We start from the raw sequence: 230,686 nt of genomic DNA, 5'->3' as shown, positions 1-230,686 counted from the left end.
CTGCGTCGCGTTGAGTGTGGCGATCTCGATGTTTGGAATGCGCGGGTTCGACACGATTCTCGGAAGCAATGCCCGAAGTCTCTCGTTCTGGTCCGCGATGGATCAGGAGCGGACGACGTTCAGCCGTTATATTCAGAGCGGGACGCAGGAGGCGAGGGAGGAGTATCAGGAGGCGAGTGAGCAGACGAGAAGAGAGCTTGCAAAACTGTCCTTCGACTATAAGAAAATCGGCGCGGACTGCTATGCACGAACCTGGTCGATCAAGAGCCTGTATGAGAACTATGTGCCGGAGCGGGATCTCGTTCTGATGATGGATCAGCAGGACAGTGGGTACCGCGAGCGACTCAGTCGGGTCTACCGACTTCAGGGGTATTTGACCGCCTATGCGGGACAGCTCGAGCAGATGACGATTCAGCTTGGAAACCGGCAATATCAGAGCAGTCGGACGATGCTCGTGCTCGTCCCGGTTGCAACGCTTTTTCTTGGCGTTCTGGCACTCAGCCTGACCTGGTACATCTCGGCACTCAGGGAAAAGCATGACATGGAGCGACAGCTTGCGGATGTTCAGCTTCAGATGCTCAAGAACCAGATTAAGCCCCATTTCCTGTTTAATACGCTGAATCTGATTGCAAGCATGGCGCAGATTGAGGATGCCGAGGTGACGGAAAAAATGATCGAGGCGCTGAGCCGTCTGTTTCGTTACAACTTAAAATCGAGCGAGTCGGTGATGCCACTTGAGAGGGAACTCAGAGTTGTTCAGGACTATATGTATCTTCAGCAGATGCGTTTTGGAAAGCGGATTCAGTACCAGTCGGACTGCGCGCCGGAAACTCTGCCTCTGCTTGTGCCGTCGTTTGTGCTCCAGCCTCTCGTCGAGAATGCGATCAAGCATGGTCTGTCGACGCGGAGCAGTGGCGGACGGATCGTCGTGCGCTCATGGATGGACGGGGAGCGTTTCAAGATGAGCATTGCGGATACCGGAGAGGGAATGAGTGAGGAGCGCCTTGAGGAGGTCAGAAGACGACTGAAGCGGGGCGAGAGAAACGACATATCATCCATAAAGAGAGATGACGCAAAGAGGGAAGAGAGTAAGAGGGCGGACACAAAGAGTGGAGAGCATACCGGTACAGGAATCGGGCTTTTGAATATCTGGAGTCGGATTCACGGGATGTACCGCGATGGAGAGATGGAAATTTACAGCAGACCGGGTGCGGGAACGGTTGTGCAGTTGGCATTTACACCGGAGAAAGGGCCGGAAGGGGGAGATTCAAATGTATCGGGTGTTACTGGCAGACGATGAGCAGATTGAGCGCATGGCGCTTGCGCGGAAGCTTCAGCGCGCGTTCGGCGGTCAGTTGGAGATCTGTGAAGCGTCAGACGGAAAGATGGCGATAGAGGTATTTCAGAAGCAGAAGAGTCAGATTGTGATTATGGACATTTCGATGCCGGAGATGAATGGAATGGAGGCAGCGGAGGAAATCCGAAAGATGGACGCAAACTGCGTGATTCTGTTTCTGACGGCGTATGATGAGTTCTCGTATGCAAAGCGCGCATTTGTGATCCGCGCGCTCGACTATCTGCTCAAGCCCTGTGATAAGGAGGAGCTGTCTGCGGTCATGGAGGAAGCGATGCGAATCACGGACCAGAGGCTTGCCGGGGAGTCTGAGCAGATGCAGGCGGAGGAACCGGAGGCAGAGCCAGTTTATCGCGACGGAGGAGCCGGGGATACGAGACTCGACTGTGTTGCTGAGACGATCCGCCAGTACATCCGGGAGAACTACATGAATGATATTTCGATGCAGGATGCCGCAAGGCGGATGCAGTACTCAGATGCGTATTTCTCCAAGTTGTTCAAGCAGTGTTTTGATCAGAATTTCACAACGTATCTGATGCATTTTCGGGTGGAGGAGGCAAAGAAACTGCTCCAGAACCGCCAGATCAGCGTCAAAGATGTGAGTGCGAAGGTCGGGTATTACGATTCCAACTATTTTGCGAAGGTGTTTAAGAGGATCACGGGGATGATTCCATCGGAGTACCGGGCGCAGTTTTTTTCTCTGTAAGCTGTAAAATGTGAAGCGTGTGAAGCATGTAAAGAGCGTAGAGAGCTGGAAACAGATCTAAGAAAGAAAATGAAAAAGATAAAAAATAAATAGATATGGAAAAATAAAAAGATAGAAAGATAAATATAAAAATAAGGGGCGCCGACAGCAGGAGAAAGTCATGCAAACACGTTCGCACTCCGGGTTCAGCGTAGCGGTGCATAAGGCTGTAAAGTACACAGCCTAAGCACCGACGCTTCACACGGGTTTGCATGTACTTTCCTGCTTTTGGCGCCTTTTGTGTAACTATGCTATGGTTCGTGTATTACAAGAAGTATTGGTGGCTTACCTCTATTTTGCGTTCAAATGCATCATTTAATTTGATGTACAGAAAATCCGATGAAGTTCCTCAAATAGCTTGGAAACCTCAATCGGTTTTGGGAGATGTCCGTTCATTCCTGCTTCGCGTGCCCGGGTCTTGTCCTCCTCAAAGACGTTTGCAGTCATTGCGAGGATCGGGATCTGGGACTTTGCGGGATCGCTCAGTGCGCGGATCTGTTTCGTCGCTTCGTAGCCGTTCATGATGGGCATCTGGATATCCATGAGAATCACTGCGTAGTGACCGGCAGGGGCGATCTCGACTTTTCTGAGGGCGCTGGCACCGTTTCCGGCGACCTCTACGGTGAATCCGCTGTCCTCGAGAATCGCGAGGGCAATCTCCTGGTTGAGTTCATTGTCCTCGACGAGGAGAAGGGTTTTTCCCGCAAATATCTTGGCGTCTGCGAGATCTTTAGAGTCTGCAAGTTCGGATGACGAGGTTGAGTCGGGGAGCGAAGTGGGCGCTGAAGCCAATTTAGATGCAGATCCCGATTCGGATTTCGCGGAGGATGCGGTCTGAAAACGCAGTGAGACCGTAAATTCCGATCCCTTTCCCTCTTCACTCCAAACGGCGATCTGACCGTTCATCATATCTACGATATTCTTTGTGATTGCCATTCCAAGTCCTGTTCCCTGAATGTTGTTGACTGTAACAGACTCCTCGCGGGAGAAGGTTTCAAAAATATGTTTCTGAAATTCTTGGCTCATTCCAATTCCGCTGTCGCGGATCACAAAGCGATAGTCAGCACTGCCATCGTCATGAGATTCGTGCTCACTGAGCGTAAACCAAACGTTTCCACCGGCGGGGGTAAATTTGATTGCATTGCTTAAAATATTGATCAAAACCTGATTCAGACGAAGTTCATCCGCAAGAATGTTTTCGTGCGTGAGTGCGGAAAAGTCCGTAAAAAAGTGAAGATGTTTGGCTTCAAGATCGACAGAGATCATCGTCTGAATGTTGGCGAGGAGATCCGGGAGATGAAGCGGTTGGAGTGTGAGACGCATTTTTCCACTTTCAATCCGGCTCATATCGAGGATGTCGTTGATCAGGGAGAGCAGATGGTGACCGGAGATAGAGATTTTCTCGAGGTAGTTTCGGACACGCTTTGGATCATCGATGTTTGCGCTTGCAAGAGCGGAAAAACCGATGATCGCATTCATCGGAGTGCGGATGTCGTGGGACATGTTGTTTAAGAAAATCGTCTTTGCGCGATTTGAGTGCTCAGCATCTGCGAGAGCTTTCTCAAGGTCAGCTCTGCTTCGGGTCAGGTCATCGTTCAGTCGCTTGATCTCTTCCATTCGGGAATTCATGTAGGCATTGTAGATTCCCGATACCTTCATGTTGGAGGTGTAAATGCCGAGGAGAAGACCAGATATTGCGAAGAAGATGGAATTCCCACAGTTTGTGACATAGACCGGGTAGGCGGACTGGTATTTTGCGATCAGGAAGAGGAAAAGCAATTCCATCGGAATCATGATGATTGCAAGTTCTACGGCGTTGAGCGCAAACATCATCGGGGCAGCGGTCACAAACACCAGATACAACGTGGTTCTCTCCTGAACACTCTCAGGTCCTACGGAGGAAAAAATTCCGATTCCGAGATAAATAATCAGGAATAAGTAGGCGCACAGATGAATCAGGGCCGGTCTGCGCTTGACGAGACTTAAGCAGTTGATTCCAGCGAGGATTAGAAACAGAAATGCAGAAGTGGAAAACAGGGTTTTGTTCAGGGCTAAAATATTCGCATCAAACAGACCGGCGCGGACAAGGAAAAATAAAGCGCAGGCAGTGGAAAGAATGACGAGACTCTTTCTGTTTGCCTCATCGATCTCGGGCTCGATCTGTCGATATTGTTCTTTTTGAAGTCCGCCATAAAGGGCGAGACAGAGCAGTTTCTCTAAAATTTTTGTCATAAATTCCCCCCTATTGTGTTTGTATTATAATATAAGATTTGTCGTTCTATCAATATGATTTTGTGTAAAATTCGGGAAAAGCAATCGCAGAATTCGACACAAATATCCCCAGAATAAAGATTCTGGATGAGCTGGATCTTTCTGGGAGACGATAGAGTGGGGGAGAGGGGAAATATTTGTGGACAAAGTATACAAAGACAAAATCTTCTTCCTAAATCGCAAGGATTTACGGTACAAAACAAAATCTTAACGCTATATAATGGGAGTCGTGGTCAAGAGAGCGCAAAGTATGCGCAAAAGATGATAAAAATGATCACATCCTGAAATGATATGCAATATGCAGGAATGTCTTACATTCCATCCATATAGACGGTGCATAGAGGAGGGGACATCCACTCTGAGTTATCGATTTTTAAATGTATACAGGGAATGGGTATTGAGGCATATTGATTTGGGGCAGTGGCAAACGAAAAAATGAAATGGAGGGAATAAAGGTGAAGAAGATTTTGAAGCAGGCGACAGTGTGTCTGTTTGCAGTGACGATGGCATTTGGTCTGACCGGATGCGGATCACTCACAAACGGAAAGCGAATCATCCGGATTTCGCATGCACAGTCAGAGACCCATCCGGAGCATCTTGGACTTCTGGCATTCAAGGAGTACGTGGAGGAGAACCTTGGAGACAAGTATGAGGTGGAGATCTTCCCGAACGAGCTGTTAGGATCTGCACAGAAGGCAATCGAGCTGACTCAGACGGGTGCAATCGATTTCGTAGTAGCAGGTACTGCAAACCTTGAGACATTTGCGGACGTTTACGAGATTTTCAGTATGCCGTATCTGTTTGACTCTGAGGAGATTTACAAGTCTGTCATGCAGGATACCGACTATATGGAGAAAATCTATGAGTCTACCGATGACGCAGGATTCCGTGTGGTAACCTGGTACAATGCAGGAACGAGAAACTTCTACGCAAAGACCCCGATCCGTACCCCGGATGATCTGAAAGGCTTAAAGATCCGTGTACAGCAGAGCCCGGCGAGCGTAGCGATGGTAAATGCGTTCGGCGCAGCAGCATCTCCGATGGGATTCGGTGAGGTTTACACCGCAATTCAGCAGAACGTTATCGACGGAGCAGAGAACAATGAGCTGGCTCTGACGAACAACAAGCACGGTGAGGTTGCAAAGTATTATTCCTACAACAAGCACCAGATGGTTCCGGATATGCTTGTTGGAAACCTGAAATTCCTTGAGGGTCTGAGCCCGGAAGAGTATCAGGTATTTAAGGATGCGGCTGCTCTGTCTACGGAAGTAGAGATGGCTGAGTGGGACAAGTGCGTGGATGAGGCAAAGGACATCGCACAGAATCAGATGGGCGTAGAGTTCATCGATGTCGATGTTGATGCATTCAAGCAGAAAGTTCTTCCGCTCCATGAGCAGATGCTCAAAGAGAACCCGAAGATTGTAGATGTTTACAATCACATTCAGGAAATCAACGAAAAAGCGAAGGAGGCAAAGTAAATGGAAGCGATGCATAACTTGAGAAAAGGCATTATGCGCGTTCTGGGAACGGCAATGATCGTCCTGTTCGTCCTGATGACCGTGATCGGAACTTATCAGATCGTAACCCGTTACTGCTTCAACCGCCCGAGTACGGTGTCTGAGGAGCTTCTGACCTATTCCTTCACCTGGATGGCTCTGCTTGCTTCTGCTTATGTATTTGGTAAGAGAGATCATATGAGAATGGGTTTCCTTGCTGACCAGATCACCGGTCCGGCAAGAAAGATTCTTGAGGCAGCAAGCGATATTATGACCTTCCTTCTTGCAGGCGTTGTTATGCTGTACGGCGGAAGCGCAATCACGAAGCTGACAATGATTCAGAAAACGGCTTCTTTACAGGTTCCGATGGCATATATCTATGTGATGGTGCCGATCAGTGGTGTGCTGATCATGATCTTCAGCATCATGAACCTGATTGATACCTGTCACAATGATTACAGCAAGCAGAAGAAGGAGGAAGAGTAAGATGAGCTCAATCGCAGTTGTATGTGGCCTGATTATTCTGGCCGTCCTCGTAGTAATGTTACTTGGCGGTATGCCGATCGCAGTAGCACTTGCAGTATCTTCAATCTGTGCAATCCTTCCGGTTCTTGATTTAAACGTAGCTGTTCTGACCGGTGCACAGCGTATTTTTTCCGGTATTTCCGTATTCAGCCTGCTTGCAATTCCGTTTTTCATTCTTGCAGGTAACCTGATGAACAAGGGCGGTATCGCAATCCGTCTGATCAATCTGGCAAAACTTTTCGTAGGTAACATTCCGGGTGCTCTGGCACACACGAACGCAGTAGCAAACATGCTTTTCGGTGCAATCTCCGGTTCCGGTACCGCAGCTGCTTCCGCAATGGGTTCCATCATTGGACCGATCGAGGAGGAAGAGGGTTATGACCGTGACTTCTCCGCAGCAGCAAACATTGCAACCGCTCCGACCGGACTTCTGATCCCGCCGAGTAACGTTATGATCACGTTCTCTCTGGTATCCGGAGGAACTTCCGTAGCAGCTCTGTTCATGGCAGGATATATTCCGGGAATTCTCTGGGGTCTTGCATGTATGACCGTAATCTACTTCTTTGCAAAGAAGAAGGGATACCGCAGTACCAAGAAGTTTACAAACAAAGAGAAAGTAACCGTATTTTTACAGGCAATTCCGTGTCTGTTCATGATCGTCGTTGTAATCGGCGGTATCATTGGTGGTATCTTCACCGCTACCGAGGGAAGTGTCGTAGCCGTTGTATACAGCCTGATCCTTTCCGTTGTATTTTATAAGTCCATCAAGGTTTCCGAGCTTCCGAAAATCTTCTTAGACAGTGCTGAGATGACCGGTATCATTATCTTCCTGATCGGTGTTTCAAACATCATGAGCTGGGTAATGGCATTCACCGGAATCCCGACCGCAGTTTCAGAGGCAATGCTGAGCATCTCTGACAACCGCTATGTAATCCTGTTCATCATCAACATCCTGCTCCTGATTGTCGGAACTTTCATGGATATGACTCCGGCGTGCCTGATCTTTACGCCGATCTTCCTGCCGATCTGCCAGCAGCTTGGTATGAACACGATCCACTTTGGTATCATGATGATCTTCAACCTGTGTATCGGAACCATCACCCCGCCGGTTGGAACGACTCTGTTCGTCGGCGTAAAGGTTGGCGGAAGCAAGATCGAGAATGTAATCAAACCGCTTCTGGTTTACTTCGCAGCAATTTTTGCGGTGCTGTTGATTGTATCTTACATTCCGGCTGTTTCCCTGTGGCTCCCGAGCCTGATGGGTTATGTATAAGGCATAGCATGATCTAAGCGTGATTTAATAAGTATTATCATTGAGTTTGAGTTATCGTTAAATAAATAGGGTTGAGTGTTTTTGAATAAATATTTCAAAAATTAGAAAAGCGAAAATCTTCCGGGATGAAATGGGTACATCCCGGGAGGTTTTCGCTTTTTTGCGTTTTCATTTCCCGTGTTCTCTTTTCCTGCGCTGTTGAGGAATCCTTTTTTGCGAATTCCACTTCAGAATCACTGCGTATCACTCTGAGTTATCTCAATCAATATTTGCTATGGTGACCGGATTGATTGGAATACGCATTGCTGTAATAAGAGCAAAACAGTTCGATAAATGCCTGTTGTGGTTTGGAAATATAGTTTTTACTCGAGGTTACAATATCAAAATGGCGGATAGCATGGGGAGAATCAATTTTATAATAGCACATCTCCGGGTGGACATTCGTCATCAGCCAGTCACTGATAAAAGTTGCCCCGATTCCGGAACATGACAGATGGAAGGAGGTGACAAGCTGAGAGACTTGAAGCGTGATCTGGGGAGTGACTTGTGCTTCTTCAAAAAATGTCATGCTTCGGCGGTAGAGATTATTGCCGGGAGTTAAGAGGATGAAGGGGGTGTCAACGAAAGGTTTCAGCGTAACTTTTGGACAATCGTCTTCCTCAAATCGGTGGGCGAGGATATCTTCTGAGGTGAGCGCAAATTTGGCAAGCTCTCTGTTTACGGAAAAAGAGATTGGAACTGACAGAAGAATTGTATCCTGAAAGGCAGGAATCCGTTGCAGTTTGTCGGAAGGGTCCGGTGTGCAGTTGAATGTCAGGTCAATCTGATTTTCTTTAATCATATTGATGAGTTCCCATGAGCCAGCTTCGACGAGTTGCAGATCAATTCCCGGAAATTTTCGCTTGTAGGCGGAGAGCACGGGCGGAAGAATGTAGGCGTTAAAATAGTGCGTTCCGCCAATTTTGAGAGATCCTGTTTTTAAATCGGTCAGATCGTTGAGCTGGGCGGAAAGTTCTTCTTCTAAATGCTGAATCTGCTCAATTTTTTGAATATAGATTTTTCCTGCCTCTGTGAGTTCGAGAGGTTTTTTGTCGCGGTTAAAGAGAGAAAGCCCCAATTCGTGTTCTACTTTCTGAACAGAAATGCTGAGCGCTGGTTGAGTTAAAAAGAGTTCTTCCGCTGCTTTTGAAAAACTTCCATGCTTGTACACGGTGTAAATATATTTCATTTCCTGTTGCAATTCTTGTTTTCCTCCATGTTTTTTAATTCATTTGTTTTCGTTTTATTATTTCTAAGTATAAAAATAATTTATATAAACATAAAAAGCATAAATTTGATTTCAGTCTATTCCTGTTTTATACTGGTGTCAAGAGAAAAAAGATCAGTAAGGCGCCTGAAAAAGATTTCTTGAGAACTTTATAACTTTATAGATAGTAGGTAAAGCAGGAGGAGAGTCATGAAGATTGATGCCCTTATGATGGACAGCAAGGACAATGTAGTTACATGTGTGCGTGACATTAAAGCAGGAGAAAGTGTTAAGTATCGCAATGGAGATCAGATGTGTGAGATCACCGCAAATGAGGATATTCCATTCAGTCACAAGATTTCATTGAAAGAGCTTGCATCCGGAGAGGAAGTTTTTAAATATGGAGAACTGATCGGAAAGACAACGAGAGAAATTCTTGCGGGATGCCTTGTGGATCACACCAATATTTACAGCGTTCCGAGAGACTATGCAAATGAGTACGTTGCAGAAGGCCAAGATTCCGATTACAAAGCACCGGAAGTCAAAACGGTGGAGCGAGATGGAAAGCTCCAGTTTCTCGGATATCGCCGTTCGGACGGACGTGTGGGAATCCGCAATCATGTGCTGATTCTTCCGACCTGTGCTTGTGGAAGCGAGTCGAGTCGAATCGTGGCAAGTCAGGTGCGCGGTGCAGTCAACATTGTGTTTAATACAGGTTGTTCCGATGTGGCGGCAAACACAGAGATGTCTCAGAAAGTTTTGACTGGATTTGCATGCAATCCCAATGTTTATGGTGTTGTAATCATTGGTCTTGGATGTGAGACGGTTGGTCATAAGGCACTGCGGGAGAAAATTCAGAAGATGACGGACAAGCCGGTTGTCTCATTTGGAATTCAGGAAGAGGGCGGAACTTTAAAGACGATTGAGAAGGCAGTTCGCTCGGCGAGAGAGATGGCAGCGCAGGCGGGTCTTGTGAAGAAAGAGTGGTGTGATATCTCGGAACTTTTGATGGGAATTGAGTGTGGTGGTTCTGATGCAACTTCTGGAATCGCATCCAATCCGGCGGTCGGTGAGCTGAGTGACAGACTTGTAGATCTGGGTGCTTCCACAATTATGAGTGAGTCGATTGAGTGGATCGGCGGAGAGCATATTGTGGCGAGAAGAGGAGCAACCGCAGAGATTCACAATCAGGTGATTCGAGTTTGCGAGGACTATGAGAAGCATTTGAAAGTTGCAGGTCAGGACTGCCGTGCAGGTCAGCCGACGCCGGGAAATAAGGCGGGAGGTCTCTCAACGATTGATGAGAAGAGTCTTGGATGTATCCGAAAAGGCGGAACAAGACCGATTGTGGAGGTTCTCGAGCAGGCAGTACGCCCGAGCCGTCATGGAGCGATGGTGATGGATACCGCAGGATATGATATTTCTTCTGTGACTTCAATGGTAGCAGCCGGATGCGCATGCGTGATCTTTACAACGGGACGAGGTACGCCGACTGGAAATGCGATTGCACCGGTACTCAAGGTGACCGCAAATAAGCGAACCTACACGCATATGGAAGACAACATGGATGTGGATCTGAGTGGAATCATCGATGGAAGCACGACGATTGCAGAGTGCGGAGAGATGCTTTTAAATGAGATCGTAGAGGTGTGCAGTGGAAAACTGACGAAGGCAGAGGCGTATGGATTTTCTGATATTGCAGTTGATCATGTATGTAGATTCGTATAACTCAGAGTGGATGTCCCCCTCCTCTATAGGTGGGGGTATCACAAATTTTCTCAGGAGGGGAAACAATCCCCTTCTGAGTTATACGCTCCGCGTGGATGCGCAGTGATTTTGATAAGAAGATGTCAGCAGAGCTGACCAAAATCACGCGCCAAGTCTCCGCGAGCGTCGACTTGAAATGCAAGCGCATATAGGGGGAGAAATCAACAATGAAGCTGATAAAAAAATGGAACAGTCTTGGGCTGTTCACGCGAATTATGATTGGATTTGTTCTTGGAATTGGAGCGGGAGTGGTTCTCGGTGAGAAGGCAGGAACTCTTGCATTTCTTGGAACAATCCTGACTCGCCTTTTGACGATGGTAGTAGCACCGCTGGTGCTGGGACTTCTGATCTGTTCCGCAGCGGATGTAAAAGATTTCCGCACACTTGGAAAGATCGGTGGAAAGACACTCGCAATATTTCTTGGCGGTACAGCAATCGCCGTTGCAATTGGTCTTGTACTCTGTAATGTAATGCAGATCGGCGCGGGGTTTGTGATGGAGACGACTCAGGCTTACGATGCAACGGAGGTTCCGAGCATTGTAGATACCCTGATGAATATCATTCCGACAAACCCATTTAATTCTTTAAGTACGCAGAACTTGCTTCAGATTATTTTCTTTGCTCTGCTCCTCGGCTTTTCTCTTATTAAGCTGGGAGATAAGGGAGCACCTGTCCTTGACTTCTTCCGCGCATGGACGGAGGCGTGGAAAGAGATCACAAACATTGTTCTGGAATTTACTCCGTATGGCGTTTTTGGACTTATGGCAGATATCGTCGGCAGATACGGAATGGATATTTTGGTTCCGTACATGAAAACAATCGGTGCCTGCTATCTGACCTGTGCATTATTTACGATCTTTGTTCAGGGTGGTCTTATGGTTGGATTGTATGGAAAAATCAGTCCGATCAAGTTCTTCTCTGTCATGAAGGAAGCCATTCTCTTTGTATTTGCGACTTGTTCCAGCGTAGCAACGATTCCGCTGAACTTAAAGTGCACGAAGAAACTTGGAGTCAGCGATAAGATTGCAGACTTTGTAATCCCGTTCGGTGCTGTCATGAATATGAATGGTACAGCAATTTATGAGGCAGTTGCTGTTATCTTTGCTTCTCAGGTATTTGGAATTCATTTGACTGTGACCCAGCAGATTATGGTAATGCTGACCGCAGTTCTGGCATCTGTTGGAACCGCCGGAATTCCGGGTTCTGGTCTTGTGATGCTGACAATTGTCCTGAATGCAGTCAATCTTCCGCTTGAGACGATCGGTCTTCTCGCCGGAATCGACAGAATTCTGAATATGGCGAGAGTTATTCCGAACATTGTGGGGGATGCAGCGGCAGCAGTTGTTGTTGCAAAGAGTGAGAAGGAATTAAATCCAATCAAATAAGAAATCCAATCTTTCTGCCAAAAGATGTGTGATAAAGTGTGATAATCAACCAACCAATCAACTTTAGTGTTTAAACATACGCAAAAAAATATGTTTGAGCAAGTCTAAGAAAAAGTGAAAACCTTCTGGGATGAAATGAGAACCTTTCGGGTTATTGTGACTATCCCCGGAAGGTTTTTGCTTTTTTATATGATCGAAAACTGTATCCGATTCAAGTTGAGGTTTACAGAGCTGTATACTCTTTTTGTGACTTCCGAAAATCAGCAAAATCAGGTATAATAAAAGATACCCCTTAAACGCAAAAAGACTGTGTTTGTGCGGGGAATACATTATAAAATCAGAAAATTTTATTATGGAAAGGGGCGTTTATTATGTCACTTATCTATGCAAAAGGAAAAGAATTCCACATTCAGACGACACCGGAGATTGTGGGAAAATATGTGATTCTGCCGGGAGATCCGGGACGGTGCGAGAAGATCGCAAAGTATTTTGATCACGCGGAGAAGGTTGCACAGAACCGCGAATTTGTGACCTACACCGGGGAACTTGACGGGGAGAAGGTCTCTGTCTGCTCGACCGGAATCGGTGGACCATCTGCGTCGATCGCGATGGAAGAACTGATTCACTGCGGGGCAGATACGTTTATCCGCGTCGGAACTTCCGGAGGCATGCAACCGGAGGTCTGTGGGGGAGATCTCGTGATTGCGACCGGAGCGATCCGCATGGAGGGGACGAGCAGGGAGTACGCGCCGATCGAGTATCCGGCAGTCGCCCACTACGATGTCGTGGAGGCACTCAAGGCAGCGGCGGACAAGATGCATGCAAAGAGCCATGTCGGTGTCGTGCAGTGCAAGGACAACTTCTATGGACAGCATTCGCCGGAGACGATGCCGGTATCCTATGAGCTGGAAAACAAGTGGAATGCGTGGATTCAGTGTGGGGCACTCGCGTCGGAGATGGAGTCGGCAGCCCTCTTCATCGTGGGTGGAGTGCGCCGTGTCCGCGTCGGATCGGTGATGCTTGTGATTGCGAACCAGACGCGCCGTGCGATGGGGCTTGAAGATCCACAGGTCTATGACACTGATCTTGCTGTCCGCGTTGCCGTGGAAGCTCTGCGCGAGCTGATCCGAAAGGACAGAGAGAAGCGCGCATAAAGGAGAATCTGTCTTAGCACATTTTCGCAGAGCATTTTTTGATAAGTCCTGTTTTGTATCAAATTTGTGTCAGCATAGATTTTTTTGTTGCCTTATGGAAGAATGGGAACTTTTAGAACGGGATACTTCCCCGATAAAATAAGGTCTTCGCAAAAAAATCCCCCGCCCGCCTTCTCTTAGGAAAACGGGCAGGGGATCAAAAAGGGGAGGATAAGTATTTTTCATTTTTCTTTGGTACTAATGACAGTATTTCCCGGATCAGCCGGTTTATACAGGAAAATGAAAAAATAGAGAGAAAAATTTAGAATGCGAAGCATCGGCAAAATCAGTTACAGTTTGTGCGACGCATGAAAGGTAACGATTTGTTAGAAAAGAAACACAGGTTGACGTTGCTTGCGGAAACCCTTATAATTTTCTTGAAAGAAATCAGGGTTATTGTTTCACCAGTCAAGAAAACAATAAAACAGGAGAAACACAGGAAGGAAAATTACAAGATGAAAAACGTGATTGTCGGACAGTCTGGCGGTCCTACCGCAGTGATTAATGCAAGTCTTTACGGAGTCATCCGTGAGGCACTGAAATCAGAGGAAGTTGGTCATGTCTATGGAATGATCAATGGAATCGAGGGATTTTTGCAGGATAAGTACATGGATCTCGGAGAGGAACTCTCGGAGGGAGAGTTGGAGCTTCTGAAGCTGACTCCGGCGGCTTATCTTGGTTCCTGCCGTTACAAACTGCCGGAAGATCTGTCCGCAGTTTTTTATCAGACGATTTTTGAAAAGCTCAATGACCTGAATATCGGATATTTCTTCTACATCGGAGGAAACGATTCGATGGATACGGTGAGCAAGCTGTCCCGCTGTGCACAGGAGAATGGAAGCGACATCCGTTTCATCGGAATCCCGAAGACGATCGACAACGATCTGATCCTGACCGACCATACGCCGGGTTACGGAAGTGCGGCAAAGTATGTGGCTTCCACAGTCAGAGAGATCGTGCTCGATGCCTCTGTCTACCAGCAGAAGGCAGTGACGATCGTGGAACTCATGGGTCGTCATGCAGGCTGGTTGACCGCCGCAAGTGCGCTTGCAAGAAAGTTCCCGGGAGACAACCCGATGCTGATTTATCTGCCGGAGTCGAATTTTGAGCTTGCAGATTTTGCGAAGGATCTTGAGAATGCACTTGAGAAGAGAAACAGCGTGATTGTCTGTGTGTCTGAGGGAATCTCCGATGCGTCCGGAACCTTTATCTGCGAGTACGGAGATGAGGCGATGGTCGACAATTTCGGTCACAAGATGCTGACCGGATGTGGAAAGGTGTTAGAGAGCTTCGTGCGCCGTCAGCTCGGAATCAAGGTGCGCTCCGTGGAGCTGAATGTCAGCCAGAGATGTAGCGGAATCGAGTCGTCGCTGACGGATATTGAGGAGGCAGCACTTGCCGGAAGTGAAGGCGTGAAGGTGGCACTTGCCGGAGAGACCGGTGTGATGGTTGCATTCAAGAGAATCGGCGATGACCCGTACCAGATGGAGTGCGCAATCGAGGATGTCAATAAGATCTGCAATCAGGAGAAGCCGGTGCCGGCAGAGTGGATTGTAAACGGAAATGACGTCTCCGAGGAGTTTATCACCTATGCGCGTCCTCTGATTCAGGGAGAGCCGGTGCGCCCGATGAAGGATGGTCTGCCGGAGTATCTGTACAGAAAGTAAAAAGTAAAACGAAGAGAATCGTACAGTACTGCATGTGGACAAGAACAAATTTGAGGGCAAAAATCTTACGATATAAGAAAAGATTTGCAAAATTTTCGTACTTGTTATATACTATGTAAGAATCTGTACAGAGGGATCTCTGTGCCCGAAATGTGTTTGTGACAGAAAGTATTGCGAAACAGATTTTTAGGGAAACACGTTTTGGTATATACAGGAAATCAATAACATCGAAATGATGTAAGAAAATGTAAAAAAACGAAGGAAGGAAACAAAATCATGGCATTATTAGAGACATGGAGAAACCTTGCTTACGGCAATGGTTTGAGTGATAAAGAGAAGGAAAACCTGTGGAACGGTTACTTCACAATCGAGAAGGGCATCTACGAGCAGATCCTTTCCAACCCGACTGAGGTTGTTACCGGAACCGTTAAGGGACTGGCTGAGAAGTACAACACCGAGGTTCTGATCATGACCGGATTCCTCGATGGAATCAACGAGAGCTTAAAGGGCTACGAGAACCCGATCGACACGATGGACGAGGATACCGAGGTTAAGATTGAGATTGATCCGGAGAAGCTGTACTACAACATGGTAGAGGCAAAGGCTTCCTGGCTGTATGAGCTTCCGCAGTGGGATTCCATCCTGAGCGAGGAGACCCGTAAGGAGCTTTACAAGAAGCAGAAGGCATCTGGTACAATCCGCAAGGGAAAGAAAATCTTCCCGAACGATCCGTGCCCGTGCGGAAGCGGTAAGAAGTACAAGAAGTGCTGTGGTAAGAACGCATAAGTTGCGGGAACATACCGTGCATGATCGTTGTCGTTTGCGCAGTGAGTGAACAGCAATGCCATAAGAGGTGAAAGAGGAGCAGGAGTATCCGGTTTACGGCGGGGTGCACCTGCTCTTTTTGCCACATGGAGAGAATATATTTGTTGCAAAAGAGGTGAAAGAGAAAACGATGGATGCATATACAGGATTTGCGGGAGTGTATGATCTGTTTATGGACAACATTCCTTATGAAGAGTGGTGTGAGTATCTGACCGGACTTCTGAGAGAGTATGGGGTGGAGGACGGACTTGTCCTCGATCTCGGATGCGGAACCGGAAAACTGACTCGTCTTTTGGCAGATCACGGTTATGATATGATCGGTGTGGATCTGTCCGAGGAAATGCTTCAGATCGCGGTTCAGAAGGAGGCGGAAGCGCCGAAGGGAATCCTCTATCTGGAACAGGATATGCGGGAATTTGAGCTTTACGGAACCGTTCACGCAGTTGTGAGTATCTGCGATTCGATGAATTACCTGATGGAGTACGAGGATCTCGTTCAGGTTGTCCGCCTTGCGAATAACTACCTTGATCCGCACGGAGTCTTTATCTTTGATCTCAACACCGTGTATAAGTACCGGGAAGAGCTTGGAGAGCAGACGATTGCGGAAAATCGCGAGGAGAGCAGTTTCATCTGGGAGAATTTCTACGATGAGGAGGAGATGGTCAACGAGTACGATCTGACACTTTTCATCCGAGAGGAAGACGGACGATACGGAAAGTATGATGAGACGCACTATCAGCGCGCCTATGAGTTAGAGACAGTCAAGAAGGCGATTGCGGAGGGCGGAATGGAACTCGTGGCGATTTACGATGCATTTACGCATGAGGCGCCGACTGAGGAAAGTGAGAGAGTGTATGTGATTGCGCGTGAGCGCGGAAAGGAATAGAGGGACAAACGATGGGAGATTATATGATTCGTGCAACGGCGGCTGAAGGTCAGATCCGTGCATTTGCTGCAACAACGAGAGATATGGTGGAGTATGCGCGCTCCGCCCATAATTTAAGCCCGGTGGCATCTGCTGCTCTTGGCCGTCTGATGACCGCAGGTGCGCTGATGGGTTCGATGATGAAGGGGGATCAGGATCTTTTGACTTTAAAGATCAACGGAGATGGCCTGATTCACGGCATTACGGTGACCGCTGATTCTCACGGAAATGTAAAGGGCTATGTTGGAGATCCGCAGGTTATGCTTCCTCCGAATGAGTTTGGAAAGCTCGATGTCGGCGGTGCAGTCGGTATCGGTGTGCTCAGCGTGATCAAGGATATCGGTCTGAAAGAGCCGTATGTCGGTCAGACTCAGCTTGTGACGAGTGAGATCGCAGAGGATCTGACCTACTATTTTGCAACTTCTGAGCAGACCCCGTCGAGCGTGGCACTCGGAGTTCTGATGAATAAGGATAACACAGTTCGTCAGGCTGGCGGATTCATCATCCAGCTGATGCCGGGTGCATCCGAGGAGATCATTTCCGGTCTTGAGGAGAGACTCAAGGAGATCACCTCGATCACCTCTCTGCTCGATGCAGGAAACACGCCGGAGCAGATTCTTCAGAAAGTGCTTGGTGGATTTGGACTTGAGATCCTCGATTCGATGCCGGTTCAGTTCCATTGCAACTGCTCCAAGTCGAGAATCGAGAAGGCACTGATCAGTGTCGGAAAGAAAGAATTGCAGAGCATGATTGATGACGGGGAGACGATTGAGGTCAACTGCCATTTCTGCAACAAGCATTATCCAATCACAGTTGAAGAGCTGGGGGAACTGCTTGAGAAGGCAAAATAAGAGCAAGATCAATTGAGATAAGCGTGATATTAGATAGAACATGGAACAAGGTGAAGGAGAAAGGGGAGACAAGATGGAGAAGAGAGAACTTGCGCACTATGTGGATCACACACAGCTTGCTCAGACTGCTGTCTGGGCGGATATTGAGAAACTCTGCGATGAGGCGATTCGTTTCGAGACGGCGTCTGTGTGCATTCCGCCGTCCTATGTCAAGCAGGCGAAGGAGTATGTAGGAGAGAAGATGGCGGTTTGTACCGTGATCGGATTCCCAAACGGATATAACACGACCGCAGTCAAGGAGTTTGAGACGCGTCAGGCACTTGAGGACGGAGCGGATGAGATCGATATGGTGATCAACCTCGGCTGGGTCAAGGATGGACGATATGATCTCGTGGAAGAGGAGATTCGTACGCTCAAGAACGCATGTGGAGAAAAAATCCTGAAAGTCATCATTGAAACCTGCCTGCTGACCGAGGAGGAGAAGATTCGCATGTGTGAGGTTGTGACGGCTTCCGGTGCAGATTTCATCAAGACCTCGACCGGATTTTCCAAGGCGGGTGCAACGTTTGAGGATATTGAGCTGTTTGCAAAACACGTCGGAGAAAACGTAAAGATCAAGGCAGCGGGTGGAATCTCAAGCCTTGAGGATGCAGAAAAGTTCCTTGAACTCGGGGCAAACCGTCTCGGAACGAGCCGGATTGTGCGTCTTCTCGAAGCAGAGGAGCAGGCATAGATGAATCATAAGAATACCATGTATACCGATACCATGCATTCGCAGGCATCTGCGGATGAGATGACAAAAAAGCTGATTGAGCAGGCGACAGAGGCGATGGGACGCGCGTATGCGCCGTACTCTCATTTTCAGGTGGGAGCTGCGCTTCTGACAAAAGATGGAAAAATCTATCTTGGATGCAACATTGAGAATGCGGGCTACACGCCGACAAACTGTGCGGAGCGCACGGCATTTTTCAAGGCAGTCAGCGAGGGCGAGCGGGAATTTGAGGCGATCTGTATCATCGGCGGAAAGAACGGTGTGGCAAGTGGCGTGACGGCTCCGTGTGGCGTCTGCCGTCAGGTAATGCGGGAGTTTTGCAACCCGAGTACGTTTCGCATCATTCTTCCGGACGGAGCAGATTCCTATCAGGAATTTTTGCTGGAGGAACTTTTTCCGCTCGGCTTCGGCCCGGAAAACCTGTTGGATTGATTAAAAAATAGAATAGATAAGAATAGATAGATTGCGAGAAAACAGAACGGTTGGAAAGAATGGAGGATGGACAGAATGGCAGAAAAGACATTTAAGCGAGCTTTTGTGATTGTACTGGATTCTCTTGGAATTGGAAATGCGAAAGATGCAAGAGAGTATCACGATGCCGGAACCGATACGCTCGGTCACATTTCGGATACGGTGGAGACTCTGGATATTCCAAATCTTCAGAAACTTGGTCTGGCAAATCTTCACCCACTGCGCCAGGTCCCGAAGGCAGAGCATCCACTTGCGTATTATGCCCGGATGAATGAGGCGAGCCACGGCAAGGATACGATGACCGGACACTGGGAGATGATGGGATTAAAGACGGTAAAGCCGTTTATCACATTTACGGATCACGGATTTCCGCCGGAACTGATCGCAGAGCTTGAAAAGCGCACCGGTCACAAGGTGATCGGAAATAAGAGTGCGAGCGGAACGGCAATCCTCGATGAGCTCGGAGAGGAAGAGATCGCGACCGGTCATATGATCGTTTACACTTCGGCAGATTCTGTGCTTCAGATCTGCGGAAATGAGGAGACATTCGGACTTCAGGAACTCTATCGTTGCTGTGAGATTGCGAGAGAGCTGACGATGAAGGATGAGTGGAAGGTCGGACGAGTGATTGCCCGCCCCTATGTCGGCAAGAAGAAGGGCGAGTTCAAGCGCACGAGCAACCGTCACGACTATGCGGTTCCTCCGTTTGGAGAGACTGCGCTTGATGCACTCAAGGAAGCCGGACTTGATGTGATTTCCGTAGGCAAGATCAACGATATTTTTGTCGGACATGGAATCACCGAAGCCCTTCACTCAAATAGTTCGGTTCATGGAATGGAGCAGACGATTGAGATTGCAAAAGAGGATTTCCACGGACTCTGCTTTGTCAACCTTGTGGATTTCGATGCCCTCTGGGGTCATCGCAGAAATCCGGTTGGCTATGCACAGGAGATCGAGAAGTTTGACAAGAAGCTCGGAGAACTTCTGCCACTGCTCGGCGAGGATGATCTGCTGATTCTGACCGCAGATCACGGAAATGATCCGACCTACACGGGAACCGATCACACGAGAGAGCAGGTTCCGCTTGTGATTTATTCCAAGGGATTTGAGGGAAGTGGAGAGCTTCCGGAGACGAACACATTTGCAGTCATCGGCGCGACGATCGCGGATTACTTTGGCGTGAAGATGCCGGAGGGAACGATCGGAACTTCGATTCGTGAGGAACTCAAGTAAAGGAAAAGTTGAAAAATTGAGAAAAAAACAGTGGAATCCGTGACGAGAATGTGCTAAACTGTGCTCTGTGAAAATTTTGTCTATCAGAATCCCTGCCGAATGAGATCGAGACTAGCTGTGATTTTCTATACAAGTTTTGTATCTGTTTTGAGCAGGGGATTATTAAAAAACAGGATGATATAGGAGTAGAAGCAGAGAAACAGGAGAGTGAGAACGATGGAACATAAGGCATGGCATCATTTTCTGACGATCACACAGCACAAGATTCTGGTGATGGAAAACTGTTTTCGGGTGGGACTTTTCCGACAGGGATTGTTGCATGATTTGTCTAAGTACAGCCCGACAGAATTTTTGACGGGAGTTCGTTATTATCAGGGAACCCGCAGTCCAAATGCAGCGGAGCGTGACGAAAAGGGATATTCTTCCGCATGGCTTCATCACAAGGGAAGAAATAAACATCATTTTGAGTACTGGATTGATTTTTCCAAGACTGCCGGTGGAATGGCAGGTTGCAAGATGCCGGTCAACTATCTCGTCGAGATGGTGATGGATCGAATCGCAGCCTGCCGGGTCTACCGGGGAAAAGATTATACGAGCGCATCTCCGTGGGAGTATTATCAGCATGAAATGCCGTATCTGGACGGATATATGCATCCGGACACAAAAGCTGAGTTGGAAAAAATTCTGATTATGTTGCGCGACCAGGGTGAGCGGAAGGCATTTTCTTATATGCGTTATCTTTTGAAGCAGGGAGATTATCGGGTCAAAAAGTAATCTGGATAATTGGGATTTCGTTTTTTTCGAGTATCTGAGTATCTGTATCTGCTCAGGAGTCGTTAATCATTTGAGGAATCTGAATCCGTGAAACAGTCGCAAAAATACGGATAAAGTTCCGCATAAGATTCGAGTTCTGCTTCTGACTGTGGGAGAAATGGGATCAGTCCCGTGCAGTCAGTCGCAGAGCACGATTGAAAATCAAGTTCGTCGAGAGAAGACGATTTTACTTCACATCGATAGGGATCCGGATCAGGATTCTTTTTTTTGTTCTGGAAATCATTTGTCTGGTTATTTTTAGACATTAGAAAATCCCCTTTCTTTTTGTGAATGCTAGGTTGCTTATTTTTTCTTGTGGCAAGGATAGCATTCACTTGAGTGGGGGATTTTATGCGAATTATAGATTGTATGATTTTATTTGACAGGGTGCCAGCACCTAGAAGAAGTATACAATATTATAGACTTTATTTGACGGGCGCCGACGGCAGAAAAAGTCATGCAAACTCGTTCTCACTCCGGGTTCGACGTAGCGGTGCATAAGGTCGCAAAGGACGCGACCTAAACACCGACGTCTCACACGGGTTTGCCTGCACTTTTCTGCCTTACGTCGCGCGAGGTTGAGTCAATCGAAAGTAAGAGCAAAACAATTAGAAAAGTGTTTTTATGGAAATAAAAAGGCGAGAATCAGTGATGCAAAACGTCTGATCGGAACCGAGGTGATAACCAGAACAATGGTTGCCACATTTCCGATAATCAACAAAAGACGGTTTACAGCGCCCTGAGAGGAGCACAGGCGCAGGCAAAATCCCTTTTTCATCGGCCAGAAGAGTTTTTCCTGACGGAAATTAAATATATCCAGCAGAAGATGAGAGAGAAAACCGACGCCAAAGTACGGAGCCGCATCCGGATAAATGACATCCATGCAGGCGGTCAGCATAATCATTGCTGGAAAAGAGTGCATAAACGAACGGTGTGGTTGTCTGGAACCGTAGGCACAGATCATAAGAAATGCCATTAAACCGGTCAACAGGCGGGAGACACTGCTGTTTTGCATCAGACTTTCATAAACTCCAAGGTGAAAACGATAATCGATGAAAATGACGATCGAAGTCACTGCAATCGTGGCAGTCATGATTTTATCGGCTCCCTGATGAGCTTGTGAAGTACCGCAGTCGATGTCACTGATCATACCGCCAACTGCCGCAGCCGCTGTTCCAGTAATCAAAACAGGAAGAGTCTGCGGTTGTAAAATAGCCAGAGCAGATGCCATTCCAACTGCAAAGTGAGTTTTTCCTAACATTTGTAAAGTTCCTTTCAAAATATAGCTGTATATCTAAAATTCTTTTATTTCTCGTGTGTTGCATTGCTGAAAATGAAAAGCTAAATCCTAAACTTCCATAGCTGAAGGAGTGGGCTTTTTGCACATTTGGTGTAAATTGGTAGAGACTATCATATCAGAAAACAGAAAAAAAGACGAGCACTTTAAAGAATACGACTTAAAAAATTAAGATATTTCAAAATATAAAAAACTGTGAAAAATCAGGGTTTAAAAGCAATCTGGTTTCTCACAGTTTTTTTGGTCAGACAGATAACAGCTCCGACGGGCGGGAAAGATTCTGCAAACCCGTGTGAGACGTCGGTGCTTAGGTCGCGTATTTTGCGACCTTATGCACCGTTACGTCGAACCCGGAGCGAGAGCGAGTTTGCAGAACTTTACCCGTTTGTCGGAGCGTAAGGTTTAGGAATAAAATACTATCAGAGAGAACGCAGTACAGTAACCTCTTTGCCAAACTTTACCTGCCGTCGGAGCATAAAGTTTAGAAGTGAAATACTGTCGGAGCGTACACTCCTAAATTTTAGATCTCCCCAGCCTTCTTCAAAGAAGCCTCAACAAATCCACGGAACAGCGGATGCGGGCGGTTCGGGCGGGATTTCAGCTCCGGATGTGCCTGCGTTGCGATAAACCACGGATGAGACGGGATCTCGATCATCTCAACGATACGTCCGTCCGGGGAAATTCCGGAGAGCATCATGCCATTCTCCTGAAGAACGGTGCGGTAATCATTGTTGACCTCATAGCGATGACGATGACGCTCATGAATCGTCTCCTCACCGTAAAGCTGGTATGCCTTCGACTCCTTGTTCAGAACACATGGATAAGAGCCAAGACGTAAAGTTCCGCCGATATCCTCAATGCCATTCTGGTCAGGCATCAGGTGGATAACCGGATGAACCGTGGACGGGTCAAGCTCTGCGCTGTGTGCATCGGTGTAGCCGACTACATCGCGGGCAAATTCAACGATTGAGAGCTGCATTCCGAGACACAGACCGAGGAACGGAATGTTGTTCTCACGCGCGTACTGAATTGCAAAGATCTTTCCATCGATTCCGCGGGAACCAAATCCACCCGGAACAAGGATTCCGCTGACATCGCCGAGGATCTCGCCGACATTCTCTTTTGTCACGGTCTCAGAATCCACCCATTTGATGTGAACCTCTGCATGGTTTGCAACACCGCCGTGCTTCAAAGCCTCTACAACCGAGATGTAAGCGTCATGGAGCTGGGTGTACTTTCCGACAAGGGCAACCGTCACCTCATGCTCCGGATGCTTCCAAGCGTCGATCATTGCGCGCCACTCGGTCAGATCCGGCTCCGGGCACTCGAGCTGGAGACACTGGCAGGCAACCTCAGCGAGATGTTCCTTCTCCATTGCAAGCGGTGCCTCATAGAGAACTTCGACATCGAGGTTCTGAAGAACGTGGGTCTTTGGAACATTACAGAACAGAGCGATCTTACTGCGAATCGAGTCATCAAGTGGATGCTCGCTACGGCAGACAAGGATATCCGGCCAGATTCCCATGCTCTGAAGATCCTTTACGCTCGCCTGGGTCGGCTTTGTCTTTAACTCGCCGGAGGCTTTGAGGTAAGGAATCAGGGTGACATGGATCAGGATCGCATTCTCATGACCAACCTCATGCTGGAACTGACGGATTGCCTCAAGGAACGGCTGGCTCTCGATATCTCCGACAGTACCGCCGACCTCAATGATTGCGATTTCGGTCTCGTTCGTGGAGTAGTTGCGGTGGAACCGGCTCTTGATTTCATTCGTGATGTGGGGAATAACCTGTACGGTACCTCCGCCGAAATCTCCGCGACGCTCTTTCTGGAGAACGCTCCAGTATACTTTACCTGTGGTAACATTGGAGTTCTTGGTCAGGCTCTCATCGATAAAACGCTCATAGTGACCGAGATCGAGATCGGTCTCTGCGCCGTCATCGGTGACGAATACTTCACCGTGCTGAACAGGGTTCATGGTGCCCGGGTCGATGTTGATGTAAGGATCAAACTTCTGCATGGTTACCTTGTAACCGCGGGCTTTCAAAAGACGGCCGAGGGATGCGGCGGTGATTCCTTTTCCCAGACCGGAGACAACGCCTCCAGTGACAAAAACGTACTTAACTGGCATGACTGTGAAACCTCCTTTTTCGTTGTGCATGTACTTCCGAAGTCTCAAAATAAAATGAAGTCTCAAAAAATTTAAGATTTAAAATTTTAAGAGACAAAAGGAGATTGGGGAAGTACATAATCATGTGGGGATAATACTATAAAAATGACTTCCGTAAAAATAACTTGTACATTATACATCTCTCAATCACAGAAATCCAGAGGTATTTGAAAAAAGTTATTTTTTTAAGTGCGCGCCTTGATTTCTAAGAAAACAGCCATTATAATGAGAACAGTTGCGCCAAAAAAGGGAGGCAAACAGACAAAAAAGAACAGGAGAACTTGCCTGAATTATGGACAAAAAAACAAACAACGGCTCTGAGGGAAATGGAAAATTACCAAAGGGTCAGCTTTTGCTTATCCTGATTGCAGTTCTGGTGACGCTCTTTTCTGCAAATCTGATGCGGAGCTATATGGTGAGCAAGAGCCAGAAAGAGATCAGTTACGATGCCTTCATCCGGGATGTGGATGATGGACAGATTGAGTCTGTGACGGTCAGAAGCACGCAGATTCAGCTTCAGTATAAAAAGGATTCCGAGAAATACAATCCGGTGATTCAGTATTACACGATTCCGATGAATGATCTTCAGTTGACAGATCGTCTTTATGAACACGGAGTTAAGATGAAGCGGGAGCTTCAGGATACGACAGCGATGATTGAGACGATCATCAATTTGATTTTCCCGATCGCTCTGTTTGCGATGCTGATGTTTTTCATGTCAAAGCGCATGGGCGGTGTCGGAAAGAGCACGGCGAAGGTGTACATGGAGAAAGAGACCGGAGTGACGTTTGCGGATGTCGCAGGAGAGGATGAGGCGAAGGAGTCCTTGGTGGAACTGGTGGATTTCCTTCACAATCCGGCGAAGTACACGAAGATTGGAGCGAAACTTCCGAAGGGAGCCTTGCTTGTCGGACCTCCCGGAACCGGAAAAACCCTGCTTGCAAAGGCAGTGGCAGGAGAGGCAAAAGTTCCGTTCTACTTCCTTTCCGGATCGGATTTTATGGAACTCTATGTCGGTGTCGGAGCATCGAGAGTCAGAAGCCTGTTCAAGCAGGCACAGCAGACGGCTCCGTGTATCATCTTTATCGATGAGATCGACTCGATCGGAAGAAGCAGAGGCGGTTACGGCGGAAGCGATTCCGAGCAACAGCAGACACTCAACCAGATGCTCTCGGAGATGGACGGAATGGATTCGTCAAAGGGACTTCTCGTTCTTGCAGCGACGAACCGTCCGGAAGTTCTTGATCCGGCGCTTCTTCGTCCGGGTCGTTTTGACCGTCGCGTGATCGTGGACAAACCGGATCTGAAGGGACGTACCGAAATCCTTCAGGTTCATGCGAAAAATGTCTCCCTCGATGAGACCGTGGATCTTCCGGCGATTGCGCTTGCAACTTCCGGTGCAGTCGGTTCAGATCTTGCAAATATGATCAACGAGGCAGCGATTCTTGCTGTAAAGAACGGACGAAATGCGGTCTGCCAGAAGGATCTGTTCGAGGCGGTCGAGGTCGTTCTCGTCGGCAAGGAGAAGAAAGATCGCGTTCTGAGCAAGGAGGAGAGACGGATTGTCTCTTACCATGAAGTCGGACACGCGCTTGTCAGTGCTCTCCAGAAAGATGCAGAGCCGGTGCAGAAGATCACAATCGTTCCGCGCACGATGGGAGCGCTCGGCTATGTGATGCATGTGCCGGAGGAAGAAAAGTATTTAAACAGCAAGAAAGAGATCCAGGCGATGCTCGTCGGATACCTTGGAGGACGCGCTGCGGAGGAGATTGTGTTTGATTCTGTGACGACCGGTGCGTCAAACGATATTGAACAGGCGACGAAGCTTGCGCGCGCGATGGTGACGCAGTATGGAATGTCCGAGAAATTCGGTCTGATGGGACTTGCTTCTCAGGAGAACCGGTATCTCGATGGACGCGTTGTCATGAACTGCGGAGATGCGACGGCAGCGGAAGTCGACAAAGAGGTGATGCGGATTCTCGATGAGGCTTATGAGGAGGCAAAACGTCTTCTGCGTGAGAATCGCGATGTGATGGATCAGATTGCAGAATTTCTGATTGAGAAAGAGACGATCACCGGAAAAGAGTTTATGCAGATTTTCCGCAGATGCAAGGGAATTCCGGAGCCGGAGAGTCAGCCGACACCGGCAGAAAAGCTCGAGCAGGAAACCGAGGAAGAGATTGCTAAGCAGAAAGCTGAGACAGAACTTGCAGAGCAGAATCAGAATGAAGAAATGCAAGAGTTCCCGTCTGCACAAGATGGGAATGGGGATGCGCAGGATGCAGAAAAGCAGGATGCGCCGAAGGCGGAAGCAGAAGAGACAAAGCATCAAACAAATTTGGAAAAAAATTGACAGGATAGATACAGCAAGATCGATTTCGATTGCTCCAACTGCATGGATGGAGTGATAGATGAAATGAATGAGATTTTGCGCCTGAAAAAAGCTGGTGAAAAACAGTGAGGTGACCCCTCAAGGATGGTTTTTCATCAGCTTTTTTCATTTCACAGGATCTCAAATCACAGAATTTTACAAAATTACAAAAATGTCCTAAAATTTACAGTCCCGGAAAGAGCGTCTCGCTGGTGGAGACGGAGGCTTTTGCGAGCGCCTTCTCGACTGCGCGGATCAGTGCCTGGGAAGTGTATTTTGATTCCTGCGGGTAGTTTAGATTTTTGAGGGACTGACTCGCACAGATCTGCTCGCTCAAGTTCTTGGCGGATGGGGCAACGAGGGGATACATCGCAGATACAGAGTCGCTTAATGGGACGAGGGTGACACCGGTGATCTCAACTGCGTCCACAGTGACTTCGACATTGACTTCCTGGGAGCCGAGGTGAAGGGCACTTGAGTAGACACCGGGGTGGTAGAGGGAGACAGAGGCGGAGGCGGGAGTATCTTTTTTGGGGCGGAACATAATCACAAGCAGAAGGATCAGAAAAATGCCAAAACCGATAAATACAGCGGTGTAGATAATTTCCTTCATGCGGAGAACGACGATTTTTGTTTTGGAACTCATGGGGGAGACCTCCGGGGATGTTTGATACAGTGTATTCTCCTGCTAATTATTTTATGATATACTTAAAATTAGTTGGCTCTAATGACAGGAAAACAGAAACAGGTAAATGAGGCAGTTAGATTGTAAGATCATTAGATATCAGTATTGGGTATTAGTATTAGATACGGGTATTAGATGGTGGTATTAGATATTGATTAGAGATCAGACAGGTATGATTAGTTAGGTATCAATCAGATAGATATTAAGTAATCAAGTAGAGGAAGAAATGGAGAAGACAAGACTATGGCGCTTCAGCTGATTTTAGGAGGCTCAGGTTCCGGAAAGACGACAGCTCTCTATGAGACGGTGATTCAGGAGTCGATTCAGAATCCAGACGAGTCTTATTTTGTGATTGTGCCGGAGCAGTTTACGATGCAGGCACAGAAAGATATGGTGATGATGCATCCGGCTCACGGAACGATGAATATTGATGTGCTCAGCTTTCAGCGTCTGGCATACCGCGTATTTGAAGAGCTGGCAGTGGAGAATCTTCAGGTTCTCGACGATATGGGAAAGTCGATGGTGCTTAGAAAAGTCACGGCACTCTGCCGGAAACAGCTTGTGCTTTTTGGCGGTCACTTGAATCAGGCGGGATTTGTCGGACAGCTCAAATCGATGATCTCGGAGTTTTATCAGTATGGTCTGACACCGGAACTTTTGAGAGAGACGGCACCGGAGGCAAAAAGTCCGCTTCTGCGCCAGAAACTCGAAGAATTTGCGGTTGTGTTTGAGAGCTTTCAACAGTATATAGAAGGACATTATATCACGGCGGAGCAGGTGCTCGATGTGCTGTGCCGGATGATTCCGAAATCCCAGATCATCAAAAACAGCAAGATTGCACTCGACGGATATACCGGTTTTACTCCGGTGCAGTATCGTCTGATTGAACTGCTTCTCGTCTATGCAAAGGATGTGACCGTGACCGTGACCGCAGACCCGAGCGAGGCGATTTACCGAAATATGGGAATGCAAAATCTTTTCTATATGAGCCACCAGATGGTCGTGCGCCTGTCGGAACTTGCGGAAAAGAATCAGATCAGGAAACTGCCGGATCGCCTGTTAAATCAGGAACCGTTGCCAAGGTTTAAGAAGAGCCCCGGAATCGGCTGGCTTGAGCGTCACCTGTTTCGCTATGGGGGCGGAAATTTTCAGGGCAAACGGGATCACAGTATTGAGCTCTATCAGGCATCGGGAGTGTCGGAGGAGATTGAGCGCGTGGTTCATCAGATTGGTCGGGCAGTCAAGCAGGAAGGACTTCGCTATCGTGACATTGCGGTTGTCACCGGAGATTTAGAAGGGTATGGCAGGGAGATTCAGCACCAGTTTGCGCTGAATGAGATCCCGTGCTTTCTCGATGACCGCAAAAATGTGCTCGACAACAGCCTTGTGGAGCTGATCCGCTCGGCGCTTGAGGCGGTGCGGAGAGATTTCTCCTATGAGAGCGTATTTCGTTTTTTGAGAACGGGTCTTGTTGTCCGCGAGTCGGAGATGACGGACCGGATGGAAAACTATGTGCTGGCACTCGGAATCCGTGGTGGACGTAAGTTTCGGGAGACCTGGGAGCGGACGTACCGCGGATCGAAAGAGTTAAATCTGGTGGAACTCAATGCGTTTAAGGAGAAGGCGCTTGCTCCGCTGTTTCATTTGCAGGAGGCGTTTCGTCAGGAAGATTTGAATGTGTCCGGGATGGTTCAGGGACTTTGCGATCTGTTGACCGAGTGTCGCGCGGAGGAGAAGATGGAGGCGTATGCCCAGTATTTCCATGAGATCGGGGAATTTCGTCTCGAGAAAGAGTACACGCAGGTCTACGGGCTTGTGAGAGAGCTTCTTGACCGTCTCTCCCAGCTTCTCGGGGAGGAGAAAGTCAGCCGTCAGGAATTTCAGGAAATCCTTGATGCCGGTTTTGCCGAGATCTCTGTTGGTGTGATTCCGGCGACGGTCGACCGCGTCGTGGTCGGTGATATTGTGAGAACACGACTCGCCCATATCAAGGTGCTGTTCTTTGTCGGAGTCAATGACGGGATTGTGCCGATGCACCGGGATAGTGGAAGTCTGCTCTCGGATCGGGAACGTGAATTTTTCGGACAGTGCCATTTGGAACTGGCACCGACGGCGAGGGAGGACAGCTTCCGCCAGCGATTTTACCTCTACCGCCTGATGACAAAGCCTTCCGAGCGTCTTGTCGTCTCCTATTCCTGTGTGGGACCGGACGGAAAAAGTCGTCGTCCGTCTTACCTAATCGGAGAGTTGAGAGCGATGTTCCCGGGGCTCTCGGTGATTCGCGAGGAGTGGGAGACTCGCAGGGAGAAGGAGAAGATTTATTCGCTTGAGGAGGCGAGAAAACAGCTGATTCTCGGAATCGGGGAGTTCCGCGACGATGTGGAGCTGTGGCGCGACAGTTCGGCGCAGGAAGAACAATCGGCGCAAAAAGAACAGAAAGAACAGAAGGAAATGCAGGTGTGGAAAGAACACGCAGAATTTCTCGAGCTTTACCGGTGGTTTTTAAATTCTGCGGAACACCGGAGCGAGGCGGAAAAGATTGCGGATGCCTCCTGTTACCTCTATGAAAAGCAGGGAATCGGTCATGCGGTTGCGCAGGCACTCTACGGCACGATTCTGAGCGGAAGCGTGACGCGACTCGAGCAGTATGCGGCGTGCGCTTATGGACATTTCCTCAAATATGGACTCGAACTTGAGGAGAGGGCAAAATTTGAGCTTGCACCGGCGGATCTCGGAAATCTGTTTCACGATTCGATCGATCTGTGCTTTCAGCGCGTGAAGGATCAGGGGCTTGACTGGCAGACGATCACGGAGGAACAGAGAAAAGATCTTGTGCACAGCTGTGTGGAGAGTGTTGCTCTGGATTACGGAAATCAGATTTTGGGAAGTTCCTCGCGAAATGCCTATCTGGCAAAGCGCGTGGAGCAGATCACGCAGAGAACGGTTTGGGCGCTTCAACAACAGATTCAGAGAGGAGATTTCGTCCCGGCGGGATTTGAGGTGTCGTTTTCTTCTGCCGACAATTTGAATGCGATGAAGATCGCGCTCTCTGAGGAGGAATCCCTGCATCTGCGCGGACGAATCGACCGCATGGATCTGTGCGAGGATGGAGATCAAGTCTATGTCAAGATCATCGACTATAAGTCGGGAAGTACCTCGTTTGATCTGATGGCACTCTACTATGGACTTCAGCTTCAGCTTGTCGTCTACATGGACGCAGTTATGGAGATGACCGAGCGACGTTATCCGGAAAAAAAGGTCGTTCCGGCGGGAATTCTCTACTACAACATTTCCGATCCGGTTGTCCAGAAGGAGGAGCAGGCGGATGCAGAGATGGTAGACGCGCAGATTTTGAGACAGCTTAGGATGAACGGTCTGATCAACAGTGAGCTTGAGGCGATTCATCATCTCGACCGCACGATCGAGAAGGAGTCCGACATCATTCCGGTTGTTCTGAAAAACGGGGAGGTGCAGGAGAGCAAGTCCTCAGTCGCAAATCGGGAGCGTTTCGACTCGCTTCGCACCTATGTGCATGAAAAAGTCCGAAGGATCGGTCAGGAGATTCTCGATGGAAGAATCAGTGTGGAGCCATACAAGAACGGTCAGCGCTCGGCGTGTGATTACTGTCCGTACCATGCGGTCTGCGGGTTTGACAAGAAGTCTGCGGGATATGAGTTTAAGAAGTGGAAAAAGATGAAGTCGGAGGAAATCTGGGAGGAAATATGTCAGACAGATCAGAGAGAGCAGAAAAAGAAGTAAAGAGCGAGAGAGAGAACGCGCGCCCGGAAGAGGCAAAAACGGCGATTAAGTGGACGAGACAGCAGAAGCAGGTGATTGAGAGCCGGGGAAAAAATCTGCTCGTGAGTGCGGCAGCGGGAAGTGGAAAGACCGCCGTCCTCGTCGAGAGGATCATTGAGCTTGTGACGGAAGGCGAGCATCCGCTCGATATTGACCGACTTCTCGTGATGACGTTCACGAAATCGGCGGCGTCGGAGATGAGAGAGCGAATCGGCACAGCGATTGAGAAAAGGCTTGCCGAACATCCCGATGATGCTCACCTCCAGATGCAGTCTGCTCTGATCCATCATGCGCAGATCACAACGATCGACAGTTTCTGTCTGAGCGTGATTCGCGAACATTTCAACCTTCTCGACCTTGATCCGGCATTTCGAATCGGAGATGAGGGAGAGATTCTCCTGCTCCGCCAGGATGTGATGGCAGAACTGATCGAAGATCGATATGCGAATGGAGGGGAGGCGTTTGAGCGTTTCGTCGGGATGTATGCACAGGGAAAGAGCGATGCGGGAATTGAGGATTATATCACGCAGGTGCATGCGTTTTCCCAGAGTAATCCCGATCCGAAGCGATGGCTTGATGAATGTCGGGCAGAGCTGAATCAGAATCCGGAAGAATTAGAATTTAATCAGAATCCGAAGGATCTTGATTTGAAGTCAGAAGATCTCGATCAGGAACTCAAGCAGGCGGGAAAATATCCGAGATGGCTGGAATTTTTGCTTGCGGATATCAGACAGCAGGCGCAGGAGCTCGCACTCCAGATGACGGACGCACTTGAGATCTGCCGTTATGATGAATTTTTAGATGCCTATTCTCCGATGTTTCAGTCGGATATTTTTCAGCTCAAAAAGATTGCCTCGGCACAGAATTTTGAGGAACTCTATGAGGTGCTCAATGAAGTCAGTTGGGATCGCCTTGCAACTGTGAGGAGCAAGGACGTTGATCCGGATTTGAAAGCCTATGTGACCGGATGCCGAGACCGCGTGAAAAAAGCGGTCACAAAGATGAAGGATCTCTGCTGTTTTTCGACGCCGTCGGAGATGTGGAGCGATATGGAGGGAACGCGGGATGGAATCTTGATGCTTCTCGACCTCGCGGAAGAGTTTGAGGAGCGGTTTCAGGCAAAGAAGCGGGAGCGCGCGCTTGTGGATTTCAATGATCTCGAACATCAGGCATTAAAGGTGCTGATCCGGTTTGAGGAAGATGGAAGCATGAGCTTTACGGATTCCGCCGATGAGCTGAGTGAGCAGTTTGAGGCGGTTCTCGTCGATGAGTATCAGGACAGCAATCTCGTGCAGGAAGCACTGTTAAAAGCGGTGTCCGGGGAGCGTTTCGGTCGCCACAATGTCTTTATGGTTGGTGATGTCAAGCAGAGCATTTATCGCTTCCGTCTCGCGCGACCGGAGCTGTTTCTTGAAAAATATGATTCCTATGAACCGTATGAGACCGGGGAAGGAAGCGATAAGAAGATCGAGCTTCACCAGAATTTTCGAAGCAGGAAGGAAGTCCTCGATGCGGTCAACGATGTGTTCTATCGCATTATGACGAGAAATCTCGGAAATATCCGCTACACCGAGGAGAGTGCGCTTCATCCGGGCGCTGAGTTTGCCCCGCTCCCCAATTCATCGGCAGATGCGGATGAGGAAAGGAATTTTGCTCCGATTTTCCAGATGAGAAATCCGCTGATTCCGGAACTCATGCTTGCGGATACCGGGGATGCGTCGATCTCCCAGATGGATGAGGATGTCGCTGATTACACGGCGCGCGAGATCGAGGCAAAGATGATTGTCCGAAAAATCCGGGAGATGACCGATCCGGAGACCGGTGTGATGGTCTGGGACAAGGAGAGCAAGGCGTACCGGAGAGCGTCTCGCCGTGACATTGTGATTCTTTTAAGGAGCACGGCGGGATGGAGCGAGGTTTTCACCTCTGTTTTGATGAACGAGGGAATTCCGGCTTACGCGGAATCGCGCACGGGATATTTTAACACGCTTGAAGTCGAGACGGTTTTAAGTCTGCTCTCGGTGATTGACAATCCGATGCAGGATATCCCGCTTGCCTGCGTGCTCCGCTCCCCGATGTGCGGGATGAGTGACTTGGAGCTTGCACAGATGATGGCGGGCTACCACGGAACTACAAAGAAAGGGCAGGATCGCGGAATCTATGCCTCCCTGCGTTTCTGGCTGAACAAGGCAGAACAACTTATGCAAAACATGCAAAAATCAGAACAGGGACAATCGCAGAGACTGTTGCAGGCACAATCACAGGAACAAGTGCAGAGGCAGTTACAGGGACAACCATTGCAGGGAAAACCATTACAGGGACAGCAAGTCGGTTTGCTTCCGGCCTGGGTTTCAAAACTTGAGAAATTTGCCGGACTTCTCGAAGAACTCCGCCTCAAGAGCATTTACATGCCGATTCACCAGCTGATCTACGAGATCTATGAGAAGACCGGATATGAGCGGTATGTGTCCGCGATGCCGGCGGGGGCAACGCGCAGGGCAAACCTTGAGATGCTTGTTGAAAAAGCCTCCTCCTACGAGAAGACGAGCTATAAGGGGCTGTTTCATTTTGTGCGCTATGTCGAAAACCTGAAAAAGTACAACACCGATTTCGGGGAAGCCTCGACGATCGGCGAGGAAGACGACACGGTTCGGATCATGAGCATTCATAAGAGCAAGGGTCTGGAATTTCCGATTGTGATTCTGGCGGGAATGGGAAAGAAGTTCAACCGTCAGGATCTGTACGGAAAGATTCTGATCGATTCGGAACTCGGAATTGCGACGGACTATGTTGACCCGGAACAGCGCCTGAAAAATACGACTTTGAAGAAAAATGTTTTGAAGCGAAAGATGGAGCTGGACAGCCTCGGTGAGGAGCTTCGTATTCTCTATGTGGCGATGACGCGTGCGAAGGAATATCTGGTCATGACGGGAACCGACCGATCGCTGGAAAAGACGAGGGTGAAATACCAGAGAGTTCCGCTTGTCGACGGTCAGATTCCGTACACGATTCTTGCGTCGGCAAACTCGTATCTGGACTGGATTTTGATGGCGTGTGGAGGAGAGTCAAACGAAGACGTTCGGATTCGGATTTCACAGACAAGCATTCCGAGTCTTGTCGGGGAGGAGCTGAATCGCCAGATCACGACGAGAAAGCAGAGAACATTTCTTGCAGAACTGGATAAAGACCGGGTCTATGATCCGAAGCGCGGTCGGATGCTTCAGGAAACGCTCGGAAAAGTCTATCCGTATGAGGTCGATGTGACACTCCACACAAAGATGTCTGTCTCCGAACTGAAAAAACAGGGACAGCTCACCGATGAGGAGGAGAGCGTGTGCATCGACCGGATTCTCGGGATGAACTGGGAAGCGTGGGAGAGACAGGACGAAGAGGACGAGGAGAGCGGAGAGAGCGAGGAAAAGAAAGAGAACGATCAGAAAGACCAGGAAGATCAGAAAGACAAAAACGACCAGAACGATCAAAAAGAGGGGGATCATGCGGACGGTCTGAGCGCAGAAAACAGGCTTCTCGCGATGAAACGCGGAGCAGAGCGCGGAACTGCGTACCACCGATTTTTTCAACTGCTTGATTTCTCAAAAGTGACGTGCAGGAAGGATATTGAGATACAGAGAAAGAATCTCATGGCGGAGGGACGTCTGAGTGAGTCGGCAAACCACTATATCCGCAATATGTCCATCTGGAAATTCCTTCAGTCGGATCTTGGGAAGCGGATGAGCCTTGCGCAGAGCGAGGGACGGCTTCACAAGGAACAGCAGTTTGTAGTCGGAATTCCGGCTCGAAATATGGGAGCCGGGGATTCCGATGAACTTGTGATCGTGGAGGGAATTATGGACGCCTGGTTTGAGGAGGACGGAGAACTCGTGCTGATGGATTACAAGACCGACCGTGTGGACGAGGAGGAAGTGCTTCGCGAGCATTACAGCAGACAGCTCGATTACTATGCGCGCGCGCTGACGCAGATGACCGGAAAGAAAATCAAGGAAAAATGGATTTATTCGCTTGCACTTGAGCGGGAGATTCCGATGTAAATTCATCCAAAAAATATTTCTATTCTCTTTTGCGCAACCCACGAACAGGAATGGAGGATGGAGAATTCGCAAGCGTTGACTTGAAAATAAGATTTCGGAAAGGAGGGAAAAAGCATCATGACAGGGAAAAAGAAGAAGACGGAAACTTCGGCGGGAAGTTGTGAGAGCTGTATGAATTATGAGTACGACGAGGAATATGAGTGTTACACCTGCGAGGTCGATCTTGACGAGGATGAGATGATTTTGTTCTTGCAGGATAACTTTAAGGGATGCCCGTATTATCGCCGGGGCGATGAGTATGCGATCGTCAGAAAGCAGATGTAAGTTTTTTCAAAAACATCCTATGGAAAATCGGATGAGAAAATGATAGAATATAACACGCTCTGTCATACAGTGACACACAGATCATGGTATTTAAAGTAAAAATGGAGGAAAAGAGAAGATGCAAAAGAAGACGGCCAAATCTTATGAGATTGACATGTGCAACGGTCCGATCTTCGGAAAACTGGTTTTGTTTGCAGTTCCGCTGATTTTGTCCGGTTTGCTTCAGTTGTTGTTCAATGCGGCGGATATCGTCGTGGTGGGACGATTTGCAGGCAAGGAGTCGATGGCGGCAGTTGGATCGACGACGTCCCTGATCAATCTGATGGTCAATTTATTTATCGGCTTGTCAGTCGGTGCGAATGTACTCGCAGGCAGGTATTACGGCGCAAAGAAATTTGAGGATCTTCAGGATACGGTTCACACATCCGTGATTCTTGCGGTTGGTGGAGGCTTTCTGTTGATTCTTGCAGGAGAGACGTTTGCCTCCCCGCTTCTGACAATGATGGGAACACCGGATGACGTAAAACCGTTGTCGGATCTCTATCTTCAGATTTATTTCCTTGGAATGCCGGGAACTCTGCTGTATAACTTCGGAAGTGCGATTTTGAGAGCGGTGGGAGACACGAGACGCCCGCTTTATTTCCTGTTGACCGCGGGTGTGATCAATGCGGTTCTCAATCTTATTTTCGTGATCGGCTTTCAGATGGGCGTGGCAGGTGTTGCGACGGCGACGGTGATTTCCCAGTATATTTCCGCCGGACTCATTGTTCAGTGTCTGGTTCGCTCGGAAGCTCCGTACCGCCTGAGACTGCGCGAGCTTCGCCTTGTTCCGGAAAAGCTGTTTTCGATCATCAAGATCGGTTTTCCGGCAGGCATGCAGGGCGCAATCTTCTCGATTTCCAACGTTTTGATTCAGTCTTCCGTGAACTCCTTCGGTTCCGTGGCAATGGCAGGAAGCACCGCCTCCGCAAACATTGAGGGCTTTGTCTACACCTCGATGAATGCGATTTATCAGACGGCGCTGAGCTTTACGAGCCAGAATTTTGGAGCGGGAAAATACAACAGAATGACGAAGATTCTTTGTTACTGTCTTGGAATTGTGGTCTTCGTCGGAATTGTGATGGGAGATGGAGCTGTTTTCTTCGGTCGTCAGCTACTTGGAATCTATTCTTCGGATCAGGATGTCATTGGCTATGGTGTTGCGCGCTTGAAGATTATCTGCGGAACGTATTTCCTGTGTGGAATCATGGATACGATGGTCGGAGCACTCCGCGGAATCGGTTACTCAGTCATTCCGATGTTTGTCTCGCTGACGGGTGCATGCCTGTTCCGCGTAATCTGGATTTACACGATCTTTGCGGGACACCGGACCCTTGAGACGCTTTATCTCTCGTATCCGGTATCCTGGATCATCACGTTCAGCGCCCATGTGATCTGCTATCTGTTGATTCGGCGCAAAATGGCAAAGAAGCGCGCAGAGAGCGAGCGGAATAGACAGTGAATCACTCCACTTCCGATGCAGATTGTCAGGAGGTAGAGCAGGTTTGCGGGCTCAATGCCAAATTTGAGTGCGAGATCGTGGAACACGATCTGCGTCGTCGGATAGTAGGGGGAGATGTAGAACATGTCTGCCTCCCCGTGTCCGGGCGCAAGGATGTTGATCAGAGTCGCAATCAGACAGCTGACAGCAAAGATCGGAAGCGTGCGCAGAAAACCGCGCCGGGAGAGATCGGATTTTCCGTTTAAGAAGATCCAGATCCCGATCAGGATCAGCAGGATGTGCCAGACGTACCCGTGCAGGGTCAGCGTCCAGTGAATTCCGCGAAATCCGTCCGGGACGGCGAGTGCGGCAATCCCGCCGAGCAGGTTAAAATCCTGCATAAAGGTCGCAATTGAAGTTTTGAGTGTCCGGTTTTTCAGAAATGGAAAAATCAGGCACAGATACATCGGGAGACTGCACAGCTGAAACGGGAAAAACCACCAGTTGTAATGTTCCTGATAGATTGCCACATACAAAAAAATCTGTTTGTAGATCTCGCAGACCGCAAGGAAGAGCCCGCAGAAAAACAGAACGCGGTCGGACTGCCTTTCGGAGAGTGAAGATCGAAATGAAAATGATGAGAAAGAAAAATGTTTGTCCATAGTGCCCTCAGTATAGCACGCTGGGAGAAGAGGGACAAGTCAAAAAATAGAATCCCGCAGGGAAAGAAATAGAAAAAAGAGATACAGAAAAAAAGAAATACAAAAAAGAAACGAACACGGAAAAGAAAAGGACACAGAGAAGAAAAGAACATAGAAAAGAAAGGGACAAAGAAGACATGTTAAAGTGTGAGAGAACAAGCGTGATGAATCTGGAAAATGCAATGCGCGGAGCACGCAATCCGATGAACAGCTGGGCGCGGATGGACAGTGAGTACGACGAGGACGGTAACTACGTGCTCGGTCCGAACGACCTCGATCTGGCAAGACGTCTGAGAAAGGCGGGAAGCGATCACCGCAAGTTTGTGCGCCAGATTTTTGTCTCCGTCGATGTGACGGCGCCGATGTACTGGTGGAAGGAGTATGACACTTACAAAGTGGCAACCGTCGCAAACTCGACGAGCACGATGCACAAGATCCATGCAAAGCCGTTTGAACTCGATGATTTCAGCCATGATCATATGACGGAGGAGACGCTGAAATTTATGGAGACGGTGGTTGCGCAGTTGGAGTCAATCCGCCTGAAATACATGCAGGAGGGAAAGAATAAGGACGACTGGTATGACATGATTCAGCTTCTTCCGTCAAGCTACAACCAGATGCGCACCTGCACGATGAACTACGAGACCCTGATCAACATTTATTTTGCGAGACGCAATCACAAACTTCAGGAGTGGCACACATTCTGTGACTGGATTCTGACACTGCCATATGCGAAAGAGCTGATTGTAGCGGAGGAGGAAGCGTAAGATGAGACTGATATCAGCAGTAGACCGTCACTGGGCGATCGGAAATCAGGGAAAACTTCTCGTGAGCATTCCGCAGGATCAGAAGCGATTCCGCGATCAGACGATCGGCGGGGCGATCATTATGGGAAGAAAGACGTTTGAGAGTCTGCCGGGACAGCAGCCTCTCTATGGACGCCTGAATGTGATCCTGACAAACAACAAGGATTACAAGGTGAAAAATGCAGTTGTCTGTCACAGCGTCGAGGAAGCGCTTGAAGCAGTTAAAGACATTCCGGAAAATCAGGTGAGCGTGATCGGCGGAGAGAGCATTTACCGTCAGTTTCTTCCGTACTGCACCGAGGCGGATGTGACCTGGATTGATTTTACCTACTCGGCAGACACATTTTTGCCGAAACTTGAGGAGGCGGACGGATGGAAGCTCGTCTCAGAGAGCGATGAGCAGACGTATTTTGATCTCTGCTATACCTACCGCCTTTACCGGAGAGAAAAATAAAGGAAACATAAAAGAAAGATAAAAGAAACATAAGAGAGCCAAAATTATAACAAATATAATAAATTTTTTGCATCGTTCCCCAGAGAAAAAGAGTGCTTGAAGTACTCGTTTACTCTGGGGAATTTTGTAAAAAATATTTTCAGAAAAAACGCAACAGTTGCTAAAATTTTAACAAAAACAGCCCCGGCTATTGTTTCTATTAGCGTTTAGTGATAAAATGATAATACTTGAGATGTAAGATGTGTCAGCAACATACAAATAGCAGGAGGTTGAAGAATGTATAAGATATTGAAAGCAGAGAAGCTGGCGGAGAAGATTTACCTGATGGATGTGGAAGCACCGCGGGTAGCCAGATCCTGTCAGCCTGGTGAGTTTGTGATCGTGAAGATGGATGAGAAGGGCGAGAGAATCCCGCTGACCATCTGCGACTTTGACCGCGAAGCAGGCATCCTTACAATCGTATTTCAGGTTGTGGGAGCATCTACTTACAAGATGTCCAAACTTCAGGCAGGAGATTCCTTTGAGGATGTGGTCGGACCTTTAGGACAGCCGTCTGAGTTTGTGAAAGAGGATCTGGAAGAGGTAAAAGGCCGGAAGTATCTGTTCGTTGCGGGCGGTGTTGGTACGGCTCCGGTTTATCCTCAGGTAAAATGGATGCATGAGCATGGCATCGATGTGGATGTCATTGTTGGTGCAAAGAACAAAGAGCTCCTGATTCTGGAAGACATGATGAAGGAAGTTGCCGGCAATCTTTACATTACAACCGATGATGGCTCCTATGTGAGAAAAGGAATGGTAACGGATGTGATCAAGGATCTGGTTGAGACGCAGGGAAATCACTATGATGTCTGTGTTGCAATCGGACCGATGATCATGATGAAATTTGTATGCAAACTGACAAAGGAACTGAATATTCCGACGATCGTCAGCATGAACCCGATCATGGTGGATGGAACTGGCATGTGCGGAGCCTGCCGTCTGACTGTGGGTGATGAGGTCAAGTTCGCATGTGTAGACGGACCGGAGTTTGACGGTCATCTGGTGAACTTTGATGAGGCGATGAAACGCCAGCAGATGTACAGAACCGAGGAGGGACGCGCTATGCTGAAAGCACAGGAAGGCGATACCCATCACGGTGGCTGTGGAAACTGCAACTAACCAAAACGGGAACAGACAGAGTTACAGAATGGATCGGAGGACAAGTATGGACGTTTTAAAGAAAGTTCCTGTTAGAGAGCAGGACGCGAAAGTGCGAGCAACAAATTTTGAAGAGGTTTGTTACGGATATAATGTGGATGAGGCGATCGAGGAGGCTACCCGTTGCTTAAAGTGTAAGAAACCACACTGTGTAGACGGATGCCCGGTTTCGATCAATATTCCGGGATTTATCGCAAAGGTACAGGAGGGAGACTACGAGGGAGCAGCCAATGTGATCGCAGAGTCTTCCGCACTTCCGGCAGTCTGTGGACGTGTGTGCCCGCAGGAGAGCCAGTGTGAGGGCAAGTGTGTCCGCGGTATCAAGGGCGAGCCGATCTCCATCGGTAAGCTGGAGCGTTTCGTCGCTGACTGGTCGAGAGAGCACGGCTTCGTTCCGAAGGCACCGGAAGAGAAGAATGGCATCAAGGTTGCAGTTGTAGGTTCTGGTCCGTCCGGACTGACCTGTGCAGGCGATCTGGCAAAATTAGGCTATGATGTGACGATCTTTGAGGCACTCCATGAGCCGGGCGGAGTACTGACCTACGGTATTCCGGAGTTCCGTCTGCCGAAGTCCACGGTTGTCCGCAGTGAGGTGGAGAATGTAAAGAAGCTCGGCGTTAAGATCGAGACCGATGTCGTGATCGGAAAATCCGTGACGATCGACGAGCTGATGGATGAGGAAGGTTTTGAGGCAGTCTTCATCGGTTCCGGTGCAGGACTTCCGCGCTTCATGGGAATCCCGGGCGAGAACGCAAACGGAGTCTTCTCTGCAAATGAGTACCTGACAAGAAACAACCTGATGAAGGCATTCCGCGATGATTACGATACCCCGATCGTTGCAGGAAAGAAAGTTGCCGTTGTCGGCGGTGGAAACGTAGCAATGGATGCTGCCCGTACCGCTCTGCGTCTCGGCGCTGAGGTTCATATCGTATACCGTCGTAGTGAGGCTGAGCTTCCGGCACGAGCTGAGGAAGTTCACCACGCAAAAGAAGAGGGCATCATCTTCGATCTGCTGACGAATCCGGTTGAGATCCTGACGGATGAGAACGACTGGGTAAAGGGCATTAAGGTGATCAAGATGGAGCTTGGCGAGCCGGATGCTTCCGGAAGACGTCGTCCGGTTGAGATTCCGGGATCTGAGTATGTGATGGATGTGGACACTGTGATCATGTCCCTCGGTACTTCCCCGAACCCGCTGATCTCCAACACGACTGAGGGTCTTGAGATTAACAAGCGTCGCTGTATCGTTGCTGAGCCGGAGAATGGTCAGACTTCCCGCGAGGGCGTATTTGCAGGTGGAGATGCCGTTACCGGAGCTGCTACCGTTATCCTTGCAATGGAAGCCGGAAAGCATGGTGCAAAGGGTATCCACGAGTACCTGACCAAGAAGCATCAGAACGCATAAACAAAGCGAACGAGTATTTGCGATAAAATGCAACCATCGACTTGAAAATCGCAATAAGATAAAAGAAAGTGCGGGAACACAAAATGCAGTAACATAAGATGTGATAAGACAAAATGTGATAACATAAAATGTGAGAGTATAAAATGTGAGAACGCGCGACTAAATGTGACAATCAAATGTGATAAATCGCAGGAGCAGGATCATGGAGACATGGTTTGGCTCCTGCTTTTTCTTGTTTTACGAGAATCGTGCGAAAAGCCCCCATAAGCATTGATTTAATTATTGATTTAATTAGGAATAGGAAATGGCTAGGAAATGATATCGACTTTATTTTTGAAAGATTTGAGAGAAAGGAGGAAGTGCTGAGAAAAAAATCACAAAGTAGACACAGTTTGGACATGATTTTTCTGTATTTTAAAAATGATTGCAACGAAATTACTTGCAGATAAGCAAGTAAAGTGCAAGAATAGAGACCTAAGAGACAGAGAGATAAAGGAAGGCAGGAAATCCGAATGAGTATTGACAAGATGATTCTGGACAGCTACGAGGAAACAAACTCGGTGAAAAAGGTGGAGAAGGAGACCGGATACAGCTAGTGCCGGATTGTGAAGACACTGGCGACGCATGGAATTACGACAAGTGATTTGCATCGAAGAATCCTACATTTGTATCAGGTGGGAGTGACGCGGGAGGAGATTGCCTCCGAGACGGGACTTGCGGTGCGGACAGTTGATGCCTACCTGCCAAGAAAACGCGATGTGGTATACGGAGAGGCAGTCACGGAGAATGCGCAGAGATGTTTAAGAAGCAGACAGCGCAGGAAGCAGAAAGAGGCGATCTCGGCGTAAACAAATCGTTAGAAAAATGTCAATAAGCAAAAGTGTTGAAAAATTATCATTTTTGCCCTTGTTTTTCGTCAGGGGGTATTTTAGGGAAAATGGTAAAAAACACTGGACGAAATTGTCGTTTTATGAGAAAATATGATCAAGTACGATGAGTAATAAAGAGACGGTTGTGTGGCGTCAGACTGCGGGGTCAAACAGAAGCGCAGTACCATACAGCGCGACCTTATGGCGCGTACTTTATGAGATTACATAGTTGAAAGGAGTTTTGACATGATTTATTCACAGGAAGTAGAAGAAATGTGCACCGTCGCTCAGGGCGTGCATCATGGTGCTGCTCCGATTCCGGAGGAGGCAAAATGGGTACAGTCTAAACAGGTGGGAGACATTTCCGGTCTGACACATGGTGTTGGCTGGTGCGCTCCTCAGCAGGGTGCTTGTAAGCTGACTCTTAACGTGAAAGAGGGCATTATTCAGGAGGCTCTGGTTGAGACCATCGGATGCTCCGGCATGACTCACTCCGCAGCAATGGCAGCTGAGATTCTTCCGGGACTGACTGTTCTGGAGGCTCTGAACACCGACCTTGTTTGTGATGCAATCAATACCGCTATGAGAGAGCTGTTCCTTCAGATCGCATACGGCAGATCTCAGAGTGCATTCTCTGAGGATGGTCTTCCGATCGGTGCAGGCCTTGAGGATCTTGGTAAGGGTCTTCGTTCCCAGGTTGGTACCATGTATGGCACTCTGAAGAAGGGTCCTCGTTACCTGGAGATGGCTGAGGGATATGTAACCGGCATCGCTCTGGATGCTGACGATCAGATCATCGGCTATCAGTTCGTGAACTTCGGCAAGATGACCGACTTTATTAAGAAGGGTGACGACCCGACCACCGCTTACGAGAAGGCAAAGGGTCAGTATGGCCGCATCGCAGATGCAGTTAAGATCATCGATCCGAGACAGGCGTAAACGAACGAATTTGAAGGAGGAGACAAGTCATCATGGCATTATTTGAATCATATGAGAGACGCATCAAGCAGATTGATGCAGTATTAAACAGCTATGGCATCGCTTCTATCGAGGAAGCAGAGAAGATTACCAAGGACGCAGGTCTGGACGTATACAAGCAGGTTGAGGCTATTCAGCCGATCTGTTTCGAGAACGCAAAGTGGGCTTACACCGTAGGCGCAGCAATCGCAATCAAGAAGGGTTGCCGTCGTGCAGCAGATGCAGCAGCAGCAATCGGTGAGGGTCTTCAGGCTTTCTGTATCCCGGGATCTGTTGCTGATCAGCGTAAAGTAGGTCTGGGCCATGGTAATCTGGGTAAGATGCTTCTGGAAGAGACCACTGACTGCTTCTGCTTCCTGGCTGGACATGAGTCCTTCGCAGCAGCAGAGGGTGCTATCGGTATCGCAGAGAAGGCAAACAAGGTTCGTCAGAAACCTCTGCGTGTTATCCTGAACGGTCTGGGCAAGGATGCTGCACAGATCATCTCCCGTATCAACGGCTTCACCTATGTAGAGACCCAGATGGATTACTACACCGGCGAAGTAAAAGAGCTGTGGAGAAAGTCCTACTCCGAGGGTCTGCGCGCTAAGGTAAACTGCTATGGTGCAAATGACGTTCGTGAGGGTGTTGCAATCATGTGGAAGGAAGGTGTTGACGTTTCCATCACTGGTAACTCCACCAACCCGACCCGTTTCCAGCATCCGGTAGCTGGTACCTACAAGAAGGAGTGCCAGGAGAAGGGTAAGAAGTACTTCTCCGTAGCTTCTGGTGGTGGTACTGGACGTACCCTGCATCCGGATAACATGGCAGCTGGTCCGGCTTCCTACGGAATGACCGATACCATGGGCCGTATGCATTCTGATGCACAGTTCGCAGGTTCTTCTTCCGTTCCGGCTCACGTAGAGATGATGGGTCTGATCGGAATGGGTAACAACCCGATGGTAGGTGCTACCGTAGCAGTAGCAGTATCCGTAGAGGAAGCAGCTAAGGCAGGCAAGTTCTAAGGAATAACGGTTTTAAGCCATTCTTATGAATGTGCATGAACAAGAAAAGACAGGGAAAAACACGATAATTGTTGATTACTTGTTAACTACTTGTTAACCGCACTTGTTAACCTAAATATAATAAAAGGGGTCGATTCTGACCCCTTTTTTCTATTGCATTTTTTCAAGATCACTTCTTAACCATTCAAGATCGCGAACCGTATAAGTTGATTCTGTTATATCCTGTATCGAATGTCCCACCATTTCTTTCAATGCATATTCGTCAACACCGGCCTTTTTACAGCGGGTAATAAATGTCATGCGCGGATCGTGCGCGCGGTGCTCTGGATTCAGGCCAAGCTGTGCGATAACCTTCTTAAAACGCTTTGCATATTTATCGTATGTGATTTTCCAAGATCCTGCATGGGTCTGACCCTTGTCATTCAGGAGGTATTCACTTCCGATCGAAACAGCAAAGTCATAATTTTTCTTGAGCAAGTCACGGACCTTCGTGTGGATCGGGACGATGCGCTGCTTGCCGGCTTCAGTTTTCATTCCGGCCTGCATATACCATTCATTTAAATTTATCTCATCCAGACGGAGTGTAGCAAGCTCCTGCGGTCGCCACCCCATATAGCACTGCATCAGGATCCAGTCTACAAACTGGACCTCATCGACACTGTCCCAAAGAATTTTCATTTCGTCTTCTGTAAATATAATGTGCGATCTTTTTGCCTCTTCTTTTTCTTTTACGATGTCTTCCGAGACATCGAAGGTTCTGGCATAGTTTTTATCGACAAGTTCATATTCCAGAGCATAATCGAGCATAAGATTAAACATAGATTTCATTCGTGACTTCATGCCGGCAGTAGCATATATTTTTTCGCCTTTTTTCTTCCCTTTTGTTTCGATTCGGTATCCATCATCCATACATCCCTTGATATGCCGGGCGCGCAGGTCTTTTGCTCTCATATTGTAGACGGAAGAGCAGAACGCCCATGCGGAAGCGATTGTGCGCTGGTAGGCTTCGGATGTATTCTTAAAATATTCTTTCGTCCAACGATCATATAGTTGCTGCACTGTTAGATCATCGTTTAAGTCATATGGATTGCGATTATATTCTACCAGCGCCGCATAGGCCTCGTTGTATGTAGCGAAAAAAGATTGAGGTTTGAGTGGCTTTAAAATGAATTTTCCAAGATCATTTCGTCCAACGCAAACTCTGGCCCAGAAAGGATTTCTCAAGTTTTTCCCTTTAAATTGAGTGATTGATCCAAAACCATTTGGCAGCCGCATGCGTTTCTTACTTTTTCTGGTTGATCTGGCGACGGCCGGTTTATCCAACGGGTAGCCGCAGTGGGGGCAGGTGATGGCTTTATCACTTACCTGCAGGTCACATTCGGGACATTTCATCAGTGCCATAAGTATCCTCCTTTGAAAAAATGTATAAAAATAACACCCTTGCCAGGATGTTCCGGAAATGATATAATTCAGGTGTTCAAGCTGGATTATATCGAACCAGAGCGATCTGGCAAGAGAAAATCTATGTAAAGCCGTTCGGTGTTGGTAGCGCCGGGCGGTTTTTGCATTTCAAACTATTTTTGTTCGATTTGCATTTTTCTTGCAATATTAGTCTTAAGTTTACCGTCAGCATTGCTTTGGTGTCATGATTAGGCGTCCTGGTTCACTTCTAAACGTCTGGAATTCCATACGGTTAAATATTTATTTTATAATGGAAACCATTTTGTTGATGTCAACAAAATGGTCAGAAATACAGTTTCCGCTAGGACATTTCTGAACGCATTTTCTGGCTAATACGATATTGTTCAGCATCAGGCACATCTATAAACTCAACAGTTTTGTCGAAATTCTTTCTAACAACTTCCTTGATCTCATCCAGTGTTACATGGAAAAATTCACGTCTCTGATTAACCAAATTCAGTTTTTTGTTCTCGAAGGCCCGATGCAATGCAGCTTCCAGAGCAGGCGCATCATCAGAAAAAATCATCGCGTGAACATCAAAGTTAAACGGAACAGATGCACTTCCAAGCTCATCGATACGATCCTGAGGATCGAGTCTGCGAGTCATACCGATCTTGTAAACATCTTTACCGAAAGCACCAATATTGGAAATTACATATACATATCCAGCACGCATATTGGCTTGGCGGTAATCAATGTCTGAAAGAGCTTTGTCGACATCAGCAAGATGGCTCTCGAGCTGCTCTTTTTTGGTAAGCAGATCAGCATTTTCGGGGTTCTGCTCAAGCTGCAATTTTAATTTTTCATAAGCAGTTTGATAGTGAGTTTGTTCCTTTTCAACTTTCTTTCGCTGTTCTTCGATTTCTCTTTCAATCTTTGCCTGTTCACGTTGCTCAGCTCTTGCCGCTTTCTGCTCTTCTTTTTCTTCTTGCTTCTTTTCCCGATACTCGAATGCAAGACGAAGCTCTTTAACTTTGGCATCCAAGTAACTTCTGGAAATGGAAATCTTCATAACAGAGCCTAACTTCGTGATAGTCTCTGCGGACTTGTAGATTTTATCTAATGTGGCATCAAAATTATTATATTTTACACGATTAATCAGATCATCACACTCGGTATTAAATGCGCGTAAAAGAAGTTTCTGAGTATCAGATACCATCTTTCTACCTTGAGTTTTACTGTTATTTACTGTCCATTCAGTATTACCCAATACTGCTTTTTTAGCTTTAATAAGATCTTTCTGATCCTGACGAATTTTTGCCAGTTCCTCTTTGTAATCAAGGGCAGAAGCAAAATCATATTGAGGGGTATAGAGTCCAAATTCCTGAACAAGTACTTCCTCATCCATACAAATAAGTTCTTTCTTTTTTTCGGCAATTTGCTTTTCAATGGCATTTAAATCATTTTGCTTTTTCAGAAGAGCTTCCTGAGCTTCGGATTTTATGTCGGAAAGATGTTTGTTGGCAGAAAATTCCTCCGCGTGAAGAGATGTTACTAAAAGTTGCAAATTGTGAGCATCTTGCATTTCAGGTGTCAGCAAAGCCTGTGCATCCGCATAACGCTTCGACAAATCCTGAATCTGATTCTGAACTTGGGCAGCCATTTTCTTTTCGTATTTTGTTTTGGCAACGAGTAACAAAATTCCTAACAATACAGGAATACCGTATACAAACCATGCAGCAAAAAGAATGCATATCAGGGGTGTACTAAAATACCATGGGCTTTTAATAGGATAAGTGGATAATTTTTCTGAATCATTCATATATTTTTCCTCTTTTCTTCTGTATTATAGCTTATACATAGTAAGGATTTGGCTTCATGAGTAGTGCAATCAGATCGATAATCCATCCGATACCACATAATCCTCCAGTGCACAGATATAATATGCCCATTCCTATTTTACCTTCATAAAACTTGTGGCCGCAGATGGTAAATAGACACAAAAAGAAAGCAATCCACTTGTTTTTGGGTCTGCCATAAAATGCAGCCGATGAAGCAAAGGCGGTAGAATTGGAAGAAGATGAGTTATTAATAACGATAGATGAATTAGAATTCTTTAATTCTTCCACTTGTTTCCCGCATTTTGGGCAAACTATGCAATCAGCATCAATGAGCTGTCCACAGTGTTTGCAATACTTTTGTTTGTTTTCCATAATTTTATATATTCCTTTGTTTTTATATTTTTTCGATCACAGTCAGCGCCGAGGATATCCTACAATAATGGTTCAACTACTGGAGTGCGGGACTCAGCCAAACATCAGAAGCATTATCAATCAGCTGATTTTCGATAATTGTACCGTTTGCAACATTTTCAAGTACATCTTTTGTGATTGTAAAACTAATAACTTTTTGCTCGGATCCGTTTGTCATATCAGCAACAGCCCAATATTGTAACTCATCATACTGATTAAGATTGTATGTTTGGATAGCTTCATATACATCAAAAAAGCAGCTCTGTGTGGTCAAACGTTTTGTGAGACTTGATGTTATTTTTGCTTTTAAGACGATTGTTCCGCCGCTAGTTGTAACGTCCAGTAAGGTGCCGTGCTTGAGTTTTATGCCAGAGGCATCAGCTCCGCTTTGAGCCATAAGAGAATCATAGTTTGACATGACATACAGATATACCAAACTAGCATTTTCTGGTGAAATCCCATAATTACTACCGATTTCCTGATCTACTTGACTTTCATAGTCAGCTTCCGCAGAAGGATCATCTGGGGACGATTTCCATGCAGATTCATAATCGTTATATATAGAAAGCATTGTGCTATTATCAAGTCCTAAAGCAGTAATTTCCGGCCATTCATCATGCTCGTCAGTTTCGGCAATTGTGTCATGTTCAGCAGTTTCAGCAGTTATGGTAGGAACTTCGGAAGAACTTTCTGTCTCAGACGCAGTTGTTTCTGGAACAGGACCCGTTTTCGTTAGTTTCATCGTTTGGGTCATGCCCATTACAGAAACATCATAGCTTATAACTCCATCCTTGTAAGAAATTTTTTTGGTATCATCCTGAGAGGCTAGTAATGCAGTGCTTGTCTTTTCCTTATTATTTTTAGAAATCCAAGAATATTCTTTAACGTTTTTCACTGGCGCATCGTACGAGCCTGCCCAATATAGCGAGCTGGTGTCAGAAGTTTTCCAATCTATTTCTATTTCATCTCCTGAAATAATTGCTTCCTGATAATTTCCGGCACTTTTGTCTGATGACCATGTGCCAGATAGATCAAGGGTGCTTTCTGTTTTGCTATTGCAAGCGGTTAGCATTGTAATTGCTAAAAGAGATAATATAATGTGTTTCTTCATAGATTCCTGCTACTAAAAACATATACAAATAGGTATATGCTAGATGATTTGCTATAATCTCACGATTTATAGTTACTGCTTCATCCGTGCATGCTTTTGTGCTGAATAAATCCAGACACTACTCACAAGTTCTTGTACACTCCACAGTCGTAAATTCCCGACTAGCCATCGGTACATATCTGTAAATTCATAGACATGATTAGATACAGATTATCATCTAAATAGCTTTTCCTTTCTTAATATTTTTGTTTTGCTACTTGGTTTTCGTAGACTTATACCATTGTCCAAACGTCACCATCAAGGTTCTACCCTATAATTAGCAGGACTATTTCAACCTGCACTGGCTACTTCTCGACGTTTCCGACTGCTTTTACGTCAGCACAAACGAATACTCTGGATTTTGAGTATCTTTGAACATAATCGTTCACTTTCATCAATATTTCCGATTACTTAACTATCCTCCTTTTTGTAGATGATCAGTTTTTTGACCATGGTTAACACTGTGTCACATTGCCTTTTCAATTTCGTCCGCATCTGCTTTGTCAAAATCGTCCCGCATAATGTGTTCCAGTGCGTGTTGGTACGCCAGCATTTGCCGTTCAAAATTCAGCCGTGAATTCAGGAATATGGAAAAACTACCATCCGCGTTGTAGATAACCTGTTCCTCGACTCGTGTAGGCATATCCATATAGTATACGCCGATAGCCTCTGTCAGTAACGGATTTTTCAAAACTTTTTAACACCCCTCATCATTATTGTGCTGTTCCTTGGCTTTTAAGCGTTTCATAAAGTCTATATGTGCGCGCAGTTCTTCCGGATCAATATCTCTGGCAACGTGGAATAAGGAGCGCAGATCCGGATTTTCAAATGCTTCCTGTGCAATTTGGCGGGTCTCATCGTTCAAATAATAATGGTCATTTTCTGATCCATTTCTTCCCAAAAGAAAATTCATATCTACATTAAAAAAATCAGCAATGGATTCGAGCGTTTCAAAATCTGGTTCACGCTTTCCTGATTCATACATTCCAATAGTAGATTTTGCAACTCCAAGTTTCTGAGCAAGTTCTGCCTGTGATAAGTTATCTCTATTGCGTAGTTGTTTTAATATTTCATTAAAAGAAGCCATTTCGTGATACCTCCTATAAAAATATTATACACAAAATGTGAATATAAATCAATCAAAAAGTTCACAAAATGTGGTTGACAAGCGATCACGTTTCGTGTATTATACAAGAGAACACAAAACGTGATCGAAAGGAGGAATTACCGTGGATATAGATGTAATGGCCATGGCAGAGAAGCTGATTAAGCTTAGAGGGAAGAAAACTCAGGAAAAAGTTGCCGAAGAGCTTAATATTAGTAAATCGGCGCTCTCCATGTATGAGTCAGGGAAGAGAGTACCGAGAGATCCGCTTAAAGCAAGAATTTCCAAATATTATGGCAAAAGCATTGCTTACATTTTTTTTAACGAAAAAGAACACGAAAAGTGATCGGACATTAAGAAACTGCTGAAATAAGAAAGGAGGCGAGAAAAGTGGATGATGATCTGGAGGTGCGTTTAAAGAACGCCAGAGAGCAGTACGAAGAGACAATGAGGCAAGTAAAGGCAACTAAGCAGATATGTGAGTCCGCAAAAAGATCATATCAATTTTTAATGGTAATTGGTGCAATTATGTGCGGACTCACGCTTGCGTTGATCGGCTGTTTTATTTGTTATTTTGCAAGCTCTCTTTGATCGTGCCATCTAGGCGTTGAATCGAGTGTGCAATGGATAGTCTGGCTTGTAAGACTCTTCCAGATGTTTTTGAGGGAGATGAGAGACAAGAAAGGAGACAAAAAAGCATGGATAACAAAGTAAGTGACCTTACGCAGGCGAAAGAAATCGCCGAGCACGTAAGCCGCACGTTGATCGGCGCTGGCAGTATGCCAGAATTTGCAACTGGAAGCGTTCCGATCGCTACGGCGGCGAAGATTCTTGGAAAAAATCCTGATTGGGTGCAGGCCGGAATTATTTCCGGCTGGCTTCCAATCGGAAAGGCCACACAGGGGGACAAACTGCTGACAAGTATGGAGCAGTTGAACCGGAAAAAGAGAACAAACTACTATATTAGCCCGAGGCTTTTGTGGGAGCTGACAGGGTATGTCTGGAAAGGAGAAAAGTAAGATGGCAAAACTGAGAAACGTGGAAGTAGCAAAAGAGGAGGGACTGTCCTATGTGGCAGTCCGGAGCACGCCAAGACAGGCGGACGCGCTGCTGATCGTCCAGCAGCTCCTGATCGGCATGGCCGGCGCGTCGGCGCTGATGGGAGTCGGCGCGTACATGGCACTGACGGTATTGAAATAAAAACTCCGACACAGCCATTTAATACTGTGTCGGAGAAAAAAAGATAACTATATGAATATCTGCCCTTTTATTATAAGGGCAGATGAGAGGAAAAGCAAGATGAAAAATACAGGTTTTATCGGCGTAGGCCCGGAACAGGGCACATACGTTTCTGGAGAAGATGCCTACACATATGCACTGGAGCGTATCCAGATGGCAGATGAGAAAGAAAAGAATGAGTTTCTGGAGTGGTTTTATTCCGGCAACTGGGTTTCTGAGGAGGTCTGGAGTGAACAGTAGATGCGATGGTTGCGGCGCTCCTGCGGTAGATCCGGAATGTTGTTCCAGATGCCGCAAGGAAGCGGAGAGAAAGAAGAAAAAGGGGTACAGAGAGGAGAGCGACCATGAGATGGCAGTATGATCTGTATGAAATTGACCAGGCAATTACGGACGCGTGGCTGTCTGCGGTAGATCCGGAGACAGGAGAAATTATCGACGAAGAAGCGAAGACGGCGCTGGATGCTCTGGAGATGGAAAAGGGGCAGAAAGTAGAAAACATTCTGCTCTGGGCGAAAGATCTCCGTGCAAAAAGCGGAGCTATAAAAGCAGAAGCAAAAAACATGACAGCGCGCGCGAACGAAAAGGATGCTCTGGCGGACAAGCTGGAGGAGTATGCCGCCAGAGCACTCGCTGGGGAGAAGTTCGAGACGACAAGAGTGAAAGTGACCTGGAGAAAGAGCCAGGTTGTGGAATATACCGGTCTGGTGGAAGACCTGCCGAAAGAATGTATCCGCCAGAAACTTCCGGAGGTAGATAAGGCAGAGCTGAAGAAGCTCCTGAAGGCAGGGGCAGAGATTCCGGGCGCGAAGCTGGTAACTCGGAATAACATGCAGATTAAGTAGGAGGGAGACGCAAATGAGGAAAAAATTGGAATTCCGGACGCTTAAAGCATCCGAGATCGACTGCCGGATCGCGACAGTGAGTGAAAAAGGTCTCTCTCTTCTGCTCTATAAGGATGCAAGAGTAGACCAGAATATTCTGGATGAATCCGTCGGACCGATGAACTGGCAGAGAAGCCACAGCCGTGAAAATGCAAACTGTACGGTTTCTATCTGGGATGATGAGAAAAAGCAGTGGGTAAGCAAGGAAGACACCGGAAAAGAGAGCAACGCTGAAGCTGAAAAGGGGCTTGCTTCCGATTCTTTTAAACGAGCTTGTTTTAACTGGGGCATTGGTAGAGAACTCTACACAGCGCCTTTTATCTGGATCCCGGCCACCAAGTGCAATATTAAGGAATCCGGGCGCAAGGACAGAAATGGAAAAATGATTATGACCTGCTACGACCGGTTTAAGGTATCCCACATCGGATATGATGCAGAGCGGAATATTGTGGATCTTGAAATACAGAAAAATGATACTTCGAGTGAGACGGTTTTTGGCATGAAAAAAAAGCCGGCTGAAGCAGAAGAGGTAAAGAAAGAGAGCAGAGAGCCTAAAGCAAAGGAATTGATTCCGGAAGAGTACATAGAGGAATTAAGGAGCGAGTTGCGTAGAACCGGAGTAGGAAGAAGACCACTGATGGCAAATTATAAAGTGAATGATTTCCATGATCTTACTCTTGTGCAGTGGCTGGATGCCATGAAAACATTGGCAAAAAAGCCGGACAAGCCGAAGGAACAGGTGGCGATTCCGCCAGCTTCCGGAGATGCGAACACAGCACTGACATCGTAATAGTAATTATGCCGGGAGATGCCGAAAGTGCCCGATACTGCGGACCATATACCTGTGAGTCTACTAGCGTGCAGACAATAGCCAGGAAGATGACCGTGGGGCATAGGTAACTTGTTTGTTCGGCTTTTATTGTGTCACGACAATTATGCCGGAGGTACTGCCCCTTCCGCTGATCCAGTAGAGAGGGGGCAAAACCAAAACAAAGGAGGTCGCCATGCAAAGAGATAGCATGGTTTTTTACAGAAGTTTCCATGAGGCAACAAAAGAGTTGCCACCAGAAATTTACAAAGAGGCAATGGTTGCTCTTATGGACTACGCGCTGGATGGGAAGCTGAATGAGGTGTCTGCTTTTGCAAATATGTTTTTGCAGATGGCGAAGCCTCAAATTGATGCAAACAACCAGAGATACATAAATGGTAGTAAGGGTGGAAGAAAATCAGAACCGAAAACGGTTGTTGCGGAAAAGGAAGAAACCAAACAAGAACCAAACAAGAACCGAATCGTAACCACCCCCGAACCTAATGTAAATGTAAATGATAATGAAAATGTAAATGTAAATAAAAAAAAACATTCGTGCACCGCTGAAGCGGACGCACTGTTTGAACGCCTCTGGAAAGAATATCCAGTAAAAAAAGGCAAGGGGCAGGTGAGTGCCACCCAGAAAAAGAAGCTGCTGGCAGTTGGAGAGACTGCGCTGTTTAAGGCGATTGAACGCTACCGCGCAGAGCTGGCTAAGGATTCTGGATGGAGGAGAGCCCAGAACGGAAGCACATTTTTTAACTCCGGATATATCGATTATCTGGACGAAAATTATGTGCCAAGCCAGGAAAAGGCGCCGGAAAATCGGCGGGCAGGCACGCCAAACCGCTTCCACAATTTTGTAGAGCGGGAGGGAGTAGACTACGACGCCATGATGGAAGCAGAGACTCTGAAATGGCTGGAGGGAATACAACAGTGAGAAAAGCAATACAGCCCTACGAAGTGGAAGGGTAGATGAACTTTCTGGATTTCCCGGAAGTGCTTCCAGAGCCTGCTGAATCTGAAAAGCCGGCAGTAGAAAATCCAGAGCCAGAAGCTCCAGAGGTGGAAGAGCCGGAAGAACCAGAGGAAGCAAAGAGCGTCCCGATCGAATATGACCGGCACACGCTCGTAAAAATGATCGAGGATGCTCGAGAAAAAATGGAATTACTGCGAGAGTATTGGCTGGCGAGCCAGCCATTAACCTACGCAAAATATAGCATGCAGAGGCAGGCGTATGAAATGCTCCTGCGGGCGCATGATGCAGAGGAGGAAAGAGACAATGGATGACCTGAGAGATTTTAATAGTCCGGAATTCGGGCATATAAGAACAATAACCATCGGCGGAGAACCATGGTTTGTTGGTAGAGACGTGGCCAACGCTCTCGGATACAGCAATACCAGAGATGCAATTTTGAACCATGTCTTCCAGGAGGACAAGATGGATGGGGTCGAAATTCTCGACCCCATCGGAAGAAAGCAGAATCCTATTTTTATCAACGAGTCTGGTCTGTATGCGCTGGTATTTAACAGTCGGCTTAAAACAGCAAAGGAATTTAAACGCTGGGTTACACACGACGTACTCCCATCCATCCGCAGAACAGGCAAGTACATAGTTGGACAGGAGACAACAAGAGAGCAGAGGATGGCGAGCGCTTTTCTCGAGGCGCAGCAGATTATACAAGAGCTGGAAGAAAAGCAGAAAACGCTTCTGGAGGACAACGAGCGGATGCGCCCGAAGGAGGTATTCGCGGATGCAGTATCTGGAAGCCAGACATCTATTCTTGTGGGAAATCTGGCAAAGCTGATCTGCCAGAACGGATATGAAATCGGCCAGAAACGCCTGTTTGAGTGGTTGCGCAATAATGGATACTTGATTAAGCGCCGGGGCGAAGATTGGAATATGCCGACGCAGAACGCAATGGAGAAAGGACTGTTTGAGATTAAGGAGTCCACGCGGTTAGATGGGAATGGGTGCAACATCACGACCCGCACCCCGAAAGTAACCGGAAAGGGACAGATCTACTTTGTAAATAAGTTCTTGCGGACAGAGGTATAAAAATGACTGAGAAAGAAAAGAAGATCTATGACGCCTTGAAAAAGGGAGTAAAGAAAACCAGAGAGATTATGGAGCTGTGCGGGGTGTCCTGTGATACGGCGTGCTGGTATCGCAGAAAGTACATGGAAGAGCATCCGGAAGAAATGACGCCGGAACTGGTCTATGTACCAAGTACGTCGGAGAAAGAAAAACGCCTGCGGGCTACTGCAATCTCGGCGGAGAAGATCGCAGAGGTGCGGAAGGAGACGCGAGTGGGAGATACAATCCCACTCCGGAGCCTAAAAATCTCTGACGATATAAATGGATCCGGAACGAACAACGGAAGGGCGACGAGGGGTACAGTTGTGAGTACCAAAAACCGGTACTTCTGCGTTGTGCGACTGCCGAACGGTGTAATGGAATCCGTTCTGTGGTCGGATTTAGTTACCGGTAGAGGAGGAACGACAAAATGATGCTGTTTTTTGTAGGATTTGTGGCAGGCACGGGAGCAGGCATCCTGGCAGCGATTGCGACGCTGCTGGTGCTGGCGGAGAGAGAAAGAGAGGAGAGAAAATGAGACTGACAGTAAAGACTTTATCGGGCACTTTAAAACTGAGAGGTATGACGCGGAAGCAGCTGGATGCCGGCGAAAAAATTACTGGCGAAGTGCATCAGAAACTTTGCCAAGCATTGCAAAAACTTGCGGAGTATGAAGACACAGGACTGAGCCCGAACGGAGTGCAGGCAATGCTGTCTCTTGTGCAAGAGCAGGCGATGCAAACGCTTGTAAAGTTGCAGGAGAGTCGGGAAAGAATGCAGAAAACGAAAGGATTGTACAAGTGGATTTCGGTAGAGGAGAAGCTCCCGCAGATTGGAGAGTTGTGCGTAGTTATTGCACAGCGGTCGCGGTGGATTGCGGACTATGGCGCAACTTGGCTTCCGGAAGAGGAAAAAAGTGACCATCCAGAGTGGACATTCCCTTCTGTTGCATATTTTCGCGGAGAAAATTGGGATCTGTATAGTCCAGATGATGAAGCGTTCTATGCAACAGGAGAAAAAGGTCCGGAAGACTGGGAAGATCTGAGTACAATTTCTGAGCGTGTGATCGCTTGGATGCCGCTTCCAGAATTGAATAGAGAGGAGAAGAGATAGGCATGGAAAGAAATCCAGCAGACGAAATAAACACAACAATGTGGAGCTTCTTGATGACACATGGACAGAAAGCTAATATCCCGCGCCTTAAAGAGGTGGTGTATGACCTTATTGGCATGACAACACAGAAAACAGCAGGGCAGAGGCATGTGAAGAAAGATCTGAGCTGGAAAGAGCTTGGTATGACTCTGATGAGCGTTGCGATCGAAGCGACGGCGCTGGTGCTGTCTGGCATGTTGGATGGAGAAGAACAGTGGATTCCGGTAGAAAACGGCGGTGAGATGCCAGAAGAAAATGAGTGGGTGCCGGCAACGGTAAAAAGACATTTCTGGACTTACGAAGGCGAGGAGCATCCGGAAGTTATATATACAACATTAGCCACATATGACGGTGCGTGGAGATTTCTGGACATAGAAAGTGATGATACAAATCCGTGGGTAACTGATGCAGATGATTGCAGTGAGGAGAATCCGAACTATCCGATGGCAGAGGTGATCGCTTGGATGGAGTTACCAAAGCCGTATAGAAAGGAGGGGAGCCGGAATGAGTAAGGCAGGCGAGAGAGTTACGGTAGTGGAAAATAGAGAACTCCGTGAGATGATCTACGAGGCAACAGAGAACAGTTTCCTGACGAAAGATGAGTATGCGGAAATTCGGAAAATTATCCTGAACGCTTGCAAGAGAGTAATGGGGAGCAATCCGGAAGCCGCAACTCAGTCACTTGCAGATAACTTAGTTAGTCAGAAGTAATATAAAAAAGGACCGTCCTCATCAGACAGTCCACAAGCGCGTGTATATATTATATCGAAATTGTGGAAAAGTTGCAAGGGAGGATTGTTTGATGAGGAAAATGTGGTCTTTAAGAAATACAGAATGGAAGGCGAGGTGAGTCCATTGGACAAGGAAATTCTGGTCCAGTACTGCGAGATGAAGGAGGAGATAAAAGATTTAAGACGGAGAATTATGGAACTGGATAAGTTTCTGGATAAACCGCCGATCGTTTCGGATACAGTGATGGGTTCGCGAGAAGATCTGACAATCGGTCCGATCAAGGTGACAGGGATTCCGGATCCGATCTATTACCGGAAGCAGAAAGCTCGAGAACGGTATAAGAAAATGCTGGAACTCAAAGAGGCGGAGCTTCTGGAACTTACAACGCAGGCAGAAGAGTACATAGACAGCATAGAAAAATCTGAGCTGCGGATTATGTTCCGGCTGTATTACATCGATGGATTGACATGGGTGCAGGTGGCGCACCGAATGAACAGCATGTTCCCGAAGCGCCGGATCAAATATACGGATGATAATTGCTGGAGAAGAAATCAGAGATTTTTTGAAAATGTCGGGTCATGTCGAGAAGAAAAATGATAGTATGTAAACTGTACATACCGGACCGGTAATAAACAGGTCAATTTCTTTTCTCATGTAATACCCCACCGCCGGAAGACCCACCGGCGGAATGATGGAATGTAGCTCAGTTGGGAGAGCGCTTCTGGATACCGGCCAGAAGAGGGTGGGGGTTCGATTCCTTCCATTCCAAAGTAGACAGAAAATATTGCATGACGCAAAACCTCCTCTCAAGAGTCCTTGCCTTCGGGCAGGGGCTTTTTGCATTGGAAAAAAAGTGAGGTGAGTCCGAATGACAGAAAAACAGAAGATTTTTGCAGATGAATACCTGATCGATCTGAATGCCACGAGGGCTTACAAGGTCGCGTATCCTAATGTGAAGAAGGATGGAGTGGCGAGAGCAAATGCCAGCAGATTGCTAACAAATGCTAACGTTAAAAAATACATTTCTGACCAAATGGATCAGATCCACTGTGACAAGATCGCCAATGCACAGGAAGTGATGGAGTATTTAACATCTGTCCTGCGTGGAGAGAGCACAGGACATGAAATTGTGGTCGAGGGTGTTGGTGAGGGCATGTCTGAAGCACGAATGATGGAAAAGAAGCCGTCCGAAAAAGAAAAGTTGAAAGCGGCGGAGCTTCTCGGGCGAAGATACTCTCTGTTTACGGAAAAGGTAGAAGTATCGGGATCTCTGGAGGCAGAAAAGACCAAGCTCGATGATCTGATCCAGCAAATGCGGGGCGGTGATGGATAGTGAGTAATGAGCGCTTGCTATTATCGGAGAAGTACAAGGCTTTCCTCCGCTGCAATGCTCCAGTAGAGTTTCTGGAAGGGACTACGGCAGCGGGAAAGACCACTGTGGGATTGTTTAAGTTCATGCTCAAGGTAGCTCAGTCTCCGAAGAAACTACATATCATCGCGGCGAAAGATACTGGTACAGCGGAAAAGAACATCATTAATAAAGATCTGGGAATTATTGATGATTTCGGAGATCTGACAGAGTATAAAGGAAACGGAACCAAGGATGATAAGATCCCACATATCCTATTTCATACGACTGGCGGTGACAAGGTTGTTTATGTAATGGGATATGGAGACCGACAGAAGTGGCAGAAAGCTCTTGGCGGACAGTACGGATGCTTGTACATAGACGAGATTAACACAGCAGATATTGATTTCGTTCGAGAGGCTGCCATGCGTTGTGATTATCTTATGGCCACACTTAATCCCGATGATCCGTCTCTGGATGTGTACAAGGAATACATTAATTGCTCACGCCCGCTGCCAGAATGGGAAGCAGAAACACCGCAGGAAATAAAAGACGAATTAAAAGAAGAGCCAAAACCCGGCTGGGTGCATTGGTTCTTTTCTTTTGTCCATAATTTGGGACTTCCGGAAGAAAAGCTGAACAAAATTCTGGCCAACACTCCGAAGGGGACAAAGATCTGGAAGAACAAGATTCTGGGGCTTCGAGGCAAAGCTACCGGACTGGTATTTCCAAATTTCGACCGCAAGAAACATGTAGTAACCGTTGCATGGGTGCGGAAAGAAGTGGAAGCGGGCCGGATCCAGTGGAAGAAGTTCTCTTGCGGACTGGATACAGCGTATTCTACCAAGTCCCCGGATACAATTTCGATGGTCTTCCAAGGAATTACAGCAGACCGAAGATTGATCACGCTGGCAGAACGTGTATACAACAATGCTGATCTGGACACGCCGATTGCACCAAGTGACACGGCAGTGAAACTTGTGGAGTTTCTGGAGCGGTGTCGGAAAGAGTGGGGATTCGCGAAAGATGTATATGTAGATAATGCGGATCAGGCAACGATCACGGAGCTTCGGAAGTACAAGCGCCTGCATGGTTGCTTGTACAATTTCTGGGATGCTTATAAGAAGTTCGGGATTCTGGATCGTATTAAGCTACAACTCGGATGGATACAGCAAGGCTGTTATCTGGTTGTGGATACCTGCACGGAGCACTTGGCAGAATTGGACAAGTACAGCTGGAAAGAGGACAAGGACGAGCCGGAAGATAGAAACGACCATACCATTAACGCAGGACAGTATGGATGGATTCCGTATAAAAGTCTGATCGGCTTCGACGAGGAGGATAAGAAAAAATGAGGTGGTGGCAGAAGATGAATGACAACATTCGCAAAGGTGTGCGAAGCTGGTTGCAGATTCAAGCGGCGAGTCCATACAATATCCAAATTAATGAGATGGCGGACTTTGAGACCAATGCGATCCGCAACCGGATCTGGTATCGTGGAGACAGCAACGAACTGGAACAGTTATATAACAGTCTTACAGAATACGCAGATAAATACAAATTCTGGGCTTCCCGCTGCACTCCGGGCATGGAAATGCGAAAAATTCACACCGGTCTGCCGGGACTGATCGTTCGCGTTCTGTCTTCGATCACGCTGGCGGATATGGGAGATTTCGAGTTCGACCAGGACAAGCAGGAACAGATTTGGAAAGAAATCGAAGAAAGTAACAAGTTCCGGAAGAAAATGGAGAAGGCACTCAAAGAAATTCTGTACATTGGAGATGGAGCTTTTAAGGTCACAATCGATACGGAGGTGAGTGAATATCCTATCTTGGAATGGTATCCAGGAGAACGGATCGAGATCCTGCATCGGCGTGATCGAGTGCACGAAGTGATCTTTAAGACACCAATTCTGGTACAGGGAAGACAGTATGTCTTAAATGAAAGGTACGGTTATGGATATATCCTGAACGAGTTGTATCTGAATGAAAAGATGGTTGATCTGACAACCTTGGAACAGACGAAAAATCTGAAGAATTATACATTCGATACGAATACCATCCTTGCAGTGCCAATTCGAGTGTATGAATCAGCAAAGTACGATGGGCGCGGTGGTTCTATCTTCGATGGAAAGCTGGATAGTTTCGATGCATTCGATGAGGTATGGTCTCAGTGGATGGACGCAGTTCGGGCCGGAAGATCGAAGACATACATTCCGGATTGCTTAGTGCCGAAAGACCCAGAAACAGGAATGACGCTCCGTCCGAATCCATTCGATTGCCGGTATTTCGCTGGAGACAACAACATGGATGAGAAGGCAGAGAACAGGATCCAGACAGATCAACCAACGATTCCACACGACAGTTATCTGGCATCTTACATCACGGCGCTGGATCTGTGTTTGCAGGGGATCATAAGTCCAAGCACACTTGGAATCGATACAAAGAAGCTGGACAATGCCGAAGCGCAGCGGGAAAAAGAGAAGACTACTCTGTACACCAGAAACGCGATTGTGGAAGCCTTACAGGAGACGCTTCCGGAACTTGTATCTGCGTCGATTAATGCTTACAACATTCTGCTCCAGAAGCCGATCGAGAAGATTAAGGTAGATATTCCGTTTGGAGAATATGCCAATCCATCTTTCGAGAGCCAGGTTGAAACAATGGCAAAAGCACGTCCGGGAGTAGCGTTGATGAGCGTAGAGGCACAGGTAGAAGAATTATATGGAGATTCCCGCGATGATGAGTGGAAGCAGGAAGAAATTGCACGTTTGAAAGCAGAGCAGGGAATTGCAGAAGTAGAAGAACCGGGAGTCAATATGTCTGCCGGCTCTTTTTCTGTCAATATGGAGGGCGAAAATGCAAGTGAAAGTAATGAACCGAGTGTACAGAATGAGCCAGATGGAGTACCAGGGACTGCTGAAAGTAGCAAGTGAGCAAGTGCCATTTGGAGTGTATGCCATCGAGAAAAAAGGATATGCGGAGCTTCGGGATGATAAATGCGAAAGCAATACCCAGTTAAAGACTCTGATCCGTGGTTTCAAGGCACAAGGATTTAAAGTTCTGGCGAATGATGGACGAGTGATGAAATATGCCGGACAAGATGCAGCGGAAGGAGCGCTGATGAGTGCAACATAACGAATACGACATTGCCGCTGCCTTCCAGAAGATCGAAGAGGAACTGATTGCATCGATGATCCGCAACATGGATCGGCATCGGGCGGAAGAGACGGCAGAAGGGTATGAATGGTCTATGTGGCAGACCGAACAGCTCAAGGCGCTGGAAAAGTACAAGAAGAATAACCAGAAAAAGTACAAAAAGCAATTTAATGAGCTAAACCGCCAGATCAGAGACCTGATCCGAGAAGCGAGAAATAGGGGCGGGATGAAGCAGGAAATCCAAATCTTGCAGGCGATTAAAAAAGGCTGGAAAGTTTCTGGAAAGAACAAAGCTCCGGAACGCCACAAAATGACTGCGGAATTCTTCCGGATAAATGATCGAAAATTAGATGCCCTGGTTGAAGCTACCGTACATGACATGGAAAAGGCTGAAACAGCAATACTCCGAAAAGCAAATGACGATTACCGGAAGGCAATCTTTGACGCGCAGGTATATGCCAATTCTGGAGCAGGCACTTATGAAAAAGCGGTGGACATGGCCACGAAGGACATGCTGTCGAGAGGTCTTAATTGTGTGGAGTATTCCAATGGAGCAAGACATACGCTTCCGAATTATGCAGACATGGCAATTCGGACGGCCAGCAAGAGAGCATACTTGCAAGGGGAAGGCGAGAAACGGCAGGAGTGGGATATCCATACGGTTATTATGGCCAAGCGTGGGAATCCGTGTCCGAAATGCCTTCCGTTTGTCGGAAAAGTACTGATCGACGATGTGTGGAGCGGAGGAAGTGGCAACGGAAACAGAGAAACTGATCCGGAAACAGGAAAGAAATATCCACTTATGAGCTATGCGATAAGTAAGGGGCTGTATCATCCACGGTGCAAAGACAGCCACACTACATACTTCCCAGGAATTTCTTCAGCAGACGATACATGGACGCAGAAGGAACTGGAAGATATTGGATTGCAGAATCAGCTGGAAGCTAGAGAGCGGTATGCAACCAGACAGGAAGAAAAGTACGAGCGGTTGGCTAAACATTCATTAAATTCAGAAAACAGGCAAATTTATGAGGAAAAGGCTTTTAAATGGAGAAATGCAAGATTTAAGACGGGTGGTTTAGATAGTCGAGAGTACGCTCAGATTAAAGAAAGCGAGCAATTTAACGGCTATTTGGACGCTACAAATGAATGGAAAGCACGAGCAACGCCGAATTCTCATCAAATAATAGACTTAAATACATATACAGTAAATGGTATTGATTATAAAGTTGATGGAAGGCAGGTTGTACTAGATTATGCCACAAAGGAAAAAGAGATAGCGGAGCTTCTTAAAAAAGAACTCGGAGGCGAAATTGCAATGGTGCCTAGGGTATTGAATCCGAAAGGAGTTTCTACACCGGATTATATTTTTAGAGGCGAAGCATTCGATTTAAAAGAATTGACAGGAACAAGCAAAAATCTTATTTATAATGCGATATCTAAAAAGAAGCAGCAAGCTTCAAATTTTATTTTAGATATTTCAGCATGTCCACTATCAGAAACTGATTTATTGAGACAAGTAGAAGGCATATACTGGTCCCGCCACACTTCTTTTGTAGATAAGCTTATTCTGGTAAAAGACAATCAGATTATTAATATTTTTTCGAGGCAAAAGTAAAAAAGGAGCGATGGCCCAACCCAAAAGTGGGGGTCAGGTATCACTCCTTTTTATTAAGATATCTTGTAATTATTTTACTACACTATTTAGAAAAAAACAAGAAGAATCACCAGTCATTAGGCTGGCGGTATTTTTATACCCATTTTCACGAAAAGAGAGGGCAAATGATGATTATTACAGGAATGGCACACTTCCAGAGTGTGTGCAAGAAAAAACTTGTTGAGTGGTACAATTCTCAGGGTCAGAACGAAAAGATTGACCTGAGTAATGTCTTTGTTGTATGGAGTTGCAAGACTTTGCAGAATTACAAGCTTCTTGCTTCTACTACGGTATCAGGAGATGGAATCTATGCAGAGTATACTTATAATGGTGACAAGCAGGAGCTGTATGAGGATATCTATCGAAAAGTAAAAAACACATGTCATGTGGAGGAATAAGAGATGAGTATTCTGGAATGGCTTAAAAAGCACTTCGGAAAGAAACCCCGCTGCCAGTGCGAGCATAATTATTGCAAGCATTGGAGCAGGAGCGCCGGTCCGTATGGCAGATATGTGCAGCGGTACACAAAATGTAATAAGATCGAGGAGTAAAAACACCGTGAAAAGTAAAACATATGAAGAATTTGTCGAAAAGTTTAAACCCAAAAAGACCACCGATGATTGCTACACCCCCCGAAATTTATGAAGTGGTAAAAAATGGGCTTGTGAAAAATATGGAATAAGCCCTCATCAGGTAGTACGGCCATTTTGGCCAGGTGGGAGCTACGAAGATTTTGAATATCCTGATGATTGCGTGGTGGTAGACAATCCGCCTTTTTCGATCTTTTCAAAAATTTGCGAATATTATCTGGAAAAAGGAATTCGATTTTTTCTTTTTGCACCGACCTTGACATTTTTAGGTGGCAAAAATATATGGAACAAAATGAATCATATTTTTTGTGATGCCAAAATTGTATACGAAAATGGTGCAACTGTATCCACTTCATTTGCAACTAATTGTGGGAATGAGGATGTGGTAGCCCAGTCCTCTCCGGAATTAAGCAGATTAATTAACGGAACAATGCGTGAGCTTACGAAAGAGCGACAGCTTCCTAAATACGATTATCCAGATTATATTGTAACCGGTGCAATGATGCAGGGAATGGCAAGAAAGGAAATTGAATTCATAATCCATCGGAATGATTGTCAGCTCATCCGTAGCTTGGATGCGCAGAAAAAAGATGGTAGGGCAATTTTTGGTGGTGGCCTGCTCTTATCCGAAAAAGCAGTAACGGAAAGACACAAGGTAGAAAAACAGCATGAAAAATATGAAAAAGAAATTAAATATGATCTTTCAGAGCGAGAATGGGAGATCGTCAGGAAAATGGGAAATGGGTCATAAGCACGCTGAGAGGCGTGTTATTTTTATGTCCAAACGCGAGAAGACACGAAACTCTGCGCGACCGGTGACACCGAAGACAATGGATAGTAACAAGAGTGACACTCTTAAAACGGAAGGAGACACAGAAAATGGAAGGAAACCAGAATCAGGCACAGGCACAGAACCAGCAGGGCACAGGCGAGAACTCTCAGGCAGGAAACCAGAATCAGACTGGACAGCCGGCTGTAATCGATTACAGCAAGATCCAGCAGATGCTCGAAGGAACTCTGGCGGCGAAGGAAGACACAGCCCTGAAAGCCTACTTTAAACAGCAGGGATTATCCCAGCAGGAAGTAGAGCAGGCAATCGCAACATTTAAGCAGCAGAAGGCGGCAAATACTCCAGACGTAAATGCGATGCAGGCACAGCTGGCGCAGGCGCAGGAAGCAGCACAGAAGGCACAGATCCAGAACGCGGCAACCCTGACAGCGGTAGAACTTGGAATTAATGCCAAGACGATTCCGTATGTGCTTAAAATGGCAGATCTTAGTACTGTTATGGGACAGGACGGAAAAATCAATACCGAAAATCTGAAAGCGTCTTTGAATAAGGTTCTGGAAGATGTGCCGGCACTCAAACCGCAGACATCCGGAGCATCTGGTTTTGTACAGGTGGGTGCGGCAAGCAGTGGAGCTGGACAGTCTGGCAATCAGGATGATCAGCTCGCTTCGATTTTTGGCAACAAGAAAAAATAGTAGAAAGGACAAAGCAAAATGGCAGTATATGATTACGCACAGATTTTCATGCGCGAACTGGCGCAGAAATACGAAAGAGAGATGATCTCTAATGATCTGACACTCTCGAATCCGGGAATTAAATTTTTGAACGCGCAGACGATCAAGATCCCGAGAATGACCGTGAGTGGCTATAAGGATCACAACCGTGGAAGCATGAGTTTTAACGCAGGAACGATTACGAATGATTGGGAGCCGAAGAAACTGACTCATGATCGAGATGTGGAGTTCGCAATCGACCCGATGGATATCGATGAGACAAATCTGGTTGTGGAAATTGCGAATGTTCAGAACGTTTTCGAGGAGGAGCAGGCAATTCCAGAAAAAGACAGCTATCGATTCTCCAAGCTGTACACAGAAGCCAAAACCAACAAGAGCAAGGGCGCTGTGATCGACAATACCGTTCTCACAGCGGCCGATATTCTTGACTGGTTCGATGAGCAGATGGCAATCATGGATGATAAGTCCGTACCACAGGAAGGACGTATTCTCTATGCTACCTCTGCGATGAACAAATTGCTCAAGAGCGCCAATGGAGTAACCAGAGTGATCAGTGCTGGTGCGGCAGGCGTGATTAATCGACGCGTCCATAGTCTGGATGATGTGCAGATTAAGCCTGTACCATCCGCAAGATTTAAGACAAAATATGATTTTACAACTGGATGCGTACCGGCAGGTGATGCAAAACAGATCAACATGATTCTTGTGCACCCGTCCTGTGTGATTTCTCGTGACAAGTACGCATACATGAAGCTGTTTACCCCGGGAACAGACTCTCGTACAGCGGACAAGTATGTATACCAGAACCGGTATTATACAGATACTTTCTTGATTGAAAGAAAGTCCTGTGGTATTGCGATCAATGCAGAAGCAGAAGGATAGGTGAAAAAATGACAGCAGAAAAAGGAAATAAAGTCTATACCATCGACCAGAGTCAGAAGGCTCTGTATCAGACTGCCGGCTTCGACATCCGGGATGATGATGGAAATCTGGTCGAGTATGGAGCAGAAAAGACGGTTTCTTACAATGAATATACCAAACTCCTGAAAGAGAATGAAGATCTGAAAAAGCAGATTTCCGCACTGGAAGGAGCAAAGGAAGGGCCGGCAGAAGAAGAACCGGCAAAAGTCGCAAGAAAGAAAGCAGGGCAGTGATATGGCATATGAGCCGTATGTAACTCCGGAATATTACAAAACAGAATATGGTGGTAGCACTGTGCCAGATGAAAAACTCGAAGTGATTTTAAGGCAGGCAAGCCGGCACATCGATTCCCTGACTTACAATCGGATTGTGGGTCAGGGTTTTTCTGATTTGACCAGTTTCCAGCAGGATGTAATTCGAGAAGTGGTCTGTTTACAGGCAGATTTTGAGCATGAAAATGAAGATGAGATTAACACAATCCTTTCCAGTTACAGCATCAACGGCGTATCGGCACAGTTTGGCGGTTCCTGGAATGTTTTCACGGATAAGGGCGTAGCAATGAAACGTGATGTCTATGCGCTTCTGTGTCAGACAGGATTGTGTTGCCGGTTGGCGAGGTGAGAAAGATGAAATATCCCTGCTTGGTGCCGAAACGGCTTTGCAAAACACCGATTCACGTACATCTGGAGTCTGAGGAGATTACTTCTGATGGAGATCCGGAATTTTGTGCAGATCTCGATCTTGTATGTAATTTCCAAGATCGAGCCAAAACGATCCTGACAGCGGAAAAGAAGCTGGTGCAGATCACGGGAACTGCCTTGTTTCCGGGAGACATTGCGCCGGATCTGCCGTCTCTAAGTGGTGGCACAGTAACGATCTTCGGACAGGAGCGCCGGATTGAGCAGGGGTGTAAGAATCGGAATCCGGATGGCACAGTAAACTATTGTAGTCTGGAGGTGGTCTGATGCAGGTGACTTCAAGTGTGAAAATGAACTGGGGGCGAATCCACCAGCTCACGCAGGCGGCAGTGACCGCATTGGAGCAAACAGCGGAGGCGCTGCATACAGAAGTTGTGCAGGCGCAGATCTTTCCGTTCGATACAGGAAACCTGCAAAACGAAAGTACGTTCGTAGATTATAGCCGATCTAAAAGAGGAAAAGTATCTCTGATCTCCAGCACTCCATACGCGCGCCGCCTCTACTACCATCCGGAATACCATTTCCAGACGTATGAAAATCCATTTGCTAGCGGGGCATGGTATGAGCCGTGGCTGCCGGGAGGGATTAGTCAGGATTTTGCGAAAAAAGCATTTAAGAAATTTTATAAGAGAGCAGGTGGTGTGTGATGTTGAAATTAAAAGACATCCGGAAATGGATTGTTGATTTTGGAATTGCAGAGGACTCACATGTTTATATCGGAAAACTGGATAACAAAAAGCAGGAGTCTATCGGTGTATATTCTCGCTCAGCATCCGGATCTCCAGAGATCGCTTTGGGCGGGTTGGAATGCACAAGCTACGAAACACGGCATCTCTCTCTCCTGATCCACTGGAACAGAAAAAAAAGCGAGAGCGAAGACGCGGCATTTGAACTGTGGGAAAAGATCAGGAGCACGGATTCGCTTAAAATAGGAAATACACCGGTGCCGTATATCCGTCTGATGGTGCCAGAACCGCAGGATGTCGGCACAGATGACAATGGGGTGTATGAATATGTAATTTGGTTGGATCTGATTTATTCACGAAAAGAAAAAGAAAGCGAGGAAGAAGTATGGCAGGAGTAGTGTATCCAGTACATAGCAACAAGTTTAAGGTTGGAACAAATGGAACAGAAAGTACAACAGACCAGATGGTAATGCCGGCAGATCTGGAAAATTTTTCCCCGTCCATCGATGGCCAGACCGTGGAATGGTTTGCAATGGACGCTGAAGGATGGGCGAAGAATATGGTTACCGGCAAGAAATTTTCCATTGATTTTAAGGGAAAGCGTTCTGTCGGTGATCCGGGAAATGATTATATTGCAGGACTGGCCATGAAGATGGGAAATGATGTCCTGACAAAGTTTGTGTGGGAAATGGTTTCTGGTGCTAAGCTGGAAGGACTTGCGACCATTAATGTCACAACTCCAGGAGGCGGCGACACAACTACGCTGGATGCTTTGGAGTTTACGCTTACCTTGTATGGAAAGCCAACATTTACACCGGCGATTAATTAACAGGAGGAAGAAAGATGGCAAAAATTCTTGATATTACGGATAGACTTACTTTTGATGGCAACCCGTTCCTGAAGGTTCGCGATGAGATGCTGGAGGTTAATGCTGACGCGCCGACCATGCTTAAAGTGATGAACTTTGTGAGGAACGATGGCAGCTTTAGCAATGAGCAGGTGGCGGAAATTTATGAATTAGTATTCCCAGAGAAAAGCAGAAAAATTATTGAGGAAATGAAGTTAAGCATGGCTGACTGGATGGTGCTCGTGCAGGCGGCAATGGAACTGATCACAGGTCCGACATCTGAAGCACAGGGGGAAAAGTAGACCCGTACTATGATCTCTTTGAAGACTGGGATCTGATTATTTCCAGTTTTCTGTCGCAGTACGGGCTTCGTATCCGGACAAAAGAATTTGAGACAGTAACATGGGATGAGTTCCGGTCTCTGCTGGCCGGACTTTCCCCAGATACCGCTTTAGGGCGAGTGGTGGCGATACGAGCAGAGCAAGACCAGAAGGTTATCGAACATTTTACTCCGGATCAAAAAAGAATTTACGATACTTGGAGAAAAAGAAAAGCCCAAAATATGCCAGAAGAGCAATATGAAAAAGCAATGAAAAATCTGGAGCAGTTCATGAAGGATTGCTTTGGAGGTGGTTAAAATTGTAAAAACAGATCAAGAAAAAGTGAAGTGTCCATATTGCGGACATCCAATAAATGCATACCGCTCGGCAAATGCCAAGTGTGTAGGCATTTTTTTTAAATGTAAAAACAGAGATTGCAAACGTGTGTTTGAGTTAAAAATTTGAGACGCTGTGCCGATGTGCCTGTCTTAAAAAGGCAGGTGAGAGTTTATGGCAGCGGATAGTGTTGGACAGATTGGCTTGGATTTGGTTGTAAACCAAAATAATTTTGAAAATCAGATGACCAACATTGAAGGCTTGGCCAAAAAGGCAGGTTCCGCACTCGCGGCAGCGTTTACGGTAAAGAAAATTATCGATTTCGGTGCAAGTTGCATCGAGCTGGGATCAGATCTTGCAGAAGTACAAAATGTCGTAGATGTAACATTTACAAATATGAGCAAGCAGGTGGACCAGTTTGCTCAGAACGCTGCTACGCAGTTTGGATTATCGGAGACAATGGCAAAGCAGTTCGCCGGAACATTTGGCGCTATGGCCAAGGCTTTCGGATTTAACGAAAAAGCTGCTTACGATATGTCTACGACTCTGACTGGTCTGGCTGGTGATGTAGCATCTTTTTACAATATTTCACAAGATGAAGCATATACGAAACTGAAATCCGTGTTTACCGGTGAGACAGAGAGCCTGAAAGATCTGGGAATTGTGATGACCCAGACAGCGCTTGATAGCTACGCTCTGGCGAATGGGTTCGGCAAGACTACGGCGAAAATGTCCGAGATGGAGAAAGTTGCTTTGCGGTACCAGTTCGTACAGAGCCAGCTTACGACGGCGGCAGGAGATTTCTCCCGAACTTCTGATGGTTGGGCGAATCAGGTGCGTATTCTCCAGCTCCAGTTCGATAGTTTAAAGGCAACAATCGGTCAAGGGCTTATTGCGGCATTATCTCCGGTAATTCATGTTATCAATACAGTTATCGGAAAAATACTGAGTCTTGCCAATGCGATTAAAGCATTGGCATCGCTGCTTTCCAAAGGTAAGGGCGCATCGTCTTCGGCTGCGAGTGGAATGGAATCTGTTGCAAAGGCGGCAAATAAGGCCGGAACAGCAGCAGGTGGCGCAGGCAACAGCGCAAAAAAAGCCGCCAAAGACATGAAAGGTGTCACGAGCAGTCTGGACGAACTGCATATCATTGATCAGTCTTCCGGAAGTGATGGCTCTGGAGGCGGATCAGGTGGTGGCGGTGACGATGGATATGCAGCCGATGATTTCGACATGGGTCAGCTGGATGATGGCGCTTCTGAAATTGATAGTCGTCTTCAGGCAATCGTCGACAAGATCAACGAACTGAAAAGTTCTTTCTCCAAAGGATTTTGGGAAGGTCTTGGTGATACATCTGTATTTGATGATATCCAGAAACATATTTCCGGCATCCAGCAGAGCCTAAGAAACATTTTTACAGATCCAGAAGTGCGGAAAGCTGCGGATAATTTCGGAAACACATTTGCTTATAGCCTTGGTCAGATTTCAGGTTCTGTTGTATCTATCGGACTTACGATAGCAGATAACATCGTGGGTGGCATGGATCTGTATTTGCAGCAGAATACAGGCAGAATAAAGCAGTATATCATAGATATGTTTAATATCGGTAGTGACATATCTACGATTGTCGGAGACTTCTCTATTGCGGTTTCGGATATTTTTACTGTCTTCCGGAGTGATTCAGCAAAGCAGATCACAGCCGATCTTATAAAAATATTTTCTGATGCAATTATTGGAATTACGGAATTACTGGCAAAATTTGGACGAGATGCATTAGGACTATTAACAACTCCCATAACAAATAATAGTGAACAGATTAAAACAGTTTTAAATGAACTTCTAAAAGTTTTTGAAAATGTTTTAAATACTATTTCACAAGCTTTTGAGCATGCTGTAGATGGAATTTTAAAACTTTACGATGATCACATCCACCCATTAATAGAGACTTTTACAGAAGGGCTTACTGAATTACAAAAAATATGGTTAGAATGTTTTGAAGCTTATATTGTGCCGGTATTAAATAATGCAGGTGAAAAATTTGCAATTTTTGTAAAAGAACATTTGCAGCCTCTTATAGATAAATTCCTGGAGTTTTCTGGAAAAGCGATAGACGCCATTAAGCAGTTATGGGAAGGTGCATTAAAACCTTTTATTGCATGGTTTATTCAAAATATTTTTCCTGTTATTGCTGAAAATCTTCAAAAAGCAATAGACTACTTTTTTATCTTTTTAAACGGAGTTACAGATGTAATAAGTGGAGCACTGGAAATACTGAGCGGTCTAATTGATTTTTTGGTTGGTATATTCACGGGTGATTGGAATAAAGCTTGGAATGGCATTAAGGAAATATTACGCGGTATCTGGGATATTATGAAAGCGGTTGTAAGCACTGCTTTCAATGCTATAAAAACACTTATACTTTCGATATTATCGTCTGTTTCGGAATATTGGAAACAGAAATGGGAAGCAATAAAAGAGTTTGCAACAACGCTTTGGAATGCAATACGCGATTTGGCCACAGAGAAATTTACAGCAATTCGTGACAAACTTTCCGAGATCTGGGATGCAGTAAAAGCTACGATCGAGGAAAAATGGAATGCTATAAAAACATGGTTTGAGGAAATCTGGGGAAAAATCAAGGACGCTTTCAAACCTGATGATATGCTTGAAATCGGCAAAAACATTATGAGCAAGCTCTGGGACGGCATGCAAGAAATTTGGCAAAGCATAACCGAATGGCTTGGTAATGTCGCTGATACTATAAGAAATACATTTAACTCTGTAATCGATAAAGCTAAAAGTACTTTTAAAAAGTCAAAAGAAGAAGCCGAAGCTGACGATGATGAAGGTGTACATTCCACAAGAACCGTGACATCTGGAAGGGGATCTTCTTCTGGCGGACCGGGAGTAAAGGGAAATGCATCCGGTGGATTCCCGACATCTGGCGAAATGTTTGTTGCGCGAGAAGATGGCACTCCGGAGATGATTGGACGCTGGGGCGGCCGTGCGGCGGTTGCAAATAACCAGCAGATTGTGCAAGGTATCACACAGGCCGTACAGCGAGGAATGAATTCTTGTGTTGCTCCGCTTGTTGCAACAATGTCTATGGTGGCAAGAAATGCAACGCCGCCGCTGGCAACAACGGGATCTGCAATTCCATATAACCAGGAAGATAGCAGACTGCAAAATGTGCTGGAAAAAGTTCTTGCTGTATCAGGAACAGCCGGCGGGGAGCAGTTATCCATCGTGATCGAACTACTCAGAAAGATCATCGAATTACTGGAAAATTTTGATCTGGTTGTCAACATTGACACCAGAGAGCTCCGGAAAAAGCTGAAAGATCTGGAAAAACGTTCTGGAATACAATTCGATTAAGGAGGGCAGGATATGTCGGCGTTTATTACGATCAACGGGCAGGAATTTCCTGCCCCTGACAATGAATGGGAACTGATTACATACACGAATGTAACATCTGGAAGAAATGCACAGGGAGAATTTATTGGAGACAGAGTTGGACGAGATCAGCATAAGGTTAATAATTTACAGTGGTCTTGGCTTCCAGCAGAAACATGGGCGCAGATGTGTCAGGCGTTTTCTTCTTTTGTGGTTACGGCTACAATCTGGGATCAGGTGCACAACGATTGGATGAGTATTCAGATATACCCGGGAGATCGCACCGCTTCCGGCGGAATCAATGATGCGGATCAGAGACCGATTCTCTACAAATTATGCAAGGTCAATATTGTTGATTGCGGGGTGATTGGATAATGCAGGAAGCGAGTGAAGCATATAAACAGGCGATGACACAACAGTGCAGAGACCAGTTTTATATGTATGTAACAATCGGAGTCATCAACCAGATTGCGCAGAATACGGCATATGCTTCGTCCAGTTCAACATATTCTCCGATGTCAAATCTGGAAAAACCGTATCAGAACTATGATCGGGAATATACCTATGCTACGCTGGAAGAAAATTTTTTCAGAGTGGATGGCAAGATGCTTTTTCTTCCGAGAAATGGTCCTTACTTCAATCAAGGCATTGTTACGGCTGATCTTCTTGGAAGTATAAAAACCAGTTTTAAAGATGGTCCGTACGATATAAAAGGCCTGACGATCGAGTTTGGAGATGCGTATCCAGAAGAGTTTATGATTATATCGAACAATCGGAGTGTTTCCATAACAGGAAATACAAGTGGACACTTTGCAACGGATAAAGTGTTCGAGAAAGCGACGTATATAACCATTCGGCCAATCAAGATGGTGAATGGACAAGGACGTCTTCGCATTCTGAAAATAAGCATGGGTGTTGGCATAAACTTCACGAACCGGCAGATTAAGACCAGCAGTAAGAAAGAGTTTTTGTCCTGGATATCCGCAGAACTTCCAACGATAGACTTAAATCTTACAGTTAATAACGAAAATCGACGATTTGATGTAGAGAACGAAGATTCTTCTCTTAACTTTCTGGAAATTGGTCAGAGGGTAGAGGTGACCTACGGTGCCACATTACCCAATGGAGAAATTGAACATTTTTCCGGGACGACATTGCTGCTCGATTCTTGGAAGGCGACCGATGATGAAGTGAGCTTTGTTGCAAAAGATGTGATTGCATCTTTGAATGATACTTATTACTGGGGGACATATAAGGAAACAAATTTATACGATCTTGCTGTGGTGGTGTTCGAGGATGCCGGGCTGGATGAGCGAGAGTATAGCATAGACAGTTATCTAAAAAATGTGGTGGTATGCAATCCTCTTCCGGTGGCAACACATGCGGAATGTCTCCAGATTATCGCCAATGCCGGAAGAGCGATTCTTCTTGTAGATAGGACGGGAATAATTCATTTAAAAGCCGGTTTCGTCACTGTGGTATCTCCAGAAAAAATGACAGTAAGCGGGAAGAACATGATGAAATGGTCGAATCCCAAGAGCATTGTACTGGCAGATCCAAAATATAGCTATGGTGTATTGTGGTCGGATTATTTTCGCGCAGATGGCAGCATGTATTTTCTACCGCGCGGAAGTAACTACCTAAATGAAGGATACATGAGCAGCGTTATTGCGGACGCTTCTGGCACTTTTACAACTGTTCCAGAGTTCTGGGTGGATCTGGAAGCGGCTTTTAAATATTATGGATTAACCATAGAATTTGGAGGAAATCCACCGACACAGATGCAGATCTTGACGTATCTGGATGGAGCTTTGCAAGAAACATATAACCATACAGATATACAGAAAACAACAACGATACAACATGATTTTCCAATGTTTGACAGGATTAAGTTTCGTTTTCCGAAAGGGAAAGCAGGGAATGGTGTAGTAGTTCGGCATGTTGGCTTTGGAGATGTTACAGATTTTGCAATTACTTACAAGACAATGACAGACACTCCCACCGGTGAGAGGACAACGTTGTATAAAAACCTAAAAGTGGTCATGACAAAATACTCCGAGACGACAGAAGAAGCAAAGGAACTGTATAAAGATACAGTGGTCGGCGGACAGGTGGTGGACTGCTATTTCAATTCCGCTGCCTATGGCTGTTCTGTTAATTACGGAAAAATTACAAAGTCTTCTGCTTATGCGATCCGTGTGGATCTATCCGGCATTTCCGGAAGTGTGGAGCTTGTTGTAACCGGCAAGGAATACTTACAGAATGAAAGCAGCTACGAATTACCACTTAATACTACCGGAGAGACAAAAACATGGAGTAATGTCCTTATAAGCAACCAGGAACATGCGGCAACTGTGGCGGAGTGGGTTGGAAATTATCTTAATAACAACATCGAATATGAAGTGCCGTATCGCGGAGATTTCCGTCCGGATGCAGGAGATATTATCTTTCTTCAGGGACACAAAACAGACCGGATGCAGGTATTTCTGGAAGAAAACAATCTATCTTTTTCCTCTGGAAAACTATCCGGAGATGTAAAAGCAAGGAGGGCGATCGATGGGGTGGACACAACCAAAAACGGACTGGGCCGGAGGCGCTGATTCGTCTGGAAACTACACAGGGGATTATTTTAATGCATCCGATTACAACCGCATTAAAAACAATATTGTGGAATTGTTAGAAAATGTAGCAAGGCTTTATCCGGAATTTAAGATACAAGATATGGGGGCGGACAAAAATGCAGGTGATTATATATATGCGGATGAAATAAATATTCTGGAAGATAATTTGTATACTATTTGCAAAAATACGATTCCACAGCTGGCAGGAAAGAAAAAAACTTATTACGAAAATACAGCAACAATCGATTTTGCTGAGCTTAACAGAATCGAAAAATGTTGTTTGGATTTGCGAGATTGCATAATAAACCAGTATGCCGCAGGGCGATATAAACTTGCGTTTAAGCTGGGTACAGGAAGGAGTCGATTCTAAAGTGGCATTAAAAACAAACTACAAGGATGCTGCGTGGTCTGGAGACCGATTATTTAAAATCGAGAGTGCCGGCAGTGACAAAGTTACAATTTCCGATGTGACGAGCTATACTGTTTCTGGAGACAGCTTCGGTGCTGCCGACATTAATGCAACCAACAAAGCAGTTAATGGTCTCACGGACGACATGGCAACCTTAAAAAAAACTGTGAGTGATGGAAAGACGCTTGTAGCCGCAGCCATCACGGCGAAGAAAGTTGCGGCTACGGTTTCGGACAGTTTCGAGACGCTGGCGGAGAAGATCGGGCAGATTGTTCTCGGCTCCGGAAACGCGACGGCATCGGACGTCCTGAAGGGGAAGACCTTCACGAACAGTGGTGGCGTGGAGCTGACCGGTACAATGCCGGATCACAGCACTAAGGATTCTCTGGGTGGAATTAACAGCAATTATCCAAACGTGCCGATCCACAAGGGGAGTTACGGACAGTTTTGTACTCCGACGGAAAGTTCCGAGCGGTTGTTTGCGGTGCGCCCAGACAAAGGTTACTGGAATGGAGATACCTATGTGGGAGCACCGGCGACAACGAAGACGGTTACGCCGTCGACGGCACAGCAGACGATTTCACCGGATTCTGGCGGTGTGCTGGAGAAAGTTGTCGTGGGAGCAATTCCAAATCAGAAAAATTATGGCTACGGAGGCTTTGGACAGGGTGACGGTTACTATTCGATCAACGCTCTGCCAGAGGGATATTATCGAAAAATGAGTGGCGGAAATTGGGAGCCGGAGGCGCGAATATCCAAGGACACGCTCAGATCAGCACTTGGAATCACAGCTGACAAGATCAAGAAGGGCGCTGTGATCGCTGGAATTACCGGTACATGGGAAGGTTATGTTGCGGGAAGCGGAGACCTCTACAACAAGGGTGCGCTGGGGCTTGGTGGCGGATTTTTCACGGTTCCATATTATGTAGATGGTGAATCAGAAGGCGCAGCGTGGTACACAAAAGTAGCTGGTACGCTTTATTACGACACTGCGCAAATGCGAGTAGAAGGACATACACTGTGGCTTGCGTCAAACCAGACAGTAAATTTATCGGCATACAGCCAATTAAACATAACTCTTAAAGTAAATAAATCCAGTAACCTCCGGATCCTGGCAACATATAACAAACCCGTCGGCGGATCTTCCAGTTCAAATAATATTGCGGTGAGTGAATATGTAACTGGAAGCCAAAATACAACACGAACTATAAGCCTTGATGTCTCAAAAATTAATGCAAATTGCTATATATTATTTGGTTGGAGTTCGGCTGCAAGTGATGCTGACGCAAAAATGATTGTTGATCGAGTATGGCTGAGTTAATCACTTCCGAAAAAGGAAGAGAAAATAAAAATAGGAAAGGAAGAAACAACTATGAAGAAGAACAGAAGTAAGGCAAAGTACAGTGGAGTAAACGTAGCATACGGACCGGCGACCGGTGTTCCGACTCCGGAACCGAAGAATGAGGTTCTGAGCAAGGGCAAGGAGTACGAATACACCGGCGATTCCACTCCGGGCACGACCAACGGACTGCATCCGGATCACGTCGCAGGTGGTCCGGGACACAAGGAGTGCAAGCACGAGTAATAGGAGGAAGACCTATGTCATTTTCAGGAACTACACAGGAAATAACGCTTAATATGTACGGCGCCCCATACGAGGGGCGCTATGTAGAGGTACAGCAGGGAGACACAAGCTCCAGAACGGTGCGCTTCTACCTTAAAACCTTCGGGGATGCGGAGTTTGCAATTCCACCGGGTGCATCCGTACAGCTGTGTGTAAGCAGAACAGACAAAAAAACGGTTGTCTGCGATGGAACAGTGGAGAAAGAGGGCGGGAACTCCGTGCTCGTGACACTCTTGCCGGAAGCCTGCGCCTGTGCCGGAAAGCAGGCAGCGCAGTTATGCATCTACTCACAGGATGGAGACATTCGATCGCAGATCTTCTATCTCCGCGCTCCGGAAGCAGTCTACAAGAAAGGCACTGTAAACCCATCGGATGATGACGAGGAGACGTCTGGACTTTCTAAAGAAGAGAAGGATCTGCTTCTGACTCTCTTAAAGAGCGCGGCATACACTTCAAGCGAGATGGAAGGTGCGTACAATGCGCTGAAGGACATCTGGAACGCGAAGCCGGCAGAAAAGGTGTATTACACAGTAACAAATACGCTCAGTAATGTGATCAATTCCAGCTCAGCGACATCAGTGCAGGAAGGAAAAGTCTATGGCGCGGTTTTGACACCGGCGGAAAATTATGAGATCAGCACTGTAAAGATTACGATGGGCGATGTGGACATTACATCCACTGCGTACACGGTATCCAGCGGAGCGATCCGGATCAGCGCAGTTACTGGAAATATTGTGATCACTGCAACGGCGACGAAGAAGTCACAGACCGTGGCTGTGCAGAGCATTACTCTGGATAAGCAGACAGCTTCCCTTACAGTCGGCGGAAGCCTTACGCTGAAAGCAACCGTACTGCCGGCAGATGCAACCGACAAGACTGTAAAGTGGACAAGCAGTAATGCATCGGCAACGGTTTCCGGTGGTACAGTCAAGGCGGTCTCTGCGGGGTCGGCGGAGATTACGGCGATAGCCGGAGAGAAGAGTGCGACTTGCAAGATCACGATTGCAGAGGCAACCGTAGCTGTGCAGTCCGTGAGCTTCACCGAGACTTCCGGAAGTCTGGAGATCGGAAAAAGCCTGACGCTTGTGCCTGTGATCACACCAAGCAATGCAACAGACAAGACAGTGACATGGAAGAGCAGTAAGCCGACAGTGGCAAGCGTGGAAGGCGGTCTAGTCAAGGCACTTACCGCAGGATCAACGGATATTACCGCAACGGTCGGTGGAAAGACGGCAACGTATGCTCTTACAGTTCCGGAAGCAACGGTCGAAGATGAAACGCTGGTGTATAGTCTGCCGGAGGAGACTGTTTTCGACCCGAGCGCAGAAAAGTACATCGATACGGGTGTGAAGATGTTCGAGAGCATCGAGGAGAAGCCGAGCTGGACGATTCTGATGGAAGTCCAGTATGGAGAAAACGTAGATACATCTTCTACATACTGTCTGGCACACTGCATGGAGGAAAGTAGTCCATGGCCCGGATTGAGCATTGCATCATGGGCGGACGGTTCCCTTGGAGTGAATGTGTATGGAGGAAAATCCCAGCTTAGTACGATGGCAAAACTGAAAGCGCAGAAACGTAAGTTAGCGCTTAAACTGGAAGGCACAACCGGTACAAGATGGAATGTAGATGGAGGTTCTACGACATTTACGATCTCCAATTACAATACAGCTGTGGATAAGACGATTATCCTTGGCGCGTACCAGACTTCTGATGGGGAGAAGGGACGTTATTTTGATGGTACCTTATCTAAATTCCTTGTATACAAAAAAGCCATGAGCGACGAGGACGTTACTACATGGCTGAGCGAATAAGGAGGACATAAATGGGAATCTACAATATTTTTGGCGCAGAGATTTCCGGTTCTTCAGTTCCTGGCAACATTAACGCTGCCGGGGACGGGGTAACGGACGATACCGAAGCACTTACGAAAGCGCTTAACCAGAGCAACGCAGTTGTGGATGGCGGAAATAAGAAATACAAATATATGTCGATCACCATGACAGGCGTAGAAAACCTGACCGTAAAGAACGTGATCTTCTGGAAAGGTCAGTCTCTGGAAGTAGCAGGATGCAAGAATATCCGCTTCGAGAATTGCATATGGGAAGGCATTAATTGCAACGGAAATGATACCATCTGGACTTGCGGAATTCGCCTGCGTGAGCGCAAGGACGCAAATGGAAATGAGATCTGGTGCGAGAACATCTGGATCGATCATTGTATTTTTGATGATATTTGGTACAATACCTTGCTCGACCATAGCATGCCACACAGCGTAAGCGGACAGGCGATTGTACCACGAAGCGTCCACAACTTGTACATTAAGCACAACTTTTTTACGCAGACAAAGGGAAATGCAGCGATTCACTGGAATACCTACAAAAAGTGTGGTTATGCGGAAATTACGGACAACACGTTCTATCTTACCGGTGTCGGTGGAATCTGTGTATATGCGGTACAGCAGGCTTTCCCGAAAGTTCGTGGCAAGCTGTCTAACAACCAGTTTATCGGTTGCGGTCTTGGATACATGCCTCCGGAATTCCTTAATAAGTTCCCGGAAAACCAGCGAGGACTTGGTTGTGCGGCTATTCTTGGTGGAGCAGGAACGAGAGCTTGCCCGTATAAGTGGCATTTTGTTTGTGAGAACAACACATTTGAGGACTGCGTAGAATCCAGTATTGAAGGACCTGTATGGAATCCTTGCATCGGTAACAGTATTACTGGACAGGGTGCGATCCAGACCGATGAGAACTGCCGGAAGATGGAAGAAAAATACCACTTGGACTACACTCTCCAGAAGAGAATTATCAATTCCGTGAATTTTATTTACAGGAACTATTACAGAGACGTTGACGGTACTTTCCCAAACGAAGACGATGATCCGATTGTCTTCCAGAATAACACAATGGGTATTTCTTATGTATCCCGCGCCAGTTACATTCAATTCAAGGGTGAGTACAATGTACCGTTAATTTTTACGAACAACACAATGCGCGTCGGATTAACGCAGGGATTAGACACGCATTTCCTTGGTTGCCAATTTAAGGCAGGAATCCGATTCGAGAACAATGATGGCATCTATCCGTACTTTAACGGCTGCACTTTTGAAGGAGATGTTGTGCTGGATGACATCCTGAGTGCATACAAGTGCGACTTCTCCAAGGCAAATCTGATCACAAACCAGTCCAGAGGGCGTTTTCCGGAGACACATTTTTCCATCTACGACCCATCGCAAGCTGTATTCGAGAACGATCAGGTTACGAGAGAGGATGGATATGCTGTCCTGACTTCCTACGATATTCCAGAAAAAATCAAGATCCCAGATGATACAGCATATAACATCCAGGCAGAAAAAGAGTATGTTGCCGGGGATGGATATATCTTCCCGGGACCTGCAAGCCACAAGCATATTGATACAGGTGTGCAACTTCTGAAAGATGACGGAGACTGGACAATTTTCTTGAAATTCACCGGAAATGAGACCACAGAAATCCCTTCTTCTAAATCTGGAATCATGGCACTTTGTACAGTCTACGATGCTGAAACTGGCGAAAATAGGTTGCTTACTGGCGGACAGTGGTCGAATGTTGCCACAGTCGTAAAGCCGAACAAAAACGTGGTTTCGCTGGACACTAAAACGAAATATACCCTTCGCGATCTCAAACTTTTAATGCGTAAAGTCGGAGAAAAAATTGAGATCTGGCTTGCAAGACAGGATACAGATGCAAGTAGTTTGTCTGAAAATCTGACAACATATGAAATACAGGAAGGGGATTCTTTAGATGGTTTTTCTGGAAATCTCTATATCGGCGTTCAGGAAAATTACAACGAAAGTGACATGTACTCCCTGTACGGAAAAATGGAAGAATTCGAGGTCTTCCAGAGATCCTTGAGTGATGCAGAAGTAGGGATGTTTTTATACGGAAAGGTTCTGGGAACTTCGGAGAGTACAGAAGAAGCCGTGCCAGTGTACAACATTGCAACAGATTCGCATTACAGTACGGACGAACGAGCAGTTGTGTTCGACGGAACATTTGGTATCGATACCGGCCTTCAGCTTTTTGCAGACAACTCAGATTTTACAATAATCTGCGAATTCAAGTTCGACAGCTACCATGATGAGGGGCTTGCGAACTTCAATTTTATTCCGGTTCTGTCATCCATGAACTATACAGAGGACAAAAAGAAAAGCCCTGGCTTTGATATTGGGCTGTTCCTGGCGGCAGGAAATGATCCGGAGACGATACCGACAGGCGGTTTTGTGAACTTCCGAAACAGCTGGAAATTTGCAAATTCCGCGACCCTTGTAAATTCTTATTTTGGATACCATAATAATAACATTGGTATTATCTGTATCCGCAAAGATGGCGCAATAAGCGTATACGATTACAACATGCAACGCTTGGCCACTTTAACCGGCACAGATGCAACCACTGTCTTTTCCGGGACGCTACACATCGGGGAAAATATGGTTGTTCCAACTCTTGGGGAAAACAATAAGCTCAAGGGAAAAGTATATGAATGCCGGGTCTATAAGGAAGCGCTCAGTACCTCTGTCTTAGAGAATATGTTTCCAAATATCTACTCGAACGAAAAACGTACAAAAGGTACGCTCTGTTGCTACGTTCCGAACCAGCGATATAAAAATGCTCTTATCCGTTATATCTACTTGGAAGCACTTATCGACATGGGAGAGCACGGAACCCCTGAGTACGCACAAAAGTATCCGAAAGCTGTCGGGATAAAAATAGATGGAATTGGAGATGTGATGTGGGTCGGAACCGGATCCAACGGACACATTAAAACCTGGATCTACAACAACAAGACAATTAAGCCATACCGAAACATCGCTGTCCGGATTGTGAATACCGGGTTGTGTCCAAATTTAAAAGCTAAGGTGCAGGCTTTCCGTTGCGCGATCCTGACAGAAGAAAGTGACGTTACGGAATCTGTGGATGCATTGGATTTCTCCGTGGAGTGGGAAAAGGAAGATCTGAGCCTTTCTGTCGGACAGGCATTATCCGGATATGTGAGCTATCTTCCGGAAGATTCCAACAGCGGCACGACGCTGGAACTTTCTACTTCCGAAGGCATTACAGCAACATTGGAGGAGAACCTGCTTACTGTTACTGGTGTAGCAGAAGGGGAAGCGACGCTGGAGGCGACACTGCCGTCCGGAATACAGAAAATCTATACATTCCAGATTTCTGGAGCATAAAGCAAAGCACCCGGATCCAGCGCAAAAGGACTTTCGGGTGCTAAAAAAGATTCTGATTGAATTAATTTTAACACAATTCAATCAGAAAGGAAAGCACATGAATGAAAGGAAAATTTTGTAGCATGGTAGGACTGATCGGAGGCTTTATTGCCTCTTTATTTGGCGGCTGGGACACTGGACTGGCCACACTTATGATTTTCATGGGAATTGATTATGTATCTGGAATAATTGTTGCAGGAGTATTCCACAAAAGCGGAAAGAGTAAGAATGGAGCATTGGAATCTTGGGCTGGTTGGAAAGGCTTATGTAAAAAAGCCATGACACTCCTTCTTGTTTTAATGGCATACAGAATGGATTTACTAATCGGAACTACATATATTAGAGATGCGGTAATCATCAGCTTTTGCACGAATGAAATTTTAAGTATTATTGAGAATGCTGGTCTTATGGGAATAAAAATGCCCGTTTCTGTAAAAAAAGCAATCGATGTATTAACAGAAAAAAGTGGAGACAAAGAAGAAAATATAAAAAAGGACAGCTGATCACCTAACTGCTTTTAGGTAATCAGCTGTTTATTATTATACTTTTGTTGTTTTCGCTTTACCGTAAATCAAGTTTAGAAAGGAGCGCTTCCTGAAGAACCTGAGAAAAGTTAAATCCAGCCGAAGTCGCAGCTTCGTTCAGCCATTCAGGAATTGTAAGGGTCTTTTTAATTGCTTTGTTATTATACATTTTTCGATATGTTAACGTATCACAAGCAATAAAATTGACGAATGAATTTTCAGGAGTTGAAATAGTTTTAAGAGTTGAAGCAGCAGGAATTGTACGTCCATCAGTCTCGTAACCATAGAGAGTTAGTGCGAGCGCATCCTCAGCCATTTCAATGCCATCTTCCAGATTATCGCCACAAGTGTAACATCCTTCCAAATCTGGAAAGATAATAGAGTATGTGCCATCTTCTTCGAGTGTAAAGATGGCGGGATATGCATATTTTGCCATATAAATTCCTCCTTTTATTAATAGTTTATGTCAAAGAACCCGGGGCTATTTAAGCCCCGCATCCTTCAGTATGTTGTTTAAGGTTCCGACTGGAATTTCTGCTTTGTGTCTGGGAATCACAAATTGCTTACCAGTAATTTCGCTAAACCAGACATCGTGACGACTTCCATGTCGTAAAAGATGACATTTATTACAGCCGTTAACCAGCTTAAGTAACTCTTGTGTTTTCATGCGCCCTCCTTTCTTACAATAATATTATAGCACGTATTGATACGTATGTCAAGTATAAAACACGTATTGACACGTAAAAAAGGAGACAAAACTATGCGAGATATTACATTGTGCCACCCGCGCCTTCAGAAACTGGCAGCGGAGCTCGTAAAAAAATGTGCAACGCAGGGCTTGCAGATCAAGATCGGAGAGACATTCCGAACCGTAGCAGAGCAGGATGCGCTGTATGCGCAGGGACGCACGAAGCCGGGAAAGATTGTCACGAATGCACCAGGAAGCAGTTACAGCTCCTATCACCAGTGGGGAACTGCTTTCGATTTCTACCGCAATGATGGTCAGGGAGCCTACAATGAAGCAGGACAGTTTTTCGAGCGCGTCGGTGCGATCGGTGTTGCTCTAGGTCTGGAGTGGGGCGGAAATTGGAAGAGTATCGTGGATAAGCCTCATTTTCAGTTACCGGACTGGGGCAGTAGTACGAGTGGGATCAAAAAGCTGTACAGAGATCCGGACGAGTTCAAGAAAACGTGGGTTCCGGAGAACGTCAAGACCGGCTGGCAGCAGGAAGATGGAGGCTGGAGATTCTACTACATGGATGGATCTGGCAAGTATGTGGTAGATAATTGGTACAAGGACGGAGATAACTGGTACTGGTTCGATGGTGCCGGTCTTATGGTCCGTAATGTCTGGTATATGCACAACGGTAGCTGGTACTACCTGGGTGCAGATGGCGCGATGATAAAGGGCTTGCAGACAATAGGCGGTAAGTGGTATTATCTGGATGAGACTGGACGTATGGCAACAGAGCCGGTTACACTCACGCCGGATCAGGACGGGGCGCTCCGGATGCCGGGACTGGCAAGCTAAGTGTGATCAGGTGTGAGCGTTTTACTTGTTGATAGCTTGACAATTTTAAACAAAAATCCTTATTTTATGCGCTTTTTTCATTTCCGTAGAGGAAGCAGCTAAGGCTGGCAAGTTCTAAAGATAACGGATTTGGATTAAAGCATTTCCGTATATAAATAGGGGATGTCACTCAGGCAAATGTTTGTCTGAGCGACATCCCCTATTTTTTCTAAAATGTCAATATTCCATAAAAATCACATTTTCGATCTTTCGGCAGAAACTTGCCCGCACTCTCATAAAATGATAAAATAGAGGTATGCAGTTACACGCTTTTTGCGCGTTAACTTGACTAAGTGAGGGGAGACTGGTAAATGAAGATTCAGAATCGAGAGATTATCCTGGACTATCCGATCCGCAATGAGGTAATGGGAAAAATTGCGGGTTATCACGTAAGACCGGGACTGTTTGACATTAATGGAGCGATGGTGCTCGAGTGTGGCGTGAACTTTACGATCCACACAAGAAACGGCACAAGTTGTGAGCTTCTGCTGTTCCATCGCGGGGAAGAAGAGCCATTTGCCGTGCTTCCATTTCCGGAGGAGTACAAGATCGGTGATGTGTACTCGATGATTGTATTTGGATTACAGCCGGAGGAATTTGAGTATGCGTATCGGATTGACGGACCAAACAATCCGAAAGCAGGTCTTCTGTTTGACAAGAAAAATGTGCTTCTTGACCCGTATGCACGCTGTGTTGTGGGAAAAGAGCGCTGGGGAGAGAAGAAGAGCCGGGATTATCATGCCTGCGTGGTGCGTGACAACTTTGACTGGGGAGATATGCCACAGTCAAAACGGGAGATGAGTGATCTGGTCATCTATGAGCTTCATGTGCGTGGCTTTACGCGCCATCACTCTTCGGGTGTGCGTCATCCGGGAACGTTTGAGGGTCTGAGAGAAAAAATCCCATATCTCAAGAGCCTCGGAGTCAATGCGGTCGAGCTGATGCCGATTTTTGAGTTTGATGAGATGCTCAACTCGAGAGAGGTCGATGGAAAGACATTGTTGGAGTACTGGGGATACAATACGGTCTGCTTCTTTGCCCCGAATGCGAGCTATTCGTCCACCCATGTGGATGGAACAGAGGGCAAGGAACTCAAAGAACTGATTCGTCTTCTGCATGCAAACGGAATCGAAGTCATCCTTGATGTGGTGTTCAACCATACCGCAGAGGGAAATGAGAAGGGACCTTCTTTCTGCTTCAAGGGAATTGACAACAAGATTTATTACATGCTGACTCCGGACGGATATTACTATAATTTCAGTGGTTGTGGAAATACGCTTAACTGCAACAATCCGATTGTTCAGAATTTGATTCTTGAGTGTCTGCGCTACTGGACGGTTCGCTACCGCGTTGATGGATTCCGTTTCGACCTTGCAAGTATTCTTGGACGAAACGAGGATGGTTCGCCGATGAACAATCCGCCTCTTCTGCGAAGCCTTGCCTATGATCCGATTCTCGGAAATGTTAAGCTGATCGCGGAGGCATGGGATGCCGGCGGTCTGTATCAGGTCGGAAGATTCCCGGCAAGTGGACGCTGGGCAGAGTGGAACGGACGTTACCGCGACACGATCCGCGGATTCTTGAAGGGAGATAACTGGGAAGCCTGGGATGCCGCATGGAGAATTTCCGGTTCCGGAGATCTCTATGGAGGAATGACTTCAGATGATCACGCCGAATATGCCGGATACAACTCCTGTGTCAACTTCCTGACCTGCCACGATGGATTTACGCTGTATGATCTGTATGCGTACAACGGCAAGCACAATGAGGCAAACGGATGGGATAACACGGATGGAGCAAATGACAACCGGAGCTGGAACTGTGGAGCAGAGGGAGACACTGACGACTGGCAGGTCAACCAGCTTCGCATGAGAATGATCCGAAATGCCTGCGCGGTTCTGATGTGCAGTCGCGGTACGCCGATGTTTCTTGCAGGAGATGAGTTTGGAAATACCCAGTACGGAAACAACAACGGCTACTGTCAGGACAGCGAGATTTCCTGGCTTGACTGGTCTTTGCTTGACAAGAACCGGAACCTGTTTGAGTTCTTCCGCTACATGATCCAGTTCCGTCACGATCATCCGGTGATTCGCAAACGTCTTCCGGATGCGGTCTGTGGAATGGAACCGATTCGTTCTCATGAGGCAGATGCCTTACGCCCGGGAAATATCTCCCACGACACGAGAACGCTGTGCGTGAGCTTTGCGGGATACGATAAGGATAAGGGAAGAGATGATATGGTCTACCTTGCAGTCAATACCTATTGGGAGGATGTAACGATCACACTTCCGGATACGCGCAGAGCAGGTTTCTGGTATCTGTATGTGAATACCTACGGGGATGGACAGGGACGCTATTGCTATTCCGAGCAGGAGGCAGTTCGGATTGAGGGAACATTCACGATGCGCCCGCGTTCCGTGGCAGTTTTCTCAGTCAGAACCTACTAGAAAAAAACTTTGCATAAAAGTCTGAGACCGCAGAAATATAAGAAATAGAATCATAAAAATGTAGAACTTAAAATCAAAAAAACTATAAAAAGATAAAAACTATAAAAACATAAAAGCATAAAAACCTAACAACCTAACAACAAAACCGCTGTGAACCCTCACACAAATGAGAAGTATGAGAGGACACAGCGGTTTTTTGATGATAAATCACATATAAATTCCAATAATCAAATGATCAGATCATACCAGATCATACCAGATCATACCAAATCGTATCAGATCATATCAGATCTTATTTGATCATATCAGAGCTTATCAAGATTGTATCAGATCTTATCCGGTTTTATACGGTCTGTCTCTTCGGAATAAATACCTGGAAGTCTTTATTTCCCTTGAGCTCTTTTCCGGCGGAGATCGTCACGTTCTTATCGGTGATGACGTAATCCAGATCAGCACCGGCCTCAACAACGGTATCCTGCATCAGCACACAGTTGCGAACGCGAGCGCCCTTTGCGATTCGAACGCCTCTGAAGAGGATGGAATCCTCGACATCGCCCTCGATCACGCAACCATCGGCAGCCATGATGTTCTTCGCATTTGCGCCGTTGATGTAGCGGGTCGGGTTATCGTCACGAATCTTCGTGTAGATCGGGTTAGCGGAGAAGAGGGCATCGACATTGACGTCGTCGAGCATCTTCATGTTCTCCTCAAAGTAGCTCTTCATATCCGTGATGCGGGCAACGTATCCGTTGTAGCGGTATCCCTGAATATTCAGCTTGTTGACCTGAGGAGCGAGAATGTCGCGCTCGAAGTAGATGTATCCGCGCGCAAAAGCAACCTCAATCTGCTGAATCAGGAGCTCTCTGCTGAGAATGTAGATGTTCATGCCAAAGTTCTGGATTCCCTGCTCCTTGGAGTTCATGTAGATGTTTCTCACACGACCGTTCTCGATTGCGAAGGTATAGTAGAGAACATCGTCTGTGATCGGAGCGGAGAGAAGACCTGCCGGAAGCGGCTCTTCCTTGTAAGCGATCGTGACATCAGCACCACTCTCAACGTGCTTGTTGATGAAATCCTTGAAGTCAAAGTTTGCAACCAGGTTTGTGTCTGCCAGGATGACATACTTTTCTTTCTGGCGCTTTAAGTGGCTTAAGATGTTTGCAAGAGCCTGTACACGACCGTTGTAGACGGAGACACCGCGCTCAGCGTAAGGCGGAACGATATTCAGACCGCCGTTCTTGCGAACGAGATCGTAAGCACGACCGGAACCTAAATGATCCATCAGGGACAGGTAGTTCTTGCGGACAACAACGGAGATGTTGTCGATTCCGCAGTTAGCCATGCTGGACAGGATGAAGTCAACCAGACGATAACGGCTGGCGAAAGGAATGGAAGCCATCAGGCGTTCTGCTACGAGATCCGGAACCAGAGCGTCGTATGAGTTTGGAAAAATGATGCCCAGAGCATCAGAGTTAGAATTTACCATTGTTCTTCACCATCCTTTACATCGTTGTTGATCATCGCCTTAGGACCGATCTTTGCGTTTGCGCCGATCTTCACGCCGGAACCGATGGTTGCCACATTCTTCTCATCGCCAGATGGCATATCGCCGACTACCGCATTCTCGCCGATCTCTACATTCTCAGCGATGATGGCATGACGTACCACAGCACCTGAACGGATCGTGGAACCACCCATGACAACAGAATCCTCAACCACAGCACCCGGTTCTACTTTGACACCGGAGAACAGGATGGAGTGCTTGACACCGCCCTCAATCCGGCAACCGTCTGTGATCATGGAGTTTGTGACAACAGCGTTCTTTGCGATCTTGTGACCGGTCATACCGCTGTTACGGCTGTAAATCTTCCAGTTCTCATCGAACAGGTTGATACCGCTGTGCTCCGGATCGAGCACTTCCATGTTTGCTTCCCAGAGAGACGGGATGGTGCCGACGTCTTTCCAGTAGCCGTCAAAATGATAAGCGTACATTCTGCGTCCGTCACGCAGGAGATTGGGGATGATATTGTTACCGAAATCATTCTCAGAATTCGGATCGGCCTCGTCCTCGATCAGATATTTGCGCAGGATATCCCAGTTGAAAATGTAAATTCCCATCGATGCCAGGTTGGACTTCGGGTTCTTCGGCTTCTCCTGGAATTCGGTGATGCGGTCGTTCTCATCTGCAACCATCAGACCGAAACGGGAAGCATCCTCCCACGGAACCTCCATGACTGCAACACTGAATTCAGCGTTCTTTTCCTTGTGGAAACGCAGGAAATCACTGTAATCCTGTTTGCAGATCTGGTCACCGGAAAGAATAATCACATACTCGGGATTATAGCGCTCAATAAACGAAATATTCTGGTAAATCGCATTCGCAGTTCCCTTGTACCAGTCAGAGCCGGATGCCTTCTGATAAGGCGGGAGCACATGAACACCACCATAGAGACGGTCGAGGTCCCACGGCTGTCCATTGCCGATATACTCGTTGAGAACCAGTGGCTGATACTGGGTCAGGATTCCTACGGTATCGATACCGGAATTTACGCAGTTGGAAAGCGGAAAGTCGATGATACGATATTTTCCGCCAAACGGAACTGCTGGTTTTGCCAGCTTCTGGGTCAGGGCATAAAGCCGGGAACCCTGGCCGCCAGCAAGAAGCATAGCAATCATTTCTTTGGCCATAAAATTTATCCCCCTCAAAATATTCATGTATTCTCAGCCGTGCACATCTTCTATGAGCCGTGTCGCTCAACGAAACCTGTCTGCGGGTGCTTGTGAAAAAGACTCTGAGAATACATCTGTATGCGCATTTTCCATTTTTTGGAAAATTTATAAAAAGATCGCGCATAATGAGAATCACTCATATACAAATTGTACCATAAAACCGAAAAAAAAGACAGATGTTTTGTTAAATACAGGAAAGAAAATTTGTGGTATAATGCGAAAAGAGTTTAAGTCTTTTCAAGTATTGACTTGAATGGGATCATACGGAATTTTTCATTCAGTTTTCATTTAAAAAATTCCTACCTGTGTATTATCATAACTTAAAATACACAGACTTGTATGAAATTTAGGAAAAGAGAGAGTAAAAGAGATGAATTCAAAATACAGAGGAATCTGTTGCATCGTGTTTTCGGCGTTCTGCTTTTCGCTGATGAGTGTGTTTATTCGTCTGGCGGGAGATCTGCCGTCGATGCAGAAGAGTCTGTTCCGCAACCTTGTGGCAGTCTTCTTTGCGATTGGGATCATGAAGAAACAGAAGGTGGGATTTTCGGGCGACAAGAAAAATCTCGGTCTGCTCGTGATCCGTTCCCTGTTTGGAACGATGGGAATTCTGTGTAACTATTATGCGGTCGATCATCTTGTGCTGGCGGATGCCTCGATGCTCAACAAGATGGCACCGTTTTTCACCCTGCTTTTCAGTTTTATTCTGTTACGAGAAAAAATCAGCCTTGTTCAGGGACTTGCGGTTGCGGGCGCATTTCTCGGAAGTCTTCTGATTCTGCGCCCGACCGGGTTTGACCTCACAAGACTCCCGGCTTTTGTCGGACTTCTCGGTGGAATGGGAGCGGGAATTGCGTATGCGTTTGTGCGTCTGCTCGGAACGAGGGGAGAGAAGGGACCGTTTATCGTTTTCTTCTTTTCCTCCTTCTCGGTGTTGATTCTTCTGCCGTTTGTGATTGTGGGCTATCATCCGATGCAGTGGTGGCAACTTGGAAGTCTGCTCCTTGCAGGACTTGCAGCGACAGGTGGTCAGTTTGGAGTGACGATGGCATACTGTTATGCGCCGGCGCGCGAGATCTCGGTCTATGATTATTCTCAGATCATTTTTTCGACAGTCTGGGGCTTCCTGTTCTTCGGACAGATTCCGGATGCAATGAGTCTGGCGGGATATGTCATTATCTGCGCAATGGGAATCTGGATTTTTGTATACAATAAGAGAAAGGCACAGGCATAAAAAGCGCATAAAAAGCCGGGCACTTTGGCAACAAAAAAGACGACTGCGAGAAAGGAAAAGGAGTTCCATTCTGCGGTCGTCTTCAGATTTCAAAGGGAGGAGCCGGCAACCCGTCGTTGCCGGCAATTATGAAAAAAATTTTATCAAATAGTTGGTAGCTTCATTTGATGATCTTAGTATATCGAGAAATTGTGAAAGAAGTTTAGCGGAAGTATGGAATGTTTGTAACAGATTTATGAATAAAAAATGAACGCGGGAACAGCAAAAAAGGAGACAATAGATAGATAACAAATAGATAACAGACAGACCATATGGACGTGCAAAGATGATGAGAGGTGAGTGATAACAATGAAGCAGACGATTCGGATCAAAGTGGAAAATGGAATGATTCTTTTTCTGGCGGTACTTTCTGTGATCCTGTTCGGGCTGACATTTGTGCCGGCGTGGACCGTGGAGTATCGGGTGATGACGTTTCTTGAGATGGGAAGAATGGTGCAGAGAGCCTTCTCTGTAATCCTGTTTTTCCTGTCGTTTCAGCTGAAAAAGCGAAAACATTCGGCGTGGAAGATCACAGTCTTTGTTCTGATCTTGAGTTTACTGCGCTGTATGGCAGAGCTGGCAGAGAGTCCGACGCACCGGATTGCGTTTGTGATCAATGGACTTTTGGTGATTGGATTTTGCATTTTCCGGACGGATTTCTGTTGTCCGGCATCGAAGCGATCGAGACAGCAGGCAATGGTGCTGTTTGGCGTTTCGCTCGTGGGAATCCTGATCAATGCGGGACTGGGCTACCATTATCTGAAACTTGCCGTACAGCCAAATGGCGGAAGTGTTTCGTTCTGGCAGAGCCTTGTAGAGGGCGCAGGGATGATTTTTGGGATGAGCGTGAGTCCGGTCACAAGCCCGTGGGCGCAGAGGGCGGAACCTGTGATTTTCTGGTTCAGCTGGGGCTGTATGCTCGCCTCGGTGCTGTATGCGGTGAGACCGTGGCTTGAGGCTCCGTCGGACAGCCGGGACATCCAGCATGCGCGGACTCTTTTGCATTTATATGGAAAAAATCCCTGCTCGTATCTGACACTCGAGGAGGATAAAACACTGTATTTTGGAAAGAATGTAGACGGCGTGATTCCGTATGGAACCGTGGACGATACGGTGATTGTCAACGGAGATCCGATCTGCGCCGATGAGAATTTCGGCACCCTGCTTGCAGAGTTTCGGGAGTTTTGTCAGAAGAGTGCTTATAAGCTGTTCTTTCTCGGTCTGACGGATGATTATTTAGAGGAGTATAAAAAACAAGGTTTTGGAATCGTCAAAGCCGGCGAGGAGGCGCGGTTTAAGCTCTCTGACTATGAGATTTCCGGAAAAAAGGGTGCGAAGATGCGCATGAATATCAATCATGCAACGAAAGCCGGAATCACAATTAAGGAGTATCGCATCAGCGAACAGAGAGATCCTGAGATTGAGGCGGGACTGACTCGGGTCAGCGATGAGTGGCTTTCCGAGAAAAAGAGCGGTCTTCTGACGTTTACGATGGGAACCGTCGGTCTGGAAAATCCGATGGATCGTCGTTATTTCTATGCGCAGACGGAAGCAGGGAAGATTGTGGCATTTGTCGTCTTCGTACCGTTTATGGCAGGAAATGGCTATATGGCAGATGTGACCCGTCACGGAAACGATGCTCCGGGCGGAGTCATGGAGACGATTATTTATCAGGCATTTCAGGCATTTAAGGAGGAGGGGATCGAGTATGGAAGTCTCGGTGTTGCTCCTCTGACCGGACTTGACGAAAAAAGTGCGAATCCGATCGAGAAACTGCTTCGCTTTGTTTATGACAATCTGAATGCCTGCTATGGATTCCGCGATCTCTATCGGGCAAAGGAGAAGTACAGTCCGACTGAATGGGTGCCGTCCTACTATGCATACCTGCCGAAAGTGCCGACACCCGATATGTTTTATGCAGTGGTAAAGATCCAGAATCCTCAGGGAATCATGGATTATGTGCGGTCATTTTTGAAAGAACGTTTTCAGAGGAAACAAGACAAAAAAGATGAGAGAAAGCAGGAGAGCAAATAACGAGGGAATCGATGAGAGAATGGATAAAACCGTGAACGAGAGAGTCGATATCGTTGGCAATGGAAGGGAAGATGCAGAGTGATGGGGAAAGATGAGACGGAAGATAAGATGAGAAGCGGAAAGTTTGAGACGGATGACGCAAGAATCTATTATGAGGTGCACGGGAGCGGAAGACCGATCGTCCTTCTTCACGGAAACGGGGAGTCCCACAAAATTTTTGAGAAGTATGCAGTCTGGTTTGAAAAACGGGGATTTCAGGTGATTTTGATGGACAGCAGAGGGCACGGTCATTCCCTCTTAAAGAGAACGTCGAGTCTGGAATTTACGACTCAGGATATGGCGGGCGATGTTCTCAAATTGCTCCACCATCTCGGAATTGAGCAGGTCACGCTTCTCGGATTCAGCGATGGGGCGAACATTGCACTGGAATTTGCATCCCTCTATCCGGAGCACACGACGGAAGTGATTGCGGTCAGTGGAAATGCAAAGCCGTGGGGGATGCTTCTGCCGTATTATCTGTTTGTCGGCGCGGAGTATGCGGTTGCCGGAATCATGAGGGAATTCTGTCAGGACAAGAGACAGCGCCAGAAGTTTGATCGGAGCAGGATGCTCAACGGCTTGATGTTTCACTCTCCGGATTTGACGGAGGAGAGACTTGGGAAAATTCAGGCACCGACGCTGTTGATTGCCGGAACGAACGATGTGATCCGAGTTTCTCACAGCCAGTGGATGCAACGCCAGATTCCGGGAAGTCGTCTGGTTCTGTTAAAGAAGGCGCGCCATGTAGATTTCCTGCACAAGAGGGAGCGGTATCTGAGAGTGATTGAGCGATTTTTAAAAGAGGAAAAGGGCACAGTCATAAGATCGGATACAAGACAGAATATAAGACAGGACGCAGGAAAGAGCGAAGCAAAGGCCGTGTAAGAGATCAATCCAAGAAAGGATTATCCAAGAAAAGATCATGAAAGAAAAAATGATACAGAAAAAATCATAGAAGAAAAGATAGAAGAAGAGATAGAAGAAGAGACTGTGGAAGAACAGGAAAGGAATGACGGGGATGAGAGAGAATAAGAACACAAAAATTGACCTTCATGGAGATATTTCCATCCCGTATTTAAAAAAGAGCCGGTTTACCGGAAGTTTCCGGGGAATGCGCTACCTTCTTGAGAAGGCGGAGCGGACGATCGAGGAGGCACAGGGAGAGGAGCCTGCAAAGACAGAAAACGTGATCTGCGCCGTGATCTGGCCGGAACCGTTTAATTATGAGGTCACAGCGGACGAAAAGAAGCACAGCCGGGATTTTCCGTTTACGACGGAGGGAATCTGGGAAGCAGTTGCATGGCTCAATGAGGAGCATGAGGCAGGTCATTTTTGAGTGGATCCATAGACTAATGGAAAAAGCAAACATGTACTTGCCGTCAAGTTGGATGTTGCTCAGACAAGAGAGACTGGAAAAGAAAAAAGAAAAGCGAAGAAGAGATTAAGAAAAATATAAGAAGAGACATAAGAAGAAATTTAGAAGAAACAGGAATGGGTAGGAGAGATGGGTTCAGAAAATAGAAAAGAGATGAAACTGGAAAATAACCTTGACACGGATGATGTGAAAGGGCTTGTCTGGAGACTGGCGATTCCGTCGATGCTCGCGCAGTTTGTCAGCGTGTTTTACAGCATTGTGGATCGAATGTACATAGGAAATATTCCACAGATCGGAGAGAGTGCGCTTGCGGGAGTCGGGGTCTGCGGACCGATTGTGACGCTGATTTCCTCGTTCGCCTGTCTGATCGGAATCGGTGGTGCTCCGCTAATGAGCATTCGACTCGGAGAAAAGAATGAGCGTCTGGCGAAGCAGATTCTTGCGAACTGTTTCCTCATGCTTCTGATTTTATCGGCAGTTCTGACGGGGACGGCGCTTGCGCTCTCAGAAAAGATGCTCTGGTGGTTTGGCGCGGGAGAGAGAACCTTCACCTATGCCTACCAGTACATCACAATTTACCTGATCGGTACAGTTTTTGCGCTGATGACGACGGGAATGAATCAGTTTATCATCTGTCAGGGCTTTGCAAAGATCGGAATGAAGGCGGTTGTGCTCGGTGCGGTTGCAAACATTGTGCTGGACCCGCTGTTTATCTTTGGACTGGGAATGGGGGTACGCGGGGCAGCGCTTGCGACGGTGCTCTCCCAGTTCGCGTCCTGCACCTATGTGCTGACGTTTCTTTTTGGAAAGCGGGTGCCGATCCGCATCACGTTTGGGGATTACAGCTGGAAGGTCATGAAGCGGGTCATCAAGGTCGGTGCGTCCCCGTGCATCATCATTGCGATGGACAATGTGCTGATCATCTCGATGAACACAGTGATTCAGAGACTCGGAGGCCCGGTGCAGGGCGATACGCTGTTGACGTGTGCGACGATTGCACAGAGCTTCATGCTGATTGTGACGATGCCGCTTGGGGGAATCACGAGTGGAACGCAGACGATTCTCGGCTACAATTTCGGTGCAAAGCGTCCCGACCGCATCTGGAAGGCGCAACAGCACATTTTGAAGATGTCATTGGGATTTACGACGATCATGTTTTTGCTCTCCCAGTTGGTACCGGGGCTGTTTGCACAGATTTTTACGAGAAATCCGGAGTACATTGAGCTGACGGCAAGGGCAATCAGGATCTCAGCACTTGCGGTGATTCCGCTTGCGGTGCAGTACACGATTGTGGATGGATTTACGGGAATGGGAATCGCACATGTCGCAATCAGTCTGTCGCTGTTTCGAAAAACGCTCTATCTGGTGGGCGTGTTTGTGATTCCGCTTCTGTTTGGTATCACGAATGTATTCTGCACGGAGCCGGTGTCGGACATCATTTCTTCTATTGTGTCGACGACGGTGTATCTGCTGTTGTTTAAGCGGGTTGTCGGAGATCCGTCGATGGGTAAGAAGAATCAAAAAAAGAAATAAAATAGAGAACAATCAGAAATACGGAGAATCGATTCGATCAAGGATAGAAAAGCTGAAAAATCGGTTTGAAGATCGAAAAAAGAGAGGTAAAAAAGAGAGGCAAAAAAAGAGATCGAAAGGGGCGGTTTCATGAAAACGGTGAGAAAACATTTCTATTTTTCCGGTCGCGTGCAGGGAGTGGGATTTCGCTATCAGGCGACGCGAATTGCGCGGGGACTCGGGCTTTACGGCTGGGTGCAGAATCTCTGGGATGGTCGTGTTGAGATGGAAGTGCAGGGGTCAGAACTCATGGTTTGGGAACTGGTACGGCGTCTGAGACAGGAGCCGTATATCCAGATTGAGGATGTGGAGTCGGAGGACATTCCACTCAAAGACGAAAAGGGATTTTACATGGCAAATTAAAGAGATCAAGCGATCAAACCATTAAATCGATTAAACCATTAAAGCAATCAAACTAATCAAACCATCAAAGCAATCAAACAATCAATTTGATTTGAAAGGAAAGCGGGTTAAAAAATAAAAAATCAGGAGGATGAGGGCAATGTTGACAAAGAAAGAAGTGCTTCTTCAGGCGAGAACATGTCTGGGAAAATATTGTAAGGGGTGTGAGATCTGTGACGGGCGGGCGTGCAGAAATCAGATTCCGGGACCGGGTGCAAAGGGAGTCGGAGACACCGCAATCCGCAACTACGAGAAGTGGAAGGAGATCCGTGTGCAGATGGACACGCTCTGCGCAAATCGCCCGGTTGACACGACATTTGAGCTGTTCGGAAAGAAATTTGCGTTCCCGTTTTTTGCAGGTCCGGTGGGCGCAGTGAACCTGCATTACGGGGAAGCGTATAACGACGCAAGCTACAACGATGTTCTCGTTCGCGCGTGTGCAAATGCAGGAATCTCGGCATTTACCGGCGACGGAACTGATCCGAACGTGATGATCTCGGCGACACAGGCAGTAAAGCGCGCAGGCGGAATCGGAGTGCCGACGGTCAAGCCGTGGGATGCGCCGACCGTAGCAGAGAAGATGAAACTTGTTCGCGAGAGCGGGGCATTTGCAGTTGCAATGGATGTGGATGCAGCGGGACTTCCGTTCTTGAAAGACCGCAATCCACCGGCTGGAGCAAAGACGGTGGAGGAGCTTGGTGAGATCATTCGCGAGGCAGGACTGCCATTTATCGTGAAGGGAATCATGACTGTGCGCGGGGCAAGGAAAGCGAAGGAGGCAGGTGCATCCGCAATTGTCGTCTCAAATCACGGCGGTCGTGTACTTGACCAGTGTCCGGCAACCGCAGAGGTTCTTCCGGAGATCGCAGAGGCAGTCGGAGGTTCGATGAAGATTCTGGTGGACGGAGGAATCCGGACCGGAGTGGATCTGTTTAAGGCGCTTGCGCTTGGTGCAGACGGTGTTTTGATCTGTCGTCCGTTTGTGACAGCCGTGTACGGCGGAGCAGAGGAGGGGGTTGAGGAACTCATCACCCGTCTCGGAGCAGAACTGAAGGATACGATGGCAATGTGCGGGGCAGGAAGTCTCGCAGAAATCACGAGAGATATGGTGCGTTGATCGAAATGAGATCGGATTGCCACCAGAATTCGTTGCTGTTTTCGCCATGCGTGAACAGCAACCTATAACTCTCAGGAATATCATACATTCCATTTTGAGAGTTGACAAAAAGGTACATGATTGTTATCATAAGAATTACGAATTACATGCGAGGTCCGATAGGAGATCAATAAGATAGGAGATCAGTGATTATGGGAAATCGATATGTAATGGGCAAGCTGAGAATCCGATTTGTGTTGGCAGTCGGAATGTCAGTTGACAGGAAAGGGTGAGAGCCGATGGATAGAATTGTTTTATCATTGCTGGTAGACAACACTTCTGGTGTACTGAGTCGCGTTGCGGGTCTGTTCAGTCGCCGGGGATATAATATCGAGAGTCTGACCGTTGGTGTTACGGCAGATGAGCGCTATTCCAGAATGACAGTGGTTTCCTACGGAGATCAGAGCATTTTGGAACAGATTGAGAAACAGTTGCGTAAGCTGGAAGATGTCCGCGACATCAAGGAACTCAAGCCGGGTCATTCCGTTTACCGGGAACTGATCATGGTAAAGGTTCGGGCGAATGCAAATCAGCGTCAGGCAGTCAATGCGATCTCTAGCATTTTCCGTGCGACGATCGTGGATGTGGGAAAAGATTCCCTCACCGTTATGCTGACCGGTGATCAGTCCAAACTGGATGCCCTTATCAACCTGCTCGAGGATTATGAGATTCTGGAGCTTGCAAGAACTGGTCTGACGGGCCTTTCAAGAGGTTCTGATGACATCCGTTATCTGCCGTAAGCGCAGGGCGGACGGATTTCGACGGAAATGTTGATGAGACACGGCGAGATCCATGAGAGATGTTAGCGAGAAGGAATGCCAAAGACGGACAGAGAGACGCCGGTATGAATCCTTTTGCTTATAAAATTTTAAAAGAATTTAGATTCATATGTATTTCCAAGGAGGAAAAGAATCATGGCAAAGATTTATTATCAGGAAGATTGTAACTTATCCTTACTGGAGGGTAAGACGATTGCGATTATCGGCTACGGTAGCCAGGGACATGCACACGCATTAAACTTAAAGGATTCTGGATGCCACGTTATCATTGGTCTGTATGAGGGAAGTAAGTCCTGGGCAAAGGCTGAGAAGCAGGGCTTTGAAGTTTATACCGCAGCAGAGGCTGCAAAGAAGGCAGATATCATCATGATCCTGATCAACGATGAGCTGCAGGCAGATATGTACAAGAAAGACATCGAGCCGAACCTGGAAGAGGGCAACATGCTGATGTTTGCTCATGGTTTCAATATTCATTTCGGATGCATCAACCCGCCGAAGAATGTCGATGTAACCATGATCGCTCCGAAGGCACCGGGTCATACCGTTCGTAGTGAGTATCAGGCAGGTAAGGGAACTCCGTGTCTGGTAGCTGTTGAGCAGGATTACACCGGCAAGGCTCTGGAGAAGGCACTGGCTTACGGCCTGGGCATCGGCGGAGCAAGAGCAGGTCTGCTGGAGACCACCTTCCGTACCGAGACTGAGACCGATCTGTTCGGTGAGCAGGCAGTTCTGTGTGGCGGTGTTTGCGCTCTGATGCAGGCAGGTTTCGAGACTCTGGTTGAGGCTGGTTACGATCCGAAGAACGCATACTTCGAGTGCATCCATGAGATGAAGCTGATCGTAGACCTGATCTACCAGTCTGGTTTCGCTGGAATGCGTTACTCCATCTCCAACACTGCTGAGTACGGCGATTACATCACCGGACCGAAGCTGATCACTGAGGAGACCAAGAAGACCATGAAGAAGATCCTGACCGATATCCAGGATGGTACCTTCGCTAAGGAGTTCCTGCTTGATATGTCTCCGGCAGGTCGTCAGGTACACTTCAAGGCTATGAGAAAGCTGGCTTCCGAGCATCCGTCTGAGAAGGTTGGTGCAGAGATCCGTAAGCTGTACAGCTGGAACAACGAAGAGGATAAGCTGATCAACAACTAATCCGCGTTGCTCATCTGAGAACAAAACCGAATAAGAAGATTTCTTCTACATAGGGAAAAGAGAGAGACTTTGCAGGCAGTTGTCCTGTGAGGTCTCTCTTTTTTTCGGCTCTGTTTCCGGAGAGGTTTCTTGAGAAATTGAATTTTATTTGAGATTTTTTCGGATTTGTAACAATCGTTACGGAGTTTTGATGGATTTTCGAGTATTCTGTATACGAGCGAAAGAAAAAAGAAAGCATGGGAATAGCATGAGAATAGCATAAGAATAACGAGAGAACTCAAAAGAAATATCGAGAAAAATTGAAGAAAATAGAAAGAAAAATCGAAAGAAATAAAGAGACAAAAGAGATCAAAAAATAGCGCAGAGAGATGGAGGAAATCTTGAATGAATAAAATGTTTTGTTTTCAGTGTGAACAGACCGCAGGATGCACTGGATGTACAGGAAATGCGGGAGTATGTGGAAAGAGTGCAGATGTCGCAAATCTTCAGGATGAGCTGACCGGAGAGCTGATCGGTCTGGCGAAAGGGTGCTTTCATCATCCGGGTGATGAGCACACGACCGAGCTGATTATAGAAGCCCTGTTTACGACGATCACGAATGTAAATTTCAATGAAGAGACTGTAAAAGAAATGATTGAGCGCGTGCGTCAGGAGAAGGCGAGAATCTCCCCGGGATGCATCACCTGTGCTTCTCGCTGTGGCGACACAGATGCATATGAGATGAAGGCGATCTGGGAGGCAGATGAGGACATTCGCTCATTAAAGTCGCTGATCCTGTTTGGAATCCGCGGAATGGCAGCCTATGCCTATCATGCGATGGTACTCGGATACCGCGATGAAACGGTTGACCAGTTCTTTGTGAAGGCGCTCGCTGTGCTCGGTTATGAGCTTGAGATGGCAGATCTGCTTCCGGTTGTCCTTGAGGTCGGAGAGGTGAATCTGGCATGTATGGAGCTTCTTGACAAGGCAAATCGCGAGAGTTTTGGAGATCCGAAGCCGGTGACAGTTCCGCTCTCCGTTGAGAAGGGACCGTTTATCGTGATCAGCGGTCACGATCTTCTTGATCTGAAACTTCTGCTGGAGCAGACAAAGGATAAAGGTATTAACATTTACACGCACGGGGAAATGCTCCCGGCGCACGGCTATCCGGAATTAAAGAAATATCCGCATCTGAAAGGAAATTTCGGAACGGCATGGCAGAACCAGCAGAAGGAGTTTGACAACATTCCGGCTCCGATTCTCTTCACGACAAACTGCCTGATGCCGGTGAAGAAGAGCTATGCGGATCGCGTGTTTACGACGGAGGTTGTCTCCTATCCGGAGATGAAACACATCGGAAAGGATAAGGATTTCACACCGGTGATCGAGAAGGCTCTGGAGCTTGGCGGTTATCCGGAGGGGCGCGAGATGACAGGAATTAATGGCGGAAAGCAGGTGATGACCGGATTTGCGCATGGAACGGTGCTCTCCGTTGCAGATCAGGTTGTGGAGGCTGTAAAATCAGGAAAGATCAGTCATTTCTTCCTCGTAGGAGGTTGTGACGGTGCGCGCCCGGGAAGAAATTATTACACGGATTTTGTGAAGAATACTCCGGCGGATTCTGTGATTCTGACGCTTGCGTGCGGAAAGTATCGTTTCAATGATCTCGATCTCGGGGAAGTGGCGGGACTTCCGCGCATCATGGATATGGGACAGTGCAACGACGCGTACAGTGCGATTCGCGTGGCAATTGCGCTTGCGGAGGCATTTGAGTGTTCGGTCAATGAGCTTCCGTTGTCGCTCGTATTGTCCTGGTATGAGCAGAAGGCAGTCTGCATTTTGCTGACCCTGCTTCACCTTGGAATTGAAAATATTCGACTTGGCCCGACTTTACCTGCATTTATTTCTAAAAATGTGTTAAACTATCTGGTGGAGAACTATCACATCGCGCCGACGACGACAGCCGAGGAGGATTTAAAGGCTCTGCTGGGTCGCTAAAGATACTAAAAAGGCGAAGGTGGAAGATTCAGAGAATCTGGAACGCAAGAAAAGCAAGAAAGAGAAAAGACTGCACAATGTACACAGGAAGAATCAGAGGCAAATCCGCTAGATGGTCCGGGTGGACGGTAAAGCGGGAAATTAATAACAAAAAAGGAGAAGGTATGATGGAAGAGAGAATGAAGAACATTAACAAGGCAGAGGTTTTAAGTCTGAAAGAGATGATTGCGTATCAGGAGGGTCAGGTAGTCAGCCGTACACTTGCGCAGAATGATGCAGTCAGCCTGACGCTGTTTTCTTTCTGGAAAGGGGAGGAGATCAGCACACATGAGTCCGGCGGAGATGCAATGGTACAGTGCCTTGACGGTGTTGGACGGATTACGATCGATGGTGTCGAGTATGAGCTTCACGAGGGAGAGACGATTGTGATGCCGGCTCGCCATCCGCATGCGGTGTATGGAAAAGAGAATTTTAAGATGCTGTTGACGGTGATCTTCTAAAAATTTATAGATTTATCGAGGCGCCGACGACGAGTAAAGTCAGGCAAACGCGCTCTCGCTCCGGGTTCAACGTAGCAGTGCATAAGGTCGCAGACTACGCGACCTAAGCACTGACGTTTCACACGGGTTTGCCTGCACTTTCTCGTCTTACGTCGCCAGCTGGTATAGACGTAGGCTTTAAGTATTTGCAAAAATATTTCCCGCAAGTAGAAAATCTATTGCTGTTTGCGCAATGCGTAATTGGTAACGAGAAATCTGCTTGCGGGATTTTTTATGATAGGAAATAGAGTGAATTTCTTTCAAAAGAGGAGCTGTCAATTTGGGGCTTCCTGTGGTACGATGAGATTGATGAGAAATAAAATCTAACATACACTGGGCATGCAGACAATGGGGACGAGAGATGGTTCGAGGAATATGTCTGGGTGAGACAGGGAAAGGACAGATTTGTTATGAGAATACTGCTCTATGAGGTACGAGAGGACGAGAAGGCGGATATTGCCAGAATCGCGGAGGAGTTAAAGGTTGAGGTTGTGGAGACCGGTGAGGTGCCGTCGCTGGAGAATGCGGGGATGGCAGAGGGCTGTGACGGCGTGTCAATTCTTGGTCAGGGCACGATCGATGCTCCGCTTTTGGACGCGTGGAAGAAACTGGGCGTGGAGTGCCTCTCAACGAGAACGATCGGATTTAATCATATTGATGTAGCGTATGCGAAGAGCATTGGTATCCATGTGTGCAACGCAAGCTATGAGCCGGACGGAGTGTCGGATTTTACGATTATGATGATGTTGATGTGTCTGCGCAATTACAAGCAGGCGCTCTGGAGAGGTCAGGTCAATGACTTTGCACTCAAAGGACTGATGGGACGCGAGCTCAAACATATGACAGTCGGTGTGATCGGAACCGGAAAGATCGGTGCTCAGGTAATCCGCAGTCTGTCTGGATTTGGCTGTCGGATTCTGGCAGTTGACCCGTATGAGAAGGAAGAAGTGAAGAAGTATGCAACCTATGTGGATCGTGAGACCGTTTACCGCGAGGCAGACATCATCACGCTTCATCTTCCATTGACACCGGAGAATTATCATATGCTCGATCGCGAGACGATTGCAAAGATGAAGGATGGCGTGATCCTGATCAACTGTGCGCGCGGAGAGCTTGTGGATATCGATGCGCTTGTCGAGGGCATCGAGAGCGAGAAGATCGGAGCCCTCGGTCTTGACACCGTTGAGGGCGAGGAGGGGATTATCCATGAGGATCACCGCATCGATATTCTGAAAAACAGAAACTGGTTCTATCTGCACCAGTTCCGCAACGTGATCTTCACCCCGCATATGGCATTCTACACGGATACCGCAGTTCGCAGTATGGTGGACTGTGGAATCCGGGGAATCGTGCAGATGAAAGAGGGAACGCCCTGCCGAAACGAGTTATAGGTTCAATCTATAACTGGAGATCTGGTTTTTTCTATTAGACAGATTTTGGAAAGTTTGTTATTATCTCCTTGTAAGTTGATAGGAAATAAAGGAAACAAAAAATAGACCTGAACTTGAGGAGGAAATCAATTATGAGTAAGAAAGCATACGCAGACAGAAATTTAAAGTTTGAAACCTTACAGCTTCATGTAGGACAGGAACAGCCGGATGCAGTGACCGACGCAAGAGCCGTTCCGATTTACCAGACAACCTCCTATGTGTTCCGCAACTGTGATCACGCAGCAGCACGTTTTGGACTGGCAGATGCAGGTAACATTTACGGTCGTCTGACCAACCCGACCGAGGATGTATTTGAGCAGAGAGTTGCAGCTCTTGAGGGCGGTGTCGCAGCTCTGGCAGTCGCTTCCGGTGCAGCAGCAATCAGCTACACTTTCCAGAACCTGGCACATGCAGGCGATCACATCGTAGCAGCAAAGAACATCTACGGCGGTACTTACAACCTCTTAGCACACACCTTAAGCGAGTACGGCATCACGACCACTTTCGTAGATCCGTTCAACTATGAGGAAGTAGAGTCAGCCATTCAGGACAACACCAAGGCAATCCATGTAGAGACCCTTGGAAACCCGAACTCCGATGTTGTAGATATCGAGAGACTCGCAAACATTGCACATGCACACAAGATTCCGCTGGTAGTTGATAACACCTTCGCAACCCCGTATCTGGTACGCCCGATCGAGTACGGCGCAGACATCGTGGTTCACTCCGCAACCAAGTTCATCGGTGGTCACGGAAGCACCCTTGGCGGTGTGATCGTAGACAGCGGTAACTTCGACTGGGAGGCAAGCGGAAAGTTCCCGTCCTTAACCGAGCCGAACCCGAGCTATCACGGTGTTAGCTTCACAAAGGCAGTTGGCAAGGCAGCATTTGTAACCAAGATCCGTGCAGTCCTGCTGAGAGATACCGGCGCAACGATCGCTCCGATCAGCGCATGGATTCTGTTACAGGGTCTTGAGACTCTGTCCCTGAGAGTAGAGCGTCATGTGGAGAACGCACTGAAAGTCGTTCAGTATCTGAACAATCATCCGCTCGTAGAGAAGGTTCATCATCCGTCTGTATCCGATGATCCGGAACAGCAGGCACTGTACAAGAAGTACTTCCCGAACGGTGGTGGTTCCATCTTCACCTTCGAGATCAAGGGTGGCGCAGAGAATGCGAAGAAGTTCATCGACAATCTGGAGCTCTTCTCCCTGCTTGCAAACGTCGCAGATGTGAAGTCTCTGGTTATCCATCCGGCATCCACAACCCATTCTCAGCTGAATGAGGAGGAGCTGGCAGATCAGGGCATCACCCCGGCAACGATTCGTCTGTCCATCGGTACCGAGAATGTGGACGATATCATCGAGGATCTCGACGAGGCATTCAAGGTAGTCGCTGAGGCTTAATTTGATTAAATACATATAAGTAATAAAAGAGAATTCTTTTTGGCAGGATAATCAGAAATTGATTATCCTGCTTTTTTTGTGTGATCAGAAATTGCGCCCTATTCAAGTCGGCGCTCGCGGAGGTTCATCGAATCAAATGTCGCATATATAAACAGAAAGAAACATAAAAGAAACATAGCGTTTCAAAAAACGTCAAATATGGAAACTATTATAAATTTAGAATGATATTTTGGAGGAAAAGGAAATAGAATTCTTTTTTTAAAATCTGTATGATAAGCATAACCGAGATGCAGGAAAAACAAAGATGGGAGGTTGTCATGCAGAAAGCATTCAAAATGAAATTGTTTCCGGGAATGGAAGAGGAATATGAATATCGTCATAACCAGCTTTGGCCGGAAATGAAAGAGATGATTCATGCTTATGGGGGAAAAAATTATTCTATTTTTTTAGATCGAGAGACCAACGTTCTCTACGGATATATAGAAATCGAAAATGAGGAATTGTGGAGAAAAGGCGCGGACACAGAAATCAATAGAAAGTGGTGGGACTATATGGCAGACATTATGGAGACCAACGAGGATAACAGTCCTGTCAGCGTTGATTTAAAGCAGGTCTTTCATTTAGATTAGGATGAAGGAGAGAACATGAGACAGTATTATCTTGCAGTTGATATAGGGGCTTCGAGCGGGCGACACATTCTGGGCTGTCTGTCAGAGGGAAAACTGGAGATTGAAGAAATTTACCGGTTTGAAAATGGAATGAAAAAAGAAGACGGACATTTATGCTGGGATGTGGAACATTTATTTCAAGAGGTAAAAAATGGACTGAAATGTTGCAGAGAAAAAGGAAAAATACCGGTCAGCATGGCCATTGATACCTGGGCAGTCGACTATGTGCTTATGGATCAGCAGGGAGAACGAATTGATCCGGTTTATGCGTATCGAGATGGAAGAACGACGGGAATGGATGAGATTGTTGAGGCTTGTATCGATCCAGAACAGTTGTATCGACATACCGGCATTCAGAAACAGATCTTTAATACGATTTATCAGTTGATGGCGGATAAGGAGTCAAAAACGGGACGTTTAGAAAGGGCAGAGACGATGTTGATGATTCCGGATTATTTGAGCTATCTTCTGACCGGGGTCAAAATGACAGAGTACACGAATGCGACGACGACGCAGTTGGTGAATCCCCTGACAAAAGACTGGGACTGGTCCTTGATTGAAAAGCTGGGTTATAAAAAATCCTTGTTTGGCAATATCACGATGGCAGGAACCAAGATCGGAGTATTGAAGCCGGAAATTGCAGAGCAGGTCGGATTTCAGACACAGGTGATTCAGCCGGCAACTCATGACACGGCATCGGCGGTGATGGCAGTTCCGGCAACAGGAGAAGATTTTTTGTATCTCAGTTCCGGAACCTGGTCGCTTTTGGGCACAGAGCGCAGGGAGGCAGATTGTAGCCGGGAAAGCCAAAAAGCCAACATGACGAATGAGGGTGGCTATGAGTATCGGTTTCGCTATCTGAAAAATATCATGGGACTGTGGATGATTCAATCCGTGCGACATGAGTGGAACGATCGATGGTCATTTGCCGAACTTTGCGAGATGGCAGAAAAAAATACCGATTTCCCATCGCGTGTGGATGTGAATGATCCGGTATTTCTTGCACCGGAGAGCATGATTCAAGCGGTTTTGCAGTATTGTGAGAAGACGGGACAGAGGGTGCCGGAAACGGAAGGTGAAATTTCTGCGGTGATTTATCAGAGCCTGTCTGACTGTTATGAACGGACGATAAAAGAGATGGAAGAACTCACGGGCAAAGAGTACGATGCGCTTTATGTTGTGGGAGGCGGTTCCAATGCGACGTATTTGAACAGACTGACGGCAGAAAAGACGAAAAAGACGGTGTACAGTGGACCGTCCGAGGCAACGGCGATCGGAAATTTGGTGGCGCAGATGATTCACTCGGGCGAATGTTCTTCGTTGGAGAATGCGCGGAAAATGATTTACGATTCATTTGATATTAAGGAATACAGGAGGTAGGAATGAAAACTCAGGCATATTACGATTGGGCAAAGGAACAGTATGAAAAGATTGGGGTAGATACCGAACAGGCGATGAAGACGCTTGAGAAAATTCGCATTTCTCTGCACTGCTGGCAGGGAGACGATGTGGTCGGTTTTGACCAGAAGGGACCGTTGACAGGAGGAATTCAGGCGACAGGAAATTATCCGGGACGTGCCAGAACTCCGGAAGAACTTATGAAGGATATTGATTTTGTCCTGAGCATGATTCCTGGAACGCATAAGCTGAATCTGCATGCCTGCTATGCGATCTTTAACGATGAGGAATATGTGGATCGGGATCAGATTGAGCCGAAACATTTTGAGCCGTGGGTTCAGTTTGCAAAAGAGCGTGGACTTGGATTGGATTTTAATCCGACGCTGTTTTCTCATCCGATGGTGAAAGACAATTTGACGCTGTCAAGTCCGGATAAAGAGGTGCGGGATTTCTGGATTCATCATGTTCAGGCATGCATTCGCATTTCCGAGTATTTTGCGGAGCAGACGGGAGAGCCGTGTGTGATGAATATCTGGATTCCAGATGGCTATAAGGATATTCCGGCGGACCGTCTGGCACCGAGAAAGCGTTTTAAGGAGTCGCTTGATCAGATCCTCAGTATTCCATATGATCGCTCAAAAGTTCTGGTATCCCTGGAATCGAAGGTGTTTGGAATTGGATTGGAGTCCTATACGGTGGGTTCATCGGAATTTACCATAAACTATGCGTCTAAAAATGGCATTTTACCACTGATGGATAATGGACATTATCATCCGACAGAGGTCGTATCCGATAAGATTTCTTCGATGCTGTTGTTCTTTGACCAGATCGCGCTTCACGTTACGAGACCGGTGAGATGGGATTCCGATCATGTGGTGCTGTTTGATGATGAGACGCGCGAAATTGCAAAGGAGATTGTGAGAAACGATGCGATTGATCGCGTGAAAATCGGACTGGACTTCTTTGATGCAAGTATCAACCGGATTGCAGCCTGGACGATTGGAATGCGCAATATGCAGAAGGCACTCCTGTATGCATTGCTCACGCCAAATCAGAAACTGGCAAACCTTCAGGATGAGGGGAGACTGACGGAGGTCATGATGCTTCAGGAAGAATTAAAAACCTATCCATTTGGTGCGGTCTGGGATTATTTCTGCGAAAAGAATCAGGTTCCGTGTGGGGAAACCTGGTATGAACAGGTAAAAACATATGAAAATACGGTGTTGAGAAAGAGAGGATAAAAATGGGTACGGTATTGGATGCGGAATTTGTAAAAGGCTTTATTCGCATGTGCAATGATGGCTGGGAACAGGGCTGGCATGAGAGAAACGGAGGAAATGTATCCTATTATCTGACGGAAGCGGATGTGGAGGAAGTCAGGGACGGACTCAATTTTGAGGGTGAGTGGAAACCGATCGGGACAGAGGTTCCAACACTGGCCGGAGGCTTTTTCCTTGTGACGGGAAGCGGAAAGTACTTGCGAAATGTCATTTTAAATCCAGAGGATTCCATCGGCTTGATTCAGCTGGACGAAACGGGAAAAGATTACCGGATTGTATGGGGATTTACCGGAGGCGGAAGACCGACAAGTGAATTGCCGACTCACCTGATGAATCACGAGGTAAAGCAGAAGCTGACAAAGGGGAGAAATCGCGTGATTTATCATGCGCACACCCCAAATGTGATCGCTCTGACATATGTACTTCCGCTGACAGATGAGGTATTTACCAGAGAACTGTGGGAGATGGCGACGGAATGCCCGGTTGTCTTTCCGCAGGGAGTCGGTGTTGTCGAGTGGATGGTGCCCGGTGGAAGAGAGATCGCAGTTGCCACAAGCAAGTTGATGGAGAAATATAACGTAGCAATCTGGGCGCATCACGGAATGTTTTGCTCCGGAGCAGACTTTGATGAGACGTTTGGTCTGATGCATACCGTGGAAAAGGCAGCGGAAATTCTTGTGAAAATGCGGTCAATCTGTCCGGAAAAACGGCAGACGATCACACCGGATCAGTTTAGAGAGCTGGCAAAAGCATTTGGCGTGGAACTGCCGGAACGTTTTTTATATGAAAAATAATAAATAAATGACTCAGCGTAGATGCATAGTGAGTTTTGTATAAGAATGCGCAGTAGGTGGTATCGAAAAGTACCGTCTACTGCGCTTTTTTGGTTCTCTCGCGAGTTGTTTTCTTTCGTTTTTTGTTTCTGATGACAGAGATTGTGTGTTTTGACTTTTTTATTTATTGCAGATGATAGCGTTTCAGTTTTCTCCAGAGCGTTGAACGGCTTATGCCGAGCATGTTTGCGATCTGATTCTTGTTCCCATTGTACTTTTTGAGCAGTTCAGCCAGATGGCGGGCCTCTTCATTCGGCCAGAAACGGTCTGAATCGGAATCCGAAGCGGTCTCCTGCTTGATCGGCGGAAATGCATTGATCAGCTCGGAAGAAACAAAATCTTCGGAGATGATTTTGCGGTTGGAAAATAGAACAAGGTGTTCACAAAAATGAGAGAGTTGTGTCAGGTTGCCGGGCCAGGGATACTGCACAAGGATTTTCTCGGAATCCGCAGATAGGGTGTTAAGCCGTGAGTGCAGATTCGAGTAGTGTCGGATGTAGGAATGAATGTAAGCGCGAACATCCTCTTTTCGCTGACGCAACGGAGGAAGGTGGAGGGACATTCCGGATAGCAGATAAAAAAGCTCCGAATTAAACTCTTCCTGCTCAAGCTGTGAGCGCAGGTTAGAGGCGGCCGTTGCGATGATGCGGACATCGTAGGTGTAAAGCCGGTGAATCTCAGGGTCAAGCACGGTTTTAGCAGTCAGGAAATGCAACAAAAATTCCTGATTATCCGAAGTCAGATGGTCAATGTTTTTGATCAGGAGAGTGCCCTTATCCGCAAAGGAAAATGGGGAAATATAGTCGGCATTTTTGTCATTGCCCAGAAAACCGCGTAAAAGTTTTCTCTGTTCCTCAGCGCGATATCCTTTGCAGTCAAAGGTGATGAAGGGACCATTGCATCGGGTGCTTTCGAGATGAATGCATTCCGCGAGCTGTTCGCGTTCTGTCCCGTTTTCGCCATAAATAAAGACGGGAGAGTCAGCCTGGGACATGATTTTTGCGTTTCGGATGATCTGTTGCATCGTTTCTGAAACGCAGATGAAATTTTGAAACGAAAATTTTGCCTGTGGGTCCGCCTGATGGGAATCGCGCTTGATGATGGAACTGGCGTTCAGGATCGTTTTTGTCTCTTGCAGGGAGAGAATCGCGCCATCCGACACCTGATTCGCAGTCAGCGGAATAAAGTTACATAAAAAGTCATGCTCTCCGATCGTCAGGAACAGGGAATGAATGGACATTCCAAGATCAAGCACCTGGTGCAGAAGGGAGGGGGAAATGTTATTGCTCAGGGCAGAAATGTGCTGGTGAGAGGTACTGTCAAACGGATAGTGCAGAGTCTCACGGGCGATTCGATTCATATTGATCATATGTCCATTGCTGTCTATGCGGATGATTCCGTTGATCGAATAGTCGAGAAGAACCGAGATTTCAGCGCGGTTCTTTTTTTCAATTTCGGAGGCGTAGGAAATCTGACGCGCCACACGAAGGGCTTCGAGAAGAGAGTCCTCGGAGCCTTCAAACGTCAAACTGGGCATCTGGATGGACTCTGCGTACTGGCAGGCGGACAGACCTCCGAGAATGATGTCGTACTGGTCGTTTTGTGCGCGATCCACGCAGGTGCGAACCTCATCCGGGGCAGTGATGTAAAAGAGCGTGATCGTGGCATTAAAAAAAGAATTCAGTTTGGAAATATCAGGAAAGAGTTCCTTGGAACCGATGATTCCAATTTTTATGTGATTGCGATCAAAACGGTTCACTGCCTGATGGATCAGCGCCATCATTTCCTGGCTTGTCATACGCATGGAGACAACGGGAAGGCTGGTTGCAGACTTGACATAGTTTACAATCAGTCCTCTGGCAATGATCAGATCGTATTTCTCAGGAGGGAGAGAGGTTGCCTTTTTTATGACCTCTTCCTTCTCGGTACAGAGCTCAATATCGATGTGGTAGTCGTGAGTTTGCGCGTTGATTTGGCTTGCAATGTTTGCAATGTTAGAGTTTGGTGCAAACAAGAGATAATTTTTCATACCTGCCTCCTTCAGTGTTATTTTTGTTCTTTCTGTTAGGTTCATTATACCATATTTTTGAAGAAAAACAGAAACAAAATGAAAAAATGAGACATATATGAAACATTATTATGTAAAAATATTGGAATATGGAAAGTATAATAAAATAAAATTGATATTTTAGGAAAAAAGGAAATAGATCTCAATAAGAGAATCTAGTATGATAAGGACAACCGAAGCGCAACGGAATAAGAAGAATGAAGAAGAAATGGAAACAGTAGCATGGAGAAAGGAAAGAAGATAAAAGTCCAGCATATTGTATGGTCGGATGCAACGGATGAAGAGTTACTTTTTCTGAAACAGATTGGTCTGGAATATGTGTATGTGTATTTTAAAGATGAGCACTGCAATTACCAGGATATGAAAAACTTTCAGGAACGACTGAGACAACATGGATTGACGATCACAGACGCCGGAAATCTGAGTATTTATAAGTGTCCCTCGATCCATTTGGGATTGCCGGATCGGGATGCCTGCATCGATCGCTACATTGAGTTTACCAGAAATCTTGCTCGACTGGGAATCCATGTGGGATACATGAGCTGGGACCCGGATAAGATTTTCAGTAGCAGATATGCAGTGGGAGAACATTCGCGTGGCTGTATTACAAGAATTGTAGATGAAAAAGATATTTCGGATGATATCTTGATGTTTGGCAGACGGTATACGGAAACGGATATTTGGGATAATTGCAAGTATTTTCTGGATCGTGTTCTTCCTGTGTTGGAAGAGGAGAATGTCACACTTGCTTTTCATCCGAATGATCCGCCAATTCCATCCATCAATGGAGTTCATAATCTTCTGTGGTGCACAGATTCTTACAGACGTTTGTTTGAACTCTCAGGAAACAGCCCTTATATTGCCATGAAACTTTGCACGGGATGCTGGCTTGAGACGGGAGAAAAATTCGGAAATCTCATGAAAGACATCGAAGAATTTGTTCCACAAAACAAGGTAAAAGTGGTGCATTTCAGAAATGTGAGCAGTACCATGCCGTACTTTGAAGAAACCATGATTGAAGACGGATATATGGACATGTACAAGGTGATGAGAAAACTGGTTGAACTGGATTATGATGGTACCGTGACGATTGATCACCCGTTAAGTTTTGTTGAGAAATATGGTGGTCAGAAGGCGGGTGCAGCTTACATGCTTGGTTATCTGAAATCGATGTTGGCCAGTGCTCAAAAAGAAGTGAACGGGGAAGTAAAATAAAAAATAAAATAATTTAAAAAAGAGATTTGTGTTGGAGGGAAAACATATGAAAAAAACATTAGCAGTATTACTTGCAACAGCAATGATGGTTTTAGCGGGATGTTCCGGTAGCAGTAAGCCGGCGGAGACAGAAAAAACGACCGAGGCGCAGGCACAGGTGACAGAGAGCCAGACAGAAGGTCAGAAGACCGCAGGTTCCGCTGAGTGGCCAAAGAGCCAGCTGACGATTTATGTTCCGGCTAAGGCAGGTGCGGGAACGGATCTTCAGGCAAGAATTTTTGCACAGTATGTGCAGAAGACGACTGGGAAACCGGCAACGGTTGTAAATCAGCCGGATGGTGGCGGTACCATTGCATTTGAGAGCGTGAGAAATGCAAAGCCGGATGGAGATACTTTGCTGTTTTATCACAGCAATCTGTTATCTGCGTACTGGACAGGAACGTATGACCACACCTATGAGGAATTTACCAATATCTGTACCGTCACAGATAACGGCAGTCAGGCATTTGTAGCAGCTCCGAATGCACCGTATAATGATTTGAAAGAGCTGGTTGAGTATGCAAAGGCAAATCCGGAGAGCGTAAAGACCGGTGTTCAGATTGGTGGTGGAAGCCATATTACAATGGCAGTGTTTGAACAGTCCGCGGATATCAAGCTGAAGATGGTGGAAGCTGGAAGTAACTCCGATAAACTGGCAGGACTGGCAGGCGGTCATATTGACTTTACCGTACAGGATCTGATGACAGCAAAGCAGTATGAGGAGGCAGGCAAGTTAAAGATTCTTGCAGTTGGCACAAAGAGCGAAAAATATCCGGAGTATGAGAGCTGTGAGGAGCAGGGATATCCGGAGATTGGTCAGAGAACCTTATACCTTCTGCATGGACCGCTTGGAATGGATCAGTCTGTGGTAGATGCAATCAATGAGTGCGTAAAGAATATGGCTGAGGATGAAGAGAGCAAGGAAGCACTGGATAAAATCGGAGCATTTGCATCTTATGGAGATCAGAAATTTGCTCAGGATTGGATGAAGCAGGAGTCTGATCGCTATGATGAGCAGACCAGTCTTGTGGGAACAAATGCGCGTAAGTAGTGTTGGTGGAGGAATGTGAAATGAAAGTTACCAGAAGCAGAGTAACTGGATTACTGTGTGTGATAGCAGGCCTTGTATGTGCCGGATTATCCATGCAATTAAAACCGCTTATTCAACTGAATGAACCGGGACCGAAACTGTTCCCGATGATTGGAAGTATAGGACTGGCGATCTGTGGTGTTGGAATCTTTTTTGAAAAAAACAGGGAGGAAGAACCATTTTTGACAAAGGAAGGCTGGGTGCGTGTGCTTCAGCTTCTGGGGTTGATTTTCCTCTATGTAATCGGGATTAAATTTGTTGGTTTTATCATTCCGATGCCGTTTTTCCTGTTCTTTATGATTCTGGCACTGGCAAATCAGGGAAAGCGTCCAAAGCTGATTGTGGCGGGACTGGTAGCGGTTGTTGTGACCGTGGCAATCTATCTGATTTTTACATATGCCTTAAAAGTAAATCTCCCGATGGGATTGCTGTTTGAGTCCTGATCTGGAAATACATGTCTGAAAATATATGGAGGCAAACATGGAATATTTGTTTTCATCAATGCTTTTTTTGGTACAACCATTAAACTTGATTATTATTTTGACTGCGGCAATCGCGGGAATGATTTTAGGTGCGATCCCGGGACTTTCAGGAGGTCTTGGAATCACGCTGATGTTACCGCTGACTTTCGTTATGGAGCCGAAGATTTCGATCGCGCTGTTGACAGCTGTCTGGATCGGTGGAGTTACCGGTAGTTTTATCGCCGCAGTTCTGATCGGAATTCCCGGTTCCGGTTCTTCGATCCCAACGACATTTGATGGCTATCCAATGACGAAAAAAGGTCGTGCGGTAAAGGCTCTGGGAATTGGAATTGTCGCTTCTTTTATGGGAACCTTCTTCTCGACCGTGGTAGCGATTTGTCTTAGCACAATTATTGCGGATCTTGCCTTGAAAATGGGTCCGTGGGAGTATTTCTCCTTATGCTTCTGTGCAATCACGCTTGTGGTATCTCTTGCAAAAGGAAACATGTTCCGAGGACTGGCTTCCGCATTTATCGGAATTCTTCTGGCATCTGTCGGTACCTCTCCGATTGATGGAACGTTTCGTTTCACCTTTGGATCTTCCAATCTGATTGGTGGTTTGAGCCTGGTCGGTGTCATGATGGGACTGTTTGCGGTACAGCAGGTCGTTCTGGCTCATGGACAGGGACAGAAGGAAATGCCACCGGTGGATATGAGCGGTCTTCATGGAATTGGAGTTGGCATTAAGGATATCACAGCTCATATTGCAACAATCATCCGTTCCTTCTTTATCGGTCTCTGGATTGGATTTTTACCGGGAATGGGTTCTTCCCTTGCAGCGATGGTATCATACGGACAGGCGAAAAATGCATCGAAAAATCCAGAAGAATTTGGTACAGGATGTGAAGATGGTGTCTGGGCTTCTGAGGTTGCCAACAATGCGGGAATCGGTGGTGCAATCATTCCTTTGATTTCACTTGGAATTCCTGGAGATGGAACAGCAGCATTGTTACTTGCAGCGCTTACGATTCAGGGACTTTCTCCGGGACCGTTGTTACTGACATCAAATCCGGATATCGCCTATATTGTGTTTGCAGCAACCCTGCTGTCCGCGGTTTTGTGCCTCCTCGTTCAGTTTGGAACTATCCGTATTTTCCCGTTAATTCTGAAACTGCCGTATCATTACCTCTTTTCTGTGATTCTGGCATTATGTTTCATTGGAGCTTATACGGATTCCAATAACATCTTTAATATTTATGTAATGCTGGCGATGGCTCTTCTTGGAATTCTGTCTGTTTGGGGCGGACTGCCAAATGCGCCGATGTTACTGGGATTTATTTTAGGACCGATGGTTGAGCAGAACTTCCGTAAGGCGGTTACTTACTCAGAAACCGGTGGATACATGGAATTCTTCACAAGACCGGTGAGCGGAGCGATTCTTCTGCTTGCGTTAGTCAGCCTGCTGTGGCCGTTCGTATCAAAGAAAATCAAAAAAGCAAAACAGAAGTAAATCAGGATAGAAATAAAGCAAGACAGAAATAACATAAAATCGACGAAAAATAAGAGCAAAATAAAAAGCGGATCTGCAAGTTTGATACAGCTTGCGGATTCGCTTTTTATGATATCGATCGAATACTTTAATTTAATACTTTGAGTAATCATTTTTCTTGCAAATCGACAAGTTTGTGAGTGTGCAACTTAAATGTTATGGTGTCATGTTTTGGCTGTGACAGTCGGACGGTCTTCTGATGGTTTGACGGTCAGGAAGCTGAAAAATTGTCGTCAATCAGGTCTCGAATCGTCTGCATTGAGAGATCAATCGAGGCAATCTCATCGGCGCATCGTTTCAGCTCACTGCGAATCAGGGACTCATGCGTGATTTCGTGCTTGTACTTGAGCTGGTGCTCCAGACTCGCCCAGAAATCAATCGCGATGGTTCGCAGTTGAATCTCGGCGAAGAGTCCTGCACCCGGTCCGTCGACAAGCTCAAGAATCAGGTGATAGCTCCGGTATCCGTTTGGTTTCGGATAGGAGATGTAGTCTTTTTGGTTGATGACGTTAAATTCCGGGCGTTCGCAGAGCCAGCGCGCAAGCGCAAACACATCGTCGGAGAATGAGCAGATCGCCCGGACTCCGATCGCATCCCGGACATTCGTGAGCGCCGACTCGCAGGTGAGCGGGTAGCCGTGCTTTTTGAGCTTGTTTTTCATGCTCTCCGGCGATTTGATCCGGGAGGTGCAGTAGAGAACAGGGTGATACTTGTTGTCACTGCCGGAGCGGGTATTTTCCGGGTAGGACTCTATGATTTTTATCAGTTGTTCGGCGGTCGCCTGCATTGCAGGAAGACGATCTCCGTAAAAAGAGTTACTATCTCTGTCTGTTACATCGGTGGTCGTGTCTGTGTTCATCTCATATCCCCCTCTTTTTTGCATTTTAAACGGATCGTAGTTATGAATTAATTTTTATTGCGTTTTGTTGATCGGGCAGGTGGGAATCTGCACGGTGATCGTCAGCGTGTGCGGGTCGGGAGAGGAAGCCGAGATCTTTCCCTTGTGGTTTGCGGTGACTGCACTGGCGATCGAGAGTCCGATTCCATATCCGCCGGTCTTGGAGTTGCGCGATTCATCTCCCCGGTAGAAGCGATCGAAGAGATGGTCGAGCTGAAGCGAGATCGGATCAGCTGTGGAATTCGTCACAATGAGGCAGGCATAGCGTCCCTGACGCTTGAGTGACAGAGAGATGTTTCCGTTTTCTCCCGAATACTTGAGCGCGTTGTCAAGCAGGACGGAGAGAAGCTGGCGAAGCGATTTTTGATCGCCCTTTACGCTGATTCGAGGTTCGATCGAGGTCACAAAGCTCTTGTTTTGTGCCTTTGCCATTGTCTGAAACGACTGAACGACTTCCTGCGCGAGATCGGAAAATGGAAATTCAATCATCTGAACCTGATTTTGCGCTTCCTCCATTCGAGAAAGGAAAATCAGATCATTTGTCAGGCTTGTGAGTCGTCTTGTCTGCTGACGAATATCCTGAAGCCATTCATTGTCATCGCCGATGTCCATCTCAAGGATCTCGGAATCTGCCTCAATGATCGCGAGCGGAGTCTTGATCTCATGTCCGGCATCGGTGATGAAACGGCGCTGTTTTTCATAGTTCTCAGAAAATGGACGAAGAATCCACTTTGAGAGAAGAATCATCAGGATGAGGACGGCGAGGAGTCCGCAGAGTGCCGTCCAGATGCAGGCGAGAAAGAAGGTGTGTACGTTGCTTAAGCTTCGCCAGCAGTCGAGGAAGATGATGCGGACAACCGGAGAGTTGCTCTCGTCGTTGCCCGTCTCATTTTCTGTGTCGACAAGATCAGAATTGTCATCAGAATTATCAATCGAAGTGGTTTCCGAGGTTGTGGTTTCGTCTTCATCCAAGGACTGAACGAGGTAGCGATAGTGTGAGAGAAAACCGGAAGTTTTTCCAAGTTCGAGGACTTCCTGCGCATAAGCGGAAACGGTTTCCTCATCGACTCCCGCGATTTCGCTGATATCGAGGTCATAGATTTCCTCGTCGGAATCCAGCTCAATGCAGAAATAGCGGGAGACGCGCGCCAGTTCCGGCGACATGTATTCCGGATTTTCTCCGATGTCAAAATTTTTGCCCTTTCGCGGGAATTCCCCGTCATTTTCTGCGAGAAACGCGAGTGTGTGGTCGGCATCGACCACAACATGATGGTAGTTCACGAGGTTGACTGCTCCGAGAATCACACTCATCACGAGAATCAGGGAGATCATGGAGATGGAAATCAGTTTGATTTGAAGTTTGCGGAGCATAGCGGGTCATCCTCCTTTCTTAAAATCCTGCTTACGGTTTCGGGTTTTAGTGAGCCATTTATTTTGGCGATGCATGGACGAATGTTAAATGAGTTCGAGCAAATATCCCTCGCCCTCAATGGATCGAATCCGGATATCGGCGTGCAGGGCGGAAAGTTTTTTGCGAAGGTAGGAGAGGTACATCCAGACGACATCGCGGTCGACATCCTGCTCTGTTCCCCAGATACGCTCCAAAAATCGCTCGACCGGAAGGCAGGAATTAGGACTTGTCATTAAGAGTTCCAAGACCTGAAATTCCTTGGTTGCAAGCTGAAAACTCCCAAATGAGGATGACAGCTCAAAGGTCATGCGATTCAGACGGATATTTCCGAGTGAGAGAATGCTGTCGGTCTGAGGACTTGAGAGACGGGTCATCGCGCGGATTCGGGCGAGGAGTTCCTTTGCAGCGAACGGTTTTGTGAGATAGTCGTTTGCACCGAGGTCAAGTCCCTCGACCTTGTCATCGATCTCGGCGCGTGCAGTCAGAAGGAGAACAGGAATCTGGTTCTGGCGGGCACGCACCTGCTTGAGAACGGTGAGACCATCCATTTTCGGCATCATGATGTCGAGAACGGCGCCATCGTAACGCCCGCTCTCCAGGGCAGTCAATGCCTCCTCCCCGTCATAGACGGCATCTGCCTGATACCCGTTTCTCTCTAAAATCGTGATGATTGCTCTGGAAAGAGAATGTTCATCCTCCGCAAGCAGTAGTCTCATTCTCCTCATCCTCCCCTTCGTTTTTTCAGTTCCTTGTTTTAACGTCTTCTTGTTTTAATGTCTTCTTGTTTTAACTTCATTTATCTTAATGGGAGTCTGTGATATTCCTGTGGAAATTTTGTGGTAATTCTGTGATCATGAGGTGTGACTATGAGGTCTGATCACGAGGTGTGATCATGAAGGGAGGAGCTGGCGTACACGGATAGAACTTTCCTGATTACGGTACATGGGGGAGATTTTTGAACGGAAACAGGGAAGAGGCACCGGTTGAGAAAGAGTCGCAAACCTGTTAAGATTGTGTTATAATTGAGGATACTTAACGAAATATTTTTGTATTTATTTCAGAAATGACAGATAAACAATCATGCTATCCGTAAATGGCAGAAAAAGGTTCGGTGTGGGAAAGAGAGGAGAAAGGCAGAGAAAAACACCGCGGGGAAAAGCGCAAGAAAATCCATGGGGAAATAATGAGAAATTGGCAAAGGGGAAACATCATGAAGAGACGGAATATCATCACATCATTTTTGGCAGTGGTAGCAGCAGTATCTCTGACAGGATGCGGACTGTCAGGCGAGAATTCTGCGACAATGACAACCTCGGAAATGAAGACAGAGCCGAGGGAGGAGATGACAACTGAGGCGGAGACAGAGCCGGAGGAGGAAGAGACGTTTGGAACCTATGACACGACAGATATGCCGAAAGTCACACTGGTGTATGCGGAGCTGAATCCGATCGATACGATAGTCGGTCAGCTGGCGATGGATTTTAAGACGAAGGCGGAGGAGCTTTCGGATGGAAAGATCACGATCGATGTGGAGGCGGGAGGGGTGCTCGGCTCTGAAAACGATGTTCTTGACCAGATGTTTGATCATGGTGGAACGATTGATATGTGCAGAATCTCTGCGTTTGCGCTGACGAGTCATGGAGGACAGAAGTCAAAGATTCTCTCCCTGCCTTATCTCTTTACAAGTCGGAAGCATTTTTGGAAGTTTGCGAAGAGTGATCTGGCTCAGGAGATTTTGAGTGAGCCACAGAAAAATGGTTTTGGCGTGCGCGGTCTGTTCTACGGGGAGGAAGGGTTTCGCCATTTCTTCACGACAAAGAAGGTGAGTGGAATCGAGGATCTGAAAGGAATGAGAATTCGGATCTCGAACGACAAGGTTATGAATGGACTCATCGAGGGACTCGGCGCGGAGCCGATTGCGATCTCGTTTGGCGAGCTGTATTCTGCCCTTCAATTTGAGGTGGTTGATGGGGCGGAACAGCCGATTGCAAACTACAAATCAAATGGATTTTCCGAGATTGCGCCAAATCTGATTCTCGATGGCCATACGCTCGGCGCGGTTCAGGTCGTGATCACCGATGAGGCGTGGAATCGGCTGACCGAAGATCAGCAGGCGATTATCATGGAAGCGGGGGCTTATGCATCCAGACAGAATCGCAGGAATTCGGAGGTTCAGGAGAACAAAGTGCTTGAGGAGCTGAAGGCGGAGGGAGTCAATGTGGTCGAGGTGGAAGACAAGACTCCGTGGCAGGAAGCGACAAGAGCGGTGATTGAGGAAAATATTAAGGGATATGAGGATCTCTATCAGAAGATTATGGCGATGCAATAGGCTGAAGACAGGGAAGGAAACGAAACGTGAAGATACAGCAATATCTGAAAAAAGTGTGGTTTTCGATCACACTCCGTCAGAAACTTGGGGTTTATACGGCGATGGTTATTTTGATCATGGCATGTTCCGGAGCATTCAGCCTTTGGGTTGTGGATTTTGCGACAGAGGGATTTCAGCAGATTCTTGAGGATAATTCCAAGTGCCATGATTTTGAACAGGCGATGGAGGAAGAAGTTCAGGCATTCAGCACCTATTTGAGGGATAATGGGATGGAAAACCGGGATGCCTACACGCATGCGTGCGCGAAGACGGAGCGTTGTTTGATGGCACTCCCAAAAGATTTCATGCAGATCGGGGAAAATCGAATGGCACGGACATGGAGCATTTTGAGTAGTTATGAGCAGTACCGTGCAGTGAGAAATCGTTTCTTTGCCTTGGACCCGGAGCAGAGCGGATATATTCCGGAGCTATATCGGATCTATTCCATGCAAAATTATATCCAGAGATATGCGAAGCGACTGACCGAGGAGACTTTGAAGGCGGGAAATCTTCGCTATGAGAAAAAACTGCCGTCATTTTCAAAAATTCCGGGGTTGATTATGATCGTTGCAATCATACTTACCGTATTTTCTCTGCAACTTACGCGCTTGCTCCTGGCGACGATTATTCGTCCGATCATGTCTCTTGCCCGCTCGTCAAGAAAAATTGCAGAGAATGATTTCAGCGAGGGCGATGTGATCGTAAAGAATCACGATGAGGTCGGGGAGCTTGTTGTGGCATTTAACCGGATGAAGCATGCGACAGAAGGCTACATCAATACGCTGAAAAAGAATAATGAGATGGCGGAACTTCTGCACCGGGAGGAAGTGGAGCGCATTGAGATGGAACGCCAGCTGAATACCGCGCAGTTGGAACTCTTAAAGAGTCAGATTAACCCTCATTTTTTATTTAACACCCTGAATATCATCGGATGTATGGCAAAGATTGAGGATGCAGAGACGACGGAGCGGATGATCACAAGTTTGAGCAGTCTGTTTCGGTATAATTTAAAGACATCGGAGCAGTTTGTGCCACTTGCGCAGGAACTGAAAATTGTGCAGGATTATATTTACATTCAGCAGATGAGATTTGGCGATCGTCTCGAATATCAGAGCCGGATTGAGGTGGATGCCAAGACCGTGGTGATTCCGTCATTCACGCTTCAACCGATTGTAGAAAACGCAGTTGTTCACGGAATTTCCAAGAAAGAGGAGGGTGGAATTTTAAGACTTCATATCTGGTGGCATGGGGATTGTGTTGTGATTTCTGTCATGGATACCGGTGTTGGAATGGACACAGAAAAGTTGAACAGTCTGAAGGAGGCATTTCAGAAGCGGAGGACGGCGAAAATTGGAATCGGACTCGGAAATATTTATAAGAGAATGAATATTTTTTATGAAAATGGTTCGCTGAGAGTCGGAAGCATTGCGGGATTCGGGACGATTGTGCAGATGAAGATTCCGCAGAAACAAAGTTAAAATCAAGAGAAAAAAGGCAAGAGAAAGAAAGTAAGAGAAAGCAGGAGAAAGTAACAGAAAGAACGCAAGAAAAAGCAAGAAAAAGAAACTGTTGAAACATTTATGACAATCAATTTTTTAGATCAAGAAGAAACGATTGTGATTGTGCATAAAACAAAACAGAAAACAGGTTAAAAACATACTAGCTTTCACAAAAATTTACCATTTCCTTTTCTTTATATATTTTTTATAATTAAGTCATCAGTTAGGAAACCTTAGTTAAGAAACGTGAGGGGAAAACAAAAAACAGAGGAATAAAGAGGAGGAAGGTAACATGAAAAAAAGAATGATGAGCGCAACCCTTTGTGCAGTCGTAGCAATGACATCTTTAGCAGGATGCGGACTGAAGAGCCCGGATACGGCGACAACCGCAGCACCGGCAGAGACCAAGGCAGAGGCAAGTGCAGAGACCAAGGCAGAGGCTGAGACCACCGAGAAAAAGGATGGAGAGTCTGCTGGAAAGTACAACACCGCAGATATGCCGGAAGTAACTCTGGTATACGCAGAGGTAAACCCGCTTGACACGATCGTAGGTCAGATGGCAACGGATTTCAAGACAAAGACCGAGGAGCTTTCCGATGGAAAGATCACGATCGATGTACAGGCAAGTGGTGTGCTTGGTTCTGAGAACGACGTTCTTGATACGATGCTCGGCGGTGGCGGAACGATCGATATGTCCAGAATCTCCGCATTCGCACTGACAAGCTACGGCGGACAGAAATCCATGCTTCTTTCCCTTCCGTACACCTTTGTAAGTCGTGATCATTTCTGGAATTTCGCAACAAGCGATCTGGCACAGGAGTTCTTAAATGAGTCTCAGGAGAACGGTTCCGGTGTGCGCGGTCTGTATTACGGCGAGGAGGGCTTCCGTCATTTCTTCACCACGAAAGAGATCAGCGGTATGGATGACTTGAAGGGCATGAAACTTCGTGTATCAAACGACCCGGTTATGAACGGTCTTGTAGAAGGTCTGGGCGCATATCCGACCGTTGTATCCTTCAACGAGCTGTATTCTTCTCTTCAGACTGGCGTTGTTGACGGCGCAGAACAGCCGATCGCAAACTACAAATCCAACGCATTCCCGGAGGTTGCTCCGAACCTGATTCTCGATGGTCATACGCTTGGTGCTGTACAGGTTGTTATCACCGACGAGGCATGGGACAAGCTGACCGAAGATCAGCAGGCAATCATCATGGAAGCAGGCGCATATGCATCTGAGCAGAACCGTGCAAACTCTGAGAAGAAGGAGAACGAGGTTCTTGAACAGCTGAAGGCAGACGGTGTCAATGTCATCGAGGTTGAGGATAAGACTCCGTGGCAGGAAGCAACCAAGAAGGTAATCGAGGACAACACCAAGGGTTACGAGGATCTGTATCAGAAGATCGTGGATATGCAGTAAAATGCAGTAAAACTTGAAGTTGCTGTGAATGTGAAGGGGCACAGGGGCAGGGATGCTTCTGTGCCCGATTCTTTAAAGGAGGATGGAAATATGCCGTCGATTTTTGAGAAAATTGATAAGATCAAGCCAGCATATGATATGACATATCGTTTTGTTATGCTCATATGCAAGTTGCTTCTGATTGCAGATATTGCGATCACCTCGATGTCCGTTCTGGGACGTTACGTTCCGTTTATTCCAGATCCGGCGTGGAGTGAGGAGGTCGTTCTGACCTGCATGTCCTACATGGCAGTTCTCTCGGCAGCACTTGCAATCCGCAGAGGTGCTCATATCCGAATGACCGCTCTTGACAGTTATCTTCCGAAGGGACTTGTCAAATTCCTTGATATCCTTGCAGATCTCGCAGTTCTGGTACTTGCTGTGATCATGATCACAGTGGGATGGAAGTATGCGACTGGAATCGGAGCGAAGGGTTCCTATGTAAGTATGCCGAAAGTATCCCGTTTCTGGATGTATTTCCCGGTACCGCTTGCAGGTGTGGCAATGCTGATCTTTGAACTTGAGGCACTTTACAACCATGTGAAGAGTATTTTTTTGGATGAGAAGGAGGCAAATTTATCATGAGTGTAGATACGATGGCGATTGCGGTTTTGCTTCTCAGCTTTTTTATCATGGTATTTTTGAGATTTCCGATTGCCTATGCAGTTGCGATTTCTTCCGTGCTTTGCCTGGTTTATCAGGGACTTCCGCTGAACACGATCTGTCAGCAGATGGTAAAAGGAATCAGCTCGTTCAGCTTGATGGCAGTTCCGTTCTTCATCACGATGGGATGTCTGATGGGTTCCGGCGGTATTTCTGAGAAACTGATTGCGCTTGCAAATGCGTGCGTAGGCTGGATGCGCGGTGGTATGGCAATGGTAAACATTGTGGCATCTTACTTTTTCGGTGGTATTTCCGGTTCTGCATCCGCAGATACCGCTTCTCTGGGTTCAATCCTGATCCCGATGATGGTCGATCAGGGATATGACGCAGATTTCTCTACGGCAGTAACGATCACCTCCTCCTGTGAGGGACTTCTTGTTCCGCCGAGCCACAACATGGTTATCTATGCGACAACCGCAGGCGGTATTTCTGTTGGAAGCCTTTTCCTTGCCGGATATATTCCGGGTGCTCTGCTTGCCGGAACCCTGATGATTGGTTCTTACATCATCTCCGTAAAGCGCAATTACCCGAAGGGTGAAAAGTTCAGCATCAAGAACCTGCTCAAACAGCTGAGTGTTTCGTTCTGGGCACTGGCAGCAGTTTTGATTGTAGTATTCGGTGTAGTCGGCGGTGTGTTCACAGCGACAGAGTCCGCAGCAATTGCAGTTATTTACAGCCTGATTGTCAGCGTATTTATTTATCGCGGACTTGACTGGAAGGGCGTTTGGAGAGTCCTGAGTGAGTGCGTGGATACGCTCTCGATCGTATTGATTCTGATTGCAACCTCCAACATTTTTGGATACTGCCTGACCAGACTCCATGTGCCGGATCTGGCAGCAAATGCGATCACCGGTCTGACAAGCAACCCGATCATTCTTGCACTGCTTCTGAACCTGATTCTTCTGGTTCTCGGATGTATCATGGATATGGCACCGATCATTCTGATCGCAACTCCGATTCTTCTTCCGATTGCAACTTCGATCGGACTGAGCCCGATCCAGTTTGGTATCATGGTAGTCCTCAACTGTGGTATCGGTCTTCTGACCCCGCCGGTAGGTGCGGTACTGTTCATCGGTTCCGCGGTTGCGAAACTTCCGATGGAGAAGGTAGTAAAGGCAACGCTTCCATTCTACATCTGCATGGTTATCACCTTACTGCTGATCACCTTTGTTCCGCAGATCAGTCTGGGACTTCCGATGTTGCTCGGTTCCATGTAAGTTAGCTCTGTAATTTGTAAGTTAGCTCAATATAAATTTGATCGAATATGATCGAACGTGAATATTGAGAGTAGGCAGAGATCTTCCTGAGATCAGGGGGTCTCTGCTTTTTGTTTTATAAACATGTTTATTCCAAAAATAGCCTTATTTCAGAAACCTCCTTGTGTGGAGGAAATTTTGCGTGTTATAATGAAAGGCAGATCGATTCAAAGAAAGAAGCGAGAGAGGAAAAGAATCAAGCGAGTAAGGAAGCAAAGAAGGAGAAGTTTGAGGTGAAAAAAAGAGGAGTTACAGGAACAATAATGGGAGGCATCAGCCTGCTTGGGATCTGTGCCCTGCTTGTGTCATGTGCGTCCGCAGAGGGGGAAAAATCAGCAGTGGAACCGGAGTTTGTGCTGACGTATGCGGAGAATCAGGCGGAGGATTATCCGACAACTCAGGGGGCTTACCGGTTTGCAGAACTGGTCGAAGAGCGAACAGGAGGGAAGATTCTTGTTCAGGTCAATGCGGGAGCGGCGCTTGGCGATGAGCAGTCGGTGATTGAACAGCTTCAGTTTGGCGGGATTGATTTTACCCGTGCTTCCCTCTCCTCGGTCGGAGAATTTATTCCGAAAGTAAATGTGCTTCAGATGCCTTATCTCTATAACAGTGCAGATCATATGTGGAAGGTGCTTGAGAGTGAGATTGGCGACCAGTTTCTTCACAGTTTTGAGGGATATGGTCTTGTCGGACTCTCGTGGTATGATGCGGGAGCGCGAAATTTCTACACTTCGGAAAAGCCGATTCGGACACCGGAAGATATGGTCGGGATGAGGATTCGAGTGCAGGAATCGGAACTGATGAGCCGGATGGTCGAGCTGATCGGTGCAGAACCGGTGCAGATGGCATTTGCGAGCGTCTACTCAGCACTTGAGACCGGAAAAATCGACGGGGCAGAGAACAACTGGCCGTCATATCAGTCGGAACGCCACTATGAGGTCGCCAAATATATGACGGTCGATGAGCATGCGCGAGTTCCGGAGGTACAGATAATTGCGGAGAGCACATGGAAAAAGCTGAGTCCGGAGTATCAGCAGATCATCCGTGAGTGTGCAAAGGAGTCTGCTCTCTATGAGAGAAAACTCTGGGAGGAGAGAACAAAGCGCTCGCGGGAGATTGTCGAGAAGGCAGGATGTCAGGTGATTGAACTGACTCAGGAGGAAAAAGTTGCCTTTCAGGAAAAAATGCTTCCGCTTTACAATGAGTATTGCGGGGAATATATGGGATTGATCGATAAGATCGTGGAAGTGGGAAAATAAAATAACATTTGATCTTACGCGTATTTTGAGTATAATAAATAAGTATTGTTCGTTGTGATTGACTCATTAGAAAATCGCTTTTGGCAGTGAAACTGTTACTGTTCAGAGGTAGGCACTTTTGGAACCGAAAGTGCCGTAAGATAACGTGGTGGTAGCGGGAATTTGCCGTATTCAAATGCGAAGCCACGGCAAATTCCGTTACTGGGCACGTGCGCGTGAACAGTAACGTGAAACTTGCAAGATACAGGGCAGACTGAAAACTGGTAAGTCGATGAAGAATCGATGGAGAATTGATGGAGAATCGATGACGAAGTCTGGCTGTGTGAAAAATAAGAGGAACAAGGAGAATTTATCAATGGGAAAAAAGATTATTTTAACCGGTGACCGTCCGACGGGAAGACTGCATGTTGGACATTATGTGGGTTCTTTAAAGCGCCGTGTGGAGCTTCAGAATTCCGGTGAGTTTGACAAGATCTTTATCATGATCGCAGACGCTCAGGCACTGACCGACAATGCGGACAACCCGGCAAAGGTGCGCAACAACATCATGGAGGTTGCACTTGATTATCTCTCTGTCGGAATTGATCCGGCAAAGTCAAATATTTTTGTTCAGTCCTATGTGACGGAGCTGACAGAGCTGACGTTCTACTATCAGAACCTGGTTACCGTTTCGAGACTTCAGAGAAATCCTACGGTAAAGGCAGAGATTCAGCTTCGCAATTTTGAGACAAGCATTCCGGTTGGCTTCTTCTGCTATCCGATCAGCCAGGCAGCAGACATCACCGCATTCAAGGCGACAACCGTTCCGGTTGGTGAGGATCAGATGCCGATGATCGAGCAGACGAAGGAGATTGTTCACAAGTTTAATTCCGTATACGGGGAGACTCTCGTAGATCCGCAGATCCTGCTTCCGAGCAACAAGGCCTGCCTGCGTCTGCCGGGTACCGATGGAAAGGCAAAGATGAGCAAGTCTCTTGGCAACTGCATCTATCTGTCTGAGACCGAGGAGGAAGTTCGCAAGAAGATCATGTCGATGTACACCGATCCGAACCACATCCGCGTGGAAGATCCGGGTTGCATCGAGGGCAACACGGTATTTACTTATCTGGATGCGTTCTGCAACGACGATCATTTTGCAGAGTATCTGCCGGATTACAAGAACCTTCAGGAGCTCAAGGATCACTATCAGAGAGGTGGCCTTGGCGATGTGAAGGTGAAGAAGTTCTTAAACAACGTTATGCAGGAAGAGCTTCGTCCGATCCGTGCGCGCAGAAAAGAGTACGAGAACAGAATCGGCGATGTTTACGAGATTCTTCGCGAGGGAACCCGTGTGGCAAGAGAGACTGCAAGCCAGACTCTTGCAGAGGTAAAACATGCGATGAAGATCGATTACTTCGAGACTCCGGAGTTTTTGGAGGAGCAGAAGGAAAAATTTGGTGTTGAGAAATAAGGATTGTTTTTTGAGACATTCCGTGATAGGATAGAGACAATATCTGATTAAGAGTAGCCGGTGCTGTCTGCAAGAGTATCACTCAGAGTGGATGTCCCCACCTCTATAAGTGGGGAATCACAAACGTTCTCAGGAGGGGAGACTTTTGCAGACAGGTAAAAGGGAAACAGGTGAAAGACCTGTGCGATCTCGTCACTGTGAGACTGGAGCAAGAAAACCAAAAAGTCACTGATTTCTTTATTTCTTTAGAATTTGGGAAGACGGTTTTTTGCGTGGGGAACGATCTGATCGATTCTGTTCCGCGAACGGTTGAGCCAGGAAACCTGCCGGATGCTGGTACAGGAAAATTTTTCCAGATCACGAGGAATTGATCGTACCGACCTGAGCGCGAAATTGAGACATGCGGACCGGCAAAAGGCTGGGGTGCATGTGCAAGAGATAAAAAATCGAAATGAAAAAGCGATGCGGACGGGTTTCTGACAGATACAGCGGAACATTTAATTTCGGCTGTCGGTTTGGAAACCGGGGACGCAGGCAAATGAGAAAGCTGTTATTTTGTTCAGAATCATTTTTTGTGGGAAACTTTTTTCTGTCCATTTCAAGTTAGTTGGATAGGGAGCAGAGCCTGAGAGAACGAGGACAAAAATTGTTAAATGTTCAAAACGTTCAGGGCTTGCAGAAAAAGGGAGGAAGAAAAGGATGAAACTGAAAAAAATGGCAGCTTTATTTGCAGTAGCAACGACGGTGGCAGTGGTAGCAGGATGCTCAAGCTCATCGAAGGAGACCACAGCAGAGACGACCGAGGCTCAGACGAGTGCAGAGGAGACCACGGCAGAGGAGACGACTGAGGCAGAGACCGCCGAGGAGGCTGAGGAAGAAGAGGAAGAGAACTACAATACCGGTGATGCTTCCAAGGACAACCCGAGAAATCAGGATGAGATCGGCGAGGATGAGCTGATGGTAGTCAGCTTCGGAACGAGCTACAACGACAACCGTCGCATGACCGTTGGTGCAATTGAGGATGCGATCGAGAAGGCATTCCCGGATTATTCCGTTCGCCGCGCATTCACGAGCCAGATCATCATTGACCATGTAAAGTCCCGTGACAACGAGATCATCGACAATGTGACCGAGGCACTTGACCGTGCAGAGAAGAATGGCGTGAAGAGACTTGTGATTCAGCCGACCCATCTGATGAATGGTCTGGAGTACACCGACCTTGTCAATGAGGTTGCAGAGCGCTCTGACGCATTTGAGAAGGTATCGATCGGCGAACCGCTTCTGACGAGCGATGAGGATTTCAACGCTGTTATGAAGGCAATCACCGAGGCAACTGCTGAGTACGATGACGGTGAGACCGCAATCTGCTTCATGGGTCACGGAACTGAGGCTGATTCCAACCAGATTTACGCAAAGATGCAGGATCTGCTGACTTCATCCGGATATGAGAACTACTATGTTGGTACCGTAGAGGCAACTCCGAGCCTGGAGGATGTTCTTGCAAAGGTTCAGGCAGGCGAGTACAAGAAAGTTGTTCTTGAGCCTCTGATGATCGTTGCAGGTGATCACGCAAATAACGATATGGCAGGCGACGAGGATGGTTCCTGGAAGAAGACCTTCGAGGATGCTGGTTACGAGGTAACTTGTCTGGTAAGAGGTCTCGGTGAGCTTGAGCCGATCCAGCAGTTGTTCGTACAGCATGCACAGGCAGCTGTTGACAATCTGGCAAAATAAAAAGCGAGTGTCGCGAGATCGCGAACTGCATATTGCGATAACGGATAGCAGGTCGCAGAGTGCAGATCGCGTTAAATAGCGATCAAAATAACGATCGCGAAAAAGATTACAAAAAATGTGATCGAAAAAAATTAGATTAGAAAAAAGTCAGTCGAAGAAAGACCGGGACCGGGAAAAACTGGTCATCGGTCTTTTTTCTTCTTGATTTTTTCTTGATTCTTTCTTTATGGATGTTTTATGGATATAGATAGATCGCTTCTCTCGCATTTCCGATTACAAGACGATCGGCAAGAAGAATTGGATCTGATAGTGATTGCGAGGATAAGAGAGATTTTAACATTTATTTATGGAGAAGATTTGCAGAATTTACAGAAAATAAGAAAAATTAAGATAAGAGAAATGAGGAGAATATTATGAGAAAGAGATGGATTGCAAAGGCAATTTTGATGTGTGCGACAGCAACGGTGCTCGCAACTGGATGTGCAAAAAATGAGACAGCAGACAAGACGGAGCAGACGAGCGGGGCAGAGACTGCGGAGAGTGATAGCAGTTTAGAGGAGACGACAGAGGCTAAGGCGCAGGGTGAGAACGCAGAATCTGCGGATGCTGGTGTGGCATCCGGGGATGAGACTGTCGAGGCAAAGGAAGTTGTCGAGGAGGGCATGGAGCCGGTATCCGCAGATCAGCTCAAGGAAGGAACTTACGAGGTGACGGTTGATTCGAGTTCGAGCATGTTTAAGGTGACGAAATGCGAGCTCACAGTCAAAGACGGAGCGATGCAGGCAGTCATGACGATGAGCGGAAGCGGTTACGGAAAACTCTATCTGGGAAAAGCTGAGGAGGCGGTAAAAGCAGAGGAGAGCGAGATGATTCCGGCAGAGACTGCGGAGGATGGCTCCTGCACGTTTACTGTACCGGTTGAGGCACTCGATGCAGGAATTGATTGCAGTGCATTCAGCAAGAAGAAAGAGAAATGGTACGACAGAGAGATTGTTTTACGCGCAGATTCCCTTCCGTCTGAGGCGTATGCGGATGGAACGGTTGTGACGGTGGAAAGCCTTGGACTTGCAGATGGTACTTACACAGTTGAAGTAAAGATGGAAGGCGGATCAGGAAAGGTTTCGGTCGAGTCGCCGACTCATTTGACGGTCAAAGATGGAGTTGCGACCGCAGAGGTGATTTGGAGCAGTCCGAATTACGATTACATGAAGGTAAACGATGTGAAATATGATCGGATCGGTCAGGTTGGAGAGGGAGACAGTTCCATATTTGAGATTCCGGTTGCAGAGTTTGACCGAAAGCTGGCAGTGCTTGCCGATACGGTTGCAATGAGCCAGCCTCATGAGATTTCTTATACCCTGAATTTTGATTCTGCTTCCCTGCGACAGGAGAATTAATCGGGATAATCGGGAATGAGAGATTGTGTGGAAAATCATATGAGAAATCATATGGAAAGGCAAATAAAAAAACGTGTGGAAAAGCGAATGGGAAATTGTATGGAAAAGGAAAATTTCATGCGGAAAAAGCTATCGTTTTTTTTAATTGTGCTGATGGTTGGAATGGGAAGTGTTCTGACCGGATGTACGAAGAATGAAAACGCGTATACGACAGAGAATGAGACAAGTAAAATTGGGTCTGGGGCAGAAATGGCTGGCGCGGAAATGGCTGACGCAGGTGATGCAAATTCAGATTCAGGATCAAAATCGGTGAAACAGAGTGCGGGAGCACAGGCGGAAAGCACGGGTGCTTCTGCGGACTGGGAGACGATGACGGTTCAGGAGACGATGGATCTGCGCTATGCGACTCAGTTTTCTGTGGAGAAATATGAGGGCGGATACGAAAAGATTGTGATCGGGGATGACGATACCTATCTTGTCGTGCCAGAGCAGGAGGAAATTCCGCAGAATGTGCCGGAGAATGTGACCGTGATCTGCCGTCCGCTCTCGAATATTTATCTGTCAGCGACGTCAGCGATGGATCTTTTTCGCAGTCTGGATGCGATTGATCAGGTGACTCTTTCTGGAACACAGGAGAGCGGATGGTATATTGAGGAGGCAAAGCAGGCGATGGAGTCGGGGGCAATGACTTATGCGGGAAAATACAGTGCGCCCGATTATGAGCTGATTCTCTCAAAATCCTGTGATTTGGCGATTGAGTCCACGATGATTACCCATTCCCCTGAGGTGAAGGAACAGCTCCAAAAGCTTGGTATTCCGGTGCTTGTGGAGCGATCAAGTTATGAAAAGAGTCCTCTCGGACGCATGGAGTGGATCAAGCTTTACAGTGCTCTTCTCGGAAAAGAGGAGAAAGCGGAAGTGTGCTTTGAGGAAAAAGCCAAAGAGGTGGAGAAGGTTGTCACGGAGCAGGCTTCGGGAAAGACGGCGACGTTTTTCTATATCAGCTCGAATGGCTATGCAAATGTCAGAAAGCCCGGAGATTATATCTCGGAGATGATTCGGATGGCAGGTGGAATTCCGCTTCCTCAGAATATCGAGGATAACGGGAATGCACTTTCCACGATGAATATGCAGATGGAGGCGTTTTATGCGGAGGCGAAAGATGCGGACTATCTGATCTACAACAGCACGATTGACGGGGAACTCGAAAGTCTCTCGGAGCTTCTCGCAAAGAGCAGTTTGCTCTCTGGATTTAAGGCAGTGAAAGAGGGGCATGTGTGGTGCACCGGAAAAAATATGTTTCAGGAGAGCATGGGACTTGGAGATATGATTCTCGATATGCATCGGTTGTTTACGGAGGAAGATCTAGATCCGGCGAAGATGACGTATCTGCATCCGTTGAAGTGAACATGTAGGCGGAAGGACGAAGGGAATGTGAAGTGAGAATGTGAGTCGATGAGCGTGTGAGTATGGAATGCGATGAGGGTGAAGATGGGTACGGCTCCGACAGTGGGATAAGTCACGCAAACTCGTTTTCACTCCGGGTTCGACGCAGCGGTGCATAAGACCGCAAAATACGCGGTCTAAACACCGGCGTCTCACACGGGTTTGCTTAGACTTTCCCAACTGCGGAGCCTGTGTAACGTCGCTCTTTTTTATAGATGGGGACCACAAATTTTCTTAGGAGATAATTTCCGTTTAAGTTATACAATATCAGCAAATCTGACCGGAATCATGCGCCAAGTCTCAGCGAATATTGACATGAGCTTAAAAAGGGTATCTTATAAAGTTAAATGGAAGTATGGATATAGAAAGTGAAAGATAGAGGTAGTAGAGGGATGAAACATGTACAGGAGAGTTATTCATCGGAGAGTAGACAAAGACTTCGAGTGCAGATTTCGTATATCAGTCTGTTGGTGCTTCTGATTTTGCTTGTCTTCTGGAATATCAATGCCGGGAGTGTTCCTCTTTCACCATCGGAGATTCTTGGAATCTTATTTGGAAATGCAGAAAATGAGGTTGCCTATCATATTGTTTGGGATATCCGTCTCCCGCGTCTTCTTTCGGCAATGCTTCTCGGCGGAATTCTTTCAGTGTCCGGATTTCTGCTTCAGACCTTTTTTGCAAACCCGATTGCGGGACCGTTTGTTCTTGGAATTTCTTCCGGAGCGAAGATGGTTGTCGCCCTTGTGATGATTGTCTTTCTTGGAAAAGGAATAGCACTGGGATCGACGGTTCTGATCCTTTCTGCATTTATTGGCTCGCTGATTTCGATGGGATTTGTTCTTGTATGTTCTGGTCGTGTGCGTTCAATGGCGATGCTTGTTGTCTGCGGAGTTATGATTGGATATATCTGTTCTGCGATTACAGATTTCGTTGTAACTTTTGCAGATGATGCAAAAATTGTGAATCTTCACAACTGGTCGATGGGAAGTTTTTCAGGAATTTCCTGGGAAAATGTGAGAGTGATAACGGTGGTCACAGTATTTGGTATGGCGATGGCAATGTTGCTTGCAAAACCGATCGGAGCATGTCAGCTTGGGGAGGAGTATGCGAGAAGCATGGGAGTCAACATTCGGAGATTTCGTGTGGAGTTGATTTTGCTCTCAAGTATTCTCTCTGCCTGCGTGACGGCATTTGCCGGACCGATCTCCTTTGTTGGAATTGCGGTTCCGCAACTTATTCGTCGAATTTTCGGAACGTCGAAACCGCTGTTTGTGATTCCGGGATGTTTCTTTGGTGGAGCGGGATTCTGTTTACTCTGTGATTTGATTGCGCGGACAATTTTTGCGCCGACGGAGCTTTCAATCAGCACGGTGACAGCAGTCTTTGGCGCACCGGTTGTGATCTGGATGATGGTGAAGCGAAGTCACAATTAATACAGTTTGGTTGGGAAAATAGTAGATTAAGATTGTGCAAGTGAGCAAGCGACATGGCAAAGAAGTCTAAGCAAACCCGTGTGAGACGTCAGTGCTTAGGCTGTGTATTTTACAGCCTTATGCACTGTTGCGTCGAACCCGGAGTGAAAACGAGTTTGCGGGACTTGCTTTGCCGATGGAGCGTGAGGAAAGATCAGAAGAGCACAAATAAATAAAATGTGAAATGTGGCGAGACTTAAAGAAGAGCAGAAAGGCAGTTGCGCATGGAAAAATCATCAAAGAGTCCAGAAAATAAAATTCAAACCGAACAGATGGCAGTCGGATATGGTTCGCGCCCGTTAATCTCGGAGATTGCGCTTCGGGTCAGAACGGGTCAGATCGTGACCCTGATCGGTCCAAATGGGGCTGGAAAGTCGACGATTTTAAAGAGCGTGATCGGTCAGCTTCCTCTGCTTGGCGGAATCGTCTACCTCGACGGAAAAGAGATGGGCGCGATGTCCGCGTCAGAGACAGCGAAAAAGATGGCGGTGATGATGACGCAGAAAGTTCGCCCAGAGCAGATGACATGCCGGGATGTTGTTGAGGCAGGACGCTATCCATATACCGGAAGATTTGGAATTCTGACGCAGACAGACCGGCAAAAAGTGCGGGAGGCGATGGAACTTGTACACGCAGAAGATCTCGCAGACAGAGAGTTTGCCCGGATCAGTGACGGACAGCGTCAGCGCGTTCTTCTCGCACGGGCAATCGCGCAGGAGCCGGAAATTCTCGTGCTTGACGAGCCAACGTCCTACCTTGATGTCAGCCACAAACTCGAACTTCTCGCACTCTTAAAAGAACTCGTGAGAAGTCGCAGGATTGCAGTGCTGATGTCCCTTCATGAGCTGGATCTTGCGGAGAGAATCTCCGATTATATTGTCTGCGTGGGGCAGTCGCGGATTGAGCGTTGTGGCACTCCCGAGGAGATTTTCACCGATCAGACGATCACAGAGTTGTATCAGATTCAGCGGGGAACGTTCTGTGCACAGACCGGAACTGTGGAGCTTGAGCGGCCGAAAGGAAGACCGGAGATCTTTGTGATCGGTGGAGGAGGATCGGCAATTTCGTTGTATCGTCGTCTGCAGAGGGAGAATCTGCCGTTCTTTGCGGGTGTAATAGCAGAAAATGACGTGGAATATCCGATTGCACAGGCACTGTCGGCAGAACTCATTTCCACTCCGGCATTTGAACCGATCGGGGATGCAGAATTTGCGCGGGCAGTGGAGTATTTGAAGACCTGTCGGAGCGTGTTCTGTACCGTGGAGCGGTTTGGTACGATGAATCGCAGAAATCAGGAGCTGAAAAATCTGGCGCAGAACCTTGGGATTTTGAAGAATTTCTGAAATTTCTGTATGCGGGCGGAAATTTTCTGAACGGCAACTTTTTGAAAAAAATGGAATCGGGGCGCCGGAGAGAAAGGATTTACAAAGCAAACGAAACCTTGTATAATGAAGCCATGCGTCCATAAAGAAACATACCAAACACATCAGGGTAGAGATTGTGAACGGATAGAGATGTTGTGGATGTGATAAAATATGGAGACAGGGAGATTAGTTATGAGCGACGAGAAGAAGATAGAAATTACAGAAGGAAAAAAAGAGCTTCTGATCAGACTGACAAAAGAAGAGGGGGAATTCTTTATTTTGATGTCTGCTTGCACCAGAGCTCCTTATGTAGAGTGTGATCCGGAAACCTTTGATGATGAGGTTATGATTTATTTTGACGAGCAGAGCGCAAAGGCAAAGACCGAGGAGCTGGCACAGAAGAAGATTCCGACAACCGTGCTGAAGCTGGCGTCCAAGCAGATGCTTCTGTTCTTTACCACTCTGTATACAATGGGTGTCAATGCTCTTCACCTGAGCTTTAACGGCGAAGAGACGACGATGCAGATTCAGGAGATCGTGAAGAAGAGAGATCAGAAGGAAGCACCGGATGGCTCTGTATGGGTGGAGAACCCACAGCTTCATCTGACTGCCGTTTACTTTGCACAGGAGCTTCGCAGACCGGCAGAGGAGGATACGAAGGAGCGTCTCAAAGAGCTTCAGGAGGAGATGCTCGCAGACTTCCGCAAGAGCAGTCTGATTTTTGCAATTCAGAAAGATACAAACGCAACCCCGATGATCAAGCTCAAGGACGGTGAGAAATACCAGCCGGTATTTACCGATGTCTTGGAGTTCCGCAAATTCTGTCAGGATGACAGCTTCCGCCCGGTGATCGTGAAGGCAGAACAGCTTCCGAAGGTTCTTGATAAGGACGCAAAGGGTGTTATCTTAAATATGCTGGGAGTAAACCTTCCGCTTCAGATCACCCGTCCGATTCCGGTTATGAATGCTGTTCCGGCAAATGATCCGGCAGTTCTTGCAAAGGCAGCAGCAGATGCGGCAGCTACCGCAATCCGCGAGGCAAATGCCGAGAAGTCTGAGAAGAAGGACGACGAGGAAGAAAAGTAAAATCCGTTATCGTTTGTGCAAGACCAACGCATGGTGTGCAATGCCAACGCATGAATGATAAAGAAAAATAGGCTCTTTTCAGTAGATTCATGCATATTCTTTCATGGGAACCGTTACGTTGAACATGGAGGGGTATGCATGAAATGCTGTAAAGGAGTTTTTGAGGGCGGAGGCGTGCGCGGAATCGCTCATGTCGGAGCCGCCTGCGGGATGGAACAGGAAGGCTACCGTTTTGAGTCCGTCGCGGGTTCTTCCGCGGGGGCTGTGGTTGCTGCGCTGATTGCGTCCGGCTATGAGTGCCGAGAACTGAAAAGAGAGATGGAGACACTGAATTACCGAAAGTTTCGTGGGCGGGATATGGTGGATAACTTCGGGACAGTGGGAAAACTGCTGTCCCTTCTCTTTTCTCTTGGCGTGTACAACAACCGGTATCTCGAAAAATGGATGGAGCAGGTACTTTCCGAACGGGGGATTCGGACATTTGGGGATCTTCACCGGAGAGGCAGAAGGCTGATCATTCCGGTCAGCGATCTGTCGATGCGCCGGCTTTTGATTTTTCCCGATGATCTGAGTCTCTTGGGGTTGAATCCGGAGACCTTTCCGGTCGCGAGGGCGGTGCTTGCAAGCTCGAGCATCCCGGCCTTTTTTGAGCCTGTCTCTCTGCGGGATGCAAAGGGACGGGAGCATCTGCTCGTGGATGGAGGGTTGCTCAGCAATTTTCCAATCTGGGCGATGGAGGCGGAGGAAGATCCGAACTGTCCGACTTTCGGATTTCAGTTTCTTGACTGGAATGAGGAGGCGGGAGCAGACTACTGGCTGGTAAAACGCAATCTGCCCGATTATCTGAGAGCACTCGTCTCGACGTGTATGGAAGCGATCGACAACAGCATGCGCCCGGAGGAGGATCAGAGACGGATCATCTGGATTTCCACGACGACGGGAAGCGGTTCGCGGGAGAGAACGATCCATGCGACTGATTTTGATTTGACGGCAGAGGATTGTGAGGGATTGTTTGAAAACGGAGTGCGGGCGGTACAGAAGTATTTTGGTTAGTGTACACGGGTAGGCATTTTCTGAACTGAAAATGCCGTATGATGCAGTGGTGGTAGCAGATTTTGCCGATTTGGAATGCGAAGCATCGGCAAAATCTGTTACTGTTTGCGCAACGCGTAAACGGTAAAGTATTTTGCAAATGGTCAGGATATAATATCTTATTAAATTTGTAAGATTTCTGTCGATGCTCTTCACTTGACGAGAAAGTTGGAGGACTCTATAATAAGGATAACTGTGCAGGAGAAAATTGGCGGAGATTCCAAAAGACTTCTCAAGACTCCAAATTAAGGCACGGTCAGAAAGCAGGTTTTGGATTTGATAAAACGAAGATGGAAGACGAATCTTTGCCGGATCATTTTGACAACGGCGTTTGGGCTGGCAGTGTCGATGACGGCGATGGCGGACGATTCGGCATTTGTTTCAGGCACTTCGGTCAACGGGCTTGGAATCGGCGGTATGACGGTGGAGCAGGCAGGAGAGCATATCAGCAGTTTCTACTCCAGCAAATATCAGTTGAAGATAAAAGAGAGAGGCGGAAAGGAAGAGACGATAAACGGAGCTGACATCGGGTTTGCGGTGGGACTTCCGGACGGATTTCTTCAGACGATCCTCGATCAGCAGAATGCATCCGGACGCGCATTTGGACCGGATGTGGACAATTCCAATCGAACCGAGATGGCAAATACATTTGACGAGCAGGCACTGACCGACAAGGTGAATGCACTGAATTGTCTGAGTGGAAGCGGGATTGTGACGACGGCAGATGCGTACATTTCCTCTTATCAGGAGGGACAGCCGTTTGAGATCGTTCCCGAGGTGAATGGAAACAACCTTTACCCGGATAAAGTTCTTGAGGCAGTGAAAAATGCAGTCACTTCTGGAAATTCAGAGGTTGACCTGGAAGCGTCCGGGTGTTATTATGCAGTCACAGTCACAAAAGATGACGAGGGGCTTAAGAACCTCTGCGATACCCTCAATCAGGTTCGCGAGATGAGCATCACCTATGTGATTGGAGATCAGAGCGAGGTGCTCGACTCTGCGACAATCTGTTCCTGGATTACGGGAACGGCTGATGGTCAGATTCAGATGAATCGCGATCAGGTCGCAGGATGGGTACAGACGCTTGCAGGAAAGTACAATACTGCAGGAACGACGCGCACCTTCCACACGGCGACGGGGCGCGATGTGAGTGTGAGTGGTCCTTACGGATGGAAGATTGATCAGAATGCGGAGACTGACGCATTGATCGGTATGATTCGCACGGGACAGACGCAGTCGAGAGAGCCACAGTATGCACAGACCGCAGTTAATCATTCCGCACAGGAGTGGGGCACGACTTACGTTGAGGTGGATCTGACCGGACAGCATGTCTACATGACGAAGGATGGAAGCGTTGTCTGGGATGCACCGTGTGTAACCGGAAATGTCTCAAAGAATTACACGACTCCGGCAGGTCTTTACAGCCTGACCTACAAGGAGAGAGACCGGGTTCTGCGTGGGGCAAAGAAGGCAGACGGAACGTATGAATATGAGAGTCCGGTTTCCTACTGGATGCCGTTTAACGGCGGAATCGGATTCCATGATGCGACATGGAGAAGCAAGTTTGGCGGTACGATTTACCAGAACAGTGGAAGTCACGGTTGTGTGAACCTTCCGCCGGAGAAGGCAAAACTTCTCTATGATCTGGTGTATAAAGGAATTCCGGTTATCTGTTATCAGTAGAGACCGGGTCAGGGCACATTCTTTGTCGCCGGATTTTAGAAACGAGACAGAGCGGGATTGCTACGGGGAAAATCGACCTGTGGCAGTTCCGCTTTTTGGGGCGTTTTGTGCAATGTGAGTTTTGCGAGATGTGAGTTTTGCGAGATGTGAGTTTTACGAGATGTGAGTTTTGCGCAGTATGAGATGAGAATGCAGAAACGAAGGATAGATAAAAAGGAAGAAGAGATATGACAGACCAGAATGCAGGCACAGCGGAGGAGATCAGTCTTCGCGGAAGAAGTCGGAGACGGGGAAGCGCAAGGCCGGAACAGGGACATACAGAGAAGGATGCAAAGAAGATAGAGCGCGAAGAACGGACGAGACGTCAGACAAAGAGAGAGAAACATGCAAAGCCGGAATCATCTGGTTCGGAATCAGCAAAGATGACGGCTCAGATTCTGAATCCGGAATGGTCGGAGGAGGAAGACGTTTCGGAGACTGCGGGAGAGCACAGACCGACGCGTGCTCGGAGTCGCAGAAGAGGAAGTCAGAATGAGGAAGCTCGCCGGGTACAGGCAGGCGAGGGTGCAAGAAGAGCAGGCACAGACAATTTAGAATCCGGGCGTTCAGAAAATCATCATTCAGGAAACAACCGTTTGGGAAACAGCGATTCAGGCACGGGCAATTCGAGTGAGGATGGACAGGCACGCCGGAGTGTGAGAAGAAGTCGCGCACGGCAGAACAGTGAGCCGGTTCAGGTGAATGCATTTGAAGCCTCGGCGGGGGGAGCTGTTGCCGTGGAGATGCCCCGCAGGGGAATGTCGAGAAGTCGGTCAGCGCGCGAGGAAGCACTTCGCCGTGAGGCGGAGGCAATGCGTCAGGAGAGCGCGGTAGCCGATGAGGAGAAGACCTCCTCGATTTCCGGAAAGGCCATTTTAAAAGGACTTGGAATTGTCACAGGAATTGCTCTTGTTGTTGCAGGTGGCGTCTATGTTGGACTTGCTCAGAAGTATAAGACGGTCTATTTCCCGAATACGCTGATCAATGGCATCGATGCCTCCGGTCTGACTCCGGATCAGGTGAAGGAGCAGATCGAGGCGGGAATCAACCAGTACACGATCACAATCCGCGAGCGCGGAGATCAGACAGAACAGCTGAGTGGTCCGCAGATTGATCTGCATCCAGTTTACGACGGAACGCTTGAGAAGCTGATTGAGGATCAGAATCCTTATGTCTGGGGAAAATATCTGCGAACAGACCGCATTTTTACGATGGATACGATCGTCGCATTTGATGAGACGAAGATGGATGAGGTCTTCCACAGTCTGGCATGTATGGACCCGGAACAGGTCACAGCGCCGGTAGATGCGCATCGCTCAGATTATATCAGCGGAACGGGCTATCAGGTTGTCGAGGAAGTGCAGGGAAATACCCTCGATGAGCAGTCGGCACTCTCCGTGATCTCTGAGGCAATCATCGGATTGAACGATGAGGTTTCGCTCGAGGATGCAGACGTTTATCTGAAACCGGCGATCACGTCCGACAATGAAGATTTACAGAATAAGGTCGCAATGTGGAACAAATATGTGGGCGCGAAGATCACCTACAAGTTTGGAAGTGCGCGTCAGACACTTGACGGCGACACGATCAACACCTGGCTGTCGGATGACGGAGAGGGCAATCCGGTTCTGAGTTCGTCAAAGATTGTCGAGTATGTGGCGCAGATGGCAAAGGAGAGAAATACCGCTTATCAGCCAAAGACGCTCAAGACCACGACGGGTAAGACCGTGACGATCAAGGGACCTTACGGCTGGAAGATCAATCAGGATGCGGAGGCTTCGACTCTGAGAGGACTGATTGAGGCTGGTGAGACGCAGGAGCGCGAGCCTCAGTATTCGCAGAAGGCGGCTTCCCATGATGGAAACGATTACGGAAGTACTTATGTGGAGATCAACCTGACGGCCCAGCACCTCTACTTCTACAAGGGCGGAAGCCTCGTTGTCCAGTCGGATTTCGTGTCCGGAAATGAGTCGAAGGGATGGAGCACGCCGGCCGGAGCTTATCCGCTGACTTACAAGCAGAGAAATGCGACGCTCAAGGGTGAGAACTATTCGACGCCGGTTTCCTACTGGATGCCGTTCAATGGTGGAATTGGTCTGCACGACGCTTACTGGAGATCAAGTTTTGGAGGAACGATCTACAAGACAAACGGATCTCACGGATGCATCAACCTTCCGCCGGCAGTTGCAAAGACGATTTATGAAAACATTTCTGCCGGAACAGCGGTGCTGTGTTACCACTAAAAGTTTGTTTTTGCACCTTGTTTTCCTGTTTTTGATGTTTTATATTTTTTCAAGTTCATAGAGATTTTTTGAGGAGAGAAACAGTTATGAAGAGAGAGCCTGAGCGTGAACGCAAATTTCGGTCTTCCTATCAGGGACCGAAGGTACGCGCAAAGAAGAAAAAGAGACGCGGTTCATCCGCAGTTGTCCTGGCAGGTGGAGCCGTTGTTGTGATGGCAGTTCTGATTGTCGGAGCGCTTGTCAAGGGAAGAAGTGGTGCTTCTGCGCCGAAGGCAGTGACGACGGCGGAGAGCGGTGCAGAGAATGCAGAGGCAAAGACCTGCACGGCTCTGACGATCAATGGAATCGCGTTAAACGGACTGACGAAGGAGGAAGCACTCGCGGAGATCGTAAAGAGCTATCCGTGGGCGATCCAGGTTAAGCAGGACGAGGAGAGCGAGGAGACCGAGGCAGTTCCGGATCTCACAAAAGAGTGGATCAGCGAGTGTCTGACCGACATTTATCAGGACGGGGCAACCGGTGATCGCGAGCTCGACGAGACAAAACTTCAGGAGCTTGTCGCGGATCAGGTTGCAACCTACGCAGAAAAGTGGGATAAGCAGGCAAAAAATGCTGTGATTGACCGCTATGATTCGGCGAGTGGACAGTTCCTCTTCAGCGATGGATGTTCAGGTCTGAAACTCGACGAGGAAAAGATGGTGTCCGACATCATGAGTGCGGTGAAGAACGGTCAGTTTGATGCGATTGTTCAGGCAGAGTTTGGTGACAATGTTCAGAAACTCACGATTGACGAGGCGCGCCAGAAGTACACGACGCTTGCGACGTTCACGACGGAGACGACGGAGAATGAGAAGAGAAATACGAACGTTCGTCTGGCAGCAGAGGCACTCAACGGCACGATTGTTCAGCCGGGAGAGGAGTTCTCGTTCAATGCGATTGTCGGACAGCGCACACCGGAGAAAGGCTATCAGGAGGCGGCTGCCTACAACAGCGGAGAGGTTGTTCAGGAAGTCGGCGGAGGTGTTTGCCAGATGTCAAGTACACTCTACCGCGTTGTCTTTCAGTCCGGAATGGAAGTCACTTATCGCCGTTCTCACACGTTTGAGCCGAACTATGTGACTCCGGGACAGGATGCGGCAATCAGCTGGGATTATCCGGATTTCCGTTTTGTAAATACATCCGAGTATCCAGTCGGTATTCTTGCAAGTTATTCAAACCGCAAGGCGACGGTTTCCCTCTATGGAATCCGTGTTCTGCCGGAGGGAGAGACCTGGGATCTTGTGTCTGAGAAGGCGGAAGAGCTTGACCCGCCGGATCCGGTTTATGTCGAGGATGTTTCCCTGAAACCGGGAACCGAGAAGACCGTGAAAGCCGGAACGAGCGGAAGTCGTTGGGTTACCTACAAGGTTGTGTATCAGAACGGTCAGGAAGTCTCAAGAACCGAGGATCACTCTAAGGTTTATCAGGGACATTCCGCAGAGATTCACCGCAATACCGCAGGTGGAGCCGGATCTGTGCTCAATGAGAGCCAGAGCGCTGGAAGCAGTGTGACAAATTCTTCAAATTCCACGAACTCAACGAACACAACTCTGGAGAGTAGCGAGACGAAGAAGGAGAGCACAGTAAGAGCGACTGAGGCGACAAAGGAAATCACAAAGGAAACCACAAAGGCAAAAGAAACCAAGGAAGAGACGAAGGCAAAGCCGAAGGAGACAACAAAGGCGGAGACGAAAGCGGAAACAAAAGCTGAGACAAAGGCAGAAACGAAGACGGAGACAAAAGCCGAGACGAAGGCAGAAACCAAGGCAGAGACTACCTCTGCTCCGAAAGAGCCACAGGCAGAACCGCAGGCTCCGGGATCAGCACCGACTTCCTCGGATGTGCCGATCGTTCCACCACTCTCCTAAAGAAAAAAGGCGGTAAAAATTACCTACTAGATCAATATAAAAAGGAATTGACAAACGTTTTTTAGGGTTGTATGATAGGTACAGTCAAAAAACGGATTAAGAATGAGGGCAAGGGGGTCCCCGGGTAAGGGGATTTTCTTACCCTCATTTTAGGTCTGGAGAGTAATTGAACATCGAGGAGGATACAATTATGAAAAAGAATTTAAGAGTTCTGACTACAACCGCAGTTGCAGTCATGGCAATGGCATCTTTGAGTGCATGTGGTGGAAGCACGACTTCTGCAACCACAGCTGAGACGAAGGCGGAGAGTGCAGAGGCAGGCGCAGAGAGCAGTGATTCCGCAGAGGCAGAGAAGAGCGCAGATGCAAAGGATGCCAAGGCAGATTCCGCAGACAAGAAAGTCTTGAAGGTAGCAATGGAGTGCGCTTATGCACCGTACAACTGGACTCAGCCGGACGACTCCAACGGAGCTGTTCCGATCGCAGACAGCAACGAGTACGCTTATGGATACGATGTCATGATGGCAAAGAAGATCGCAGATGAGCTCGGATATGATTTACAGATCGTTCGTCTTGACTGGGATTCCCTGATTCCGGCTGTTCAGACCGGTCAGGTAGACTGCGTCATTGCAGGTCAGTCGATCACAAAGGAGCGTCAGGAAGCAGTAGATTTCACCGATCCGTATTACTATGCAAGCATCGTAACACTGGTAAAGGCTGGCGGAAAGTATGAGAATGCAACAAGCGTTGCTGATCTGGCTGGTGCAACCTGTACCTCCCAGCAGAGCACGATCTGGTATACCGTATGTCTCCCGCAGATTCAGGACGCAAACATCCTGTCCGCTACCGCAAGTGCACCGGATATGCTGATGTCCCTCGAGGCAGACAAGTGTGACATCGTAGTTACCGATCAGCCGACCGGTAAGGGCGCTCTGGTTGCTTATCCGGACTTCAAGATGCTTGAGTTTGGTGGCGGAGATGATGATTTCCAGGTAAGCGATGAGGACATCAACATCGGTATCTCCTTAAAGAAGGGCAACACCGAGTTAAAGGATGCGATCAACGGCGTTCTGGCTACGATGGATAAGGATGATTACGCAAAGATGATGGACGAGGCAATTTCCGTTCAGCCTCTGGCAAACTAAGGAATTTTGAAGTTTAAATTTTTGAAACTTTTAAATTTTGAAATTTTGGAACAGATGTAGATGTTTTGATGGCTCTGACGGCGAAGAAAGTCCTGTATGGACTTCTTCGCCTTGTGTCGCCTTTGGGTGACGGGTTCGTTTCAGAAGAGTTTGGCAAAACAGTTTCGGTAAAATGGTTTCAATAAAACAAGTTTGGTAAAGTTGCAGAAGAAAGAAAGCAGGAAAGTAAGGAGCGAAAATTACTATGCCAACAGACTTTTTAGGCCGTGTGATGGTCGTATTTCAGCGATATGGAATGTCTATGTTGCAGGGCGCAGGTGTCAGCCTGAAGATTGCAATTGTGGGCACGATCGTGGGATGCTTGATCGGATTTGCGGTAGGACTGGTGCAGACGATCCCGATGGAGGAGAAAGATTCCCTCGCAAAAAAGATTGTTTTGCACGTATTCAAATTTATTTTAAATGTATATGTGGAGTTCTTCCGCGGTACGCCGATGATGGCGCAGGCGATGTTCATCTACTTTGGACTCTTCCCGCTCATGGGAATCAATCCGACGATGACACAGGCAGCGTATTTCATCCTGTCGATCAATACGGGTGCATACATGGCTGAGACGGTTCGTGGCGGTATTCTCTCCGTCGATCCGGGACAGACAGAGGGCGCAAAGGCGATCGGTATGACGCACGTTCAGACGATGATCTATGTCATTTTGCCACAGGCACTGCGCAACATCATGCCTCAGATCGGCAACAACCTGATCATCAACATCAAGGACAGCTGTGTGCTCTCTGTAATCGGTGTTGCAGAGCTTCTCTACAAGACGAAGGCGGCAGCGGGCGCACTCTATATGAATTTTGAGACTTACACGATCACGATGATCATGTATTTTATCATGACATTTGCATGTTCCCGTCTCCTGCGTTGGGTGGAGAACCGGATGGATGGTGCAGACAACTATGACTTGGCGACGACAGACACTCTGGCACATACGAGCGGAATGTACAGCTATGACGATAAGAACAAGAAGAAGGAGGAAGAGTAAATGGCATCAGAACATGTATTGGAGATCAGCCACCTGAGCAAATCCTTCGGAAAGCACGTCGTTTTGCGCGACATTGATTTCACGGTAAATACCGGAGATGTGACCTGTATCATCGGTGCTTCCGGTTCCGGAAAATCCACGCTTCTGCGCTGTGTCAACATGCTTGAGACTCCGACGACCGGAGAGATCCTCTACCATGGCAACGACATCACAAGCCCGGGCGTCAACGTTCCGGCATACCGTTCCAAGGTTGGGATGGTGTTCCAGAGCTTTAACCTGTTCAACAACATGACGGTTCTCGAGAACTGCATCATCGGTCAGACGAAGGTTCTGAAGAAGAACAAGGAAGAGGCAAAGAAGAACGCGATGAAGTACCTCGAGAAAGTCGGCATGGCACCGTATATCAACGCAAAGCCGCGTCAGATTTCCGGTGGTCAGAAACAGCGTGTCGCAATCGCCCGCGCACTTGCGATGGAGCCGGAGGTTCTGCTGTTTGACGAGCCGACTTCCGCCCTTGACCCGCAGATGGTCGGCGAGGTGCTTGCCGTTATGCGCACGCTCGCAAAAGAGGGCATCACGATGATCATTGTGACGCATGAGATGGCATTTGCGCGCGATGTCTCAAGCCACGTTGTCTTCATGGCAGACGGAGTCATCGAGGAGCAGGGCAAGCCGGAGGAGATCTTTGGCAACCCGCAGAAGGCAAAGACTCAGGAATTCTTGAGCCGATTTATTCAGGGATAATTTATTCAGGAATAAAGATTTTTCATCAGACAGATAGAGTTGGGATAGGGCTTATGTATAAATTTGGAATTTATACATGAGCCCTATTTTGGTGGCATAATATCAGGAAAATAATGTTAGAAAACTAATATCAGGGAACTAATACTAGGAAATTTAATAGCGGCTTACAAATTTGCTAATATATTCCAAAAGAGAAGCAGATTCGTTAAGATGAGTATATCCCAATTATCATTCATTTCAAGTCGATGCAATATTGGCTTAGCGCGGGATTTTGGTATCGCCCTGCCAGAATCACGGTGTATTTGTATGAATTGAACCTAATTACATGTATTTGAAATGATGATAGACGAGAAATAGGAGGAATCTACAATGTTAAACGAATCAGTAATCAAGGTATTAAACAATGGAATGTGGGATCTGGCTACCTGTGCAGACGGAGAGCCAAATGTTGTTCCGGTTGCATTCAAATCAGTCACCGACGATGGCAAGCTGGTTGTGGGAGATGTTTTTCTTGAGACGACCTTAAACAATATCAAGGCAAATGATGGAAAGATTGCAATCTCTGTTTACGATGCACAGAATCTTGAGGGATATCAGATCAAGGGAACTGCCGAGTATGTGACAGAGGGGGAGCTGGTAAACACCTTTAAGGCGATGGTTGAGAAGATGTTCAACGGCGCAGTAACCGCAAAGGGAGCCCTTATCATTACGCCTGCAAAGGTAATCGTCACAACACCGGGTGCAGATAACAAGAAAGAGATCTAAGTTATCTAAGTGAATGCAAGTCAGTGCGAGTACTATGAATCAATTAATCGAATTAAGGACGTACTAGATGTACTAATAAATTTAATAGTAACTTCAAAAAAGATCACCTTCCGTCTATAATGAAAGTAATGATTAGTCGGAAGGTGATTTTACATGGCAAAATATAAGAAAAAGTTGGACGATGATATACGGTGTCCTTTGGAATATGGGTTGGCAATCTTTGGCGGTAAATGGAAATCCCGCATTATCTGTGTGCTCTCAGCCAATGAAAAACTGCGTTACAGTGAACTTCGCAAAGAAATGTACAACATTACGGATGCGGTGCTGTCAGCGACGCTGAAAGATTTGATGGAGGATAAAATTGTTGACAGAAAGTCTTATGATGAGATTCCCCCTCGCGTGGAATATTCGCTGACGCAAAAAGGAAATTCGATTGTCCCGATTTTGCAGAGCATCTGCCAATGGTCGGATATATTTTATAAAGAAGATGGGGAAAATGAGATGGTGCAGTGCCAAAAGTGCGACCATCGCAGATAAAAAGCTGTTATTCTTAAAGAAATGGAAAACATGGATTTTTTGTTTTGAAAGAGCTTTTGTAATCCAGATTTGTAGTTTAAAATAGTGGGGGAAGAAACAGAAATATTAACAGAAAAAAGGAGAAGGAAAAAATGAGAATTGGAGTAACTTACAAAAATGGAGAAATCTTTCAGCATTTTGGACACACAAGCCAGTTTAAACTGTATGAGGTCGAGAATGGGGAGATCAAAGCGATGCAGATCGTCGATACGAATGGTCAGGGACATGGAGCCTTAGCTTCGTTTTTGACAAATGCAGACGTTGAAGTGCTTATCTGCGGTGGAATTGGAGCCGGAGCACAAAATGCACTTGCAAATGCAGGCATTCAGCTGTATGGTGGCGTGAGCGGAGATGCCGACGAGGCAGTAAAACATTATTTAGCAGGAGATTTAAGCTACAATCCGGATGTGCACTGCACCCATCATGAACATGCACATTCCTGCGGAGAGCATAAGTGTGGGGAAGAGAAACACGGATGCACAGGAAATGGAGGAAATTGTTAGGGGATTAGATCGTTCTTTTCGGAAGGCGATGCTATGTTGTAGCATATAGGAGTTTTCGTATGGAAAATTCTTGTATGGGAATTTCACGAAATAGAAGATTAAAATAAAAATGATAGAGACCATTCATTTGACTGGAAACAGTTGAGTGAGTGGTCTTTTTTAATACGTTTTTATGTGAGGAAAAGATCAAAAAATTATTCAAAGATAGAAGATCGTGTGTTGTTTTGGACGCATACAAGAAAGAAAAATCCTTTTATAATAGGGGGAATAGGATAATGCCTTATAACATCTTGCATCGATGAATTTTATGACGGCAGGAGATCACGAGAAAAGTTGGATGACCGCAAGTTTTGACAGAAGAGGAGACAGGAATATGGAGAGGTACGATAGCTTACAAGAATTTGAAAATGAGTTGATGAAAGAGGAGTATAGCTTTAATACGATTAAAAAATATATTCGAGATGTAAAACGGTTTTTACAGTGGAATCGGGAGCGGGAATTAACATCAAATAATCTGATGGAATGGAAACGAGATCTGATTCGTCATTATGCTCCTACCAGTATAAATTCTATGCTTGCTTCGCTGAATCATTATCTGGAATGGCTCGGGTATCCTCAGTTTAAAGTTCGTTTTCTTCCTATTCAGCAGGAAATTTTTGCGAAACCAGAGAGAGAACTTAGTGAACAGGATTACAGGTGTTTGCTGAGTACTGCGGAGAAAAATGGAAAGCACAGGCTTGCATTGATTTTAAAGACGCTTGCATTAACCGGAATCCGGATTTCTGAACTGGAATTTATAACAGTGGAGTCCTTAAAAACGGGAATAGCGAGTATCTGGAACAAAGGAAAGGCGCGAAAAATCTTGTTGCCAGTAAAGCTGTGCAGAGTTTTGAGAGAGTATTGTAAGCGAGTAAAAAGAGAGTCGGGTTCTATTTTTGTGACGAGAACAGGAAGACCATTGAATCGCTCAAATATCTGGAGAGAGATGAAGAGTCTGTTTAAAGAGTCAGGAGTAGCACCAGAAAAAATCTTCCCGCACAATTTTCGCCATCTTTTTGCGAGGACATTTTATTCGATCAACAGAGATTTGGTAAGATTATCGGATCTGTTGGGGCATAACAATCTGGCAACGACTCGGATTTATATTCGAGAGAGTGGAAACGAACATCGAAGGATATTGGAAAAAATGGAGCGGATTTATGAGATGAGAGAAAAAGAAGATAAAAAAATACTACATAATCGGCGTTATGTAGTATTCGTATGAAACTTCTGAATTTAATTTTACTACTGTGAAAAGGAAAATGCAAGCAGATTCCCACGAAAATAAGACCGGTTTCATAAAATATTAACCGGTTTATTTGAGTTGGCTATCTGCTAATTTTTTTTCTTAGAAAAAGCATCTACTAGCAAAGAAGTATATGTTTTGATGGGATTTTAAACTACATAACGCCGATTGTGTAGTAAAAAAGAGGGAGAAGTTTTGGGAGAAGGCGATAGTGGTGAGAAACTTACACTTGAGGAGATCAAGAGTAAGTACAAAAAGAAAAAAATTGAAGAAAGAACGCTTGTAGAAGAAATTTCCAAAGTACTAAAAGAAAAGTCTAATGAAGAATTTGAAATAATTTATTGGGAGACAAAAGCAATTTTGAGAAAGCACGAAGAGTGGTTGCTTTTTTATAGACAAGTAGATGAAATGATTACGAAGCTGTTAGGTGGAAGTGGACTTGGATTGGTATTTGTAATAATAAATAATAAGAATAATATTATTAGTAATCTTTTTTCTGAAGTAGCTGTTTATTTCGGATTTGCCGTATTAATAATTTTATTAATAGAATGCGTATTCAAATTATTCTGGTATCTTCCAATTCTCTTTAAAAACAGAGAAAGGATTTATTACCAAGTCTTGTTTGATATTTTAGCTGATATGCGAATGGATAAGGCTAGTAGAGATTCTATTTATGGAGAAGTAGAAAATTAATGTAACAATATAAATGGAGATATTTGAGGGAGATATGGAAATGCTTTGTCCAAAGTGTGGGTATGAAATTAATAATGATAAAGAAGAGCAGTTTTGTCCTAACTGTGGTTGTGAGTTAGAAAAACAAGCAGAAGATGTGAAGACAAAGAAAAGGCCTAGGAAAGTATGGAAGAAATTAGGTTGTTTAGTAGTTGGTATTTTTGCGTTTATACTTTTTTTCTATGTGCCAAATCCTAAAATAGATGTAAAAGATGGTGTGATTGCAGTTAGACCAGATATAAGAATTCATGGAGATAAAGATGTATGGAACCCTACTTTACGATTAAAATTTCATAGTAGAAGTAAATTAAAAAAAGTTGAGATTTTAGAAGATGTAACAAAAATAGGAGAAGGAGCGTTTTGGGGCTGTACTAATTTAAAAAATATTACAATTCCGTCAAGTGTAGTAGAGATAGGAGATTATGCATTTAGTCAGTGCAATAATTTAGAGAGTATTACGATTCCATTAAACGTGACGAAAATAGGAAAGGGAGTATTTTGGGATTGTACTAGTTTAAAAAATATTACAATCCTATCAAGCATAACAAAAATAGAAAATGATGAGTTTAGATGGTGTAGCAGTTTGAAAAACATTACAATTCCGTCAAGTGTAGTAGAGATAGGAAATAATGCGTTTAGTCAATGCAGTAGTTTGGAGAATATTACAATTCCATCAAGCGTAACTCAAATAGGATCATATGCATTTGGAGGATGTCGTAGTTTGAGTGGTATAACAGTTCCATTAAATGTGATGGAGATAGGAAATGGAGCATTTTATGATTGTGGTGATATTATAGTAAGACTTCCTGAGAAAATGCGGGATTGGAATCTTTCGGATTTTATTGGTCCAGATGTGAGTTATGTTTTTTATTAAAAAATTATACTTATGGAGAAAAAAGATGTTTTGTCCAAAATGTGGAACAGAGATAAGAAATGGGATTTCTTTTTGCCCTAAATGTGGGGTGAAGATTCAGAGTCAAACAGAAAAGTCACCGGATGTGAATAAGAAAACTTTAGATTATTTTAATGCTAAAGATTATCTTTTGAGATTAAAACACTTAATAAGTACTGTTAAAAAGATTCCTAAAAAAATGGTGGCAGGGATTGTAGCGGTAGTAGTGGTTGGATTAATAGCAGTGAATTTATTAGGACATCCAAGCACAAAAAATCTTGATGTGGAAGAGTTAGCGCAGGAATATTTTGAAAATAATATAGTAGAAAACAAAGATATGTATCAAATTTGTTTTGATTATATGATGGATGATTTAAGTGATCGGATAAAAGCTAACGCAGGACTTCTTTTAAAAACAGCGGGTTTTACACCAATGTTTACAAAACAGAGAGATGCACAAGATTGTGCGGACAGTGCAATGATCTTGATAAAAAGTTATTTTTCTTCAGATAAATCTTCCCAGAAAGAACTGGTAAAAGCAGTAACTCAGTATTCTTCAATAGAAATCGGAGATATGAGTAAAGAAAATGATATTGTTACAGCGTCTGTTACGATACAATATTTGGACATTACAAGTGTTGATAAAGCAATGATGGAAAATGCTACGACTTTAGTTGGTTTTAGTAGGATAATGGCAAGAGCAAAAGATTTAACTCAAGAAGTAATACGAGGAAAAGCAGGATTTATTGTAGATGCATTTAAGGATACAGCGGAAAACTCAGAAGAAAGGAAAAGTAGTACAGGAATTATGGAATTTAGCTATGATAAGAAACGAAAAAAATGGTTTGTCAACTATGTAGATAATAACCTTTTAAATGCATATTACGGTATGGAAACAAGATAGGAGGAAAAATGGGATTTTTCGATTCGTTAAAAGATTCATTGCAGGAAAAACCAGAAAAAGAAGCGACTTCAAATAATAAATTTGATTTGGAAATTTCAGCAACAGAAAAGCAAATTGTTGAGTTATTGACTAAAATTGGTCGAGTTTATATGGAGAAGCATGCATTTGATAACAATCCAGAGTATGTCGAATATGTAAAACAGATTCAAAATTTGGAAGAACAAAAACAGATTCTAGAGAGAAATAAGTTGGCAGCACAGGGACTTCGTGTGTGTGAACATTGTCATCAGATTATTACTTTAGATAGTGCTTTTTGTAATAAATGTGGTTCAAAGTTAGATCCCATTGTAGTGTCTAGTATAGATGGAAGATTCTGTCCATCATGCGGTGCATCGCTTTCAGAGGGTGATGTTTTTTGTACAGCCTGCGGAGCAAAAGTGAATTAAGTAGACAGGGGGAAAACATGATGTTTTGCGGAAAGTGTGGGAAGCAGATTGATGAAAAAGCTAAGTTTTGTCCGTATTGTGGTGCAATAATTGAAACTGATAAAAAAAATAAAAATGATATATATTTAGATAACAAAACAATGGTGAAAGTAGATATTGCATTAATAATATTGATAGTAGGAATATTTACATTAAAAATTATTCGGGAGCGATTATTCCCTTTTACTCCAACAAATATGCAGATTCTATATGAATTGAGCGAAAAATCGGATGAAGAATTATTGGAAGAATCCTCCGAACTGACGACAGAAACCGAAGTAGTACAAACAGTACAAACCGAAACAGCACAGCCCACAGAGACAGAATCAACAGAGTATGAATCCATAGAAGTAGAAGAAGAGGCTGATGCAAGCGAATACATACTTCCAGAGTGTGATACTCGGATTTATTCCAAAGAGGAACTACAAAATTTATCGAAAGAACAGCTTCGTCTTGCGCGAAATGAGATTTATGCAAGACATGGACGCAAGTTTTCGGCGGATGATTTGAATGCATATTTTTCCAGTAAATCTTGGTATACTCCTTTATATGAAGGTGCTGAGATTGATGCGAAGGGAGATAGTATTTTAAATCAGAATGAAATAGCAAACCGCAATTTGATTGTAGAGTTGGAAGCTGAAAAGTAGAAGAGTCAAAAACGATAGAGAAAACTATATTTTTGCAGATTTTTTGCCCCACCTTGCCATCCCCCATTCTTAATGTTAAAATCAAGGTATCTTAACTTTTGTCTTGTTTAGCATGGAAAGGGGCGGTGAAGGTGGGGCAGTTTGTAAATCCCGGAAATGGTGCGTTTCAGGTTGCACTCAATTCAGAGATCTATGTGGATAAGACCGGTTTGTTGGAATATACGAATAAGGTGATGGACACAACTGCAAAATTTATTTGCAACAGCCGTCCGAGACGATTTGGAAAGACGATCACGGCAGATATGCTGACGGCATACTATTGCAGATCCTGTGACTCGGAGCGGATGTTTTCAGGATTAGAAATCAGCAAAAGTCCGGAGTTCAAAAAATATCTGAATGCGTATGATGTGATTCACTTGGATATTCAGTGGTGCATGGAGTCCGCCGGGGGAGCGGAGCGTGTGCTCTCGTATATTTCAGAGAGAACTATCGCGGAATTAAGAGAGATTTACTCGCGTGAACTTCCAGAAGAAATCTGTACTCTGCCGGAGGCATTATCCAAGATTCATATGGCGACAGGAAGAAAATTTGTTGTTATCATCGATGAATGGGATGTCCTGATTCGTGATGAGGCGATGAACCAGAAGGTGCAGGAGGAGTATATCAATTTTCTGCGGGGAATGTTTAAGGGTTCTCTGCCGACCAACTATATTCAACTTGCATATTTGACAGGAATTCTTCCGATCAAGAAAGTGAAAACACAGTCGGCTCTCAACAATTTTGATGAGTTTACGATGTTGGATGCAAGCGTGTTAGCGCCGTATGTCGGTTTTACGGAAGCGGAAGTAGTGGAACTCTGTGAGAGATACGGAAGAGATTTTTCTCAGGTGAAACGTTGGTATGATGGATATCTGCTGGGAGATTATCAGATTTATAATCCGGTTGCGGTTGTAAAGCTGATGACAAAGGGGGGACGATTCAAAAGCTATTGGTCGGAAACCGGAAGCTATGAGGTGGTCGTTCCGCTGATTAATCAGAATTTTGATGGACTGAAGACAGCGGTTCTTGAGATGCTTGCGGGGACATCGGTGAAAGTTCAGGTGAAATTCTTCCAGAATGATACGCTGAATTTCAAAAATAAGGATGATGTCATCACATATCTGATTCATCTAGGGTACCTTGGTTATAATGAGCAGACACAAACGGCATTTGTTCCAAATGAAGAGATTCGTCAGGAACTCACCGTTGCAGTGGAGAGCACTCGCTGGAATGAATTTTTTATGTTTCAGAGAGAATCGGCAGAGCTTCTGGAAGCGACGCTTGAGATGGATGAGGAAGGTGTCGCAGAGGGGATTGAGAAGATTCATATGGAGTATGCATCTGCGATCCAGTATAACAATGAGAATTCTCTGAGCAGTGTACTGACAATTGCATACTTGAGTGCGATGCAGTATTATTTTAAGCCGGTGAGAGAGCTTCCGACTGGAAGAGGATTTGCCGATTTTGTCTTTCTTCCAAAACCGGAATATGTGCAGGATTATCCAGCTCTTGTCGTAGAGCTTAAATGGAATCAAAATGCACAGACGGCATTGGAGCAGATTCGGGATAAAAAATATCCGGCATCGATTGAGGCATATACAGGAGATATGTTATTAGTTGGGATCAATTACGATAAGAAGCACAAGAAGCACCAGTGCCGGATTGAACCGTATGAAAAAGAAAAGTAAAAATTGAAAATGGTAGATCAGATAGGGCTAATGTATAAACTTGAAAATTTGTACGTTAGCCCTGTTTTTTATGGTACAATGAAAGATATAACAAGAAAAGCATTAAAAGCACTAAAAACACTAAAAGCACTTTGGAATGGAAGAAATTGGGTTTCTGATTATAAAAACAGGAGTGAGCCATGAAGAAAATACTGGTCATCTTGGGCGGGGGTCGCCCAAAAGGGAATACAAGACAGTTGGTAGATGCATTTATGCAGGGGGCGACGGATGCCGGACATTAGGTGGAGCTTATATCGCTTAATAAGATTGCGGTGAAAGGCTGTATCGGCTGTAATGCCTGCCGTTATGGAAAGCCATGTATACAGAAAGACGGATTTAACGATCTCGTTCCGAAAATAAAGGAAGCCGACATGATTGCATTTGCATCTCCATTATTATTTTGGACAATATCCTCTAAGCTGAAAGCATTTATCGAGAGATTTTACTGTATCGCAGAAGAAGATCCAAATCCGCCACTCGGTCGATATGAAAAATATCCGGTTAAGGATGCCGTCTTGCTGATGACTTCCGCCGATGATCTGTTCTGGACGTATGAGCAGGCGGTATCTTATTATAAATTTGCTGTGATCAATTATATTGGTTTTCGTGACAAGGGAATGTTGCTCGCAGGTGGATGTGGTGACACGAATGGAAGATCGCAGATCGATAAGACGAACCATTTGAGCGAGGCATATCAGTTTGGCAAAACGGTTTATGCAGAATAACGGAGAAGCGCAGTAATTCTGATGGGAAGATATCAGCGAAGCTGACCAGAATTACGCACCAAGTCTCTGCAAGTGTCGACTTGAATTTAAAATTTGACTGGATTGGAGGAAAAAGAATGTTTCGAGAAATGCGCAGAAAGAAAAAAGAGATGGACAGAAGTCAGGCAGAGTCCCTTTTAGAAAAAAGCCGGAGGGGTGTGCTTGCAGTAAACGGGGATCATGGGTATCCGTATGCGATTCCTGTCAATTATTTTTACGACAGAGAAAATCAGAGAATCTATTTTCATGGGGCGCGTGAAGGACATAAAGCCGATGCTCTGAGGGCGAATGACAAGGTGTGTTTCACCGTTTATGGAAATGAGAGGATCAAAAAAGAAGAAGCCTGGGCGCCGTTTGTGCAGAGCACGGTTGTGTTTGGCAGATGCCATCTGCTTGAAACAGGTGAGACGGCGATGGCATTATTAAAACAGATGGCGATGAAATACTATCCGACGGAACAGCTGGTTGATGAGGAAATTGCGAAACTTGGAAAAGTTGTTCAGGTTTTTGAAATTGAGATTGAACATATGAGTGGCAAGGAAATACAGGAGCGCTAGATAGGATAGATAAAATGAAATTAAAAAATATTTTGATTGTCGTGAAAGACATCGAAAGATCGAGACAGTTTTATCACGATCTGTTCGGTCTTGATCGGATTGTTGAAAATGATGGCAATATGATATTAATGGATGGGCTTGTGCTTCAGGATGAGAAGATCTGGCGGGAGTTTCTGGGAAAAGAGGTCATTCCGAGAAACAATGCCTGTGAATTGTATTTTGAGGAGAATGATTTGGAGGCGTTTGTTGAAAAGCTGGAACGGTTGTATCCGGAGGTGCAGTATGTCAACCGGCTCACGACGTACAGCTGGGGGCAGAAGATGGTTCGCTTTTATGATCTGGACGGAAATCTGATTGAGGTGAGAACGCCTATGTAGCGCGACTGTTTTTCAGGTCGACGCAAGCATCGACTTGGCGCGTGATTCTGATCAGTTTTGCTGACATTTTCCCATCAGAATCACTGCGCATCTATTTTGAGTTATATCGTTTCAATAGGTAAAAGAGACATCTACTTTGAAGCATAACACCTCAGAGCATACGAAATCAGGAAACGCTGTTCCTATTCTGCTAGACTGTAATCACAGAAAAGGAGTGGAGAGAGATGAATTGGATACAGGGAATTCAGCGGGCGATTGACTATGTGGAAGCCAATATCACAGAAGAGATTGATTTCGAAGAAGTTGCGAAACAGGCATATTCGTCTTCATTTCACTTTCAGAGAGTATTCAGTATTCTGTGTGGCTGTTCGCTGGGCGATTATATCCGTATCACAGAAGAGATTGATTTCGAAGAAGTTGCGAAACAGGCATATTCGTCTTCATTTCACTTTCAGAGAGTATTCAGTATTCTGTGTGGCTGTTCGCTGGGCGATTATATCCGTATGCGCCGACTCTCTCTTGCAGGAGAAGAGTTGTCGAAAGGAAAAGCGAAAATCATTGATATTGCGCTGAAATACGGATATGATACACCGGAAAGTTTTTCGCGTGCCTTTACCCGGTTTCATGGCATTGCACCAAGTGAAGCAAAATATAGTGGCAAGGTCAAAATCTTTACTCCTCTGTCTGTGAAATTAATTTTGACAGGAGGCAGTAAGATGGATTATCGAATCGAAAAAAGAGATGAGTTTCAGGTTGTATGTAAGCGAAAGAGAGTGGGAAAACCGCAGAGTGCAAGTGCAACTCAGGAGATTACCGCAATGTGGCAGGAATATGGTGCGGATGGAACGATGGCACGTTTGATTTCCTATCTGCCGAAAGCACCGAGGATGAAGGGACTGTTAGAAATTTGTTTTTCTTCGGAGTTGAATGCGAAGCAGTTTCCGTATGGAATTGGTGTTGAGTATGATGGACGGAATGTGGATGATGATTTGGAACTTGTGACAATCCCGGCACATACATATGCAGTTTTTACCAGCAGAGGAAAGATGCCGGATGCGTTTATTGAAACGTATAATCGAATTGTGACAGAATTTTTCCCGCAGAGCAGTCAATATGAATATGCGGAGAATGTGGAATTTGAAGTGTATTCATCTGAGGATGTCTCTGATCCGAATTATCAGTGTGAAATTTGGATTGCAGTGAATGAAAAAAAGGCAAAGTAAAGTAACGACAAAACAGAATAATGAGAAGAGTTACGGAAAGCGTAACAAGAACAAGAGTAGAAATAAAGATTGAAGAGAGAATAAAAAAGAAAAGAAAAACGACAGCAACAAAAAAGAACCCGTCCACCATATAGGGGAACGGGTTCTTTTCTTTTGAAACGTCTTAATTTCTTTCGACAGTATTGATCGTATTAAGAGTATTTAAATCTTGAATTTACTTACTCAACCGTCTTTAAATCAAAACCGAAGTACTTCACTGCGTTGTTGTAGCAGATGCCCTTTACGATCTTCTCAAGAGCCTTCTGGTCATCCGGATACTCACCGTTGTCTACCCAGCTTCCGAGCAGTTCGCACATTACACGGCGGAAGTACTCGTGACGGGTGTAGGACAGGAAGCTTCTGGAGTCGGTCAGCATACCGATGAAGTTGCCGAGGCATCCCAGGTTTGCAAGGCTGGTCATCTGGTTGGTCATACCTACCTTGTGATCGTTGAACCACCAAGCAGAACCGTGCTGGAGCTTGCCTGCTGCGGAGGTATCCTGGAAGCATCCGATGATTGTGCCGATTACAGCGTCATCGTTCGGGTTCAGGGAGTACAGAATGGTTCTCGGGATCTCGTTGGTTGCGCTCAGTGCGTTCAGGAAGTCAGCGGTCTGAGCTGCCGGAGCGTAGTTGTTGATGCAGTCGTATCCGGTATCCGGTCCGAGCTGTTTGTACATGTAAGCGTTGTTGTCGCGCTTGCAACCGTAGTGGATCTGCATAGCCCAGTCATACTTGTGATACTGCTTTGCAAGGAACATCATGAATGCAGTCTTGTACTTGAGCATCTCCTCGTGGGTAACTTCCTGACCAGACAGCTTCTTTGCGATGATTGCATCGATCTCAGCGTCGGTTGCCGGAACGTAAACGATGAAGTCCAGACCGTGGTCAGATACGCTACATCCCATGGAAGTGAAGAACTGCATACGATTGTCGATTGCGCTCTTTAAGGAAGCGAAATCCTTAACCTCAACACCGCTCACCTCAGACAGCTTCTGCATGTAGGAAGCGTACTCCGGCTTCTCGATGTTGGTAGCCTTGTCCGGTCTCCATGCCGGCAGAACCTGTACGTCGAAGGTCGGATCTTCCTTGATAACCTTGTGCCACTCAAGAGAGTCGATCGGATCATCGGTGGTGCAGATCAGGGTTACGTTGGAAGCCTTGATCAGACTACGAACGGTCCACTTGTTCTTTAACTGCTCGTTGCACAGGTTCCAAACTTCCTCAGCGGTATCTCCGCACAGATGTCCGGTGTAACCGAAGTAACGCTGAAGTTCAAGATGGCTCCAGTGATACAGCGGGTTGCCGATCAGCTTCTCCATGGTCTCAGCCCATTTCTGGAACTTCTCACGATCAGAAGCATCGCCGGTGATGTACTTCTCATCTACGCCGTTGGAACGCATCTGACGCCACTTATAGTGGTCACCGCCGAGCCATACCTGAGTGATGTTCTCGAACTTGCGATCCTCAGCGATCTCTCTCGGGTTGATGTGGCAGTGGTAGTCAAGAATCGGCATATTCTCTGCATAGTTGTGGAATAATGCCTGTGCAGACTCGCTTGAGAGAAGAAAATCCTTGTCCATAAACTGTTTCATTGGAAAAATCCTCCTTAAATGAATGTAGTAGATAGATACAACTTACAACTTTTTAAATCCTAAAACTTTTTAAAACTTTGTTGTTGCTCTTTTTATCAAATCGGCGGCAATCGTAGTCCGACTGGGTACGTTGACACCGTTGAAAACGCCCATAAGGGTATTGATTGTGGCAGTACAGAGTGCCTCCACCTTACTGTCGATCGAGGTGAGCTCCGGATCGGTACAGATCGCATAGGTCGAATTGTTGTATCCGACAATGCTCAAATCGTCCGGAATCTTGAGCCCTTGCATGTGAGCATACTTGATTGCGCCGACTGCAAGAGTGTCGTCCGAGGTCATCACAGCATCGAAGACAAGACCATCTTTGGCGAGCTCAAGAAGAAGATCGCGGGCACAGATCACATCTTTCTCACACTGATGGATGTATTCCGGTCGAACCGGAAGACCGTGTCCGGTGAGTGCATCGCGGTAACCCTTCATCTTGTTCGTTCCACTGAAGGAATTGCTTGTATAAAGGTAGACAATCTTTCGACATCCGGAGGCGATGAGCTGACTGGTTGCCTTGTGAGCAGCCATGCGATCATCGCAGACGGTGCTGTAAATGTTGTCTCCTTCGAGATAACCGTTGACAAGCATGATCGGAATCTCCTGTGCGCCCTCCAAAATATAGGTGTTATCCTTGACTTTTGATTCGATGAACTTAGAACCCGCAAGGATGATCGCGTCCACTTTCTTGGAACGGAGCAAGTTGAAATACTGCTGTTTGGTCTCGAGAGAGTTGCCGGTACAGCAGAGAATGGAGTCGTATCCATTCACACGCAGTTCGCGCTCAAGGTAGTAGATCGCATGCGCGAGATACGGATCTGAAGAATCCGAACACATGATACCTATGGTTTTGATGGAGCCAAGCCCCAGTCCCCTTGCAAATACGTTTGGCGTATATCCCAGCTCGTTCATGACGGCGTGTACCCGCGCCCGGGTTTTTTCGCTGACATTGGGATTGCCGTTGAGAACCCGGGAGACAGTAGCGATGGACACTCCGGCTTTTTTCGATACGTCATAAATGTTCATCCGTCTTTCCTCCCTAGTTTTCTGTAAGTACTTACAAGCTAGTATCATTATAACCGTCAAAATGAAATAATGCAAGTGGTTATGAGAGGTTTTGTGGAATTTATTTGAAAAAAATTAAAGATTCCATCTTGACTTATAGGGAGAGTTTGGGTAGAATAATTGTAAGCACTTACAACACGAGAACGGTGACTGACTCTCTTGAAATGAGATCTTAAAAACCTTAATTTAGGGAGAGGCGGATGACACCAAAAATGACACCAAAAGTATAAAGCTGAAAATATGAAAGCAGTAAAGCAGTAAAAAGTGGTAAAGCATTGAGGTACTTCAGGGTACTGAAAAAGCATTAGAAGTAAGCATTAAAAGTAAGAAGTAAAAAAGAAGAAACAAAGAACAAACAAAGAACAAACGCAAAAACAGGAACACCAAAAACAAAACAGAAACATTAAAAACAAAAAAGAAACACCAAAAGCGATAGATAAGGAGAAGAGTTATGCAGGATTTTATCAGAATCAATGAGAACGATAATGTCGCAGTTGCACTTCGTCCGATTGCGAAGGGCGAACAGCTCACGGTCGGCCAGTACAACGTGACGACGCAGGAGGATATCCCGCAGGGTCACAAGTTTGCATTAAAGCCGATCGAGCAGGGCAGTGAGGTTATTAAGTACGGTTTCCGCATCGGTTACACGAAGGAAGCAGTTCCGGCGGGTGGCTGGGTACATGTACACAACTTAAAGACCGCTCTGGGCGATCTGCTTGAGTACCAGTATCATCCGGTTGCTTCCACTCTGAAAGAGTCCGAGCATGCATACTTTGACGGATATCGCCGTACCGATGGAAAAGTCGGTGTAAGAAACGAGATCTGGATCATCCCGACCGTTGGCTGTGTCAACAGCATCGCACAGGCACTTGAGCGTCAGGCAAAGAAGCTGATCGGTGGCAATGTCGAGGATGTCATCGCATTTACCCATCCTTACGGATGTTCCCAGATGGGAGATGACCAGGAGCACACCCGTACCGTCCTGGCTGATATGATTCATCATCCGAATGCAGGTGGTGTTCTCGTTCTCGGTCTTGGCTGTGAGAACAGCAACATCCCGCTGTTAAAAGAGCAGTACATCGGCGAGTACGATGACCAGCGCGTGAAGTTCCTTCAGTGCCAGGATGTTGAGGATGAGCAGGAAGAGGCTATGAAGCTTCTTGAAGAGCTGGCTGTCTATGTAAATGGTTTCTCCAGAGAGAAGATCGATGCAAGCGAGCTGATCATCGGTATGAAGTGTGGCGGTTCTGACGGTCTGTCCGGAATCACTGCAAACCCGACCGTCGGTGCATTCTCCGATCTTTTGATCTCCAAGGGTGGTACAACGATTCTGACCGAGGTGCCGGAGATGTTTGGTGCAGAGACCCTTCTGATGGATCGCTGTGCAACTCCGGAGCTGTTTGACAAGACCGTTCATCTGATCAACGACTTTAAGAACTACTTCAAGAGCCACAACCAGACAATTTACGAGAACCCGTCTCCGGGTAACAAGAAGGGCGGTATCTCCACTCTGGAGGATAAGTCCCTCGGATGTACCCAGAAGTCCGGAAGCGCTCCGGTCAAGGGTGTACTCGCATACGGCGAGCAGGTAAAGGAGAAAGGTCTGAACCTGCTGTCTGCACCGGGCAATGACCTCGTTGCTTCCACTGCACTTGCAGTATCCGGCGCACAGATCGTTCTGTTCACAACCGGACGCGGAACTCCGTTTGCATCTCCGGTTCCGACTGTCAAGATTTCGAGCAACTCCAAGCTGGCTGGTCACAAGGAAAATTGGATTGACTTTAATGCCGGACGTATGGTAGAAGATAAGAGTAAGGAAGAGCTTGCACAGGATCTGTTTAACTATGTGCTGGCAGTTGCTTCAGGTAAGAAAGTAAAGGCAGAGGAGGCCGGCTTCCACGATATGGCGATCTTCAAGCAGGGTGTAACGCTGTAAGATTGTTGTTTTATCATTGCTGTTTTATTCCAAATGATAATCGATCCCGATTGATTGCTCCTGCCCCTGCCACAGAAAGGCGTGACAGAATATGAAACTGAACAGAACGACCCAGAGGACTGTTGAGATCCTCAAACTGGTATCAAAGAATCCGGAAGGCATCACTCTGGATGATATTTGTGAAAAATTGGAACTTCCGAAGACGAGTGCCTATGACATTGTGACGACTCTTGCGGAGATGGGAATGGTCAATGTGGACCGCGGTCAGAGACAGCGGTACACGATTGGTCTGACAGCGTACCGGATTGGAATCAATTATACCAACAACCTGGATTTTATCAGTGTGATTGAGCCGGAACTGCGCGCGTTTGCGAAGGAAGTCGGCAAGACAGTCTTTTTCGGGGTGCGTTCTGATCACGATGTCGTCTATATCTGTAAGGCAGAGCCAGAGAATCCGATCATCACGACGGCGACTGTCGGCACGAAGAATCCGATGTACTGCACCTCGCTTGGCAAGGCGATTCTCGCGTTCAGCGATGAGGAGACCGTGCGTCAGGTGATCAACCGGATCAAATTCCGCCAGAAGACCGATCGGACGATCATGGACCGTGCGTCCCTGCTTGCAGAGCTTGACCGCGTGCGCCAGAACGGCTATGCGTTTGATGCGCGCGAGATGGAGGAGCACATGGAGTGTGTCGGTGCCCCTGTCTTTGGACCGGATGGAAGTGTCGCAGGAGCAATCAGTGTATCAAGCCTGTACAAGCCGACGGAGAACTATGAACTCCTCGGAAAAATGGTCTCTGAAAAGGCGCAGGAAGTCTCGAAAAGACTCGGTTTTATCGGTTCCGTGCGCAGGTAGGAATCCCCAGAATACAGGTGGGATAAAAAAAGATAAAAAGTAAGATAGAAAAAGATAAAAATAAGTAGATTTCCTGTTGACAAATGGGAAAGAAACTATTAGAATTCAAGTATAGAAATCGCAAATGTGAAATGAATTCGCATATACGAATAAATGAAACCAAGAAAAGGAGAACTATCATGAAAAAAGAGCAGGTATTAGCAAGACTGAAAGAAGATTGTCTGGTAGCAGTTGTTCGTGCAAAGAACCTGGAGCAGGGCGAGAAGGTTGTTGACGCAATCATCGCTGGCGGAATCAACTTCATCGAGATCACCATGACCATGGACGAGGGCAACCCGGTTGACTTCATCGCAGCTATGGCTAAGAAGTACAAGGACAACGACAAGGTTGTAATCGGTGCAGGTACCGTTCTTGATCCGGAGACCGCAAGACAGGTTATCCTGGCTGGTGCAAACTACGTTGTAAGCCCGGGTCTGAATGTTGAGACCATCAAGCTGTGCAACCGTTACAGAGTACCGATGCTTCCGGGCGTTATGACTCCTACCGAGGCAATTACCGCTCTTGAGGCTGGATGCGACGTTATCAAGATCTTCCCGGGCAACATTGTAGGACCGGCAGCAATCAGCTCCTTCCGTGGACCGCTTCCGCAGGGCGAGTTCATGCCGAGTGGCGGTGTTGATGTAGACAACGTAGACAAGTGGATCAATGCAGGTGCATACGCAGTAGGTACCGGAAGCAGCCTGACCAAGGGTGCTAAGACCGGCGACTTCGCAGCAGTAACTGCAAAGGCTCAGGAGTTCGTTGCAGCAGTAGCAGCAGCACGTAAGTAATTCACGTTTATAACACGCTAACACGTTTATAAAGTTTATAAATCGGTAAGATTTATTTATCTGAGATTCATCATTCGTATTTGCGGATTATTCGATAATGGATTTCCTTTGGATACCGCGCCTGTTCTGAGCAATCGGATCGGACGCGGTCATTCATGGGAAGTCATCACAAAGCGAATTAGTACAAAGAAAAAAGAAAAAGTAATACAGCAATACCAAAAAGAAAAAGTAATAAACAAAGAAATAAGATAAAGAAATAAAATTAAGAAAATTAAAGGAGACACAAAAATGGCAAAAGTAGTAACCATGGGTGAGATCATGCTGAGACTTTCCACCCCGAATAATGAGAAATTTATCCAGGCAGACGAGTTCGATGTAAACTACGGTGGCGGTGAGGCTAACGTAGCAGTATCTCTGGCTAACTATGGTCATGATGTAGACTTCGTTACCGCTGTTCCGTCCAACCCGATCGGTGACTGCGCAGTAGCAGCTCTGAGAAAGTACAATGTAGGAACCAAGCACATCGCAAGAAGCGGTGAGAGACTGGGTATCTACTTCCTGGAGACCGGTTCTGCAATGAGAGCTTCCAACGTTGTTTACGATCGTGCACACAGCTCCATCTCTACCGCTACTCCGGACGAGTTCGATTTCGATGAGATCTTCAAGGATGCAGATTGGTTCCACTTCACCGGAATTACCCCGGCTGTAAGCGACGCTGCAATCGAGCTGACCGAGGCTGCTTTAAAGGCTGCTAAGGCTCACGGCGTAACCGTATCTGTTGACTTAAACTTCCGTAAGAAACTGTGGTCTTCCGAGAAGGCTCAGAAGGTTATGACCAACCTGATGCAGTATGTTGACGTTTGCATCGGTAACGAGGAGGATGCAGAGAAGGTTCTTGGCTTCAAGCCGGGCAACACCGATGTTACCTCCGGTGAGCTGGAGCTGGCTGGTTATGTTGATATCTTCAACCAGATGGCTGACAAGTTCGGATTCAAGTACATCATCAGCTCCCTGCGTGAGAGCCACAGCGCTTCTGACAACGGCTGGTCTGCTTGCATCATGGATGGTAAGACCCGTGAGTTCTATCACTCCAGAAAGTACCGCATCGCTCCGATCGTTGACCGTGTAGGTGGTGGCGATTCCTTCGCTGGTGGTCTGATCTGCGGTCTGGTAGATGGCAAGAACATGAAGGATGCTCTGGAGTTCGCAGTAGCTGCATCTGCTCTGAAGCACACCATCCCGGGCGACTTCAACCTTGTTAGCCGTGCAGATGTTGACAATCTGGCAGGTGGCGACGGTTCAGGTCGTGTACAGAGATAATTAAAGTTCATAGGGACTTTTAAATTCATTGGGGATTCCTTTGGAATTTCTTTGAAATTCACAGAAAATTTTTGGGTATTCGTTATTTCATAAATAATAGATTGATATACTGACATCATAGATAAATGGCTAATTTCCGTAACAGGAATTAGCCATTTTATCTATCAGAATTCTTTAGAATTCGTTTGATTCTTTTGGGGATTCGTTTTGGATTCTTTTTTGATTCTTTCCAGAGTTCAGAGTTCTTTGTCAGATCATGAGTTCCATACACAGCAGAACAGAATACAGAACAGAATTTAAGAAAGCGCAAAAGCGCCGGAGGGCAAAATGATGGAGAACACAAGAGATTTTGATTTGCTGACACTTGGACAGGTACTTCTTCGCCTGTCACCGCCAAATAATGAGCGTCTTGTTCGCGGAGATACCTTTATCAAGCAGGTCGGAGGTGCAGAGCTGAATGTGGCAGTTGGAGTTTCTCTGCTTGGACTTCACACCGGAATCATTTCCAAACTTCCATCTCATGATATCGGAACCTTCATGAAAGGAAAAATCCGTTCTTACGGCATCAGCGATGACTATTTCATCTACGATAAGTCACCGAATGCCCGCGTCGGAATCTACTACTACGAGAGTGGAGCTTACCCGAGAAAGCCGAAGGTTATCTATGATCGTGTAGGAAGTTCGTTCTATTCTCTTGATATCAGCGAGATCCCGGAGGATGTTTACACGGCAACGCGTTGCTTCCACACGAGTGGAATTACACTGGCTCTCAGCCCGAAGATCCGTGAGACGACGATTGAGATGATCAAGCGCTTCAAGGCAACGGGAACGATTGTTTCGTTTGATGTCAATTTCCGTGGAAACCTGTGGAGTGGAGAGGAAGCAAAGGCATGCATCGAGCAGATCCTGCCGTATGTGGATATTTTCTTCTGCTCAGAGGATACCGCGCGTCTGACCTTCAAGAAGACTGGCACGGCAAAAGAGATGATGAAGAGCTTTACCGAGGAGTATCCGATCTCGATTGTGGCATCAACCCAGCGCGTGGTACACAGCCCGAAGCGTCATGATTTCGGCTCTGTTGTCTATGATGCAAAGAATGACCGCTACTACGAGGAGGAGCCATACCGCGATATTGAGGTTGTGGATCGAATCGGAAGCGGAGATGCTTACATTTCAGGCGCTCTCTATGGTCTGCTCTCAAGCGACTTTGACTGTGAGCGTGCAATGCAGTATGGAAATGCGACAAGCTCCGTCAAGAACACGATTCCTGGCGATCTGCCGTCCTCCGATCTTGAGGAGATTGAGACGATCATCAAGGCACATCAGAGCACGGGACCACAGCTTGAGATGGCACGCTAAAGGCGATTAAGGGGACGCATAGCGTGAAAAAAGAAAAAAGAAAAACAGTATGGGAAAAGTTTAAAATAAGGGATAAGGCAATAAAAAAAGATAATGGGGGAACAATTTTATGAAGACATTCAAGGGTCAAATCAGAGGCAACGTAATCGTAGGACAGTCCGGTGGACCGACCGCAGTTATCAACTCCAGCCTTGCAGGCGTATTTAAGACTGCAAAGGATCGCGGAGCAGGAAAGGTATACGGTATGCTTCACGGTGTTCAGGGACTGCTCGAAGAGAAGGTCGTAGATCTGTCTGAGCACATCAGAAGCGATCTCGACATCGATCTGTTAAAGCGCACTCCGTCCGCATTCCTCGGCTCCTGCCGTTACAAACTGCCGGAGATCAAGGATGACCGTGCTGTCTATGACAAGATTTTTGAGATTCTGGACAAGCTGGGTGTTGAGTACTTCTTCTACATCGGTGGAAACGATTCGATGGATACGATCAAGAAGCTCTCTGATTATGCAATCTTAAACGGAAGCAAGATCCGTTTCATGGGTGTTCCGAAGACGATTGATAATGACCTTGCTGTGACCGACCACACTCCGGGATTCGGAAGTGCTGCAAAGTACATCGCTTCGATCACGAAGGAAGTTATCCGCGATGGTCTGGTATATGACCAGCAGAACGTTACCCTGATCGAGATCATGGGACGAAATGCAGGATGGCTGACCGGAGCTGCTGCACTGGCAACCGGTGAGGACTGCGAGGGACCGGATATGCTCTTCCTGCCGGAGATCACCTTTGATGTGGATGCATTCATGAAGAAGGTGGCTGAGATCCACAAGAAGAAGAAATCGGTTGTGATCGCAATATCCGAGGGTGTCAAGGTGGCAGACGGATGTTATGTCTGTGAGCTGACCGACAACATCGACTATGTGGATGCATTTGGTCATCGTCAGCTGACCGGAACGGCTCGTTTCCTTGCTGAGAAGATCTCCAAGGAAGTTGGCTGTAAGACGAGAGCAATCGAGTTCAACTCTCTTCAGCGCTGTGCTTCCCATATCGTAGGCCGTGTGGATATCACCGAGGCTTATCAGGTAGGTGGAGCTGCGGTAAAGGCTGCTTTCGAGGGTGAGACCGGTAAGATGGTTATCTTAAAGCGTGTCTCCGATGATCCGTATCTGTGCGTAACGGATATTTACGATGTTCACAAGATTGCGAATGTCGAGAAGAAGGTTCCGAGAGAGTGGATCAATGAGGCTGGTGACTATGTGACCGATGAGTTCCTCGACTACGTTCGCCCGCTGATTCAGGCAGAGCTGACCCCGATGATGGTAGATGGACTTCCGCGTCATCTGCGTCTTGAGGATATTGCGTACAAGAAATAATAAAGTACAAAGTGTAAAGTGTAAAGTTTAAAGGTTTCTGAAGTTCTAAAGAGAAATTTGGAGCAGAGGAAATAAAACAAAGAATATAAGACAAAAAATATAAGAAAATATAAAAAAGAAGCTGTTTTGTGATTCGCCACGGAGTTGTGGGGGATCGCAAGACAGCTTTTTTTGTTGATTTGTGTTGCATCGAAACTTGCGTTATATGCTCCGACGGCGAGTAAAGCCCTGCAAACGCGCTCTCGCTCCGGGTTCGATGTAACGGTGCATAAGGTCGCAAAACACGCGACCTAAACACCGACATCTCACACGGGTTTGCAGGTGCTTTCTCGCCTTTCGTCGCCTTGTCACTTACTATAATTATAACATTTATGTAGCTTAGAAGGGCTGTTTTCCTCAGTATAATCTAAGTAGAAATATCTGAGCATTGCACGGATTCTTAGTGCGCACCCTGGTACTGGTTGTCGCTGAATCCAAGGATCAGCAGGAAGATCGGGTTTAAGAACACCAGACCGACAGCGAACAGGACTCCGCGTCCAAATGCTTCTGCGAGCTTGTAGAGGGCGGTCAGCTGAATCACTGCGAGAATCAGGGAGATTACATAGCTGAGGTTTTCAGCGGAACCTCCGATCATCGAGAGGCTTCCTGTGATCAGAGAGAGTACAAGTGAGACAAAGAACATCTTCGTATTCCAGGTGAGTTTGTACTGAACATAGGTGTTGTAAACCGGGATCAGGGATTTCCAACCGGCTTCCCCTGCCTTTGTGAAAATGCGCCAGTATGCGACGACATTCAAGATATACCAGCAGATCGCAAAGACTGCCGCGATGGCAAAAACTGCTATCATTCCATCCATAAGCAAAAATTCCTTTCCATTCCCCATAGATTTGAATCAAATTTTGATCCGGGACTTCTGAAAATTTCCACTCTAAAATTCAAGTCTAAGTCTCCGCAAGCGTGAACTTGGCGCGTGATTCAGAGTAAGATATTCACCCTGAATTATACAGGAAACCCCTTACAGCGTCAAGCAAACACAATTTTTACGTCCGCCTTACGAATTTACGGGGGACTTACGAATTATTACAAAAGTGTTACATCGCTTGACCTTGGAACAGTTCCAAGGTGTACAGTAAGCTCATCACAGAGAACAGGTGATAGAAAGAAAAAATAAAAAAGAAATCATGATTAGCATGTGAAAATGGAAGGGAGCATATAAAGATGAAATTAAAGAATAAAAAGAAGATTTTGATTCCGCTGGCAACAGCAGTGATGACGATCGGAGCTTCGATGACCGCATTTGCGGCATATGGCTGGCAGAACACGGATGGAACGTGGCAGTACTATGATACAGACGGAAATCAGGTGACGGAAGCGTGGAAGAAATCCGGCGACAACTGGTACTGGCTGGATGAGAACGGCGAGATGGCGACGGACAGTCTGATTGAGGTCGATGACAATTATTACTACGTGGATGAGAATGGCGTGCAGGTGAAGAATCGCTGGATCGAGCTGGACAACACCGATGACAGCGAGGATGCTTCTGACACCGCGTGGTATTATTTTGGACCGAACGGAAAAGCGTACAAGGCAGGAGATTCGGGAAAGACGACGTTCAAGAGCATTGTGACGGCGAGCGGAGAGACAAAGAAGTATGCGTTTGACGATCAGGGAAGAATGCTCTATGGATGGGTCAATGAGTCCTCAGAGCGTCAGACCGGAGATGACGCATGGAAAGAGGGTGTCTACTATCTCGGAGATGCCGGTGATGGCGCGCTCAGAGACAACCAGTGGGCGAAGATCGAGGTCGTCGATGACGAGCAGGAGGACGATGATTTCCAGGATTACTACTGGTTCTACTTCAAGAGCAACGGTAAAAAGACCGTGGACACGACAAAGAAGATCAATGGAAAGAAGTACCGCTTCACGGAGAACGGAAATGCGATCTTCAACTGGTATGCAACCCCGTCTGAGGCGACTCCGGCATCGGCAAGCAACATGTTTTACAGCCAGCCGTCGGATAGCTGGCTGAGCATCGGCTGGTTCTACACCGTTCCGGGTGAGAATGTAGATTCAGAGGCGCATGATGCGGATGAGGCACACTGGTTCTATGCGGACAAGGACGGCGATCTGACGGTCAGCCAGATCAAGAAGATCAACGGCTACTACTATGGATTTGATGAGCACGGCGAGATGCTTGATGGTCTGTACAAGTTGAGTGTGGATGGAAGAACGATCGTCTCCTACGAGGAGATTGAGAGTGAGAGCGATCTTCCGGAGGCAGATGAAGCCTGGGATGTCTACTACTTTGGAGGAACGTCCAAGGAGGGCGCACTGACGACAGGAACTACCTCGATTACACTTGATGGCGAGACTTACAAGTACAGCTTTAAGAAGTCCGGTGATGAGAGAGGAAAGGGCATTGATGGTTTTGACAACGGTTATCTCTACATCAAGGGTCAGCTCCAGAAGGCAGATTCCGATGAGAAACTCAAAGTTGTGACTTACGAGGACGAGGATTACCTTGTAAATACCTCCGGTAAGGTTCAGAAGAGCAAGAAGAATATCAAGGATGCCGACGATTACTACTACTGCACCGACAGCAACGGTATTGTGACATACAAAGACAGCGAGAAGTGGACGGCAGATTCTGACAACTAAGAGCAATCACACCACGTAGACGAGGCTTTTCACATGAGTTTCAGTCGATGCTTGCCAAGATTTGGCGTATATCATCGATATAAATTTTGCACAACCATCCTTTTAAACCATAAAAAAATTAAAATTCCTATCACATAAACCACAAAAAACAGGTTTTCAGCGAAAAAAATTCTGCTGGAAGCCTGTTTTTTTGCGCCTAATTCTGTATTTGGAGTCTGTTTATAATAAAAAGAGGAATATTTATAAAAAAAATATAAAATATTTTTCAAAAAAGTTGTTGACGGCTAACATTAGTTAGCGTATACTAATTAGACGAAAGAGTTATCTAGTGCTAACGTATCAGTAATAAAACACGTAGAACAAGATACATAGGAGAGGAGAAGAGAGATGCCACTGACAATGATGCAGACCGGCGAAGTACATAAGATTCGCAAGGTCGGTGGAAGCGATGACACGAAGAGATTTCTTTCTAATCTCGGATTTGTCGTTGGAGCAGAAGTAACTGTCGTATCCGCAATCGGAGGCAACATGATTGTAAACATCAAAGATTCAAGAGTTGCCATTAATCAGGATATGGCGCGCCACATTATGATGGAGATGTAATCGAGTCAATCAATCATCCGTCATAGGGAATGGAAAAGCGTTGTATTATAAAGATGAGTTTTCAGGAAAGGAGATAATCACGATGACTTTAGGTGATGCAGCAGTAGGCAGTACCGTAATCGTTGCGAAAATTACCGGTGATGCCGCTTACAAACGCCGTATTATGGATATGGGTATCACAAAAGGAAGCGAGCTTTATATCAGAAAAGTAGCTCCTCTGGGAGATCCTGTTGAGATTACTGTAAGAGGCTATGAGCTTTCAGTAAGAAAAAATGATGCTCAGTGCGTAGAAGTAAAGGCAAAATAAAAACTGAGAGATTCATTCAAAAGAAAAGCACAGGAACGAGCGCAATGCTCATGGAGGGAAAGAAATGGCAATCAAAATCGCACTCGCGGGCAACCCGAACTGTGGTAAGACAACCCTGTTCAATGCTCTGACCGGTGCCAACCAGTATGTTGGTAACTGGCCGGGTGTTACCGTTGAGAAAAAAGAAGGTAAACTGAAGAAGGGCAAACATGACGATGTTATCGTTACGGACCTTCCGGGTATCTATTCCATGTCTCCGTACACACTGGAGGAGGTAGTAACCCGTGACTATGTTCTGAAAGATGATCCGGATGTAATCGTTGATCTGGTTGATGCAACCAACATCGAGAGAAACCTGTATCTGACCACCCAGCTGATCGAGACTGGTGTTCCGGTTGTAATCGCACTGAACATGACGGATCTTCTCGCAAAGAGAGGAATCAAGATTGATGTAGAGCGTCTGTCCATGCTCTTAAACTGCCCGATCGTAGAGATTTCTGCTCTGAAGCAGACCGGTCTTGACAAGCTGATCGATGAGGCAGTAAAGACTGCAAAGAAGAAGGAAGTAGATCTTCCGAAGGAGATCTTCTCTAAGGAATTAGAGAGTGCAGTTGACAAGGTTGAGGATGTTCTTCCGGAGTCTATCACCGATGACAAGAAGAGATGGTACGCAATCAAGTTCCTTGAGAACGATGAGAAGATCGTTGCATCTGTAAAGCTGTCCGATTCCGGAAAGAAAGTTGTAGATGAGACGAGAACTGCTTTTGAGAAAGAGCATGACGATGATATGGAGAGTATCGTAACCGACGGACGTTACAGCTTCATCCAGAAGATCGTTTCTTCCAGCGTGAAGAAGGGCAAGGAGAAGATGACGACCTCCGATAAGATCGACCAGATCGTTACGAACCGTATCCTCGGTATCCCGATCTTCGTTGCTGTTATGTTTGTTGTTTACTACATATCCGTTTCCACAGTCGGAACCCTGGTTACTGACTGGACGAACGATACCTTTGTCGGTGCTATTCAGGATATCGCAACTGGTTTCCTTGAGAATGCCGGCGCCGGCGACCTTGTAGTCAGCCTTGTTGTTGATGGTATCATCGGCGGACTTGGAGCAGTACTTGGATTCATGCCTCAGATGGCAATCCTCTTCCTCTTCCTGTCCATCCTTGAGGACTGTGGATACATGGTTCGTATCGCATTCGTTATGGACCGCGTATTCCGTCACTTTGGACTGTCCGGTAAGAGCTTCATCCCGTTACTGATTTCCTCCGGATGTGGTATCCCGGGAATCATGGCATCTAAGACGATTGAGCAGGATAATGACCGTCGTCTGACAATTATGACCGCAACCTTCGTTCCGTGTGGCGCAAAGCTCCCGGTTATCGCTCTGATGGGCGGTGTTATGGCTGGTTATGTAACCGGCTGGGATGTTGCAGGTCTGATGACCCCGATCATGTACTTCGTGGGTATCATCGCAGTTTTAGTTGCAGCAATCATGTTAAAGAAGACCAAGCCGTTCTCCGGTAAGCCGGCTCCGTTCGTAATGGAGCTCCCGCAGTACCACATTCCGTCTGCAAGAACCGTACTGCTTCACGTTTGGGAGAGACTGAAAGGCTTCATGATCAAGGCAGGTACCATCCTGTTCCTGGCTTGCGTAGTAATGTGGATTCTGAGTACCTTCGGTGTTCAGGATGGCGCATTCGGAATGGTTGAGGATTCCGCAGACAGCCTGATGGCTATCGTTGGCGGTGCAATCGCTCCGCTGTTTGCTCCTCTTGGTTGGGGCGAGTGGCAGCCGGTTGCAGCAGCAATCTCCGGCTTCAGTGCAAAAGAGGGTATCGTTTCCACGATGGGCGTACTTGCAAATGTTGCAGGTGATGTTGAGGATGCAGATACCGTTGCAGCTGGTGTTGGCATGTGGTTCCCGACCGCAATCAGCGGTTTCAGCTTCCTGCTGTTCAACCTGCTTGATTCCCCGTGTCTGGCAGCAATCTCTACGATGGCTCAGCAGATGCAGGATCGCAAGTGGTTCTGGTTTGCAATTCTGTTCCAGAACGTATTTGCTTACGCAGTAACTCTGGTTGTATATCAGATCGGTAGTGTTCTGTGTGGCGGTGCATTTGGTGTTGGTACGATCGCAGCAATCATTGTTCTGGCATTCATGCTGTTCATGCTGTTCCGTCCGGACCCGTACAAGGATCAGAAGACTTACTCCAAGAGATCTGTACAGTCTGCATCATAATAATAAGTAGAAAAAGTTTTTTAATGGGAGCTGGGCGCAGAGATGTGCCCGGCTTCTCTGCACAAAAAAGGAGGCGCATCAAAATGGCTGATATTCTTATAATGGTAGCGGTACTTGCTTACTGTGGTCTGGTCATTTACTGGAAGAAGACGGGCGTACTCGGTGACAGTTGCGGTGGAAGCTGTGGAAGCGGTGGCTGTTCCGGCTGTGGCGGTAGCTGTTCTTCGTGCGGAGGAGCCTGCCATTCGCACGCTCCAAAGAAATTCCATAAATAAAGGATAGGGATCGAAAATGGGAAATTCAACAGGTTCCATGTTTTATATGGTGCTCATCTTCATCGTGCTGTATGTGGGAGGTGTTGCGATTTACGGTGGATTTAAAGCGTTCCAGAAATGGAGAGAGCAGAGCCGTGATCGCAAGTTCCAGAGCGAAGATCAGGGCGGAAATGAAAGATCTTGAGTGAAAAATCTTCGGATGAGAGAAGAAATAGAAATAGAAGTAAAAGTAGAAGTATAGAGGCAAAAAAATGGCAAATGCAATTATCATTGTGGTTCTGCTTGCAATTGCAGTCTTTGCAGTAAAGGGAACCATGAAACATATGAGAGGCGAGAGTTCCTGCTGTGGAGGTGGCTCCGCAGAACTCCCGGCAGAGGATAAGAAGTTAGAAAATCCGGTGATCGGAAAGATGACGGTTCATATCAAGGGAATGTCCTGCCAGCACTGCGTAAATCGTGTGACAGAGGTGATCAACAAGATTGACGGAGCTTCCGCAAAAGTCAACCTCAAGCACGGAGAGGCGATTGTCTCTTATGATCGAAAGATCGATTCCGCAGATGTGAAGGCCCGCGTGGAGAGAGCCGGTTACGAAGTGACTTCGATTGAGGAGTAATGTCCCTTTCTTAAAAACATTTTTTAAAAGAACAAAAAAACAGACAGTGCCTTTAATCTGTACGGCAGTTGGTATGAGAGTGCCGTGGAGAGATCAAAGGGGCTGTCTGTTTTTGCGTTTTGTGAGTAAGTCAGTTAGTTGTAATGAGCCAGTAAGTCCAGTAAGTCCGGTTAGTCGAGTCGGGGATTCGGATTCTGGCAGTTAGATGAGTGAAAGTCCGTGATCTAGTTCTTCTGGAGATCTTGATTCCGGATCACAGGGAGATAGAGCTGGAGATCATAGAAAATCTGCTCCTCGCGCTCGCTTCTTCCGATGAAGGTGCAGTAAAGCTCGGACGCAGGAGTCGATCCCTGCGCGTTTGCGGTGTCGAGGAGGGCGCGAACCTGCTCTTCCTGTGGGAGGCGTTTCTTCGAGTTTGAGAAGGCACAGAGGCAGGGGAAGGATTCGATAAGCGGAGTCGAAGTCTCGGAAAACGGATATTCCACGAAATTGCGGAATTCCTTCTTTAAGATCATCTGACTCTTCTGATAGTGGAGATTGACCTCGTCGCCCTCCCTGCTCCAGGTGTAAGTGTCGAAGACGTACATCATATCAAGTCCCGGGTAGCGGGAGGCGAGACGAAACCACTGTGTGATCCCCTCGGAAAAGTCTGTTTCGGGAAGAATGACATAGGAGGCAGGAAAGTCCCTTGCGATGATTTCTTCGCTGTGACGGTGGGTCAGTTCATAGTCTTCAAGACTCATCTGAAGGCGGGCGATTGCGCGCTGGTGTTCGCGGATTTCTTCTTTCTCTCTTGCAAGCTGTTCTCTCATCCGGCTGATCTTTGACTGGTCCGAGGAGGATTCCTGAAATCCGAGTGCGATCTTGTCAAGTCCCAGTCCCATCTTTCTCTGATAGAGGATGGAGATCAGTCGTCCGAGATCTTCCTCTGTGTAGTAGCGATAGCCGTTGTCTTCTTTCTTTGAGGGGAGAAGCCCTCGCTTTTCATAGTATCGCAGGCTGTCCCGGCTCATTCCGATGAGTTCCGCGACATCCCCGATGCGGTATTTTGTCTGTGGCAGGTCTTTTATATTTTCGATATTCATAACAAGTCCTCTCTTGTGAAAAAGCGAAATCTCTTTGATGGAATAAAAAATAAAGATTCTGTAAAACATATATCAGGAAATCAGAGGAAAATCAATACGGGTAAGAAAACGTTAAGAAAGAGTAAGAATAAGAAAGTAAGAATAAGAAAACGTAAGAAGAAAGAAAATACTCTCTAACGATTAGATTTTCTCAGTTGAGAAAATGTGGCGGATAAGAGCGTTGACGCACGAGTTAGCTTATGCTAACATATATCCATCCGAACAGGAGAGGAAAACCGAACGGAAAAGAAATGAACAGGAGGAACCGATATGCCGGTTGAGACGATGCTTTCTTTTTTAAATAACTGTACACCGGAAGCAAAATTGGGCTTTCAGGTTGTGACGCAGTGTGCACCGGTTTTAAAGGGAGTCAAGATGTCAAATCTGATTTCCGTAAAGCAGGGAAGCTGGTTGAAGATCCGTGCGTATCTCAAGAAGAGCAGAATTGTCTGCGTGCCTTTGTACTCGGACGGAGTGAAGGAAGTCCTGTTTTTATATCGCTTTGACCGTCTGCGGACTCATCTGTGTCAGGAGAAAATACGAAAGTTCTTATACCGATATGGATATACCTGTTTTGACGTCGGCTCGGTGTTAAAGAGACTGAGAGAGAGATACCGGCTGTACGCACAGGCAGGGGGAGAGTTCCCGCATGAGCTTGGAGTTCTTCTCGAGTATCCGCTTGAGGATGTGGAGGGATTTATTGAGAATGCCGGTCAGAACAGTCTGGCATCGAGATACTGGAAAGTCTACCATAATCCACAGGAAGCGGAGAGAACCTTCCGTGTCTATGACGAGGCAAAGGAGCAGGCCATGCAGGAGATCATGAATGGCTATGCGCTCGGTCAGGTTGCAGTTTCTTAAGTTATAAATATAAATAAAAGAATCAAAAAGGAGAGAACAGAAATGAAGGATGTTTATGTAGTATACTGGAGCAGTACTGGAAATACTCAGGCAATGGCAGAGGCAGTTGGCGCAGGCGCAGAGTCCGCTGGAGCAACCGCTCATGTTGTTGAGGTAGCAAGCGCAGATGCAAGCGCACTGAAGGATGTACCGGCATTTGCTCTCGGCGCATCTGCAATGGGTGCTGAGGAACTGGATCCGGAGATGGATGATTTCGTAACTCAGGTAGAGGCATTTGCAAGCGGAAAGACGATCGCTCTGTTCGGCTCCTATGACTGGGGTGATGGCGAGTGGATTCGCACCTGGACCAGCCGTATGGAAGAGGCAGGCGCTAAGGTAATCGGCGGAGAGGATTGCATTGCAAACCTGACTCCGGATGATGAGGCTCTTGACAAGTGCAAGGCAATCGGTGCTGAGCTTGCAAACCTGTAATTGAATCATAAAACAAGTATAAGACGAATATAAAGCGAATATAAAACAAATATAAAACAAATATACGATGAGTTCGTCTGTGCAGACAGTCCGGGGAAAGTCCGTGAAAATGGAGGAAGACCGGAGTGGCTTGCAAAAGACTGGAAATGAAGAATTGAGCGGTCAGATTTTCTTGCGGGAATACGCAGGATGAGTCTGCCCGCTCTTTTTTTAGGCTTCTTTATGAAGAAAAATGTGCAGTTGTATTTTTGAAAAAAATGGGAAAAAATGAAAAAAATCAGCTTGACTTTTTAAAAGAGTTAGCGTATGATAACTATGAAAATGATAATCAATCTCAAGTAAGACTGAGAAACGTTGATAAAGAAGAAACAATTAAACGAATTATCTAAAAGTAAAACGTATTTGCGCGAATACACGAATATTTACAAAAAGGGAGAAGAAGGAGGTAAAACATGTCTGTCGAGGCTAAGAAAGGATTTATTATACAGGAATTAAAGAAGAACGGGTGTAGAATTACCAGTCAGAGACAACTGCTGATTGATATCATTCTTCAGGATGAATGTAGCTGTTGCAAGGAAATTTATTATCGCGCAGCAAAGCATGATCCGACGATCGGAATGGCAACGGTTTACCGCCTGGTGAAGACACTTGAGGAGGCAGGACTGATTCAGCGCAAGAATATGTACCGGATTGACTGCACCAATGCAGTGGCAACAGCATAGAGGTTTTCGTAAGATAAGAATGGAAGAATCGTTGCTGTATGTGGGTAAGGATTTTCGAGAAAAGAAAATTTGATAGAGTGCAGGAACGAGAAACCATATAGGGATGAAAAAAAGAAACGGAATTTCTGAGGGAACGGAGATTCCGTTTTTCTTTTTCTTTCATTACACCACTAGACGGAACGGAAAAATTCGTATATGATAGTAGCTAGTATGATGCGGGAGGGATTTTAATGCACGAATCAGGAGAAAATTATCTGGAAACAATACTGATCTTGAAAGAGCGAAAGGGTACGGTTCGCTCGATAGATATTGCGCGAGAGCTGAACTTCAGTAAGCCGAGTGTCAGCCGTGCAATGGGAATACTCAGAGAAGATGGATTTATTGAGATGGAGCCGTCAGGTGGGATCACACTGACACCGGAAGGTCTCGCAAAGGCGGAGTCCGTTTATGGTCGTCATCGTCTTCTGACTGCATTTTTGCAGGAGGTGACCGGGGTTCCGAAGGAGCAGGCGGAGGCAAATGCGTGCCGAATGGAGCACATTCTCGATCAGGATGTTGTCGACGGAATCAACCGCTATATGATTGAGCGAGAAGAGAAGGAAAAGAACAATCCGTAGGAAGGGATTTTCCTGAACAGGAACCGAAAAACAGAATCTGTAAAATCCGAAATGAGACGGAAACTTGACTTTCCGTCCATTTTGTGAGAAAATAACCATTTGGAAAGAAGGCAGAATCATGACAAAGATTGATATTATCTCCGGTTTCCTTGGAGCCGGAAAAACAACATTTATTAAAAAACTTTTAAAAGAGGCAATTGCTGGTGAGCAGGTTGTCCTGATTGAGAATGAGTTTGGTGAGATCGGTATCGATGGCGGATTCCTGAAGGATTCCGGTATTGAGATCCGTGAGATGAACTCCGGATGCATCTGCTGTTCTCTGGTAGGTGACTTCGGAAAATCTCTCGAGGAAGTTCTGACGAAGTATCAGCCGGACCGTGTGATCATTGAGCCGTCAGGCGTAGGCAAGCTGTCTGATGTCATGAACGCAGTTCGTGACGTTGCCAAGAATCTGGAAGTGAAGCTGAACAGTGCCGTTACGATTGTAGATGCTTGCAAGTGCAAGATGTACATGAAGAACTTCGGTGAGTTCTTCAACAACCAGGTTGAGAATGCAGGAACGATCGTTCTGAGCCGTACCGATGTTGCAGATGCAAAGAAGGTAGAGGCAGATGTGAAGATGCTTCGTGAGCAGAACCCGAACGCAACGATCGTGACGACCCCGGTAGAACAGCTCGGCGGTGTACAGCTTCTGGAACTGATCGAGAAGCCGGATACGATGATGGAAGAGCTGATGGCACAGGCAAAGGCTCAGTTTGAAGAGCATCATCACCATCATCACGACGATGACGACGAGTGCGGATGTGGATGCGGACATGATCATCATGACCATGACCACGACGACCACGACGAGGAGCATGAGTATCATCACCATCACGATCATGACGATGAGTGTGGATGCGGACATGACCACCATGACCATGATCATGACGATCACGACGAGGAGCATGAGCATCATCACCATCACGATCATGATGACGAGTGCGGATGCGGACATGATCACCATGACCATGATCACGACGATCACGATCACGAGCATCATCACCATCATGACCATGATGACGAGTGCGGATGTGGACATGATCATCACCATCATCATGCAGATGAGGTCTTCACAAGCTGGGGCATGGAGACCACGATTCCTTGCACAAAGGCAGATCTGGAGGCAATTCTTGATGAGCTTGCTTACGGAAATGGCTACGGCGATGTTCTGCGTGCAAAGGGTATGCTTCCGAACAGCGAGAAGCAGGGCGAGTGGTTCTACTTCGATCTGGTACCGGAGGAGTATGAGATCCGTACCGGAGCACCGGATTACACCGGAAAAGTGTGCGTAATCGGTGCAAAGCTGAAGGAAGACGAGCTGAACAAGGCATTTAAGAAAAATTAAAACAGGAGTAATCAATGGGACCGACGATTGACGATGGCGTTATGCCAGTATTTCTGATTAACGGATTTCTGGAAGCCGGAAAAACAGAATTTCTCTCTTTTACGATGGAGCAGGACTACTTTCAGGCAGAGGGCAAGACTCTTCTGATTGTCTGCGAGGAGGGAGAAAATGAGTACGATGAGGAACTGCTGAAGAAGACCCGGACCTCCGTTGTCTATGTGGACAGCCTTGAGGAGATGAATCCGGAGCGTCTGACCGAACTGGAACTTCTCCACAATCCGGAGCGTGTTCTGATCGAGTGGAACGGCATGTGGAATCAGGATGATTTGAAACTGCCGAACGACTGGAATCTCTATCAGCAGATTACGATCGTGGATATGACGACCTTCGATCTCTATGCGAAGAATATGAAGTCTCTGCTGGCTGCAATGGTGCGCAATTCTGAGCTGATCATCTGCAACCGCTGTGACGGCATTGAGGATCTTGACCGCTATAAGCGTCTGCTCAAGTCGATGAACACGAAGTGTGAGATCGTCTTTGAGGATGAGAACGGTGAGATCAATGAGATCTCTGAGGAGGATCTTCCTTACGATGTCAATGCACCGGTGATCGAGATCAAGCCGGAGGACTACGGAATCTGGTACATCGACTGCATGGATAAGCCGGATCGCTATGTGGGCAAGGTTGTGGAGTTCACCGGAATGGTGCTGAAATCCCCGAACTTCCCGAAGAACTATTTCGTTCCGGGACGTATGGCGATGACCTGCTGTGCAGAGGATATGACCTTCCTCGGCTACATCTGCAAGGCGAAAGAGGCGAAGAATCTGGAGACGAAGCAGTGGGTGAAGGTTCGCGCGAGAGTGGAACTGGAATTCTGGCAGGATTACGACGGCAAGGGACCTGTGCTCTATGCAGAGTCTGTTGAGCCGGCACAGCCGATCAAGGATGTTGTACAGTTCGGCTAATTTCGTTTGATTGGTAAGTCTGTGATTTTGCAGAGAACTGTGTGAAGAAACACATGGTAGAGAAATCCATTGTGAAGAAGCACATAAAGAGAAGAAACATATAAAGAAATGCACAAATAAAAATACCACGTTTGATTGATGAGATCAGACGTGGTATTTTTGTGATGGATCACGAACTTGTTTATGTCTGTAACGCAGTCGTTGCCTCGTTACGAATCGGTTACTTGAGTTACTCGATCGTGGTTCCGGCGTGTCCGCTGATGCTGTCCTGAGCGTGCTCCATCGAGGTGATGATTGCACTGCGTCCCTTGCCTGCCTTGATGAAGGAGAGAGCAGCCTCGACCTTCGGAAGCATGGAAGCACTCTCGAACTGACCCTGGCGGATGTATTCCTCAGCCTCAGCGACAGTCATGTGCTCGATCGGTTTTGCATCCGGAGTGCCGTAGTTAAGCATGACGTTGTCGACGGTTGTGACGAGCATCAGGACATCGGCGTCAACTTCCTTTGCGAGAAGTCCGCTTGTCAGATCTTTCTCGATAACAGCACTTGCGCCCTTTAAGTTGGAACCCTGCTCAAGAACCGGGATACCGCCACCGCCACAGGAGATGACGATCTGGTCTGCGTCAAGCAGAGCGCGGATGGCATCGATCTCTACGATCGCAACCGGCTTCGGGGAGGAGACGATTCTCTGGAATCCCTTTTCCGGAACCTCGGTCACATAGTTGCCCTTTGCCTCCTCGGCATCGGCTTCCTCTCTTGTCATGTAACGGCCGATCTTCTTAATCGGGTTATAGAAAGACTCATCATAAGGATCTACCATAACCTGAGTCAGGATCGTGGAAACTGGTTTGTAAATTCCACGTCTGAGCAGTTCGGAGCGGATTCCGCTCTGTAAATCGTATCCGATATAACCCTGGCTCATAGCAGAGCAGACAGACATCGGAGCCGGTGTATATCCCTCACTTGCGTGATTCTTGCACAGTTCATTCATTGCGGTATGAATCATGCCAACCTGCGGAGCGTTGCTGTGTACGATCGCAACCTGCCAGCCATTCTGAATAAAATCTGCGATTACCCGAGCGGTCGGGCCTACTGCTGCCTTCTGCTCAGGAAGATTCGTTCCCAATGCGTTGTGGCCAAGGGCCATGACGATTCTTTTCTTTGCCATATGCATACCTCTTTCTGCGGAGATCCGGCGTCTTCTGCGGAATATGAAATATTAATGAATTTTATGGATGAAACATCTTGCCGGCGTAAATTATAAGAATATTATAGTGTTTCTACTGGAAAAAAGCAACCAATTTGTGTTATACTGACCGCAGTGTTACTGTACACGGGTAGGAATTTTCTGAACAGAAAATTCCGTATGATACCGTGGTGGTAGCAGATTTTGCCGATTTGGAATGCGAAGCATCGGCAAAATCCGGTTACAGTTTATGTAACACATGAACTGTAACCCGCAGTGTTACTGTACACAGGGAGAAATTTTCTGAAAGGAAAATTTCGTATGATACCGTGGTGAAAAACACAAAGAAACAAATGGGAGGATGTAAGGTGGAGGGAATGCGCCGTTTTCTGAGCCTGGCATGGAAAATGTTTGGATCACTCTTGCTGTATGAAATGGCTGTATGGCTGGTGATGGAGGGCTGGAGCTTGGCAACCGGAGCAGAGCCGACCGCGCGGGAAGTCCTTCCTCTGACAGCTCTGGCGGGAGGAATCACTGCAATCGGAGTTGGATTTTGGTACAGGAGAATCGAACAAACAGAGAAAACAAAGCAGATAGAGCAGACAGGGCAAATAGGGCAAACGGAGCGAGTTTCAGGCAGTGGGATGAAACTGGGAATGAGAAGGCAGAATGTGATCTGGCTTCTGCTTGCGGGCTTTGGGACTTGTCTGTGTCTGAATCATCTTTTGCTCCTCCTTCCAATTCCGAAGACGGGATACCAGGCGACATCAGAACTGTTGTATCAGCCTGCGATTGGGACGCAGGTGATCTGTACCGGAATCGTGATTCCGCTTACAGAGGAACTTATTTTTCGGGGAATGGCATACGGAAGCCTTCGCCGAGAACTGCCGTTTGCGGGAGCGGTAGTGATTTCAGCCGTATATTTTGGGCTGTTTCATGGAAATCTGATTCAGGGAATCTATGCCTGCCTGATGGGAGTTTTTCTTGCAGGGGCTTATGAACTGGGCGGGTTGAGAGATGCCTGGATTTTTCACGGAACAGCGAATCTGACGGCGATTTTTTTGACAATGCTTGATCTCGACCGGAGAATTTCTTCGGGATTTGGGATGGCAGTCACTGCGGTAGTCGGGGGAATCCTGACGGCGATCGCATTTTATCAGATGGGGAAGGGCAGGAGAGCTGAGATTCCCCATGAAAGATGAAAGGAATTTAAATTATGAAATTATTATCCATAGCAATTCCATGCTACAATTCGGAGGCATATATGCGCCATTGCATCGATACCTTGCTTCCGGGAGGAGATGAAGTCGAGATTCTGATCGTGGACGACGGTTCCACAAAGGATCACACGGCACAGATTGCGGATGAGTATGAGGCAAAGTACCCGGGAATCTGCCGGGCAATTCATCAGGAAAACGGTGGCCACGGAGAGGCAGTCAATGCGGGACTTCGCGCTGCAACCGGTATTTATTTCAAGGTTGTGGACAGTGATGACTGGGTCAATGAGGAGGCCTATGCACAGGTGCTTCAGACGCTCCGCGAGTTTGTTATGGGAAAACAGACCCTCGACATGCTGATCACGAACTTTGTCTATGAGAAGCAGGGAGCAAAGCACAAGCGCGTGATGCAGTATAAGACTGCACTTCCGAAACGTCAGCTCTGCGGGTGGAACGATGTGAAGGTCTTCATGCTGGGACAGTACATTCTGATGCACTCGGTGATTTACCGCACGGAGATGCTCAGAGAGTGCGGTCTGGAGCTTCCGAAGCACACGTTCTATGTGGATAACCTCTTTGTGTTCCAGCCACTTCCGTATGTGAAGACGTTCTACTACCTGGATGTGAATTTCTACCGCTACTTCATCGGAAGATCCGATCAGTCGGTCAATGAGCAGGTCATGATTGGACGAATCGACCAGCAGATTCGTGTGACCCGTCTGATGCTTGACAGCTATGAGAAGGCAAAGATCACGAGCTTTAAACTGCGTCATTACATGGTTCGCTATCTCGAGATCATGATGACGATCTGCTCGATCCTTGCGATCAAGTCCGGAAGCGATGAGAACATGGAGAAGAAGAAACAGCTGTGGCAGGATTTAAGAAAGACGGATCTTCCGCTGTTTATGCGCCTGCGCTGGGGATTCCTTGGACAGAGCATGAATCTGCCGGGCAAGAGTGGACGCACCGTGTCGATCGCCGGATACAAGATCAGCCAGAAGTTTTTTGGATTTAATTAATTGCTTTTTGTTTTGCTTTTTGAAACTCTGACGGCGAGTAACGTCATGCAAACACGTTCGCACTCCGGATTCAATGTAGCGGTGCATAAGATCGCAAAATACGCGATCTAAACACCGACATTTCACACGGGTTTGCCTGCACGTTCTCGCCTTACAGAGTTCTGGAAAGATACTAGGCGAATAAAAATAAAAAAGTTGTGTAAAAAGTCTTGACAATTGGCACAATGATTGTTATACTATGGAAGCAGTCTTGAGTGAGACACTTGAGACTGCGATATGGGGTCTTAGCTCAGCTGGGAGAGCATCTGCCTTACAAGCAGAGGGTCATAGGTTCGAGCCCTATAGGCCCCATACTTTTTTGAGAATATGGCGGAATAGCTCAGTTGGCTAGAGCATACGGTTCATACCCGTAGTGTCGAGAGTTCGAATCTCCCTTCCGCTATGATTGGAAAAGCACTTGCAAAATGGCAGGTGCTTTTTTCGTTTCTAAAAGAAAAATACTTGTTTCTTAACTTTTTAGAAACTCCCTTGTACAGAGAAAATGGTTGTGATATAATCCGAGAAAGTTAAGATTGTAAAGTTAAAAAAGATAGGAAAGAGTTTGTTGGGAAGCGTTGAAAAGTTGTGATGGGGCAGGAAGGGAGGCCATCATGTTTGATTTGGGAAAGAAATCCAGAAAGGCAAAACAAGTGAAAATGTTTTTGAAAAATCTGGTAAAAAAATATGGGCATGTCTGGGTAATGGGATATATCCTGATCTATCTGCCGTGGTTTTATTATCTGGAGAGAACGGTATCCGGCGATTATATCGTGACTCATGCGGGGCTGGATGATCTCATTCCATTTAATGAGTACTTTATTGTGCCGTATCTGCTCTGGTTTTTGTATGTGTCGGGAGCGGTCCTGTTTTTCTTTTTCACAAGCAAGGAAGAATATTATCGGATCTGCACGTTTCTGTTTGGGGGAATGACGATCTGCCTACTGATCTGTACCTTTTTCCCGAATGGAACGGATGTGAGGGTGGCGGTAGATCCAAACAAGAATATTTTCTGCTGGCTTGTGCAGATGATTCATAAGGCAGATACACCGACGAATGTATTTCCGAGCATTCACGCGTACAACTCGCTGGGAGTTCATTTTGCGGTGTGCAACAGCCGGGTGCTCAAGGGAAAGAAGTGGGTTCGCAGAGGTTCTCTCGTGCTCATGGTTTCGATCTGCCTGGCGACGGTATTCTTAAAACAGCACTCGGTGATCGATGTTCTCGGGGCATTTATCTTGGGATATGTCCTGTATCCGTTTGTCTACGGTCCGGTTTACACGGAGAATAAGTCCGAGCGACAGAAAGTCATTGGGTAATAAAATCAGATAATAAAGATGTGACGAAGGGGAGTCTCTGAGGAATCGGAGGCTCCCCTGTTCAATTCATAGAAATTTTCTTAGGAGTTTTCTGATTTTTATGATATACTAAAGGATAGTAATTACTGGGAGGTTTTCATGTACTATTTTATCGTAAATCCGAAAGCCCGCAGAGGCATCGGACAAAAGGTATGGAATAGGCTGGAACAGGAGATCCAAAAGTACGGAATTGACTATGAAGTGTACATTACGAAACAACCGGGAGACGCTAGAACATTTACACAACAGTTGACGGAAGAGAGCCGGGAACCGCACACGATCATTGCCGTTGGCGGGGACGGAACATTCAATGAAATCTTAAATGGACTTTCTTTTTGCAGTGGAGTTACTTTGGGATATATTCCTGCCGGAACGGGGAACGATCTGGCGAGAAGCCTTCGCTTTCCGAGAAGTCCGGAGCGCTGTTTGAAAAAAATTTTAAATCCGAAATATCACAGCTACATGGATTATGGAATCCTTTCTTACGGGGAGAATGAGCCGGAGCACCGGAGATTTCTGATCAGCAGTGGAATTGGTCTGGATGCGGCGATCTGCCACAAGAGACTTGAATTTATGAGGCGCGGTGGGATTTCGCCTTTGAGACCGGGACGGCTGGGATATTTTCTGATTGCGCTGATTGAACTGGTTCGCGTCAAACCGACGCGCGGATATATTGTGCTTGACGGGGCGAGAAGAATTGAGTTTAATCATATCTGTACGATTTCGGCCCATATTCATCCGTTTGATTGCGGAGGAGTGCGGGTTGCGCCAAAAGCATCTTACAACGATGGTTTCCTTGAAGTGCGTGTCGTGCACAATGCACACCGGAGAGATCTGTTTAGCGCGCTCTTAGATGCGATGCTTGGCTGGAAGGGCAAGCGCCGTGGTGTGCGTCATTATCAGTGCCGGGAACTTTTGATTCATGTGGATCGCCCGCTCCCGGTTCATACGGACGGAGAGAGTTGCCTGTTCCAGACGGATCTTCATCTTCGATGTGTGGAGAAAAAGTTGAGGATGATCGTATAAGAAATGATCATATGAGAAATGATTCAAGTCGACGCTCGCAAAGACTTGGATTTGGCGAGAAGAGTCTTTGGGTCAGAATAAGGGGAATGGCGAGACGAACGAGAACGATAGTGATAGTAAGGAGAGAAGAAAGAAAATGCGAATTGGACAGGGATATGATGTGCACAGACTGGTAGAGGGACGCAAATTGATTCTTGGAGGAGTGACGATTCCGTATGAGAAGGGACTTCTCGGTCACTCGGACGCAGATGTTCTGGTGCACGCAGTGATGGATGCGCTTCTCGGCGCAGGAGCACTCGGGGATATCGGACAGCATTTTCCGGACACCGATCCGGCATATGAGGGAATTTCAAGCATTGAACTTCTGGAAAAGGTTGGAGAACTGCTTGAGGAGAATGGATATGTGATCGAGAACATCGACGCGACGATCATTGCACAGCGCCCGAAGCTGGCTTCGTACCGCCCGCAGATGGCAGAGAACATCGCAAAGGCACTTCACATTGAGGTCAGCCAGGTCAGCGTCAAGGCGACGACCGAGGAGGGACTGGGATTCACCGGAACGGGTGAGGGCATTTCCTCTCAGGCGATTGCACTGCTCGCAAAGGGCAGGGAGCTGGCTGTCGATGACCGGGAACAGGGGCGTGCCTGTAGCTGTCCGGGCTGTCAGGGATAAGAACACCAAAGACCAGAATACCGAAGACCAGAATACCAAAGATCAGAGTATTAAAAATCAGAATCTTAAAGATCAGGAAGTCGTTCGGTCGCGTGCAGGACCGAAGTGAGACGAGAAATAGAGGTTTTTGTTCGGATTCAGAGATTTGGATTTAGAGATTTGGGCTCAGAGAAGTTTTTGAGCAGAGGGAACGAAAACCTCTATGTGGTACAGGAACAGAAAAATTGAGTGAGGAGAAAAATATGAAAATTTATAACACCTTATCAAAGAGAAAAGAAGAATTTGTGCCGATCGAGCCGGGAAAGGTAAGAATGTATGTGTGCGGACCGACTGTATACAATTTCATTCACATTGGAAATGCACGTCCGATGATCGTGTTTGATACCGTTCGTAGATATTTTGAGTATAAGGGATACGAGGTCAACTACGTTTCCAACTTTACCGATGTCGATGACAAGATCATCAAGAAGGCAAACGAGGAGGGTGTTGACGCAGAGACGATTTCCACCCGCTATATCGCAGAGTGCAAGAAGGATATGGCAGATATGAACGTGAAGCCGGCGACGACTCATCCGCAGGCGACGAAGGAGATCCCGGGCATGCTCGACATGATCGGCACGCTGATTGAGAAGGGACATGCCTATGTCGCAAAGGACGGAACCGTTTACTTCCGCACCCGTTCCTTCAAGAACTACGGTGAGCTCTCCCACAAGAACCTCGATGAGATGCAGTCGGGACTTCGTGAGCTGAAGGTTACCGGTGAGGAGAACAAGGAAGATCCTTCCGATTTCGTGCTCTGGAAGCCGAAGAAGGAAGGCGAGCCGTACTGGGATTCTGCATGGTGCAAGGGTCGTCCGGGCTGGCATATCGAGTGCTCCGTGATGGCGAAGCGTTACCTTGGCGATCAGATCGATATCCATGCCGGCGGTGAGGATCTTGTCTTCCCGCATCATGAGAATGAGATCGCACAGTCCGAGTGTGCAAACGGCGTGAAGTTCGCAAATTACTGGATGCACAATGCATTCTTAAACATTGACAACAAGAAGATGTCCAAGTCTCTCGGCAACTTCTTCACCGTTCGCGAGATCGGCGAGAAGTATGATCTTCAGGTGCTTCGTTTCTTCATGCTGAGCGCACATTACCGCAGTCCGCTGAACTTCAGCGCTGATCTGATGGAGTCCGCAAAGAATGGTCTTGAGCGTATCCTGACCGCAGTAGAGCGCGTCAAAGAGTTGGCAGGAAAGGCAGAGGGAGCTGATCTGAGCGAGGAGGAGAAGACTTTTGAGCAGACCGTAAATGAGCTTGTCGGCAAGTTTGAGTCCGCAATGGACGATGATTTCAACACCGCAGATGCGATTTCTGCTCTGTTTGAGCTGGTAAAACTCGCAAACACGACTGTGACGGAGAACAGCTCGAAGGCTTATGTGGAGCTTGTGAAGACGGAGCTTGAGAAGCTCTGTGAGGTTCTCGGAATTGTGACCGAGCGTCATCACGAGGCACTCGACGAGGAGATCGAGAAGATGATCGCGGACCGTCAGCAGGCAAGAAAGGATCGCAACTTCGCACTGGCAGATGAGATCCGCCAGAAACTGCTCGACATGGGCATCATCCTTGAGGATACCAGAGAGGGTGTAAAATGGAAGAGAGCGTAAAGAAAGAAAATCAGACCGTGCAGAGTCCGGCTGAGGCAGGAATCGAGCAGACTGGGGTAGAGCAGACTGAGTTGGAGCAGACCGAGTTGGAACAGCAGGTTCAGGCAAATCTCACCGCGATGCTTGCACTTCCAAAGATGGATGTGCGGACGTACTCACCGCTTGTCCTCGCTTACATCGGCGATGCAGTCTATGAGATTCTCGTCCGCACCCGCGTTGTCAGCCACGGAAGCATGCAGGTCAACAAGATGCACAAGAAGAGTGCAAGCCTCGTAAAGGCGGAGACGCAGGCGAATCTTGCAAAACTTCTGATGGATGAGCTGACACCGGAGGAGTCTGCGGTTTATCGCCGTGGACGAAATGCGCGCTCTGCGACGATGGCAAAGCATGCGACGATGATTGATTACCGGATGGCGACCGGATTTGAGGCTCTGATGGGCTATCTGTACCTGATGGGTCGTTATGACCGCGTGCTCAAACTGGTGCACGACGGATTTGAGAAAATAGGAGAAATTGAATGAGATACGAGGAATTTACAATAGAGGGCAGAAATGCAGTTTTGGAGGCATTTCGTGCCGGAAGACCGATCGACAAGCTGTTTGTTCAGGATGGTTGCAAGGACGGTCCGGTGCAGACGATTGTGCGCGAGGCGAGAAAGCACGACACCGTGATTCAGTTTGTCGCAAGAGAGCGTCTCGACCAGATGTCCGACACTGGAAAACATCAGGGTGTGATCGCCTATGCAGCGGCTTATGAGTATGCAGATGTCGAGGACATTCTGAAACTTGCGGAGGAGAAGGGCGAACCGCCGTTTATCTTCCTGCTTGATGGAATCGAAGATCCGCACAACCTCGGCGCGATCATCCGTACCGCAAACCTTGCCGGAGCACACGGAGTCATCATTCCGAAGCATCGCGCAAGCGGTCTGACGGCGACGGTTGCCCGCACTTCAGCAGGTGCACTCAACTACACGCCGGTTGCCCGCGTGACGAACCTTGCAAACACGATCGAGGATCTGAAAAAGCGCGGTCTGTGGTTTGTCTGCGCCGATATGGGCGGTGAGCTGATGTACAAGCTGAACTTAAAGGGACCGATCGGTCTTGTGATCGGAAATGAGGGAAATGGCGTTGGCAAACTTGTCCGCGAGAAGTGCGACATGATTGCGTCGATCCCGATGAAGGGCGATATCGATTCTCTGAATGCGTCTGTCGCAGCGGGTGTGCTTGCCTACGAGATTGTGCGCCAGAGAATGAATTAATTAATAAACGAATCGAAATTGGCGCAAAATTGGCGCATGAGTCAATCATAAATGCATACACTATTCTCATGTAAGGAAAAAGCAAACGAATGCAAAACGGAGCAGGAATTTGAAACCAGAAAGAAAATGAAACCAGGAAATGAAACGAAACTGGAAACCAGGAAACGAAACTGGGGAATGGAACTGGAAAATTCGTGTTTCCGGGAACAGGAGGACGGCATGAGAATAGATAATCGAAAAGTGGGATTGATCGGAACCGGAATGGTGGGAATGAGTTACGCATACAGCATGCTGAACCAGAATGCCTGCGAGGAGCTGGTTCTGATTGATCTGGACAAAAAACGCGCAGAGGGCGAGGCGATGGATTTAAACCATGGTCTCGCCTTTTCTGGTTCTCATATGAAGATCTACGCGGGATCGTATGAGGACTGCGCGGACGCAGACATCGTCGCGATCTGTGCGGGAGTCGCCCAGAAGCCCGGGGAGACCCGGCTTGATCTCTTAAAACGCAATCGCGAGGTCTTTCGCTCGATCATTGAGCCGGTGATCGCCTCAGGCTTTGGTGGGATTTTTCTTGTCGCGACAAATCCGGTCGATGTGATGACGCGCGTGACCAGTGACCTCTCCGGGTTTTCGCCCGAGCGCGTGATTGGAACCGGAACTGCGCTTGATACGGCTCGCCTTCGCTATGTGCTCGGAGAGACGCTTCGCGTCGATCCCCGCAACATCCATGCCTATGTGATCGGGGAGCACGGGGACAGTGAATTTGTGCCGTGGAGTCAGGCGATGTTTGCGACGCGCTCGATCGAGGAGATTGTGGGAGCCGAGGACAGCCCGATTCGGATGGAGGATCTTGAAAAGATCTCCGAGGAGGTGCGGGAGTCGGCATACCGGATCATCGAGGCAAAGCGGGCGACGTACTACGGCATTGGCATGGCGATGACACGGATCACACGCGCCCTGTTTGGAAATGAGAACAGCGTGCTCACGGTCTCCGCACTCTTAAACGGCGAGTACGGGCAGAGTGGAGTCTTCGCCGGAGTTCCGTGTATCTTAAACCAGAATGGCGTGAGACGCGTGCTTGAGCTGGATTTGACAGAGACTGAGCGGGAAAAGCTCGCAAAGTCGTGTGAGATCTTGCGGGAGAGCTATCGCGGACTGGAATAAGGAGTTCAAGTCGACGCAAGCATCGACCTGGCGCGTGATTTTGGTCAGCTCTCAAGCGTGATCGTCTGGAGCGAGTAGTCCGACCAGGTATTTCCGATCAGATACGTTGTGTAGTTTCGTCCGGAACGGATTGTCTGTGGGAAGGAGAGCACCGGTTGACCGATCACGGTTCCGTTTCCGGAGACTCCGATGATCAGCATCGGGAGTTCCTGCATGAAGGTGTAGGACGAGGTGGCAGAGACGAAGAACAGGTAGGTGCCTGCCATCGCCTGCTTGTAGGCGGAGATATTCTGAAACGCGATTCCGCGGAAGACGGCATCTCCGTTTGCAGTCAGCAGATCAAAGCGGGAACCGCTGTAAGACATGTTGGCAAAGCGGAAACATCCGTAGCCGGAAGGAAGATTCTGACAGCCGTTGTCACTCGCCTGCACGAGACTTAAGCCTCCGGACGAGGAATCGGTGAGAATGACCGTGTTTTTCTGCCCTGCGGAGAACGGAAGGTTCTGCTGAAGAAGAATCGAGCGGATGCCCGTGGCACGGCGCACGGTGATCGTGTGGAACCCATCCCTGATCCACTCATAATTGGTGTTGCTTCCGAAGCGCGAGCGGTCCGCATAGATATTTCCGTCGATATAGATCGTGACAGGAAACGTGTTTGTGGACGCGTTCAGGAAGCGCACCTGACAGTAGGAGTTTGAGAGGTTCGAGGAGGGGAAGGAAAACGGTGGGATCGTCGGGCGAAGTCCGGAGTTTGGCGGAATGATTCCGATGTTCCCGGTGCTGTTTCCTCCGTCTCCGGGATAGACAGGAAGCCCCTCTCCGGGATTTGGGAGCGGGATCTGTGGGGTATTGGCATCGCCGTTGTCCGTGTTGGAACCGGAAGAGTCGGATGAGTTGCCGGGATAGACAGGACCGCCCTCAAATTCATCCGGAAGAGGAGTCGTCAGACCGTAATCGTAATAGGCAGTTTCCGGCGAGGAAGAGGCAGTTCCGGATGATCCGTTTCCGATCGATTCATTTGGGGAAGGGTTTGGCGAAGCCGGAGTCATCTCCGAAAACTGGTCGGAGGAAGTGACGCCCTCCGGAATTTCATTGTAGTGGGTATCGTTTTCAGCCATAAAAAAAGCCTCGCTGTTTTTTACTTTACAGTATGAGTGGCAAGGCGGGTGGGTGCGCGGAAAAATTCTTTTGTGTAGATTTGATTTGAGAGCGGAAAGAAACTATCAGGGAAAATTTTATGTTGGGATAAAAAATGTTGGAATAACAAAAAAATGTTGGAACAACAAAAAACGCCGAAACTCTTGAAAAATAAGAGTTCCGACGCTTTTTTCTCATAAGCTGCTGACGGGAATCGGACCCGTGACCTCCGCACTACCAATGCGACGCTCTACCGACTGAGCCACAGCAGCATTTTCATTTTTGATTCAGTGGCTTGCTGAACCTTGGATATATTATCATACTCTCAGAGGTTTGTCAAGCAAAAAAAAGATCTTTTCTTAATTCAAAAAATGTGATATGCTAATGGCTAATAATGGAGAGTTTTCGGAGGTCGATTTATGGAGAATGAGAAGACGGCTGTTACGCCGGAAGAGAAAGAAGTAGTATCCAAAAATTTTATTGAGCAGGAGATTGAGAAAGATTTAGCGGAGGGCGTTTACGATCATGTCCAGACCCGTTTCCCGCCGGAGCCGAACGGCTATCTGCATATCGGACATGCAAAGTCAATTCTGTTAAACTATGGATTGGCAAAGCAGTATGGCGGAAAGTTCAACCTGCGTTTTGATGATACCAACCCGACAAAGGAGAAGACGGAGTTCGTAGATTCCATCATGGAAGATGTGAAGTGGCTCGGTGCAGATTTTGAGGACAGACTGTTCTTTGCATCAAACTATTTCCAGAAGATGTACGAGTGTGCCGTTTTCCTGATCAAGAAGGGCAAAGCATTCGTCTGTGATCTGTCCGCAGATCAGATTCGTGAGTACCGCGGTGACTTTACGACTCCGGGTAAGGAGAGCCCGTACCGCAACCGTAGCGTGGAGGAGAACCTGCGCCTGTTCGAGGAGATGAAGGAAGGCAAGTACCAGGACGGAGAGAAAGTTCTGCGTGCGAAGATCGATATGGCATCCCCGAACATCAACATGAGAGATCCGGTTATCTACCGTGTTGCCCATATGCATCATCACAACACCGGCGATGCATGGTGCATCTATCCGATGTATGACTTCGCTCATCCGATTGAGGATGCGATTGAGCACATCACACATTCGATCTGTACGCTGGAGTTCGAGGATCATCGCCCGCTGTACGACTGGGTTGTCCGTGAGTGTGAGTTTGAGAACCCACCGCGCCAGATTGAGTTTGCAAAGCTGTATCTGACGAATGTTGTAACCGGAAAGCGTTACATCAAGAAGCTCGTTGAGGACAAGATCGTGGACGGTTGGGACGATCCGCGTCTGGTTTCGATCGCAGCTCTGCGCCGTCGCGGTTACACGCCGGAGGCAATCAAGATGTTCGTGGAGATGGTCGGCGTTTCCAAGGCAAACAGCTCTGTTGACTCTGCAATGCTTGAGTACTGCATCCGCGAGGACTTAAAGCTCAAGAGATCCCGTATGATGGCAATTCTTGATCCGGTGAAGCTGGTGATCGACAACTATCCGGAAGGTCAGACCGAGATGATGGAAGTTCCGAACAACTTAGAGAATCCGGAGCTTGGTTCGAGAAGGGTTCCGTTTGGAAGAGAGCTTTACATCGAGCGTGAGGACTTCATGGAGGAGCCACCGCGCAAATACTTCCGTCTGTTCCCGGGCAACGAGGTACGTCTGATGAGTGCATACTTTGTGACCTGTACCGGATTTGAGAAGGATGAGAACGGCAACATCACCGTGATCCATGCGACCTACGATCCGGAGACGAGAAGCGGTTCCGGTTTCAATGCGCGCAAGGTAAAGGGAACGATCCACTGGGTTTGCGCAGAGACCGCAAAGAAGGTAGAGTGCCGTCTGTATGAGAACATCGTTGATGAGGAGAAGGGCAAGCTGAATGAGGATGGTTCCCTGAACCTGAATCCGAATTCCCTGACAATTCTCAAGGACTGCTATGTGGAGCCGGCTCTTGCTGAGGCAAAGCCGTATGAGAGCTTCCAGTTTGTCCGCAACGGATATTTCTGTGCAGACTGCAAGGACAGCAAGCCGGGTCAGCCGGTATTTAACCGAATCGTGTCCTTGAAGAGCTCCTTTAAGATTCAGAAATAAGAAGTAAAAAGAAGCATTTGAATCGAGATCCAAATTGAGGTTCAAAGGAGAATCGAGATTCAAATAAAAATCGAGATCGAGATAAAGAATAAAGATAAAAAAGGATCAAAATCGAGACAGATTTTAAACAGCAGAGGACAGGCGTATCTTGCGTCTGTCCTCTTTCTGACGGATGGGAGAGAAACGCTCCGATCACAGAAAAGAGAAGTGCAAGAATGAGATAGGTAAGAAAGAAAACGAGATAAGAAAGAAAATCAGATAAGAGGGAAAATGAGATAAGAAGGAAACTGTGAAAGGAACGAGAAAGGGAGAGGGGTACAAACATGGATCTTCTGATTCCGCTGGATTCCCAGCTGAAAAAACCGCTCTATGAGCAGATTTATGCACACATCCGCAGGGAGATTCGAGAGGGAAATCTGCGCGTGGGAGAGCGACTTCCGTCGACGCGCACGCTTGCGACGCATCTGAAGGTCAGCCGTAGCACAACGCAGATGGCATACGACCAGCTTCTTGCGGAAGGATATATTGAAGCGCGTCCGTATCGGGGCATTTACGTCGCACAGATGGAGGAGCTTGTCGAGGTCGAGACACCGGTCTGCGTCGAGGAGGGGACGGATGGATTTTTGGAGACAAGAGAGACGAGAGAGGAAGAAAATCTCGTTGACTTCTCACCGCGAGGAATCGATCTCGAAAGTTTTCCGTATAACATCTGGAGAAAACTGTCGCGCAACACGCTTGTGAATGACAACCGCGAGATGTTTCTCTCCGGGGATCATCAGGGCGAAAATGGTCTGCGCGAGGCGATTCGCGCGTATCTGCACTCTGCGCGAGGTGTGAATTGTCGGGCGGAGCAGATCATCGTCGGAGCGGGAAGTGAGTACCTGCTGATTCTGCTCTCTCAGATTCTCGGGAAAAACCGGATGATTGCGATGGAGAATCCGACTTACAAGCAGGCATATCGCGTTCTTCACAGTCTGGATTATCCGGTGTGTCCGGTCGATATGGATGGATTCGGGATGATTCCGGAGCTTTTGGAGCAGAGCAGGGCAGATGTCGCCTACGTCATGCCGTCCCACCAGTTTCCGACCGGGGCAGTCATGTCAGTCGGTCGCAGGCAGGAGATGCTTCGCTGGGCTCTCGCGGGGGAGGATCGCTATCTGATTGAGGACGATTACGACAGTGAGTTTCGTTACCGCGGAAAACCGATTCCTGCGCTTCAGGGAATGGACCGCGCTGGCAGAGTGATCTATATCGGAACGTTTTCAAAGTGCATTGCACCGGCGATTCGAGTCAGTTATCTCGTGCTTCCGGAGCAACTCTTAAAGAAATACAAATCGCAGACGGGATTTTATGCGTCCACAGTATCGCGGATTGATCAGAACATCTTGTATCAGTTTTTGTCACAGGGATATTTTGAGCGTCATTTGAACCGGATGCGTGCGATTTACCGTGCAAAGCATGATGCAATGCTCACGGCACTCAGACCGCTTGAGAAAGAATTTGAGATTCATGGAGAGTATGCCGGGATTCACATTTTGCTGACAAGCAAAAGTGGGAGATCTGAGGAAGATCTGATTCGGCGAGCAGAGAAGGCCCGCGTGAAGGTGTATGGACTCAGCGGATATTTCATTCATCCGGAGCACAACCATCGACCGGCGACGATTGTGCTCGGATATGCCAGTCTCAACTTAGAGGAGATCGAGACGGGTGTAAAGACTCTGATCGAGTGCTGGAAATCCTAAGAATTCTTATTTTGATCTTCTTAATGCTGACAAGCAAAAGTGGGAGATCTCAGGTAGGATTTTGAAATTCTGAGAATTCTTATTCTTCTTAAATGAATGTTCTTATGAAGTAGGATTTAGGAGCGGAACTTTCCGTCAGGTTTCCAGAACATCATCCATGAAATCAATGATTCCCTGCTCGACATAGTCTTTGATTGTGCTGTAATTGTGGATCTCGTGGCGGTAGCCGGAGTAAACTTCGGTGCGCACTGCGTGTCCGGTCTCGTACAGCCAGTTGCTGACCTCGTAGATGCCCTTTCCGTATTCGCCAACCGGGTCCTGATCTCCGCCGATGTTGTAGATTGGAAGATCCTTTGGAACCTGGGATGCCCAGTCGGTTCCCTCGATGGAGGTCATCATCTGGGTGAAGTAGAGCAGGGCGCGATTGCTCGTCGGTTTCGTGAACGCGTCAAACGGATCTTCCGCGTGATCTCTCTGAACATATGGGTCTGCGCAGATCCACTCGTTTCCGATCGAGACTTCGCCACAGCGCTCACACATCCAGCCGAGGAGACTGGCGGTGAAGGCTGGATCAGATTCTTCTCCGTGTCCCTCTGCGACCACTTTCTCGAGAGCTTTCTGAGCTTCGCGTGCACCGCGGAAGATGCCGGTCGTTCCACAGATCGTAGCTCCGGCAAGCTCACTGCCATAGTGAGCCATGTAATCGCGAGTGATAAACGACCCCATGCTGTGTCCGAAGAGGAAATACGGCAGATCCGGGTATTTTTCGCAGACAAGATTGTGGAGCGTGTGTTCATCCTCCATCATCGTGTGGAAACCCTTGTCGCCCCAGTCGCCCCAGATTCCGCTTACCATTGCAGTCTTTCCGTGACCGACATGGTCGTCGGCAGAGACGATGTAGCCTGCATCGAGAAAGGCGGAGATCATATGAATGTATCGTCTCGAATGTTCCCCGAAACCGTGAATCAGCTGAACAATTCCCTTCGGCTTCATAGCGGGAACGTAGATCCAGCCCTGTACATGGTCGCGCTCGTTGTAGGAAAGAAAACTCACTTCATGTAACATCGCAATACCTCCTTCATCAATCAATCAAGTAAAACAACCCCCGAAATACATCGTCAGAACGATATTATCAGAAATATATCGTCATCCGAATGCATCTTTGTACAAATTATACAACGAATATGCTTATAAATCAATTATTGACAGCTTTTTGACGAAAACAAAAACAGACTCCAGGAATGACGGAAGATGAGATCAAACCTGAAGTCTGTCTGAGACTTTTTATCTGTCTTAATTACAAATCGTATTTTGATGATAAGTAGTATTTCAATTACAAATCATATTTCGATGATAAATGGTGTTTCGTTAAGGATGGCATTCTTCGTTACTGTTCATCTGATAATCTTATTCAGCGTCTTTGTCGTCGTCCGCAGTGTCTGCGGTGTCTGCTGTGTCATCCTTAGCGTCTTTGTCATCTTCTGTGTCCTCACTGGTCACATACTCGACGGCATCCTCTGCGTTCTCATCTGCCGATGCTCCGGACTTCTCGATCTCCTCAGCGAGGTGGTCGGTGACTGTCTCCGTCACATCTGCGGTGTGCTCGATCGCATCGGTGGCGTTGTCGGCAACGTCGACAACGAGATCTTCTGCCTTCTCTGTTGCAGTCTCGGCGAGATCCTCAGCCTTCTCGACTGCGGTCTCCGCAAATTCCTTGACTTTCTCAGCCGTGTCGCCTGCCTTGATGATGATGTCCTCAGCGGTATCGCCTGCGACTTCCTCGACAGCCTCCTTGACTTCGCTTGCAGTGGATTTGGCAGCGGAAGCCGTGTCAGAAGCGACGCCGACGGCATCTCTTGCGGTGTCCGTCACAATCGTAGCGACATCGCGAACCACATTGCGGGCAGCGCTCGCAGCATCCTTCGTGGCGTTGATCATATCGCCGGCAGCGACAAGAAACTCATCCTTGTCTGCATGAAGGGATACATAATTACGGCTCATCGTGCTGTCCGGAACCGGGGTATCCTCCTCATCATCATCTTCAAAATCATGAAAATCTTTGTCCAGTTCCTTATTGAAGGAATGATACTTCTTTAAGTAAGAAATTCCTGCTGCGGCAGCACCGGCAACAGCAGTGAGAGCCATCAGCTTTCCTAATCCTTTTTTTGACATACCCGTTCTCCTTTCTGCGGCCGGACTGCTGGTTCCCCATAAAAAACTGAAATGATTTCCGAGATTATAAAGATTATAAACATTATAAACCGAAACTATTTTCTGAAATCTCTGAATTCGATGGAAAATATGCAGTGGTTTCGTACTTTCAGCCGTCTTTAAAGAATATTGTAATACGAATATGGGAAAAAAGAAAGGGGACAACGATAAAAAATTTATAAAATTAGCACTCAACTATTGACAGTGCTAACAATGCGTGGTATAAATGGTATTGTGAATCGAAAGAGAGATCGAAGCAAGATCTTATGAATGAAAAAGCAGCGAAAAATAAGGAGGAATCATCCATGAAGTTAGTACCATTATTTGATCGTGTTGTATTAAAACAGCTTGTAGCAGAGGAGACGACAAAGTCCGGTATCGTACTTCCGGGTCAGGCAAAAGAGAAACCACAGCAGGCTGAGGTTATTGCAGTTGGTCCTGGCGGTGTGGTTGATGGCAAAGAAGTTGCAATGCAGGTTAAGGTTGGCGACAAGGTTATCTACTCCAAGTACTCAGGCACTGAGGTTGAGCTGGATGATGAGAAGTATGTTGTTGTAAAGCAGAACGACATTCTGGCTGTTATCGAGTAATTAGAAATAGAAATAAAGATTAGGAAGATTCGATTTAATTTCAGATCGAATTTCCGGGTTTATGTTAGATTTTATTTCCAGTTTTGTTTCCGAATTTTGCGGAAGCAGGATAAAAAGATGGATCATATTGGAGGAATGAAATTATGGCAAAGCAGATTAAATATGGCGTAGATGCCAGAAAAGCTCTGGAAGCAGGTGTGAATCAGTTAGCAGATACCGTTCGTGTGACGATCGGACCGAAGGGACGCAACGTTGTTCTTGACAAGTCTTTCGGCGCTCCGCTGATCACCAACGATGGTGTGACGATCGCAAAAGAGATCGAACTGGAAGATCCATTTGAGAACATGGGTGCACAGCTGGTAAAGGAAGTTGCAACCAAGACCAACGATGTAGCCGGTGATGGTACCACGACCGCAACTGTTCTGGCACAGGCTATGATCAATGAGGGAATGAAGAACCTGGCAGCAGGTGCAAACCCGATCGTTTTAAGAAAGGGTATGAAGAAGGCAACTGAGGCTGCTGTTGAGGCAATCCAGAAGATGAGCCAGCCGATCGAGGGTCGTCCGAGCATTGCAAGAGTAGCAGCAATCTCCGCAGCAGATGATGCAGTTGGTGAGATGGTAGCAGATGCAATGGAGAAGGTTTCCAAGGATGGCGTTATCACCATCGAGGAGTCCAAGACCATGAAGACCGAGCTGGATCTTGTAGAAGGTATGCAGTTTGACCGTGGTTATATCTCCGCTTACATGTGCACCGATATGGATAAGATGGAAGCCGTTCTGGATGATCCGTACATCCTGATTACCGATAAGAAGATTTCCAACATTCAGGAGATCCTGCCGATTCTGGAGAAGATCGTACAGTCTGGTTCTAAGCTGTTGATCGTTGCTGAGGATATCGAGGGCGAGGCACTGACCACCCTGATCGTCAACAAGCTGAGAGGAACCTTCTCCGTAGTTGGTGTCAAGGCACCGGGTTACGGCGACAGAAGAAAAGAGATGCTGAAGGATCTCGCAATCCTGACCGGTGGACAGGTAATCTCCGAGGAGCTTGGTCTGGAGTTGAAGGATACCACGATGGAACAGCTTGGTCGTGCAAAGTCTGTTAAGGTTCAGAAAGAGAACACGATCATCGTTGACGGCTGTGGCGATAAGGATGAGATCGCAGCAAGAGTTGCTCAGATCCGTGCACAGATCGGCGAGACCACTTCAGAGTTCGATAAGGAGAAATTACAGGAGAGACTGGCTAAGCTAGCAGGTGGCGTAGCAGTCATCCGTGTAGGTGCTGCAACCGAGACTGAGATGAAGGAAGCAAAGCTCCGTATGGAGGATGCTCTGTCCGCTGCAAGAGCAGCTGTTGAGGAAGGTATCATTTCCGGTGGTGGTTCTGCATACATCCATGCAATCGAGATGATCAAGGATCAGGTTGAGGCTCTTGAGGGCGATGAGAAGACCGGTGGAAAGATCATCCTGAAGGCACTGGAAGCTCCGCTGTTCCACATTGCAGCAAACGCAGGTCTGGAAGGCTCCGTTATCATCAACAAGGTAAAAGAGTCTCCGGTAGGAACCGGTTTTGATGCATACAAAGAGGAGTATGTAGATATGATTAAGGCAGGTATTCTGGACCCGGCAAAGGTAACCAGAAGCGCACTGCAGAATGCTACGAGCGTAGCATCTACCCTGTTGACAACTGAATCCGTAGTTGCTAATATTAAAGAAGAAACCCCTGCAATGCCGGCAGGTGGCGGTATGGGCGGAATGATGTAATACAGGGCAGAGCCAGAACAAAAGCTGTCTAATAGGGAGAGCTGCCAGGATTTAGTCCGGCAGTTCTCCTTTTTTATTCCTTAAAATTTTGTGGATTTTTTATTCATTTTAATGGAAGATTTATTCCACGAAAAAGATCGTTCCATGAGATAGATTCATGAGATAGATTTTTTGTGAAAGAATTGATTTGACCAGAGAATTTATTTATTCCATAAAACGAAAAACATTCCGCACAAGAATCGCACTCTTTAAAAGATAAAGAAAAAAGGCAAATAACTTTAAGAAAGGAGTTCGCTTCCCATGAACGAATCCTACGCAGAACATCTCATTTCGAGAAAAAGTCCATTCTATGCACCAATTCTTACAATTGTACTCGGGTTGTGTACGGCAGTCTCTGTTTTTTTCGCCCTGACGACGGGCGTGCTCGCCGTGGTTCTCATGTTTGGATTTGGCTTTCTCACCTATCTCTGTCACAGAAACACCCATGTTGAATATGAATATTTATACGTTGACAAGATGCTCTCGATCGACATCATCCTCGGCAAGTCCAAGCGAAAAAAAGGATATGAGTGCACGATGGATGAGATCCAGGTGATCGCACCGGAGGGCTCGGATCGTCTGAATAATTATGGAACACCATCAAAGACTCTTGATTACACCTCTCACGACGGAAAGACGAAGCCGTATGTAGCGATTGTCGAGTCGAGTGGAACGACGATCAAGCTGATTTTTGAGCCGGATGAGAAGATGCTCAAGTGCTTCCGCCAGACTGCTCCGCAGAAGACATTTTTACAGGGATGAATCTGCGCTGAGCGAACAGGATACCGACAGGGGATTGGTGGTATGGTGGTATTGGTTCAAGTCTCAAGTCGACGCTTGCGCAGAATAAGCGCGTGATTTTCCTGGTCAGTGGGTTACCCAGATTTAGATTTATAAGAAGATTTTAAATTATTTATAAGAAACAGAAAATTGCGAATAATCAAACATTTCACACAAAAAGAATTCACTCAATTTGGATGAAAAAAAAGATTTGACAAGCAGAAAGTTTTTTGCTAGACTAGGTAACTAATAACACGGAGTAAGCATCTCCTTACCAGGTATAGGAACTTTGCTTATTCTAAAAAAACGAAAGAAAGAGAGGAAATGATAATGGGTACAATTATTGGTGACGGCATTACATTTGATGACGTTCTTCTCGTACCATCTTATTCACAGGTTATCCCGAATCAGGTAGATCTGACGACTTACCTGACCAAGAAAATCAAGCTGAATATTCCGCTGATGAGTGCTGGTATGGATACGGTTACGGAGCACCGCATGGCGATCGCTATGGCACGTCAGGGAGGTATCGGCATTATACACAAAAATATGTCGATTGAAGCTCAGGCGGAAGAAGTCGATAAGGTAAAGAGATCTGAGAACGGTGTCATCACAGACCCATTTTTCCTTTCCCCGGAGCACACACTCAAGGATGCAGATGAGCTGATGGGCAAGTTCCGCATCTCCGGTGTTCCGATCACAGAGGGACGCAAACTGGTGGGTATCATCACCAACCGTGATCTGAAGTTCGAGGAGGATTTCAGCAAGAAGATTCGTGAGTGCATGACCTCCAAGAATCTTGTGACTGCAAAGGAAGGCATCACCCTGATGGAGGCAAAGCGCATCCTTGCAAAGGCAAGAGTTGAGAAACTGCCGATCGTCGATGATGATTTCAACCTCAAGGGACTGATCACAATCAAGGATATTGAGAAGCAGATCAAGTATCCGCTGTCCGCAAAGGATGCACAGGGTCGTCTGCTTTGCGGAGCTGCACTCGGCATCACCGCAAATGTTCTCGATCGCGTAGAGGCTCTGATGAAGGCACACGTTGACGTAGTCGTTCTTGACTCCGCTCACGGTCATTCTCAGAACGTTTTGAACTGCGTTCGCATGATCAAGGAGAAATATCCGGATCTTCAGGTTATCGCAGGAAACGTAGCAACCGGCGAGGCGACCAAGGCTCTGATCGAGGCTGGTGTAGATGCCGTTAAGGTTGGTATCGGACCTGGTTCCATCTGTACGACCCGTGTCGTTGCAGGTATCGGTGTTCCGCAGATCACCGCTGTTATGGACTGCTACGCAGTTGCAAAGGAATACGGAATCCCGATCATCGCAGATGGCGGAATCAAGTACTCCGGAGACATCACAAAGGCGATTGCAGCCGGTGGTAATGTCTGCATGATGGGTAGCCTGTTCGCAGGTTGCGACGAGAGCCCGGGTTCCTTCGAGCTGTACCAGGGAAGAAAGTACAAAGTGTACCGTGGTATGGGTTCGATCGCAGCAATGGAGAATGGTAGTAAGGATCGTTACTTCCAGTCTGACGCAAAGAAGCTTGTTCCGGAAGGCGTTGAGGGACGTGTTGCATACAAGGGTATGGTAGAGGATACCGTATTCCAGATGCTTGGTGGTCTCCGCGCAGGAATGGGATACTGCGGAGCAAAAGATATCCCGACTCTTCAGGAGACCGGTAAGTTCGTGAAGATCTCTGCCGCAGCTCTGAGAGAGAGCCATCCGCATGATATTCACATCACGAAAGAGGCTCCGAACTACAGCGTAGATGAATAAATTTTGAATTTATAATTTAGAAATATTTAGGAATCTAAATAGAAACTTTCTGAATTGAGAATTCTGGATGAAAAAGATACCGTCGTGTTTGACACGGCGGTATCTTTTTTCTATTTTTTATGTTATACTGTCCACAAAGGTTATTGCTCAGATATAGGCACTTTTGGAACCGAACGTGCCGTAAGATGACGTAGCGGTAAAAAACAGCAAAAACTAGGAGAGGATGATAGATAAAATTATGGAAAGAATGAATTGCGGAATGCGTTGCCACGATCTGTGCGCAAAGGCAGATATTGATACGGTACTTGATACAGTGAAGGAGAATGGAATTCATCAGATTCAGCTCGCATTCGGAAAGTCGATTGCGGGATTTGATTTTGCACCGGGTCATTATTCCCCGGGAATGGCACACATGATCGCCGAGAAGTTAAAAGAGCGCGACATCCATGTGGCAGTGCTTGGCTGTTACATCAATCCGATTCATCCGGACAAGGAAGTGCGCCAGGCGTCGATCGCGAAATTTATCGAGCATCTGAAATATGCAAAGATCATCGGTGCCGATCTTGTCGGAACGGAGACCGGACGTTACAGCCGTGATTTCTCCGTTGTTCCGGAGACTTACACCGAGGAGAGTTACCAGATCTTCCTCGACACGATGGGACAGATTGTCCGCGCAGCAGAGAAGCTCGGTGCGACGGTCGGTGTCGAGGCTGTTCACGATCACACGCTGTGTACCCCGGACAAGATGCGCCGTTTCCTCGATGACATCGATTCTCCGAATGTGGAGGCGATTCTCGATCCGGTAAACTTAATCAGCGCAGAGAATTACAAGGAGCAGGATGCTGTGATTGCTCGTGCTCTTGAGCTTTACGGCGATCGCGTGAGCATGCTCCACATCAAGGATTTCCGCATGGAGAACGGAGAGCCGGAGTTTGAGCATGTCGGAGACGGTCTCTTCCATTATCAGCCGATTCTCTCATGGCTCAAGAAGGAAAAACCGTATGTGACGATGCTTCTGGAGAATTCCAACAAGGAGCGTTACCACAGTGATGTCGCTTTCCTGAAAAAGATTTACGATGAGATGTAATAAAGATTTTTCAAACGTATCCACTGGCGCAGACCCTGCAATTATGATATACTTTAATACGATCTAAAAAATAAAGGATGAATTATGCTGAACGAGGACAAGATTAAACTGATGGCGGGAATTTCTTTCTTTGAAAAACGAGAGGGAAAACACATTCGTCCCGCTAACCGGTACTTCATGAGCGACTACATCAGCAGTCGGATGTTACACGCATTCTTTTCATACACCTTCTGTTATTTTCTGGTGGTGGTGATCTGGATGCTTTACAGCATGGAGTCACTTCTCGATACGGCAAGCCTGGATCTTGTGATGAATCATGTGCGCAGTGCCTGTGTGTTTTATGTGATTGGGCTTGTTGGATATCTGGCGATTGCCGTTCATGTCGCAAAGAGCCGGTATGAGTACGCCCGGCGCGGTATGAAGGTGTACGTTGCCAAACTGAGACGTCTGGAGAAACGGTATGAGTTTCAGAGCCGGACGAAAGAACTGACGAAGGAGGGTAGCCGACATGATGATGCTACTACTCGAACTTAAAGAACGGCTGAAGGCATTTTATGGAGGATATGCGACGCTGACAGACGGGATTGTGAAGTTCGTCTTTACGCTGACAGCGCTGATCCTGCTGAATCAGAATATCGGGTTTCAGACGGAGTTAAAAGAGATCTGGGTTACCCCGCTTCTCGCATTGCTCGGCGCGTTTCTGCCTTATGGGGCGATCAGCCTTCTGCTGGCGGGAGTGATGCTTGCGCATATTTATGCAGTGTCTTTGGAAATTATGCTTTTGACAACGGCGATTCTTGTAATCATCGCGCTGTTGTACTACGGATTTCAGCCGGGAGACAGTTTCTGGCTGGTTCTGACACCGATGGCGATTCTCTTAAAGATTCCGCTTGCAGTTCCTCTGCTTGCAGGTCTTTCGGGAAGTCTGCTTACGATTATTCCGGTCAGCTGTGGCGTCATGATTTCCTATATTCTGCTGTATGTGAAGCAGAATGCGGGCGTGCTCACAAACGATGCTTCCGTGGATCTCGCGCAGAAGTATGTGCAGATCATCCGGGCATTGATGGGAAACCGTGAGATGTTTGTGATGATGGGCGCCTGTGCAGTGGGGATTCTGGTTGTCTATCTGATCCGGAATCGCTCTGTGAATTATGCGTGGATGCTTGCGATCATGTTTGGAACGATCGCACAGCTGACCGTTGTGTTTGCGGGAGATTATCTCTTCAATGTCTCATTTCCGATCGGGGAGATCGTGATCGGGACGTTGATTTCGATTCTTCTGGCATTGATTTATCATTTTTTTGTATTCTCGGTCGATTACACGAGAACCGAGTATACGCATTTTGAAGACGATGACTACGTTTACTATGTGAAGGCAGTACCGAAGCTGACGGTCTCTCAGCCGGAGATCCGGGTTCAGCGGATGAATAATCCGGGAAGAAAGCACCGGATGCGCCGGGAGGAAGCAGAGCGGGAGTAGAACCCGTTGCCGTTTGTGTTGCGTGTTGCACATGAACGGCAATGAGAGAGCGGAACGGACTGCACAGATAAAATAGGACGGGGAAAGAGAGGCATAGATATGGCGGGCATGATCCAGAATCTGGGAGCGGCTTTTGACGGTGCGCGGTCCTGGCTCTCCTTCTTGCCAAGGATTTCAATATCAAGTTTGGCAGAGATCATTATTCTTGGAATCCTGGTGTATTATGCACTGCTGTGGTTCAAGAGCACGCGGGCATGGTACCTGCTGAGGGGCATCGCCATGATTCTGATTTTTGTACTTCTGGCAGCTTTGTTCCATTTTGATACAATCCTATGGCTCATGGAGAGGACAGGAAGTATTGCGGTGATGGCGCTGGTAATCATCTTCCAGCCGGAGATGAGAAAGGCGCTCGAACAGCTTGGAAGCAAGAATCTGATTTCGGAATGGTTTTCCTTTGATGACGGCAAGGAGAACACCGGGTTCACCGACCGGACGGTCAATGAGATCGTGAAGGCGACGTTTGAGATGGCGAAGGTGAAGACCGGTGCGCTGATTGTAATTGAGCGCAACATGCCACTCAAGGAGATCGAGCGAACCGGAATCGAGATCAACGGAGTGGTCAGCAGTCAGCTTCTGATCAATATTTTTGAGCACAATACTCCGCTTCACGATGGAGCTGTGATTGTCCGGGGAAATCGGGTGGCGGCAGCGACTTGCTACCTGCCTCTCTCCGACAACATGGAGATCAGCAAGGATCTCGGAACGCGCCATCGTGCGGCAGTCGGAATCAGTGAGGTGACAGACAGCATCACGGTTGTCGTATCGGAGGAGACCGGAAGAGTCTCCCTCGTCGAGGCAGGTTCCCTGCGACACATTCCGGACGCTGAGACCTTGCGTGTCTCGCTCGCAGGAATGGAGGAGCGGACAGACACCGGAACCAACCGGTTTATGATTTGGAAGGGAAAACGTAAGAATGAAAGAAAAACTATTAAATAATCTCGGTTTAAAAATTCTTTCGATCTTTGTGGCGTTTTTTGTCTGGCTGGTGGTAATGAATGTGTCCAATCCGATGGTTGATGACAGCAAAGAGGTGCCTTTAGAGATCAAGAATGAAGAGGTGCTGACCTCTGCGGGAAGAACGTATGAGATCAGCGGAAAAAATACGGTGACCGTCCGCTATGAGACGCACACGAGGGATTCCTACCGGGTTCAGGCTTCCGATTTTCGCGCCTACATCGATCTGGCAGATCTCTATGATGTGACCGGATCGGTTCCGGTCAATATCGAGATCGTCAACAACAAGAGCCTGATTTACAGCGCGGAGGCGCGCCCGGGTGTTGTTCGCGTTGTGACGGAGGAGATTCAGTCAAAACCGTTTGACATTCAGGTTCGGGAGATTGGAACGGAGATGGATGGCTATGCGATCAGCGAAGTCAAACTCTCGCCGTCGAAGGTGACGCTCGAGGGACCGGTTTCCCAGGTAGGACTGATCAGCCGGGTCGGTGTCGAGATCGACAAGACCGGACTGAGTGCAAATAAGACGGGAACCGCAAAACTTGTCTTTTACGATGCCAATGGAAACTCGCTGATGGACAGCGGAAAGATCGACCGGATTCAGGTTGACTCTCCGGAGGTTGAATATCAGCTGACAGTCGATAAGGTGAAGGAAGTCTCCCTTGATTTCGAGGTGACCGGAAGCGCAGGGACGGGATACCAGTACGTTGGAGTCACGAGCAGTGTCAAGAGCGTCAAGGTCAATGGGGCGAAGGACACGCTTGCGGATCTGACAAAGATCACGATCCCGGCGACGGAGCTTGATGTGAGCGGAGCGACTGCGGATAAGGTGGTCACGATCAATCTGACTTCCTATCTTCCGGAGGGTGTGACGCTTGCCGAGTCGGAGAGTCCGACCGTGGAAGTACGGCTGAGAGTCGAGAAGCTGATCAATCGCACGATCACATTGACGGAGAGTGACATTGTGCTCTCCGGACAGTCCGAGAGCATGACCTATCGTCTGAATCCGACTCAGATCGATGTGACGATCCAGGGTCTTGCGGAAAATATCAATGGTGTTGAGGCGTCTCAGCTCGGTGCTTCCTTAAATCTCTCGGGATTGTCTGTGGGAAGCAACCGCGGAGTCCTGAAATTTGCGGACAGCAATGCATATCGGATTGTCTCCTACACCGTATTTACGGTGGAGGTATCCTCCCAGGCTCCGGTGATGATCATCGGAACTTCCCCGGCAGAGACGGAGAGTCCGGAGACCGGATCACCGGCGGGTGGACAGAATGAGACAACAGAATCCTCCGGAGTTGCGACGGAGAGCAGTGCCCAGAATTGATGAAAACAGATAGAATCGATAGAATTAAGGATCGATCGAATTGATGAAAGAGAAAGAGGAACACAGCAGTGATAAGCAGAAACGTTACGATTAAAAATGCGTCTGGCCTGCATCTGCGTCCGACAGGGATGCTCTGCAACGAGGCGATCAAATACAAATCTTCGATTAAGTTCAAGTCTGGAAATGGAAATGAGACAAACGCAAAGAGTGTGCTCAGCGTTTTGGGGGCATGCGTCAAATGTGGGGATCAGATTGAGTTTGTCTGTGACGGACCGGATGAGGAAGAGGCGATGGAGGCGATGGTTCGCCTCGTCGAGAGCGGTTTAGGGGAATAAAAAGACCGCCGGTTTCGCCGGATTTTTAAGCTTTATTTTTTATTTTATAGTTTTATAGGAGTTTTTCTATCTTTGCGTGTATCTCCGGGGGAGAGAAGCTGAGTGTGGTCGCAGAGAAACAAAAGAAACATTCAGAACCTCATTCCGATGGAGTTTCACATATAAAATAAAAGGTTTAATTAATAAGGAGGAAAAAGGTATGTTTAAGGGAACAAACGCATCTTCCGGAATCGGTATCGGAAAAGCAGTGATTGTGGAAGAGGCAGAGTTAGTCATCAAGAGAGAGGCTGTCGCAGACAAGACCGCAGAGGTTGAGCGTTTTAAGGGGGCGCTTGACAAGACGATGAAGGATACGGAGCGCATGGCAGCAGATCTGGCTACGAGAGTAGGGGAGAAAGAAGCCGAGATTATGCAGGGTCATCTGATGCTTCTGATGGACCCGATGCTGACCGGAGAGATCGAGAACACGATCACCGGCGAGGGCATTTGCAGTGAGTATGCGATCGAGCAGGTCTGCACAACCTATGCGGATATGTTCGCTTCTATGGACGATGAGCTGATGCAGCAGAGAGCAACCGATATGCGCGACATCAAGACCCGTATGCAGAGAGTTCTTCTCGGTGTCGAGTCCGTGGACATCTCCGCACTTCCGGAGGGAAGCATTCTCGTCGCAAAGGATCTGACTCCGTCGATGACCGCAGGCATCAACCCGAAGCATGTGACCGGTATCGTGACCGAGCTTGGCGGAAAGACTTCTCACAGCGCAATTCTTGCACGCGCACTGGAGATTCCGGCAGTTGTCGCAGTTACAGACTTTTTGAAGAATGTGGCAAATGGCGATACCGTTGTTCTTGACGGTTCTGAGGGCGTTGTCTATGTGAATCCGACCGCAGAGGTGGAGCAGGAGTACAGCGCAAAGCGCGAGAAATTCCTGAAAGAGAAGAAAGAGCTTGAGCAGTACATCGGAAAGCCGACCGTGACGAAGGATGGTGTGACGATTGAGCTTGTCGCAAACATCGGAAAGCCGCAGGATGTCGAGAAGGTTCTGCAGTACGATGCAGAGGGCATCGGTCTGTTCCGTACCGAGTTCCTCTTCATGGATCGCACCGCAATGCCGACCGAGGAGGAGCAGTTTGAGGCTTACAAGACCGTCGCAGAGAAGATGGAGGGCAAGCCGGTTATCATTCGTACCCTCGATATCGGCGGTGACAAGGAGATCCCGTACATGGGTCTTGAGAAGGATGAGAACCCGTTCTTAGGCTATCGTGCAATCCGTTTCTGCTTAGACAGAAAGGATGACGTTTATCGTCCGCAGTTGAGAGCACTCCTGCGTGCAAGTGCTTACGGAAACATCCGCATCATGATCCCGATGGTGACCTGCCTTGACGAGTACCGCGAGGCAAAGGCTCTGATTGAGGAGATCAAGAAGGAGCTGGACGGCGAGGGAATCGCTTACAAGAAGGATATTCAGGTCGGCATCATGGTTGAGACCGCAGCAGCTTCCCTGATGGCAGATGCATTTGCGAAGGAAGTAGATTTCTTCAGCATCGGAACGAACGATCTGACGCAGTACACGATGTCCGTAGATCGCGGAAATGACAAGGTATCTTACCTCTACTCTCCGCTGAATCCGGCAGTTCTGCGCAGTATCAAGCGCGTGATCACCTGCGCAAGAGAGGCTGGCATCATGGTCGGCATGTGCGGTGAGGCAGCGAGCGATCCGATGATGATTCCGCTTCTGCTGGCATTTGGTCTGAATGAGTTCAGCATGAGCGCATCTGCAATCCTGTATTCGAGAAAGCTGATCACGAATTACAGCATCGAGGAACTTCAGGCAGTCGCAGACAAGGCGATGAGCTTTGTGACGGTAAAAGAAGTTGAGGATTACATGCGGGCATTTATTGGATAAGTGAGACAAGGAGAGTCCGCAAGTTGCGGGCTCTCTTTCTACACGTCCCATTATGCGACGAAAGGGCTGGATACCAACACAGCGAAAGAAAAATACATACAAACAAGATGGGATGGAAGAGGAAACGATGATAGTTTATTTGATTTGTTACGTTGCCAGTTTTATTCTGGCGAGATTTGGAATTTATCTGCTGTCCGGAGCAGTGATGATTGGATCGGCGTGCTGGCTGTACTATTCGGAGTATCGAAAGACGCAGAACCTGATTCATCTGCGCGCGCTCTTCTCACTTTTCTGGGTGGGAGGTGAGGGCATCGCGTGCCTGAAGTTGAGCAGGCTTCAGACGGACTGGTCGGTGATGACATGGATCTGTCTCGCACTTGCCTACATCGGGTTCTGGGTAATTTTTGAGATTCTGACCCAGATTTATGGCTCCGGTCACGACCATTACGGACGATGGAGAGGATACACCGGGAATCCGGCGCCAGTCTTTCACATGGTTTGTGGGCTGACCGTAGTTTCTGCGCTGGCATTTGCGGGTGAGGCGGTTGTTCTTGGGTATGTGCCATTTTTGGTTCGCGGTGTTCCGCACGCATACTCGGAATTTCATCTGACAGGCATTCACTACATCACGGTATCGTGTGTGCTCGTTCCGTCTCTGACTGTTCTGTACTTTCATATGGCAAGAGGACGTGAGAGCAGTCGATGTGCAGTGACGGCGATTGTGATGACGCTGATTTCTCTGTTGATTCCGATTCTCTGTGTATCCAGATTTCAGTTTATTTTTGCTGTGGTGCTGGCGACGTTTACCTATATCTCGCTTCAGAAGCTCTTTCAGCCCGCTTATCTCTTGATCCTGTTTGTGGTGATCATTCCGGTCTACCTGATTCTGACTGTGGCGAGAAGCCATGATGTCGCTTACTTAAACGGTATTTTTGAGATGAAATGGGAGCGCATGCCGATCTTCATCACTCAGCCGTACATGTACATTGCAAACAACTATGACAATTTCAACTGTCTGGTGGAGTCTCTGACAACACATTCTATGGGAATGAAGGGGCTGTTTCCGCTTTGGGCGCTGACGGGACTGAAATTTTTCTTCCCGCAGTTGATTAATTTCCCGATTTTTGTGGACAAGAAGGAACTGACAACGCTGACGATGTTTTACGATGCCTATTATGACTTCGGATGGATCGGAGTGCTGGTTTTCTCCTGCCTGCTGGGATTTGTCGCCTATCTGCTCGTCGTGAAACTGCGCGAGATGCGCAATCCGATGGGATATCTGCTCTATGCACAGATGGGGGCTTATCTGATGTTATCGTTTTTTACCACCTGGTTTTCCAATACAACGACCTGGTTTTATCTGATTGTAACGGGAATTCTGGCGGTTTATTATCATATCAGCGAACACCGGCGATAAAGACTAAAAGACTAGATAAAAGAAATGAAAAGAAATACGCAGGGATGGGCGCGGGAAGGAGAACATTACATTATGATTTCTGAGAAAATGAGACCACTTGTGGCAAATAATTCGGTTATCCGGGTTATGTTTGAGGAGGGCAAACGGTTGGCATCCATTTATGGAGCTGAGAATGTCTATGATTTCAGTCTGGGAAACCCGAATGTTCCGGCACCGAAAGAGGTGAATGAGGCGATTGTGGAGACCCTGATGGAGGAGGAATCCACGTTTGTTCACGGTTACATGAGCAATGCCGGTTATGAGGATGTGCGTGCAACGATTGCAGATTCATTGAATCAGCGTTTCGGCACTGCATTCCACCAGAACAACATCCTGATGACAGTCGGTGCGGCGAGTGGTCTGAATGTGATCTTAAAGACGATTCTGAATCCGGGCGATCAGGTCATCGCATTTGCCCCGTATTTCGTGGAGTACGGCGGATATGTGAGAAACTATGACGGAGAGCTTGTTGTCGTTTCTCCGAACACCGTGGATTTCCAGCCGAACCTTGAGGAGTTCGTCGAGAAGATCAATGAGAAGACGAAGGCAGTCATCATCAACACGCCGAACAATCCGACCGGTGTTGTTTACTCCGATGCAACCCTGACGAGACTTGGTGAGATCCTCAGAGAGAAAGAAAAAGAGTTCGGAACCGACATCGTGCTGATCTCCGATGAGCCGTACCGTGAGCTTGCATACGATGGTGTGGAAGTTCCGTATGTGACGAAATACTACGCAAACACCGTTGTCTGCTACTCTTACAGCAAGTCTTTGTCCCTTCCGGGCGAGCGAATCGGTTATCTCGTAATTCCGGATGAGATGAAGGACAGCGCGGAGGTCTTCACCGCTGCGACGATCGCAAACCGTGTAAACGGCTGTGTCAATGCTCCGTCCCTGATGCAGAGAGTCATCAAGCGTTGCATCGAGAAGGGCGCAAGCGTCAACCTTGAGGCATACGACCGCAACCGCAATCGTCTCTACGAGGGACTGCGCGAGTGTGGATTCACCTGCATCAAGCCGGAGGGCGCCTTCTATCTGTTTGTGAAGTCCCCGGTTCCGGATGAGAAAGAATTCTGTGCAACCGCGCAGAAGTATAATCTTCTGCTTGTTCCGGGAAGCTCGTTTGCATGTCCGGGATATGTGCGAATCGCATACTGCGTATCTTATGAGCAGATCGAGCGCTCGATGCCGGCATTTGAGAAACTGGCACAGGAGTATAAGCTGAAATAAGGAGTGTAACCCGAAATAAGGAGTATAAGCGAAAGTAAGCGAAAATAAGTGAAAATAAGCGAAAATACGCTGTGAGAATGGCACGGTAAAAATAGAGCTGTTAAAAAATGGAACTGTGGCAACAAAGCTGTATGAATAGGACTGTGAGAACAGGATTGTAAGAACAAAATTGTGAGAACAGGACTATGGCAACAGGGCTGTAAGGTCAGAACTGTGAGAGCAGATAGATGATAAATGCGATAGGTGAGATGTGAAAAAAGATGTGAGCCGACAGGAGGAGAACAGAAGATGAAAGCTTGGGAGAAAAATATACGAAAAGTAGTTCCTTATGTTCCGGGAGAACAGCCAAAGGGAGATCGCCTGATCAAACTGAATACGAATGAGAATCCTTATCCGCCGGCACCGGGCGTACAGAAAGCAATGAGAGAGATGGATTATGACCGCTTCCGCAAATATCCGGATCCGGCAGTCACCGATCTCGTGCATGCGCTTGCAGAGTACTATGACCTTGGAGATGATCAGATTTTTGTCGGCGTGGGTTCTGACGATGTGATTGCAATGGCATTTATGACCTTTTTCAATTCAGAAAAGCCGGTGCTTTTCCCGGATGTCAGCTATTCGTTCTATAAGGTGTGGGCGGATCTGTTCCAGATTCCGTTTGAGACACCGGCTCTGGATGAGGATTTTCGGATTCGTCCGGAGGACTACTACCGCGAGAATGGCGGTGTGATCTTCCCGAACCCGAATGCACCGACGGGACTGCTTCTGTCGCTGGACGCAGTGGAAGATATTTTGAAGCATAATCAGGATGTCGTTGTGATTGTGGATGAGGCATACGTCGATTTCGGCGGGGAGAGTGCGAGAACGTTGCTCGACAAGTATGAAAACCTGCTTGTCGTACAGACATTCAGCAAATCCCGCTCGATGGCAGGAATGAGAATCGGATTTGCGATGGGCCATCCGGATCTGATCAAGGCGTTGAACGATGTGAAGTACTCCTACAATTCCTACACGATGAACATGCCGTCCCAGATTCTCGGTGTGGAAGCCGTGAAGGATGACGCATATTTCAAGGAGACTCTGGCAAAGATCATTGATACGAGAGAGTGGTCGAAGCTGAAACTTCGGGAACTTGGATTTTCCTTCCCGGATTCCAAATCAAACTTCATCTTTGCGACGCATGAGCGCGTGCCGGCAGAGAAGATTTTTGAGGCGCTCAAGGCAGAGCAGATCTATGTGCGCTACTTCAAACAGCCGAGACTTGACAATTATCTGCGAATCACGATCGGCACGAGAGAAGAGATGGAAGCACTGTTTGCATTTCTTGGAGAGTTTTTGGCTACTGCACACTAGGAGCGTATAGCTCAGAGTGAATGCGCAGTGATTCTGATGGGAAGATGTCAGTGAAGCTGACCAGAATCACGCGCCAAGTCGATACTTGCGTCGATTTGAACGGAAAGTTGCTGAACAGAAAATTTCGTATGAGGTCGACTTGAATCAAGTAGCGGGAGCAAAGCGTAGGAGAAATACATAGAAAAAAGGGGGCTGAAAGCGGATAGGTACCGTGTACAGTCCTCTTTTTGTCTAAATTTTTTAATAATGCGGGCTGAATGTGGGAAAACGAGTTGTTGGATAACATTGCTGACCGGATTTGTGGACAGAATAATAGGATTGCAATGTGGAGAAACGAATTGCTGGATAACGGTGAATATGGTACATAGTGGATATGGTATATATGGTGTATATGGTGTAAGGTAATATGGTGTAAAGTAAAAGAAGATCAGGAAAAGATTGAGAGAAGGTGGCAGAATGGAAGACTGGAAGAAAAAATATCTCAGACTGATTTTAAATCTTGTAATTCCGATTGTGGAGATTCTGGCAGTTTGTCTGCTGGGCCCCAGACTTTTAAAGTTTTTTATGCCTTTTGTGATCGGGTGGATCATTGCGATGATCGCAAATCCTCTTGTGAAATTTTTGGAGCGGAGAGTGCGACTTGTTCGCCGTCACAGTTCCGTGTTGATTGTGATAGCCGTACTTGCGCTGATTATCGGGCTTGGATATGGAATCATTTCCTGGCTTGTGATGCAGGCGATTGATCTCGGAAAGCATTTGCCGGAGTTGTACCAGCAGGCAGTTGAGGAGGCAAATGCGATTACTCTGCGGTTTGCTCATGTATTTGCCCTTCTTCCGGACAATGTGCAGGATTCCTGGCAGGAATTTACCGGAAATGTGGGTGCGACGCTCAGCATTCTCGTTCAGAAGATGGCATCTCCGACTGTGGAAGTGGCAGGAAATGTTGCGATGAAGATTCCAAATATTCTCGTGAGCGTGATTATGACGATTCTCTCCGCCTACTTTTTTATTGCAGAGCAGGAGAAGATCATTGATTTCTGGAAAAAATATATCCCGGAGAGCGGAAGTCGTTATTGGGATCATTTGAAAGAAGAAATCAAACGGCTGATTGGCGGATATTTTCTCGCACAGTTTAAGATCATGTTTGTCGTTGCTCTGATTCTTGCAGTGGGATTTCTCGTGCTCGGCGTGCATTATGCAGTCTTGCTTGGCATCCTGATTGCGATCCTCGATTTTCTTCCGCTGTTTGGAACAGGCACCGTGTTGATTCCGTGGGCGATCATCAAATTGCTTGCGGGTGAGTATGCGCTGGCGATGGGATTTGCCCTGCTCTATGTGCTGACTCAGGTTGTGCGCCAGATTGTACAGCCGAAGATTGTCGGCGACACGATGGGACTTCCACCCCTGATGACGCTCGTGTTTTTATATCTGGGATTTAAGTTTCACGGAATCTCCGGAATGATTCTTGCAGTTCCGATCGGAATTCTGATTATGAATCTCTACCAGTTTGGCGCATTTGATGAGATGATTGCGAGTGCAAAGACGCTTGTGGAGGAGATTCAGAGATTTCGGAAATCTGGAGATGGTCAGTAAGGTCGGTAATTTGTGATTGCTTAAGTTGCTGGAACAAGTCTTAAGATCGCATTATCATCGACGTATCGACATCGACGTATCTACTGCGTGAAGTTGAAGTGATTTAAGATGGATGCGTGAATTTGAACGGAAGGCGTGAGTCTCAGTTATGAGTTATTGTTCACGTGTTGCGTAAATAGCTGTACAGTAACCGTTATGCCAATGAGAAGTAAGTATAAATGAGAATCCCTCTTGTATCCGGGGGATAAATTATGTATAATGTTTGGGAGAGCAGAATCCGGATGCGGTGTATCATGGCAGATTCTGCTTATCGCAACAAGAGAGTTATATATTAAGTAACAAAAAGTAGTAAATGAGAAAATGCCGGGCGTTTTAACGACCGGACAAATACCAGGAGGAAGACAACTCGTGAACAGAGAGAAAATCATTGTGATCGATTTTGGTGGCCAGTACAATCAGTTAGTGGCACGCCGGGTCCGGGAATGTAATGTATACTGTGAAATTTATTCCTACAAGACCAGCATCGAGAAAATTAAAGAGATGAACCCGAAGGGCATTATCCTTACCGGTGGTCCGAACAGTTGCTATGAGGAGGGTGCAGCAACTTGTAGCAAGGAACTGTTTGAACTGGGAGTTCCGGTTCTGGGACTGTGCTACGGCGCACAGCTGATGATGCATGTTCTTGGCGGACATGTATGCAAGGCTCCTGTTCGTGAGTATGGAAAGATCGAAGTGACCGTAGACCAGAGCAGTGCTCTGTTTGGTGATGTTTCCGAGAAGACGATTTGCTGGATGAGCCACAACGACTACATCGAGGAGAAAGCACCGGGATTCAAGATCATCGCTCATACCCCGGACTGCCCGGTAGCAGCAGCTGAGTGTGCAGAGAAGAATCTGTACGCAATCCAGTTCCATCCGGAGGTTCTTCATACCGTAGAGGGAACGAAGATGCTGTCCAACTTCGTATACAAAGTTTGTGGATGTGCAGGCGACTGGAAGATGGATCACTTCGTTGAGCATACCGTAAAGGCTCTGCGTGAGAAGGTAGGCGATGGAAAAGTGCTTTGTGCTCTGTCCGGCGGTGTAGACTCCTCCGTTGCAGCGGTTATGCTGGCAAAGGCAGTCGGCGATCAGCTGACCTGTGTATTCGTAGATCACGGTCTTCTGCGCAAGAACGAGGGCGATGAGGTTGAGGAAGTATTTGGACCGAACGGCCCGTACAAGCTGAACTTCATCCGTGTCAACGCACAGGATCGTTTCTATGCAAAGCTCAAAGGCGTAGAGGAGCCGGAACGCAAGCGTAAGATCATCGGCGAGGAGTTCATCCGTGTATTTGAGGAAGAGGCAAAGAAGATCGGAAAGGTAGATTTCCTTGTTCAGGGAACGATTTATCCGGACGTTGTAGAGAGTGGACTGGGCGGAGAATCCGCAGTTATCAAGTCCCACCACAATGTCGGAGGACTTCCTGACTACGTTGATTTCAAGGAGATCATCGAGCCGTTGCGTGACCTGTTCAAGGATGAGGTTCGTAAGGCAGGACTGGAGCTTGGTATTCCGGAGAAACTCGTTTACCGTCAGCCGTTCCCGGGTCCGGGTCTTGGAATCCGTATCATCGGTGAGGTAACCGCTGAGAAGGTAAAGATGGTTCAGGAAGCAGATGCGATTTACCGCGAGGAGATCGCAAAGGCAGGACTTGACCGCGGAATCGGTCAGTACTTTGCAGCTCTGACCAACATGCGTTCCGTAGGTGTTATGGGCGATGAGAGAACTTATGATTACGCCGTAGCCCTGCGCGCAGTCAACACGATCGACTTCATGACTGCTGAGGCAGCTGAGATCCCGTGGGATGTCCTGGGAATCGTGGCAAGCCGTATCGTCAACGAAGTACCGCACATCAACCGCGTACTCTATGATTGCACCGGAAAGCCACCGGCAACGATTGAATTCGAATAATTTAGAACGTGTAAGGTGATCATGAATGATTGTAAAAGGATGTGGGAACATTTCCCATATCCTTTTATAACTGTCAGGTATGAGAAGAAGTGCCTGTGAATTGAAATGCATTAATGGTAGGATATCGATAGATATCTATAAAAACGAACGGTTAAATTTTTTAATCGTTCGTTTTTATATTAATGAATAGATTATAGAATTGCAATTTGCATTAATGGTTGGATAATAAGTATAAAAAATGCTTGCCAAATAAAACAACCTGTATTATAATGAGATTGTAAAAAAGACCACAGATATAAAATATCGTGTGGTCTTCATAAAAAGTCTTTTCAAACTAAAAAGAATTTGAAAAAACCCGTCGCAAGGTCTATTTTATCATATTCATTTCTAGTTTGTAAAGCTTTCTATGAAATTTTACTCAAAAACGGGTAAAATAGAATACCTGTTATAATTTCATAAAGGAGGCTTATCTATGAGAAAGTCAAATTGTAAAACCGTACAGGAAAGTAAATGTTTTGAGGAAATACAAGAAAGTGGATCTATGCATATGCTGAAGTTTTGCTTAGAATGGAAACCGCATAGAATTGCACTTATCTTAAAAATGGTTTCTCAGTTACATAGATAATTTATATTCGTAGTAGAAAAAATTAAATAAGAAAAATTGTCAGAAAATACACTTGTTATACCATGCATAGTCTGTTAAACTCTATTATATTAAGAAAAGGGTGTAAAAAGATTTTATGGATAATAAAGAAACAGAAGATTTAAACAAAGAAACAAAGTATTTGGCACATGTTGATTATGAAACTCAGAGAACACAAGATGCGAAAACACATTTGCAGAACGTTGCTGACTTCGCTTTAAAAAATTGCCCGCTTCCGGAATTAGATGTGTTAGCATATTTGGTGGGAATCTTGCATGATGCTGGAAAACTTGGTGAAGAAAACCAGAAAGATTTTGAAAAAATACTGGAATTAGGTGATCAAGTTCATAAAAATGGTTTGGATCATTCTACGGCAGGTGGAAGACTGATACAGGAGCTGATAAATGTACCAATCGTCACAGAAATGATCAGTACAGCGATATATTTTCATCATGGAATTGTTGATTGTATCAATATGGAAACTGGTGCGAGTGTACAGATACAACGTCGGGAAAAAGAAATACAATATGAACAAATAAAAGAAAGATTTAAGCAGACGATAGATTGGGAAATGCTGAAAGAAAAATCCTTGGAAGTTACTAAATCATTCGGAAGAATTAAAGCTCAGATTGGTAATTTTTTGAAAAGCTGTGGAGGAAAGAATCTAACGTATTATGGAGATATTAACTTCTTCTTGGGAATGTATTTGAGAGTTTTATTGTCGCTTCTTATCGATGGGGATTGGACAGATACTTCCTGCTTTTTTGAAGATGTTCCAATGAAAGAACGGATTTCAACGAAAGAGGTACAGGATATATGGGAAGAATGCATTACAAACTTTGAGACTTATATGTCGGAAGAAGTAAAGAATAATCTGGATTATGGAAGCCCTTTAAATAATTGTCGTCAAGAAATTTCGGATTTGTGTCGTGAGGCAGCAAATACAGAGAAAAATCTATACCGTTTGACAGTTCCGACAGGGGCAGGAAAGACATTAAGCAGTTTACGATTTGCTCTGTATCATGCGAAGAAAGAACAAAAACAGCATATTATTTATGTTGCACCATTTAATTCAATTTTGGAGCAAAATGCAGAGGAAATTAGAAAAGCGGTAAAAAGTTCAGGAATTGTGTTAGAACATCATTGCAATGTCGTATATATGAAAGAGGACGAGGAACGGTATAGAAGTTTGACAGAAACCTGGGATTCTCCAATCATTGTTACTACAGCAGTGCAATTGTTAAATACATTGTTTTCCAGCAGTAAGAGTTATATCCGAAGAATGCACGCATTGTGTAACAGTATTATTATTTTTGATGAAGTTCAATCTATCCCAGTCAGATGTACGGAGTTGTTTCATGAGGCGGTGAATTTTCTTTCGCAATTTGGAAAGACGACAGTGGTGTTATGTTCCGCAACTCAGCCTAGTCTTGCAAAACTTGAAGAGAATAATGTGTATCCATGTATAGAGATGGCAGGAGAGTTGAAAAGATATGTAAAGATTTTTCAAAGAACCGAAATCATTGATGACACCAATCTATATCCGGGTGGGATGGAGAGTGAAGATCTAAAAAAGTATACTTTGAAAAAGACTGAATTATATGGAAATACTCTGGTAATTGTAAATACTACATCATGTGCCTATAAGTTATTTAAAGCATTGAAAGAAGAGTTGCCATGTGGATATAAAATTTTTCATTTGAGTAGTAATATGTGTCCTCAACATAGGATGAATACTTTGGCGGAAATTAAAACGGCATTGAAAGATAAAAAATCACATGTCATCTGTGTCAGTACGCAAGTTGTTGAAGCTGGAGTAAATTTCTCTTTTAATTGTGTGATAAGATCAAAAGCAGGACTGGATAATGTAATTCAGGCAGCGGGACGATGTAATCGTCACAAGGAAATTCTTATGGGGCGAGTTTTTATTATCCAAATGAGTAAAAACGCTGAAAATCTGGACAGGCTACCAGAAATTCGATTGGCTCAACGGGCATTAGATAAAGTTTTGTATCACTTTAGAGAGAATCCGGAAGAGTTTGACGGTGCATTAGATTCTGAAAGAGCGATTCAAGCGTATTATATAAGCTATTATGGAATTTTAAAAAATTCAAATGCAGATGAAACAAAATTTCCGGAAAAACGATATCAGAGGACACTGGTAGAGCTGTTTGGATCAAATAGTTCTGCGCAAAAACAATATCAAGATTATTATCGGGAAGAATATTTAAAAAAGTCATTAAAATTACCAAATATATATTTTGCACAGGCATTTCTTACAGCTGGAGAAGAGTTTGAGGTAATAGAAGATGATTGTAAGGCAAGTCTTGTTGTTCCCTATGACGAGAAGGCAAGAGCGTTGATTGCAGATTTGTTATCTGAGCATTCGGATTTGAAAGAGCATAAGCAGATATTGAGAGAATTGCAGAGATATACGGTTCGTATCTCTATGTATAGGAAAGAAAAGTTGGGAGATGCAATTTACGAGATTGGAGATGGAGAGATACAGGTACTTAGTGAAGGGTATTACGATTACGAGACAGGTGTATCAGAAGAAATGGTGATAGGATCAGGAATGTCAGATCGGAGTGATATGGGGTTCTATATAGATTGATGGAGGTGAAAAAAGTGGAAAAATATAGAAATACCATCGAATTTGAAGTATCTGGAGCATATGCATTGTTTTCTGAACCAGTTATGCGTGCGGGTGGAGAAAAAACCAGCTATCATATTCCAACTTATGAGGCATTAAAAGGAATTACGGAAAGTATTTACTGGAAGCCGACGATTAAGTGGGTAATTGATGCAGTGCGAGTGATGAATGCAATTCAGACAGAGACGAAGGGAATTCGTCCGATTGCATACAATGGCGGAAATGAGCTTGCATATTACACTTATTTAAAGGATGTGCGATATCAGGTGAGAGCGCATTTTGAGTTTAATGAATTTAATATTGAGCATTCAAACTTGGAAAAAGATCGAAATGAAAATAAGCACCATAATATTGCTAAGCGCATGGTCGAAAGAGGCGGACGAAGAGATATTTTTCTCGGAACAAGAGAATGTCAGGGATTTGTAGAGAAATGTGAATTTGGTGAGGGAAACAGTTATTATGATACGATGCCGGGAGAGATTCAATATGGCTTTATGTATCATGGAATCACTTATGCGGATGAGGCAGTTTTGCCAGAGGATCAGGGTCAAATGACGGTGCGCTTCTGGAATCCTAAAATGATTTGGGATACAGAACTGAGAAAAGGTGGAATTATAGAATTTATTCGACCGGAGGAGTGTACGCAAAAACGGCATATCCGTGAGATGAAACCGAAAGTATGGAATCACGATAATTTTGCTGGTTTAGAGGAATTTACAAGCGAGGAGTTGGGCGAGTGAACTGGGTACAAGAACTGCTTGAGGTGTATGAAAAGAATAAAAAAGAAATTGGGGTTGTGAGAGTCCGAGGAGCAATGCAATATGTATTGCTTCCACCGTTTCACACTACTGTGACAGCACAGATAACCGTTACGATTGATCAAAATGGAAATTTTCTAAGTGCGGACTTTGTGAATAAAGAGGATAAAATGACGATCATACCGGTTACAGAAAAATCTGGAAGCCGTACTGCAGGAAAAGAGCCACATCCGTTGTGTGATAATTTGCGATATTTGGCAGGAGATTATCCGGAGTATATCGAAGATGATGGTGTATGCTATGAATTATATATTGCTCAGCTGGAAAAATGGTATCAATCCAGTTTTTGTCATGAAAAAGTAAAAGCAATTTATTTGTATTTAAAGAAAAAGATGTTAATCCATGATCTTATAAATGCAGGAAAGATAAAGCTAAATGAAAATGGCAAGATTGACGAAAAAGAAACGATACAGAATATTCCACAGGCAAAGGCATTTGTGCGGTTTATAGTACGTTCTTCAAGCTTTAAATGGGATGAATCAGAGCCGGATGAATGTTGGAGAGATCGGAGCTTGCAGGAGTGCTATATAGCGTATACGCGATCACAAGATAAAGATCCAGGACTTTGTTATCTGAGTGGAAATGTAGAGACGATTTCCTATTTGCATGCAAAGAAAATTCGAAACGAAGGAGATGGGGCAAAGCTGATTTCTGCAAATGATAGTCAGAATTTTACTTATCGCGGACGTTTTGTAGAGAAAGAAGAAGCATTTGCAGTGGGAAGTGAAACTTCACAGAAGATACATAATGCATTAAAGTGGATTATTAGAAGACAGGGGAATGTTTTTGACACATTAGTGCTTGTTACCTGGGAGGCAGGAAGAAAAGAAGAAAATGAATCAAGAGAAATGCCTGAGTGGGATGTTGGTACAGATGAAATCGCATCAGAGTTTGATATGAATTGGTATTTTAAAAGTTTGAGCGATGAGAAATGGGACGGAAAACAGCTTACTGCGCAGATGTTTGGGGAGGCATTAGATGGATACAGAAAAAAAGTAGAAAATACAGCGCATATGATCTTACTGGGATTTGATGCCTCAACACCGGGACGACTTGCGATGGTTGAGGAAAAAGAGTTGGATTCTGCAAGATATCTACGCAATATTCAGAAATGGCATGAGGAATGTGCGTGGTACCATGAAAAGCAAAAAAATGGGGAAATAAAATATTTTTGGGGAATGGTAGGTGTCAGAGATTTTGCAGATATTTTGTTTGGCGTAGAGAGTAACGGATATTTGACTATTGTTGATGCAAATAGTAAGAAGCTTTATGCGCAGGTTGCAAAGCGATTGATCCCATGTATTTGGGATGCGCAGAAAATTCCGTATGATTTTGTGAATCGTGCAGTAGCAAAGGCATCTATGCCATTGTCGTATAACAGTAGGAAAAATTGGGAGCGGGTTTTGACTCTGGCATGTTCATTGGTTAAAAAGCATAGAAAAGATCAAGGTTATAAGGAGGAATGGAAGATGGCAGTAGATCAGGAATGTAAAGAGAGAGATTATCTGTATGGACGATTGTTGGCAGTTGCGGACAGAATTGAATATCGAACCTATGAAAAACAACAGGATGATTCGCGAGTTACGAATGCAAAGCGATATATGAATGTATTTTCTCAGAGACCGTATGAGACGTGGAAGGTAATTGAGGAAAATATCCAGCCATATTTGAATAAGTTGCCGATGATTCAGGAGAAGCGTTATTATGAGAATCTGTTGAATGAGATTTGTAGTCAATTTACGGTAGAGGATTATAAGAATAATGAGAGATTGAGTGGTTTATATTTGTTGGGGTATCATTGTCAGTCGTATGATTTGAAGAATCATAAAGAAAAAAACACAGAAGAGAATAAGGAGGAATAAGAGATGAGTGAGATGCGTGGAAAGGTAGATTTTACCTTGTTTGTCAGTGTGTCAAATGCAAATCCGAATGGAGATCCGCTGAATGGAAACCGGCCGAGAATTAATCTGGATGGATATGGAGAAATTTCAGATGTTTGTATCAAGAGAAAGATTCGAAATCGATTACAGGATTTAGGGTATCGGATTTTTGTTCAATCGGACGATCGCGCAGATGATTCTTTCACGAGCTTAAAGGAACGTGCAGACAGCTGTGAAGAATTAAAGAAACAGATGGAGATTAAAAAAGGGGCAGGAGCAAATCGTGATCTTTGTGCAAAGATTGCATGCAAAGAGTGGATGGATGTGAGAACTTTTGGACAGGTATTTGCATTTAAAGGAAGTTCGGTCTCTTTTGGTGTGAGAGGACCGGTTTCGATTCATCAGGCAGTTAGTCTTTCGCCGATTGATATTATCAGCATGCAGATTACAAAGAGTGTTAACAGTGAGGCTGGAAAAGAGAGTAAGGCATCTGATACGATGGGAAGTAAACATCGAGTAGAATTTGGTGTTTATAAGATTATGGGAAGTATCAATGTTCAGTTGGCAGAAAAAACGGGATTTACTCAGGAAGATGCAGAGGCAATAAAGGAAGCGTTAAAGACGTTATTTGAAAACGATGCTTCTTCAGCTAGACCAGAGGGAAGCCTTGAGGTATGTAAGATGTATTGGTGGCAACACGATGAAAAGACGCCGGTAATATCCAGTGGAAAAATTCAGAGAGGATTTTCAACGGGTATAAGAGCAGGAATTGCTCATCCAAAAAAATTTGAAGATTATGAGATTACATGGCATGTAGACGGATGCAAAGAACCGGAGGTTTTTGATTTTGTATAATGAAGATGAATTTCTTCAACTGTCTGGAATTCAGCATTTTGCGTTCTGTCGAAGGCAATGGGCATTGGCGTATATTGAGATGCAATGGTTAGAAAATGTTCGAACTGTAGAAGGAAAAATTCTTCATGAGAATGCACATAATCCAAGTCTGAAAGAAAAAAGAGGAGATTTATTGATTGTTCGAGCAATGCCGATTCATTCCTGTGAGATGGGTGTGAGCGGTGAGTGTGATATCGTAGAATTTCATAAAGACAAGGATGGGGTTCCTTTATCGGGAAGAGAGGGAACATATCGTGCAGTTCCAGTGGAATATAAGAGAGGAAAGCCTAAGACGGATGATGTGGATCTTTTGCAGGTTACAGCTCAAGCAATGTGTCTGGAAGAGATGTTGTGTTGTACCATTCCATATGGATATATCTACTATGGGGAAACAAAACATCGATTGAAAGTTGAGTTTAACGAAGAGATACGGACAAAAGTTAAAAATATATTTGCTGAGATGCATAAATATGAGAACCAGCAATATACGCCAAAAGTAAAAACCAGTAAAAAGTGTAATGCCTGTTCTTTAAAGGATATATGTTTACCTGTGTTAAATAAAAAGAAATCTGTTGCTAGTTATATTGATAAGATGATTTCAGAAGAGGAAGAACAATGAAACGGCTGTTAAATACATTATATATTACATCTGGAAATAGGTATTTATCTTTAGATGGAGAAAATGTAGTTGTTTTAGAAGAACAGCAGGAGATAAAAAGAATTCCATTACATAATCTTCAGGCTATTATGACATTCGGTTATACTGGGGCAAGTCCAGCGTTGATGGGAGCATGTGCTCAAAGAAATATTGAATTATCCTTTATGTCTGCAAATGGACGTTTTTTAGCTCGTGTCATAGGTGAAGTAAAGGGAAATGTGACATTAAGAAAACAACAGTATAGAATTAGTGATGATAAAGAAAAAAGTATAAAAATAGCGAGAAATTTTATTCTTGGAAAGGTGTATAATTCGAGATGGGTTCTTGAGAGAGCAATTAGAGATTATCCGATGCGATTGGATACCGAACTTATCAAGAAAAAATCGCTTTATTTATCACAGAGTATGAAAAATATACGAGTGTGTGAAAATGCTGATGAACTGCTTGGACTCGAGGGAGAGGCAGCTTCTGTATATTTTTCTGTGTTTGATGAATTAATTTTACAACAAAAGGACAACTTTTATTTTCGCGGACGAAATAAAAGACCACCATTAGATAATGTAAATGCAATGCTTTCTTTTGCGTATTCATTGTTAGCGAGTATGTGTGGATCCGCACTGGAAGCAGTTGGTTTAGATCCATATGTTGGATTTTTTCATACAGATCGACCAGGCCGAATGTCGTTGGCTTTAGATATTATGGAAGAATTTAGAAGCATTATGGCAGATCGATTCGTTTTGACATTGATTAATAAACGAATTATAAAGAGTGAACATTTTATGAAAAAAGAAAATGGTGCTGTAATTATGTCTGATGAAGGCAGAAAACTCTTTATATCTGCGTGGCAGTCAAAAAAACAAGAAGCAATTAAACACCCATTTCTTGATGAGAAAATTGAGTGGGGGATGGTACCATATGTTCAAAGCATGTTGTTAGCGCGGTACTTGCGTGGAGATTTAGATGAATATCCTCCATTTTTCTGGAAGTAGGTGAAACTATGTTAGTATTGATTACTTATGATGTTAATACTCAGACGGCAGCGGGGCGGAAACGATTAAGGAAAGTTGCGAAAGAGTGTGTGAATTATGGACAAAGAGTTCAAAATTCAGTATTTGAATGTCATATGGACGCTACAAAATGCAGACAGGTAAAAGATATTTTAGAAAAACTTATTGATAAAGATGTGGATAGCTTGCGGTTTTATTATTTAGGCGATAAATATAAAAGTAAAGTAGAACATATAGGCGCAAAACCAGGATTTGATGTTACGGATACTTTAATTTTATAGTGCGAATAGTAAGTGAACATAAAAACGCTAGGAGATTCGCACCTTGAAAATGCTGTTATTTGGGTGTGTCAATGGGTGAAAAAACAATTGTATAAGTGTATTGAATTTATAAATTGTAAAAATTCCTAACAATTATAAGAAAATATGTGATATAATTGTTAAGAATTGCTGTCAGCCTCCTTGTGAGGCTGTGAATTGAAATGTTGGAAAAGGCGGAAAAATTGTGATCGACGGCGGTCAGCCTCCTTGTGAGGCTGTGAATTGAAATAACGCCTGTCTTGGACAGATGAGTTCAGCTGCAGGTCAGCCTCCTTGTGAGGCTGTGAATTGAAATATTGACCTGTCGCCACAGGTAATGGATTAAGCCCGGTCAGCCTCCTTGTGAGGCTGTGAATTGAAATGCAATCATGGGAATGGTGCTGTTCGCAGAGTATCGTCAGCCTCCTTGTGAGGCTGTGAATTGAAATGAGATTGTGGATACCGGAGAATCATGGCAACAGCGTCAGCCTCCTTGTGAGGCTGTGAATTGAAATAAAATATGATAACGCTATATATAAGGCAGCAGGTGTCAGCCTCCTTGTGAGGCTGTGAATTGAAATAACTTTGCGTCCTGCATTATATATCCGGTTGCTTTGTCAGCCTCCTTGTGAGGCTGTGAATTGAAATTCTATAATACCGATATGGCTCATAAGTGTCGCTCGGTCAGCCTCCTTGTGAGGCTGTGAATTGAAATGCGATCGAACTGCTGGTGCCGGACAGCGTAATCTGTCAGCCTCCTTGTGAGGCTGTGAATTGAAATGGCAATCCATGTTCCAGTATTGCCGAGAGACGTACCGTCAGCCTCCTTGTGAGGCTGTGAATTGAAATATGCTCAGGGGAGGACAAAACCGGGCAACATTGTGTCAGCCTCCTTGTGAGGCTGTGAATTGAAATGCAGAACGGGCCAGAAAGGCTGGAAAGAAGTTCTCCGTCAGCCTCCTTGTGAGGCTGTGAATTGAAATACTGGTATCCGAAGACTTCCATGTAATTCCCAGAGTCAGCCTCCTTGTGAGGCTGTGAATTGAAATGCCTGTAAGAACTTAAATCCATACTCAATGCTTCGTCAGCCTCCTTGTGAGGCTGTGAATTGAAATTTTATCAAATTTTTCTCATTCGCCATGCCACCATTTCGTCAGCCTCCTTGTGAGGCTGTGAATTGAAATATACTTATCTCAAAACCGGAAGTCTTACATCCAAGTCAGCCTCCTTGTGAGGCTGTGAATTGAAATACTCTCTACAAGGCGGGCAATCGAGTCAAGGGCACGTCAGCCTCCTTGTGAGGCTGTGAATTGAAATGGAGGAGTACAATGAAGAGCTGAATCCGGATGTTGTCAGCCTCCTTGTGAGGCTGTGAATTGAAATTTCCATCTAAGGTTGCTCCACAGTCGATAAAACAGTCAGCCTCCTTGTGAGGCTGTGAATTGAAATATACCCTTCCGAAAATATATATCCTGGCGCAACCGGTCAGCCTCCTTGTGAGGCTGTGAATTGAAATCGCTTGCTCCAATCTGCTGTGGTGTAGCATAAGGTCAGCCTCCTTGTGAGGCTGTGAATTGAAATATAAACCATTGGTTATCCTTTTCAGAAACCTAAGTCAGCCTCCTTGTGAGGCTGTGAATTGAAATGTAAATGGCAATAACGGAAGTTCCGGATTTGATGTCAGCCTCCTTGTGAGGCTGTGAATTGAAATGCCATAATATCATCTACATGTCAAACGAGTGGGGTCAGCCTCCTTGTGAGGCTGTGAATTGAAATATGTTACCTTTGCTATCTGCAAATTCAAGATCGGTCAGACTCCTTGTGAGGCTGTGAATTGAAATCCCTTTCATAATTTTTGATATATCATGAAGCCACCGTCAGCCTCCTTGTGAGGCTGTGAATTGAAATACATTGAGAGTAATCTCTCCATTATTTGACGCAAAGTCAGCCTCCTTGTGAGGCTGTGAATTGAAATGTACATTTCATAGTTCCATCAGCAGAGAGTTTAAGTCAGCCTCCTTGTGAGGCTGTGAATTGAAATATTTAGTGCGTCATTGTCAGCGCCAGATATGCGCCGTCAGCCTCCTTGTGAGGCTGTGAATTGAAATAAGCTGTGTAAGCGAAGACATAAGGCTAGATATCGTCAGCCTCCTTGTGAGGCTGTGAATTGAAATATAACAAAATAAAGGAGATTTGTCGAAAAAAAGGCGTCAGCCTCCTTGTGAGGCTGTGAATTGAAATATTGGAGAGTATTGGCATGTATGCTCCAGAAGTTGTCAGCCTCCTTGTGAGGCTGTGAATTGAAATTTCCACCGTTAATCCCGTTAAACCATTTCGCAAAAGTCAGCCTCCTTGTGAGGCTGTGAATTGAAATTCTGAAATCAATACAGATTCCGAGAATTCCGTGAGCGTCAGCCTCCTTGTGAGGCTGTGAATTGAAATAGCATCCGTAAAAAAGAGGGTGTATCTAAAGCAGGTGTCAGCCTCCTTGTGAGGCTGTGAATTGAAATAAACAAATCGTAACGCTCTGACAAGTCACTAAAAAGTCAGCCTCCTTGTGAGGCTGTGAATTGAAATACGACTTGCAAGAACGATTGATAGTATGCACGGGTCAGCCTCCTTGTGAGGCTGTGAATTGAAATACTCGTGAATTGCCAGCATACAGCGCTTGGATACGTCAGCCTCCTTGTGAGGCTGTGAATTGAAATGACCGAGTTGGAAAGTGAGGGAGAGATTCTTGGAGTCAGCCTCCTTGTGAGGCTGTGAATTGAAATATCTTTGTTCGAAAAACCTGTTTTTCTAGCCAGCGTCAGCCTCCTTGTGAGGCTGTGAATTGAAATTTCAAATCTGACGAGAAATTCAGCATATATGTTTGTCAGCCTCCTTGTGAGGCTGTGAATTGAAATGATATAGAATCGTTCTGCTTCGCTATCCATCAATGTCAGCCTCCTTGTGAGGCTGTGAATTGAAATGATCTACAATGATCGGCTGTAAATTGGTGTCACCGCGTCAGCCTCCTTGTGAGGCTGTGAATTGAAATTTCCAGGTAGCCAGCTCGCCCTTGATGCTTTCTGTCAGCCTCCTTGTGAGGCTGTGAATTGAAATGTCCTTACCGCATAATACTAATCGCCAGCCATGGTCAGCCTCCTTGTGAGGCTGTGAATTGAAATGAGTATATCATCTCGACAACTGTGAATTCTGGGCGTCAGCCTCCTTGTGAGGCTGTGAATTGAAATGCAATATTGTGGAAAATAGGAGGATATCATGTACGTCAGCCTCCTTGTGAGGCTGTGAATTGAAATGCAAAAGCTGGACTGGTTTATACCGTGGCTGGCGGTCAGCCTCCTT

At 46.6% G+C, this 230,686-nt stretch carries 209 protein-coding genes, 4 tRNA genes, 1 pseudogene, 1 CRISPR repeat array and 1 riboswitch (1 of these 216 cut by a window edge); of the genes and pseudogenes, 185 read left to right on the top strand and 29 right to left on the bottom strand.

The window, feature by feature from the left end:
- Positions 1–1,300, top strand: partial view of a sensor histidine kinase gene (locus ACR0QT_RS01070; RefSeq protein WP_432629057.1) — the 3' portion only. It extends 92 nt beyond the left edge of the window; only the last 1,300 of its 1,392 coding nucleotides appear in the window; the start codon falls outside the window, past its left edge; it ends in the stop codon at positions 1,298–1,300.
- Positions 1,272–2,060 (top strand): response regulator transcription factor, encoded by a 789-nt coding sequence (locus ACR0QT_RS01065; protein ID WP_432629056.1) that lies wholly within the window; start codon positions 1,272–1,274, stop codon positions 2,058–2,060. The genes ACR0QT_RS01070 and ACR0QT_RS01065 overlap by 29 nt, the downstream gene beginning before the upstream one ends.
- 354 nt (positions 2,061–2,414) lie before the next feature.
- Here the strand turns inward: ACR0QT_RS01065 and ACR0QT_RS01060 are convergent, their stop codons facing one another.
- Positions 2,415–4,331 carry a hybrid sensor histidine kinase/response regulator gene (locus ACR0QT_RS01060; RefSeq protein WP_432629055.1) on the bottom strand — a complete coding sequence of 639 codons (1,917 nt, stop codon included), beginning with the start codon at positions 4,329–4,331 and terminating at the stop codon, positions 2,415–2,417.
- 542 nt (positions 4,332–4,873) lie between these two features.
- Between ACR0QT_RS01060 and ACR0QT_RS01055 the strand changes: the two genes are divergently transcribed.
- From ACR0QT_RS01055 to ACR0QT_RS01045, 3 genes are read left to right on the top strand one after another with little or no spacing between them, the layout of a single operon-like run.
- On the top strand, positions 4,874–5,848 hold the full coding sequence (locus ACR0QT_RS01055; protein WP_432629100.1) for a TRAP transporter substrate-binding protein: 975 nt from the start codon (positions 4,874–4,876) through the stop codon (positions 5,846–5,848).
- Positions 5,849–6,352 carry a TRAP transporter small permease gene (locus ACR0QT_RS01050; protein ID WP_432629054.1) on the top strand — a complete coding sequence of 168 codons (504 nt, stop codon included), beginning with the start codon at positions 5,849–5,851 and terminating at the stop codon, positions 6,350–6,352. It begins immediately after the preceding gene.
- A gap of 1 nt (position 6,353) precedes the next feature.
- On the top strand, positions 6,354–7,664 hold the full coding sequence (locus tag ACR0QT_RS01045) for a TRAP transporter large permease (protein WP_432629053.1): 1,311 nt from the start codon (positions 6,354–6,356) through the stop codon (positions 7,662–7,664).
- Between the two features lie 262 nt (positions 7,665–7,926).
- Here ACR0QT_RS01045 and ACR0QT_RS01040 read toward each other — a convergent pair whose 3' ends face one another.
- Positions 7,927–8,904, bottom strand: coding sequence for a LysR family transcriptional regulator (locus tag ACR0QT_RS01040; RefSeq protein WP_432629052.1), 978 nt, complete (start codon positions 8,902–8,904; stop codon positions 7,927–7,929).
- Positions 8,905–9,120: 216 nt separating this feature from the next.
- On the opposite strand from ACR0QT_RS01040, the gene ACR0QT_RS01035 reads away from it, so the two are divergent.
- The 11 genes from ACR0QT_RS01035 to ACR0QT_RS00985 all read left to right on the top strand — a co-directional run bounded on the left by ACR0QT_RS01035 (position 9,121) and on the right by ACR0QT_RS00985 (position 20,773).
- A complete protein-coding gene (locus ACR0QT_RS01035) occupies positions 9,121–10,638 on the top strand; it encodes a UxaA family hydrolase (protein WP_432629051.1) in 1,518 nt (505 codons plus the stop codon).
- Between the two features lie 206 nt (positions 10,639–10,844).
- The gene (locus tag ACR0QT_RS01030; protein WP_432629050.1) at positions 10,845–12,062 is read left to right on the top strand and encodes a dicarboxylate/amino acid:cation symporter; all 1,218 of its coding nucleotides are present in this window, start codon (positions 10,845–10,847) and stop codon (positions 12,060–12,062) included.
- A gap of 371 nt (positions 12,063–12,433) precedes the next feature.
- On the top strand, positions 12,434–13,216 hold the full coding sequence (gene udp, locus ACR0QT_RS01025) for a uridine phosphorylase (protein WP_432629049.1): 783 nt from the start codon (positions 12,434–12,436) through the stop codon (positions 13,214–13,216).
- A 494-nt stretch (positions 13,217–13,710) separates the two neighbouring features.
- Positions 13,711–14,922 (top strand): 6-phosphofructokinase, encoded by a 1,212-nt coding sequence (locus tag ACR0QT_RS01020; protein WP_432629048.1) that lies wholly within the window; start codon positions 13,711–13,713, stop codon positions 14,920–14,922.
- A gap of 276 nt (positions 14,923–15,198) precedes the next feature.
- Positions 15,199–15,708, top strand: coding sequence for an SEC-C metal-binding domain-containing protein (locus tag ACR0QT_RS01015; RefSeq protein WP_432629047.1), 510 nt, complete (start codon positions 15,199–15,201; stop codon positions 15,706–15,708).
- 169 nt (positions 15,709–15,877) lie between these two features.
- Complete coding sequence (locus ACR0QT_RS01010) at positions 15,878–16,633, top strand: class I SAM-dependent DNA methyltransferase (protein ID WP_432629046.1); 756 nt, start codon at positions 15,878–15,880, stop codon at positions 16,631–16,633.
- 11 nt (positions 16,634–16,644) lie between these two features.
- Positions 16,645–17,523 (top strand): Hsp33 family molecular chaperone HslO, encoded by an 879-nt coding sequence (hslO, locus tag ACR0QT_RS01005; RefSeq protein ID WP_432629045.1) that lies wholly within the window; start codon positions 16,645–16,647, stop codon positions 17,521–17,523.
- A 73-nt stretch (positions 17,524–17,596) separates the two neighbouring features.
- Entirely contained in the window at positions 17,597–18,256 is a 660-nt protein-coding gene (gene deoC / locus ACR0QT_RS01000) for a deoxyribose-phosphate aldolase (RefSeq protein ID WP_432629044.1), read from the top strand.
- Between the two features lie 18 nt (positions 18,257–18,274).
- Entirely contained in the window at positions 18,275–18,727 is a 453-nt protein-coding gene (locus tag ACR0QT_RS00995) for a cytidine deaminase (protein ID WP_432629099.1), read from the top strand.
- Between the two features lie 75 nt (positions 18,728–18,802).
- Complete coding sequence (locus tag ACR0QT_RS00990; RefSeq protein ID WP_432629043.1) at positions 18,803–19,999, top strand: phosphopentomutase; 1,197 nt, start codon at positions 18,803–18,805, stop codon at positions 19,997–19,999.
- A 216-nt stretch (positions 20,000–20,215) separates the two neighbouring features.
- Positions 20,216–20,773 (top strand): DUF5662 family protein, encoded by a 558-nt coding sequence (locus ACR0QT_RS00985; protein ID WP_432629042.1) that lies wholly within the window; start codon positions 20,216–20,218, stop codon positions 20,771–20,773.
- Between the two features lie 661 nt (positions 20,774–21,434).
- On the opposite strand, the gene ACR0QT_RS00980 is transcribed toward ACR0QT_RS00985, so the two are convergent.
- A complete protein-coding gene (locus ACR0QT_RS00980) occupies positions 21,435–22,073 on the bottom strand; it encodes a metal-dependent hydrolase (protein WP_432629041.1) in 639 nt (212 codons plus the stop codon).
- A 556-nt stretch (positions 22,074–22,629) separates the two neighbouring features.
- Complete coding sequence (locus ACR0QT_RS00975; RefSeq protein ID WP_432629040.1) at positions 22,630–24,240, bottom strand: CTP synthase; 1,611 nt, start codon at positions 24,238–24,240, stop codon at positions 22,630–22,632.
- 331 nt (positions 24,241–24,571) lie between these two features.
- On the opposite strand from ACR0QT_RS00975, the gene ftsH reads away from it, so the two are divergent.
- Positions 24,572–26,632 (top strand): ATP-dependent zinc metalloprotease FtsH, encoded by a 2,061-nt coding sequence (ftsH, locus tag ACR0QT_RS00970; RefSeq protein ID WP_432629039.1) that lies wholly within the window; start codon positions 24,572–24,574, stop codon positions 26,630–26,632.
- A 202-nt stretch (positions 26,633–26,834) separates the two neighbouring features.
- Here ftsH and ACR0QT_RS00965 read toward each other — a convergent pair whose 3' ends face one another.
- Entirely contained in the window at positions 26,835–27,296 is a 462-nt protein-coding gene (locus ACR0QT_RS00965) for a hypothetical protein (RefSeq protein WP_432629038.1), read from the bottom strand.
- A gap of 282 nt (positions 27,297–27,578) precedes the next feature.
- On the opposite strand from ACR0QT_RS00965, the gene addB reads away from it, so the two are divergent.
- The 4 genes from addB to ACR0QT_RS00945 all read left to right on the top strand — a co-directional run bounded on the left by addB (position 27,579) and on the right by ACR0QT_RS00945 (position 37,007).
- Entirely contained in the window at positions 27,579–31,094 is a 3,516-nt protein-coding gene (gene addB, locus ACR0QT_RS00960; RefSeq protein WP_432629037.1) for a helicase-exonuclease AddAB subunit AddB, read from the top strand.
- The gene (locus ACR0QT_RS00955) at positions 31,058–35,182 is read left to right on the top strand and encodes a UvrD-helicase domain-containing protein (protein WP_432629036.1); all 4,125 of its coding nucleotides are present in this window, start codon (positions 31,058–31,060) and stop codon (positions 35,180–35,182) included. Before addB ends, ACR0QT_RS00955 begins: the two co-directional genes overlap by 37 nt.
- A gap of 117 nt (positions 35,183–35,299) precedes the next feature.
- Positions 35,300–35,506, top strand: a complete 207-nt coding sequence (locus ACR0QT_RS00950; RefSeq protein WP_432629035.1) for a DUF6472 family protein — start codon at positions 35,300–35,302, stop codon at positions 35,504–35,506.
- Positions 35,507–35,624: 118 nt separating this feature from the next.
- Positions 35,625–37,007 carry an MATE family efflux transporter gene (locus ACR0QT_RS00945; protein ID WP_432629034.1) on the top strand — a complete coding sequence of 461 codons (1,383 nt, stop codon included), beginning with the start codon at positions 35,625–35,627 and terminating at the stop codon, positions 37,005–37,007.
- Here the strand turns inward: ACR0QT_RS00945 and ACR0QT_RS00940 are convergent.
- Positions 36,944–37,516: a TMEM164 family acyltransferase gene (locus tag ACR0QT_RS00940; RefSeq protein ID WP_432629033.1), complete on the bottom strand. Its 573-nt coding sequence runs from the start codon at positions 37,514–37,516 to the stop codon at positions 36,944–36,946. The two genes, ACR0QT_RS00945 and ACR0QT_RS00940, sit on opposite strands and share 64 nt — an antisense overlap.
- Positions 37,517–37,824: 308 nt before the next feature.
- Between ACR0QT_RS00940 and ACR0QT_RS00935 the strand changes: the two genes are divergently transcribed.
- The 7 genes from ACR0QT_RS00935 to ACR0QT_RS00905 all read left to right on the top strand — a co-directional run bounded on the left by ACR0QT_RS00935 (position 37,825) and on the right by ACR0QT_RS00905 (position 44,400).
- Positions 37,825–38,454: a hypothetical protein gene (locus ACR0QT_RS00935; protein WP_432629032.1), complete on the top strand. Its 630-nt coding sequence runs from the start codon at positions 37,825–37,827 to the stop codon at positions 38,452–38,454.
- Between the two features lies 1 nt (position 38,455).
- Positions 38,456–38,947 (top strand): dihydrofolate reductase, encoded by a 492-nt coding sequence (locus ACR0QT_RS00930; protein ID WP_432629031.1) that lies wholly within the window; start codon positions 38,456–38,458, stop codon positions 38,945–38,947.
- 276 nt (positions 38,948–39,223) lie between these two features.
- Complete coding sequence (locus tag ACR0QT_RS00925) at positions 39,224–40,105, top strand: sulfide/dihydroorotate dehydrogenase-like FAD/NAD-binding protein (RefSeq protein ID WP_177977722.1); 882 nt, start codon at positions 39,224–39,226, stop codon at positions 40,103–40,105.
- Between the two features lie 46 nt (positions 40,106–40,151).
- A complete protein-coding gene (gltA, locus tag ACR0QT_RS00920) occupies positions 40,152–41,549 on the top strand; it encodes an NADPH-dependent glutamate synthase (protein WP_432629030.1) in 1,398 nt (465 codons plus the stop codon).
- Positions 41,550–42,214: 665 nt separating this feature from the next.
- A complete protein-coding gene (locus ACR0QT_RS00915) occupies positions 42,215–42,397 on the top strand; it encodes a hypothetical protein (RefSeq protein ID WP_432629029.1) in 183 nt (60 codons plus the stop codon).
- A 267-nt stretch (positions 42,398–42,664) separates the two neighbouring features.
- Entirely contained in the window at positions 42,665–43,357 is a 693-nt protein-coding gene (locus ACR0QT_RS00910) for an iron-sulfur cluster assembly scaffold protein (protein WP_432628227.1), read from the top strand.
- Between the two features lie 32 nt (positions 43,358–43,389).
- Positions 43,390–44,400, top strand: coding sequence for a GGGtGRT protein (locus ACR0QT_RS00905; RefSeq protein ID WP_177977718.1), 1,011 nt, complete (start codon positions 43,390–43,392; stop codon positions 44,398–44,400).
- A 150-nt stretch (positions 44,401–44,550) separates the two neighbouring features.
- Here ACR0QT_RS00905 and ACR0QT_RS00900 read toward each other — a convergent pair whose 3' ends face one another.
- From ACR0QT_RS00900 to ACR0QT_RS00875, 6 genes are all read right to left on the bottom strand, one after another.
- Entirely contained in the window at positions 44,551–45,801 is a 1,251-nt protein-coding gene (locus tag ACR0QT_RS00900) for a tyrosine-type recombinase/integrase (RefSeq protein WP_432629028.1), read from the bottom strand.
- A gap of 361 nt (positions 45,802–46,162) precedes the next feature.
- Positions 46,163–47,623, bottom strand: coding sequence for a DUF4041 domain-containing protein (locus ACR0QT_RS00895; protein WP_432629027.1), 1,461 nt, complete (start codon positions 47,621–47,623; stop codon positions 46,163–46,165).
- A gap of 31 nt (positions 47,624–47,654) precedes the next feature.
- Positions 47,655–48,014, bottom strand: a complete 360-nt coding sequence (locus ACR0QT_RS00890) for an NINE protein (RefSeq protein WP_432629026.1) — start codon at positions 48,012–48,014, stop codon at positions 47,655–47,657.
- 76 nt (positions 48,015–48,090) lie between these two features.
- Positions 48,091–49,164 (bottom strand): hypothetical protein, encoded by a 1,074-nt coding sequence (locus tag ACR0QT_RS00885; RefSeq protein WP_432629025.1) that lies wholly within the window; start codon positions 49,162–49,164, stop codon positions 48,091–48,093.
- Between the two features lie 505 nt (positions 49,165–49,669).
- Positions 49,670–49,894: a hypothetical protein gene (locus tag ACR0QT_RS00880; protein ID WP_432629024.1), complete on the bottom strand. Its 225-nt coding sequence runs from the start codon at positions 49,892–49,894 to the stop codon at positions 49,670–49,672.
- A 6-nt stretch (positions 49,895–49,900) separates the two neighbouring features.
- Positions 49,901–50,290 carry a helix-turn-helix domain-containing protein gene (locus ACR0QT_RS00875; protein ID WP_432629023.1) on the bottom strand — a complete coding sequence of 130 codons (390 nt, stop codon included), beginning with the start codon at positions 50,288–50,290 and terminating at the stop codon, positions 49,901–49,903.
- Positions 50,291–50,432: 142 nt separating this feature from the next.
- Between ACR0QT_RS00875 and ACR0QT_RS00870 the strand changes: the two genes are divergently transcribed.
- From ACR0QT_RS00870 to ACR0QT_RS00655, 44 genes and pseudogenes are all read left to right on the top strand, one after another.
- Complete coding sequence (locus ACR0QT_RS00870) at positions 50,433–50,654, top strand: helix-turn-helix domain-containing protein (RefSeq protein ID WP_432629022.1); 222 nt, start codon at positions 50,433–50,435, stop codon at positions 50,652–50,654.
- Between the two features lie 44 nt (positions 50,655–50,698).
- Positions 50,699–50,899 carry a hypothetical protein gene (locus ACR0QT_RS00865; protein WP_432629021.1) on the top strand — a complete coding sequence of 67 codons (201 nt, stop codon included), beginning with the start codon at positions 50,699–50,701 and terminating at the stop codon, positions 50,897–50,899.
- A 107-nt stretch (positions 50,900–51,006) separates the two neighbouring features.
- Positions 51,007–51,327 carry a hypothetical protein gene (locus ACR0QT_RS00860; RefSeq protein ID WP_432629020.1) on the top strand — a complete coding sequence of 107 codons (321 nt, stop codon included), beginning with the start codon at positions 51,007–51,009 and terminating at the stop codon, positions 51,325–51,327.
- Entirely contained in the window at positions 51,305–51,508 is a 204-nt protein-coding gene (locus ACR0QT_RS00855; protein WP_432629019.1) for a hypothetical protein, read from the top strand. Before ACR0QT_RS00860 ends, ACR0QT_RS00855 begins: the two co-directional genes overlap by 23 nt.
- A gap of 99 nt (positions 51,509–51,607) precedes the next feature.
- Positions 51,608–51,787 carry a hypothetical protein gene (locus tag ACR0QT_RS00850; protein ID WP_432629018.1) on the top strand — a complete coding sequence of 60 codons (180 nt, stop codon included), beginning with the start codon at positions 51,608–51,610 and terminating at the stop codon, positions 51,785–51,787.
- 104 nt (positions 51,788–51,891) lie between these two features.
- Positions 51,892–52,389 carry a siphovirus Gp157 family protein gene (locus ACR0QT_RS00845; RefSeq protein ID WP_432629017.1) on the top strand — a complete coding sequence of 166 codons (498 nt, stop codon included), beginning with the start codon at positions 51,892–51,894 and terminating at the stop codon, positions 52,387–52,389.
- A 13-nt stretch (positions 52,390–52,402) separates the two neighbouring features.
- Positions 52,403–53,218 (top strand): hypothetical protein, encoded by an 816-nt coding sequence (locus tag ACR0QT_RS00840; RefSeq protein ID WP_432629016.1) that lies wholly within the window; start codon positions 52,403–52,405, stop codon positions 53,216–53,218.
- Between the two features lie 214 nt (positions 53,219–53,432).
- Positions 53,433–54,176 carry a DUF6291 domain-containing protein gene (locus tag ACR0QT_RS00835; protein WP_432629015.1) on the top strand — a complete coding sequence of 248 codons (744 nt, stop codon included), beginning with the start codon at positions 53,433–53,435 and terminating at the stop codon, positions 54,174–54,176.
- A gap of 35 nt (positions 54,177–54,211) precedes the next feature.
- Positions 54,212–54,526, top strand: a complete 315-nt coding sequence (locus ACR0QT_RS00830) for a hypothetical protein (RefSeq protein WP_432629014.1) — start codon at positions 54,212–54,214, stop codon at positions 54,524–54,526.
- Complete coding sequence (locus ACR0QT_RS00825) at positions 54,519–55,295, top strand: phage antirepressor (RefSeq protein ID WP_432629013.1); 777 nt, start codon at positions 54,519–54,521, stop codon at positions 55,293–55,295. Before ACR0QT_RS00830 ends, ACR0QT_RS00825 begins: the two co-directional genes overlap by 8 nt.
- A gap of 2 nt (positions 55,296–55,297) precedes the next feature.
- On the top strand, positions 55,298–55,747 hold the full coding sequence (locus tag ACR0QT_RS00820; protein WP_432629012.1) for a hypothetical protein: 450 nt from the start codon (positions 55,298–55,300) through the stop codon (positions 55,745–55,747).
- 100 nt (positions 55,748–55,847) lie between these two features.
- The gene (locus ACR0QT_RS00815; RefSeq protein ID WP_432629011.1) at positions 55,848–56,426 is read left to right on the top strand and encodes a hypothetical protein; all 579 of its coding nucleotides are present in this window, start codon (positions 55,848–55,850) and stop codon (positions 56,424–56,426) included.
- Between the two features lie 2 nt (positions 56,427–56,428).
- Positions 56,429–56,977 carry a hypothetical protein gene (locus ACR0QT_RS00810; protein WP_432629010.1) on the top strand — a complete coding sequence of 183 codons (549 nt, stop codon included), beginning with the start codon at positions 56,429–56,431 and terminating at the stop codon, positions 56,975–56,977.
- Positions 56,970–57,176 carry a hypothetical protein gene (locus ACR0QT_RS00805; protein WP_432629009.1) on the top strand — a complete coding sequence of 69 codons (207 nt, stop codon included), beginning with the start codon at positions 56,970–56,972 and terminating at the stop codon, positions 57,174–57,176. Before ACR0QT_RS00810 ends, ACR0QT_RS00805 begins: the two co-directional genes overlap by 8 nt.
- Positions 57,177–57,320: 144 nt before the next feature.
- On the top strand, positions 57,321–57,794 hold the full coding sequence (locus tag ACR0QT_RS00800) for a hypothetical protein (RefSeq protein ID WP_432629098.1): 474 nt from the start codon (positions 57,321–57,323) through the stop codon (positions 57,792–57,794).
- 95 nt (positions 57,795–57,889) lie between these two features.
- A tRNA-OTHER gene (locus ACR0QT_RS00795) sits at positions 57,890–57,966 on the top strand.
- Positions 57,967–58,065: 99 nt separating this feature from the next.
- Complete coding sequence (locus ACR0QT_RS00790) at positions 58,066–58,530, top strand: terminase small subunit (protein WP_432629008.1); 465 nt, start codon at positions 58,066–58,068, stop codon at positions 58,528–58,530.
- Positions 58,530–59,900 (top strand): terminase, encoded by a 1,371-nt coding sequence (locus tag ACR0QT_RS00785; RefSeq protein WP_432629007.1) that lies wholly within the window; start codon positions 58,530–58,532, stop codon positions 59,898–59,900. The genes ACR0QT_RS00790 and ACR0QT_RS00785 overlap by 1 nt, the downstream gene beginning before the upstream one ends.
- A complete protein-coding gene (locus ACR0QT_RS00780) occupies positions 59,897–61,480 on the top strand; it encodes a capsid protein (RefSeq protein ID WP_432629006.1) in 1,584 nt (527 codons plus the stop codon). Before ACR0QT_RS00785 ends, ACR0QT_RS00780 begins: the two co-directional genes overlap by 4 nt.
- Complete coding sequence (locus ACR0QT_RS00775) at positions 61,404–61,682, top strand: hypothetical protein (RefSeq protein ID WP_432629005.1); 279 nt, start codon at positions 61,404–61,406, stop codon at positions 61,680–61,682. Before ACR0QT_RS00780 ends, ACR0QT_RS00775 begins: the two co-directional genes overlap by 77 nt.
- Positions 61,672–63,321 carry a phage minor capsid protein gene (locus tag ACR0QT_RS00770; RefSeq protein ID WP_432629004.1) on the top strand — a complete coding sequence of 550 codons (1,650 nt, stop codon included), beginning with the start codon at positions 61,672–61,674 and terminating at the stop codon, positions 63,319–63,321. The genes ACR0QT_RS00775 and ACR0QT_RS00770 overlap by 11 nt, the downstream gene beginning before the upstream one ends.
- A 164-nt stretch (positions 63,322–63,485) precedes the next feature.
- On the top strand, positions 63,486–63,758 hold the full coding sequence (locus ACR0QT_RS00765; RefSeq protein ID WP_432629003.1) for a DUF6275 family protein: 273 nt from the start codon (positions 63,486–63,488) through the stop codon (positions 63,756–63,758).
- Between the two features lie 3 nt (positions 63,759–63,761).
- On the top strand, positions 63,762–63,911 hold the full coding sequence (locus tag ACR0QT_RS00760; RefSeq protein WP_432629002.1) for a hypothetical protein: 150 nt from the start codon (positions 63,762–63,764) through the stop codon (positions 63,909–63,911).
- Between the two features lie 205 nt (positions 63,912–64,116).
- Complete coding sequence (locus tag ACR0QT_RS00755) at positions 64,117–64,701, top strand: hypothetical protein (protein WP_432629001.1); 585 nt, start codon at positions 64,117–64,119, stop codon at positions 64,699–64,701.
- 128 nt (positions 64,702–64,829) lie between these two features.
- Positions 64,830–65,435: a hypothetical protein gene (locus ACR0QT_RS00750; RefSeq protein WP_432629000.1), complete on the top strand. Its 606-nt coding sequence runs from the start codon at positions 64,830–64,832 to the stop codon at positions 65,433–65,435.
- An 18-nt stretch (positions 65,436–65,453) separates the two neighbouring features.
- Positions 65,454–66,356: a capsid protein gene (locus ACR0QT_RS00745; protein ID WP_432628999.1), complete on the top strand. Its 903-nt coding sequence runs from the start codon at positions 65,454–65,456 to the stop codon at positions 66,354–66,356.
- Positions 66,357–66,364: 8 nt separating this feature from the next.
- Complete coding sequence (locus ACR0QT_RS00740) at positions 66,365–66,628, top strand: hypothetical protein (RefSeq protein ID WP_432628998.1); 264 nt, start codon at positions 66,365–66,367, stop codon at positions 66,626–66,628.
- Between the two features lies 1 nt (position 66,629).
- Entirely contained in the window at positions 66,630–67,016 is a 387-nt protein-coding gene (locus ACR0QT_RS00735) for a hypothetical protein (RefSeq protein ID WP_432628997.1), read from the top strand.
- A gap of 5 nt (positions 67,017–67,021) precedes the next feature.
- Complete coding sequence (locus ACR0QT_RS00730; RefSeq protein ID WP_432628996.1) at positions 67,022–67,360, top strand: hypothetical protein; 339 nt, start codon at positions 67,022–67,024, stop codon at positions 67,358–67,360.
- Positions 67,360–67,740, top strand: a complete 381-nt coding sequence (locus ACR0QT_RS00725) for a hypothetical protein (protein ID WP_432628995.1) — start codon at positions 67,360–67,362, stop codon at positions 67,738–67,740. Before ACR0QT_RS00730 ends, ACR0QT_RS00725 begins: the two co-directional genes overlap by 1 nt.
- A complete protein-coding gene (locus ACR0QT_RS00720; RefSeq protein ID WP_432628994.1) occupies positions 67,740–68,177 on the top strand; it encodes a phage tail terminator protein in 438 nt (145 codons plus the stop codon). The genes ACR0QT_RS00725 and ACR0QT_RS00720 overlap by 1 nt, the downstream gene beginning before the upstream one ends.
- Complete coding sequence (locus ACR0QT_RS00715; RefSeq protein ID WP_432628993.1) at positions 68,165–68,608, top strand: phage tail tube protein; 444 nt, start codon at positions 68,165–68,167, stop codon at positions 68,606–68,608. Before ACR0QT_RS00720 ends, ACR0QT_RS00715 begins: the two co-directional genes overlap by 13 nt.
- A gap of 14 nt (positions 68,609–68,622) precedes the next feature.
- Positions 68,623–68,928: a hypothetical protein gene (locus ACR0QT_RS00710; RefSeq protein ID WP_432628992.1), complete on the top strand. Its 306-nt coding sequence runs from the start codon at positions 68,623–68,625 to the stop codon at positions 68,926–68,928.
- 32 nt (positions 68,929–68,960) lie between these two features.
- A pseudogene (locus ACR0QT_RS00705) lies at positions 68,961–69,059 on the top strand (Gp15 family bacteriophage protein); the annotation flags it as partial.
- Between the two features lie 30 nt (positions 69,060–69,089).
- The gene (locus tag ACR0QT_RS00700) at positions 69,090–69,263 is read left to right on the top strand and encodes a hypothetical protein (RefSeq protein WP_432628991.1); all 174 of its coding nucleotides are present in this window, start codon (positions 69,090–69,092) and stop codon (positions 69,261–69,263) included.
- 193 nt (positions 69,264–69,456) lie between these two features.
- Complete coding sequence (locus ACR0QT_RS00695) at positions 69,457–72,657, top strand: phage tail protein (RefSeq protein ID WP_432628990.1); 3,201 nt, start codon at positions 69,457–69,459, stop codon at positions 72,655–72,657.
- 12 nt (positions 72,658–72,669) lie between these two features.
- On the top strand, positions 72,670–73,050 hold the full coding sequence (locus ACR0QT_RS00690) for a hypothetical protein (protein ID WP_432628989.1): 381 nt from the start codon (positions 72,670–72,672) through the stop codon (positions 73,048–73,050).
- The gene (locus ACR0QT_RS00685) at positions 73,050–75,275 is read left to right on the top strand and encodes a hypothetical protein (RefSeq protein ID WP_432628988.1); all 2,226 of its coding nucleotides are present in this window, start codon (positions 73,050–73,052) and stop codon (positions 75,273–75,275) included. Before ACR0QT_RS00690 ends, ACR0QT_RS00685 begins: the two co-directional genes overlap by 1 nt.
- Positions 75,232–75,666, top strand: coding sequence for a hypothetical protein (locus ACR0QT_RS00680; RefSeq protein ID WP_432628987.1), 435 nt, complete (start codon positions 75,232–75,234; stop codon positions 75,664–75,666). The genes ACR0QT_RS00685 and ACR0QT_RS00680 overlap by 44 nt, the downstream gene beginning before the upstream one ends.
- 1 nt (position 75,667) lies before the next feature.
- Positions 75,668–77,026 (top strand): hypothetical protein, encoded by a 1,359-nt coding sequence (locus ACR0QT_RS00675; RefSeq protein WP_432628986.1) that lies wholly within the window; start codon positions 75,668–75,670, stop codon positions 77,024–77,026.
- A 51-nt stretch (positions 77,027–77,077) separates the two neighbouring features.
- On the top strand, positions 77,078–77,290 hold the full coding sequence (locus ACR0QT_RS00670; RefSeq protein ID WP_432628985.1) for a hypothetical protein: 213 nt from the start codon (positions 77,078–77,080) through the stop codon (positions 77,288–77,290).
- Positions 77,291–77,304: 14 nt separating this feature from the next.
- On the top strand, positions 77,305–79,143 hold the full coding sequence (locus tag ACR0QT_RS00665; RefSeq protein ID WP_432628984.1) for an Ig-like domain-containing protein: 1,839 nt from the start codon (positions 77,305–77,307) through the stop codon (positions 79,141–79,143).
- An 11-nt stretch (positions 79,144–79,154) separates the two neighbouring features.
- On the top strand, positions 79,155–82,547 hold the full coding sequence (locus tag ACR0QT_RS00660; RefSeq protein ID WP_432628983.1) for a hypothetical protein: 3,393 nt from the start codon (positions 79,155–79,157) through the stop codon (positions 82,545–82,547).
- A 122-nt stretch (positions 82,548–82,669) separates the two neighbouring features.
- Entirely contained in the window at positions 82,670–83,089 is a 420-nt protein-coding gene (locus ACR0QT_RS00655; RefSeq protein ID WP_432628982.1) for a phage holin family protein, read from the top strand.
- A 58-nt stretch (positions 83,090–83,147) separates the two neighbouring features.
- On the opposite strand, the gene ACR0QT_RS00650 is transcribed toward ACR0QT_RS00655, so the two are convergent.
- Together ACR0QT_RS00650 and ACR0QT_RS00645 are read right to left on the bottom strand one after the other, a co-directional pair.
- Entirely contained in the window at positions 83,148–83,546 is a 399-nt protein-coding gene (locus ACR0QT_RS00650) for a type II toxin-antitoxin system HicB family antitoxin (protein ID WP_432628981.1), read from the bottom strand.
- Between the two features lie 45 nt (positions 83,547–83,591).
- Positions 83,592–83,777, bottom strand: coding sequence for a type II toxin-antitoxin system HicA family toxin (locus ACR0QT_RS00645; RefSeq protein WP_432628980.1), 186 nt, complete (start codon positions 83,775–83,777; stop codon positions 83,592–83,594).
- A 93-nt stretch (positions 83,778–83,870) separates the two neighbouring features.
- Here ACR0QT_RS00645 and ACR0QT_RS00640 point away from each other — a divergent pair, with 93 nt between their 5' ends.
- Together ACR0QT_RS00640 and ACR0QT_RS00635 are read left to right on the top strand one after the other, a co-directional pair.
- Complete coding sequence (locus ACR0QT_RS00640) at positions 83,871–84,641, top strand: M15 family metallopeptidase (protein ID WP_432628979.1); 771 nt, start codon at positions 83,871–83,873, stop codon at positions 84,639–84,641.
- Positions 84,642–84,991: 350 nt separating this feature from the next.
- The gene (locus ACR0QT_RS00635) at positions 84,992–87,127 is read left to right on the top strand and encodes a glycogen debranching protein (protein ID WP_432628978.1); all 2,136 of its coding nucleotides are present in this window, start codon (positions 84,992–84,994) and stop codon (positions 87,125–87,127) included.
- 343 nt (positions 87,128–87,470) lie between these two features.
- On the opposite strand, the gene glgD is transcribed toward ACR0QT_RS00635, so the two are convergent.
- Together glgD and ACR0QT_RS00625 are read right to left on the bottom strand one after the other, a co-directional pair.
- On the bottom strand, positions 87,471–88,613 hold the full coding sequence (gene glgD / locus ACR0QT_RS00630; RefSeq protein WP_432628977.1) for a glucose-1-phosphate adenylyltransferase subunit GlgD: 1,143 nt from the start codon (positions 88,611–88,613) through the stop codon (positions 87,471–87,473).
- Positions 88,607–89,815: a glucose-1-phosphate adenylyltransferase gene (locus ACR0QT_RS00625; protein WP_177977900.1), complete on the bottom strand. Its 1,209-nt coding sequence runs from the start codon at positions 89,813–89,815 to the stop codon at positions 88,607–88,609. Before ACR0QT_RS00625 ends, glgD begins: the two co-directional genes overlap by 7 nt.
- 412 nt (positions 89,816–90,227) lie before the next feature.
- Between ACR0QT_RS00625 and ACR0QT_RS00620 the strand changes: the two genes are divergently transcribed.
- The 17 genes from ACR0QT_RS00620 to rhaD all read left to right on the top strand — a co-directional run bounded on the left by ACR0QT_RS00620 (position 90,228) and on the right by rhaD (position 109,134).
- On the top strand, positions 90,228–91,091 hold the full coding sequence (locus ACR0QT_RS00620; RefSeq protein WP_432628976.1) for a DMT family transporter: 864 nt from the start codon (positions 90,228–90,230) through the stop codon (positions 91,089–91,091).
- 348 nt (positions 91,092–91,439) lie between these two features.
- Complete coding sequence (locus tag ACR0QT_RS00615; protein ID WP_432628975.1) at positions 91,440–93,164, top strand: bifunctional lysylphosphatidylglycerol flippase/synthetase MprF; 1,725 nt, start codon at positions 91,440–91,442, stop codon at positions 93,162–93,164.
- Positions 93,165–93,245: 81 nt separating this feature from the next.
- Positions 93,246–94,088 (top strand): alpha/beta fold hydrolase, encoded by an 843-nt coding sequence (locus ACR0QT_RS00610; protein WP_432628974.1) that lies wholly within the window; start codon positions 93,246–93,248, stop codon positions 94,086–94,088.
- A gap of 133 nt (positions 94,089–94,221) precedes the next feature.
- A complete protein-coding gene (locus tag ACR0QT_RS00605) occupies positions 94,222–94,539 on the top strand; it encodes a hypothetical protein (RefSeq protein WP_432628973.1) in 318 nt (105 codons plus the stop codon).
- Between the two features lie 192 nt (positions 94,540–94,731).
- Positions 94,732–96,111, top strand: coding sequence for an MATE family efflux transporter (locus tag ACR0QT_RS00600; RefSeq protein WP_432629097.1), 1,380 nt, complete (start codon positions 94,732–94,734; stop codon positions 96,109–96,111).
- A 129-nt stretch (positions 96,112–96,240) separates the two neighbouring features.
- Positions 96,241–96,513, top strand: a complete 273-nt coding sequence (locus tag ACR0QT_RS00595) for an acylphosphatase (RefSeq protein ID WP_177976847.1) — start codon at positions 96,241–96,243, stop codon at positions 96,511–96,513.
- Positions 96,514–96,652: 139 nt separating this feature from the next.
- On the top strand, positions 96,653–97,669 hold the full coding sequence (locus tag ACR0QT_RS00590) for an alpha-hydroxy-acid oxidizing protein (protein WP_432628972.1): 1,017 nt from the start codon (positions 96,653–96,655) through the stop codon (positions 97,667–97,669).
- Between the two features lie 278 nt (positions 97,670–97,947).
- A complete protein-coding gene (gene ilvN, locus ACR0QT_RS00585) occupies positions 97,948–98,448 on the top strand; it encodes an acetolactate synthase small subunit (protein WP_432628238.1) in 501 nt (166 codons plus the stop codon).
- Between the two features lie 171 nt (positions 98,449–98,619).
- The gene (ilvC, locus tag ACR0QT_RS00580) at positions 98,620–99,642 is read left to right on the top strand and encodes a ketol-acid reductoisomerase (RefSeq protein WP_432628241.1); all 1,023 of its coding nucleotides are present in this window, start codon (positions 98,620–98,622) and stop codon (positions 99,640–99,642) included.
- 393 nt (positions 99,643–100,035) lie between these two features.
- Complete coding sequence (gene hcp, locus ACR0QT_RS00575) at positions 100,036–101,619, top strand: hydroxylamine reductase (protein ID WP_432629096.1); 1,584 nt, start codon at positions 100,036–100,038, stop codon at positions 101,617–101,619.
- A 167-nt stretch (positions 101,620–101,786) separates the two neighbouring features.
- The gene (locus ACR0QT_RS00570; protein WP_177976849.1) at positions 101,787–102,119 is read left to right on the top strand and encodes a cupin domain-containing protein; all 333 of its coding nucleotides are present in this window, start codon (positions 101,787–101,789) and stop codon (positions 102,117–102,119) included.
- A 449-nt stretch (positions 102,120–102,568) separates the two neighbouring features.
- Entirely contained in the window at positions 102,569–103,549 is a 981-nt protein-coding gene (locus ACR0QT_RS00565; protein WP_432628971.1) for a D-isomer specific 2-hydroxyacid dehydrogenase family protein, read from the top strand.
- 131 nt (positions 103,550–103,680) lie between these two features.
- A complete protein-coding gene (locus ACR0QT_RS00560; RefSeq protein ID WP_432628970.1) occupies positions 103,681–104,994 on the top strand; it encodes an O-acetylhomoserine aminocarboxypropyltransferase/cysteine synthase family protein in 1,314 nt (437 codons plus the stop codon).
- A gap of 317 nt (positions 104,995–105,311) precedes the next feature.
- Positions 105,312–105,623 (top strand): L-rhamnose mutarotase, encoded by a 312-nt coding sequence (rhaM, locus tag ACR0QT_RS00555; protein WP_432628969.1) that lies wholly within the window; start codon positions 105,312–105,314, stop codon positions 105,621–105,623.
- A 15-nt stretch (positions 105,624–105,638) separates the two neighbouring features.
- Entirely contained in the window at positions 105,639–107,042 is a 1,404-nt protein-coding gene (rhaB, locus tag ACR0QT_RS00550) for a rhamnulokinase (protein ID WP_432628968.1), read from the top strand.
- Positions 107,043–107,044: 2 nt separating this feature from the next.
- Positions 107,045–108,301, top strand: coding sequence for an L-rhamnose isomerase (locus tag ACR0QT_RS00545; RefSeq protein ID WP_432628967.1), 1,257 nt, complete (start codon positions 107,045–107,047; stop codon positions 108,299–108,301).
- Between the two features lie 2 nt (positions 108,302–108,303).
- Positions 108,304–109,134, top strand: a complete 831-nt coding sequence (rhaD, locus tag ACR0QT_RS00540; RefSeq protein ID WP_432628966.1) for a rhamnulose-1-phosphate aldolase — start codon at positions 108,304–108,306, stop codon at positions 109,132–109,134.
- A gap of 163 nt (positions 109,135–109,297) precedes the next feature.
- Here rhaD and ACR0QT_RS00535 read toward each other — a convergent pair whose 3' ends face one another.
- On the bottom strand, positions 109,298–111,202 hold the full coding sequence (locus ACR0QT_RS00535; RefSeq protein ID WP_432628965.1) for a PrpR N-terminal domain-containing protein: 1,905 nt from the start codon (positions 111,200–111,202) through the stop codon (positions 109,298–109,300).
- A gap of 261 nt (positions 111,203–111,463) precedes the next feature.
- Between ACR0QT_RS00535 and ACR0QT_RS00530 the strand changes: the two genes are divergently transcribed.
- From ACR0QT_RS00530 to ACR0QT_RS00515, 4 genes are read left to right on the top strand one after another with little or no spacing between them, the layout of a single operon-like run.
- Positions 111,464–112,456: a mannonate dehydratase gene (locus ACR0QT_RS00530; protein WP_432628964.1), complete on the top strand. Its 993-nt coding sequence runs from the start codon at positions 111,464–111,466 to the stop codon at positions 112,454–112,456.
- A 46-nt stretch (positions 112,457–112,502) separates the two neighbouring features.
- Positions 112,503–113,546: a tripartite tricarboxylate transporter substrate binding protein gene (locus tag ACR0QT_RS00525; protein ID WP_432628963.1), complete on the top strand. Its 1,044-nt coding sequence runs from the start codon at positions 112,503–112,505 to the stop codon at positions 113,544–113,546.
- A gap of 20 nt (positions 113,547–113,566) precedes the next feature.
- Entirely contained in the window at positions 113,567–114,028 is a 462-nt protein-coding gene (locus tag ACR0QT_RS00520) for a tripartite tricarboxylate transporter TctB family protein (protein WP_432628962.1), read from the top strand.
- A gap of 37 nt (positions 114,029–114,065) precedes the next feature.
- A complete protein-coding gene (locus tag ACR0QT_RS00515; protein ID WP_432628961.1) occupies positions 114,066–115,556 on the top strand; it encodes a tripartite tricarboxylate transporter permease in 1,491 nt (496 codons plus the stop codon).
- A 250-nt stretch (positions 115,557–115,806) separates the two neighbouring features.
- On the opposite strand, the gene ACR0QT_RS00510 is transcribed toward ACR0QT_RS00515, so the two are convergent.
- The 3 genes from ACR0QT_RS00510 to ACR0QT_RS00500 form a co-directional block, all read right to left on the bottom strand.
- Positions 115,807–116,454 (bottom strand): GTP pyrophosphokinase, encoded by a 648-nt coding sequence (locus ACR0QT_RS00510; protein WP_432628960.1) that lies wholly within the window; start codon positions 116,452–116,454, stop codon positions 115,807–115,809.
- Between the two features lie 54 nt (positions 116,455–116,508).
- Positions 116,509–117,864 (bottom strand): sensor histidine kinase, encoded by a 1,356-nt coding sequence (locus tag ACR0QT_RS00505; RefSeq protein ID WP_432628959.1) that lies wholly within the window; start codon positions 117,862–117,864, stop codon positions 116,509–116,511.
- Between the two features lie 84 nt (positions 117,865–117,948).
- Positions 117,949–118,620 carry a response regulator transcription factor gene (locus ACR0QT_RS00500; protein WP_432628958.1) on the bottom strand — a complete coding sequence of 224 codons (672 nt, stop codon included), beginning with the start codon at positions 118,618–118,620 and terminating at the stop codon, positions 117,949–117,951.
- Positions 118,621–119,114: 494 nt separating this feature from the next.
- Between ACR0QT_RS00500 and ACR0QT_RS00495 the strand changes: the two genes are divergently transcribed.
- The 35 genes from ACR0QT_RS00495 (at position 119,115) to ACR0QT_RS00325 (ending at position 157,724) form a co-directional block, all read left to right on the top strand.
- Positions 119,115–120,233, top strand: a complete 1,119-nt coding sequence (locus ACR0QT_RS00495; RefSeq protein ID WP_432628957.1) for a TRAP transporter substrate-binding protein — start codon at positions 119,115–119,117, stop codon at positions 120,231–120,233.
- A gap of 32 nt (positions 120,234–120,265) precedes the next feature.
- Positions 120,266–121,750, top strand: a complete 1,485-nt coding sequence (locus ACR0QT_RS00490) for a sensor histidine kinase (RefSeq protein WP_432629095.1) — start codon at positions 120,266–120,268, stop codon at positions 121,748–121,750.
- Positions 121,751–122,063: 313 nt separating this feature from the next.
- Complete coding sequence (locus ACR0QT_RS00485) at positions 122,064–123,188, top strand: TRAP transporter substrate-binding protein (RefSeq protein WP_432628956.1); 1,125 nt, start codon at positions 122,064–122,066, stop codon at positions 123,186–123,188.
- A 90-nt stretch (positions 123,189–123,278) separates the two neighbouring features.
- Positions 123,279–123,812, top strand: coding sequence for a TRAP transporter small permease (locus ACR0QT_RS00480; protein ID WP_432628955.1), 534 nt, complete (start codon positions 123,279–123,281; stop codon positions 123,810–123,812).
- A complete protein-coding gene (locus tag ACR0QT_RS00475) occupies positions 123,809–125,107 on the top strand; it encodes a TRAP transporter large permease (RefSeq protein ID WP_432628954.1) in 1,299 nt (432 codons plus the stop codon). The genes ACR0QT_RS00480 and ACR0QT_RS00475 overlap by 4 nt, the downstream gene beginning before the upstream one ends.
- Positions 125,108–125,409: 302 nt before the next feature.
- Positions 125,410–126,405: a TRAP transporter substrate-binding protein gene (locus ACR0QT_RS00470; protein ID WP_432629094.1), complete on the top strand. Its 996-nt coding sequence runs from the start codon at positions 125,410–125,412 to the stop codon at positions 126,403–126,405.
- A gap of 355 nt (positions 126,406–126,760) precedes the next feature.
- A complete protein-coding gene (trpS, locus tag ACR0QT_RS00465; protein ID WP_432628953.1) occupies positions 126,761–127,855 on the top strand; it encodes a tryptophan--tRNA ligase in 1,095 nt (364 codons plus the stop codon).
- A gap of 114 nt (positions 127,856–127,969) precedes the next feature.
- Positions 127,970–128,200, top strand: a riboswitch (cobalamin riboswitch).
- 354 nt (positions 128,201–128,554) lie between these two features.
- Positions 128,555–129,589: a sirohydrochlorin cobaltochelatase gene (locus ACR0QT_RS00460; RefSeq protein WP_432628952.1), complete on the top strand. Its 1,035-nt coding sequence runs from the start codon at positions 128,555–128,557 to the stop codon at positions 129,587–129,589.
- Positions 129,590–130,002: 413 nt separating this feature from the next.
- A complete protein-coding gene (locus ACR0QT_RS00455; RefSeq protein ID WP_432628951.1) occupies positions 130,003–130,986 on the top strand; it encodes a hypothetical protein in 984 nt (327 codons plus the stop codon).
- A gap of 264 nt (positions 130,987–131,250) precedes the next feature.
- Positions 131,251–132,393, top strand: coding sequence for an ABC transporter substrate-binding protein (locus tag ACR0QT_RS00450; RefSeq protein WP_432629093.1), 1,143 nt, complete (start codon positions 131,251–131,253; stop codon positions 132,391–132,393).
- 431 nt (positions 132,394–132,824) lie between these two features.
- Complete coding sequence (locus ACR0QT_RS00445) at positions 132,825–133,865, top strand: FecCD family ABC transporter permease (protein ID WP_432628950.1); 1,041 nt, start codon at positions 132,825–132,827, stop codon at positions 133,863–133,865.
- A 263-nt stretch (positions 133,866–134,128) separates the two neighbouring features.
- Entirely contained in the window at positions 134,129–135,247 is a 1,119-nt protein-coding gene (locus ACR0QT_RS00440; RefSeq protein ID WP_432628949.1) for an ABC transporter ATP-binding protein, read from the top strand.
- Between the two features lie 213 nt (positions 135,248–135,460).
- Positions 135,461–136,354: an SseB family protein gene (locus ACR0QT_RS00435; RefSeq protein WP_432628948.1), complete on the top strand. Its 894-nt coding sequence runs from the start codon at positions 135,461–135,463 to the stop codon at positions 136,352–136,354.
- A 138-nt stretch (positions 136,355–136,492) separates the two neighbouring features.
- On the top strand, positions 136,493–137,407 hold the full coding sequence (locus ACR0QT_RS00430; RefSeq protein WP_432628947.1) for a patatin-like phospholipase family protein: 915 nt from the start codon (positions 136,493–136,495) through the stop codon (positions 137,405–137,407).
- Between the two features lie 315 nt (positions 137,408–137,722).
- The gene (locus ACR0QT_RS00425) at positions 137,723–139,129 is read left to right on the top strand and encodes a L,D-transpeptidase family protein (protein ID WP_432628946.1); all 1,407 of its coding nucleotides are present in this window, start codon (positions 137,723–137,725) and stop codon (positions 139,127–139,129) included.
- Positions 139,130–139,356: 227 nt separating this feature from the next.
- Entirely contained in the window at positions 139,357–141,411 is a 2,055-nt protein-coding gene (locus ACR0QT_RS00420; RefSeq protein WP_432628945.1) for a L,D-transpeptidase, read from the top strand.
- Positions 141,412–141,497: 86 nt separating this feature from the next.
- Positions 141,498–143,318 (top strand): VanW family protein, encoded by a 1,821-nt coding sequence (locus tag ACR0QT_RS00415; protein ID WP_432628944.1) that lies wholly within the window; start codon positions 141,498–141,500, stop codon positions 143,316–143,318.
- Positions 143,319–143,508: 190 nt separating this feature from the next.
- Positions 143,509–144,462, top strand: a complete 954-nt coding sequence (locus tag ACR0QT_RS00410) for a transporter substrate-binding domain-containing protein (RefSeq protein ID WP_432628943.1) — start codon at positions 143,509–143,511, stop codon at positions 144,460–144,462.
- Between the two features lie 244 nt (positions 144,463–144,706).
- The gene (locus tag ACR0QT_RS00405; RefSeq protein WP_432628942.1) at positions 144,707–145,504 is read left to right on the top strand and encodes an amino acid ABC transporter permease; all 798 of its coding nucleotides are present in this window, start codon (positions 144,707–144,709) and stop codon (positions 145,502–145,504) included.
- Positions 145,505–146,248, top strand: a complete 744-nt coding sequence (locus tag ACR0QT_RS00400) for an amino acid ABC transporter ATP-binding protein (RefSeq protein WP_432628941.1) — start codon at positions 145,505–145,507, stop codon at positions 146,246–146,248.
- Positions 146,249–146,617: 369 nt separating this feature from the next.
- On the top strand, positions 146,618–147,013 hold the full coding sequence (locus tag ACR0QT_RS00395; RefSeq protein WP_432628940.1) for a pyridoxamine 5'-phosphate oxidase family protein: 396 nt from the start codon (positions 146,618–146,620) through the stop codon (positions 147,011–147,013).
- A 153-nt stretch (positions 147,014–147,166) separates the two neighbouring features.
- Positions 147,167–147,550, top strand: a complete 384-nt coding sequence (locus tag ACR0QT_RS00390; protein WP_432628939.1) for a winged helix-turn-helix transcriptional regulator — start codon at positions 147,167–147,169, stop codon at positions 147,548–147,550.
- Between the two features lie 131 nt (positions 147,551–147,681).
- Positions 147,682–148,092, top strand: a complete 411-nt coding sequence (locus ACR0QT_RS00385) for a NifB/NifX family molybdenum-iron cluster-binding protein (RefSeq protein ID WP_432628938.1) — start codon at positions 147,682–147,684, stop codon at positions 148,090–148,092.
- Between the two features lie 373 nt (positions 148,093–148,465).
- A complete protein-coding gene (locus ACR0QT_RS00380) occupies positions 148,466–149,356 on the top strand; it encodes a tyrosine-type recombinase/integrase (RefSeq protein ID WP_432628937.1) in 891 nt (296 codons plus the stop codon).
- 216 nt (positions 149,357–149,572) lie between these two features.
- Positions 149,573–150,070 carry a hypothetical protein gene (locus tag ACR0QT_RS00375; RefSeq protein WP_432628936.1) on the top strand — a complete coding sequence of 166 codons (498 nt, stop codon included), beginning with the start codon at positions 149,573–149,575 and terminating at the stop codon, positions 150,068–150,070.
- Positions 150,071–150,110: 40 nt separating this feature from the next.
- On the top strand, positions 150,111–150,983 hold the full coding sequence (locus ACR0QT_RS00370) for a leucine-rich repeat protein (protein WP_432628935.1): 873 nt from the start codon (positions 150,111–150,113) through the stop codon (positions 150,981–150,983).
- Between the two features lie 25 nt (positions 150,984–151,008).
- Positions 151,009–151,905: a zinc-ribbon domain-containing protein gene (locus ACR0QT_RS00365; protein WP_432628934.1), complete on the top strand. Its 897-nt coding sequence runs from the start codon at positions 151,009–151,011 to the stop codon at positions 151,903–151,905.
- An 8-nt stretch (positions 151,906–151,913) separates the two neighbouring features.
- Complete coding sequence (locus ACR0QT_RS00360; protein ID WP_432628933.1) at positions 151,914–152,351, top strand: zinc ribbon domain-containing protein; 438 nt, start codon at positions 151,914–151,916, stop codon at positions 152,349–152,351.
- 17 nt (positions 152,352–152,368) lie between these two features.
- The gene (locus tag ACR0QT_RS00355) at positions 152,369–153,037 is read left to right on the top strand and encodes a YARHG domain-containing protein (protein WP_432628932.1); all 669 of its coding nucleotides are present in this window, start codon (positions 152,369–152,371) and stop codon (positions 153,035–153,037) included.
- A gap of 131 nt (positions 153,038–153,168) precedes the next feature.
- The gene (locus ACR0QT_RS00350) at positions 153,169–154,764 is read left to right on the top strand and encodes an AAA family ATPase (protein WP_432628931.1); all 1,596 of its coding nucleotides are present in this window, start codon (positions 153,169–153,171) and stop codon (positions 154,762–154,764) included.
- A 3-nt stretch (positions 154,765–154,767) separates the two neighbouring features.
- Entirely contained in the window at positions 154,768–154,947 is a 180-nt protein-coding gene (locus ACR0QT_RS00345; RefSeq protein ID WP_432628930.1) for a hypothetical protein, read from the top strand.
- Between the two features lie 98 nt (positions 154,948–155,045).
- Positions 155,046–155,528, top strand: coding sequence for a flavodoxin family protein (locus ACR0QT_RS00340; protein ID WP_432628929.1), 483 nt, complete (start codon positions 155,046–155,048; stop codon positions 155,526–155,528).
- A 116-nt stretch (positions 155,529–155,644) separates the two neighbouring features.
- On the top strand, positions 155,645–156,124 hold the full coding sequence (locus ACR0QT_RS00335) for a pyridoxamine 5'-phosphate oxidase family protein (protein WP_432628928.1): 480 nt from the start codon (positions 155,645–155,647) through the stop codon (positions 156,122–156,124).
- Positions 156,125–156,138: 14 nt separating this feature from the next.
- A complete protein-coding gene (locus ACR0QT_RS00330) occupies positions 156,139–156,501 on the top strand; it encodes a VOC family protein (protein WP_432628927.1) in 363 nt (120 codons plus the stop codon).
- Positions 156,502–156,725: 224 nt separating this feature from the next.
- Positions 156,726–157,724 carry an AraC family transcriptional regulator gene (locus ACR0QT_RS00325; RefSeq protein WP_432628926.1) on the top strand — a complete coding sequence of 333 codons (999 nt, stop codon included), beginning with the start codon at positions 156,726–156,728 and terminating at the stop codon, positions 157,722–157,724.
- A gap of 218 nt (positions 157,725–157,942) precedes the next feature.
- Here ACR0QT_RS00325 and uxaC read toward each other — a convergent pair whose 3' ends face one another.
- Both uxaC and ACR0QT_RS00315 read right to left on the bottom strand, forming a co-directional pair.
- Positions 157,943–159,358 carry a glucuronate isomerase gene (uxaC, locus tag ACR0QT_RS00320; protein ID WP_432628925.1) on the bottom strand — a complete coding sequence of 472 codons (1,416 nt, stop codon included), beginning with the start codon at positions 159,356–159,358 and terminating at the stop codon, positions 157,943–157,945.
- A 69-nt stretch (positions 159,359–159,427) separates the two neighbouring features.
- Positions 159,428–160,429 carry a LacI family DNA-binding transcriptional regulator gene (locus tag ACR0QT_RS00315; protein WP_432628924.1) on the bottom strand — a complete coding sequence of 334 codons (1,002 nt, stop codon included), beginning with the start codon at positions 160,427–160,429 and terminating at the stop codon, positions 159,428–159,430.
- 490 nt (positions 160,430–160,919) lie between these two features.
- On the opposite strand from ACR0QT_RS00315, the gene ACR0QT_RS00310 reads away from it, so the two are divergent.
- From ACR0QT_RS00310 to ACR0QT_RS00285, 6 genes are all read left to right on the top strand, one after another.
- Positions 160,920–162,404 carry a UxaA family hydrolase gene (locus ACR0QT_RS00310; protein ID WP_432628923.1) on the top strand — a complete coding sequence of 495 codons (1,485 nt, stop codon included), beginning with the start codon at positions 160,920–160,922 and terminating at the stop codon, positions 162,402–162,404.
- Between the two features lie 91 nt (positions 162,405–162,495).
- The gene (locus ACR0QT_RS00305; protein WP_177978022.1) at positions 162,496–163,263 is read left to right on the top strand and encodes an IclR family transcriptional regulator domain-containing protein; all 768 of its coding nucleotides are present in this window, start codon (positions 162,496–162,498) and stop codon (positions 163,261–163,263) included.
- Between the two features lie 179 nt (positions 163,264–163,442).
- Complete coding sequence (locus ACR0QT_RS00300) at positions 163,443–164,093, top strand: bifunctional 2-keto-4-hydroxyglutarate aldolase/2-keto-3-deoxy-6-phosphogluconate aldolase (protein WP_177978021.1); 651 nt, start codon at positions 163,443–163,445, stop codon at positions 164,091–164,093.
- A gap of 288 nt (positions 164,094–164,381) precedes the next feature.
- A complete protein-coding gene (locus ACR0QT_RS00295; protein ID WP_177978020.1) occupies positions 164,382–165,413 on the top strand; it encodes a PfkB family carbohydrate kinase in 1,032 nt (343 codons plus the stop codon).
- Between the two features lie 330 nt (positions 165,414–165,743).
- Positions 165,744–166,772, top strand: a complete 1,029-nt coding sequence (locus ACR0QT_RS00290; protein WP_432629092.1) for a sugar kinase — start codon at positions 165,744–165,746, stop codon at positions 166,770–166,772.
- Positions 166,773–166,881: 109 nt separating this feature from the next.
- A complete protein-coding gene (locus ACR0QT_RS00285; RefSeq protein ID WP_432628922.1) occupies positions 166,882–168,144 on the top strand; it encodes a 6-phosphofructokinase in 1,263 nt (420 codons plus the stop codon).
- A 439-nt stretch (positions 168,145–168,583) separates the two neighbouring features.
- On the opposite strand, the gene ACR0QT_RS00280 is transcribed toward ACR0QT_RS00285, so the two are convergent.
- Positions 168,584–169,000 (bottom strand): DUF5684 domain-containing protein, encoded by a 417-nt coding sequence (locus ACR0QT_RS00280; protein WP_432628921.1) that lies wholly within the window; start codon positions 168,998–169,000, stop codon positions 168,584–168,586.
- A gap of 362 nt (positions 169,001–169,362) precedes the next feature.
- Here ACR0QT_RS00280 and ACR0QT_RS00275 point away from each other — a divergent pair, with 362 nt between their 5' ends.
- The 7 genes from ACR0QT_RS00275 (at position 169,363) to ACR0QT_RS00245 (ending at position 174,846) form a co-directional block, all read left to right on the top strand.
- Positions 169,363–170,802 (top strand): cell wall-binding protein, encoded by a 1,440-nt coding sequence (locus tag ACR0QT_RS00275; protein ID WP_432628920.1) that lies wholly within the window; start codon positions 169,363–169,365, stop codon positions 170,800–170,802.
- Positions 170,803–171,189: 387 nt separating this feature from the next.
- A complete protein-coding gene (locus ACR0QT_RS00270) occupies positions 171,190–171,405 on the top strand; it encodes a FeoA family protein (RefSeq protein WP_177978015.1) in 216 nt (71 codons plus the stop codon).
- 82 nt (positions 171,406–171,487) lie between these two features.
- On the top strand, positions 171,488–171,712 hold the full coding sequence (locus ACR0QT_RS00265) for a FeoA family protein (RefSeq protein WP_177978014.1): 225 nt from the start codon (positions 171,488–171,490) through the stop codon (positions 171,710–171,712).
- Between the two features lie 64 nt (positions 171,713–171,776).
- Positions 171,777–173,957, top strand: a complete 2,181-nt coding sequence (feoB, locus tag ACR0QT_RS00260) for a ferrous iron transport protein B (RefSeq protein WP_432628919.1) — start codon at positions 171,777–171,779, stop codon at positions 173,955–173,957.
- An 83-nt stretch (positions 173,958–174,040) separates the two neighbouring features.
- The gene (locus ACR0QT_RS00255; protein WP_432628918.1) at positions 174,041–174,232 is read left to right on the top strand and encodes a hypothetical protein; all 192 of its coding nucleotides are present in this window, start codon (positions 174,041–174,043) and stop codon (positions 174,230–174,232) included.
- 16 nt (positions 174,233–174,248) lie between these two features.
- A complete protein-coding gene (locus tag ACR0QT_RS00250; protein WP_432628917.1) occupies positions 174,249–174,416 on the top strand; it encodes a hypothetical protein in 168 nt (55 codons plus the stop codon).
- Between the two features lie 67 nt (positions 174,417–174,483).
- Entirely contained in the window at positions 174,484–174,846 is a 363-nt protein-coding gene (locus tag ACR0QT_RS00245; protein WP_432628916.1) for a heavy-metal-associated domain-containing protein, read from the top strand.
- 224 nt (positions 174,847–175,070) lie between these two features.
- On the opposite strand, the gene ACR0QT_RS00240 is transcribed toward ACR0QT_RS00245, so the two are convergent.
- Entirely contained in the window at positions 175,071–175,931 is an 861-nt protein-coding gene (locus ACR0QT_RS00240) for a MerR family transcriptional regulator (protein WP_432628915.1), read from the bottom strand.
- A 309-nt stretch (positions 175,932–176,240) separates the two neighbouring features.
- Between ACR0QT_RS00240 and ACR0QT_RS00235 the strand changes: the two genes are divergently transcribed.
- The 6 genes from ACR0QT_RS00235 (at position 176,241) to ACR0QT_RS00210 (ending at position 180,993) form a co-directional block, all read left to right on the top strand.
- The gene (locus ACR0QT_RS00235; RefSeq protein WP_432628914.1) at positions 176,241–176,831 is read left to right on the top strand and encodes a DUF3793 family protein; all 591 of its coding nucleotides are present in this window, start codon (positions 176,241–176,243) and stop codon (positions 176,829–176,831) included.
- A gap of 42 nt (positions 176,832–176,873) precedes the next feature.
- Positions 176,874–177,302: a flavodoxin gene (locus tag ACR0QT_RS00230; protein WP_432628913.1), complete on the top strand. Its 429-nt coding sequence runs from the start codon at positions 176,874–176,876 to the stop codon at positions 177,300–177,302.
- A 452-nt stretch (positions 177,303–177,754) separates the two neighbouring features.
- A complete protein-coding gene (locus ACR0QT_RS00225) occupies positions 177,755–178,024 on the top strand; it encodes a transcriptional repressor (RefSeq protein ID WP_432627087.1) in 270 nt (89 codons plus the stop codon).
- A gap of 230 nt (positions 178,025–178,254) precedes the next feature.
- Positions 178,255–178,641: a metal-dependent transcriptional regulator gene (locus ACR0QT_RS00220; RefSeq protein ID WP_432628912.1), complete on the top strand. Its 387-nt coding sequence runs from the start codon at positions 178,255–178,257 to the stop codon at positions 178,639–178,641.
- A gap of 118 nt (positions 178,642–178,759) precedes the next feature.
- Positions 178,760–180,028: a CobW family GTP-binding protein gene (locus ACR0QT_RS00215; RefSeq protein WP_432628911.1), complete on the top strand. Its 1,269-nt coding sequence runs from the start codon at positions 178,760–178,762 to the stop codon at positions 180,026–180,028.
- Between the two features lie 14 nt (positions 180,029–180,042).
- Positions 180,043–180,993, top strand: a complete 951-nt coding sequence (locus ACR0QT_RS00210) for a TIGR03943 family putative permease subunit (protein WP_432628910.1) — start codon at positions 180,043–180,045, stop codon at positions 180,991–180,993.
- A 229-nt stretch (positions 180,994–181,222) separates the two neighbouring features.
- On the opposite strand, the gene arcC is transcribed toward ACR0QT_RS00210, so the two are convergent.
- Positions 181,223–182,161 carry a carbamate kinase gene (arcC, locus tag ACR0QT_RS00205; protein ID WP_432628909.1) on the bottom strand — a complete coding sequence of 313 codons (939 nt, stop codon included), beginning with the start codon at positions 182,159–182,161 and terminating at the stop codon, positions 181,223–181,225.
- A 395-nt stretch (positions 182,162–182,556) separates the two neighbouring features.
- Between arcC and ACR0QT_RS00200 the strand changes: the two genes are divergently transcribed.
- The 11 genes from ACR0QT_RS00200 (at position 182,557) to ACR0QT_RS00150 (ending at position 191,585) form a co-directional block, all read left to right on the top strand.
- Positions 182,557–183,381: a CPBP family intramembrane glutamic endopeptidase gene (locus tag ACR0QT_RS00200; protein WP_432629091.1), complete on the top strand. Its 825-nt coding sequence runs from the start codon at positions 182,557–182,559 to the stop codon at positions 183,379–183,381.
- Between the two features lie 14 nt (positions 183,382–183,395).
- A complete protein-coding gene (locus ACR0QT_RS00195) occupies positions 183,396–184,415 on the top strand; it encodes a glycosyltransferase family 2 protein (RefSeq protein ID WP_432628908.1) in 1,020 nt (339 codons plus the stop codon).
- A gap of 278 nt (positions 184,416–184,693) precedes the next feature.
- Positions 184,694–184,766 (top strand) — tRNA-Val (locus ACR0QT_RS00190).
- A 17-nt stretch (positions 184,767–184,783) separates the two neighbouring features.
- Positions 184,784–184,857 (top strand) — tRNA-Met (locus tag ACR0QT_RS00185).
- Positions 184,858–185,116: 259 nt separating this feature from the next.
- Entirely contained in the window at positions 185,117–185,770 is a 654-nt protein-coding gene (locus ACR0QT_RS00180; protein WP_432629090.1) for a phosphatase PAP2 family protein, read from the top strand.
- Between the two features lie 138 nt (positions 185,771–185,908).
- Positions 185,909–186,835 carry a diacylglycerol/lipid kinase family protein gene (locus ACR0QT_RS00175; RefSeq protein WP_432628907.1) on the top strand — a complete coding sequence of 309 codons (927 nt, stop codon included), beginning with the start codon at positions 185,909–185,911 and terminating at the stop codon, positions 186,833–186,835.
- Between the two features lie 136 nt (positions 186,836–186,971).
- Positions 186,972–187,508 (top strand): 2-C-methyl-D-erythritol 2,4-cyclodiphosphate synthase, encoded by a 537-nt coding sequence (ispF, locus tag ACR0QT_RS00170; RefSeq protein WP_308451119.1) that lies wholly within the window; start codon positions 186,972–186,974, stop codon positions 187,506–187,508.
- Between the two features lie 242 nt (positions 187,509–187,750).
- Positions 187,751–189,160, top strand: a complete 1,410-nt coding sequence (cysS, locus tag ACR0QT_RS00165) for a cysteine--tRNA ligase (RefSeq protein ID WP_432628906.1) — start codon at positions 187,751–187,753, stop codon at positions 189,158–189,160.
- A 119-nt stretch (positions 189,161–189,279) separates the two neighbouring features.
- A complete protein-coding gene (locus tag ACR0QT_RS00160; RefSeq protein ID WP_432629089.1) occupies positions 189,280–189,681 on the top strand; it encodes a Mini-ribonuclease 3 in 402 nt (133 codons plus the stop codon).
- Entirely contained in the window at positions 189,678–190,418 is a 741-nt protein-coding gene (gene rlmB, locus ACR0QT_RS00155; protein WP_432628905.1) for a 23S rRNA (guanosine(2251)-2'-O)-methyltransferase RlmB, read from the top strand. The genes ACR0QT_RS00160 and rlmB overlap by 4 nt, the downstream gene beginning before the upstream one ends.
- 219 nt (positions 190,419–190,637) lie before the next feature.
- Positions 190,638–191,585 carry an L-lactate dehydrogenase gene (locus tag ACR0QT_RS00150; protein WP_432628904.1) on the top strand — a complete coding sequence of 316 codons (948 nt, stop codon included), beginning with the start codon at positions 190,638–190,640 and terminating at the stop codon, positions 191,583–191,585.
- 44 nt (positions 191,586–191,629) lie between these two features.
- Here the strand turns inward: ACR0QT_RS00150 and ACR0QT_RS00145 are convergent, their stop codons facing one another.
- Together ACR0QT_RS00145 and ACR0QT_RS00140 are read right to left on the bottom strand one after the other, a co-directional pair.
- Positions 191,630–192,703 (bottom strand): DUF4397 domain-containing protein, encoded by a 1,074-nt coding sequence (locus tag ACR0QT_RS00145; RefSeq protein WP_432628903.1) that lies wholly within the window; start codon positions 192,701–192,703, stop codon positions 191,630–191,632.
- Between the two features lie 218 nt (positions 192,704–192,921).
- Positions 192,922–192,994: transfer RNA gene (locus ACR0QT_RS00140), tRNA-Thr, on the bottom strand.
- Between the two features lie 147 nt (positions 192,995–193,141).
- On the opposite strand from ACR0QT_RS00140, the gene ACR0QT_RS00135 reads away from it, so the two are divergent.
- Both ACR0QT_RS00135 and ACR0QT_RS00130 read left to right on the top strand, forming a co-directional pair.
- Positions 193,142–194,836 carry a glutamine--tRNA ligase/YqeY domain fusion protein gene (locus tag ACR0QT_RS00135; RefSeq protein ID WP_432628902.1) on the top strand — a complete coding sequence of 565 codons (1,695 nt, stop codon included), beginning with the start codon at positions 193,142–193,144 and terminating at the stop codon, positions 194,834–194,836.
- A gap of 323 nt (positions 194,837–195,159) precedes the next feature.
- Positions 195,160–196,578, top strand: coding sequence for a PLP-dependent aminotransferase family protein (locus ACR0QT_RS00130; RefSeq protein ID WP_432628901.1), 1,419 nt, complete (start codon positions 195,160–195,162; stop codon positions 196,576–196,578).
- A gap of 135 nt (positions 196,579–196,713) precedes the next feature.
- Here ACR0QT_RS00130 and ACR0QT_RS00125 read toward each other — a convergent pair whose 3' ends face one another.
- Positions 196,714–197,643 carry an alpha/beta fold hydrolase gene (locus ACR0QT_RS00125; protein WP_432628900.1) on the bottom strand — a complete coding sequence of 310 codons (930 nt, stop codon included), beginning with the start codon at positions 197,641–197,643 and terminating at the stop codon, positions 196,714–196,716.
- A 342-nt stretch (positions 197,644–197,985) separates the two neighbouring features.
- On the bottom strand, positions 197,986–198,750 hold the full coding sequence (locus ACR0QT_RS00120) for a hypothetical protein (RefSeq protein WP_432628899.1): 765 nt from the start codon (positions 198,748–198,750) through the stop codon (positions 197,986–197,988).
- Between the two features lie 344 nt (positions 198,751–199,094).
- Here ACR0QT_RS00120 and ACR0QT_RS00115 point away from each other — a divergent pair, with 344 nt between their 5' ends.
- From ACR0QT_RS00115 to cas2, 23 genes are all read left to right on the top strand, one after another.
- On the top strand, positions 199,095–199,379 hold the full coding sequence (locus ACR0QT_RS00115; protein ID WP_432628898.1) for a co-chaperone GroES: 285 nt from the start codon (positions 199,095–199,097) through the stop codon (positions 199,377–199,379).
- 143 nt (positions 199,380–199,522) lie between these two features.
- Positions 199,523–201,145: a chaperonin GroEL gene (gene groL / locus ACR0QT_RS00110; protein ID WP_432628897.1), complete on the top strand. Its 1,623-nt coding sequence runs from the start codon at positions 199,523–199,525 to the stop codon at positions 201,143–201,145.
- 300 nt (positions 201,146–201,445) lie between these two features.
- Positions 201,446–201,946, top strand: coding sequence for a DUF6106 family protein (locus ACR0QT_RS00105; protein ID WP_432628896.1), 501 nt, complete (start codon positions 201,446–201,448; stop codon positions 201,944–201,946).
- Between the two features lie 348 nt (positions 201,947–202,294).
- Positions 202,295–203,749 (top strand): IMP dehydrogenase, encoded by a 1,455-nt coding sequence (gene guaB, locus ACR0QT_RS00100; protein WP_432628895.1) that lies wholly within the window; start codon positions 202,295–202,297, stop codon positions 203,747–203,749.
- Between the two features lie 238 nt (positions 203,750–203,987).
- A complete protein-coding gene (locus ACR0QT_RS00095) occupies positions 203,988–204,836 on the top strand; it encodes a sugar phosphate isomerase/epimerase family protein (RefSeq protein ID WP_432628894.1) in 849 nt (282 codons plus the stop codon).
- A gap of 84 nt (positions 204,837–204,920) precedes the next feature.
- A complete protein-coding gene (locus ACR0QT_RS00090; RefSeq protein WP_432628893.1) occupies positions 204,921–205,370 on the top strand; it encodes a hypothetical protein in 450 nt (149 codons plus the stop codon).
- Positions 205,348–206,316 carry an ABC transporter permease gene (locus ACR0QT_RS00085; RefSeq protein ID WP_432629088.1) on the top strand — a complete coding sequence of 323 codons (969 nt, stop codon included), beginning with the start codon at positions 205,348–205,350 and terminating at the stop codon, positions 206,314–206,316. Before ACR0QT_RS00090 ends, ACR0QT_RS00085 begins: the two co-directional genes overlap by 23 nt.
- Positions 206,317–206,424: 108 nt before the next feature.
- Positions 206,425–207,312, top strand: coding sequence for a diadenylate cyclase CdaA (gene cdaA / locus ACR0QT_RS00080; RefSeq protein ID WP_432629087.1), 888 nt, complete (start codon positions 206,425–206,427; stop codon positions 207,310–207,312).
- Positions 207,290–208,657 carry a CdaR family protein gene (locus ACR0QT_RS00075; protein WP_432628892.1) on the top strand — a complete coding sequence of 456 codons (1,368 nt, stop codon included), beginning with the start codon at positions 207,290–207,292 and terminating at the stop codon, positions 208,655–208,657. Before cdaA ends, ACR0QT_RS00075 begins: the two co-directional genes overlap by 23 nt.
- Positions 208,658–208,725: 68 nt before the next feature.
- Complete coding sequence (locus ACR0QT_RS00070; RefSeq protein WP_432628891.1) at positions 208,726–208,992, top strand: HPr family phosphocarrier protein; 267 nt, start codon at positions 208,726–208,728, stop codon at positions 208,990–208,992.
- Positions 208,993–209,191: 199 nt separating this feature from the next.
- Positions 209,192–210,901 carry a phosphoenolpyruvate--protein phosphotransferase gene (gene ptsP / locus ACR0QT_RS00065; RefSeq protein WP_432628890.1) on the top strand — a complete coding sequence of 570 codons (1,710 nt, stop codon included), beginning with the start codon at positions 209,192–209,194 and terminating at the stop codon, positions 210,899–210,901.
- Positions 210,902–211,028: 127 nt separating this feature from the next.
- Positions 211,029–212,318 (top strand): O-antigen polymerase, encoded by a 1,290-nt coding sequence (locus ACR0QT_RS00060; protein ID WP_432628889.1) that lies wholly within the window; start codon positions 211,029–211,031, stop codon positions 212,316–212,318.
- Between the two features lie 72 nt (positions 212,319–212,390).
- Positions 212,391–213,587, top strand: coding sequence for a pyridoxal phosphate-dependent aminotransferase (locus ACR0QT_RS00055; protein WP_432628888.1), 1,197 nt, complete (start codon positions 212,391–212,393; stop codon positions 213,585–213,587).
- Between the two features lie 288 nt (positions 213,588–213,875).
- Positions 213,876–214,940 carry a histidinol-phosphate transaminase gene (gene hisC / locus ACR0QT_RS00050; RefSeq protein ID WP_432628887.1) on the top strand — a complete coding sequence of 355 codons (1,065 nt, stop codon included), beginning with the start codon at positions 213,876–213,878 and terminating at the stop codon, positions 214,938–214,940.
- Between the two features lie 456 nt (positions 214,941–215,396).
- Positions 215,397–216,533, top strand: a complete 1,137-nt coding sequence (gene ytvI / locus ACR0QT_RS00045; RefSeq protein ID WP_432628886.1) for a sporulation integral membrane protein YtvI — start codon at positions 215,397–215,399, stop codon at positions 216,531–216,533.
- Positions 216,534–216,941: 408 nt separating this feature from the next.
- Positions 216,942–218,486 (top strand): glutamine-hydrolyzing GMP synthase, encoded by a 1,545-nt coding sequence (gene guaA, locus ACR0QT_RS00040; protein ID WP_432628885.1) that lies wholly within the window; start codon positions 216,942–216,944, stop codon positions 218,484–218,486.
- Between the two features lie 740 nt (positions 218,487–219,226).
- On the top strand, positions 219,227–221,743 hold the full coding sequence (gene cas3, locus ACR0QT_RS00035) for a CRISPR-associated helicase Cas3' (RefSeq protein WP_432628884.1): 2,517 nt from the start codon (positions 219,227–219,229) through the stop codon (positions 221,741–221,743).
- A 14-nt stretch (positions 221,744–221,757) separates the two neighbouring features.
- A complete protein-coding gene (cas5c, locus tag ACR0QT_RS00030; RefSeq protein WP_432628883.1) occupies positions 221,758–222,522 on the top strand; it encodes a type I-C CRISPR-associated protein Cas5c in 765 nt (254 codons plus the stop codon).
- The gene (cas8c, locus tag ACR0QT_RS00025) at positions 222,519–224,462 is read left to right on the top strand and encodes a type I-C CRISPR-associated protein Cas8c/Csd1 (protein ID WP_432628882.1); all 1,944 of its coding nucleotides are present in this window, start codon (positions 222,519–222,521) and stop codon (positions 224,460–224,462) included. Before cas5c ends, cas8c begins: the two co-directional genes overlap by 4 nt.
- A 3-nt stretch (positions 224,463–224,465) precedes the next feature.
- Entirely contained in the window at positions 224,466–225,335 is an 870-nt protein-coding gene (cas7c, locus tag ACR0QT_RS00020; RefSeq protein ID WP_432628881.1) for a type I-C CRISPR-associated protein Cas7/Csd2, read from the top strand.
- Entirely contained in the window at positions 225,325–225,993 is a 669-nt protein-coding gene (cas4, locus tag ACR0QT_RS00015) for a CRISPR-associated protein Cas4 (RefSeq protein WP_432629086.1), read from the top strand. Before cas7c ends, cas4 begins: the two co-directional genes overlap by 11 nt.
- Complete coding sequence (gene cas1c / locus ACR0QT_RS00010; protein WP_432628880.1) at positions 225,990–227,021, top strand: type I-C CRISPR-associated endonuclease Cas1c; 1,032 nt, start codon at positions 225,990–225,992, stop codon at positions 227,019–227,021. The genes cas4 and cas1c overlap by 4 nt, the downstream gene beginning before the upstream one ends.
- Positions 227,022–227,029: 8 nt before the next feature.
- The gene (cas2, locus tag ACR0QT_RS00005) at positions 227,030–227,320 is read left to right on the top strand and encodes a CRISPR-associated endonuclease Cas2 (protein WP_432628879.1); all 291 of its coding nucleotides are present in this window, start codon (positions 227,030–227,032) and stop codon (positions 227,318–227,320) included.
- Positions 227,321–227,490: 170 nt separating this feature from the next.
- Positions 227,491–230,640: a CRISPR direct-repeat array (repeat unit 32 nt; unit sequence GTCAGCCTCCTTGTGAGGCTGTGAATTGAAAT).
- Between the last annotated feature and the right edge of the window lie 46 nt (positions 230,641–230,686).

Source organism: Brotaphodocola sp. (genome assembly GCF_050873365.1).
In the GTDB taxonomy this organism is placed as follows: Bacteria; Bacillota; Clostridia; order Lachnospirales; family Lachnospiraceae; genus Brotaphodocola.
Note: the sequence above shows the minus strand (reverse complement) of the source record. Positions and strands in the feature narration are given on the sequence as shown.

Excerpts from the sequence above, each read along its gene's own strand:
- ACR0QT_RS01065 (WP_432629056.1), top strand. The coding sequence starts at position 1,272 with ATGTATCGGGTGTTACTGGCAGACGATGAGCAGATTGAGCGCATGGCG.
- ACR0QT_RS01060 (WP_432629055.1), bottom strand. The coding sequence starts at position 4,331 with ATGACAAAAATTTTAGAGAAACTGCTCTGTCTCGCCCTTTATGGCGGA.
- ACR0QT_RS01055 (WP_432629100.1), top strand. The coding sequence starts at position 4,874 with ATGGCATTTGGTCTGACCGGATGCGGATCACTCACAAACGGAAAGCGA.
- ACR0QT_RS01050 (WP_432629054.1), top strand. The coding sequence starts at position 5,849 with ATGGAAGCGATGCATAACTTGAGAAAAGGCATTATGCGCGTTCTGGGA.
- ACR0QT_RS01045 (WP_432629053.1), top strand. The coding sequence starts at position 6,354 with ATGAGCTCAATCGCAGTTGTATGTGGCCTGATTATTCTGGCCGTCCTC.
- ACR0QT_RS01035 (WP_432629051.1), top strand. The coding sequence starts at position 9,121 with ATGAAGATTGATGCCCTTATGATGGACAGCAAGGACAATGTAGTTACA.
- ACR0QT_RS01030 (WP_432629050.1), top strand. The coding sequence starts at position 10,845 with ATGAAGCTGATAAAAAAATGGAACAGTCTTGGGCTGTTCACGCGAATT.
- udp (WP_432629049.1), top strand. The coding sequence starts at position 12,434 with ATGTCACTTATCTATGCAAAAGGAAAAGAATTCCACATTCAGACGACA.
- ACR0QT_RS01020 (WP_432629048.1), top strand. The coding sequence starts at position 13,711 with ATGAAAAACGTGATTGTCGGACAGTCTGGCGGTCCTACCGCAGTGATT.
- ACR0QT_RS01015 (WP_432629047.1), top strand. The coding sequence starts at position 15,199 with ATGGCATTATTAGAGACATGGAGAAACCTTGCTTACGGCAATGGTTTG.
- ACR0QT_RS01010 (WP_432629046.1), top strand. The coding sequence starts at position 15,878 with ATGGATGCATATACAGGATTTGCGGGAGTGTATGATCTGTTTATGGAC.
- hslO (WP_432629045.1), top strand. The coding sequence starts at position 16,645 with ATGGGAGATTATATGATTCGTGCAACGGCGGCTGAAGGTCAGATCCGT.
- deoC (WP_432629044.1), top strand. The coding sequence starts at position 17,597 with ATGGAGAAGAGAGAACTTGCGCACTATGTGGATCACACACAGCTTGCT.
- ACR0QT_RS00995 (WP_432629099.1), top strand. The coding sequence starts at position 18,275 with ATGTATACCGATACCATGCATTCGCAGGCATCTGCGGATGAGATGACA.
- ACR0QT_RS00990 (WP_432629043.1), top strand. The coding sequence starts at position 18,803 with ATGGCAGAAAAGACATTTAAGCGAGCTTTTGTGATTGTACTGGATTCT.
- ACR0QT_RS00985 (WP_432629042.1), top strand. The coding sequence starts at position 20,216 with ATGGAACATAAGGCATGGCATCATTTTCTGACGATCACACAGCACAAG.
- ACR0QT_RS00980 (WP_432629041.1), bottom strand. The coding sequence starts at position 22,073 with ATGTTAGGAAAAACTCACTTTGCAGTTGGAATGGCATCTGCTCTGGCT.
- ACR0QT_RS00975 (WP_432629040.1), bottom strand. The coding sequence starts at position 24,240 with ATGCCAGTTAAGTACGTTTTTGTCACTGGAGGCGTTGTCTCCGGTCTG.
- ftsH (WP_432629039.1), top strand. The coding sequence starts at position 24,572 with ATGGACAAAAAAACAAACAACGGCTCTGAGGGAAATGGAAAATTACCA.
- ACR0QT_RS00965 (WP_432629038.1), bottom strand. The coding sequence starts at position 27,296 with ATGAGTTCCAAAACAAAAATCGTCGTTCTCCGCATGAAGGAAATTATC.
- addB (WP_432629037.1), top strand. The coding sequence starts at position 27,579 with ATGGCGCTTCAGCTGATTTTAGGAGGCTCAGGTTCCGGAAAGACGACA.
- ACR0QT_RS00955 (WP_432629036.1), top strand. The coding sequence starts at position 31,058 with ATGTCAGACAGATCAGAGAGAGCAGAAAAAGAAGTAAAGAGCGAGAGA.
- ACR0QT_RS00950 (WP_432629035.1), top strand. The coding sequence starts at position 35,300 with ATGACAGGGAAAAAGAAGAAGACGGAAACTTCGGCGGGAAGTTGTGAG.
- ACR0QT_RS00945 (WP_432629034.1), top strand. The coding sequence starts at position 35,625 with ATGCAAAAGAAGACGGCCAAATCTTATGAGATTGACATGTGCAACGGT.
- ACR0QT_RS00935 (WP_432629032.1), top strand. The coding sequence starts at position 37,825 with ATGTTAAAGTGTGAGAGAACAAGCGTGATGAATCTGGAAAATGCAATG.
- ACR0QT_RS00930 (WP_432629031.1), top strand. The coding sequence starts at position 38,456 with ATGAGACTGATATCAGCAGTAGACCGTCACTGGGCGATCGGAAATCAG.
- ACR0QT_RS00925 (WP_177977722.1), top strand. The coding sequence starts at position 39,224 with ATGTATAAGATATTGAAAGCAGAGAAGCTGGCGGAGAAGATTTACCTG.
- gltA (WP_432629030.1), top strand. The coding sequence starts at position 40,152 with ATGGACGTTTTAAAGAAAGTTCCTGTTAGAGAGCAGGACGCGAAAGTG.
- ACR0QT_RS00910 (WP_432628227.1), top strand. The coding sequence starts at position 42,665 with ATGATTTATTCACAGGAAGTAGAAGAAATGTGCACCGTCGCTCAGGGC.
- ACR0QT_RS00905 (WP_177977718.1), top strand. The coding sequence starts at position 43,390 with ATGGCATTATTTGAATCATATGAGAGACGCATCAAGCAGATTGATGCA.
- ACR0QT_RS00900 (WP_432629028.1), bottom strand. The coding sequence starts at position 45,801 with ATGGCACTGATGAAATGTCCCGAATGTGACCTGCAGGTAAGTGATAAA.
- ACR0QT_RS00895 (WP_432629027.1), bottom strand. The coding sequence starts at position 47,623 with ATGAATGATTCAGAAAAATTATCCACTTATCCTATTAAAAGCCCATGG.
- ACR0QT_RS00890 (WP_432629026.1), bottom strand. The coding sequence starts at position 48,014 with ATGGAAAACAAACAAAAGTATTGCAAACACTGTGGACAGCTCATTGAT.
- ACR0QT_RS00885 (WP_432629025.1), bottom strand. The coding sequence starts at position 49,164 with ATGAAGAAACACATTATATTATCTCTTTTAGCAATTACAATGCTAACC.
- ACR0QT_RS00875 (WP_432629023.1), bottom strand. The coding sequence starts at position 50,290 with ATGGCTTCTTTTAATGAAATATTAAAACAACTACGCAATAGAGATAAC.
- ACR0QT_RS00860 (WP_432629020.1), top strand. The coding sequence starts at position 51,007 with ATGGATAACAAAGTAAGTGACCTTACGCAGGCGAAAGAAATCGCCGAG.
- ACR0QT_RS00855 (WP_432629019.1), top strand. The coding sequence starts at position 51,305 with ATGTCTGGAAAGGAGAAAAGTAAGATGGCAAAACTGAGAAACGTGGAA.
- ACR0QT_RS00850 (WP_432629018.1), top strand. The coding sequence starts at position 51,608 with ATGAAAAATACAGGTTTTATCGGCGTAGGCCCGGAACAGGGCACATAC.
- ACR0QT_RS00845 (WP_432629017.1), top strand. The coding sequence starts at position 51,892 with ATGAGATGGCAGTATGATCTGTATGAAATTGACCAGGCAATTACGGAC.
- ACR0QT_RS00840 (WP_432629016.1), top strand. The coding sequence starts at position 52,403 with ATGAGGAAAAAATTGGAATTCCGGACGCTTAAAGCATCCGAGATCGAC.
- ACR0QT_RS00835 (WP_432629015.1), top strand. The coding sequence starts at position 53,433 with ATGCAAAGAGATAGCATGGTTTTTTACAGAAGTTTCCATGAGGCAACA.
- ACR0QT_RS00830 (WP_432629014.1), top strand. The coding sequence starts at position 54,212 with ATGAACTTTCTGGATTTCCCGGAAGTGCTTCCAGAGCCTGCTGAATCT.
- ACR0QT_RS00825 (WP_432629013.1), top strand. The coding sequence starts at position 54,519 with ATGGATGACCTGAGAGATTTTAATAGTCCGGAATTCGGGCATATAAGA.
- ACR0QT_RS00820 (WP_432629012.1), top strand. The coding sequence starts at position 55,298 with ATGACTGAGAAAGAAAAGAAGATCTATGACGCCTTGAAAAAGGGAGTA.
- ACR0QT_RS00815 (WP_432629011.1), top strand. The coding sequence starts at position 55,848 with ATGAGACTGACAGTAAAGACTTTATCGGGCACTTTAAAACTGAGAGGT.
- ACR0QT_RS00810 (WP_432629010.1), top strand. The coding sequence starts at position 56,429 with ATGGAAAGAAATCCAGCAGACGAAATAAACACAACAATGTGGAGCTTC.
- ACR0QT_RS00805 (WP_432629009.1), top strand. The coding sequence starts at position 56,970 with ATGAGTAAGGCAGGCGAGAGAGTTACGGTAGTGGAAAATAGAGAACTC.
- ACR0QT_RS00790 (WP_432629008.1), top strand. The coding sequence starts at position 58,066 with ATGACAGAAAAACAGAAGATTTTTGCAGATGAATACCTGATCGATCTG.
- ACR0QT_RS00780 (WP_432629006.1), top strand. The coding sequence starts at position 59,897 with ATGAGGTGGTGGCAGAAGATGAATGACAACATTCGCAAAGGTGTGCGA.
- ACR0QT_RS00775 (WP_432629005.1), top strand. The coding sequence starts at position 61,404 with ATGCAAGTGAAAGTAATGAACCGAGTGTACAGAATGAGCCAGATGGAG.
- ACR0QT_RS00765 (WP_432629003.1), top strand. The coding sequence starts at position 63,486 with ATGATGATTATTACAGGAATGGCACACTTCCAGAGTGTGTGCAAGAAA.
- ACR0QT_RS00760 (WP_432629002.1), top strand. The coding sequence starts at position 63,762 with ATGAGTATTCTGGAATGGCTTAAAAAGCACTTCGGAAAGAAACCCCGC.
- ACR0QT_RS00750 (WP_432629000.1), top strand. The coding sequence starts at position 64,830 with ATGGAAGGAAACCAGAATCAGGCACAGGCACAGAACCAGCAGGGCACA.
- ACR0QT_RS00745 (WP_432628999.1), top strand. The coding sequence starts at position 65,454 with ATGGCAGTATATGATTACGCACAGATTTTCATGCGCGAACTGGCGCAG.
- ACR0QT_RS00740 (WP_432628998.1), top strand. The coding sequence starts at position 66,365 with ATGACAGCAGAAAAAGGAAATAAAGTCTATACCATCGACCAGAGTCAG.
- ACR0QT_RS00735 (WP_432628997.1), top strand. The coding sequence starts at position 66,630 with ATGGCATATGAGCCGTATGTAACTCCGGAATATTACAAAACAGAATAT.
- ACR0QT_RS00730 (WP_432628996.1), top strand. The coding sequence starts at position 67,022 with ATGAAATATCCCTGCTTGGTGCCGAAACGGCTTTGCAAAACACCGATT.
- ACR0QT_RS00725 (WP_432628995.1), top strand. The coding sequence starts at position 67,360 with ATGCAGGTGACTTCAAGTGTGAAAATGAACTGGGGGCGAATCCACCAG.
- ACR0QT_RS00720 (WP_432628994.1), top strand. The coding sequence starts at position 67,740 with ATGTTGAAATTAAAAGACATCCGGAAATGGATTGTTGATTTTGGAATT.
- ACR0QT_RS00715 (WP_432628993.1), top strand. The coding sequence starts at position 68,165 with ATGGCAGGAGTAGTGTATCCAGTACATAGCAACAAGTTTAAGGTTGGA.
- ACR0QT_RS00710 (WP_432628992.1), top strand. The coding sequence starts at position 68,623 with ATGGCAAAAATTCTTGATATTACGGATAGACTTACTTTTGATGGCAAC.
- ACR0QT_RS00695 (WP_432628990.1), top strand. The coding sequence starts at position 69,457 with ATGGCAGCGGATAGTGTTGGACAGATTGGCTTGGATTTGGTTGTAAAC.
- ACR0QT_RS00690 (WP_432628989.1), top strand. The coding sequence starts at position 72,670 with ATGTCGGCGTTTATTACGATCAACGGGCAGGAATTTCCTGCCCCTGAC.
- ACR0QT_RS00685 (WP_432628988.1), top strand. The coding sequence starts at position 73,050 with ATGCAGGAAGCGAGTGAAGCATATAAACAGGCGATGACACAACAGTGC.
- ACR0QT_RS00680 (WP_432628987.1), top strand. The coding sequence starts at position 75,232 with ATGGGGTGGACACAACCAAAAACGGACTGGGCCGGAGGCGCTGATTCG.
- ACR0QT_RS00670 (WP_432628985.1), top strand. The coding sequence starts at position 77,078 with ATGAAGAAGAACAGAAGTAAGGCAAAGTACAGTGGAGTAAACGTAGCA.
- ACR0QT_RS00665 (WP_432628984.1), top strand. The coding sequence starts at position 77,305 with ATGTCATTTTCAGGAACTACACAGGAAATAACGCTTAATATGTACGGC.
- ACR0QT_RS00660 (WP_432628983.1), top strand. The coding sequence starts at position 79,155 with ATGGGAATCTACAATATTTTTGGCGCAGAGATTTCCGGTTCTTCAGTT.
- ACR0QT_RS00655 (WP_432628982.1), top strand. The coding sequence starts at position 82,670 with ATGGTAGGACTGATCGGAGGCTTTATTGCCTCTTTATTTGGCGGCTGG.
- ACR0QT_RS00650 (WP_432628981.1), bottom strand. The coding sequence starts at position 83,546 with ATGGCAAAATATGCATATCCCGCCATCTTTACACTCGAAGAAGATGGC.
- ACR0QT_RS00645 (WP_432628980.1), bottom strand. The coding sequence starts at position 83,777 with ATGAAAACACAAGAGTTACTTAAGCTGGTTAACGGCTGTAATAAATGT.
- ACR0QT_RS00640 (WP_432628979.1), top strand. The coding sequence starts at position 83,871 with ATGCGAGATATTACATTGTGCCACCCGCGCCTTCAGAAACTGGCAGCG.
- ACR0QT_RS00635 (WP_432628978.1), top strand. The coding sequence starts at position 84,992 with ATGAAGATTCAGAATCGAGAGATTATCCTGGACTATCCGATCCGCAAT.
- glgD (WP_432628977.1), bottom strand. The coding sequence starts at position 88,613 with ATGGTAAATTCTAACTCTGATGCTCTGGGCATCATTTTTCCAAACTCA.
- ACR0QT_RS00625 (WP_177977900.1), bottom strand. The coding sequence starts at position 89,815 with ATGGCCAAAGAAATGATTGCTATGCTTCTTGCTGGCGGCCAGGGTTCC.
- ACR0QT_RS00620 (WP_432628976.1), top strand. The coding sequence starts at position 90,228 with ATGAATTCAAAATACAGAGGAATCTGTTGCATCGTGTTTTCGGCGTTC.
- ACR0QT_RS00615 (WP_432628975.1), top strand. The coding sequence starts at position 91,440 with ATGAAGCAGACGATTCGGATCAAAGTGGAAAATGGAATGATTCTTTTT.
- ACR0QT_RS00610 (WP_432628974.1), top strand. The coding sequence starts at position 93,246 with ATGGGGAAAGATGAGACGGAAGATAAGATGAGAAGCGGAAAGTTTGAG.
- ACR0QT_RS00605 (WP_432628973.1), top strand. The coding sequence starts at position 94,222 with ATGAGAGAGAATAAGAACACAAAAATTGACCTTCATGGAGATATTTCC.
- ACR0QT_RS00600 (WP_432629097.1), top strand. The coding sequence starts at position 94,732 with ATGAAACTGGAAAATAACCTTGACACGGATGATGTGAAAGGGCTTGTC.
- ACR0QT_RS00595 (WP_177976847.1), top strand. The coding sequence starts at position 96,241 with ATGAAAACGGTGAGAAAACATTTCTATTTTTCCGGTCGCGTGCAGGGA.
- ACR0QT_RS00590 (WP_432628972.1), top strand. The coding sequence starts at position 96,653 with ATGTTGACAAAGAAAGAAGTGCTTCTTCAGGCGAGAACATGTCTGGGA.
- ilvN (WP_432628238.1), top strand. The coding sequence starts at position 97,948 with ATGGATAGAATTGTTTTATCATTGCTGGTAGACAACACTTCTGGTGTA.
- hcp (WP_432629096.1), top strand. The coding sequence starts at position 100,036 with ATGTTTTGTTTTCAGTGTGAACAGACCGCAGGATGCACTGGATGTACA.
- ACR0QT_RS00570 (WP_177976849.1), top strand. The coding sequence starts at position 101,787 with ATGGAAGAGAGAATGAAGAACATTAACAAGGCAGAGGTTTTAAGTCTG.
- ACR0QT_RS00565 (WP_432628971.1), top strand. The coding sequence starts at position 102,569 with ATGAGAATACTGCTCTATGAGGTACGAGAGGACGAGAAGGCGGATATT.
- ACR0QT_RS00560 (WP_432628970.1), top strand. The coding sequence starts at position 103,681 with ATGAGTAAGAAAGCATACGCAGACAGAAATTTAAAGTTTGAAACCTTA.
- rhaM (WP_432628969.1), top strand. The coding sequence starts at position 105,312 with ATGCAGAAAGCATTCAAAATGAAATTGTTTCCGGGAATGGAAGAGGAA.
- rhaB (WP_432628968.1), top strand. The coding sequence starts at position 105,639 with ATGAGACAGTATTATCTTGCAGTTGATATAGGGGCTTCGAGCGGGCGA.
- ACR0QT_RS00545 (WP_432628967.1), top strand. The coding sequence starts at position 107,045 with ATGAAAACTCAGGCATATTACGATTGGGCAAAGGAACAGTATGAAAAG.
- rhaD (WP_432628966.1), top strand. The coding sequence starts at position 108,304 with ATGGGTACGGTATTGGATGCGGAATTTGTAAAAGGCTTTATTCGCATG.
- ACR0QT_RS00535 (WP_432628965.1), bottom strand. The coding sequence starts at position 111,202 with ATGAAAAATTATCTCTTGTTTGCACCAAACTCTAACATTGCAAACATT.
- ACR0QT_RS00530 (WP_432628964.1), top strand. The coding sequence starts at position 111,464 with ATGGAGAAAGGAAAGAAGATAAAAGTCCAGCATATTGTATGGTCGGAT.
- ACR0QT_RS00525 (WP_432628963.1), top strand. The coding sequence starts at position 112,503 with ATGAAAAAAACATTAGCAGTATTACTTGCAACAGCAATGATGGTTTTA.
- ACR0QT_RS00520 (WP_432628962.1), top strand. The coding sequence starts at position 113,567 with ATGAAAGTTACCAGAAGCAGAGTAACTGGATTACTGTGTGTGATAGCA.
- ACR0QT_RS00515 (WP_432628961.1), top strand. The coding sequence starts at position 114,066 with ATGGAATATTTGTTTTCATCAATGCTTTTTTTGGTACAACCATTAAAC.
- ACR0QT_RS00510 (WP_432628960.1), bottom strand. The coding sequence starts at position 116,454 with ATGAACACAGACACGACCACCGATGTAACAGACAGAGATAGTAACTCT.
- ACR0QT_RS00505 (WP_432628959.1), bottom strand. The coding sequence starts at position 117,864 with ATGCTCCGCAAACTTCAAATCAAACTGATTTCCATCTCCATGATCTCC.
- ACR0QT_RS00500 (WP_432628958.1), bottom strand. The coding sequence starts at position 118,620 with ATGAGACTACTGCTTGCGGAGGATGAACATTCTCTTTCCAGAGCAATC.
- ACR0QT_RS00495 (WP_432628957.1), top strand. The coding sequence starts at position 119,115 with ATGAAGAGACGGAATATCATCACATCATTTTTGGCAGTGGTAGCAGCA.
- ACR0QT_RS00485 (WP_432628956.1), top strand. The coding sequence starts at position 122,064 with ATGAAAAAAAGAATGATGAGCGCAACCCTTTGTGCAGTCGTAGCAATG.
- ACR0QT_RS00480 (WP_432628955.1), top strand. The coding sequence starts at position 123,279 with ATGCCGTCGATTTTTGAGAAAATTGATAAGATCAAGCCAGCATATGAT.
- ACR0QT_RS00475 (WP_432628954.1), top strand. The coding sequence starts at position 123,809 with ATGAGTGTAGATACGATGGCGATTGCGGTTTTGCTTCTCAGCTTTTTT.
- ACR0QT_RS00470 (WP_432629094.1), top strand. The coding sequence starts at position 125,410 with ATGGGAGGCATCAGCCTGCTTGGGATCTGTGCCCTGCTTGTGTCATGT.
- trpS (WP_432628953.1), top strand. The coding sequence starts at position 126,761 with ATGGGAAAAAAGATTATTTTAACCGGTGACCGTCCGACGGGAAGACTG.
- ACR0QT_RS00460 (WP_432628952.1), top strand. The coding sequence starts at position 128,555 with ATGAAACTGAAAAAAATGGCAGCTTTATTTGCAGTAGCAACGACGGTG.
- ACR0QT_RS00455 (WP_432628951.1), top strand. The coding sequence starts at position 130,003 with ATGAGAAAGAGATGGATTGCAAAGGCAATTTTGATGTGTGCGACAGCA.
- ACR0QT_RS00450 (WP_432629093.1), top strand. The coding sequence starts at position 131,251 with ATGGCTGACGCAGGTGATGCAAATTCAGATTCAGGATCAAAATCGGTG.
- ACR0QT_RS00445 (WP_432628950.1), top strand. The coding sequence starts at position 132,825 with ATGAAACATGTACAGGAGAGTTATTCATCGGAGAGTAGACAAAGACTT.
- ACR0QT_RS00440 (WP_432628949.1), top strand. The coding sequence starts at position 134,129 with ATGGAAAAATCATCAAAGAGTCCAGAAAATAAAATTCAAACCGAACAG.
- ACR0QT_RS00435 (WP_432628948.1), top strand. The coding sequence starts at position 135,461 with ATGAGCGACGAGAAGAAGATAGAAATTACAGAAGGAAAAAAAGAGCTT.
- ACR0QT_RS00430 (WP_432628947.1), top strand. The coding sequence starts at position 136,493 with ATGAAATGCTGTAAAGGAGTTTTTGAGGGCGGAGGCGTGCGCGGAATC.
- ACR0QT_RS00420 (WP_432628945.1), top strand. The coding sequence starts at position 139,357 with ATGACAGACCAGAATGCAGGCACAGCGGAGGAGATCAGTCTTCGCGGA.
- ACR0QT_RS00415 (WP_432628944.1), top strand. The coding sequence starts at position 141,498 with ATGAAGAGAGAGCCTGAGCGTGAACGCAAATTTCGGTCTTCCTATCAG.
- ACR0QT_RS00410 (WP_432628943.1), top strand. The coding sequence starts at position 143,509 with ATGAAAAAGAATTTAAGAGTTCTGACTACAACCGCAGTTGCAGTCATG.
- ACR0QT_RS00405 (WP_432628942.1), top strand. The coding sequence starts at position 144,707 with ATGCCAACAGACTTTTTAGGCCGTGTGATGGTCGTATTTCAGCGATAT.
- ACR0QT_RS00400 (WP_432628941.1), top strand. The coding sequence starts at position 145,505 with ATGGCATCAGAACATGTATTGGAGATCAGCCACCTGAGCAAATCCTTC.
- ACR0QT_RS00395 (WP_432628940.1), top strand. The coding sequence starts at position 146,618 with ATGTTAAACGAATCAGTAATCAAGGTATTAAACAATGGAATGTGGGAT.
- ACR0QT_RS00390 (WP_432628939.1), top strand. The coding sequence starts at position 147,167 with ATGGCAAAATATAAGAAAAAGTTGGACGATGATATACGGTGTCCTTTG.
- ACR0QT_RS00385 (WP_432628938.1), top strand. The coding sequence starts at position 147,682 with ATGAGAATTGGAGTAACTTACAAAAATGGAGAAATCTTTCAGCATTTT.
- ACR0QT_RS00380 (WP_432628937.1), top strand. The coding sequence starts at position 148,466 with ATGGAGAGGTACGATAGCTTACAAGAATTTGAAAATGAGTTGATGAAA.
- ACR0QT_RS00370 (WP_432628935.1), top strand. The coding sequence starts at position 150,111 with ATGCTTTGTCCAAAGTGTGGGTATGAAATTAATAATGATAAAGAAGAG.
- ACR0QT_RS00365 (WP_432628934.1), top strand. The coding sequence starts at position 151,009 with ATGTTTTGTCCAAAATGTGGAACAGAGATAAGAAATGGGATTTCTTTT.
- ACR0QT_RS00360 (WP_432628933.1), top strand. The coding sequence starts at position 151,914 with ATGGGATTTTTCGATTCGTTAAAAGATTCATTGCAGGAAAAACCAGAA.
- ACR0QT_RS00355 (WP_432628932.1), top strand. The coding sequence starts at position 152,369 with ATGATGTTTTGCGGAAAGTGTGGGAAGCAGATTGATGAAAAAGCTAAG.
- ACR0QT_RS00335 (WP_432628928.1), top strand. The coding sequence starts at position 155,645 with ATGTTTCGAGAAATGCGCAGAAAGAAAAAAGAGATGGACAGAAGTCAG.
- ACR0QT_RS00330 (WP_432628927.1), top strand. The coding sequence starts at position 156,139 with ATGAAATTAAAAAATATTTTGATTGTCGTGAAAGACATCGAAAGATCG.
- ACR0QT_RS00325 (WP_432628926.1), top strand. The coding sequence starts at position 156,726 with ATGAATTGGATACAGGGAATTCAGCGGGCGATTGACTATGTGGAAGCC.
- uxaC (WP_432628925.1), bottom strand. The coding sequence starts at position 159,358 with ATGAAACAGTTTATGGACAAGGATTTTCTTCTCTCAAGCGAGTCTGCA.
- ACR0QT_RS00315 (WP_432628924.1), bottom strand. The coding sequence starts at position 160,429 with ATGAACATTTATGACGTATCGAAAAAAGCCGGAGTGTCCATCGCTACT.
- ACR0QT_RS00310 (WP_432628923.1), top strand. The coding sequence starts at position 160,920 with ATGCAGGATTTTATCAGAATCAATGAGAACGATAATGTCGCAGTTGCA.
- ACR0QT_RS00305 (WP_177978022.1), top strand. The coding sequence starts at position 162,496 with ATGAAACTGAACAGAACGACCCAGAGGACTGTTGAGATCCTCAAACTG.
- ACR0QT_RS00300 (WP_177978021.1), top strand. The coding sequence starts at position 163,443 with ATGAAAAAAGAGCAGGTATTAGCAAGACTGAAAGAAGATTGTCTGGTA.
- ACR0QT_RS00295 (WP_177978020.1), top strand. The coding sequence starts at position 164,382 with ATGGCAAAAGTAGTAACCATGGGTGAGATCATGCTGAGACTTTCCACC.
- ACR0QT_RS00290 (WP_432629092.1), top strand. The coding sequence starts at position 165,744 with ATGGAGAACACAAGAGATTTTGATTTGCTGACACTTGGACAGGTACTT.
- ACR0QT_RS00285 (WP_432628922.1), top strand. The coding sequence starts at position 166,882 with ATGAAGACATTCAAGGGTCAAATCAGAGGCAACGTAATCGTAGGACAG.
- ACR0QT_RS00280 (WP_432628921.1), bottom strand. The coding sequence starts at position 169,000 with ATGGATGGAATGATAGCAGTTTTTGCCATCGCGGCAGTCTTTGCGATC.
- ACR0QT_RS00275 (WP_432628920.1), top strand. The coding sequence starts at position 169,363 with ATGAAATTAAAGAATAAAAAGAAGATTTTGATTCCGCTGGCAACAGCA.
- ACR0QT_RS00270 (WP_177978015.1), top strand. The coding sequence starts at position 171,190 with ATGCCACTGACAATGATGCAGACCGGCGAAGTACATAAGATTCGCAAG.
- ACR0QT_RS00265 (WP_177978014.1), top strand. The coding sequence starts at position 171,488 with ATGACTTTAGGTGATGCAGCAGTAGGCAGTACCGTAATCGTTGCGAAA.
- feoB (WP_432628919.1), top strand. The coding sequence starts at position 171,777 with ATGGCAATCAAAATCGCACTCGCGGGCAACCCGAACTGTGGTAAGACA.
- ACR0QT_RS00255 (WP_432628918.1), top strand. The coding sequence starts at position 174,041 with ATGGCTGATATTCTTATAATGGTAGCGGTACTTGCTTACTGTGGTCTG.
- ACR0QT_RS00250 (WP_432628917.1), top strand. The coding sequence starts at position 174,249 with ATGGGAAATTCAACAGGTTCCATGTTTTATATGGTGCTCATCTTCATC.
- ACR0QT_RS00245 (WP_432628916.1), top strand. The coding sequence starts at position 174,484 with ATGGCAAATGCAATTATCATTGTGGTTCTGCTTGCAATTGCAGTCTTT.
- ACR0QT_RS00240 (WP_432628915.1), bottom strand. The coding sequence starts at position 175,931 with ATGAATATCGAAAATATAAAAGACCTGCCACAGACAAAATACCGCATC.
- ACR0QT_RS00235 (WP_432628914.1), top strand. The coding sequence starts at position 176,241 with ATGCCGGTTGAGACGATGCTTTCTTTTTTAAATAACTGTACACCGGAA.
- ACR0QT_RS00230 (WP_432628913.1), top strand. The coding sequence starts at position 176,874 with ATGAAGGATGTTTATGTAGTATACTGGAGCAGTACTGGAAATACTCAG.
- ACR0QT_RS00225 (WP_432627087.1), top strand. The coding sequence starts at position 177,755 with ATGTCTGTCGAGGCTAAGAAAGGATTTATTATACAGGAATTAAAGAAG.
- ACR0QT_RS00220 (WP_432628912.1), top strand. The coding sequence starts at position 178,255 with ATGCACGAATCAGGAGAAAATTATCTGGAAACAATACTGATCTTGAAA.
- ACR0QT_RS00215 (WP_432628911.1), top strand. The coding sequence starts at position 178,760 with ATGACAAAGATTGATATTATCTCCGGTTTCCTTGGAGCCGGAAAAACA.
- ACR0QT_RS00210 (WP_432628910.1), top strand. The coding sequence starts at position 180,043 with ATGGGACCGACGATTGACGATGGCGTTATGCCAGTATTTCTGATTAAC.
- arcC (WP_432628909.1), bottom strand. The coding sequence starts at position 182,161 with ATGGCAAAGAAAAGAATCGTCATGGCCCTTGGCCACAACGCATTGGGA.
- ACR0QT_RS00200 (WP_432629091.1), top strand. The coding sequence starts at position 182,557 with ATGCGCCGTTTTCTGAGCCTGGCATGGAAAATGTTTGGATCACTCTTG.
- ACR0QT_RS00195 (WP_432628908.1), top strand. The coding sequence starts at position 183,396 with ATGAAATTATTATCCATAGCAATTCCATGCTACAATTCGGAGGCATAT.
- ACR0QT_RS00175 (WP_432628907.1), top strand. The coding sequence starts at position 185,909 with ATGTACTATTTTATCGTAAATCCGAAAGCCCGCAGAGGCATCGGACAA.
- ispF (WP_308451119.1), top strand. The coding sequence starts at position 186,972 with ATGCGAATTGGACAGGGATATGATGTGCACAGACTGGTAGAGGGACGC.
- cysS (WP_432628906.1), top strand. The coding sequence starts at position 187,751 with ATGAAAATTTATAACACCTTATCAAAGAGAAAAGAAGAATTTGTGCCG.
- ACR0QT_RS00160 (WP_432629089.1), top strand. The coding sequence starts at position 189,280 with ATGCTTGCACTTCCAAAGATGGATGTGCGGACGTACTCACCGCTTGTC.
- rlmB (WP_432628905.1), top strand. The coding sequence starts at position 189,678 with ATGAGATACGAGGAATTTACAATAGAGGGCAGAAATGCAGTTTTGGAG.
- ACR0QT_RS00150 (WP_432628904.1), top strand. The coding sequence starts at position 190,638 with ATGAGAATAGATAATCGAAAAGTGGGATTGATCGGAACCGGAATGGTG.
- ACR0QT_RS00145 (WP_432628903.1), bottom strand. The coding sequence starts at position 192,703 with ATGGCTGAAAACGATACCCACTACAATGAAATTCCGGAGGGCGTCACT.
- ACR0QT_RS00135 (WP_432628902.1), top strand. The coding sequence starts at position 193,142 with ATGGAGAATGAGAAGACGGCTGTTACGCCGGAAGAGAAAGAAGTAGTA.
- ACR0QT_RS00130 (WP_432628901.1), top strand. The coding sequence starts at position 195,160 with ATGGATCTTCTGATTCCGCTGGATTCCCAGCTGAAAAAACCGCTCTAT.
- ACR0QT_RS00125 (WP_432628900.1), bottom strand. The coding sequence starts at position 197,643 with ATGTTACATGAAGTGAGTTTTCTTTCCTACAACGAGCGCGACCATGTA.
- ACR0QT_RS00120 (WP_432628899.1), bottom strand. The coding sequence starts at position 198,750 with ATGTCAAAAAAAGGATTAGGAAAGCTGATGGCTCTCACTGCTGTTGCC.
- ACR0QT_RS00115 (WP_432628898.1), top strand. The coding sequence starts at position 199,095 with ATGAAGTTAGTACCATTATTTGATCGTGTTGTATTAAAACAGCTTGTA.
- groL (WP_432628897.1), top strand. The coding sequence starts at position 199,523 with ATGGCAAAGCAGATTAAATATGGCGTAGATGCCAGAAAAGCTCTGGAA.
- ACR0QT_RS00105 (WP_432628896.1), top strand. The coding sequence starts at position 201,446 with ATGAACGAATCCTACGCAGAACATCTCATTTCGAGAAAAAGTCCATTC.
- guaB (WP_432628895.1), top strand. The coding sequence starts at position 202,295 with ATGGGTACAATTATTGGTGACGGCATTACATTTGATGACGTTCTTCTC.
- ACR0QT_RS00095 (WP_432628894.1), top strand. The coding sequence starts at position 203,988 with ATGGAAAGAATGAATTGCGGAATGCGTTGCCACGATCTGTGCGCAAAG.
- ACR0QT_RS00090 (WP_432628893.1), top strand. The coding sequence starts at position 204,921 with ATGCTGAACGAGGACAAGATTAAACTGATGGCGGGAATTTCTTTCTTT.
- ACR0QT_RS00085 (WP_432629088.1), top strand. The coding sequence starts at position 205,348 with ATGATGCTACTACTCGAACTTAAAGAACGGCTGAAGGCATTTTATGGA.
- cdaA (WP_432629087.1), top strand. The coding sequence starts at position 206,425 with ATGATCCAGAATCTGGGAGCGGCTTTTGACGGTGCGCGGTCCTGGCTC.
- ACR0QT_RS00075 (WP_432628892.1), top strand. The coding sequence starts at position 207,290 with ATGAAAGAAAAACTATTAAATAATCTCGGTTTAAAAATTCTTTCGATC.
- ptsP (WP_432628890.1), top strand. The coding sequence starts at position 209,192 with ATGTTTAAGGGAACAAACGCATCTTCCGGAATCGGTATCGGAAAAGCA.
- ACR0QT_RS00060 (WP_432628889.1), top strand. The coding sequence starts at position 211,029 with ATGATAGTTTATTTGATTTGTTACGTTGCCAGTTTTATTCTGGCGAGA.
- ACR0QT_RS00055 (WP_432628888.1), top strand. The coding sequence starts at position 212,391 with ATGATTTCTGAGAAAATGAGACCACTTGTGGCAAATAATTCGGTTATC.
- hisC (WP_432628887.1), top strand. The coding sequence starts at position 213,876 with ATGAAAGCTTGGGAGAAAAATATACGAAAAGTAGTTCCTTATGTTCCG.
- ytvI (WP_432628886.1), top strand. The coding sequence starts at position 215,397 with ATGGAAGACTGGAAGAAAAAATATCTCAGACTGATTTTAAATCTTGTA.
- cas3 (WP_432628884.1), top strand. The coding sequence starts at position 219,227 with ATGGATAATAAAGAAACAGAAGATTTAAACAAAGAAACAAAGTATTTG.
- cas7c (WP_432628881.1), top strand. The coding sequence starts at position 224,466 with ATGAGTGAGATGCGTGGAAAGGTAGATTTTACCTTGTTTGTCAGTGTG.
- cas1c (WP_432628880.1), top strand. The coding sequence starts at position 225,990 with ATGAAACGGCTGTTAAATACATTATATATTACATCTGGAAATAGGTAT.
- cas2 (WP_432628879.1), top strand. The coding sequence starts at position 227,030 with ATGTTAGTATTGATTACTTATGATGTTAATACTCAGACGGCAGCGGGG.